Origin of the sequence: Vibrio sp. Vb339 (assembly GCF_902751245.1) — a bacterium.
Taxonomy (GTDB): domain Bacteria; phylum Pseudomonadota; class Gammaproteobacteria; order Enterobacterales; family Vibrionaceae; genus Vibrio; species Vibrio coralliirubri.
This window is the reverse complement of the sequence record NZ_CADDIS010000001.1, coordinates 1,668,397-1,899,082: the sequence shown is the minus strand read 5'-3', so window position 1 is coordinate 1,899,082 and position 230,686 is coordinate 1,668,397. Positions and strand designations below refer to the sequence as shown.

196 protein-coding genes, 2 pseudogenes and 1 riboswitch (2 of these 199 running past the window's edge) are annotated in these 230,686 nt (G+C 44.3%); of the genes and pseudogenes, 100 read left to right on the top strand and 98 right to left on the bottom strand.

The window, feature by feature from the left end:
• Both HRQ85_RS08260 and HRQ85_RS08255 read right to left on the bottom strand, forming a co-directional pair.
• Nucleotides 1–90, bottom strand: the beginning of a protein-coding gene (locus HRQ85_RS08260; RefSeq protein WP_004729929.1) for a hypothetical protein. 291 nt of this gene lie to the left of the window's left edge; 90 of the gene's 381 nt are visible here — the first part of the coding sequence; the start codon lies at nt 88–90; the stop codon falls past the left edge of the window.
• 155 nt (nt 91–245) lie between these two features.
• Nucleotides 246–1,958 carry an RluA family pseudouridine synthase gene (locus HRQ85_RS08255; protein ID WP_172379276.1) on the bottom strand — a complete coding sequence of 571 codons (1,713 nt, stop codon included), beginning with the start codon at nt 1,956–1,958 and terminating at the stop codon, nt 246–248.
• A gap of 291 nt (nt 1,959–2,249) precedes the next feature.
• On the opposite strand from HRQ85_RS08255, the gene HRQ85_RS08250 reads away from it, so the two are divergent.
• Nucleotides 2,250–2,702 (top strand): NUDIX hydrolase, encoded by a 453-nt coding sequence (locus HRQ85_RS08250; protein ID WP_017069219.1) that lies wholly within the window; start codon nt 2,250–2,252, stop codon nt 2,700–2,702.
• A 17-nt stretch (nt 2,703–2,719) separates the two neighbouring features.
• On the opposite strand, the gene HRQ85_RS08245 is transcribed toward HRQ85_RS08250, so the two are convergent.
• From HRQ85_RS08245 to HRQ85_RS08200, 10 genes are all read right to left on the bottom strand, one after another.
• Nucleotides 2,720–3,157 carry a bifunctional diaminohydroxyphosphoribosylaminopyrimidine deaminase/5-amino-6-(5-phosphoribosylamino)uracil reductase RibD gene (locus HRQ85_RS08245; RefSeq protein ID WP_172379275.1) on the bottom strand — a complete coding sequence of 146 codons (438 nt, stop codon included), beginning with the start codon at nt 3,155–3,157 and terminating at the stop codon, nt 2,720–2,722.
• A gap of 155 nt (nt 3,158–3,312) precedes the next feature.
• Nucleotides 3,313–3,891, bottom strand: coding sequence for a nucleotidyltransferase family protein (locus HRQ85_RS08240; RefSeq protein WP_172379274.1), 579 nt, complete (start codon nt 3,889–3,891; stop codon nt 3,313–3,315).
• Entirely contained in the window at nt 3,891–4,178 is a 288-nt protein-coding gene (locus HRQ85_RS08235; protein ID WP_102452831.1) for a putative quinol monooxygenase, read from the bottom strand. The genes HRQ85_RS08240 and HRQ85_RS08235 overlap by 1 nt, the downstream gene beginning before the upstream one ends.
• 955 nt (nt 4,179–5,133) lie before the next feature.
• The gene (locus HRQ85_RS08230) at nt 5,134–5,991 is read right to left on the bottom strand and encodes a hypothetical protein (protein WP_017083226.1); all 858 of its coding nucleotides are present in this window, start codon (nt 5,989–5,991) and stop codon (nt 5,134–5,136) included.
• Nucleotides 5,991–6,845: an ABC transporter ATP-binding protein gene (locus HRQ85_RS08225; protein WP_172379273.1), complete on the bottom strand. Its 855-nt coding sequence runs from the start codon at nt 6,843–6,845 to the stop codon at nt 5,991–5,993. The genes HRQ85_RS08230 and HRQ85_RS08225 overlap by 1 nt, the downstream gene beginning before the upstream one ends.
• On the bottom strand, nt 6,842–7,213 hold the full coding sequence (locus HRQ85_RS08220; RefSeq protein WP_004729948.1) for a GntR family transcriptional regulator: 372 nt from the start codon (nt 7,211–7,213) through the stop codon (nt 6,842–6,844). Before HRQ85_RS08220 ends, HRQ85_RS08225 begins: the two co-directional genes overlap by 4 nt.
• A gap of 223 nt (nt 7,214–7,436) precedes the next feature.
• Complete coding sequence (locus HRQ85_RS08215) at nt 7,437–9,182, bottom strand: EAL domain-containing protein (RefSeq protein ID WP_172379272.1); 1,746 nt, start codon at nt 9,180–9,182, stop codon at nt 7,437–7,439.
• An 860-nt stretch (nt 9,183–10,042) separates the two neighbouring features.
• Nucleotides 10,043–10,522, bottom strand: coding sequence for a type II secretion system protein (locus tag HRQ85_RS08210; RefSeq protein WP_017085395.1), 480 nt, complete (start codon nt 10,520–10,522; stop codon nt 10,043–10,045).
• A gap of 250 nt (nt 10,523–10,772) precedes the next feature.
• Nucleotides 10,773–12,779 (bottom strand): putative bifunctional diguanylate cyclase/phosphodiesterase, encoded by a 2,007-nt coding sequence (locus tag HRQ85_RS08205; RefSeq protein ID WP_172379271.1) that lies wholly within the window; start codon nt 12,777–12,779, stop codon nt 10,773–10,775.
• A gap of 133 nt (nt 12,780–12,912) precedes the next feature.
• Entirely contained in the window at nt 12,913–13,470 is a 558-nt protein-coding gene (locus tag HRQ85_RS08200; protein ID WP_172379270.1) for a hypothetical protein, read from the bottom strand.
• A gap of 532 nt (nt 13,471–14,002) precedes the next feature.
• On the opposite strand from HRQ85_RS08200, the gene HRQ85_RS08195 reads away from it, so the two are divergent.
• Complete coding sequence (locus HRQ85_RS08195) at nt 14,003–14,692, top strand: response regulator transcription factor (protein WP_048617038.1); 690 nt, start codon at nt 14,003–14,005, stop codon at nt 14,690–14,692.
• A complete protein-coding gene (locus HRQ85_RS08190; protein ID WP_172379269.1) occupies nt 14,685–16,034 on the top strand; it encodes a sensor histidine kinase in 1,350 nt (449 codons plus the stop codon). The genes HRQ85_RS08195 and HRQ85_RS08190 overlap by 8 nt, the downstream gene beginning before the upstream one ends.
• 124 nt (nt 16,035–16,158) lie before the next feature.
• Here HRQ85_RS08190 and HRQ85_RS08185 read toward each other — a convergent pair whose 3' ends face one another.
• Complete coding sequence (locus tag HRQ85_RS08185) at nt 16,159–16,695, bottom strand: GNAT family N-acetyltransferase (RefSeq protein ID WP_059019039.1); 537 nt, start codon at nt 16,693–16,695, stop codon at nt 16,159–16,161.
• Between the two features lie 227 nt (nt 16,696–16,922).
• Between HRQ85_RS08185 and HRQ85_RS08180 the strand changes: the two genes are divergently transcribed.
• Complete coding sequence (locus HRQ85_RS08180; RefSeq protein WP_050644072.1) at nt 16,923–18,188, top strand: HD-GYP domain-containing protein; 1,266 nt, start codon at nt 16,923–16,925, stop codon at nt 18,186–18,188.
• Nucleotides 18,189–18,322: 134 nt separating this feature from the next.
• On the opposite strand, the gene HRQ85_RS08175 is transcribed toward HRQ85_RS08180, so the two are convergent.
• The 4 genes from HRQ85_RS08175 to HRQ85_RS08160 all read right to left on the bottom strand — a co-directional run bounded on the left by HRQ85_RS08175 (nt 18,323) and on the right by HRQ85_RS08160 (nt 21,066).
• Complete coding sequence (locus HRQ85_RS08175) at nt 18,323–18,772, bottom strand: PTS sugar transporter subunit IIA (protein WP_017070990.1); 450 nt, start codon at nt 18,770–18,772, stop codon at nt 18,323–18,325.
• Nucleotides 18,769–20,025 carry a PTS ascorbate transporter subunit IIC gene (locus HRQ85_RS08170; protein ID WP_048608964.1) on the bottom strand — a complete coding sequence of 419 codons (1,257 nt, stop codon included), beginning with the start codon at nt 20,023–20,025 and terminating at the stop codon, nt 18,769–18,771. Before HRQ85_RS08170 ends, HRQ85_RS08175 begins: the two co-directional genes overlap by 4 nt.
• A gap of 10 nt (nt 20,026–20,035) precedes the next feature.
• Nucleotides 20,036–20,305: a PTS sugar transporter subunit IIB gene (locus HRQ85_RS08165; RefSeq protein ID WP_017064872.1), complete on the bottom strand. Its 270-nt coding sequence runs from the start codon at nt 20,303–20,305 to the stop codon at nt 20,036–20,038.
• A gap of 284 nt (nt 20,306–20,589) precedes the next feature.
• Nucleotides 20,590–21,066: a hypothetical protein gene (locus HRQ85_RS08160; RefSeq protein ID WP_172379359.1), complete on the bottom strand. Its 477-nt coding sequence runs from the start codon at nt 21,064–21,066 to the stop codon at nt 20,590–20,592.
• Between the two features lie 613 nt (nt 21,067–21,679).
• Between HRQ85_RS08160 and HRQ85_RS08155 the strand changes: the two genes are divergently transcribed.
• The 3 genes from HRQ85_RS08155 (at nt 21,680) to HRQ85_RS08145 (ending at nt 24,135) form a co-directional block, all read left to right on the top strand.
• On the top strand, nt 21,680–22,888 hold the full coding sequence (locus tag HRQ85_RS08155) for a NupC/NupG family nucleoside CNT transporter (protein ID WP_017060598.1): 1,209 nt from the start codon (nt 21,680–21,682) through the stop codon (nt 22,886–22,888).
• Nucleotides 22,889–23,208: 320 nt separating this feature from the next.
• Nucleotides 23,209–23,478, top strand: a complete 270-nt coding sequence (locus HRQ85_RS08150) for a hypothetical protein (protein WP_017066500.1) — start codon at nt 23,209–23,211, stop codon at nt 23,476–23,478.
• Nucleotides 23,479–23,523: 45 nt separating this feature from the next.
• Nucleotides 23,524–24,135, top strand: coding sequence for a class I SAM-dependent methyltransferase (locus tag HRQ85_RS08145; RefSeq protein WP_050621741.1), 612 nt, complete (start codon nt 23,524–23,526; stop codon nt 24,133–24,135).
• A gap of 133 nt (nt 24,136–24,268) precedes the next feature.
• Here the strand turns inward: HRQ85_RS08145 and HRQ85_RS08140 are convergent, their stop codons facing one another.
• The gene (locus tag HRQ85_RS08140) at nt 24,269–25,417 is read right to left on the bottom strand and encodes a DUF3541 domain-containing protein (RefSeq protein ID WP_172379268.1); all 1,149 of its coding nucleotides are present in this window, start codon (nt 25,415–25,417) and stop codon (nt 24,269–24,271) included.
• A gap of 283 nt (nt 25,418–25,700) precedes the next feature.
• Between HRQ85_RS08140 and HRQ85_RS08135 the strand changes: the two genes are divergently transcribed.
• Together HRQ85_RS08135 and HRQ85_RS08130 are read left to right on the top strand one after the other, a co-directional pair.
• The gene (locus HRQ85_RS08135; RefSeq protein ID WP_052879981.1) at nt 25,701–27,056 is read left to right on the top strand and encodes a diguanylate cyclase; all 1,356 of its coding nucleotides are present in this window, start codon (nt 25,701–25,703) and stop codon (nt 27,054–27,056) included.
• A gap of 163 nt (nt 27,057–27,219) precedes the next feature.
• Nucleotides 27,220–28,860 (top strand): DEAD/DEAH box helicase, encoded by a 1,641-nt coding sequence (locus HRQ85_RS08130; protein ID WP_172379267.1) that lies wholly within the window; start codon nt 27,220–27,222, stop codon nt 28,858–28,860.
• Nucleotides 28,861–29,412: 552 nt separating this feature from the next.
• Here HRQ85_RS08130 and HRQ85_RS08125 read toward each other — a convergent pair.
• The gene (locus HRQ85_RS08125) at nt 29,413–30,942 is read right to left on the bottom strand and encodes a DUF3612 domain-containing protein (protein WP_082153947.1); all 1,530 of its coding nucleotides are present in this window, start codon (nt 30,940–30,942) and stop codon (nt 29,413–29,415) included.
• Between the two features lie 169 nt (nt 30,943–31,111).
• Here HRQ85_RS08125 and HRQ85_RS08120 point away from each other — a divergent pair, with 169 nt between their 5' ends.
• A complete protein-coding gene (locus HRQ85_RS08120) occupies nt 31,112–31,708 on the top strand; it encodes a malate synthase (protein ID WP_048608941.1) in 597 nt (198 codons plus the stop codon).
• A gap of 127 nt (nt 31,709–31,835) precedes the next feature.
• Here HRQ85_RS08120 and HRQ85_RS08115 read toward each other — a convergent pair whose 3' ends face one another.
• From HRQ85_RS08115 to HRQ85_RS08090, 6 genes are all read right to left on the bottom strand, one after another.
• Complete coding sequence (locus tag HRQ85_RS08115) at nt 31,836–32,852, bottom strand: GGDEF domain-containing protein (RefSeq protein WP_172379266.1); 1,017 nt, start codon at nt 32,850–32,852, stop codon at nt 31,836–31,838.
• A 459-nt stretch (nt 32,853–33,311) separates the two neighbouring features.
• Entirely contained in the window at nt 33,312–33,524 is a 213-nt protein-coding gene (gene cspE / locus HRQ85_RS08110; RefSeq protein ID WP_004740083.1) for a transcription antiterminator/RNA stability regulator CspE, read from the bottom strand.
• 358 nt (nt 33,525–33,882) lie between these two features.
• Complete coding sequence (locus HRQ85_RS08105) at nt 33,883–35,160, bottom strand: cytosine deaminase (protein ID WP_017064864.1); 1,278 nt, start codon at nt 35,158–35,160, stop codon at nt 33,883–33,885.
• 9 nt (nt 35,161–35,169) lie between these two features.
• Nucleotides 35,170–36,408 carry a cytosine permease gene (gene codB, locus HRQ85_RS08100; RefSeq protein WP_032546874.1) on the bottom strand — a complete coding sequence of 413 codons (1,239 nt, stop codon included), beginning with the start codon at nt 36,406–36,408 and terminating at the stop codon, nt 35,170–35,172.
• 680 nt (nt 36,409–37,088) lie between these two features.
• Complete coding sequence (locus HRQ85_RS08095) at nt 37,089–38,312, bottom strand: HlyD family secretion protein (RefSeq protein ID WP_017066494.1); 1,224 nt, start codon at nt 38,310–38,312, stop codon at nt 37,089–37,091.
• Complete coding sequence (locus HRQ85_RS08090; RefSeq protein WP_017066493.1) at nt 38,306–38,656, bottom strand: MFS transporter; 351 nt, start codon at nt 38,654–38,656, stop codon at nt 38,306–38,308. Before HRQ85_RS08090 ends, HRQ85_RS08095 begins: the two co-directional genes overlap by 7 nt.
• 133 nt (nt 38,657–38,789) lie before the next feature.
• Here HRQ85_RS08090 and HRQ85_RS08085 point away from each other — a divergent pair, with 133 nt between their 5' ends.
• Nucleotides 38,790–39,797, top strand: coding sequence for an AraC family transcriptional regulator (locus tag HRQ85_RS08085; RefSeq protein ID WP_172379265.1), 1,008 nt, complete (start codon nt 38,790–38,792; stop codon nt 39,795–39,797).
• Between the two features lie 10 nt (nt 39,798–39,807).
• Here the strand turns inward: HRQ85_RS08085 and HRQ85_RS08080 are convergent, their stop codons facing one another.
• Nucleotides 39,808–40,734, bottom strand: a complete 927-nt coding sequence (locus HRQ85_RS08080; RefSeq protein WP_172379264.1) for an urea transporter — start codon at nt 40,732–40,734, stop codon at nt 39,808–39,810.
• Between the two features lie 82 nt (nt 40,735–40,816).
• Nucleotides 40,817–41,476: pseudogene (locus tag HRQ85_RS08075) on the bottom strand (pyridoxamine 5'-phosphate oxidase family protein).
• Between the two features lie 90 nt (nt 41,477–41,566).
• Between HRQ85_RS08075 and pdxR the strand changes: the two are divergent.
• Nucleotides 41,567–43,024 (top strand): MocR-like pyridoxine biosynthesis transcription factor PdxR, encoded by a 1,458-nt coding sequence (gene pdxR, locus HRQ85_RS08070; RefSeq protein WP_172379263.1) that lies wholly within the window; start codon nt 41,567–41,569, stop codon nt 43,022–43,024.
• A 16-nt stretch (nt 43,025–43,040) separates the two neighbouring features.
• Here pdxR and yjeH read toward each other — a convergent pair whose 3' ends face one another.
• Nucleotides 43,041–44,306 carry an L-methionine/branched-chain amino acid transporter gene (gene yjeH / locus HRQ85_RS08065; RefSeq protein WP_172379262.1) on the bottom strand — a complete coding sequence of 422 codons (1,266 nt, stop codon included), beginning with the start codon at nt 44,304–44,306 and terminating at the stop codon, nt 43,041–43,043.
• A 254-nt stretch (nt 44,307–44,560) separates the two neighbouring features.
• Between yjeH and HRQ85_RS08060 the strand changes: the two genes are divergently transcribed.
• The 3 genes from HRQ85_RS08060 to HRQ85_RS08050 all read left to right on the top strand — a co-directional run bounded on the left by HRQ85_RS08060 (nt 44,561) and on the right by HRQ85_RS08050 (nt 46,678).
• Nucleotides 44,561–45,022 carry an Lrp/AsnC family transcriptional regulator gene (locus HRQ85_RS08060; protein WP_172379261.1) on the top strand — a complete coding sequence of 154 codons (462 nt, stop codon included), beginning with the start codon at nt 44,561–44,563 and terminating at the stop codon, nt 45,020–45,022.
• Nucleotides 45,016–45,936: a LysR family transcriptional regulator gene (locus tag HRQ85_RS08055; RefSeq protein ID WP_172379260.1), complete on the top strand. Its 921-nt coding sequence runs from the start codon at nt 45,016–45,018 to the stop codon at nt 45,934–45,936. The genes HRQ85_RS08060 and HRQ85_RS08055 overlap by 7 nt, the downstream gene beginning before the upstream one ends.
• Before the next feature lie 127 nt (nt 45,937–46,063).
• Entirely contained in the window at nt 46,064–46,678 is a 615-nt protein-coding gene (locus HRQ85_RS08050) for a LysE family translocator (protein WP_172379358.1), read from the top strand.
• A 391-nt stretch (nt 46,679–47,069) separates the two neighbouring features.
• Here the strand turns inward: HRQ85_RS08050 and HRQ85_RS08045 are convergent, their stop codons facing one another.
• Both HRQ85_RS08045 and HRQ85_RS08040 read right to left on the bottom strand, forming a co-directional pair.
• Nucleotides 47,070–48,233, bottom strand: a complete 1,164-nt coding sequence (locus HRQ85_RS08045; RefSeq protein WP_172379259.1) for an alpha/beta hydrolase — start codon at nt 48,231–48,233, stop codon at nt 47,070–47,072.
• Between the two features lie 53 nt (nt 48,234–48,286).
• Complete coding sequence (locus tag HRQ85_RS08040) at nt 48,287–48,517, bottom strand: hypothetical protein (protein ID WP_172379258.1); 231 nt, start codon at nt 48,515–48,517, stop codon at nt 48,287–48,289.
• 273 nt (nt 48,518–48,790) lie between these two features.
• On the opposite strand from HRQ85_RS08040, the gene hcp reads away from it, so the two are divergent.
• On the top strand, nt 48,791–50,452 hold the full coding sequence (gene hcp, locus HRQ85_RS08035) for a hydroxylamine reductase (protein WP_048612892.1): 1,662 nt from the start codon (nt 48,791–48,793) through the stop codon (nt 50,450–50,452).
• Between the two features lie 101 nt (nt 50,453–50,553).
• Nucleotides 50,554–51,609 carry a hybrid-cluster NAD(P)-dependent oxidoreductase gene (locus tag HRQ85_RS08030; protein WP_172379257.1) on the top strand — a complete coding sequence of 352 codons (1,056 nt, stop codon included), beginning with the start codon at nt 50,554–50,556 and terminating at the stop codon, nt 51,607–51,609.
• Between the two features lie 239 nt (nt 51,610–51,848).
• On the opposite strand, the gene HRQ85_RS08025 is transcribed toward HRQ85_RS08030, so the two are convergent.
• On the bottom strand, nt 51,849–53,285 hold the full coding sequence (locus HRQ85_RS08025) for a glyceraldehyde-3-phosphate dehydrogenase (RefSeq protein ID WP_172379256.1): 1,437 nt from the start codon (nt 53,283–53,285) through the stop codon (nt 51,849–51,851).
• Between the two features lie 892 nt (nt 53,286–54,177).
• Between HRQ85_RS08025 and HRQ85_RS08020 the strand changes: the two genes are divergently transcribed.
• Nucleotides 54,178–56,742: an ATP-binding protein gene (locus HRQ85_RS08020; protein ID WP_172379357.1), complete on the top strand. Its 2,565-nt coding sequence runs from the start codon at nt 54,178–54,180 to the stop codon at nt 56,740–56,742.
• A 32-nt stretch (nt 56,743–56,774) separates the two neighbouring features.
• On the opposite strand, the gene HRQ85_RS08015 is transcribed toward HRQ85_RS08020, so the two are convergent.
• The 3 genes from HRQ85_RS08015 to HRQ85_RS08005 form a co-directional block, all read right to left on the bottom strand.
• Nucleotides 56,775–57,011, bottom strand: a complete 237-nt coding sequence (locus HRQ85_RS08015; RefSeq protein ID WP_048608901.1) for a hypothetical protein — start codon at nt 57,009–57,011, stop codon at nt 56,775–56,777.
• Nucleotides 57,012–57,177: 166 nt separating this feature from the next.
• Entirely contained in the window at nt 57,178–57,804 is a 627-nt protein-coding gene (locus HRQ85_RS08010; protein ID WP_050633164.1) for a D-Ala-D-Ala carboxypeptidase family metallohydrolase, read from the bottom strand.
• A gap of 205 nt (nt 57,805–58,009) precedes the next feature.
• The gene (locus HRQ85_RS08005) at nt 58,010–58,324 is read right to left on the bottom strand and encodes a DUF496 family protein (RefSeq protein ID WP_004742367.1); all 315 of its coding nucleotides are present in this window, start codon (nt 58,322–58,324) and stop codon (nt 58,010–58,012) included.
• Nucleotides 58,325–58,519: 195 nt separating this feature from the next.
• On the opposite strand from HRQ85_RS08005, the gene HRQ85_RS08000 reads away from it, so the two are divergent.
• The 5 genes from HRQ85_RS08000 (at nt 58,520) to luxQ (ending at nt 63,725) form a co-directional block, all read left to right on the top strand.
• Nucleotides 58,520–58,720, top strand: coding sequence for a hypothetical protein (locus HRQ85_RS08000; RefSeq protein WP_017068647.1), 201 nt, complete (start codon nt 58,520–58,522; stop codon nt 58,718–58,720).
• A 56-nt stretch (nt 58,721–58,776) separates the two neighbouring features.
• Nucleotides 58,777–59,433, top strand: a complete 657-nt coding sequence (locus HRQ85_RS07995; protein WP_019823422.1) for a YceH family protein — start codon at nt 58,777–58,779, stop codon at nt 59,431–59,433.
• Complete coding sequence (locus HRQ85_RS07990; protein ID WP_172379255.1) at nt 59,434–59,748, top strand: GIY-YIG nuclease family protein; 315 nt, start codon at nt 59,434–59,436, stop codon at nt 59,746–59,748. It begins immediately after the preceding gene.
• A 309-nt stretch (nt 59,749–60,057) separates the two neighbouring features.
• A complete protein-coding gene (locus HRQ85_RS07985) occupies nt 60,058–61,152 on the top strand; it encodes an autoinducer 2-binding periplasmic protein LuxP (RefSeq protein ID WP_048608893.1) in 1,095 nt (364 codons plus the stop codon).
• Entirely contained in the window at nt 61,152–63,725 is a 2,574-nt protein-coding gene (gene luxQ / locus HRQ85_RS07980; RefSeq protein WP_172379254.1) for a quorum-sensing autoinducer 2 sensor kinase/phosphatase LuxQ, read from the top strand. The genes HRQ85_RS07985 and luxQ overlap by 1 nt, the downstream gene beginning before the upstream one ends.
• Before the next feature lie 101 nt (nt 63,726–63,826).
• Here luxQ and HRQ85_RS07975 read toward each other — a convergent pair whose 3' ends face one another.
• Nucleotides 63,827–64,486 (bottom strand): PilZ domain-containing protein, encoded by a 660-nt coding sequence (locus HRQ85_RS07975; RefSeq protein ID WP_172379253.1) that lies wholly within the window; start codon nt 64,484–64,486, stop codon nt 63,827–63,829.
• A 194-nt stretch (nt 64,487–64,680) separates the two neighbouring features.
• Between HRQ85_RS07975 and HRQ85_RS07970 the strand changes: the two genes are divergently transcribed.
• A complete protein-coding gene (locus tag HRQ85_RS07970) occupies nt 64,681–65,031 on the top strand; it encodes a HopJ type III effector protein (RefSeq protein WP_172379252.1) in 351 nt (116 codons plus the stop codon).
• 133 nt (nt 65,032–65,164) lie between these two features.
• Here the strand turns inward: HRQ85_RS07970 and HRQ85_RS07965 are convergent, their stop codons facing one another.
• Nucleotides 65,165–65,473, bottom strand: a complete 309-nt coding sequence (locus HRQ85_RS07965) for a DUF1289 domain-containing protein (protein WP_172379251.1) — start codon at nt 65,471–65,473, stop codon at nt 65,165–65,167.
• A gap of 159 nt (nt 65,474–65,632) precedes the next feature.
• On the opposite strand from HRQ85_RS07965, the gene yegD reads away from it, so the two are divergent.
• The 4 genes from yegD to HRQ85_RS07945 all read left to right on the top strand — a co-directional run bounded on the left by yegD (nt 65,633) and on the right by HRQ85_RS07945 (nt 70,360).
• Nucleotides 65,633–66,985, top strand: coding sequence for a molecular chaperone (yegD, locus tag HRQ85_RS07960; protein WP_172379250.1), 1,353 nt, complete (start codon nt 65,633–65,635; stop codon nt 66,983–66,985).
• Nucleotides 66,986–67,476: 491 nt separating this feature from the next.
• Nucleotides 67,477–68,598 (top strand): porin, encoded by a 1,122-nt coding sequence (locus tag HRQ85_RS07955; RefSeq protein ID WP_172379249.1) that lies wholly within the window; start codon nt 67,477–67,479, stop codon nt 68,596–68,598.
• A gap of 346 nt (nt 68,599–68,944) precedes the next feature.
• Complete coding sequence (locus HRQ85_RS07950; protein WP_172379248.1) at nt 68,945–69,577, top strand: fumarylacetoacetate hydrolase family protein; 633 nt, start codon at nt 68,945–68,947, stop codon at nt 69,575–69,577.
• 150 nt (nt 69,578–69,727) lie between these two features.
• Nucleotides 69,728–70,360, top strand: coding sequence for a LysE family translocator (locus tag HRQ85_RS07945; RefSeq protein ID WP_172379247.1), 633 nt, complete (start codon nt 69,728–69,730; stop codon nt 70,358–70,360).
• Between the two features lie 107 nt (nt 70,361–70,467).
• On the opposite strand, the gene HRQ85_RS07940 is transcribed toward HRQ85_RS07945, so the two are convergent.
• Entirely contained in the window at nt 70,468–72,174 is a 1,707-nt protein-coding gene (locus HRQ85_RS07940; RefSeq protein ID WP_172379246.1) for a phospho-sugar mutase, read from the bottom strand.
• A gap of 453 nt (nt 72,175–72,627) precedes the next feature.
• Between HRQ85_RS07940 and coxB the strand changes: the two genes are divergently transcribed.
• The 4 genes from coxB to HRQ85_RS07920 are packed head-to-tail and all read left to right on the top strand — an operon-like array spanning nt 72,628 to nt 77,091.
• Nucleotides 72,628–73,830 carry a cytochrome c oxidase subunit II gene (gene coxB, locus HRQ85_RS07935; protein WP_172379245.1) on the top strand — a complete coding sequence of 401 codons (1,203 nt, stop codon included), beginning with the start codon at nt 72,628–72,630 and terminating at the stop codon, nt 73,828–73,830.
• Nucleotides 73,827–75,488: a cytochrome c oxidase subunit I gene (gene ctaD / locus HRQ85_RS07930; RefSeq protein WP_172379244.1), complete on the top strand. Its 1,662-nt coding sequence runs from the start codon at nt 73,827–73,829 to the stop codon at nt 75,486–75,488. The genes coxB and ctaD overlap by 4 nt, the downstream gene beginning before the upstream one ends.
• A gap of 11 nt (nt 75,489–75,499) precedes the next feature.
• Nucleotides 75,500–76,168 carry a cytochrome c oxidase assembly protein gene (locus HRQ85_RS07925; protein WP_172379243.1) on the top strand — a complete coding sequence of 223 codons (669 nt, stop codon included), beginning with the start codon at nt 75,500–75,502 and terminating at the stop codon, nt 76,166–76,168.
• Nucleotides 76,169–76,206: 38 nt separating this feature from the next.
• Entirely contained in the window at nt 76,207–77,091 is an 885-nt protein-coding gene (locus tag HRQ85_RS07920; protein ID WP_009845661.1) for a cytochrome c oxidase subunit 3, read from the top strand.
• Nucleotides 77,092–77,110: 19 nt separating this feature from the next.
• Here the strand turns inward: HRQ85_RS07920 and HRQ85_RS07915 are convergent, their stop codons facing one another.
• Nucleotides 77,111–77,341, bottom strand: a complete 231-nt coding sequence (locus tag HRQ85_RS07915; protein WP_017064837.1) for a DUF2909 family protein — start codon at nt 77,339–77,341, stop codon at nt 77,111–77,113.
• Here HRQ85_RS07915 and HRQ85_RS07910 point away from each other — a divergent pair.
• From HRQ85_RS07910 to cyoE, 4 genes are read left to right on the top strand one after another with little or no spacing between them, the layout of a single operon-like run.
• The gene (locus tag HRQ85_RS07910) at nt 77,229–78,170 is read left to right on the top strand and encodes an SURF1 family protein (RefSeq protein ID WP_172379242.1); all 942 of its coding nucleotides are present in this window, start codon (nt 77,229–77,231) and stop codon (nt 78,168–78,170) included. The genes HRQ85_RS07915 and HRQ85_RS07910 overlap by 113 nt on opposite strands.
• Nucleotides 78,171–78,218: 48 nt before the next feature.
• The gene (locus tag HRQ85_RS07905) at nt 78,219–78,827 is read left to right on the top strand and encodes a hypothetical protein (protein WP_172379241.1); all 609 of its coding nucleotides are present in this window, start codon (nt 78,219–78,221) and stop codon (nt 78,825–78,827) included.
• 60 nt (nt 78,828–78,887) lie between these two features.
• Complete coding sequence (locus tag HRQ85_RS07900; RefSeq protein WP_172379240.1) at nt 78,888–79,943, top strand: COX15/CtaA family protein; 1,056 nt, start codon at nt 78,888–78,890, stop codon at nt 79,941–79,943.
• Nucleotides 79,933–80,907, top strand: coding sequence for a heme o synthase (gene cyoE / locus HRQ85_RS07895; RefSeq protein ID WP_172379239.1), 975 nt, complete (start codon nt 79,933–79,935; stop codon nt 80,905–80,907). The genes HRQ85_RS07900 and cyoE overlap by 11 nt, the downstream gene beginning before the upstream one ends.
• Before the next feature lie 110 nt (nt 80,908–81,017).
• Here cyoE and gbpA read toward each other — a convergent pair whose 3' ends face one another.
• Entirely contained in the window at nt 81,018–82,484 is a 1,467-nt protein-coding gene (gbpA, locus tag HRQ85_RS07890) for an N-acetylglucosamine-binding protein GbpA (RefSeq protein WP_172379238.1), read from the bottom strand.
• Between the two features lie 72 nt (nt 82,485–82,556).
• Nucleotides 82,557–82,646: riboswitch (cyclic di-GMP riboswitch) on the bottom strand.
• 323 nt (nt 82,647–82,969) lie between these two features.
• Here gbpA and HRQ85_RS07885 point away from each other — a divergent pair.
• From HRQ85_RS07885 to aroG, 4 genes are all read left to right on the top strand, one after another.
• Complete coding sequence (locus tag HRQ85_RS07885; protein WP_017061749.1) at nt 82,970–83,323, top strand: hypothetical protein; 354 nt, start codon at nt 82,970–82,972, stop codon at nt 83,321–83,323.
• A gap of 100 nt (nt 83,324–83,423) precedes the next feature.
• Complete coding sequence (locus HRQ85_RS07880) at nt 83,424–84,095, top strand: DUF3313 domain-containing protein (RefSeq protein WP_059018970.1); 672 nt, start codon at nt 83,424–83,426, stop codon at nt 84,093–84,095.
• A 12-nt stretch (nt 84,096–84,107) separates the two neighbouring features.
• Nucleotides 84,108–84,323 carry a DUF3820 family protein gene (locus tag HRQ85_RS07875; protein ID WP_004730103.1) on the top strand — a complete coding sequence of 72 codons (216 nt, stop codon included), beginning with the start codon at nt 84,108–84,110 and terminating at the stop codon, nt 84,321–84,323.
• A gap of 313 nt (nt 84,324–84,636) precedes the next feature.
• A complete protein-coding gene (gene aroG, locus HRQ85_RS07870) occupies nt 84,637–85,689 on the top strand; it encodes a 3-deoxy-7-phosphoheptulonate synthase AroG (protein ID WP_048612919.1) in 1,053 nt (350 codons plus the stop codon).
• Between the two features lie 112 nt (nt 85,690–85,801).
• Here the strand turns inward: aroG and HRQ85_RS07865 are convergent, their stop codons facing one another.
• The 3 genes from HRQ85_RS07865 to HRQ85_RS07855 form a co-directional block, all read right to left on the bottom strand.
• Nucleotides 85,802–87,226: a phosphomannomutase CpsG gene (locus HRQ85_RS07865; RefSeq protein ID WP_172379237.1), complete on the bottom strand. Its 1,425-nt coding sequence runs from the start codon at nt 87,224–87,226 to the stop codon at nt 85,802–85,804.
• Between the two features lie 15 nt (nt 87,227–87,241).
• Nucleotides 87,242–88,777, bottom strand: a complete 1,536-nt coding sequence (locus HRQ85_RS07860) for a mannose-1-phosphate guanylyltransferase/mannose-6-phosphate isomerase (RefSeq protein WP_172379356.1) — start codon at nt 88,775–88,777, stop codon at nt 87,242–87,244.
• A 124-nt stretch (nt 88,778–88,901) separates the two neighbouring features.
• Nucleotides 88,902–90,035, bottom strand: a complete 1,134-nt coding sequence (locus HRQ85_RS07855; protein WP_172379236.1) for a mechanosensitive ion channel family protein — start codon at nt 90,033–90,035, stop codon at nt 88,902–88,904.
• A 186-nt stretch (nt 90,036–90,221) separates the two neighbouring features.
• On the opposite strand from HRQ85_RS07855, the gene HRQ85_RS07850 reads away from it, so the two are divergent.
• Together HRQ85_RS07850 and HRQ85_RS07845 are read left to right on the top strand one after the other, a co-directional pair.
• A complete protein-coding gene (locus HRQ85_RS07850; protein ID WP_017065605.1) occupies nt 90,222–90,878 on the top strand; it encodes a potassium channel family protein in 657 nt (218 codons plus the stop codon).
• 19 nt (nt 90,879–90,897) lie between these two features.
• Entirely contained in the window at nt 90,898–92,265 is a 1,368-nt protein-coding gene (locus HRQ85_RS07845) for a TrkH family potassium uptake protein (protein ID WP_017061741.1), read from the top strand.
• 77 nt (nt 92,266–92,342) lie between these two features.
• Here HRQ85_RS07845 and msrB read toward each other — a convergent pair whose 3' ends face one another.
• Complete coding sequence (gene msrB, locus HRQ85_RS07840) at nt 92,343–93,485, bottom strand: peptide-methionine (R)-S-oxide reductase MsrB (RefSeq protein ID WP_172379235.1); 1,143 nt, start codon at nt 93,483–93,485, stop codon at nt 92,343–92,345.
• Nucleotides 93,486–93,686: 201 nt separating this feature from the next.
• On the opposite strand from msrB, the gene HRQ85_RS07835 reads away from it, so the two are divergent.
• Nucleotides 93,687–94,085, top strand: coding sequence for an OsmC family protein (locus HRQ85_RS07835; protein WP_017068628.1), 399 nt, complete (start codon nt 93,687–93,689; stop codon nt 94,083–94,085).
• A 132-nt stretch (nt 94,086–94,217) separates the two neighbouring features.
• Here HRQ85_RS07835 and HRQ85_RS07830 read toward each other — a convergent pair whose 3' ends face one another.
• The 4 genes from HRQ85_RS07830 to phnW form a co-directional block, all read right to left on the bottom strand.
• Nucleotides 94,218–95,282: an OmpA family protein gene (locus HRQ85_RS07830; RefSeq protein ID WP_172379234.1), complete on the bottom strand. Its 1,065-nt coding sequence runs from the start codon at nt 95,280–95,282 to the stop codon at nt 94,218–94,220.
• 340 nt (nt 95,283–95,622) lie between these two features.
• Nucleotides 95,623–96,441: a phosphonoacetaldehyde hydrolase gene (phnX, locus tag HRQ85_RS07825; protein ID WP_048608839.1), complete on the bottom strand. Its 819-nt coding sequence runs from the start codon at nt 96,439–96,441 to the stop codon at nt 95,623–95,625.
• Between the two features lie 84 nt (nt 96,442–96,525).
• The gene (locus HRQ85_RS07820; protein WP_172379233.1) at nt 96,526–97,947 is read right to left on the bottom strand and encodes an aspartate aminotransferase family protein; all 1,422 of its coding nucleotides are present in this window, start codon (nt 97,945–97,947) and stop codon (nt 96,526–96,528) included.
• On the bottom strand, nt 97,947–99,050 hold the full coding sequence (gene phnW / locus HRQ85_RS07815) for a 2-aminoethylphosphonate--pyruvate transaminase (protein ID WP_172379232.1): 1,104 nt from the start codon (nt 99,048–99,050) through the stop codon (nt 97,947–97,949). The genes HRQ85_RS07820 and phnW overlap by 1 nt, the downstream gene beginning before the upstream one ends.
• Before the next feature lie 400 nt (nt 99,051–99,450).
• On the opposite strand from phnW, the gene HRQ85_RS07810 reads away from it, so the two are divergent.
• The 12 genes from HRQ85_RS07810 (at nt 99,451) to gntR (ending at nt 113,319) form a co-directional block, all read left to right on the top strand.
• The gene (locus HRQ85_RS07810; RefSeq protein ID WP_017079669.1) at nt 99,451–100,461 is read left to right on the top strand and encodes a putative 2-aminoethylphosphonate ABC transporter substrate-binding protein; all 1,011 of its coding nucleotides are present in this window, start codon (nt 99,451–99,453) and stop codon (nt 100,459–100,461) included.
• A 128-nt stretch (nt 100,462–100,589) separates the two neighbouring features.
• Nucleotides 100,590–102,011 carry an FAD-dependent oxidoreductase gene (locus tag HRQ85_RS07805; protein WP_172379231.1) on the top strand — a complete coding sequence of 474 codons (1,422 nt, stop codon included), beginning with the start codon at nt 100,590–100,592 and terminating at the stop codon, nt 102,009–102,011.
• A gap of 227 nt (nt 102,012–102,238) precedes the next feature.
• Nucleotides 102,239–103,348 (top strand): putative 2-aminoethylphosphonate ABC transporter ATP-binding protein, encoded by a 1,110-nt coding sequence (locus HRQ85_RS07800; protein WP_048616948.1) that lies wholly within the window; start codon nt 102,239–102,241, stop codon nt 103,346–103,348.
• A gap of 21 nt (nt 103,349–103,369) precedes the next feature.
• Complete coding sequence (locus HRQ85_RS07795; protein WP_444823269.1) at nt 103,370–105,079, top strand: putative 2-aminoethylphosphonate ABC transporter permease subunit; 1,710 nt, start codon at nt 103,370–103,372, stop codon at nt 105,077–105,079.
• A gap of 67 nt (nt 105,080–105,146) precedes the next feature.
• Nucleotides 105,147–105,851, top strand: a complete 705-nt coding sequence (gene phnR, locus HRQ85_RS07790) for a phosphonate utilization transcriptional regulator PhnR (protein WP_048609092.1) — start codon at nt 105,147–105,149, stop codon at nt 105,849–105,851.
• Between the two features lie 141 nt (nt 105,852–105,992).
• Nucleotides 105,993–106,895: a multidrug transporter gene (locus HRQ85_RS07785; RefSeq protein ID WP_172379229.1), complete on the top strand. Its 903-nt coding sequence runs from the start codon at nt 105,993–105,995 to the stop codon at nt 106,893–106,895.
• Between the two features lie 199 nt (nt 106,896–107,094).
• A complete protein-coding gene (locus HRQ85_RS07780; RefSeq protein WP_048608825.1) occupies nt 107,095–108,111 on the top strand; it encodes a TRAP transporter substrate-binding protein in 1,017 nt (338 codons plus the stop codon).
• A gap of 65 nt (nt 108,112–108,176) precedes the next feature.
• The gene (locus HRQ85_RS07775) at nt 108,177–108,734 is read left to right on the top strand and encodes a TRAP transporter small permease subunit (protein ID WP_048616944.1); all 558 of its coding nucleotides are present in this window, start codon (nt 108,177–108,179) and stop codon (nt 108,732–108,734) included.
• Nucleotides 108,727–110,049 (top strand): TRAP transporter large permease, encoded by a 1,323-nt coding sequence (locus tag HRQ85_RS07770; RefSeq protein WP_172379228.1) that lies wholly within the window; start codon nt 108,727–108,729, stop codon nt 110,047–110,049. Before HRQ85_RS07775 ends, HRQ85_RS07770 begins: the two co-directional genes overlap by 8 nt.
• A gap of 118 nt (nt 110,050–110,167) precedes the next feature.
• Complete coding sequence (locus HRQ85_RS07765; RefSeq protein WP_048608819.1) at nt 110,168–110,665, top strand: gluconokinase; 498 nt, start codon at nt 110,168–110,170, stop codon at nt 110,663–110,665.
• 3 nt (nt 110,666–110,668) lie between these two features.
• On the top strand, nt 110,669–112,177 hold the full coding sequence (gene gndA, locus HRQ85_RS07760; protein WP_172379227.1) for an NADP-dependent phosphogluconate dehydrogenase: 1,509 nt from the start codon (nt 110,669–110,671) through the stop codon (nt 112,175–112,177).
• Between the two features lie 140 nt (nt 112,178–112,317).
• On the top strand, nt 112,318–113,319 hold the full coding sequence (gene gntR, locus HRQ85_RS07755; protein WP_172379226.1) for a gluconate operon transcriptional repressor GntR: 1,002 nt from the start codon (nt 112,318–112,320) through the stop codon (nt 113,317–113,319).
• Nucleotides 113,320–113,434: 115 nt separating this feature from the next.
• Here the strand turns inward: gntR and HRQ85_RS07750 are convergent, their stop codons facing one another.
• From HRQ85_RS07750 to HRQ85_RS07740, 3 genes are all read right to left on the bottom strand, one after another.
• Nucleotides 113,435–114,217: a siderophore-interacting protein gene (locus HRQ85_RS07750; protein WP_172379225.1), complete on the bottom strand. Its 783-nt coding sequence runs from the start codon at nt 114,215–114,217 to the stop codon at nt 113,435–113,437.
• Between the two features lie 200 nt (nt 114,218–114,417).
• A complete protein-coding gene (locus HRQ85_RS07745) occupies nt 114,418–115,896 on the bottom strand; it encodes a peptide MFS transporter (RefSeq protein WP_048616933.1) in 1,479 nt (492 codons plus the stop codon).
• A 414-nt stretch (nt 115,897–116,310) separates the two neighbouring features.
• A complete protein-coding gene (locus HRQ85_RS07740) occupies nt 116,311–117,681 on the bottom strand; it encodes an L-serine ammonia-lyase (protein ID WP_081231434.1) in 1,371 nt (456 codons plus the stop codon).
• Between the two features lie 356 nt (nt 117,682–118,037).
• On the opposite strand from HRQ85_RS07740, the gene HRQ85_RS07735 reads away from it, so the two are divergent.
• Nucleotides 118,038–118,916, top strand: a complete 879-nt coding sequence (locus HRQ85_RS07735) for a YdcF family protein (RefSeq protein WP_172379224.1) — start codon at nt 118,038–118,040, stop codon at nt 118,914–118,916.
• Nucleotides 118,917–118,920: 4 nt separating this feature from the next.
• Here the strand turns inward: HRQ85_RS07735 and HRQ85_RS07730 are convergent, their stop codons facing one another.
• Nucleotides 118,921–119,598: a hypothetical protein gene (locus tag HRQ85_RS07730; RefSeq protein WP_172379223.1), complete on the bottom strand. Its 678-nt coding sequence runs from the start codon at nt 119,596–119,598 to the stop codon at nt 118,921–118,923.
• A gap of 211 nt (nt 119,599–119,809) precedes the next feature.
• Nucleotides 119,810–120,064 (bottom strand): putative hemolysin, encoded by a 255-nt coding sequence (locus HRQ85_RS07725; protein ID WP_017079683.1) that lies wholly within the window; start codon nt 120,062–120,064, stop codon nt 119,810–119,812.
• A 302-nt stretch (nt 120,065–120,366) separates the two neighbouring features.
• Here HRQ85_RS07725 and HRQ85_RS07720 point away from each other — a divergent pair, with 302 nt between their 5' ends.
• The 5 genes from HRQ85_RS07720 (at nt 120,367) to HRQ85_RS07700 (ending at nt 125,990) form a co-directional block, all read left to right on the top strand.
• A complete protein-coding gene (locus HRQ85_RS07720) occupies nt 120,367–120,885 on the top strand; it encodes an NUDIX hydrolase (RefSeq protein WP_172379222.1) in 519 nt (172 codons plus the stop codon).
• 494 nt (nt 120,886–121,379) lie between these two features.
• Nucleotides 121,380–123,143 carry an ABC transporter ATP-binding protein gene (locus HRQ85_RS07715; protein ID WP_172379221.1) on the top strand — a complete coding sequence of 588 codons (1,764 nt, stop codon included), beginning with the start codon at nt 121,380–121,382 and terminating at the stop codon, nt 123,141–123,143.
• Entirely contained in the window at nt 123,137–124,921 is a 1,785-nt protein-coding gene (locus tag HRQ85_RS07710) for an ABC transporter ATP-binding protein (protein ID WP_172379220.1), read from the top strand. The genes HRQ85_RS07715 and HRQ85_RS07710 overlap by 7 nt, the downstream gene beginning before the upstream one ends.
• Nucleotides 124,922–125,154: 233 nt before the next feature.
• A complete protein-coding gene (locus HRQ85_RS07705) occupies nt 125,155–125,421 on the top strand; it encodes a hypothetical protein (protein WP_017059525.1) in 267 nt (88 codons plus the stop codon).
• Between the two features lie 134 nt (nt 125,422–125,555).
• Complete coding sequence (locus HRQ85_RS07700; RefSeq protein ID WP_059018919.1) at nt 125,556–125,990, top strand: hypothetical protein; 435 nt, start codon at nt 125,556–125,558, stop codon at nt 125,988–125,990.
• A gap of 77 nt (nt 125,991–126,067) precedes the next feature.
• Here the strand turns inward: HRQ85_RS07700 and HRQ85_RS07695 are convergent, their stop codons facing one another.
• Entirely contained in the window at nt 126,068–126,583 is a 516-nt protein-coding gene (locus HRQ85_RS07695; RefSeq protein WP_172379219.1) for a cytochrome b, read from the bottom strand.
• Nucleotides 126,584–126,859: 276 nt separating this feature from the next.
• On the opposite strand from HRQ85_RS07695, the gene HRQ85_RS07690 reads away from it, so the two are divergent.
• Complete coding sequence (locus HRQ85_RS07690; protein WP_048612948.1) at nt 126,860–127,699, top strand: tetratricopeptide repeat protein; 840 nt, start codon at nt 126,860–126,862, stop codon at nt 127,697–127,699.
• 161 nt (nt 127,700–127,860) lie between these two features.
• Nucleotides 127,861–129,117 (top strand): peptidoglycan DD-metalloendopeptidase family protein, encoded by a 1,257-nt coding sequence (locus HRQ85_RS07685; protein WP_172379218.1) that lies wholly within the window; start codon nt 127,861–127,863, stop codon nt 129,115–129,117.
• 107 nt (nt 129,118–129,224) lie between these two features.
• Here HRQ85_RS07685 and HRQ85_RS07680 read toward each other — a convergent pair whose 3' ends face one another.
• Together HRQ85_RS07680 and HRQ85_RS07675 are read right to left on the bottom strand one after the other, a co-directional pair.
• Nucleotides 129,225–129,545, bottom strand: coding sequence for a heavy metal-binding domain-containing protein (locus HRQ85_RS07680; protein ID WP_004730185.1), 321 nt, complete (start codon nt 129,543–129,545; stop codon nt 129,225–129,227).
• Nucleotides 129,546–129,581: 36 nt separating this feature from the next.
• Entirely contained in the window at nt 129,582–130,529 is a 948-nt protein-coding gene (locus tag HRQ85_RS07675; protein WP_061038439.1) for a LysR substrate-binding domain-containing protein, read from the bottom strand.
• 91 nt (nt 130,530–130,620) lie between these two features.
• Between HRQ85_RS07675 and HRQ85_RS07670 the strand changes: the two genes are divergently transcribed.
• Nucleotides 130,621–131,646 carry a DMT family transporter gene (locus tag HRQ85_RS07670; protein WP_172379217.1) on the top strand — a complete coding sequence of 342 codons (1,026 nt, stop codon included), beginning with the start codon at nt 130,621–130,623 and terminating at the stop codon, nt 131,644–131,646.
• A gap of 42 nt (nt 131,647–131,688) precedes the next feature.
• Here the strand turns inward: HRQ85_RS07670 and HRQ85_RS07665 are convergent, their stop codons facing one another.
• The gene (locus HRQ85_RS07665; RefSeq protein ID WP_172379216.1) at nt 131,689–134,712 is read right to left on the bottom strand and encodes an HD domain-containing phosphohydrolase; all 3,024 of its coding nucleotides are present in this window, start codon (nt 134,710–134,712) and stop codon (nt 131,689–131,691) included.
• Between the two features lie 319 nt (nt 134,713–135,031).
• Here HRQ85_RS07665 and HRQ85_RS07660 point away from each other — a divergent pair, with 319 nt between their 5' ends.
• From HRQ85_RS07660 to HRQ85_RS07645, 4 genes are all read left to right on the top strand, one after another.
• Complete coding sequence (locus HRQ85_RS07660) at nt 135,032–135,778, top strand: phosphatase (RefSeq protein ID WP_172379215.1); 747 nt, start codon at nt 135,032–135,034, stop codon at nt 135,776–135,778.
• A gap of 144 nt (nt 135,779–135,922) precedes the next feature.
• Entirely contained in the window at nt 135,923–136,318 is a 396-nt protein-coding gene (locus HRQ85_RS07655) for a cytochrome b562 (RefSeq protein WP_017059534.1), read from the top strand.
• Nucleotides 136,319–136,619: 301 nt separating this feature from the next.
• Nucleotides 136,620–136,970 (top strand): hypothetical protein, encoded by a 351-nt coding sequence (locus HRQ85_RS07650; RefSeq protein WP_048612954.1) that lies wholly within the window; start codon nt 136,620–136,622, stop codon nt 136,968–136,970.
• 111 nt (nt 136,971–137,081) lie between these two features.
• Nucleotides 137,082–138,617: a PepSY-associated TM helix domain-containing protein gene (locus HRQ85_RS07645; RefSeq protein WP_172379214.1), complete on the top strand. Its 1,536-nt coding sequence runs from the start codon at nt 137,082–137,084 to the stop codon at nt 138,615–138,617.
• A gap of 112 nt (nt 138,618–138,729) precedes the next feature.
• Here HRQ85_RS07645 and gloA2 read toward each other — a convergent pair whose 3' ends face one another.
• Nucleotides 138,730–139,113 carry an SMU1112c/YaeR family gloxylase I-like metalloprotein gene (gene gloA2, locus HRQ85_RS07640; RefSeq protein WP_172379213.1) on the bottom strand — a complete coding sequence of 128 codons (384 nt, stop codon included), beginning with the start codon at nt 139,111–139,113 and terminating at the stop codon, nt 138,730–138,732.
• Nucleotides 139,113–140,045, bottom strand: a complete 933-nt coding sequence (locus tag HRQ85_RS07635; RefSeq protein WP_009845598.1) for a LysR family transcriptional regulator — start codon at nt 140,043–140,045, stop codon at nt 139,113–139,115. Before HRQ85_RS07635 ends, gloA2 begins: the two co-directional genes overlap by 1 nt.
• A gap of 455 nt (nt 140,046–140,500) precedes the next feature.
• On the opposite strand from HRQ85_RS07635, the gene HRQ85_RS07630 reads away from it, so the two are divergent.
• The 3 genes from HRQ85_RS07630 to HRQ85_RS07620 all read left to right on the top strand — a co-directional run bounded on the left by HRQ85_RS07630 (nt 140,501) and on the right by HRQ85_RS07620 (nt 143,893).
• Nucleotides 140,501–141,694: a glycine C-acetyltransferase gene (locus HRQ85_RS07630; RefSeq protein WP_017064793.1), complete on the top strand. Its 1,194-nt coding sequence runs from the start codon at nt 140,501–140,503 to the stop codon at nt 141,692–141,694.
• A gap of 110 nt (nt 141,695–141,804) precedes the next feature.
• Complete coding sequence (gene tdh / locus HRQ85_RS07625) at nt 141,805–142,836, top strand: L-threonine 3-dehydrogenase (protein WP_017059546.1); 1,032 nt, start codon at nt 141,805–141,807, stop codon at nt 142,834–142,836.
• Nucleotides 142,837–143,032: 196 nt separating this feature from the next.
• Nucleotides 143,033–143,893 (top strand): hypothetical protein, encoded by an 861-nt coding sequence (locus HRQ85_RS07620; RefSeq protein WP_172379212.1) that lies wholly within the window; start codon nt 143,033–143,035, stop codon nt 143,891–143,893.
• 218 nt (nt 143,894–144,111) lie between these two features.
• Here HRQ85_RS07620 and HRQ85_RS07615 read toward each other — a convergent pair whose 3' ends face one another.
• From HRQ85_RS07615 to HRQ85_RS07600, 4 genes are all read right to left on the bottom strand, one after another.
• Nucleotides 144,112–144,459 (bottom strand): hypothetical protein, encoded by a 348-nt coding sequence (locus HRQ85_RS07615; protein ID WP_050644007.1) that lies wholly within the window; start codon nt 144,457–144,459, stop codon nt 144,112–144,114.
• A gap of 505 nt (nt 144,460–144,964) precedes the next feature.
• Entirely contained in the window at nt 144,965–146,188 is a 1,224-nt protein-coding gene (locus tag HRQ85_RS07610; RefSeq protein WP_046223963.1) for a DUF819 family protein, read from the bottom strand.
• 540 nt (nt 146,189–146,728) lie between these two features.
• Complete coding sequence (locus HRQ85_RS07605) at nt 146,729–148,654, bottom strand: monovalent cation:proton antiporter-2 (CPA2) family protein (protein ID WP_048608770.1); 1,926 nt, start codon at nt 148,652–148,654, stop codon at nt 146,729–146,731.
• Entirely contained in the window at nt 148,654–149,271 is a 618-nt protein-coding gene (locus HRQ85_RS07600) for an NAD(P)H-dependent oxidoreductase (protein WP_046223961.1), read from the bottom strand. The genes HRQ85_RS07605 and HRQ85_RS07600 overlap by 1 nt, the downstream gene beginning before the upstream one ends.
• A gap of 304 nt (nt 149,272–149,575) precedes the next feature.
• On the opposite strand from HRQ85_RS07600, the gene HRQ85_RS07595 reads away from it, so the two are divergent.
• On the top strand, nt 149,576–150,652 hold the full coding sequence (locus HRQ85_RS07595) for a threonine aldolase family protein (RefSeq protein WP_172379211.1): 1,077 nt from the start codon (nt 149,576–149,578) through the stop codon (nt 150,650–150,652).
• Nucleotides 150,653–150,754: 102 nt separating this feature from the next.
• Here the strand turns inward: HRQ85_RS07595 and HRQ85_RS26390 are convergent, their stop codons facing one another.
• Entirely contained in the window at nt 150,755–150,880 is a 126-nt protein-coding gene (locus HRQ85_RS26390; protein WP_017060906.1) for a hypothetical protein, read from the bottom strand.
• A 247-nt stretch (nt 150,881–151,127) separates the two neighbouring features.
• Between HRQ85_RS26390 and HRQ85_RS07590 the strand changes: the two genes are divergently transcribed.
• Nucleotides 151,128–151,562 (top strand): YccF domain-containing protein, encoded by a 435-nt coding sequence (locus HRQ85_RS07590; RefSeq protein WP_004730224.1) that lies wholly within the window; start codon nt 151,128–151,130, stop codon nt 151,560–151,562.
• Nucleotides 151,563–151,677: 115 nt separating this feature from the next.
• Here HRQ85_RS07590 and HRQ85_RS07585 read toward each other — a convergent pair whose 3' ends face one another.
• The 3 genes from HRQ85_RS07585 to HRQ85_RS07575 form a co-directional block, all read right to left on the bottom strand.
• Nucleotides 151,678–152,601, bottom strand: coding sequence for a hypothetical protein (locus tag HRQ85_RS07585; RefSeq protein WP_172379210.1), 924 nt, complete (start codon nt 152,599–152,601; stop codon nt 151,678–151,680).
• 202 nt (nt 152,602–152,803) lie between these two features.
• Nucleotides 152,804–153,952 carry an L-threonine dehydrogenase gene (gene yiaY / locus HRQ85_RS07580; protein WP_172379209.1) on the bottom strand — a complete coding sequence of 383 codons (1,149 nt, stop codon included), beginning with the start codon at nt 153,950–153,952 and terminating at the stop codon, nt 152,804–152,806.
• 260 nt (nt 153,953–154,212) lie between these two features.
• Complete coding sequence (locus HRQ85_RS07575) at nt 154,213–154,365, bottom strand: hypothetical protein (protein WP_172379208.1); 153 nt, start codon at nt 154,363–154,365, stop codon at nt 154,213–154,215.
• A gap of 225 nt (nt 154,366–154,590) precedes the next feature.
• Here HRQ85_RS07575 and yjjG point away from each other — a divergent pair, with 225 nt between their 5' ends.
• Entirely contained in the window at nt 154,591–155,265 is a 675-nt protein-coding gene (yjjG, locus tag HRQ85_RS07570) for a pyrimidine 5'-nucleotidase (RefSeq protein WP_172379207.1), read from the top strand.
• Between the two features lie 255 nt (nt 155,266–155,520).
• The gene (gene yddG, locus HRQ85_RS07565; protein WP_172379206.1) at nt 155,521–156,450 is read left to right on the top strand and encodes an aromatic amino acid DMT transporter YddG; all 930 of its coding nucleotides are present in this window, start codon (nt 155,521–155,523) and stop codon (nt 156,448–156,450) included.
• Nucleotides 156,451–156,489: 39 nt separating this feature from the next.
• Here yddG and HRQ85_RS07560 read toward each other — a convergent pair whose 3' ends face one another.
• A complete protein-coding gene (locus HRQ85_RS07560) occupies nt 156,490–157,386 on the bottom strand; it encodes a cation diffusion facilitator family transporter (protein WP_050633104.1) in 897 nt (298 codons plus the stop codon).
• A gap of 294 nt (nt 157,387–157,680) precedes the next feature.
• On the opposite strand from HRQ85_RS07560, the gene HRQ85_RS07555 reads away from it, so the two are divergent.
• Nucleotides 157,681–158,031 (top strand): hypothetical protein, encoded by a 351-nt coding sequence (locus HRQ85_RS07555; RefSeq protein WP_172379205.1) that lies wholly within the window; start codon nt 157,681–157,683, stop codon nt 158,029–158,031.
• A 57-nt stretch (nt 158,032–158,088) separates the two neighbouring features.
• Here the strand turns inward: HRQ85_RS07555 and HRQ85_RS07550 are convergent, their stop codons facing one another.
• Complete coding sequence (locus tag HRQ85_RS07550) at nt 158,089–158,967, bottom strand: LysR family transcriptional regulator (protein ID WP_019825766.1); 879 nt, start codon at nt 158,965–158,967, stop codon at nt 158,089–158,091.
• Nucleotides 158,968–159,131: 164 nt separating this feature from the next.
• Between HRQ85_RS07550 and HRQ85_RS07545 the strand changes: the two genes are divergently transcribed.
• From HRQ85_RS07545 to HRQ85_RS07535, 3 genes are all read left to right on the top strand, one after another.
• A complete protein-coding gene (locus tag HRQ85_RS07545; protein WP_172379204.1) occupies nt 159,132–159,731 on the top strand; it encodes a class I SAM-dependent DNA methyltransferase in 600 nt (199 codons plus the stop codon).
• A gap of 283 nt (nt 159,732–160,014) precedes the next feature.
• A complete protein-coding gene (locus HRQ85_RS07540; RefSeq protein WP_107898808.1) occupies nt 160,015–161,580 on the top strand; it encodes a YjjI family glycine radical enzyme in 1,566 nt (521 codons plus the stop codon).
• Nucleotides 161,581–161,621: 41 nt separating this feature from the next.
• Nucleotides 161,622–162,536, top strand: a complete 915-nt coding sequence (locus tag HRQ85_RS07535) for a YjjW family glycine radical enzyme activase (RefSeq protein WP_172379203.1) — start codon at nt 161,622–161,624, stop codon at nt 162,534–162,536.
• A gap of 58 nt (nt 162,537–162,594) precedes the next feature.
• Here HRQ85_RS07535 and HRQ85_RS07530 read toward each other — a convergent pair whose 3' ends face one another.
• The 5 genes from HRQ85_RS07530 to yccS all read right to left on the bottom strand — a co-directional run bounded on the left by HRQ85_RS07530 (nt 162,595) and on the right by yccS (nt 168,149).
• Complete coding sequence (locus tag HRQ85_RS07530) at nt 162,595–163,506, bottom strand: LysR family transcriptional regulator (protein WP_172379202.1); 912 nt, start codon at nt 163,504–163,506, stop codon at nt 162,595–162,597.
• 75 nt (nt 163,507–163,581) lie between these two features.
• Entirely contained in the window at nt 163,582–164,844 is a 1,263-nt protein-coding gene (locus HRQ85_RS07525; RefSeq protein ID WP_172379201.1) for a hydroxymethylglutaryl-CoA reductase, read from the bottom strand.
• A gap of 161 nt (nt 164,845–165,005) precedes the next feature.
• Nucleotides 165,006–165,326 (bottom strand): hypothetical protein, encoded by a 321-nt coding sequence (locus HRQ85_RS07520; RefSeq protein ID WP_048660381.1) that lies wholly within the window; start codon nt 165,324–165,326, stop codon nt 165,006–165,008.
• 121 nt (nt 165,327–165,447) lie between these two features.
• Entirely contained in the window at nt 165,448–165,609 is a 162-nt protein-coding gene (locus tag HRQ85_RS07515) for a hypothetical protein (protein WP_165690294.1), read from the bottom strand.
• A gap of 356 nt (nt 165,610–165,965) precedes the next feature.
• Nucleotides 165,966–168,149, bottom strand: a complete 2,184-nt coding sequence (gene yccS, locus HRQ85_RS07510; RefSeq protein WP_048660380.1) for a YccS family putative transporter — start codon at nt 168,147–168,149, stop codon at nt 165,966–165,968.
• Between the two features lie 177 nt (nt 168,150–168,326).
• On the opposite strand from yccS, the gene helD reads away from it, so the two are divergent.
• Together helD and HRQ85_RS07500 are read left to right on the top strand one after the other, a co-directional pair.
• The gene (gene helD, locus HRQ85_RS07505) at nt 168,327–170,402 is read left to right on the top strand and encodes a DNA helicase IV (RefSeq protein ID WP_172379200.1); all 2,076 of its coding nucleotides are present in this window, start codon (nt 168,327–168,329) and stop codon (nt 170,400–170,402) included.
• Between the two features lie 87 nt (nt 170,403–170,489).
• The gene (locus HRQ85_RS07500; RefSeq protein ID WP_061038423.1) at nt 170,490–170,840 is read left to right on the top strand and encodes a VOC family protein; all 351 of its coding nucleotides are present in this window, start codon (nt 170,490–170,492) and stop codon (nt 170,838–170,840) included.
• Nucleotides 170,841–170,926: 86 nt separating this feature from the next.
• Here HRQ85_RS07500 and HRQ85_RS07495 read toward each other — a convergent pair whose 3' ends face one another.
• On the bottom strand, nt 170,927–171,382 hold the full coding sequence (locus tag HRQ85_RS07495; protein ID WP_017064778.1) for a methylglyoxal synthase: 456 nt from the start codon (nt 171,380–171,382) through the stop codon (nt 170,927–170,929).
• Between the two features lie 60 nt (nt 171,383–171,442).
• The gene (torT, locus tag HRQ85_RS07490; RefSeq protein ID WP_123284916.1) at nt 171,443–172,471 is read right to left on the bottom strand and encodes a TMAO reductase system periplasmic protein TorT; all 1,029 of its coding nucleotides are present in this window, start codon (nt 172,469–172,471) and stop codon (nt 171,443–171,445) included.
• A gap of 92 nt (nt 172,472–172,563) precedes the next feature.
• On the opposite strand from torT, the gene torS reads away from it, so the two are divergent.
• Complete coding sequence (gene torS, locus HRQ85_RS07485) at nt 172,564–175,569, top strand: TMAO reductase system sensor histidine kinase/response regulator TorS (protein ID WP_172379199.1); 3,006 nt, start codon at nt 172,564–172,566, stop codon at nt 175,567–175,569.
• A gap of 130 nt (nt 175,570–175,699) precedes the next feature.
• On the opposite strand, the gene HRQ85_RS07480 is transcribed toward torS, so the two are convergent.
• The 3 genes from HRQ85_RS07480 to HRQ85_RS07470 are packed head-to-tail and all read right to left on the bottom strand — an operon-like array spanning nt 175,700 to nt 179,740.
• Nucleotides 175,700–177,280 (bottom strand): hydantoinase/oxoprolinase family protein, encoded by a 1,581-nt coding sequence (locus HRQ85_RS07480; RefSeq protein ID WP_172379198.1) that lies wholly within the window; start codon nt 177,278–177,280, stop codon nt 175,700–175,702.
• A gap of 4 nt (nt 177,281–177,284) precedes the next feature.
• Entirely contained in the window at nt 177,285–178,409 is a 1,125-nt protein-coding gene (locus HRQ85_RS07475) for a DUF917 domain-containing protein (protein WP_172379197.1), read from the bottom strand.
• 5 nt (nt 178,410–178,414) lie between these two features.
• Nucleotides 178,415–179,740 carry a cytosine permease gene (locus tag HRQ85_RS07470; RefSeq protein WP_172379196.1) on the bottom strand — a complete coding sequence of 442 codons (1,326 nt, stop codon included), beginning with the start codon at nt 179,738–179,740 and terminating at the stop codon, nt 178,415–178,417.
• 93 nt (nt 179,741–179,833) lie between these two features.
• Between HRQ85_RS07470 and HRQ85_RS07465 the strand changes: the two genes are divergently transcribed.
• A complete protein-coding gene (locus tag HRQ85_RS07465; protein ID WP_048608727.1) occupies nt 179,834–180,772 on the top strand; it encodes a LysR family transcriptional regulator in 939 nt (312 codons plus the stop codon).
• A gap of 123 nt (nt 180,773–180,895) precedes the next feature.
• On the opposite strand, the gene HRQ85_RS07460 is transcribed toward HRQ85_RS07465, so the two are convergent.
• The 3 genes and pseudogenes from HRQ85_RS07460 to HRQ85_RS07450 form a co-directional block, all read right to left on the bottom strand.
• Entirely contained in the window at nt 180,896–183,250 is a 2,355-nt protein-coding gene (locus tag HRQ85_RS07460) for a fatty acid cis/trans isomerase (RefSeq protein WP_172379195.1), read from the bottom strand.
• Between the two features lie 229 nt (nt 183,251–183,479).
• Nucleotides 183,480–185,144, bottom strand: a pseudogene (locus HRQ85_RS07455) (VRR-NUC domain-containing protein).
• A gap of 57 nt (nt 185,145–185,201) precedes the next feature.
• A complete protein-coding gene (locus HRQ85_RS07450; RefSeq protein ID WP_048608721.1) occupies nt 185,202–186,440 on the bottom strand; it encodes an L-lactate MFS transporter in 1,239 nt (412 codons plus the stop codon).
• Nucleotides 186,441–187,034: 594 nt separating this feature from the next.
• Between HRQ85_RS07450 and HRQ85_RS07445 the strand changes: the two genes are divergently transcribed.
• The gene (locus tag HRQ85_RS07445; protein WP_172379194.1) at nt 187,035–187,439 is read left to right on the top strand and encodes an NADH:ubiquinone oxidoreductase; all 405 of its coding nucleotides are present in this window, start codon (nt 187,035–187,037) and stop codon (nt 187,437–187,439) included.
• A 180-nt stretch (nt 187,440–187,619) separates the two neighbouring features.
• Here HRQ85_RS07445 and HRQ85_RS07440 read toward each other — a convergent pair whose 3' ends face one another.
• Entirely contained in the window at nt 187,620–187,964 is a 345-nt protein-coding gene (locus HRQ85_RS07440) for a YajD family HNH nuclease (RefSeq protein WP_017060876.1), read from the bottom strand.
• 283 nt (nt 187,965–188,247) lie between these two features.
• Here HRQ85_RS07440 and yghU point away from each other — a divergent pair, with 283 nt between their 5' ends.
• From yghU to HRQ85_RS07425, 3 genes are all read left to right on the top strand, one after another.
• A complete protein-coding gene (gene yghU, locus HRQ85_RS07435) occupies nt 188,248–189,105 on the top strand; it encodes a glutathione-dependent disulfide-bond oxidoreductase (RefSeq protein WP_017064768.1) in 858 nt (285 codons plus the stop codon).
• Between the two features lie 276 nt (nt 189,106–189,381).
• Nucleotides 189,382–193,869 (top strand): SslE/AcfD family lipoprotein zinc metalloprotease, encoded by a 4,488-nt coding sequence (locus HRQ85_RS07430; RefSeq protein ID WP_172379193.1) that lies wholly within the window; start codon nt 189,382–189,384, stop codon nt 193,867–193,869.
• A gap of 204 nt (nt 193,870–194,073) precedes the next feature.
• Nucleotides 194,074–194,397 (top strand): DOPA 4,5-dioxygenase family protein, encoded by a 324-nt coding sequence (locus HRQ85_RS07425; protein ID WP_048608711.1) that lies wholly within the window; start codon nt 194,074–194,076, stop codon nt 194,395–194,397.
• Nucleotides 194,398–194,507: 110 nt separating this feature from the next.
• Here the strand turns inward: HRQ85_RS07425 and HRQ85_RS07420 are convergent, their stop codons facing one another.
• The 5 genes from HRQ85_RS07420 to HRQ85_RS07400 form a co-directional block, all read right to left on the bottom strand.
• Nucleotides 194,508–194,660, bottom strand: coding sequence for a hypothetical protein (locus HRQ85_RS07420; protein ID WP_009844874.1), 153 nt, complete (start codon nt 194,658–194,660; stop codon nt 194,508–194,510).
• Between the two features lie 87 nt (nt 194,661–194,747).
• Nucleotides 194,748–196,040, bottom strand: coding sequence for a sensor histidine kinase (locus tag HRQ85_RS07415; protein WP_172379192.1), 1,293 nt, complete (start codon nt 196,038–196,040; stop codon nt 194,748–194,750).
• Entirely contained in the window at nt 196,037–196,711 is a 675-nt protein-coding gene (locus HRQ85_RS07410) for a response regulator transcription factor (RefSeq protein WP_172379191.1), read from the bottom strand. The genes HRQ85_RS07415 and HRQ85_RS07410 overlap by 4 nt, the downstream gene beginning before the upstream one ends.
• A gap of 8 nt (nt 196,712–196,719) precedes the next feature.
• Nucleotides 196,720–197,631, bottom strand: coding sequence for a sterol desaturase family protein (locus HRQ85_RS07405; protein ID WP_172379190.1), 912 nt, complete (start codon nt 197,629–197,631; stop codon nt 196,720–196,722).
• An 11-nt stretch (nt 197,632–197,642) separates the two neighbouring features.
• Complete coding sequence (locus HRQ85_RS07400; protein ID WP_172379189.1) at nt 197,643–198,248, bottom strand: hypothetical protein; 606 nt, start codon at nt 198,246–198,248, stop codon at nt 197,643–197,645.
• A gap of 180 nt (nt 198,249–198,428) precedes the next feature.
• Here HRQ85_RS07400 and HRQ85_RS07395 point away from each other — a divergent pair, with 180 nt between their 5' ends.
• Genes HRQ85_RS07395 through HRQ85_RS07380 form a run of 4 tightly spaced genes read left to right on the top strand, consistent with a single transcriptional unit; the run spans nt 198,429 to nt 204,622 of the window.
• Nucleotides 198,429–199,316, top strand: a complete 888-nt coding sequence (locus HRQ85_RS07395) for an ABC transporter six-transmembrane domain-containing protein (RefSeq protein WP_253918837.1) — start codon at nt 198,429–198,431, stop codon at nt 199,314–199,316.
• Nucleotides 199,306–200,481, top strand: coding sequence for an efflux RND transporter periplasmic adaptor subunit (locus tag HRQ85_RS07390; RefSeq protein WP_172379187.1), 1,176 nt, complete (start codon nt 199,306–199,308; stop codon nt 200,479–200,481). Before HRQ85_RS07395 ends, HRQ85_RS07390 begins: the two co-directional genes overlap by 11 nt.
• Nucleotides 200,478–203,621, top strand: coding sequence for an efflux RND transporter permease subunit (locus tag HRQ85_RS07385; RefSeq protein ID WP_172379186.1), 3,144 nt, complete (start codon nt 200,478–200,480; stop codon nt 203,619–203,621). The genes HRQ85_RS07390 and HRQ85_RS07385 overlap by 4 nt, the downstream gene beginning before the upstream one ends.
• Nucleotides 203,618–204,622 carry a helix-turn-helix transcriptional regulator gene (locus HRQ85_RS07380; protein WP_444823266.1) on the top strand — a complete coding sequence of 335 codons (1,005 nt, stop codon included), beginning with the start codon at nt 203,618–203,620 and terminating at the stop codon, nt 204,620–204,622. The genes HRQ85_RS07385 and HRQ85_RS07380 overlap by 4 nt, the downstream gene beginning before the upstream one ends.
• 112 nt (nt 204,623–204,734) lie before the next feature.
• Here the strand turns inward: HRQ85_RS07380 and fruA are convergent, their stop codons facing one another.
• The 3 genes from fruA to fruB are packed head-to-tail and all read right to left on the bottom strand — an operon-like array spanning nt 204,735 to nt 208,613.
• Nucleotides 204,735–206,477: a PTS fructose transporter subunit IIBC gene (fruA, locus tag HRQ85_RS07375; protein WP_172379185.1), complete on the bottom strand. Its 1,743-nt coding sequence runs from the start codon at nt 206,475–206,477 to the stop codon at nt 204,735–204,737.
• Between the two features lie 15 nt (nt 206,478–206,492).
• Nucleotides 206,493–207,470, bottom strand: coding sequence for a 1-phosphofructokinase (gene pfkB, locus HRQ85_RS07370; RefSeq protein ID WP_017090852.1), 978 nt, complete (start codon nt 207,468–207,470; stop codon nt 206,493–206,495).
• A 9-nt stretch (nt 207,471–207,479) separates the two neighbouring features.
• On the bottom strand, nt 207,480–208,613 hold the full coding sequence (fruB, locus tag HRQ85_RS07365; protein WP_172379184.1) for a fused PTS fructose transporter subunit IIA/HPr protein: 1,134 nt from the start codon (nt 208,611–208,613) through the stop codon (nt 207,480–207,482).
• 374 nt (nt 208,614–208,987) lie between these two features.
• Between fruB and cra the strand changes: the two genes are divergently transcribed.
• Complete coding sequence (cra, locus tag HRQ85_RS07360; RefSeq protein WP_172379183.1) at nt 208,988–209,992, top strand: catabolite repressor/activator; 1,005 nt, start codon at nt 208,988–208,990, stop codon at nt 209,990–209,992.
• 103 nt (nt 209,993–210,095) lie between these two features.
• Here cra and HRQ85_RS07355 read toward each other — a convergent pair whose 3' ends face one another.
• The 4 genes from HRQ85_RS07355 to nirB all read right to left on the bottom strand — a co-directional run bounded on the left by HRQ85_RS07355 (nt 210,096) and on the right by nirB (nt 216,733).
• Entirely contained in the window at nt 210,096–211,886 is a 1,791-nt protein-coding gene (locus tag HRQ85_RS07355; protein WP_172379182.1) for a bifunctional protein-serine/threonine kinase/phosphatase, read from the bottom strand.
• A gap of 167 nt (nt 211,887–212,053) precedes the next feature.
• On the bottom strand, nt 212,054–213,523 hold the full coding sequence (locus HRQ85_RS07350) for a NarK family nitrate/nitrite MFS transporter (RefSeq protein WP_172379181.1): 1,470 nt from the start codon (nt 213,521–213,523) through the stop codon (nt 212,054–212,056).
• Nucleotides 213,524–213,666: 143 nt separating this feature from the next.
• A complete protein-coding gene (nirD, locus tag HRQ85_RS07345) occupies nt 213,667–214,011 on the bottom strand; it encodes a nitrite reductase small subunit NirD (RefSeq protein WP_048610959.1) in 345 nt (114 codons plus the stop codon).
• Nucleotides 214,012–214,150: 139 nt separating this feature from the next.
• Nucleotides 214,151–216,733, bottom strand: coding sequence for a nitrite reductase large subunit NirB (gene nirB, locus HRQ85_RS07340; protein ID WP_172379180.1), 2,583 nt, complete (start codon nt 216,731–216,733; stop codon nt 214,151–214,153).
• 472 nt (nt 216,734–217,205) lie between these two features.
• Here nirB and HRQ85_RS07335 point away from each other — a divergent pair, with 472 nt between their 5' ends.
• From HRQ85_RS07335 to HRQ85_RS07310, 6 genes are all read left to right on the top strand, one after another.
• Nucleotides 217,206–219,788 carry a molybdopterin oxidoreductase family protein gene (locus HRQ85_RS07335; protein WP_172379179.1) on the top strand — a complete coding sequence of 861 codons (2,583 nt, stop codon included), beginning with the start codon at nt 217,206–217,208 and terminating at the stop codon, nt 219,786–219,788.
• A gap of 332 nt (nt 219,789–220,120) precedes the next feature.
• The gene (locus HRQ85_RS07330; protein WP_172379178.1) at nt 220,121–220,768 is read left to right on the top strand and encodes a hypothetical protein; all 648 of its coding nucleotides are present in this window, start codon (nt 220,121–220,123) and stop codon (nt 220,766–220,768) included.
• Between the two features lie 149 nt (nt 220,769–220,917).
• A complete protein-coding gene (locus HRQ85_RS07325) occupies nt 220,918–221,670 on the top strand; it encodes a potassium channel family protein (protein ID WP_050633078.1) in 753 nt (250 codons plus the stop codon).
• Between the two features lie 110 nt (nt 221,671–221,780).
• Complete coding sequence (locus HRQ85_RS07320; RefSeq protein ID WP_172379177.1) at nt 221,781–222,194, top strand: hypothetical protein; 414 nt, start codon at nt 221,781–221,783, stop codon at nt 222,192–222,194.
• Between the two features lie 162 nt (nt 222,195–222,356).
• The gene (yqfB, locus tag HRQ85_RS07315; protein ID WP_050633077.1) at nt 222,357–222,671 is read left to right on the top strand and encodes a N(4)-acetylcytidine aminohydrolase; all 315 of its coding nucleotides are present in this window, start codon (nt 222,357–222,359) and stop codon (nt 222,669–222,671) included.
• Between the two features lie 176 nt (nt 222,672–222,847).
• Entirely contained in the window at nt 222,848–223,543 is a 696-nt protein-coding gene (locus HRQ85_RS07310) for a 2'-5' RNA ligase family protein (RefSeq protein ID WP_172379176.1), read from the top strand.
• 184 nt (nt 223,544–223,727) lie between these two features.
• Here HRQ85_RS07310 and HRQ85_RS07305 read toward each other — a convergent pair whose 3' ends face one another.
• Both HRQ85_RS07305 and HRQ85_RS07300 read right to left on the bottom strand, forming a co-directional pair.
• A complete protein-coding gene (locus HRQ85_RS07305) occupies nt 223,728–224,126 on the bottom strand; it encodes a hypothetical protein (RefSeq protein ID WP_122080799.1) in 399 nt (132 codons plus the stop codon).
• Between the two features lie 96 nt (nt 224,127–224,222).
• Nucleotides 224,223–225,794: an EAL domain-containing protein gene (locus HRQ85_RS07300; protein WP_172379175.1), complete on the bottom strand. Its 1,572-nt coding sequence runs from the start codon at nt 225,792–225,794 to the stop codon at nt 224,223–224,225.
• A gap of 345 nt (nt 225,795–226,139) precedes the next feature.
• Between HRQ85_RS07300 and HRQ85_RS07295 the strand changes: the two genes are divergently transcribed.
• Together HRQ85_RS07295 and HRQ85_RS07290 are read left to right on the top strand one after the other, a co-directional pair.
• Complete coding sequence (locus HRQ85_RS07295; protein ID WP_172379174.1) at nt 226,140–226,562, top strand: lysozyme inhibitor LprI family protein; 423 nt, start codon at nt 226,140–226,142, stop codon at nt 226,560–226,562.
• A gap of 162 nt (nt 226,563–226,724) precedes the next feature.
• The gene (locus tag HRQ85_RS07290; protein WP_172379173.1) at nt 226,725–227,516 is read left to right on the top strand and encodes a carbon-nitrogen hydrolase family protein; all 792 of its coding nucleotides are present in this window, start codon (nt 226,725–226,727) and stop codon (nt 227,514–227,516) included.
• Between the two features lie 85 nt (nt 227,517–227,601).
• On the opposite strand, the gene HRQ85_RS07285 is transcribed toward HRQ85_RS07290, so the two are convergent.
• Nucleotides 227,602–230,061, bottom strand: coding sequence for a CHASE3 domain-containing protein (locus HRQ85_RS07285; protein ID WP_172379172.1), 2,460 nt, complete (start codon nt 230,059–230,061; stop codon nt 227,602–227,604).
• 221 nt (nt 230,062–230,282) lie between these two features.
• Nucleotides 230,283–230,686 carry the final stretch of a substrate-binding domain-containing protein gene (locus tag HRQ85_RS07280; protein ID WP_048613455.1) on the bottom strand. It continues 598 nt past the right edge of the window, so 404 of the gene's 1,002 nt are visible here — the last part of the coding sequence; the start codon falls outside the window, past its right edge; the stop codon is at nt 230,283–230,285.

Below are 230,686 nucleotides of genomic sequence, written 5' to 3'. Positions count from 1 at the left end.
GGTTGCTAGTGGTTTCAAGCTTGGTGCTTGCGCAGTTATCAAAGAAGAAGTTTGTGTGTTGTGGTGCAAATTCAAAGCAGCTGATGACATATCAAAGGCCTCAAGGAGAGAAGAAGGTGGGCATGCTACTCTTCACAACAAAGTGAATCTTGATGTAGTGCAATAAGCGTGGAGATATACCCAAAAGAGGTAGGAGCCACAAGTGGTTGTGACTCCTTATCAAAGCTCGGTACTAATGAGAGGTTTTAGAATTCAGCGTCGAACTGAAACTCCATCCACTCTTTGGTCACAGGGTGGTGCAGCGCAAGTCTTTCTGCGTGTAGGTGCAGTCGGTCGGCTTTATTGCCATATAGGCCATCACCGACGATAGGCATGTTAAGACCTTCTTCGTGTGAACAGTGAACACGCAACTGGTGTGTACGCCCTGTTTTAGGGTGCAGGTAAACCTTAGTGGTTTGCTCGTTTCGCTCAATCACTTCCCATTTGGTTTCTGCAGGCTTGCCGTGTTCGAAGCAGACAATCTGACGAGGGCGGTCATACAAATCACCACGCAATGGCAGTCGAACATAGCCTTCATCTTCTGCTAGAACGCCTTCAATCATTGCCACGTATCGCTTCTCGACTTCACGAGTAATGAACTGCTTCTGTAAGCTCTTGTTCGCACGTCGAGTGAGGGCAAATATCAGAATGCCAGAGGTTGCCATGTCCAAACGGTGAATAACGAATGGTCCTTCAACATCGGGATGCATTTCTTGAACACGTGTGTAGGCGGAATCTTTGATGGTTTTACCCGGCACGGATAGAAAACCTGCTGGCTTGTGTACTACCACGATGTGATCATCTTGGAACAGAATATCCAGCTCTTTGCCTTCAGCTGGGTTCTCTAGCAATGGGTTTGGATCGACTTCTAGGCCTTTCATCATATGGCCTAAAATCGGTACACACTTACTTTGGCAAGAGGCGTAGTATTTCTTGTGCTTACGGATTTCCGACTTTGGAGAGCGACCCCACCAAAACTCAGCCAATGCCAGTGGCGTGTAACCATTTAAGTACGCGTATTGCAGCAATTTAGGCGCAGCGCATTCGCCAGAGCCAGCTGGTGGTATCTTGTTTGGCGTGTTTTCAAAGATCTGGTTAAGGTCTTCAACGTTTCCTTCCGCATTTTGGAAAGCGTATTGTGAAAACAACTTGTGTTGAAGCTGATGAGAAAGGTGTGCTCTTTGCTCTTTTAGCTCAGCCAGTTGAGAGGTGAAAACATCAACTTTAGCCTGCAACACTTGCAGGGTCTGTTCCCAGTTGAGTTTTAGGTATTTCTGCTGGTTCTTGTCGGCAACACTGGCCTTGTTTAGCTCATTGTTCAGTTGTTCGAAGGCTTGCTCATCAAGGTTTTCTTTACCTTGTTCACGTTGTTCTTTACGCGTTTTTCGGCCTTCAATAATCAATAGGCGCTGAGCTTCAATCTCTTGCTCAGCTTGTGCTTTCTGCTGCGCCAGTTGCTCGCACAATTCAAGGTATTCAGTATTTGCTTGCAGCGCTTTAAACTCAGCGTTTACAGCCATCATATCGGCCGTATCTTGATGGAAAAAGCTGTCGCTGCTCAGCATGTCGAACACGGGCGGTACAAAGTGAGGCAGTAGGTTTTGGTCGGCGATTTTCCCTGAAAAAGCAGAGAAGTAACCCAACTCACCTTCTGGACTTTTCACCAATAACACACCAAACATTTTGCCGCGACCAGCGTCAGAATCCAGTCCGAAGTCATGCTGCCAGTCGGTTTGAGTTTCTAGATACTGTTGAAGCTGATGAGAGGCGATTTCACACAGTGGGTGCGGTTCGTAGTAGAACGGGAATGTGAAACGCTCAGGCAATGAATATGACTCGATCGGCTGTTGAAAACGAGTGAAGCAATGCTCAGGTGTGTGGCTGTTTTCTGAGTCGTGCGTTGGTTTTGATGAGTGCATAGTCGTATTAATACTTATATCGTGGTGATAAATGGTTGTGAGTCTACTGTGTATGTTTAGAGACGTTAAACACAGTACAAGGCGGCGATTCTACTCTTTATCGAAAAGCGCCTCAAATAAGAAATGGCTCTATTACTGGATAGCTAAGCGAGACGGTTAATACTGAACCCATGAGCTATAGCTTGAACGCCATTAATTGATGAGTAACTTCTCGTTTTTAATCATAGAAGACAATTTAACAAACCAAGGGTGGTAGCCTTGCCAACCTCTTATGAAAACTAAGGTAACGTTATGATTCCACTCAATACTTCGATTGTATCTGGTGTCGCTATTTCAGAGATCGACGGACAAATGAAAATGCTATTAATGAAGCGTGTGAAAGGCGAATTTTGGTGCCATGTCGCAGGCTCGATTGAAGCGGGCGAAACAGGTTGGCAGGCTATCGTGCGCGAATTTGAAGAAGAGACCCAAATTAAAGTGGAAGCTTTGTATAACGCGCAGTTTCTGGAGCAGTTTTACGAGGCGCACGTTAATGTAATTCAGTTAATCCCTGTGTTTGCGGTGCTATGCCCACCCAACCAAGCGATTGAACTGAATGACGAGCATACCGAGTATCGTTGGTGCAATTTAGAAGAGGCAAAAGCGTTGGCACCATTCCCTAACCAACATGCCGTCTACGATCATATTTGGTCATACTTTGTCGGTAAGCCAGTCAATCCGCTTTATCGAGTCAAATTGAGCTAGCGTTGGCTGTTTAAGAGCTAAGATTTACCAAGATATGGGGTTAGAAAAGCACTCACTTGCGCTTGGCATAACCCCACATCCACCTTCACGCCGTGCGATTCAAGGATCGCAACACCACGACCATTATTGCGAGGGTCTGGGTCTAGCATCGCTACTACCACGTGTTTTACACCTGCTTTAACCAATGTATTGGCGCAAGCGGGAGTTCTGCCGACAAATGAACATGGCTCTAAAGTTACGTAAGCGGTAACGCCTTCCATTGCTCCGTCCAATCCGTCGTCATAGCTATTGAGCGCTTCGACCTCGGCGTGGTTTCCGCCGACTTTTTGCGTGTACCCAACAGATACCACCTTATCGTTCTTTACCAAAACGCAGCCTACTGGCGGGTTTGGTTGGCAATCAGGTAAGGCTTGGCGCGAAGCTTCGAGTGCTTGCAGCATGTATTGTTGGTTCATGGTCGTTACTCAGTATGACGAGAGAGCGTAGCTGCTAGTCGCCACGCGCGGTTGATGAGTTGGTTAGTTACTAAGTTACTAAGTTACTAAGTTAATAAGTTAATAAGTTAATAAGTGGGGCATGTTCGATCTGATTGGGATTTTAGTCAATGGTTTTAGCGTTTGAATTCGAAAGCTAGTTCACTGTGACTAATCGTTAACTTGGGCCATTGGGTTAGCCAGTTCTTGGATTGTACTCTTTGATCAAAGATATCTCGGTTACGCTTTGGGTTGGGTGTGATTTGCAAATCAAACAAACTCTCTAAACCAAAAGACGAAATACATTCGATGTCTCCATTGAGGCTTTGCTTTACTGCGACTGCGGTTTCTTTCTCCGGCCAATAACTCAGTGCATCCAATGAGCTTTGGTAAGGTTCATCCCCATTTCTGGTGTGCATGCAGGCTTGATTGCGAACTTGCCAATTCAGTTCAGGTAACCGTTGCTTAAGCAGAGCCTCGTATCGAAGATCCGATTCGTAAGAGGTATCAATGGTATCAAAGTAGATCACATCAATATCATTGAGTGGAGTCGGGGAGGCATAACCATGTAGGTGATCCCAAGCGAGGTTTCTCACAAAGCCGGCAGCAACATAGCACTGCGGCAAATCCAGCTGAGCGACACAGTCTAAAACCTGCATTCGTAAGGGATCTTGTTTGATCAACGTGACGATATTGTTGGCTAGCGGATGTATCATTATGATGTCGGAACATCGGTGACTTGATAATGACGAGTCACGTTCTTGGAGATTTCACCCCATTCAGACGTTTTTACTCGCTGTTGGTGCGCTTCGAATGCTTCTCGGCTAGTGAATTCTTCATACACTTCAAAGCGATTAGGTTGAAGCGTGCTTTGACTGACTCGAAACACGATACAACCAGGTTCTTCCAGTGTCAGTTCTTTGTGTACAATTAAGGCTTGTGTGACGGCTTTTAGGTCGTTGTCTGGCACTAGAATATGCCCTTGCAGAATTACTTTACTCATAATTACGTCCATTTAATTACGTCTATTTAATTTTGTCCACTACGGCTTTTTTCTATAAAAAGCTTTACCCGTTACAAACATAATCCCATTTTGATGTTGTGACGTATAGGCTAATGTGGCGATTATTTGCTCACATCGAATGCATTCATGGTTACACTGTAACTTCAAGGGCGGTGTAATCAATAAATGATAAGACACTGGAACTAAATCAGCGTTGGTCCGGTCTATTAAATTAGTATCATTGAACTGTATTGATACTGAAATGAATTTGTCATCTGAGAGAACTAACCTTAATTTTGAAGAGCGGCTCATAGGATTGAATTGAGCCATAGTTGATATCTAGGTCATACTTTGATGTAAATGGTACTCAAAACTCTATAAATTTTGTGATTTGTATCATTGATCTGGACATCAAACACCGTTAGATTCGAATGGTTGGCAATAAAAATAGCTCATGAAGAGCAGTTAAAGAAAAGGAAATATCCCTTATGAAAAAAATGAGAAGAGCACAGCTTCATCGCGTTCGCATCCAATACTGGAAAGACACAGCGAAAGAAGCTTCAAAGAAATAAGCTTTAAATCGTAAAGCTTTAAGATAAAAAAAAGCTGAAAAGCTTAATCAAATGTAAAACGCAACAAATCGATTTCATTAGCACTCTCAAGGACCTTCATCTGGTCGGCGACTAAAGAAATCATCCTCCAAAGAGCTGACAGGCATTAACAACAATGCATTCAATGTCAGCTCATTAATACCTCCTCTTAGATTCTCTTGTTGCTTCACTCTATTACTCCTAACTAAAACCCTTTTGTCCCTTTGTTCTTGTTACCCATCTCTGTATTGGCAAAGTCGTGATCAAAAAAAGCTCCCGATTTCTCAGAAGCTTTGATTTAGATTTTGATATCTGATGTGGTTAACTGCTCGGGAGCGACAACACCAACGTCAGGAGCGAATGCGTTAACGTTGGAAGAGCGTCTTCAAACTGACATCATCGGTTCGGTTCAGCTTTAGGCTCAGAAGATAGCCACCAACACCGATCAGTGCGTAAATACCTAGAGATAAAATCGGCGCTTCTGCAATCGCACTTAATGGGTTGCTTGCTATGAGCACATTCATTGGCAATGACGCGATGAGAGATAGGAAGTCATTGATGCCATAGAACCCAAACACGGCGACAGAGAGGAACTTAATCGCATAGCTTGAGATGAAAATGACAAGCAATGGAGAGTTTACCAGCTGCGAAATCGCTAGAGTGACGGTTGCCAGTGGCAATAAAACCAGTGCAACTAACATCATTCGTCCAAAAAACACGACCCAGTTGCTCAGCACATAAAACAGAGATTGCTGCTCAACCAATAGCGCCAATTGTTGTTCACTTGAGACGTTCAATATCCAGAATAGAAAATCTGCGAACAGCACTAACAATGCACAGATAGCCGGAATAACCACTAAACCGAATCCTAGCTTCACGCCGTGAGTCATTGCGTTAGATACCGGCATACTTCTCCAAAACATCGAACTGCCTTCTTGGCGTTCTTTACGCAGCGTTTTAGGGATATATAGCGTCGACAGGATCAGTGAAATAAGGCCCGCGCCAAAGTAGATCACTGAGTTGAGATCTTGTGCGAACTCTCTGTGGATGTCGCTCACGTCACCGTTCACTTGCATTTCAAAGAAAAACTCATGTTGTGCTGCGCCATTAAAGAACAGACCAACGAACAGTAAGAAACCACATAACGCGACAAACAGAGGCAATCGAGTGTTAACTTTGTGCTCGATGAGTTCTTTTTCTAGCATGTAAAAACTTGGATGCATTATGCCTTCTCCATCTGTGTTGCAAGGAATAGATCTGCGAGACCAACGTTATAGATGTTACCCAGTGATTCAACCTGCGCTTTGTATTGACCTTCCAATAACCACTTAGTAGTGCCTAGCCCTGATTGTGAGGTCAGTGGGTTGAGTTTCTGAATCTCGCTTGAATGGTTGTTTGCGACTTCAATAATGAAATAGTCGCTCTCGATGTCTTCCATGCTTTTTTGCAGGACACAATGACCTTGCTTCAAAATCAGTACATCCGTTAATAGGTGTTCAATTTCTGAAACCTCATGGCTTGCAATGATCATGGCGCGTTCGCCGTCGTGGAACCACTCGAGTAGATGGCGATAAAAAGTATCGCGGTACAGCAAATCTAAGCCCAGTGTAGGCTCATCTAAGATCAACACTTGAGTGTCAGTCGCGATGATGATCGCAAGGTGAAGTTGTACTTTCATCCCTTTAGAAAGCTGCTTGATAGTAGAAGACAACTTAATGTTGGTGCTGCTTAACGTCTGTTCTGCTTTTTGCTTGTTGAAGCTAGGGTGCACACCTTGTGTGTATCGAAGCAGTTGTTTAACCGTCATCCACTCTGGTAACACGTTAACATCTGAGATGTACGACAAGTGCTGCATGAGCTCTGCGTGCTGGTGGATAGGGTGGTAGCCGTTTACTTCAATCTCACCTTGATAGTTGTGTCCACCAAGCAGTGATTTGATCAGAGTCGATTTACCCGCGCCATTGTGGCCAAGCAGACCAAGTATTTGTCCTGGCTTTAACTCAAAGCTGATGTTTTCGACACCCACTTGATTTGAATAGGTTTTGGTTACGTTTTTCACGGAAAGTAACGTACTCATGACTTGTCCTTTATATGTTGTGCTAGCTGTTTCACGAGTTCTTCGACACTCATATCAATGATGCCTAGCGTCTCAGCGATGGCTGGGATCTGTGTGTTGATGAATGATTGGTGTGCAGACTCTTTCAATTTTTGAAGTGCCCCTTCGGCCACATACATGCCTTGGCCGCGTTTTTTCTCTACCAAGTCTTCATCCACCAGTAACTGATAGCTTTTCATGACAGTAAGGTGGTTGATCTTGAGATCGGCAGCAACCGCACGCACAGAGGGTAATGCTTGTTGCTCTAACCAAACACCTTGAAGAATTTGGTCACTGATCTTTGCGGCAAGCTGCCTAAAGATCGGCTGGTCGTCTTTCCATTCGGTCATAATTAAAACTGCATGGTGATATATATGTGTATAACACTAACCTTTTTATTCGAATTGGCAAGGGTTTTATGAAAATGGATCGGATATTTTTATATTTGGAGAAAGCATGTTTGGCGGGGAGGGTACTTGAAGCCTACTTCCTTGTGGGCTTTCAAGCAGCGGTATGAGCGATGATTATTTGAATAGGAAATGGTTGCTCGTCAAGATTTCTATTAGGCTGGGCCTATTGCTCCTCTGAGTCATTAGGCCGGCTATATAGGTAGCCTTGATGTAAGTTGTAGCCTAGCTGACACAAGATATATTGCTGCCTGCGCGTCTCGACACCTTCATAAATCATCGTGATATTTGATAAGCGTCCAATCTCAGAGATATTAAGCAATACACCCTGATGGTGCTCTCCTGACTCGATATCCTTAACAAAGCAACGATCCAATTTTAGATAGGCCGGAGAGATAACATTGATGATTTCGATGTTGTTATTGCCCGTACCAAAGTCATCTAGAGCGATGGTGATACCAAGCTTTTTGATATCCTTAATGTTATCGATAACCTCACATCCATAGCCAATATTCGAATATTCAGTAATCTCGACGACAAATTCATTCGCTTCCATCGCGGCCAAATGCTCTCTGAGCCTTGCGAAGTTCGACCCCACCAAAGCGCTCGGACACACGTTGACACCATAGATCTCATGGCTGTTGTGTAATTTGGCTTTTCTGACCGTCTCGATGAGCAAGATAGTGTGAAAGGTGAGTAAATTGGTGCGTCTCATGGTGTTAATGAAGCTTAAAACGCCGACGTTACGAACTCGAGATAACAACTCGTAATACAGGACGCTGTTGTCTTCGGTGTTGATGATGGGCTCTTCTTCAAAGGAGATGTGTTTCCAACGAAACAGGTAGATCATAAAGCCCAGAATATAGGAGCGATAAAGCAGTGTGGCGAGAATCAGAGAAAGCGCAGTCCACAGTACGACAATATCGTCACTGTAAAAGGTAATGGTTGCGCCGGTTGGCAGTGGTGTTTGATAGATAGCTTTACTTTCTTCACCAAGGTTCAGAATGTAATAACCATTCTTCTGGATCGAGACCGAGTCGACTAACAGAGGCAATAGTGAGTTTTTGTATCGAGCTTCAATAGAGCGTGTAGAAATACGCACCGTAAGGTCAATGTCATGCTTAGTGTCTGCGAAACGTGAATAAGCGAAATCGGCACTATCGTAAAAGTCATCAACTTGATCAAGGTCTACCATTTTCGATCGTGTTTTGGAGATATAACATGAACCATAAGACGTAGTCATGATGACAGAATCTAGGTTGAGCGAATGCCTTAATGAGTGCACAGCCCCGTGGCTATCGCAACCGTAGTCCATGACTTCTGCTGCAATATGTTTGGTGTTCTCACTGTATTCATTCGCAATCTTCGTCGTATAAAGGATTTGGAAAAAGTAGACAACGAATAGGAAAAAGGAAGAGATGGTGAACACGGCTATCAGAGCTTTGATCAGCTCTCGATGATAGGTGTTGAACATCAGTTTCAGCATCTCGAACTGGCTGGGCTTGAACTGGTTGATGTCGTACTTAGGTGCGATACGATTGGTTGAGCTTTTATCGAGATCGATGAAGTAACCCACCTTATAAAGGTTAGAGATAAGCTCGCTATTATTATCTACCTTTGCTTTTTTACATAAGTTTCGATACTTCTTTCTTATTGAGGCGATGATGTTTTTTAATGCATACAAACTAAACTCTTCATCAAAATGTAATTTAAAAGACTCTTCAACATCTCGTGCAGATTGAGGGTTAGATATTGATGAGTGCTCAATAAGGTATTTGAATACAAAACTCTCTTTACTATTAAGACTTTCCTCTGATATCTTATTGCTATTGTTCTTGATGTATATTTTTTCTTCATTGTAGATCAGTTGCAAGCTCTCATTATTGTTGTTTATATTGAAAGAACAGTGCATGGCTCAACTCCTAAGCGACAGTTATTATATTTATGTGATTGATGTGTATTGGCTGGGATTTTCATTCAACCTAAGAGTCCTTTCCAAATAATATAACCAAAATGTCACCATTTTCTCTTAAGATGTTGATACTAATCGCAGAATTTGGGCTTGAATGAAAGGTTATGGAGATGTTCATCCAAAAGTTGAATTTATAAATGAAAGCCAATGATTTACAAGGGGTAAAGGGGATTTATCCATTTGTTTTGGTATTTATCCATTTCACCGCTTCTATGTGGAAGGTTTAGCTACTGGATTTAGAGGTTTCTAATGTAGCTTTTGATGGTATTCATTCGGTTTATTGATGTGTGAGATTTATCAGAATTTTTCAGGATAAACTTAGATTATGTCAATTTATGTAATGTTAATATAATTTAATTGAGACATGATTTTAGTAATTGAATTATATGGCTAGATGATGGCATTGATAATATTGTATTTTGAGTTTGCTTTATTTGTATTATTACGTCTTATTAAATAATGAAATTTTCAGGTGGGAAGTTTTAGATAGCACGAGGATGCTATTTTTACTTATATTTTTACTTATATATTTATACCTATCTATTTATGAAAGATGTTTAATCAAAACACTGTTGATATATATCAGACATGCACCTATGTAGATCTTTATAGGCTAATTATAAAAAATAAGATATGAATAAGGTTCATGTTATAACGTAAACAGCACTTAAAGATGTAAGTAGCAACAACTTAACCCTATTCGTATTATTTTTGAACAAATTTATCGTAACCACATGATATTCAAAGACCTGTCTCGATGGCTTAGCTCTAACTTCTGAATGAGTACAATCATTGAGTATTTAACATGCGCCATCAAGTACGACGATTTGAGGTTCTTTTTCTGGTTGATAGAGTACCTGACAAAAGTCACCTTCAGGTGAATAGGTGTAGCTATCTGCGTCAAAAGAGATAGCAGCTACTCTTTCGGCATTGCTGCCAGGATCGACTTCTTTGTTGATCACGTGAAGCTCTGTTCTGTCGATATTGAGCAGCCTTCTTAGTGAATCCACATAAGCTATTGGGTAACCATGACAGACGTAGTAGGTTTCAATTTCCGTTTTTTCTACATAGTTGCACTCTCCCTCAACGCCAGCAATCGCAGACTTGGCGTAGATCATATCGATACCGGTACGTAGGTTACCCGCTACGTCGTGTATTTTACTCGCACGGGCGCTTCCTTGAACGTTTAAGAACTTGACCATAGCCGTGGCAGACAGGATAGCCAAAATTAAGACAGCGATGATAAGTTCTAAGAGAGTGAAGCCGTTTTGTCTTCTCATATTTACCGATTATTTGATCTGATTGAGGGGCTGCATGAGGGTAATCTAAATACCAAAGCCATTACAGAAGGTAGGTATATCTTTTATATGGCTTACAGGTCGATTTTTCTCAATAATTGCATAATAAACAATGCTTTAACTTCGGCTTGTCGTTGTTGGCCGCAATGTAAGCATACGTAAGCGTTGATGCGGGTATCACTCTCTGGACTACGAAGTGTTCAAAAACTCTAACTTATTGATAAATAAGTTTTTAAATGTCTATTAATCGACCCGTTAAAAATTGTCTTTCGACTTCATTTGACGGGATGGGCTTACTAAACAAGAACCCTTGAAGATACTGGTATCCACAATCGATCAAGAACGATTTTTGCGTTTCGGTCTCGACGCCTTCAGCAACTACTTTTAGCCCCAGTTTGTCGCAGATGGCATGGGTGGCTTGGACTATTGCTTTGCTCCCTTTGTGCGAGCCATGGACAAAACTTTTATCGAGTTTAACGGTGCTAATTGGCAAGTCATGCAACATTGAGAGTGAGGAGTACCCTGTACCAAAGTCGTCAAGGTGAAGTTCTACGCCCAATTTTGATATATCACTTAATGCTTGTCTGACTTCACCATGCTTGAAGATCATCGAAGACTCGGTGATTTCAAGGGCAACGCTTTGAGGCTGGATATTGTAGAAGTTCAGCATTGCCGATAGCTGTTCGGCAAAGGTAGCGTGCATCTGAATGCTCGAGATATTGATGCTCATCATCAACTCATGATCAAACTCTCGTTGCCACATCGATAACTGTTTGAGTGCGGAATTGAGAACCCATTTTCCGAGAGGAACTATTTGCCCACTTTCCTCCGCTAAGGTAATAAATTCGTCAGGAGCGATGTCACCAAGTTCTTCGTCCGACCATCGAAGTAAGGCTTCAAATCCTTTCACCTTGTCGCTGTTAGTGTTCATTATCGGTTGGTAGTGAAGGTTGAGATCGTCGTTTTCGATGGCACGTGCCAGTCGATGGCGGATCTCTACTTTGCGATGCAGGGTTTGTGCTAAGTCTGGGGTAAACGTTTGGAAGCGGTTTCGACCATTCGCTTTTGCAAGATGCATCGCCATACCTGCTTGTTTTAGCAATGTTTCTTGGTCAACCGCGTTATCAGGGAAATGTGCGGTACCTATGCTGCAACCGACAGACAAACTGCCGATGCCTCTGATATGGAAACTTCGGTTTAATGCATCAATGATACGAGAACAGAGTAGTGGGATATTTTGATTTCGACAGGTGTGGGCAATAACAATGAATTCGTCGCCACCAAATCGCCCGATCATGCATTTCTCATCAACCAACTGTTTAAGGCGTTCACCAACCTGTTTGAGTAGTTGGTCTCCGACAGTGTGCCCATAAGTGTCATTAACTAATTTGAAGCCATCAAGGTCGACAAACATCAATTCAAACGGTGAGCGATAGGCAATGCTGGTTTCTAGAAGTTTGGTGATCCCACGGCGATTATAAAGCTCCGTTAAACAGTCGTGTTCAGCGTTGTACCTGGCTTTTATCAGTTTCTCTTTTTGCTTAGTTGTACAGGTTAGGTTTAACAGCAGTTCGCTTTTATCGAAGAGCCACTTTCCTTGCACATCAAAATGGTGTGTCTTGCCATCTATTTCGCAGCTGACTTCTTCTAATATCTCTCGGCCTTTACGCACGGTAAACAGCCATTGTGCTGCTGTCTCTTCACTTGAAACGAAGTCGGATAGGGTGCTAAACGGTGAGCCGTAGTTGTGAAAAAATTCGGAGTTAGCACTCACTACGCTTCCCGACTTATTAAACAGAAGGGAGAGGTTTGCACCATCAGAGCAAGCGAGGTCGTGCCTTAAGCTTCCTTCTTCAGCGACGACTTGTACCAACATACCCGTTCGACCATCGTGCAGTGGGATCCCAGAAAACAGACACAATGCACGCTTCGAAATGTAGTTGGGAGTGAAGTTCCACCATGTCTTGATGCTTTCGTTGCGTAGAAATTGCCTTTGGTACTCTTCCAATGTCGCTTCGATTGCTTTTGACATCTCGACACTAAAGTCGCGAGATGTCAGCTCAAATAGAGATTCAGACTCCCACAGAGGCAGGGCGCTGCTGTTTGCCCAAGTTATTCTTTTATTATCAATGTCGTATATCCAAATTGGACACTGGAGATGCTCGAAAGGTTGATAACTGGTCATCATATTGAACTCGGTGAACTGATATTTTTGTCGAACAGCGACCACCGAAATCATATGTTCGGTCGTCGCGTATCAAATTGAATTCTGGCCTTTAATCGCTGTTAAGAAGCTGTTTTAAAGAACAGGAAAGAGCTTAAGAACAATAAAGAACTTAAGCACAGCAAAGTGCCACAGAAGAAACAGCGTGTTAAAGGTTCAGTGAGCGGATGATTTTGTTCACTTTACCTTCAGGGGTAATTTCGACGACATAGCCTTTCTTATCATCAAAAATCTCTCCGTCGATGAAGTGCCAACCATTTGGTTGTTGGATGATCTCTTTAGGAAAGTTCTCATCAAACATAGAGTGGTTTGGATAGACCGTTTCGATAGCTTCAAATAATAGCTGTGCTTCATCTTGGTTGGTCACCACGAACTCTTCTTTCAGGCACATCGTCAATTCAGGCAGAGGTTGAGTGGTGAAGGGTTCTGTCATCGAGCCCAATACACCGTTATGTGCGTAAAAACGGTATGAGCCAGAACTGCTCTCGCTTCCGTCTGGCGACTTAATGTAAGGCGTTGCACTGTAGAACTCACAGTTGAAGACCATCTTTTGAATAATGCTGCTTTGTGGCGTGACCTGAATGTCTATCCAAGAGCTGACTTGCGCTTGAATCTGATTCACCATTTCTTGTTTATTGGTGTCTGCCATGAGTGGTGTTGAAACTAAAGCGGTGGTGGTCAGTAACAGTGAAAGCGTTTTATTCATCTTAAAATGGGCCCTGTGGAAGTGATTATTGCGTAATATTGAATCTATTAATTAATTGGGTGAATGTTACTTTAAGAAGGTATTGCTTAACAGGATTTACCTTGCGATGAAAAATGGAAAGCTCTGTTCGTATGGTCAGGTAATCGATTACTTTTGCTTGTAAGTTTATTTGTTTGAATTTTATAGCCAATAATTTTGGTTTTTTCAGCATTATTAACTGTTATATTATTGGTGTATGGATAGTTGATTTGATTGGGTTTTGTAAACGCCTCAAATGTAAGTGCGCGTAAGAAAATAAAGCAAATGTAAGCGGGCGGTAGACGATTAAAACACAGCAAATAATGTGCTCTCAAAGAGGAAACCTTGATAAACCAAGGCGCACCGGTTGTTGCTTCTCTATTTTGTAAACGTGTATGTACAAAAGTGATTACTATGTTTTGCGTACGGTAAATGTAGGGCTCTGATCGCAATATTGATGATCTATGACCAGTATATATACTGCCCTCGCTTTTAATAAATACTGGTGATAGGAATGTCGAAAACCAAAGTGCTCATTGTTGAAGATGACCAAGAGATAGCTCGTTTAACGACGCTTTACCTCGAAGCCGAAGGTTACAATGTTAGCGTTGTTCATGAAGGGAACTTGGCACTTGAAGCGATTCGCAGTATTGAACCTGATTTAGTCCTGTTGGACTTGATGCTCCCAGGGATGAGCGGCGCGCAGATTTGCCGTCAAGCTCGTGAGTTCTACAATGGAATGATCTTAGTGCTAACGGCCTCTGCCGATGAAATGAGTGAGGTCAGCTTATTTAAGTTTGGCGCGGACGATTACGTTGCCAAGCCGATTCGTGGCCATGCCTTGTTAGCGCGAATTGAAGCGTTATTGCGTAGAGCGGCTCCCGTAACAACTGCGCAAGAAACTACGGCTGAAAAACAGTGCGATATTGTAATCAACAGCTCTGCTCAAAGTGCCACGCTCTATGGCCAAAACCTCAAGCTTACTTCTGCTGAATTTGAAATCTTAAACCTTCTCGTTAATAACATCTGTCAGGTCGTGACTCGAGACCAGTGCTGTCAGCTATTTAGAGGGATAGATTACGCATTTAACGATCGCTCAATTGATATGCGCGTGTCTGGGTTACGCCGAAAGCTGCGCATTCACGCAAAAGACAAACAGTTGATTCGTACGGTTCGCAACAAGGGGTACATGCTGGTTGCGTAAGTTCATTGCTACGAAGCTTCGCTCGGTTTCGATGTTTGCTCGCTTATACCTTGGGATTGTGACTGGGATGTCGGCAACGATATTTTTGTTCTTGAACCTTGGTGACGGGCACATGCGACGCACCGAGATCGAAACCTTCCTCAATGATGGCATCTACTTTGCGGAGCAGTATGTTCGTCAACACAATCAAGAAAACTCACTCTATAAAGAGCTCGATAGAACAGGCTACCAACAATTTTATATCTTCAATTTACGCCTGTTGGAGAATTGGTCGGGCGAGGCGCCTTGCCTACAATGTGAGTTATACACAACCTTAAACGGTGTGCCGATATATCTAAGTGATGACAATCTCTATTCGGCCGTGTTTCAGCTACCAAACTCTAAATTTAGCTTTGGGTTCAGTGAGGTAGGGGACTTCTTCTCTCCTGACATTGAATGGTATGAAGACTCAGAACGACACTTTTTGTTAGGGCTGTTATTGGCTGTGATCGTGGCGATTGGAGCAAGTGTTTACTTACCTGTGAGGCGTTTTCAAGAAAGAATAGAGTTGCTCGTCGAGAAGCAGAAACAGTTTGGTAAGGGCAAGCTCAGTACTCGATCTGACATGGACGACATCCATCCTGTTTCTGATTTGGCCAGCAGTTTTAACTTCATGGCTGAAGAGATTGAAAGCAAAGTAAAACAAAGTCATATCTTCGCTCAAGCTATCCCACACGAAGTGAGAACTCCGCTAAGTCGTATTCAGCTGGCGACCGATATCCTAAGAAGGGGAGCACCCGATAATCATCAGGTTCTTTTCGATGATATTGATACCTACATTGAGGATATCAACGAACTCACGTCAGAAATCATCATGCTGTCGAAGTTGAATGTCATGGATAACTCTTTCTTTGAACTCGTTAAAGTGACCTCCGATCTTCGTGAGTATTGCCTAGACCGAATTCGTTACTCGAAACTAGAGAATGCCACCTTTGAATCTAAGGTACAGCTAGAGTGCAAGATTAAGTGTGATTGCTCAATGGCGCGTTTGGTGTTCGATAACGTGCTCAAGAATGCGGGTAATTACACACAAGACAAAGTGTGGATGACGTTAGATGAGAACTCAGAAAACTGGCTGGTGGTGATTGAAGATAATGGTTCTGGAATACCCGAAAATAAGCGTGATGAGGTATTCCTTCCGTTCTCTCGATTAGATTCAAGCAGAACGTCGACCACAGGTGGATTGGGGTTAGGCCTCGCGATTGCTCTATCGGCGGCTAAAAAGCTTTCTTGGGATATCAAAATCGACGACAGCAACCATGGTGGCGCCAAGTTCAGTATCGTGATTCCTAAAATCGCATAAGCAGTAGCTTTAAGAGCTCTTCAGGCTCGTCAAATAACAAAGCCACGGACTAATACCGTGGCTTTTTCATATTCCGATTTACAAGCGAGTGACTTCTTAGTTACTACTGCTTAGAGCTTAGAGCTTAGAGCTTAGAGCGATGAAGGCCATAAATAGCGTGGTCAATGATGCGACCATTCAAGTTTTCGTTACGCGTGATGATACCTTCTAACGTGAAATGTAAGCGCTCACATACCTTACGGCTGCTTTGGTTACCGGTTGCGGCTGATATCTCGACCTTTTCCATATCTAACTCATTGAAAGCAATATCAATCAGCTTCTGGACAACTCGAGTCACAATCCCCTTTCCTTGGTATGCCTCAGATAACCAATAACCTATCGTCACCTTTTGCTTATCATGGTCAATGGTATTGAAACTGCAGTTACCGACGACCTTGTCTTGATACACGATCGCACAGGTCATACTTTTCCCTTCCGCATAATCGTGTAGCGAGCGTTGGATGAAGATCCTAAAGTCTTGCTCGGTTTTACAATGTGGCGGCCACACGAGCCATTGGCTTAGGTACTCATTCTGGCTTTGTGAGATTTCCGCGTAGTGAGAAGCGAAGCTCTCTTCAACCAATGCGATGGAGAGTTCGTTGTCGATAACCGTTTTAAACATGTCTTTCCTTTTCTTATGGCTGCTTAATTTAAGCGAATCTTAGTCGGCAGGCTATAATGTCGCATGATTTTTAATATGCAACCACTTGTAGCACGGATTTTTCGTGATACGTTAGTTCTATCACGAAACTCATTAAACCTTACAATAGTTGTGTATATAATCATTAGCTATGCATTAGTATTAGCGGCCTAAATATATAAAAACTATAAAAATGCTAGGCTTAAATAATGAATCAACATTGCCAGGACGTGACCGTGGACCTAAGGAAGGCTCTATTCGGTATTGCTAAGGCGCTTGATAACGTCGGTTTCGAAAGCAAAAATCATGGACAGAGAGTGGGCTACATCGCATATCGATGTGCTCTGAGTGTGGGGTGGGAAGAAGAGCAAGCGCAGCTCGCGTTTTCGTTAGGCTTGATTCACGACTGTGGTGTCTCGCAAATTGATGAACAGCTCAGCTTAACGTCTGGGTTTGTACCCGACTCAAGCTATCACCATTGTCAAAAGGGCTACCAAATATTAAAAGAGTGCCCGGTTCTTTCTATATTCGCTAAGCCGGTTCTTTATCATCATACTCCGTGGTCTGAGCTAAAGGCTATTCATATCAGCGAGTTAGAAAAAGAATTAGCAGCTATCGTGATGCTTGCTGATAGAGTGGATTATCTATACGGCATAACTTCTTCTGATCGTTATGGAAACCTAACACCCGATGGCAAAGCGAGCATCATTGAACGTTTGACTGAACAAGCCGATGAGATGTTCGAAACCAACCTTGTTCAACACATGTGTGAGTTGGTCGACCTGGATGATTTCTGGTTTTCTATGGAGATCCCATACATCGAGAACATGAGGGATAATTTTGAGCCTGTGCCCTTTTTCTCTCAACAGATGTCGTTGGATGAAACAGTGGCCTTTGCCGAATTTATTGCCAACGTCGTTGATACCAAAAGTTCGTTTACCTTTAAGCACTCTTTGAAGGTTGGGCAGCTTTCAGAGTACCTCGCCAAACAGCTGGGTTATTCCTACACCACTCAGCGCAAACTCTATCTGGCTGGGTTAGTTCATGATATCGGTAAACTGCAAACCCCTAATGACATTCTGCATAAGCCGGATTTACTTACTGAAGAAGAGTATTGCTGTATTAAACGCCATGCAACGGACACTCGATTCGCATTGCAGGAGTTGTTCAGTTCACCTCAGGTTTGTCAGTGGGCATCTAATCATCATGAAAGGTTAGATGGCTCGGGTTACCCGATGGGTAAAACGGCGGAAGAGTTGGATCAACCCAGTCGAATTGTTGCTGTAGTGGATGTGTTTCAAGCGCTAACTCAGTCTCGCCCTTATCGTGCAGGTATGACGTTAGAAGAAACACTCGCTATTTTGACGGACTACGTTGATAACTTTAAGTTGGATCGAGAAGTGTTTGAGTGCCTTAATAAACACGCGCAATATTGCTTTGAATTATCAACAGACAAACGAATGTACGCGTTTTAACGCCATTGAATGCTTTCGAGGTGTGATGCCTTCACTCATATTCGATGAGAAATGACCAAGCACCAGAAACAGAAAAGCGATAGCCTCGGCTATCGCTTTTTTAATGGGGGCTTATCAGGATCTTTAGATCGAGATTAGTAGCGTTTTAAGATCTCGATGATCGCTTGCTCAGTTTCCGCTGCGATGATGGCATCAATGTCATCATCATTTTGGAACAACTCAGATAGCGCCATAATCGTATGGATGTGGCTATCTGAGTCCATCGCCGCCAGAGTAATCGAAAGGTAAACGTCACCGTTGTCTTCTGACTCTAAATCAACACCCTTTTTGAATACCGTTACTTGCAGTGATGCTTCGTTCACACCATCTTCAGGGCGAGCATGAGGCATCGCAATCTTTGGCGCTAGAACATAGTACGCGCCAATGTCCTTGTGTTTTTGCTTGATAGCTTCAACATAGCTTGCTTCAATTTTGTTGCTCGCTAACAGTGTTGAACAGGTCACGTCTATCGCAGCATCAACCGTTAAGTTTTCTTCAGAGTTGATGATAACGCCTTGGTTACCAATTAAATCGAATAAGCTCATGAAACAATCCACCCTAGGATAAGACCAACAACACCGAAGTCGAAGTCAGCAAACGTTGTCGCTTCAAGACCAAGGCCACCCAGTACTGGAAGCAGTAGCATTGGTAGGAAAGAGATACACAGACCTTGCGTGAACGAACCAAGAATTGCACCGCGTAGACCGCCTGTCGCATTACCGTAAACGCCTGCTGCACCACCTACGAAGAAGTGTGGAACGACGCCAGCTACAATGATTGTCCAGCCAAGCGCGCCTTGAACTGCCATTGCTAGTAGGCCAGCAGCGAAAGAACAAAGGAAACCGATAAGTACCGCGTTTGGTGCTACAGGGAATACCATAGGGCAGTCTAGAGCAGGTTTTGCACCCGGTACGAGTTTGTCAGAGATACCTTTGAATGCAGGAACGATTTCAGCAATCAGCATTTTCACACCTTGCAGTACGATGTAAACACCACCGGCAAACACAAGAGACTGCATGAAGGTGAATACTACCCAGTTCTGACCGTTTGATACTGTTTCAACAAAGTCACCGCCAGCAACAATTGAAGCAAACATAAAGAAGATGGCCATTGTTGTTGCTACAGCAACGGGTGTATCACGCAGGAACATTAGGCTCTTAGGTACGTTGATGTCTTCTGTTGATTTTGAAGTGTCACCAAACTTGCTACCAATGTAACCCGATACTAAGTATGAGAACGTTGAGAAGTGACCCATCGCCAACTGATCAGTACCCATCACTTTCTCTGTGTATTTTTGAGCAAGTGCAGGCATGATAACCATCAGTGAACCCACAATGATCGAGCCGATTGCAACTAGAGCAGTGCCTTCAATGTTAGCTGTAGACAGGATTACCGCTACCAGCATAGACATGAACATTGTGTGGTGACCCGTTAAGAAAATATATTTTAAAGGAGTAATACGAGCCAATAAAATATTCACAACGAATGCGAAGAACATAATTAGAGCCATTTCATAGCCGAATGCTTCTTGTGCTAGTGCAACAATTGCTTCGTTATTTGGAATAACACCACTTACGCCGAATGCTTCAGTAAATACAACTGAGAAGTTATTTAGTGCGCCAACAAGAGCGCCAGCACCAAAACCTAAAATTAGGAAACCCATTACGGTTTTAATTGTGCCTTTTAGAATGGTAGAAACATCTGCTTTTTGTGCAACTAGGCCAATAAAAGCAATTAAACCTACCATGATCGCCGGCTCTTTTAATAAGCCGAGCATGAACTCGAAAAAGTTTTGCATAATTTTGACCTTACATGAAAGTTTTTAGTTGTTCTTCAATAGATGCTTTGTCAAAAATATTTTTAAGGCTGATGATGTTCTCTTTACCAGCGTCTTTTAGTTGGTTTGCAACGTCTGTTGCTGCAACCCAAATATCCGCATTGCTTGATGCTGCAGATGATAGATCTTCGTGATCAACTTCTGCTTCAAAACCAATTTTTTTAGCGACTTCTTTTACTGCCATTTCCATCATTAGAGAAGTACCAAGGCCGTTACCGCAAACTACAAGAATCTTTTTCATAATATTTGTCTCAATTGGATTTTAGGGGTTGAGAAACTTCGTTCTCTTATTGTGTGAGAGCATAGTAATGGAAATATTCAGATTTCAATAAGATCTCCATCACAAAGCTAAAATGAGATTGTGACGGAGATCTCGTTAATTTGTAGTAAAGATCCAGAGTGAGACTTTGATCAAATTTAACTTTTCACTCGAATATGCAACGTATTTTATTGATAAAGGCAGGCTTAATTAGTTTTTATATCAGAATATAAATCTAAAGAGGCTTTATTGTAGAAAATAGAGAATTAATCGTATCGACCGTAGTCAGTAAGCATTTTCTTAAGCATGCTATTAACGTCTTTGGTCTTTTTATTTCTTTTAGTCAGCTGGCTAAGAGAGGTTGGTTTTGGCGAGGCAACATTTTCACTGTCGATTTCTTCAGTTTTATCTTTCATTTTCTGTACGGCAGGCAATAACATTCTAATTTCTTCGTTATTGGCATTGGTCAGTACCACAATATTTTCAGATTCAACTTGAGTAATGGTTAATATCCCGTGTTTAACCGATTCAACCTTTTCACCAATCATAATTGATTCAGGCGCAACAGAACGATCGGTGAGTTGACCAGTACGTAATTTCGCCGCACTAATAGCGCGGATGTTTCCGGTATTTTCAAACGCGACAATAACAGTATAGGTATTATAATATTCAACTACTGTCACATAGCCGTGTCTATTTGTTTTGAATCTAGCTCCATTGTTCATGTCGTGCGGAGCTTCCATTTTCTTCACGTGTTTCCTCTCTTAGTCTCGATGGCTGTTATATCTAATCAGCTCTATTGGTATTTTATAGATAATTATTTGGTGAGATCACACAAAGTATATACGCATCTAAACTTAAGATGAATCTTGAAGTCTCTGGAAATGAGGCAGAGCACAGAAAAGTAGTAAGAATCACACAGAATTAACCGAGAGGTTACGCTCACACACTTAAAGACTTAACATTACAAATTCAACTCCCTACAGATTGTTTACAGTTTTGAAGCACGAAAACGACGATAAACAATACGTTTTGGCTAATCCTTGACCGCGCGATCGTTTGCGTCAAAAAATGTGATGAAAGTCTCATTTAACTGTTTATACTTCTCTTCCGGTTTTAAGCCGGTGCTTAGCCAATACAAGCCGTCACATGGATATGTGAATGACCCCACGGACCGGACCAGCTACGTTCCACTGCTTGTATAAGGTGATTTTTTACATGAACAACTCGTTGTTACATTCGCTAACCCTGTTAGCTCCTTCATCGCGTAGCGTTTTGCTTGCGGTTCTTTGTCCTGTTCCTTTGATGTCATTTGCTTGGCTCATGTTCACTCTTTAAGGATTACTAGGACACATTATGAATATTCTATTTGGTTTTGTCGGTGTTCTTGCACTGATTGCTTGCGCGTACCTGTTATCTGAAAGTCGTTCTTCAATTAACTGGAAAACGGTCTCTCGTGCACTATTACTTCAAATCGGTTTTGCAGCCTTAGTATTGTATTTCCCATGGGGACAATTGGCGCTAACAAGCCTAAGTAATGGTGTTTCTAGCCTGCTTGGTTTTGCAGACGTTGGTATCGCATTCCTTTTCGGTGACCTTGCTACTGAAGGCTTCATTTTCGCGGTTCGCGTGCTTCCAATCATTATCTTCTTCAGTGCTTTGATTTCTGCGCTTTATTACTTAGGCGTCATGCAAAAAGTGATTCAAATCTTGGGCGGAGCGGTGCAAAAACTGCTGGGTACAAGTAAAGCTGAATCTCTGGTTGCTACAGGTAATATCTTCCTTTCTCAGGGTGAGTCTCCTCTTCTAATTCGTCCCTTTTTAAAGTCTATGACTCGTTCGGAACTGTTTGCTGTAATGGCAGGTGGTATGGCGTCGGTAGCGGGTAGTGTACTTGGTGGTTATGCTGGCCTTGGTGTTGAGCTTAAATATCTTATCGCTGCAAGCTTTATGGCGGCTCCGGGTAGCCTGTTGATGGCGAAGATCATCGTTCCTGAGCGCAGCACACCAAGTGATTACGACCACATTGAGCTCGATAAAGCTGACCAAAGCAACGTGATTGATGCACTGGCAAGCGGCGCGATGAACGGTATGAAGGTTGCGGTAGCGGTTGGTACTATGTTGGTTGCCTTCGTGAGTGTGATTGCGATGGTCAACACTGGCCTAGAAAGCTTAGGTGAAACGTTCGGTTTTGCGGGCATTACACTGCAAGCTATCTTCGGTTACCTGTTCTCGCCTCTTGCATGGCTAATCGGTATCCCGAGTGATGAAGTATTGATGGCAGGTTCTTACATCGGTCAGAAGATCGTTATGAACGAGTTTGTTGCTTTCATCGACTTCGTTGAGAACAAAGCTCTGTTATCTGAACACAGCCAAGTGATCGTGACTTTTGCTCTATGTGGCTTTGCTAACATTGGTTCTATCGCGATTCAGTTAGGTTCAATCGGTGTTATGGCACCAGAGCGCCGTGCTGAAGTTGCAAACTTAGGTTTGAAGGCTGTAGCTGCTGGTACGCTAGCAAACCTAATGAGTGCATGCTTAGCGGGTATTTTCATCCTGCTTTAAGCTAGATTCAGTTAAAGCGCCTAAATTGAGTAAAAGCGGATATCTTGCTTACGGAGTTAACGTAAGGAGGGTGTCCGCTTTTTTGTGCCTGTTAATCAGGCGAAATCAGGTTTTGGCCGTCGACTGTGATTTGTCTATAGTGAGTAAAAGCTCACTCGGAAGAGTAATAGAGCCGGTTCCTTTTATCCGATATACTTGAATATCATCAGGTTGCGATTAATAACATTCGGCTTCGATTGAGAATATTCGGTTTCGACTAAGCATATCCGCTTTCGACTAAGAACAATGGCAACCAAGCTAAATTAATCAAGGGTCTCTCCATGAACATTCGCGTTCTCATCGGTCTTATTGTTACCTTCATTGGCTTGTTTGCGATGGTTTACCTAATTGCCGGCGGCGCTCAGTTTCCTATCTACCAGTGGCCAAAAGAGGCTTATCTCGGTTTGGTGTTCAGTGTAGTGTGGGGGGCAGGTGTCGCAGCGTCTGTAGCGTATTTCTTCTCGGCATTGGTATTTGTCACTGTCGCCGTGGTTTGCTATGCGATCGGTTATAAAATCGGTGGGCTCTTTTCTTCAAGTTCTAAAGTTTAATCTTATCAAGGTGTGCTGATGTTCATTGAAGTAGGGCTGATTTAAATGCACTGGCTCGATCGTTGGAAGGTGTATCGCTATCATCGAAAACAGACTAACCGCTCGAATGGCGACAAGGCTAAAGCTTTAGGTTGGACTAGCGAAGAGAGCCAGTTGTGTCGCTTTGAAGTGATAGCTCGTTCGGCGGACTTCGAAAAGAAGAGTGTTTTAGATTTGGGTTGTGGCTATGGCGAGCTATTTGAACTGCTCGACAGCATCTACCGTATTCAATCTTACACTGGCGTTGACCAACACGCAGGCTTTCTAAAGAAGGCGAAGCAAAACTACACAGAAGATCGTTGTCGGTTTTTGTCGGGTGATATGAGCAAAATGAACCTTGAGGCGCACGACATTGTCATCGCGAGTGGTTCACTGAACTACATCTCTCGTGATTCTGATTATCTGACAAACATGATTACTCGTATGTATGAATTGGCGAATCAGACGGTGATTTTTAATCTTCTCAACTCAAGCCAGTATCCCTCACGTAATACCTTGATGAGTTATCACCCTCAGGGCGTGTATCGCTTTTGTAAGACGCTTTGTGAGGATGTTTCTTTAGTAGAAGGTTACGCAGAAGGGGATTTTACGATAGTGATGAACAAAGTCTGCCTCTGAACTCAAACTCAAACCTAAGCCAGAACGAAGTGATGGTGTCGTTAGAATTAAAAAAGCCGCAGGCCTTGAAAGGCATGCGGCTTTTTGGGTTCTTAGACTAACCTAAGTATCTAAGACCAGCCTAGGTATGTTGCTAGTTCTTCAGCGGCTGGTTTTTAATGAGTCCGTAAGGGATGTTAGTAAACACCTTAGGGTTGCCTTCATAAGTCGGCGCTTCATTCACTTGCTGCCAATCGAGTAGCATGATTGCTAATACGTTACGGTGTTCACCGTACTCAAGGTCAAAATCGCCAGTAATTGAAGGGATCATGCCTTGTTTCTCATCGATTGAAGCTTGAATCGCGAGTCGAGTTTTCTCTACAACTGGGTCATCTTCTAAACCTGCCAATAAGAAGGTTAATCCAACCTCAGCAATCACATCTTCTTTCGCACGCAGCAGAATCGTATCGATGTTTTCTCTAAAGTAATCGTAGATCCATTGATGATCTTGTTCGCTGACTTGATGTTGGTAATATTCTGAGTCGCCAAAGATGACGTGTGTCATACCATAGATCTTATTGCCGTATTGCTGGCTTGAAAGCTTTCTGTCTTTATCGTCTGGGTATGCTTTTTTGAAGGTATCGACGAACTCATCAACGACATCTTGCTCACCCAGTTGACGCAACCAGTAAACCTGATTCGCTAACTGAGCAGCCCACGCTTTCACCATGTCTTCATTGGTCACGTATCGAGAGAAGTCATAGCGACGAATGATTTCGCGCAGCTTGGCATCGTTCTTGTGTTCTAAACCGTATTCATTAGCACGAGCCATAGAGCCTAGAAGGTCAACACCAAGATAAAGGTACTCAGGCATGTGCTTGGTGATGTTATAGCGTCGAACACTGCGCTCATCGTTATCACCAATATAAGATGCAACTCGCTTCTCTGAGTAGAGTACGATTTGTTCCATGGTTTGAACGTCATTCGACAGGGTGCTGAGCTTGCTTGCTACTCGAGCCATGTCGCTCCACACCGCCGCTGAATACTTGTCGTCTAATGTTTGACGATACATGCGCAGCCCGTAGTGACCTTCTTTGAATGCAGGCAGAGTGTAAAGCTGGCTTTCATAGGTGGTGCGAATGAGGTCAGCAGATTGCTTGAAAGATTGTTCTTGAGAATTGAGCGAATCTGCTTGGGATTGAACGTTCACTGCGGTTGGCGCTTGAACGTTTTCTTGTGCATGAACGGCAACGGCAACCGAGGCTGATAGCAATGTACACAGTGTGATAGTTTTTAACTTCATGTCGTGAGGTACCAAGCTGATTATTAGTCTATGTAAAATAACATTGATGAATCCTTTAATGTAAGCGTTGAGTCAATACAATGTAAGCTTTATAAGGTTCACTAACCCTTTTTGATTAAACCATTCGTTTAGTAAAGAAGTTTGAAGTGATGGATCACTCAATATTTGATAGATAGTCGACGTTAGTATGGATTTTTAATGACTTAGCGGCATACTGGGGCAATAAGCCAGAAATGAGCCGTTATAAGGCAGTATATAGAACAATAGTGTTAGAGGTTCGTAAATGCCAAGTGGTTCTAGCAAGCAGTGGTCTGCCAGAGTAGTATCTTTTCTTTTTTTTCTTGCGATGGTAAGCGCAATTGAGTTCTTTCATGCCAAGCAATTAACTTTTCTTAAAAACGAATCGTATTCAGAGGCAAAAAAGCAACTATCCATTATTCGTTCTCGGATTGAAGCCGCGATCGTGTCAGATATGTATATCCTCAATAATTTCTCGACCTTAGTGACCATCAACCCCGATGGTGAGGTGAAAAATTGGGATAAGATTGCTGAGAATATCATTCAAGATGGCTTCCATATTCGACTTATCGGACTCGCCAAAGACGACATTCTAAATTTTGTTTACCCGCTGGAAGGTAATGAGCAGATTCTCGGTATTAATTATCGTGATCACCCAAATCAATGGGAGTCGGTTGAGATAGCTCGTAATCTTGGCAACACCTTTATTGCTGGTCCCTTTGAGTTGTTTCAAGGTGGGCAAGCCCTCATTACGCGCACTCCGATCTTCCGAGATCCGCCTTTCAATCAAGATTACTGGGGTGTCTCCAGTGCTGTTATCGGTTTAGATGAGCTGTTTGAAGATGTTGGTATCGGCAAGATCGAGAACAAGTATGAATTAGCAATTCGTGGTGCAAACAGTTCAGGTAAAGATGGCGCTGTCTTTTATGGCACTCAGGATGTGTTCGATAATGCGTTCGCCACTGAACAGGTGAGTTTCCCATACGGGGGTTGGTACCTTGCTCTCTCCGGTAACGAACATGTATTGATGGATGAGCCTTGGTATCGCATCCAAGCGGTACGGCTGGTGGGATACTCCATTATATTAGTGCTGGCGTTTGCCTTCTTTACTATTTATCGCCTGTACCGCATTGCAGATAGCCGCTCTATGCATGATGAGTTAACGATGTTACCGAATCGTCGATACTTCATGTATAGCCTCAAGCAGGCCTTCAAAACCACTCAAAAACAGAGAGCGAGAACCTTTGCTGTTGTAAATATCGACCTCGATGGGTTTAAAGCAATCAACGACACCTATGGTCACGCGGCAGGCGATCAGGTATTGATCGAGTGTGCTAACCGTATAAGAAGTGAGCTGCGTGTTTCAGATATCGTCGCAAGGATAGGCGGTGATGAGTTCTTAGTCTTGTTGCCACGCATCATCGATGATCAACACGTATCGTCGATCGTGACTAAACTACGAAAGGCGATATGCTCGGCGCCAGTTGTGTACGAGGCGCACTCTATTTATCTCAGAATCAGTGTGGGTTGGGTTATTCACAATAACAACTACAATGATGTCGATGCGCTCTTGAAAGCCGCTGATGAAAAAATGTACGAACAGAAGCGACAAGTTATCTAGGTTGAATTTGAGCTGCGATTAGAATTTAGTTGCTGAATGTGGGGAAAAGCCTCAGAATACCGCGCTTTGCTCCGTATCAATGTATTTGATGAGCGAAAGCTGAAGCGACGCACTTTTTAACGTGTTGCTCATACTAAATGTTATTCAACTGAGAAAATAATCTATGAGTTTTACCTCCCTTGGCCTTTCTGAACCGATCCTTAAAGCTATTGAAGCACAAGGTTACGATAAGCCATCACCAATACAAGAGAAAGCCGTACCAGCTGTCCTAACGGGCAAAGATGTTATGGCCGCTGCTCAAACAGGTACAGGTAAAACTGCAGGCTTCACGCTACCTATTCTTGAAATGTTATCGAAAGGTACTCGCGTACGTCAGAACCAAGTTCGTGCGCTCGTGTTAACGCCAACTCGTGAGCTTGCTGCGCAAGTGAATGGCAGCGTAGTGAAGTACGGTATTAACTTACCGCTGACTTCAACGGTAGTGTTTGGTGGTGTGAAGATTAACCCTCAGATGCAAAAACTGCGTAAAGGCAGTGACGTGTTGGTGGCAACACCTGGTCGTCTACTTGACCTATACAACCAAAATGCAGTGCGTTTTGACCAACTAGAAATCCTCGTGCTAGATGAAGCGGACCGCATGCTAGACATGGGTTTTATCCGCGATATCCGTAAGATCTTGGCTTTCTTGCCTAAGAAGCGTCAGAACCTACTGTTCTCAGCGACGTTCTCTGATGATATCCGCAGCTTAGCGAAAGGCTTGGTGAACAATCCTGTTGAGATTTCAGTAAGCCCTGCAAACTCAACGGCAAAAACGGTTGAGCAAAGCATCTACCCAGTAGACAAAAAGAAAAAGAGCGCAATGCTAGCGAAGCTAATCAAAGATAACGATTGGCGACAAGTGTTGGTGTTCAGTAAGACGAAACACGGTGCTAACAAGCTTGCTCGCTTCCTTGAAGAGCAAGACATCACTGCGGCACCTATTCATGGTAACAAGAGCCAAGGTGCACGTACTAAAGCCTTAGAGAACTTCAAAACAGGTAAGGTACGAGTACTTGTTGCAACTGATATCGCCGCTCGTGGTATCGATATCCCGCAACTGCCTCAAGTAGTTAACTTCGATCTTCCTCATGTATCAGAAGACTATGTACACCGTATTGGTCGTACTGGCCGTGCTGGTGAAGTAGGTAAAGCGATTTCATTGGTTTGTGCGGATGAAGTGGGTGAACTGTTCGGTATTGAACGCCTTATTCAACAAGTGCTAGAGCGTCGTGAACTGGAAGGTTTCTCTCCAGTAAACAAGTTGCCTGAGTCTCGCTTGGATTCACGTCCAATCAAGCCTAAGAAGCCAAAGAAAGCAAAACAGCCACGTGAACATGCTGATGGTCAACGCTCTGGTGATAACGCTCGCGGGCACAAGCCAGCAGGTAAGAACAAGCGTCATGTAGCTGGCAATGGTTCGGCGCCAAAGCGTAAACCAACATCAGGAAAGAAACCGGCTGAAAACAATTCAACTGCGACAGCTGAAGATAAGTCAGTAAGAAACAATGGCAGCAACTTTAAGCGCGGTAGTGCGGGCAATAAACCTGCTGCAAATAACGCGGGTTCTCAGAATACTCTGAGCAAACCAAGCGGTGCGGGTAAATCTAACGGTACTGGTAAGCCAAACAACGCGGGTAAACCTGCAGGTAAGCCGAAGAAGTCTGGTTACGGCGGTAGTTACGGCCCAAGCAAGTCGTCAAATAAGCCGACAGGCAATAAACCTTCACCGTCGAGAAGCCGCTCTAAGCCAGCTCCTCAGAAGTAATCTTTTCTGAGATATTGAAAGAGCAACGAACAGGAGTCGCTTTATAAAAAGGCGTCTCGTGGGTTAAGTTCTTTCTGTCATAGAAATCGAATAAGCGCGAATATTGAATCTCAATGTTCGCGTTTTTTTATGGGCGCTGTTTGGGGTGTTGTTGATGTTGAGTAACCCTAGGGAGAGGTTTATTGCTGTTTAAAGTGATTGAATCTAAGGGAAATATGGCATTTTTGGGAAGGGTAATGAATCTTTAATGATTCATTAATAACAACATAATCACTAGCGTTTTTGTTGAATTTTGCAATTTGCAATTCCAGTTTGCAAAACAAACAAGGATATACGACCAATACGTGTCCAGATGCGTAGTAAATACGTGTTTTTAAAGTTGGCACGTATGCTGCATTAGTAATGGTGACCCTTCTTAAGCCGAGGGTCACCTAGCCAACTGACGTTGTTAGTGAACCTTTTTTGTTCACACAAAATATATGACCAATCACCCTTATTGTGATTGGTTTTTTTTTGCCTGAATTTTAGGTTCTATTTTTTGTTATTACTTTTTTACTCACCACACTTAGAGTAACAGCTTGGTTGGCGTGGGCATTCTCCACCTCTGGAGCAGATAAGCCTCGCTTCTGTCTCAATCCCACGTTCAATCCAATTTATATTTAGAATCTTGGCTATTGTCGTGAGATCTTTCTTGATGTTACGCGGAATTGCCACAGAGCCACCATTGTTAACGCATGACGCTTTAAGTTGCTCTGCTATGTCTCTTGAATTACCGCCTTGAGCATCAATCGCAGGGTTGAGATCTATACCAGCACACAACACACGATTGTTACCTGCAGGATCCGTCATATTGATGGATTCACAGCAGTAGATCCTTGGCTCATCACCCACATTCAAAATGGAGATTTGAGCCGAGCTTCCCGCTCGAGGTTCTGATAATCGACGGAACACAGCCCAATGTTGACATGGGTCAGCGACCGTTCTCATATTTCCCCAAGGTAGTGGAATCCCGTTCCCGCGATATACCGCCTTGAGTTTCCCCGGTCCATAAGCATCAAAGTAGTGCCAGTGAGGGTAGGGCGATACTACAGTCATTCGACGCATCGCAACAGAGGGGGAAACCCCTGCTCTTTTGTGAACGTCGATTTCGTAACCAGTACGGTCGAGTAGCTGTCTAAACGGGACTTTCGGGCACAGCAGTGCGCCAGCAAAGAAGCTGGATTCAAAGTCTCGCCATGCTTGAAGAATGTCTTGGGAGTTGAGCTGTGAAGAGCCTGATATCTGGTTGTCATCCCATGTGTTGTTGTTACCGACCGACAACACACTCTTTAGGCCTTCTTTGCTGTGCAGAATGCAATGGCCGATATAAACCGAAAGGTCGTATTTCAGACGGGTTGGGTACTCTTTAAGAATCTCGTTTAAGAAGATAGTACCGGGAGGCTCAAAGAAGGAGGTCACCAACTGCTTAGCGTTAATTCCGAGCTCATCGACTACGTCTTGCGGCGTGCGCGTTACCCAACGGATGTTGATTCCTAGGCTTCTAGCGATGTCTATCAGGTCTTCTACGCTGAGGTTAAGTCGTTTTAAGCCTACCTCTTCCGCCGCGCGCTCTAGGTCAGGGAAGTGGTTCTGGTTGCTCTCTTGGTGTGCTCGAATCAAGAGGTGCGCAAACTGGCGGCCTGAAATGCCCGTTTGTGACAGCATCTCAGGAATCGCAATTTGCAGGATGTCGTTTGAGAATAGGAAGCTCGGCTCGAGCGCCATGCCACTTATCCCACCACGATTCCCCTTATCAGGAGCAATGGCTTGTTGTTCAGATTCGTCGTCGAGGAACCACGTCGGGTTCTTCTGAAAGACCTGCGCAATCACTTCCAGCATATCGATGCTAGGAACCCGCTTTCCACGTTCAATCATTGAAAGGTAAGAAACGGAAGGGGCACATTCTGGGTCGATTCTAATACAACGCGCAGACAGGTCTTCCATCGTTAAATGGTTACGTTTTCTTAGGTTACGTATCTTCGTACCTAGGAAATGTGACTGACGAACTAAACTTTTTGACAAGGCCATATTTGTAAAATTCACATTGTAAAATTTTTGTTGTGAAATTGTATGTAAAAAAGCGCTAATCTACAAACTAAGCAATTCACAAAATGACAAATAAATTAAACGTTAGTTTGGAATAATTGCTCTAGGACACATTTTTGCTGTAGAAATCGGTGGTTATCACCGGACTGGTCAAGAGGGAAAGACTATGAATATGCTTACATTCGATAAAACAGAAATCCAAAAACAATCAAAGCCATTTATCGCTGAAGCTGTCTTTGCCGTGGAGACAATCAGTGCCAATCAGCAAACTGAAAAGCAAGTGAAAGCAAAGCAGCTGCTTGATCGACTATTCCCACTAGAGAATGGCTCACATCAAGACGTAACCAGCTACGTAGTCGATTACCGTCATATTATGGCTTACTTCAAAGATGGTCAGCACAGCGGTTTGAAGCACCCTAAACAGTTTGTAGCGTACATGGGTGAGAAGAACGACCCAGACTCTATCTTGTTCCGAGATGGCAGTGGAAGCCACCTAGAAGTAATGTTTGGCTGCCATAAAGGGACAGGTTGTATTGAGCTAGTAGAAATTGATGATATTCAGTTGGAATCATGTACCACGTTTGGTCAATCACCAATGGAAGCAACAACCACAATGCGTGAAGAGACCATTGCAGCGATGCGACACTGGATCAGTTTGATTCAAGGTGACGCAAAGGGTAAACCAAAGGCATGCAGTGAAGATAAAGAGTTCAGAGCAAAGAGTGGTGAAGACTACTGTCTGAATTACTGTTTCCAGATCTAACGGTGAAACCTAGGTAGCTAAATCAATTTACACAGCTAAAGAAAAAGCCCCGAAGATAATGTCTTTGGGGCTTTCTAGTTGAAACTCCAGCCGACTAATATGTCGATAAGAGCATTGTTGGTGTGTCTTACAAAGGCATGACTCGGTTACGGCCAAGTGATTTCGCTTCGTAAAGTAGTTTATCAGCACGCTCGATCAGCGATTGAGCTGATTCTCCGGGTTCAAGTTCAGCGACACCAAACGATGCAGTGATACTGCCGACTTGTTGACCACTGCGGCGATCTTTGATCGACAGCTTTTCTAAAGAGCGACGATTGGTATCAGCGAGTTGACGAGCAATACGCAAAGATTTGTTAGGCACAATCAGTGCGAACTCTTCACCACCAAATCGATAAGCAGAAATACCTTCACGGCAACTTAACTTCAGCTTACGAGCGATCCCTTTAAGAACCATATCGCCAAACAAGTGGCCATAGGTGTCGTTGAAGTTTTTAAAGTGGTCGATATCGAGAAGAATCAGACACAAAGATTGTTGTGCTTCACACAAGGTTTCTATGTCGCGGTCGAAAGAGCGACGGTTATAGAGTGTGGTTGTACTATCGAAGAGCGCATCTTTCTGCACTTCTACCAATTGAGTTTTCAGCTTGGTGATCTCTGAGGTTGCAGAGTTTAGCTGAGAGTTTAAAAACTGAGTAGAGTGACGAATATGACGAGATTCAGACACTAGCTGTCGAACCAAGGACATGACTTCATCAATAGATAAACTTTCATTATCAACTCGAGCCAAGTCCTCGAAGCTTTTATCGATCATGTCAGAAAAGGCAGAGGTGTCGGTCAGGGTGTCATTCATTGAATTGGAAACTTCAGAAACTAACAGTTCCAAATTAGCGCGAAGGTCATTGATATTGGTTTCGGATTTGCTGGCAACATAATTGTTGTATAGCTGCTCACCCACGGTAGGAGGACAAATACCGTAGTGTTCTAAAACACCATCCATGTCTTGAGTCAGCTGGGGAATAGCGTTATCGACATAGGTGTACCAAAGTGCGTAATTTGCAGGTGTCGTTGACACCCTGTTCTTCATCATAAGAGGCACCGCTTTTTTTAGATTTGCGGTGGATTTCTGAAATTCGTCTTTGTTCATTATTTTTACTGCAGATACCAAAACAACTAAGCCACTTGCGAACAAGGTTAGCGGATTTCGAACGTCTTTGCTTTAAAAATTATATGATTAGTGGATGAGGATTGGATAAATAACTCATTTTTATTATGAATATCGATTGCGTATTCATAAGTGCAATCTAATGGGTTGTTCTTTAACCATTTTTGGGCTTATCAAACTTTCGACATAGAGTGAGTTCGTATCAAAACATTGCTGAGAAATGAGTGTTGATGTCTCTGAAAGTGCATACAAAAAGTGAAGTTATTTGGTCGTCGAGCTTTAACTGAGAATGGTTAGATTGAGGAGACTTGGCTGGTGGTTTTGAGTTGTTCAGAGTTAACGGGTGAAGCTTGTATCGAGAGGGGAAATGTTTATGAGCAGGCATAAAAAAGCGCCGATAAAAATCAGCGCTTTAAAATTCTTTTTAGCTATAAGAGCTAATTATTGAGCAACAACGTTTGCTGCTTGTAGGCCTTTTTGACCGTTTTCAACTTCGAAAGAAACCTTTTGGCCTTCTTTCAGAGTTTTGAAGCCTTCAGAAACGATTGCACGGAAGTGTACGAATACGTCAGCGCCGCCGTTGTCTTGAGAAATGAAACCGAAACCTTTCTCTTCGTTAAACCATTTTACAGTGCCAGTATTTGTGTTAGACATAATTTGTCCCTTATTCATAAATTTTCTAAGTTGTTGATTGCATTTAATGCAATGCGCTGATAATTGAATTATTTAATATTGCTAAGAAATAAGGAAAAACTACTTACAAAAACGGGTAACGATTTTACATGTCAATTTTTTACTATTCATCTAACTTAAATAACTCCGGCTAACAGAGCGAGGGCATGTTAACACAGTCTTTTGAGATGTACACGTATTGCTTAAGAAATTTGTGCTTTTTTTGTCATACCGTGCGAATGTACAAGATCTACACTGATTTAGTGATAGTTTTGTCGCTTCGTCCAACACAACAAAAGGAAGCATCTCAGCTTCCTTTTGATCATTAGTATAGACGATATTAACGCTTGAAGTTGATATCTTCAGTTTGATCTAAATTTATTTTTGTTTTCGCTGGTTGAGTCTCTGCAATCACCTTACCGTGACGTATTGAGTACTGCACTGGTACTTGGCGGCGCACTGCATCAAAGCCATTGTCAGCAGGAAGAATCAGCAAGCTACCTGGCTTACCTTCTTCGATGCCGAAGTTGTCTTGAATATTCAATGTGCGAGCAGAGTTCTTGCTGATTAAATCAAGTGAGTTGTTGATTTGGTCGTAGCCCATAACTTGTGTCACATGCAGTCCCATGTGCAGAACTTGAAGCATGTTCGCTGTGCCTAGTGGGTACCATGGGTCAAACACATCATCGTGGCCAAAACAAACGTTGATGTTTGCTGCTAGCATCTCTTTAACGCGCGTTACACCGCGGCGTTTCGGGTAATCGTCGAAACGGCCCTGTAAGTGAATGTTCACTAACGGGTTTGCCACGAAGTTGATACCAGACATCTTCAATAGACGGAACAAGCGAGATGCGTAAGCACCGTTGTAAGAGCCCATTGCAGTGGTGTGGCTAGCGGTTACTTTTTCGCCCATTTCAAACTTATGAGCAAGGGCTGCTAATGTTTCCACAAAGCGAGACTGTTCGTCGTCGATTTCATCACAGTGAACGTCGATCAGACAGTCGTACTTGCGTGCAAGCTCGAACACATAATGCAGAGATTCAACGCCGTATTCACGAGTGAATTCGAAGTGAGGGATTGCACCGATAACGTCAGCGCCGATCTTCACTGCTTCTTCAAGCAACTCTTTGCCGTTAGGGTATGAAAGAATGCCTTCTTGAGGGAACGCAACGATTTGGATATCGACCCATTCTTTCATCTCTTCACGAACTTCAACCATCGCTCTTAACGCAACGAGTGTTGGGTCAGACACATCAACGTGCGTACGAACGTGTTGAACACCGTTAGCTATCTGCCATTTCAGTGTTTGCTTGGCACGAGATTTTACGTCTTCGATTGATAGCAGTTCTTTACGCTCAGCCCAACGCTCAATACCTTCAAACAAAGTGCCAGAGATGTTCCAGTTAGGCTCACCAGCAGTTTGAGTAGTATCTAGGTGGATGTGCGGTTCACAGAAAGGAGTAACTGCAATGCCACCTTCAGCATCAAGAATGTCACCTTGATGATTGATTTGTGCGTCATTATCGAGAATGCGAGAAAATTGACCATTTTCAATCAGAATCTGTTTCAAGCCCTCTTGGTCTTGAAGTTTCGCGTTCTTGATTAATAAGGTTGTCATAGTGTGTCCTTAAGCGGCCTGAGATTTCAGAGCTTTTTTGTTCAATAGAGGATTAAGCACGAGGTAACTGATTGCACCACCTAACACTGCGTTTAAAGGAACAACGCCAGGTAGGAAGTGACCAGCGGCTACGCCTGTTGCTACCGCGATAATGCCAGCCCAGTTAACGGTTTGGAACTCTGCATTTGCAAAATCTTTGTAACGTTTACGGTTCGCGAAGAAGTCGGCGATGATTACGCCACCAATTGGTGGAATCGCCAGCGAAAGGAAGGTTAACCAACCAACGAAGTTGTTGTATAACCAAAGCGCGAAAATCGTACCGATAATGCCGTTAATGATAGACATTGTAGTACTTGAGCGACCAGTAATGTTAGATAAACCCAGACCAGATGCATAAAGTGCATTTTCATTGGTTGTCCAGATATTCAATCCAAGCACGATGATGGCTGGAAGCAGTAGACCTTGCGCGATCATCACATCTGAAATATCAGCCTGACCGGTTGCTGCTGCGCCTGCTGCGCCGAAGATAAACATCAGCGAGTTACCGATGAAGAACGCAACCATAGTAATCAATACTGCGCTTGCTGGCTTTTTACCAAAGCGAACGAAATCGGCAGTTAACGTACCCGCACTTACGAACGAACCTACAACCATTGCTAGCGCCATTGAGAAGTCCATTGGCGTCTCCGGTTTAATAAGTTGCAGTTGCTCTAGTCCACCAACACTGTCTACCGCAGTCAGTACTGAGTAACCACCCAGAATCGCAATCGCAGGTACTGCAATCGCTGAAAGCACCATTAGCGCTTTAATGCCGAAGTACACCGTACCCGTCATTAACAAGCCAGATACGATAATCAAGGTGTTGGTATCAATGCCCGTTGCTTTTTGTACTGGAATCGCAAACATCGCAACACCCACACCAAACCAACCGACTTGTGTACCACCAAGTAGAGCAGAAGGAAGCCATGAGCCTTTAGTACCGAAAGAGAAACGAGCAAGAAGGTGAGTAGAGAGGCCAGTAGATGAGCCGATGTAGCCAAGAAAAGAAGTGTAAATACCGAGGATTAGGTTACCGATGAGAACGGCGAGGAAGAAATCGTTGAATGAAAGACCTGTCCCGAGTGAACCACCTGTCCACATACTTGCAGAGAAGAAAGTGAGTCCAAGCATTACCATGGTGAGTGAAGCGACTCCTTTCCTAGCCGATGTAGGAACCGGCCCTAGACTGTAGTTATTATCAGCAGCCATTTTTTACCTCCGCAAATGATCAAAATTAAAATTAACGGTCGCCGTATTGCAGGCAAACGTGCGCATTATGGTGATATAAATCACATAGTCAATGCTAATTTTGTCAATAAGGGCGATTTAAAATCAGTTATTGCAGTAATTATCTTGTAAAACATAAGGTTATTTTCTGAGTTTATTTTAAAAAAATAAATAGAAAACGTTTTCTATAACGCGTTGGTTATCTGCTGTTCTTGGTTGGCTATGAATGTTGATTATTATACGTTTGAATGGGTGTCTGTATCGAAAAGGAGGGTGGTCGACCAAACTGCAGGCAAAAAAATAGCCAATCGCAATAATCGCAATTGGCTTATATATTTTGTGAACAAGAATAGGTTCACTAACAACGTCAGTTGGCTAGGTGACCCTCGGCTTAAGAAGGGTCAATATATACATTGCAGTTAGTGTGCCAACTTTCAAAACCACGTAAAACGGCAGTTTTATAGCAATCTGGTGCGTATTTGAGCGTTTAATTTGCGTTTTTGCAATACCTAATTGCAAAATGCAATTGCGATTTGCAACTTTAGAGTGTTGATTCGTTTTTCGAGTTTGTGTTCTTTCTGGCGACGAATAGTGAAATAAACAAAAAGCCCGTGCGATCTAAGAGCGCACGGGCTTGGGTATTGCTTCACCAATAGGAAGTATTAGATGGAGTAGAAGAAGTACAGTTGAGACTTCATTCTAATGATGATCCCGCGTATTACGTCTAGGAACGCCATAAAGCTGATAGGCTTCTCACCGCTTACCCACGCTAATCCGACAGAGCCAACAGGAATATCGTAACCCTCTGCCTCATCAATTTTTAAACGAACAAAGTGGTGCTTGTTCTGAAGGTTTTTGCCTGTGGTAACACGAACCTGCTCATCGATACCTAGCAAACTTGCTTGCGCTTCACCAGTCGCTTCTACAATACCTTCTACGGTTGCAGAGAATACTTTTCCTGGGTATACCGCTGTCGCAAATTCCGCAGGTTGACCGACCTTAATATTACGAATCGCTTGGTGGTTCACTCGCATCAGCACGTACTTCTCTTCGGTATACATCTGGATACGAGGCATCATTGAAACACGCTGACCTTCACGAAGAATAAAGTTCGTTACAAAGCCGTCAGTCGGTGCCGTGACTTTGGTGCTGTTCAAGTCCCATTGTGCTTGTGCCAGTGTTGCCTTTGCTGAATCGACTTCAGTCTGCTTCTTGCTTACATTGGTTTCAGCTTTGTGGATGTTTAACTTCGCATTCTCGGCATCGACTTCTTTCTTGCTAAGCTGAGATTCCAATGTCGTAACGTTATACGTCGCTAAGTCTACCTTTGCTGTTTGTTGGTCGATGTCAGTTTCAGTGATCGTATGTTCTACCACTTTGTTTTGCTTCTGGTAACGATCAAGCGTCTTTGACTGCAGCACCAAGTCTGTTTTAGCCGAATCTATTTGTGCGACTGAAGCTTTGATGTCTTCAAGCGCCGATTGGTAGCTGACTTTTGCAATGCTCACTTCTTGGCGAGCTGTGTCTAAAGCGACCTCTGCAGATTCAAGTTGAACGCTGGCTTTGTCTCTTGCGATGACATATTTGGTGTCATCAATTTCGTAAATTAGCTGTCCTTCAGTCACATCCTGGTTCGGGTCGATGTGGACTTTGGAAGTTTTTCCCGAAACATTAGTTGAATCTGGACGCAACTGTATATGTGGAGACTGAACCACTGAGCCTCCCGATAGATCCATCGGAGTAAAGTTGAGTAGACCAACCCATACAAACAGCAACCAAGATGTACCCCCTAGGTACGCAAACGCCTTGGTGCCTTTGTTCCAAGGCATACCAACAAGTCTGAGTAAGTAAATGAACAGTGCCCAAATTGCCAAGCCTTCTAACATGTTTGGCTCTCCTCATCTTGCTTGTCGGAAGTTGTTTGCTCCTTGGTTGTGGTTGGTGACTTCCATGTGTCTCTTAGATTGATGATGGCTTTTTCCATATCAACGAAGGCCAAAATTACTGCTAGTACCCATACCCAGTGCCATACAAAACCAATCCATGTTAATGCGGTGATCAAACCGAGTTGTTGATGCTCTTTACTGTGAGCCTTGTTGATTGGTAATTCATGTACACGCCAGAAGCCGTAACATGCAGCAGCGATGGTTGCGACCAACACTACGCCTGCAACTACGTGTAGTGCGGTATCTGCGCCGGTTCCGACAAATGGGACACTAACTAAACTCATTGATATACCCTAGGTTAAATTGAGCACCGAGTGTGATTGATATCAGATTTAGAGGTTGAAAATTTACCAATTACTTTAATAATGATGTCATTATGATTTGATCTGTAATAGTAACTTCTAAGTATGGTGGCTAATGAACAATTGTAACTTCTTAAGAGCATTGGGTATTTTGGGTATTTACCAATACGCAACGACTAATAAGGCTGTGAATACTGAGCAATTAGGTATTCCTAAATCAGTGTTTAATAACCCGATGAACCTTATCCCCGTAAGTGAAGTGGACAAATGGTATGGCTTGCTTGAACAACAAACCGATGATTCCGATATTATCTTGAAGCTGGCTGATAGAGTGAATATTGAAAGGCTAGGTCCTCTCTCTAACTGGTTTTTCTCGGGGCACGATCTGGCGTCGTCTATACGCCGAGTTAACATCGGGTTGCACTGTTTGCAGTCCGGGGCTTTTCTGTATGGCGCTCAAGTCGGTAATTTCATCAAATGGTGCTACGACAATCCTGCTTATACTGAGGTGGGTAAAGTTCATGACTCAATTCGAGTTGCCATCTTTATGATGAAGATATTAAGGCGTTACTTGGGAGACGACTTTACTCCCGCAGCCGTCTCTATCGCAGGTTATCGCGAGAACACTCAACTCTATCAAGAGTATTTTGGGTGCAATATTCAGTGGGGCCAGCCACGAACTGAAATCTGGATACCAAGCCAGTCGAGGTTATCGAGCAATCAAGCCCCTTCTAGCGGCAAAATGAGCTTGGCAATGAACTTTCATGACTTAGATAATTACCTCAACATGCCTGATGCCGCGGATGAGCATAAGGTGACCTATGAGATGATTAATTACAGTCGCCATTTCGGCTTGCCAACACTGCATAAAGTGTCGAGTTTGCTTGGGTTATCTGAACAGCAATTTCAACGTCGATTGCACAACTTAGGCATCAACTTTTCTACCATTATGGGCTATGCATTAAGTAACGTGGCCGTGGAGTTGTTGATGTATTCAGTGCCAATAGGTGAAGTCGCGACGAGGCTCGGCTATACCAATGTCGCGAGCTTTAACCGAATGTTTAAGAAACATCGAGGTTTGACACCCAAGCAATATGTTGAGCGCTTAAAAACAGGCCTATAACTATACAGAGTTAACTTATGGTTCGTTTATGGATCAGGCTGGACAAGTAAACCACAGCCCAAGTACTCAAAATGAAAGGGGCGGTGAGTGGTAACAGTGAAAGTTCATGAAAACCAAGTGTGATGAGACAGCTTAACAGCATGCCTAATAGGATTAACGGCCAAGAGATCCGCGGATAGAGCACAAGTGCTAAAGTGGCAAGAATGGCGTTGTAACCGTAAAGACCTTGCGCTACCAGTTCGTTAGAAGCGCCAATCAACCCGCTAAATACGGTGCTAATTATTACTGCGAGCATAACCCAAATGGCATGCTTGATATTGTTGAGTGCGATGGCGACTAAGATAACGAGCCCCGACAACGCATTTTCGATGAAACTGACTTGGCTTATCCCTTTTAACAACGAGATCACCACTGTCGGCAGGTTGAACCACGAGTTAGCCTCAATACTGATGAGTGGCATCAGTGCGGAATCAGGTGCAGAAAACGCTGACAGCTCAAAGGTTGATTGGATAATATAAATCAGCCAAGTGGTTAGGATAAAGGCGCTAGTGTAACCGCGATATTTCTCAAAACTGAATACGATGTGGGCAATCGGCACCGTGAGTAATGCACCTAACGCAGTCACTAAAGCCCATAATGGCGTCACACCAAAAAAGTTACCGATAAATAAGCCAATTAAAGCGCCATTTAGCGCGTACATTCCACTATCAATGTCGTCAACTGACTTGTTGGTGTTGGTGTTGGTGTACATATAGCCATAGAAGGCCAATGCAAAGCTGCAACTAGCGCCAAGTAAGGTAAGAAAAGCCAGTGCAAGTGACTCAATAGAAATGGCAAGCAACAGCAAAGTCGACGTCATGACAGACGGTGTGAAATAGACTTGCCCGATGCCATTGAGCAAGCCTTGAAATGGTAGAATATCCCTGTTCGTTTTCATCGTCTGATTACATTATTGAGTTATGTTAAATTTTTGTAATTCAGATTGTATACAATTTTATCAAGTTCACCATCTTCGAGTGTTAATTTTGATACCAGCGTTCACCATAAGCTGGTTGGTAATCTGGTGTTTCAATGATGCCTTCTTGCTCTGGAACGGTTTCTAATGGCCCAACAACCGTTCGATAAGGCAATACGCCAGCCCATACTGGAATGTCCATATCGGCTTTATCATCATTCACTCCATGTTTACCAATCTTCACGGAAGCTTCTGTTAAAGGTATCGCTAACAACTCGGTCGCGGTGAGTTCTTTTTCATTACTGAGCCTGACTTCATCTGTTCTGCCCGGTGCGATTTACTCAATAAAGATATTCAACAAGCGATCCTTTTCTTGATTGTCATCGATGACTGAAAATGACCCCAATACCACAGCAGAACGATAATGCGCACTATGATGAAATGCCGAACGAGCCAACACCCAACCATCGAATAAGGTGAACGTTAAACAGGTTGGTTCTCCCTTTTTTAGCCCTTTTAGTAGGCGACTGTTTTTAGCCCCATGAATGTAGACCATATCATCCACTCGCCACGCGAGCATCGGGATAACCATTGGGCCTTGTTCGCCCTGCAATGCAATATGTGCGATTAAGCTCTCATCAATAATTTGGTGCAGTTTCTCTTGTTCAAATACGGCTTTGTGAGCCCCTTTTTTAATCGTGGTTCTTTTCGTGTTAGATAACATAATCGCTCCTTAATCATTGCCTTTTAATTAATGTAGCGATTAACTGGTCTATTAAATAGAGCCACTTTTAAACACTATTTGGATCCAGTTATGCAGCCTATCGATGTCGGTGACCTACAGTTAGACGAACAACACGACACGCGTCAAACCTCCTTGTTCCACGCGATAAGAGAAAAGATTGTTCAAGATTTATGGAGTAAGGGCAGTAAGTTACCTTCAACACGTAAGTTGGCCGTAGAGTTATCAGTGAGTCGAAATACGGTGATTTACGCGTACGAACAACTGGTCACGGAAGGCTATATTGAGAGTAAGCAAGGCTCAGGGTTTTATGTCTCGGTTGAACAACCAGAACACTTTCTAAGTTTGTCTAAGCCAAACAGTATTCAGGATCCGAAGGTCAAACAAACAGTCTGTCAACCGAGTGCAAACATAGCGACACTGAACGACATTAACCGTAGCTTTGCCCCCGGAATCCCAGACTTAGATGCGTTCCCTTTTGCTAAATGGCAGAGGTTGCTGCAACGCCACTCTACGCGTCAGAACATTGCAGGCAATCAAGAGGTTCAGGGAAGTTTAGCCTTGAGAGAAGCATTGAGCGGGTACCTTGCAAGCAGTCGTTCGGTTCATTGCAGTGCGGATAGAATCATCATCACCGTAGGTGCGCAGCAAGCCATCTCAATCGGATTAATGGCGACGTTAGCGATGGGCGAAAAAATCCTCGTGGAAGAGCCCGGTTATCGACAAGTGCATAAAATTATCGATCTGTTGAGACTAGAGCTGGATGGTGTAAGTGTGCGTGAAAAGGTGGGGCTAGATATTGAAAAAGTGTTGGCCAGTAATGCTAAGGCTTTGTATGTCACGCCGAGTAACCAATACCCAATGGGCACGACTTTAAATACTGAGCAGCGCCTTAAACTTATCGATTGGGCCAATCAACATCAGTCATGGATCATTGAAGATGACTACGACAGTGAGTTCCAGTTTGCTCATCGCCCTTATACCAGCATGCAAGGTTTGGCGGGTAAGTTGGGATTCGATGATCGCATCATCTATGTCGGCTCTCTGAGTAAGGTGATGTTCAATGGCCTTCGATTAGGGTACTTAGTGGTGCCGGAAAGTCTGGTGGCGAAGTGTCTTGAGATCAAAGACGCGTTAACGGGAGACACGGCATCCCACACACAGGAAGCTTTGGCGGATTTTGTTCGAGAAGGTGACTTGCTGCGTCATATTAGAAAGATGCGTCGGTCATACAAACTCAAGTATGAAGCCATGATAGAAGCGATTGAAAGCGAGTTTAACGGTGATCTTGAAGTGATCAGTCAGGCGGCAGGGCTACATTTGACCGTGAAGTGGTATCAAGGTATATCTGAACATGAGTGGAGCCGACGAGCTGAGCTTGAAAGTATCATCATTCGTCCGTTTGATTTTTATGAATACGGTTCGAGTGATGCTCGTGATTGGAGTGGGGCGGTGCTGGGGTTTGGAAATATCCGTCTGGCTGAGATCAAGCCGAAGATCAAACAGATCGCTCGGCTTTTTTATCAGTGATATTGGTAGGTATCGTTTACAGCTTGTCGACAGAAACAGTGGGTTTACCCAACCACTTTCGCCAAGGGAGTGACAATGTCACAAAAATAGTCACGGCATAGAGCATCGACCAACTTAAACAGATAAACACCAAGGTACAGATGACCAATGAAAGCATGGCTGTGTATCTAGATGCGCCTGTTAGTAATCGGCAAGCGGCTAACATTGCGAGCAGATAAACCAGAACAAAAATACCGTTGGCGAGCTTGAGAAAGAATTCAAGGTCCAAGTTAGACAGTTCACCAATCACACACGAGATAAGCACGACAAAGCCAATTGCTATGGTTGGGTAAAACGGTACGCCGCGGCTGTTCAGTTGAGCCATTCGACTTGTAGGAGAGTGTTGACGAGCCTGAGCCCAGATCATCCGAGACAGGCTTTGTGTGTAAAGGTTTAGGCTAGCAAAGCAAGCAAAGAATCCCAGTACGCTGATGACAGTTTTGAAGCCATTGCCAAACAGTTGTTCTGTCACCCACGGGATGGATGCGGCATCGAATTCAGGTGAACCGTAAGCGCCCAGTTTAAGAATCACCACTGAACAAGCCCAGTACACTAGCCCCGCAACAAAACAGCCTGCAATGATGGCGATTGGGAAGTCACGTTGTGGATTTTTGAATTCCTCTCCCATGTGAGCAAAGGCTTCTATCCCTACAAAGCACCAAAACATCACCGCCAATGCCGCGCCGATAGACCACATCGAATCGGATGAGATGGTAGGAAGAACCACATCGGTTACCGTGATGTCGGCTTTCCAGACAAAAGCGCTAACCAAGGCAAAAATCGACAATGCGATAACGGTTTGCAGTCGGCCAGAAGACTTACTGCCCATCAAATTGACGGCAATAAGCAGAGCTACGGTAAAGGATTGAGCACCCAGAGGAGTGTCGAGAGGTGCGGGTAACAATTGTTGAGCAAAACCACCTGCAAGTGCAATGGCCGCTGGAATACCGACAGGAATAACACTCACAAACAACCACGCCACGCTTGTTTCTAATCGCTCACTGAACGCCTGACGCACAAAGTAGGCAGTACCACCTGCATTCGGGTAGCGTTTTCCTAGTGCTGCGAAGGTTAGTGCAATCGGGCAAATAGCGATAAACAGGATTAACCAAGCGAGAAGAGACAACTGTCCTGCAATGCCTGCTGCGATCGCAGGGATCATAAATAATCCCGTGCCTAACAAGGTCGTTGAGAGTTGTCCGATTCCTGAAATAAGCGTGATTTCTTGTTTGAGTTGTGTCATTCGCTCTCCTAGCTATTTGATTCTGGTCACGGTCTTCCAGTAACTTTCTTCTGGTGTGTGAGAAGTTATGATTGAGAGCATACATTGTTGACATCAATAATACAGCTAGCGAAACGTCGTAAGACACCGTCATTTTAACGGTATTAATCTGATTCAGCGTGAAAGTGTCGGCTGTCAGAATGGCTGTTATAAGTCGGAAAGTTGTGTCAAATTAGGCGTTATAAATAGAACAATAAATGGAAAGAATCAGAAGCATGGATAAATTTGATCGCCAGATTTTGGATATTCTCAAAACCAATGCACGATGCTCAGTGAGCGATATCGCCCGAGATGTCAGCCTCTCGCGCTCAGCGGTGAACGCCAGAATCAAGAAACTGGAAAGCGACAAAGTGATTACGGGCTACTGCGCTCAAGTGGCAGAACCCAACCAAACGAAGAATGTGTGCGCTTATATCTTGTTGAAGTTCGACATGTCGAGTAGTGACCATAGTTGTGAGTCTTACGCGAAACAAATCCAGAGTATTGATGAGGTGCAATGGTGCCACTCTATTAGCGGTGAGACAGATATGATGTTGTACGTGGAAGTGGAAAGCATGGAGAGCTTGAACCGAGTTCGCGATCAGCTGCAAAGTTACCCAGATCTTCGCCACTTAGTGACTCATACGGTTTTGACCGAGTTTTTCAACAAACAGAATGCGACGGTGCATTCATGTTAGGCAATATCAACTTAAACCTGCTGCGTTCACTGCATGTACTTCTTGAAGAGTGTCATGTGAGCCGTGCCGCCCAACGTTTGCATATCACACAATCCGCGGTGAGCCGCCAGCTCAGCCAGTTACGAGATTTGTGTGGTGACCCTTTACTGGTTCGTGATGGCAATAAACTGGTGCCGACCAACCGTGCATTACTGCTCAAAGGCAAACTCGACGACCTACTTGGCGAGTTTGACCACCTGTTAGATGATAAACCCTTCGAACCGCAAGACTGGCAGGGTGAATTGGTGTTGTCCTCGAGTGATTATGTGGCTCAGTATATTCTTCCTGTGATTGTGGCAGAGGTATCCGCTGAAGCGCCGAACATCAATTTGGCTTATCGCCTGTGGCAGCCAAACTACCTTGAAGCACTGAACGAGTCGGGTATTCACTTGGCTTCCAGTATGTTTCCCACAAAGCCTGAACATGTCTCAAGCATCAAACTTGGCGAAGATAAGTCGGTGTGTTTGATGCGTAAGTCGCATCCATTGGCTCAACAAGCAGTTTTGAGTGCAGAAGATATTGTTAATTACTCTCACATCAAAGTGACGGGTGGCGGAGATAAAGACAGTTACGCGGACATAGCATTGAAGAAGCAAGGGCTGAAGCGAAGAGTGGCTTTACAGGTTCCGTTCTTTTCATCCGCAGGTACTGTGTTAATGCAAGATGACTACTTGATGATCGTGCCAGAACATATCGCCTATAACCTAGGTCGACACCTCGATACTACCTACTTTTCGTTGCCATTTGATACGGAAATGCATACCTATTGGTTAATGTGGCACCCTAAATATGACAACGACTCTGCCCACAAATGGGCGCGAGAAAAAGCATTCCAAGCCATGCAAAAGTCGAGTTACAATATCAGTATGACTTGAAATCATAGGTGTGATGATAATCTTTGATTTCAAATAATACCTCCTGCGAATTATGGTAAGTGCCAAGTATTGAGTATTAAGCGTAGAGCGTTCAGCTGGAACGCTTTATTTTATTAGGAATGGAATGATGACAGTAACAATTTGGTTTTCTTTATTAGCGATTTGCTTGTTGGGTGCAATGTCTCCGGGCCCAAGCTTGGCGATGATCGCTAAACACAGTTTGGCTGGTGGACGTATGAACGGGCTTATCGCAGCTTGGTCACACGCTGCTGGTATCGGTATTTATGCGTTCGCAACCATTGTTGGTTTAGCCGTTGTGCTTGAGCAATCCCCAATGTTGTTCAAAGGTATTAGCTTAGCGGGTGCTGCATATCTGCTTTATCTTGGCGTTAATGCGTTGCGTTCAAAAGGTGGTGTTGCCGCGAAATTAGAAGCGGGTGAAAAGATGAGCTACATGCAGTCTGCTCGCGAGGCTTTCTTGATTTCTATCTTGAGCCCAAAGATCGCGCTGTTCTTCATCGCTCTGTTTAGCCAATTTGTAGCGTTAGGTAATGAACTGACCAATCAGGTTATCATTGTCTCAACGCCGCTGATTGTCGACGGCCTTTGGTACACCTTTATCACCTTAGTACTGTCTAGCCCGTTGATTGTTGAACGTATTCGCTCGAAAGCTCAGTTGATTGATCGACTATCTGGCGTGGTGCTGATCTTGCTTGCTGTTCGTGTGGTGGGGACGATATAGCAGTGCGCGATAAGAATGAGTAACTAGGGTCTGTTAACTTTTAGTGGTTAAATTTTGTTCGAGATAGAATCGTTTTAGGCACGGCAAGGAGTATGTAGCCTAGTCATTCTAAGTTAATACTTCTTAACAAAGCATAAACGATTCTAGCCGAACCCTTCGGGCAGCCTTTGTGGTTCATTTCTACTGCGTTATCGGCTTCTCATGTAGGCTAGCTACACTTCAAATCCTCTGCCTTGTAGAAATTTCCCACAAAGTGCTGCAAAAATCAGCTCTAAAGGTCAACAGACCCTAGACGTTCACCAGAAACGGCACTCATTAAAAAAGGCTCACTAGACGTTATCTAGTGAGCCTTTTTGAGTTCTATGGATTGGTTTCGAAAGGCTTGAGCGTATTAGCCTTCAGATTTCAGCACGGCATCTAACTTCGCCATCGAGTCTGAGAAGTAGGGATTGTAGGTCAAACGCGCATGGTTCCTCCCTTCTTCACGATAGCCCCAAGCTGAGTACCAAACCTCACTTGTCGCGTTGCACTGTTCTTCAAAACCTTCCTCTTGACCATTGGAGCAGATCTTCTCGCTACCATTGATTCCGTAATACGGATTGCTTGGCGAGAACAGTAAGCCCATGTGAGAGCCGTTCGAGATACGCTGCTCTGGAATTTTCATGCTGTACTGAACAGCACGAGGATCCTCGAGAGTCGTCTCTCCTTGCCAAACCAACACATTGTTTGGATTCGGCATGGATTCAGTAAACGCTTGCTGAACGTAGTTGGTGTCAATCACGCTGTCGCCTTCACTCATCATAATAAACACTGGTTTGTCGAAGTGCTTATCTTGTAAGTCATCTCGTACGACTTCTGATGTCTCGTAGTAAACCGAGGCACCATTCATTGGCAATGAGTTGTAACGCAAAACATTGTCTTCAGGATCTTGATCAGCCCAAGTGACAAAGTAGCTTGCTAGTCCTGCGTATTGAACAGCAGACGAGCTTGGTTGAAACGCAGGTGAGAACAGCATTAATCCAGAGATCTTAGGATCGTTGATCGCCTGTGAAGTCACGAGGTTCGCGCCGGTTGAATAGCCGCCTAGCCAAACAGAATCATACTCTTGCTCAAGTAGCTTCGTATGATGAGCCACCACACCTTGCCAATCTTCTAGGCTCGGTTGCATTAGGTCACCCACACGACTGCCGTGACCCGGAAGCAATACAGTTCTCACTAAGTAACCTTGCTCAGCCAAATGGGTAGCGATGTCTTTAAACGAATAGGGTGAATCACCTAATCCATGGACCAATAATACCGCCTTGCCGTTTGGTGAGGCTGGTTGATACTCGGTTGGTGAATTGAGTTGGATCTCGAGTTGCTTGTCTTCTGTCATGAACACGCGGTTTTTCAATAACCAATCTTGGGTGTCATTGACGTAGGCATCAAAGCTGTCTTGCTGATAGCCAGGCAAGTCTGGAGATGTTTCGTAAGCGGGTATAGTTGTCTCGTTGGAGCAACCAACGAGACTTAAAGTCGTTAAGGCCAGCAGTGCTAGGAGGGGCTTTCTTTGCATTATGTAATTTTGTCTCTGTTGTGCTTTCACTATGTCTGAAACTAAAGTTTAGGTTACTTTTTGCTTGAAAGGTCTTCGTATTCACCTTCAATAACACCGGCATCATTGGTTGATGACTGACGAGTGTTCATATGTGCTGCGAAACCTTGTTTCTTGATTTGATTCTGAATGCGCTTGCCAGTAATTAAAGCTGCAATAGCTAAAGGAATAGCAAGGATCAAGCTTGTGAATAACGCCAAAAGGCCAGTAAACAATGCAACAATCGTAACTAATATATTTTTCATATTCATTCCTCTTTTTCTATGTTGTTACTTTATCGCTTCTATTCTGAACGAAACATGAACGCCGTTAATAAATCTCTGAGAGTCACTATGACACGGATGTGTGCTGTTAGGGAGTTTATATGTAGTCATAATCACGCACTAAAAATATGGAATAAAACTAAGTTTAATAAAATCAATGAGTTAAAAGTTGGCACGCTTGATGCTCTATAGGGTTTGGAATAAGTCACTGTAAGCAAAGTACTTACAGTTAATAAAAATTACTGGAGCCCTTATATGTTCTGTATTCAATGTGAACAAACAATTCAAACCCCAACCGTAAAAGGCTGTTCTTTCGCACAAGGTATGTGTGGAAAAACGTCTGAAGTATCCGACCTTCAAGACGTGTTGGTGCATTCTCTTCAAGGTGTTTCTTTTTGGGCCAATTTAGGCCGTGCTTGTGATGTTATTGATACTGAAATCGACGAGTGGGCGCCAAAAGCGTTTTTCGCAACATTAACCAACGTTAACTTCGATCCTGCTCGTATTATTGAATTTGCACAGCAATCTCATGAATTTAAGCAGCGCTTAGAACAACAGGTTCGCGCGGCAGCGACATTGATTGGTTTTGAGATCCCTGCGCTTTCTGCTGCTGCTCAATTCGACCTGCCAACGGACTCTTCAGAGCTATTGGCGCTTGCCCCTCAAGCGGCGGTAAACCGTGGTCACGACTCTCAACACGAAGATGTGATTGGTCTTCGCCTTCTTTGTCTTTACGGGCTAAAAGGTGCTGCAGCTTACATGGAGCACGCACGTGTTCTTGGTCAAACTGACAATGCTATCTTTGCTGAATACCATGAAATCATGGCGTTTCTAGGTACGGATCCATCAGACCTAAAACAACTATTAGATACGTCTATGCAGATTGGCTTAATGAACTACAAAGTCATGGAAATGCTGGATAAAGGCGAGACAGATACCTTCGGTCACCCTCAACCAACAACCGTGAATGTGAAGACGAAGCAAGGTCACTGTATCCTTGTTTCTGGTCACGACCTGCATGATCTAGAAAAGATCCTTCAACAAACGGAAGGCAAGGGCATTAACGTTTACACCAACGGTGAGATGCTACCTGCACACGGCTACCCTGAACTAAACAAATATCCACACCTTGCGGGTAACTACGGTAGTGCTTGGCAGAACCAGCAAAAAGAATTTGCGAACTTCCCAGGTGCGATCGTAATGACATCTAACTGTCTGCTTAACCCTGATGTGGGCTCGTACGCTGACCGCCTGTTTACGCGTAGCATCGTAGGTTGGCCGGGTGTTGCTCACCTTGAAGGTGATGATTTCAGTGCAGTGATCGATTGTGCTCTTGCGCAAGAAGGCTTTAAGCATGACGAGATCGAGCAAATGATCACTGTCGGCTTTGGTCGTAACGCCTTGATGGAAGCTGCGCCTGCGGTTGTTGAACAAGTGAAAGAAGGCAACATCAAGCACTTCTTCCTAGTGGGTGGTTGTGACGGCGACAAATCTGAGCGTAGCTACTACACAGATTTCACAGCTCAAGCACCAGAAGATTCAGTAATCCTGACATTGGCGTGTGGTAAATTCCGTTTCAACAAAAACCAATTCGGCGACATTAACGGTATTCCACGTCTGCTCGATGTTGGTCAATGTAACGATGCTTACTCTGCGATTCAGCTTGCTATTGCGCTGTCGCAAGAGTTTGATTGTGGCATCAACGAACTACCGCTAACACTGGTTCTTTCTTGGTTCGAGCAAAAAGCGATCGTTATCCTGCTTACTCTGTTTGCTCTTGGTGTGAAAGGCATCTACACCGGCCCAACAGCACCGGCTTTTCTAACAGAGAACCTACTAAAGATTATTCAAGACGAGTTCGACATGCGTTCTATCTCAACGCCAGAGCAAGATCTTAAAACAATCTTAGCGGCTTAATATAAGCCCACTCCCAAGCCCCGTTGTTGCTGTTCTCTAGGAACGTGCAGCGGCGGGGCTTTCTAGATTTAATTCTTTAGTATCAGTAAGGTGTGTGAACTATGTATGCATGGTCGGATAGCGATTCAATCAATTTAGTGTGTTTAAAGAAATGGCACGAGACGCCAGATACGGTCAGCTTTGAGCTTGGCAGTATTCCACAAGACTTACATTTCAATTTTAAGCCAGGTCAGTTCATCACCTTGGGTTTAGATATGCCGACGAAAACGGATTACCGTGCTTATTCCGTGGCTTCTTGCCCAGAAGATAACCGCCTGAAGTTGACGGTCAAGCGTGTGGAAGGTGGCTTGGTTTCGAACTTTATTGTTGATGAGCTTGATGAAGGTGACGAGGTTTCTGTGTTGAAGCCGGCAGGCGCGTTTAACTGTATTGATTGCATGCCAACGGCGACAAAGAAAGTAACGCTAGTGAGTGCGGGCTGTGGCATTACACCTGTAATGGCGATGGTAAAATATTGGCTGTCTCAAGACAGTGACATTGAGATTGATTTCGTCCACATGGCACGCAACAAGCTTGAGACTATCTACTTTCAAGAACTTCATCAGCTCGATGAATCACATGCCAATTTCAACTTAAAACTTCTATTGAAAGACAACGAAGGAACAACCGCCCCTCAAGGTCGTTTAGATAAAAACTGGTTGGTGAAACTGAGCCCAGATATCTTAGACAGAACGGTTTACCTGTGTGGGCCTGTCGGCTTCATGCAAGATATTGAGAGTTATCTGAAAGAACTTGAGTTCAACATGGATAACTTCTATCAAGAAAGCTTTACTCCTGCTACTCAGAATGCTCAATCAGAAGCGTCAAAAGCCGAAGTTGCTGACGATATGAATAGTGCTGTTAAGGTATTTGTGCCTGCGTTCGGCGCTGAAGTTGAAGCAGAAGCGGGAACCCCATTGGCGGATTCATTAGAAAAAGCAGGCGTTCCAATTATTATCGCTTGTCGTAGTGGGATTTGTGGTTCGTGTAAATGCAAAGTGACCAAGGGCTCTGTGGAGTCAAGCAGCCAAGAGACATTGACGCCAGAACAGATTGAACAGGGCTACGTGCTTGCATGTTCAAGTTCGATTCAGTCAGATGTTGAGGTTGAGTTATAACAGACGTGAAGCTGTGCAAGAGTGATGAAGACAAGGTCTTGTCATCGAGATAAAAGTTAGGGTGCTAGTTGTAAAAAGGCCACCTAGATCAGTTAGAGAGAGCAGATCTAAGTGGCAACCCTCTTGTTTATACGGGGGAGTAAAACAAAAGGGGTTGCGAAGCCCATACAGACTTCGCAGATATAGTTATTATGTTGTGGAGCTTGTTGCGATGGACGTATCTACAAGAGCGAAGTTGATTAAACTTCTGGGTATGTCTTGTAGCGTACACCCATCATCTGTTCCATACAGTGAACAACTTGGCAGCTGTAGCCAAACTCGTTATCGTACCAAATGTACAGCACGGCACGGTTGTCTTGTGCGATAGTCGCCACACCGTCAACCACACCTGGGTGACGAGAGCCAACCAAGTCGGTAGATACAATCTCAGTCGAGTCTGTGTAATCAATTTGTGCAGACAAAGCAGAAGACAGCGCCATTTCACGCAGGTACTCGTTCAAGTCTTCTTTGTTTGTGCCTTTCTCAAGGTTTAGGTTCGCTACTGCCATTGAAACGTTTGGCGTAGGTACGCGAATCGCATTACCTGTTAGCTTGCCTTCCATTTCTGGCATCGCTTTAGATACCGCTTTAGCAGCGCCAGTCGATGTCAAAACCATGTTCAGTGACGCAGCACGACCACGACGATCACCTGAATGGAAGTTATCGATTAGGTTTTGATCATTGGTAAATGAGTGCACCGTTTCGATGTGACCAGACAGCACGCCAAACTTGTCGTGAACCGCTTTCAAAACTGGCGTGATTGCGTTAGTAGTACAGCTTGCTGCAGAGATGATAGTGTCTTCTGGCTGAATAACATTTTCATTCACACCAAATACCACGTTCTTGATGTCGCCTTTACCAGGCGCAGTCAGTAGCACTTTCTTCGCACCGTTACACGCAACGTGTTGGCTCAGGCCTTCCGCGTCACGCCATACGCCTGTGTTATCAACCACAAGTGCGTTTTCAATACCGTAAGCCGTGTAATCCACTTCTTCTGGTTTGTTTGCGTAGATAACTTGGATGAAGTTACCGTTAACGATGATCGCTTTGCGTTCTTGGTCTACAACAATGCTGCCGTTGAATTGGCCGTGTACAGAGTCACGACGAAGCAGGCTTGCACGTTTTTCTAGGTCGCCATCTTTGCCGCCACGTACAACGATTGCACGCAAACGCAGTGGGTAACCCGGGCCACTTTTCTCGATCAATAGGCGAGTTAGCAGTCGGCCAATACGACCAAAACCGTACAATACAACGTCACGAGGCTCTGTCATCGCATCGCCTTCAAGCGATTCGATAAGCGCAGTTTGTAGGAAATCATCCAACCCATGTGTGTCTTCGCGATCTTGCCAGAATGAATGCGCAAGGCGACCAACGTCAATACGACATGGAGACAAGTCCATAGAGAGAAGGTGTTGAATGATAGGTTGAGTCTGTTCTGCTGTAAGAGGAGAACCAGTGTAACGTTTTGCGATGCGGTGAGCTTTGATGATGTCGATAGTTGTCGCGTTAACTAGGGTCTTACCAAAGAGGATAACTTCTACGCCTTTTTGACGGTATAACTGACCTAAAGTTGGAGCGATGGATTCAGCAATGGTTTGACTAGTTTGCCAATCTAGGAGGTGCTTTTCGGGACTCATCTTTACTCGGGACCTTTCACGTTAAGTTTCTGCATTCATGGCGGTTGTAGGGAAGCCAATCAGCATAGGGGATTTGAGGCATCACTCAGTGGTCTTTATTGCCACTTAAATGTGCTGATATACCTTGTGTGTAACTTGTAATTTTTATGTGGCAGGATTGTAAGGTACGACGGGTTATTCTGCTAGGAAAAATAAATGCAGACAAAATATCTGTAAATTGGCTTTATATTAGCCATAAATCAAGATTTGAACGTCAATAAAGACTATTGACTTTAACAATCTGTAGCACTTATTTTTCGTCAAAAAATACTTAATTCAAAAGATAATATGTAATACAGGTCATATTGAACATTAAAGGTGTGATCGCTAACTCAAGTTACACGTAAACAGTAAACGACAAATAAAGGAATCAACCAGTATTGTTGTTCGACCTTTGAATAAGCTTAGCTTGAGCGTGAAAAGTGCATCACGCAAACGATTGGATATCACAATTTTAACCTAACTATCCGCTTTGTGAGCGCGCAGAGTCATTATTCACAGTCTAGTTGAGCCGCTAAATGTGGCCGTTCACTTGTTATGCGGGTGATAATAACTGGAGAAAACGTCTTTTGTTTACATTTTGCTCACTGAAACCTCGCTTGTTTAAACCAGTCTTAATAAAAGCACGCCTTTCCGCTTTAAAGCACTTTTCTGGATACCAGTGGCTCTAATTTTTCGTTCTGGGCTCAGAGTATCGTTTGTTCATATCCAATTTGATCAATAACCCCCTGTTAATGTCCTATTCTTAATTTGGGCTAGGTAAATTACTTTCGGGAAGGGAGTAGTTATAAAAATGATAAACATGTCAATTAGATGGCGTCTTATTTTTCTTTCCACGGTTTCTGTACTCATTATGTTTGGGTTTACAGTGAATGAAGTGCTTAAGAACGATGAGAAGATGAATCACCTTGAAACAACGCGTATTAAGGTCGAAGCGCTTCAATCTTTTAATACGGTTTCAAGTGATGCTTATCGATGGTTGGTGCTGTCTAATGATTCCCCTGAGAAAGGTCAGTTGCTTTTAACACTGCAGTCAGAGCTGGATAGACTGACTCAGTATGGAATGCGACTTCAACAGTTCGACAGCAATTGGAGCATTGAACCTCAGTTAGCTGAATTGAAAAAGCTGTTGATGAGCCTTGCTAGTACAACCGAAACAACAGACAGCAGACAATTGACAGAGCGCGCTTTCGACTTATTAAAAGACGTTCTAATAGAGCTGTCCGAATATCGCATGGCCTTAGTCGATGGCAATATCGGTCAAGCGGAAGCGATGTTTATCAATCTTACGCATTATGTGTTTTGGACTCAGAGAGAAGCGTGGTTAAGCTTCAGCTTGTATCGCTCGCCAGAGTTTAAAAACCAATACTTGCTTAGCTATGTTGGTGCTCTTGAGAGGCAGCAACAGCTATTAGATACCTTTTTCCGTTCGGATACGCGTTCTCCAAACATTAGACAGTTGCTAAACGCTGTCGCCAAAGATGAATTCCAAGACAAATTTACATCTCGAATCCTCAAAGGGGACTTTTCATCACCCGAAATATATCAACACTTGAAAAGCTTGGAGGTTAAAAAACGCGCTATTTCAAACGCGATTGGCGCTTACACCAATCAAATACAGTTTGAACTGACCAAGAATATCGCGTTGCAGAAAAGGCAAACCTTGGTCATGACGTTGCTTATTCTCATCGCTTCTGGGGTTCTGATGTGGCTTGGGGTTGCGACGTCTCTGCGTTTAAACAAAAACCTGTCGATTATCTTGAAAGGTGTGTCGGAATGCGCTGATAGCTATGGCCAGCCAAAGGTGATCCATATCCAAGGGAACGATGAGCTTGCCGAGTTCACTGAAACCCTAAATCGAGTGATGGAGCGCAGCTATCTACACAACAAAGAGTTGATAACAGCAAAAGAAGACGCGATTTCGGCTAATAAAGCCAAAAGCGCATTCTTAGCCAATATGTCACATGAAATACGCACGCCACTTAACGGGATCATTGGCATGGCTGAGATCTTATCTCAAAGCCAACTTAGCCCAAATCAACAAGAAGTACTGGGGGATATCGAATCGTCCTCTCACTCTTTGCTGGTTCTGCTGAATGACATCCTCGACCTGTCTAAAATCGAGTCGGGTAACTTGATGTTGTCGCCACACAATGCTGATTTGCGAGAAGCGGTTTATGATTCTGTAAGCGTGATTCAGTCGAAAGCGATAAGTAAGGATATCGAGCTCGACATCAATATTGACTATCAAACGCCGTCACAACTGTTTTTCGATGAGTACCGCGTGAGACAGGTGCTGACCAATCTGCTTTCTAATGCCATCAAGTTTACGTCCAAGGGCACAATTACCACGGACATTGCTTACACACCGATGTCTATGGGCAGGGGCAAGCTTGAATGCAGCGTGTCTGATACCGGGATTGGGATTGAGCCCGAGAAGTTAGAGTCCATATTTGAACCTTTCACTCAAGAAGATGGCAGCATTACCCGCCAATTTGGTGGTACGGGGCTAGGGCTTGCGATTTGTCGACAGCTTGTTGATTTGATGGGTGGTTACATTACCGCGCGCTCGGTGAAAGGAGAGGGCTCTACATTCACGTTTTGTTTGTATGTCGATGTTGTAGAAGCGCCTGTTCAAACTTTCGATAACCTGAGTAGAGCGACCATCATCTCGAACTCTTTCAATTACCTCGATCAGCTTGTTAAAGAGTGTGAGCGTTTGAATGTTCGAGCCAATGTGGTGTCATCCATTGCAGCCCTGAGTGAAAGTGTCAAAGAAAGCGACTTCATACTTTATTGTCATACCTTGCATCACTCTATGGAGAAAGATCTTGCGACGTTGAAGGCGATATATCCTCTTGCTCGCGTCATTGTTTGTCAGCATCACCTATTTAAAACCAACCTAATCACAGAGACGGTCCACTCGACCCATACCTTGCCATTCTTGGGCCGACGTTTCTTAACTAGCTTACAATCTCTCGATGTCGGCGAAGAGCAAACTCCTCAAGTGGAAGCAAAAGATGAAGAGGTTCGCTCTCTGAATCGACGCATTTTGATCGTTGAAGACAATCTGATGAATCAAAAAATAGCGAGCTTCTTCCTTGAGCAAGCGGGTTATGAATATTTGATTGCCAGTAATGGCCAAGAAGCGGTCGATGTCATCACTCAGGGTGCTCAGTTTGATGCGGTCTTAATGGACTGCATGATGCCTGTTATGGATGGTATAACGGCGACTCGTGCGATTCGTCAGTGGGAAGCCGATCAACAAGTCACACCATTACCCATCATAGCTTTAACCGCCAGTGTTCTAGAAGAAGACATCAAAGACTGTTTTGAAGCTGGTATGAATGCCTACTTACCGAAACCCTACAAATCTCACCAACTGTACGATCTTTTCAGTAGCCTTGATATTGTCTAAGGGCTCCCGTATCAAGGCTAGCGCGACGCGAGTTAACGAACTTCCAATCCAAGGTTGTATTGTGCAAGGCAACGACCGACATAGCTGATTTTCAGCAAGGCTGCGACTAAGATGGTGCTGATATGGGCGACGATTTGAATTGGCAGTGAGAAGTGATCGGCCATTGGATAAGCAACGATAATACTGAGAAGCATAAGCAAGGTTGTGATAGCTAGACTGAAGTTTGAAACAGAAAGCAGAGTTTGAAAGCGTTGAGTCATCGTCTTCATATTGAATTCCTAATTGCTATTAATAATTATGATACTTGTTATTAATAGCAATTAGCGTTCCAGTTTTAATTTTCATTTAAAATCATGGTTTTATGTAATTTCAATTATTTTCGGAGTCTAAATGACATGCACTAGCTGTAAGTCTTTATGACTCGATCGTGTTTATTTACCATTGTCTAAACCCACACGTATCGATGTGGAATCGAACACCAGAATATAAACCCAGCCCAACGTTATTTTTTTGCCCGAATTCCGAATGAATCTTTTTGAGTTTCACGTGTAGATCTTCACGAGTAATGTCATTTGCAGGCACGAGGTCTAAGGCACAGAACTCTAAGTGCTTGCTTCGCAGTGCACCGCCAGCTTGTTGGTTGTAGAGCTTAGAACGTTCACCAGACACGGGAATCACGACGCCAATTTCTGGTTCAATGTATTGTTGTATGTACTTCAACGTCTTGATCATGTTGGGTACGTTTTTCTTATCAGGCAGGGTAAACAAGGTGGTGTTGCTCATTGCCCAGTCTGTCCCTTGCAGCAGAACGAGATGCAAAGGCATACTCTGCGTAATGCCGGCGTCTTTGAGTTGCTGGCCGATTTCTCTCACTTGGTCTTCTGCGTGATTTAGAAGCATCCAACCTCTAAACGCTGAGCGAGTCGGGACTTTGTAGCCATGAACGTCGACAACGAGATCGTCATAAGTAATTTCCGTCTCTTCTGTATACAGTCGTTCAAATTCTTCAGGGTAGGGCTGTGAGGTTGATAAGGCTAAGGTAATCAGAATACTTGCGTACATAAGGTCTCTCCATCGCTGATGTTCACCTAGTTATTTTTCTTCCTACGGTTGCTCGTTTTCTATAGTGGTTCAGTGTTCTATGGTTGTTCAGTTTCATGCGGTTACTTAGGTACGCTTAAGTATAGACGCTAGAATTTAGGTACAAAAAAACCCACTACAAAGAGTGGGTTACTAACATTATTACAAGTTAATCAACGAGGTGAGATTATTTCTTACCTTGGATTTGCTTGTCTTCTTCTGTCAGTTCACGAATGCGACGGCTGATGTCACGGCGAGCTTTAGAAATCTCAGCGCTCTTGATGATGTGGTCATCAACACGGTCTTCGTAGTCAGCTTTCATATTTTTGATAATGCCTAGGATCTCGTCGTGCGTCATCTCTGGCTTGATGTAATCAAGTAGGTTATCAAGAAGGTCGACACGCTTACGGTTGTCACGAACTTTCTTTTCGTTGTCTAAAAGTTCACGCTTAAGTTTGTTCTTACGTCGTGCTTGGTTAACAATTTCAAATACGCTGCTCATAGATTCCTTTTCCTATTCGTCAAATACGTTGTCTGGTTCTGATTAAAGCACATCAATTGATGATGTAACAGTCTTTAGATCAAAGCAAAAGTAAGGTTGTTTAATTATTCGTCACTCTCGTCGATGTGTGATTGTTTTTATCTTACCGTTCAAGTTAGTATCCCATGTAGATACTGCATTGATACGAAATGTGAAATGAATCAACAACAATTGGAAAACGAAGAATTGGACGACAATGTCACTGAATCTTCAGCAGAACAAAACAAGCTTCGTGATGCGTATGTACAAGAGCGTACTTATTTGGAAGTCGTGGAAATAGAGCTAAACCGTTCTAAGATCATAATGATTGATGAACAGGGCAGAAAGAAACGGGTACCAATTTTGTCTGAACACTAGTTACTGCATTGTTAGGTGTTGAGATGGAATTATCAAAATAATAAAAAGGAAAAACGATGAACACAGTACTTTCCCCAATCGAAGCGAGAATTATCGGTTGTTTGATCGAGAAAGAAGTCACTACTCCCGATCATTACCCACTGACACTGAACAGTTTAACCACGGCATGTAATCAAAAGAGTAACCGTGAACCTGTTCTCTCTCTTTCTGAGTCAGATGTTTTAGATGCTGTTGATGGCTTAATCGGACGTCGCATGGTGAGCGATGAGAGCAGCTTCAATAGCCGCGTTAATAAGTATCAGCATCGTTTCTGCAACACTGAGTTCGGTGATCTGCAATTTACAGAGCAAGAGCGTGCAATCATCTGTTGTATGTTACTGCGCGGCGCGCAAACACCCGGTGAACTTCGTACTCGAACGGGTCGCCTTGCAAACTTTAGTGATGTGAAAGAGGTAGAAGCAACATTAGATAAGCTAGCTGCAAGAGAAGCAGGTGCCTTAGTGGTCAAGCTACCACGCGAAGCGGGTAAACGTGAATCACGCTACCAGCACTTGTTGAGCGGCGAAGTGGATGTTGAAGCGTTTGCGACGGCATCAGTAAGCGCGGCTGCACCCTCTGCAACGAGTGAAAAATTTGAAGAACTTGAGTCTGAAGTAGCAAGCCTACGAGCAGAAGTGGCAGAGCTTAAGGCTCTGGTTGAATCACTGCTTTAAATGTCAGACATTGAGAAAAATGCGGATTGGGTCGTGTATTTGATCCGCAATCGTCACAATGCCCTTTATTGTGGCGTGACGAACAATCTAGAACGTCGATTTGAACAACATCAAACCGGTAAAGGTGCCAAAGCTTTAAAAGGTAAAGGCCCGCTTAAGTTGGTTTGGAGTTTTGATGTTGGCTCAAAAAGTGAAGCATTGAAAACCGAATACGCGATCAAGCAATTGCCCAAATCCCGCAAAGAAAAATTGGTATCACTCAAATTGATTATTGAGTGGCAAAAAGACAAAATTCAATATATCGAAGTCTCATAATTCATAGCCAAAATGTTTGTTATTGATTAAATCTTAATAATGTAAGGGCCTATAATAAATTAAGCTAAGCTTATGAATTTAAATGGTAATTACTCTTACCGTGAATGGGCTGAAATCATGATTGAACTCGTTGTTGTTAATCTCCATTCCAAATTAACATATTGCTCATTTAGAATGTCGTTCTAATTAGTGTTAGACGCTATCATTTATCATCGTTGTCCTACATAATATCCATTAGCCATACAAAGAGATGGTGTCATGCTAGGTTAAAAAAATGAGCCAAAGTAGCTCATATAAAACGAGAAAAATATGAAACGTTTACTGATGTTGTTTGGACTTGCCGTATTTTCTGCGTCCGCTCTCTCCCATGGTACTCATGTCCTCAATGGGTACTGGGAATACCAAGATTATCTTTCCACTTTTCCAGAACAAAGAGCATTGACCGATAAAATGGTCGAGGCTGTACAAAATCACCCTGTGCCACTGAGAAGAATCCAAGACGAGCCGATTACGATTTCCGTGGTGTATCCGGGTCAACAGATCTCGGATTACTGGGTTCGTAATATTCAAGCTTTTGAGAAACGTCTCGATAGGCTGAAGATCCGCTACCAAATAAATCAAGTGTTTACCCGTATTAATGCCGATCTCGCGCAGCAGAGTATTTCGTTGCAAGAAGCGATTGAAAACAAGACGGATTATTTGATTTTCACGCTAGATACCACGCGCCACCGCAAGTTTATTGAACACGTGTTGACCTCTACGGACACCAAACTGATTCTTCAAAATATCACGACGCCAGTGCGAGCTTGGGCAGATAGACAGCCATTTATGTATGTGGGTTTTGACCATGCGACAGGCAGCTTAAAACTGGCGGACTATTTTAAACAAGTAAGTCCACCAGACAGTAAGTATTCTGTTTTGTATTACTCACAAGGCTATATTAGTGATGCGCGTGGAGATACTTTTATCCATGAAGTGAATACGGATACCAACTTTACCCTTAAGTCTTCGTTTTACACTAAATCAAACAAAGACAGTGGCTACCAAGCGGCTAAAATCAGCATAGAGAACGATAAGGATCTAGACTTTATCTATGCATGCTCAACGGATGTCGCTCTCGGTGCAATGGAAGCGATTCGTGAATCGGGCCAAGACATCTTAGTGAATGGTTGGGGAGGCGGTTCTGCTGAACTTGAAGCCATTGCAAGGGGCGACCTAGATGTCACTGTCATGCGTATGAACGACGATACGGGCATTGCGATGGCAGAGGCGATTAAGTGGGATCTAGCCGGTTTGGAAGTGCCTACCGTTTACTCTGGTGAATTTGAAATTGTGACCAAGGAAGATTCGCCAGAACGTATTTCAGAACTTAAACAGCGAGCATTTAGGTACTCAGGTCAATAATGAAGAAAAGCTACGCCAGTACACCTAGAAACACTTTAGCTAGACTCATTACGCGTATCGTTATTTTGGTGATAGGCGTGATGGCACTTGGCGTGCTTATTCATAATTATGAAACCAGCAGTAACATCGTACAGCAAGAGACGAATCGAACGGTTCAGCAAACCTCAAGCCTGATCCAAAACATGTTTGATTATCGTTTGTCGGTGCTGCAAATCCATCAAGACAGTAGCTCACACAGTGAAACTCTCAGAGAGTATTTTGATACCGGTAATGACGAGATTCTGAGCTACTTTTTCTTTGGTGTTGACCAACGTGAACCTGATCATGCACCAGATTTACGCTTTGTCTCTACCCATGATGGTTTAGCTTGGGAAGACGGCAACAGCCAATTCTATGGTTTAGATGAGTCCAACTTAAAACACATTTCTGATGAGGTTTCGTTCAGCAGTAATTGGCATTTTATTAAACTAAGGACAGATATAGGTAAGCGTCACTTGTTGGCTCGCCGTACCCCTATTGTTGATAACGCTACTGGGGAAGTGCTTGGTCAGCTCTATATCGCCATCGTGCTTGATAATAACTTCTCTTTGGCTGAGTCAATTCAACAAGGCAGTAACTGCGAAAATATCGTTATTGAAGCGCACGGTACACCGGTGACATCGACATTCAGTGGTGATGAAAGCTACACCATTACTGACATCCTCAATTACCAAATGTACGAACAGTTGCCGCGTCATTTCGTTACCATCGCAACCATTAAGATCAACGCGGTTGAAACCCCTTTAATCATTCGAGCCGTTCAAAAGAACAATAACTTCATTGCGTTAGAAGAAAATTATCAGCGTGCGATTATCGTGGTGATTGTGGTGATCATATTGATGTCTTTCTTTGCTCGAACTTGGATCCAAAGAAGGGTTGCTGCTGAGCTAGATAAGCTGATGGATTTCACTCGCTCAGCAAGTGATGGCGAGGAGTACAATAAGTTTGATGGCTCTAACATTTTCGAATTCCACCATATTGGTTGCACCCTTGAAGACACCTTTGAGCGCTTATCGGAACAGAATCAAAAGTTCCAAGATCTCTTTAACTTTGCTCATTCACCTATTTTGGTTTGGTCTGAGAAAGGCGACTTGATTCAGATGAACCCCGCCGCTCGTATGGCGTTGTTCGATGCTGATGACAATTATGGTCCAATTGCTCAAGAGTTTGAGCATCGTATGCTGCCTAATATTCAAATGGTGGTTCAAGGCTCTAAACTGACGGGTATTAACGTACCCATTGGTGAAAAGGTGTTTCGTTGGAACATGTCTGCTATTCGCGTGGAACACGGCATCACAGGTGTGGTGGTACAAGGGCAAGATATTACTAAGCTTATCGAGGCGGAAAGACAGGCTGATCGAGCAAGAGAAGAAGCTGAGCATCTTGCGAATGTGCGAGCAGACTTTCTAGCTAAGATGAGTCACGAGATTCGCACCCCGCTCAACGGTATTCTCGGTGTGTCTCAGCTGCTCAAGCGCTCTATGCACAATGAAGATAATCGCGAGCAGGTGGATGTACTGTGTAATAGTGCGGAACATTTACTGGCGGTACTTAACGATATCTTGGACTTCTCAAAAATTGAGCAAGGGCAGTTTAATATTCAAAAGAAAGACTTCCGTTTAGAGGAGTTAGTTAATACCTTAGACAGCATCTATCGCCCGCTGTGTGAAGATAAATCCGTCGAATTTACCATTGTGAACCACTTGGTTGATGACATCGAAATCAACACCGACCAAGTGCGCCTCAACCAGATCATGTTTAATCTGTTGAGCAACGCCCTTAAGTTCACTCATCAAGGCGGTATCTCCGTCAGCTTTGAGCTCGAGAGTATCCTTAACTCTGATCACGCCAGCTTAATCGTTCGAGTGCAAGATTCCGGAATTGGTATTGATGAAAGCAAAATTGATGCTGTTTTTGAACCTTTTGTGCAAGCAGAAGAGACCACGACTCGTGAATATGGTGGCACTGGTTTAGGACTTACGATTGTAAAAAATCTGGTCGATATGCTGGAAGGGGACATTCAAGTCCGCAGCGTGATAGATCAAGGCTCAGAGTTTACGATAGAAATTCCAGTGGTCGTACACGCCAAGCCGCTATTAGTCGATGTTAAGAAACAAGCTGAGGTTGAGCCAGAGGCGTTGTTTAGTCGATCTTTGAACGTGTTGCTGGTGGAAGATAATCACACCAACGCCTTTATTGCTCAGGCTTTCTGTAAGAAATATGGCATGGTCGTCACTTGGGCAAAAGATGGTTTAGAAGCGATTGAGATGGCTAAGACGATTACCTATGACTTGATCTTGATGGATAACCAGCTTCCTAATCTCGGTGGTGTAGAAACCACTCAGCAACTAAGAGGTGAGATTGGGGTGTCAGCCCCTATTTATGCGTGTACCGCTGATGCTCAAGAGTCGACAAGAGACAGCTTTATGGCAGCAGGGGCGAATTACGTGATTGTAAAACCGATTAAAGAAGAGTCGCTCCACCAAGCGTTTGTTCATTTCAAAAACTCATACTGGAATGACACAGAGCACTAGGCTTTAACTTAGTGCTCTTAAATGGACTCTATTAAATAGGCGTGGCTAACTTGTGTCGCCACACAAACCTTGATGAGTCTGTTTTTATATCGAGTCTGTCTTTATATAGATCCTGAGACAAAGGCTTGTTCCAACAGTAGCGTTTTCAACTCATCACTCATGTCTAGGTGTTCAGGGAATTGGATACCTAACAGCCAGCCTTGTCTTTGCCTTTTCTTGCTCACCACTTTGTAGACAAGATCGTCAGCTAAGTACTCATTTAAGTCAGAATTAACTTTTATCTTCCAGCCGACATCGATATCTGATTGCTGGGTAAGATAGATACCGCAGCCTGACGCTGAAAAATCGACCAGAGTGGCATCCAGCGACAAGGTATCGAAAGTGACTTCACAGCTGAGACGTACCTTATACCTTTCGTGTTCACGAATAGGCTTGGTTGCAAAGTTTGAGGGTGGGCGAAGGAAGATTAGATGTGCTGGTGAGGTGATATGAGCCAGTACATTGGTTTTGAACGCGACAATGTGCCCAAGTTCGGTGTCGGTAATCGCACGAACAATAATATCAACGTTTGTGAGCTTTCTCAGTGTCAGCGCTTCTGTCGCTTTTTGCGTAAGCTCTAGGATAAGGTACTGATCTTCTTTGTGTCCGATATAAAGCGTACTGATCTGGATTGAGTCGTCTGGGCCAAATTCCAATACACCTGCTGTTTTTGTACCTGGCTTTAGGTATCTGAACAGTTCTAAGTTTTTATCTTTATGCATATTCGTTACTGAACAATGTTAATCGTTTGATAAAATAATATAACGCCCTGATAAAACTATGTCATTAGTTTCATTGAAGTAATTAGCAGCGTACAACAAAAAAGTGAATCGCTATCTCAAGTAAACAACGGCTTACTCTTGTCGTAAAACAAGATACACTGCTGACAGATATATACTTGATGGAGAAATAGTAAATGGAACTGGAAACCTTATTGAATACTCTGGCTGAAACCCCAGAAGCCGTGCAATTTGAAGATACAATGCAAGTGATCGAAGCTCACTATGATTTTTCTGAGAGCGAATTTCGCAATGGTGAGGTAGTGAACGCTGCAGGGCAGAATAATGGTTCGTGTAAGATTTTTGCTTTTGGTTTAGAGCAAGGCCTATCAGCAAAGCAAACACTTGCTTGTTTTGGTCAATTTTATCGTAACGACGTGCTAGGTTTTCCTGAGAACAGCGACCATCAAAATATTCGTAACTTCATGGTTCATGGCTGGAATGGTATCCAGTTTTCTCAACCTGCGCTTATTGCAAAAGCGAAGTAGACACTAACCTGGTAACGATTAGGTTGAAACTTAATGTCAGTATTTTGAAGCGAGAACACAACTTCTCGCTTTTTTGTCTATGTTGAACCGGCTCGTAACTTGTTAACTAGTAACTTGCTGAATAGGTTCTAAACTACTGAATAGGCAGGGCAGACAAGCACTTACGACACATACAAACTCCAGCCTTTGGAATATCGCTAGTATCTCGTTTTTCTAGCTCAAAACACCAACACGTCTCTTTGCCCGCACTGATATCGCATTGAGCTGGCTCATTACACTGTGGACATTGGTGAGTCGAACTCGCACCTGTAAGATTATCCATAACCGACGTTTGCTCTTCTTCAGATAAGCCTTTCCAGCTAATAATCTCATCCATTGTTCGAAAGCAGCCACTACACATTCCGCCATTATTTTTACAAGCCGCTCGGCAAGGTGTTTTCATTTTTCTAACCTGTGATTCATTTGGGCTGAAATGTAGCATATTTGTTTCTTCTTGAAGAGCCGTTAGGCTAAGAAATTACTCAGTTAAATTTAGAAATGACCTCGTAATTTTTAGGCTTTTCATGTAGCATCTCGCCCCTTTTGTAGAGTGGGGGATATTATGTTTATTGGATTTGATTATGGAACAGCGAACTGTTCTGTCGCGGCGATGGTTAATGGAGAGCCAAGCCTGTTACCGCTCGAAGGTAACAACCACTATATCCCCTCAACCGTGTTTGCGCCTACTCGTGAGAGTGTTTCTGAACATCTATTCCGTCACTTGAATATCAAGCCGAGTGATGCGATCGGTGAGCAAGTATTACGACGTGCGATTGCTCTGAACAGAGAAGAGAGTATCGACTTAGTGCCAGAAGACATGGCATTTGGTCAGGCTGCGTTGGACTTATATTTAGAAGACCCTCGCGATGTTTATTACGTTAAGTCTCCTAAGTCTTTCCTTGGCGCGAGTGGACTGCATGATGTTCAGGTGAGTTTCTTCGAAGATTTAGTGTGTGCCATGATGGCAAATATCAAGCATCAAGCCGAACTCACGACTCAAGAACAGATCAAGCAAGCTGTTATCGGCCGACCAATCAACTTCCACGGTCGAGGTGGTGAAGAGGCGAACAGACAAGCTGAAGACATACTGTCTCGCGCAGCTAAGCGTGCCGGTTTCCTTGATATCGCTTTTCAATTTGAGCCCGTAGCCGCAGGTCTTGATTACGAAAGCACCTTAACTGAAAACCAAACGGTATTGGTTGTCGATATTGGCGGTGGTACCACCGACTGCTCATTATTAGAAATGGGACCAACTTGGTCTGGTAAGGCAGACCGTACCCAGAGCTTGTTGGCACACAGTGGGCAAAGGGTAGGGGGTAATGACCTCGATATCTATCTCGCGTTCAAACAACTGATGTCACCTTTTGGTATGGGAAGCAAAGGTATTTCGGGTATCGATATGCCACTGACTCAATTCTGGAATCCAATTGCGATTAATAATGTTGAAGCTCAAAAGAATTTCTATTCAAGAGAAAACTTAGCAGCATTGAAATTACTTCGTAAAGAAGCGTCAGAGCCTCAAAAGCTAGAACGTTTGATGAAGGTTTATCACGACACCTTGGGCTACGGTATTGTGCGCAGAGCGGAAGAAGCCAAGATTGCGCTGGCAGAATCCTCTCAATATCGTGCTGCGATTAATGTTGCCTCTGAACTGGTCGAGGTAGATATCTCAGTCGAACAGATGGTTGAAGCGATTGAAACACCAAAGTCTAAGATGGTTGAGTTGGTTAAAGAGGCGATTCAACAAGGCCAGAAAAAGCCAGACGTAATCTACATGACGGGTGGTTCAGCGCGTTCACCGATACTTCGTGAAGCCGTACAACAAGCTGTGCCGAAAGTACCGATTGTGAGTGGTAATTACTTCGGTTCAGTAACTGCAGGTTTAGCTCGTTGGGCTGAGGTTTGCTTCAAATAAGAGTTCAATGATGAGTTATGAAGGGCAACCAGTCGCTGATTGGTTGCCCTTTTTTTGTCTTTTCTCCAGTGAACTTTCTATTGAGCCACTCTTCCTAGCTCAAATCGAGAATTGTTTCACAAAGCTAAATATTTCAGTCGAGTTCTAAATGTTACAAAATGTTTTAATGGGAAAGGTGTGTACCTCAATGGTCTGATGAGTGAATCGTCGGTTCGATTTTTAATGCTTTATTAGTGATTAAAAAATCAAAAATAATCAAAGTACTTGTCTAAAAAGATGAAAGGATTTGTCAGTGGGTCCTCGTCTATCACTTTGTTTTAAAGGTGTTTTTATTTTTGACAGGTCGATTTTTTTTATTTTATATATTTTAATGCAACTTTCCTGCCATTCGTATATTACGGTTGAGCTGCTTGTTAAATGCAGGTAACAACTTCTCCGTAAGCACGAGGTTGTTAGTGAATAACTCACCCAGTTACATAATGGATATGACAATGAATAAGAAACTTTTAGCGCTAGCAATTTCTGGTGCAGTATTTGGTACACAGGCAGTTGCAGTAGAACTTTACAACGAAGACGGCACAACATTCTCTGTTGGCGGCCACGTTTCAGTAAACCTAAATGGTTCTGAGAACGGCGATACAGATGTAGGTGCTAACTCACCACGTATCAACTTTAACGCTACTCAAGAACTGAGTAACGGCTTTACTGCTGACGCTAAAGGCGAATGGGCACTTAACTACCTTGAAGGTGGTGAAGAGACGTTTACAACTCGTCTAGGTTACGTCGGTCTTACTCACGATGATTTTGGTCGCGCAGTAGTGGGTACTCAATGGGCTCCTTACTACGACGTAGCGGGTGTTGCGGATATGCCAATCGCATTCGCGAATGACTTTATCTACGACAACCACGGTGCTCTTGGTACTGGTCGTGCAGACAAAATGGTTTCTTACCGCAACGGTTTTGAACTAGGTGAAGCTGGTAAAGTTACTATCGGTCTAGGTTGGCAGGGTACTCAAACTGTTTCTGATATCTACTCAGTAACAGATTCAGATGCTACAGGCATTACTGATGAATCTTACACATACGGTTTAAACACTGAAGTTAAGGATCGTACTCAAGTAACTCTAGGTTACGAGATCATGGGTGCTAAACTTGGCTACGGTTACAACACTGGTGACATCAAGATGATGGGTGAGACGGAAACTGCATCATCTCACGTATTCTCTGCTGCATACGGCTCTTATGGTAAAGGTCTTTACCTAGCAGGTGTATACGCTTCTAACGAGTTCATGAACTCTACATCAGCATCTGAAACCGTAGGTACTGATAAAACTACAGTGACGGGCCTTCTAGCTGAAAGTGACGCATACGAGCTATTGGCTGCATACGCACTAGACAACAGCCTAAACTTCATCATCAACTACGAGATGGTTGAAGGTCGTGTAGCTACAGGCGAGTCAAAAGAAACAGCTCGTGAAGAGCTAGCTCTTCAAACTGAATACAACTTCACTCCTAAGTTTGTTGGTTACGCTGGTTACCAGTTCGACCTAAATGACGACAACGGTCGTAATACTGATGACAAGTGGACTATCGGTGGTCGTTACTACCTATAAGTCGCAGACTTATTTAGCATAGTGTTTACTCCTTAAATTTACCTTTTCGGATACTGTCCTAGACACCATGCTAAGCCCTCTCAAGTTTTTTGGTTTGAGAGGGCTTCTTTCGTTCTATACGCACCTGTTTTAGCTTTTCCTTCATGTTCCCTTGCTATTCATTTTGTCTACGAAGCTATGGCTCTTGTCATCAGTTCTTATATGTCGCGATCTTCGGATAAAAGTATTTAAATCATTTAATTGAGCTAAAGATCAGAATTTAGATATTGGTAACCATCTTGTCGAAGACTCTCATTTTATGATGCGTTAAACTCTCCACTCCAAAAAAATAGTTCAGGGATAAACTATGAGTAGTGTTGTCGATCAGGAACAGCTGGTGAATTCGAAACGAACAGCAACCCCAACTAAGGTGCTGTGTGTTGGGCGTAACTATGTCGATCACATCGAAGAGCTCAATAACGCAATCCCAGACTCAATGGTGGTTTTCAATAAACCGAGCACCAGTGTTACGTCATCTCTGTCTTCTTTTCATCAAGAAGCGCTGCACTACGAAGCAGAAATCTGTTTTATCGTTGAAAATAGCCAGTACTCCGCTGTAGGTTTAGGACTAGATCTCACCAAACGTGAATTACAAAGTAGCTTAAAAGCGAAAGGCCTACCTTGGGAGCGCGCCAAGGCGTTTGATGGTTCCGCTGTCTTGAGCCGTTTTGTACCCATTGATAACTTAGCTCTCTCTGACTTAAATCTAGAGCTGTTTATTAACTGTGTTCGCGTTCAAAAAGGGCATGTAGAGCAGATGCTTTACTCTCCACAAACTATCCTCGAAGAGTTATCTTCTTATACGACTTTGCTTGATGGTGATGTTGTAATGACAGGCACACCTAAAGGTGTTGGTGAGGTCCATCGAGGTGATATCTTCCTTGGCCGTCTAAAGTGTGGTGAAACGACATTGATTGAGATTGAGTGGGTAGCGAGTTAATTAATACTCTATTTTTAGTTAATAAATTGGTTTAAATGGTTAAAATTAGTTTTTAATTCGTACAGTTTGCCACCTTACAACTAATTGCATCTGGAAGGGTGTTAGTAATTGATATAAAATCCGCCTCCGTTTTTATCAATACTGAAACCCATGATCGACTTAGCCATCTTACCTGTTTACTTGACAGCCGTTGTTGCACTTCTTCTTTTACCTGGCCCAGATATGTTACTCATCGCAAGCTCAAGTATGAGTTATGGCCGCAAGGTTGGTGTGTTCGCAAGTTTAGGTAACGCAACTTCCGGAATCATCCTGACAGTATTGGCAGCGATGGGTGTTTCAGCATTGATCGCAATGAGCCCAATAGCGCTTAAAGCTCTACATTTATTAGGCGGCGCGTACTTGTTGAAGATGGGGTGGGATTGCCTTCGAACAGAGCAGGGTAATGCTCCTGAGTTAAGCGATAACTTTGCAGCAAAAGCCTATTACCAAAGAGCGCTTATTAGTAACCTGCTTAATCCAAAAGCCTTGGTTTTCTTTGTGATGTTTCTGCCTCAGTTCGTGTCGACGAATATTGAAGCGACTTCCGGTGAGCAGATGCTCGTTCTGGGTTTATTGCTGAATGTTCTCGGCTTAACGTTTAACTTTTTGTTGGTGGCGTTAGTGGGTACGATTGGTAAGTCTCTGGTAGAAAACGCGAAGTTTCGTACCTATCAACAGAAAGTCATGGGCGGAGTTTTCATCGTGTTAGCTATCTGGATGTTGTCTTCTTTCTTTACTTCGTAGACGAATCAAATCAAACATCTTCTCGTGGTTAGCCGCTGAGACAAAAATGGACGCTTCGAGCGTCCATTTTTATATATTTAACCGTTACATGTTGAACGCGCTAACTGCTATGAGTTCAACTCTTGTTGATGCTGTTCAATCAGTTTCTCCATGTACTGCTCACCGCGTAGGCGAGTGTCGTCATAGGTTTCTGTCCCTTCAAACTTTGTCACCGTTTCATAATAGACCTTCACTTTTGGCTCTGTGCCTGAAGGTCTTACGATAATGCGTGACCCATCCTCGAGGTGATAGATGAGTACGTCACTTGCAGGCAGGTTAATGGCTTCCGTATTGCCTCCAATGACGAAGCGTAAAGAAGACTGCAGATCTTCAATTACAGATATAGCGACACCGTTGATTGCTTTAGGCTGTGCCGAGCGGAGCTTAGAACCAATCGATGGTGAATCTGGGTCCAGGGCAATACTTCGTTGAGCGTTGGTATGAACACCATGTTCAAATGAAATCTGAGCGAGAAGATCCCAAACGGTTCGACCTTGCGATTTTAACTCCTCAACCAATTGAGCAAACACGACGATAGCAGACAGCCCATCTTTGTCTCGTACCTGAGTACCAATTGTGTAGCCTAATGCTTCTTCATAGGCGAACAAGAACTCGTTCTGATCATCTTCCAATTGCATGCCAATATTCGCTAACCATTTAAAACCTGTCAGCGTTTGGAAATAAGTCGCACTATGGGATTGAGCCACTTTTTCTAGCAAGGTGGATGAGACGATGCTGTTACCAACTAATTGGTTTTTGGTGTGAGGTTTTGACAATAAGTAATGAGCGAATAGCACGCCGACTTGGTCACCTGTTAGCATTTTGTATGAGCCACCATCTGTTCTCACTGCAACGGCAAATCGGTCTGCATCTGGATCATTGGCACAAGCAATGTCGGCATCGACACTTTTTGCTAAGTTAACCACCAGATCCATCGCGCCTTTTTCTTCTGGATTCGGGAAGTTGACGGTCGGGAAGTTACCATCGGGCTCTCTTTGTTCTGCAACGCTGAATACCTTATGGAAACCAGAATCATGAAGTAGATCTTCCGCCATTTGTGCGCCGACACCATGCATTGCGGTATAGGTGATGGTGGTTTTCGCCGATTCGATCTCTTTACTCACGTATGGGCTCTGATTGATCGCAGCGCGGTACGTTTGATAATAGCCTTCAGTTAACCACACCAACTTACCTTGCGTTTCAGCGTCACTTAAGCTCATTAAAGGGAGCGGCTTGGTTGATGCGATATCGATTTCAGCGGCAATACCCGCGTCGTGAGGAGGAATGATTTGAGCGCCATTCTCCCAGTACACTTTGAAACCATTGTATTCCGGCGGGTTGTGACTGGCAGTCACCACAACAGCAGCGGCGGCGTTGAAGTGTTCAATGCCAAAGGCAACGATAGGGGTCGCCGCGACGTTAGAGGTTAGGTAAACCTTAATGCCTAAAGCCGTGAGTACGGAAGCGGTATCAATCGCGAACTGCTTTGAATCTAAACGGCCGTCATAACCGACGACCACACCGCGAATGGTCGCATTAGCGACATGTTCGATTAAGTAGTGGCCGAGTCCAGTTGCTGTTTCCTGTATGACTAAACGGTTCATTCGATTTGGCCCGCATCCAACTTTGCCTCTAAGTCCTGCCGTTCCGAACTCTAATCGTTGGGTAAAGCGGTCTTCAAGTTCGTCGTGCATTCCCTCATCGATGAGGTGTTGAAGTTCTTCACGAGTTCTTGGGTCTGGGTCTCTCGCTAACCAATTCATTGCATCTTGCATAATCACTAAACCTATTAATGTCTGTATGACTTACTGTTGATTTAATTTAAGTGATATTGATTATCATTTCCATGAAAGCAATCGTAAAACTCGATATAAAATAAATTCCAACGGCAAGAGGGCACGTAGATTAAGCCACTTCAAATAATTGACTGTTTAGTAAGTAAACTTACCTTGAACAATTGGATATCACTAACTAGCCTTTTACATAAATATAACAAAATTTAACAAATTCGCCGTTTTTGAATCTTTCATGGAAACCTCCAACGCTTTTGAACCGTATTAGTTCGTAGGTTATATGAGGACAGTAGCCCGCTCACAGGCTAGTTCCATGTGAGTTGTAGATTGAGATTCAGCCTTTTCATGTGTAGCCGGAATAACAATGAATGTTGTCCAGCTCGCAACGACATTTAGGTCGCAAGTATCCAATTAGGAAGGATAAGGAGAGATCTTTTGAAAAGATTACTGGTTAGGCTAACGTGGCTTTTGAAGAGTTTTGTTGTGCTTTTAGTATCGCCTTTAGTGCATGCAAGCAGTGATTACAACATGACTCAAGGCGTCACTGAGATCAGTGGTAAGGTGTATGAACTTCATATGCTGATCTTCTACATCTGTTGTGCGATTGCCTTTGTGGTTTTTGGTGTGATGTTTTATTCGATTTTGAGGCACAGGAAATCGAAGGGCGCCGTTGCTGCCCATTTTCACGAAAGCACGAAAGTCGAAATTCTTTGGACCATCATCCCTATTATCATCCTCATCGCTATGGCGATACCCGCCACCAAAACTTTGATAGCGATGGAAGATACCTCCCAATCAGACCTGACCGTTAAAATCACTGGTTCACAATGGAAATGGCATTACAGCTATTTTGGTGAAGACGTCGAATTTTTCAGCCTTCTAGCGACCAGTGACAAAGAGATTGAAGGCCTCGAAGTGAAAGGCGCGCATTACCTGCTAGAAGTTGATAAGCCGCTTGTACTGCCTGTTGACCGTAAAGTCCGTTTCTTGATGACTTCTGACGATGTGATTCACTCATGGTGGGTGCCAGCATTCGCCGTTAAGAAAGATACCATTCCGGGTTTTATTAATGAGGCTTGGACAAAGATAGATGAGCCCGGTGTTTACCGCGGGCAGTGTGCAGAGTTGTGTGGCCGCGCTCATGGTTTCATGCCGATAGTGGTGCATGCCATGGAAGAAGACGAGTTTGACGCATGGCTAGCGGAACAGAAAGAGTTGGTGATAGCCGAGCAACAAGCCGCGAAAGATGCATTAGATGCGTCACTTTCCTTGGCGGAGTTGAATACCATCGGTGAAGAGGTTTACAAAACTCGATGTGCGGTTTGTCACCAAGCAAACGGTGAGGGCATTCCCGGAGCATTCCCTGCCATCAAAGGAAGTCCAATTGCCCTTGGTGATGTGGATGTTCATATCGACACCATTGTTTATGGTCGTGGCGGTACGGCGATGCAAGCGTTCGATAATCAGTTAACTGAAAAAGAGATCGCAGCGGTAGTGACTTATCAACGAAACGCTTGGGGTAATGACACTGGCGATATTGTTCAGGCTTCAGATGTGAACGCTTATAAGGCCAAGCAAGAAGGCAGTTCTGAAAGCTCAACGGATGATGCACAAAATGATGCTAAGGATCAGTTATGAGTTCACCAATCAATAAGCCGGTGAAATCGGCTCCAGCAGAAGATCAAGTACTGAGCCATTCTGCGGAAGGCATCTTGGGCAATAATGATTTGCCTGTTGATGATCACGACTCACATGCGGCACCTAAAGGTTGGGCTCGTTGGCTGTATTCAACCAATCATAAAGACATCGGTACATTATATCTTTGGTTCAGCTTTGCAATGTTCTTAACGGGTGGCGCCATGGCGATGGTGATCCGTGCGGAGCTGTTCCAACCGGGTTTACAACTTGTTGAGCCAGATTTCTTCAATCAGATGACTACTGTCCATGGTTTAATCATGGTATTCGGTGCCGTGATGCCTGCATTTACGGGTTTGGCTAACTGGATGATTCCGATGATGATCGGTGCGCCCGATATGGCGTTGCCTAGAATGAACAACCTCAGTTTCTGGATCTTGCCTTTTGCGTTTCTAATCTTAATCGGATCTTTGTTTACAGAGGGGGGCGGCCCTAGTTTTGGTTGGACCTTCTATGCGCCACTCTCGACAACTTATGGCCCAGACAGTACCGCGCTATTCGTATTCTCAGTTCATATTATGGGGATCAGTTCGATCATGGGGGCGATTAACGTGATCGTAACCATAGTGAACATGCGCGCACCGGGCATGACTTGGTTCAAGCTACCGATGTTCGTATGGACTTGGTTAATTACCGCTTTCTTGCTGATAGCTGTGATGCCCGTGCTCGCGGGGGCTGTGACCATGGTACTGACTGACAAATACTTTGGGACTAGCTTCTTTGATGCCGCTGGTGGTGGGGACCCGGTGATGTTCCAGCACATATTCTGGTTCTTTGGGCACCCCGAAGTGTACATCATGATCTTGCCGTCTTTTGGTATTGTCTCTGCAATCATACCTGCATTCAGTGGTAAGCGCCTGTTTGGTTATCACTCGATGGTTTATGCGACCTGTAGTATCGCACTGCTGTCATTCTTGGTTTGGGCGCACCACATGTTCACCACGGGTATGCCAGTATTTGCCGAACTGTTCTTCATGTATTGCACCATGTTGATAGCGGTGCCGACCGGTGTGAAAGTCTTCAATTGGGTGGCGACCATGTGGCGGGGTGCTTTGACCTTTGAAACCCCAATGCTGTTTGCGATTGCCTTTATTGTTTTGTTTACTATTGGTGGGTTATCTGGATTGATGCTCGCTATCGTGCCAGCTGATTTCCAATATCACGATACTTATTTTGTTGTGGCTCACTTCCATTATGTTCTGGTAACAGGTGCCGTGTTCTCGATTATGGCTGCCGCCTATTATTGGCTGCCTAAGTGGACCGGACATATGTACGACCACAAGCTCAGCCTGTGGCATTTCTGGACGTCGGTGATTTCAGTCAATGTACTGTTCTTTCCTATGCACTTTTTAGGGTTAGCGGGTATGCCGCGTCGTATTCCAGATTACGCCATTCAGTTTGCTGATGTTAACCAAGTCGTGTCGATTGGTGGCTTTGCCTTTGGGTTGTCTCAGCTGATTTTCTTATGGCTAGCGATTAAGTGCGTAAGAGGCGGAGAGCCTGCGCCAAGCAAGCCTTGGGATAGAGCTGAAGGTCTTGAATGGACAGTACCAAGCCCAGCGCCTCACCACACCTTTACTCATCCACCGAAAGTGGATTAGAGGACAGGACCATGAATGATAAGCAAAGCGATCAAGATAAAACCCAACCCAAGCGCCTGTCTAATAAGCGATCGACCAAAAAGCTGACAGGTTACTTGGTGTTGAGCGTGGTTGCGATGTTTGGCTTCGGTTTCGCTTTGGTGCCGCTCTACGATGTGATGTGTGAGGCTTTAGGGATAAATGGTAAAACCAATACCGTTTCCGCAGTTCAACCTCAGGGAATGCAGCCTGACTATTCTCGTACGGTTCGAGTCGAATTCATGTCCCACATCAAGCCAGATATGCCATGGCAGTTTTCGCCTGAGGTTCGAGTGTTAGAGGTTCATCCTGGTGAGGTGGTTCAGACTAACTACATTGCCAAAAACCTTTCTGGAGCTTCATTGGTTGGCCAAGCCGTACCATCGGTTTCTCCAGGTATGGGGGCAACTTACTTCAATAAGATGGAGTGCTTTTGCTTTAATCAGCAGCCATTGGACGGGCACAAGAGCGCAGAAATGGGTTTGATATTTTACATTGAGCCAGATATTCCAGAATCGATACACACGCTGACGCTCTCTTATACGCTGTTTAACATCACGAGTCAGGTGAGTGGAGAGGCAAGTAAGCCTGAAGTGACTACATCAACATTGAGCACACTACAATCTGGCTCACCAAAAGCGAGCACACTCGCAAGTAACTAGGGATTTACAGAACCAGAATCAACAAAAGGAGTTGAGCGATGAGTTCTAAAAAGGAAGTCTATTTCGTTCCACACCAAAGCCACTGGCCATTGGTGGGTGCTGTAGCACTGTTTTTGGTCGCAGTTGGCGCTGGCTTGACGGTGCAAAACATGGGAACCGACGCCGCAGGTGGAGTATTTGGCAAAGCGGTGTTGTTAGTCGGGTTTGCAGTGCTGCTTTACATGCTCGCAGGTTGGTTTAGCAATGTGATCACAGAATCATTGAGTGGTCTCTATTCTGAGCAGATTTCTCGTTCTTTTAGACAAGGAATGAGTTGGTTTATTTTCTCCGAAATCATGTTCTTCGGCGCTTTCTTTGGCGCGCTTTTCTATGCTCGCATGATTTCTGTGCCTTGGATTGGTGGTGCGGGCAATAATGAAATGACCCATGAAGTATTGTGGCCGATGTTCCAATCAATATGGCCACTAACGACTACCCCTGATGGCGTAACGACACAAGCCATGCCTTGGCAAGGTATCCCTCTTAAGAACACCATTATTCTGCTGCTTTCCTCTGTGACGCTGCACATGGCACATATCAGTCTTGAGCAAAATAAGCGTATGGCTTTGATCGTCTGGTTGGAGATAACCATTGTTCTGGCTGGCTTCTTCCTGTTCTTCCAAGTTGAAGAGTATCTTCACGCTTATCAAGAGATGGGGCTGACACTTCAGTCAGGCATCTACGGTAATACCTTCTTTTTACTGACTGGGTTTCATGGCTTACATGTCTGTTTAGGGACGATCTTTTTGATTGTGTTGCTGGCAAGGGTTGCGAAAGACCACTTCACTCCGAAAGACCACTTTGCGTTCCAAGCGGGCAGTTGGTATTGGCACTTTGTTGATGTGGTTTGGTTGGGCCTGTTTGTATTTGTCTATGTGCTTTAACTGCTGAGCCTATAGGGGATTAATAGGGGCGAGGGTTGGGAGTTATCACTCCTGATCCCAAAGCAAGTAATAAAAGTAGCACGACAACGGCTGACCACATGACACGACGCCCCAAGAAGTGACTGAGCCTTTTTCCATTGTGTTTACCAGAGGCGATTTGGATTAGGCCTTTCATCAAATTGAAAGCGATAAAAAACAGCAAAGCGACCAATACGACTTTAAATAACAGTACAAAGGTAGATGACGCCATAGTGATAACTCCAAACCGATTGATTGATGATAAACACAAGTTCCGCAGTAAAGGTTTTTGGATAGCGGTTGTTTTAACTGTGGTTTCTGTCGGCGTTTTAATCAAGTTAGGTTTGTGGCAACTCGATCGTGGTAACGAGAAATTACGTTATGAACAGCAATTAGCTGAGAGAGCACAGCTATCGTCACAACCTTTAGAAGTCGTTATTTCTGAGATGCGAGAGCTGAGTTTATCTAATCAAGAGTCATTAAATCCTCAAACCCTAAACGGGTTGAAGGCTGATGTTGAGTTAGTCAATACGAGTGGCTTGATACTCTTGTTAGACAACCAGATAAACGAAGGAACGGTAGGGTATGTGATTTACATGTTGGGTAAGGTTCGTCTTGAAGATGAAAACCAGTCCTTAGTGGCTGAAAAACAGTTGTTGATCGATCTTGGGTTTGTTCCGGCAAGTAATGACAGAAGAGAACTGCCGCAATTAGGAAGCATCACTGTACCAACCAAAATGTCAGGGCGCTTGTATACACGCTCAGTTAATCCTTTAAGTCATGAGTTGGGTTTAGAAAACACGGCACCGAATAGAATCCAAAACCTAAACATAGCAGCGTTATCAAAGTACACAGGGCAAGAAGTGCTGCCTTTTGTCTTCCAACCTCAGAGCTTAGATTCCTGGCCTTATGAGTTGTTATGGCGACCGACGGTGATGAAATCTGAGAAGCACTTTGGTTACTCGTTTCAATGGTTTGTAATGGCTGCTGTACTTCTGTTTTTGATGTTGTTGATTGGGTTCCAATATTTTAAGAAAAATAGCCACATCAATAAGAAGTAGGCACTTGAAATAGCGATTGAAAGGCAGCGCCTACAACAAGGAAGAAAGATGGATAAATCTCAAGCACAAATGAACAGGGAAAGTACCGATGCAAACATGGCCGAGCTTAAAAACCGAAGAACTAAGGGACGTCTGGTATTAATCGGATTAGTTTTGATTTTTGCTTTACCTGCGATTATTGCCAAAACCGTGTTGGACCAGAATTGGTACACCTCAGGTGTCACTAACTCCGGCGAATTGGTCGAACCAAGAACCACACTAGCGGATTTCGGCGTAACGGTACCCATGGCAGGAGAGGGTTGGGTTGTGGGTTATATCGCACCGATGGAGTGCGAAAGCTTGTGTGAACAACAGCTTCATTATTTGAATCAAAGCTACTTGGCGTTAGGGAAAAATAAAGAGCGAGTGACCGCCGTTGTTTTTGTATCGGAAGGTAATTCGTTAACGGGGTCGCTTGATAAGCCGGATTTGTCTTTGTTAGCTGGTGGTGATCAGTTAAGTACCGAGTTTGCGCCGGCTTCTATTGTCATTATTGACCCGCTAGGACAGTTGGTTATGGAGTACAAAAGCGTTTCTGACCCGTCGCAGCTAGTCAGCCAATCTAAAGGCATGATTCATGATTTAAGAAAGCTACTTAAGCTGTCACGAGTTGGGTAGTTGATGGCGCGAGTGCTTGAGCTTAAGCAGCGAAAGAGAATAAGTATAGGGAGATAAGTGATGCAGAATAAAGCCCCTGATTTACTGATGCTCGTGATGAGATTAACTATCTTGTTAACCCTTACCGTGATTGTTCTCGGCGGTTATACACGTTTGTCTGATGCTGGCCTTGGCTGTCCTGACTGGCCAGGGTGTTATGGGAAGATCACCGTTCCTTCTGATGCTCAAGCAGTGAATCAAGCCAATCTGCAATTTCCCGAGCGAGCTCTCGAAGCAGACAAAGCTTGGATAGAGATGATACATCGCTACTTTGCAGGAACATTAGGGCTGCTCATCTTTGTCGTTGTAGCTTGGTGTATTAAAAAGAACATCACACCAGTTGGTCTTCCATTACTTATCTCGGCTACTGTGATCTTTCAGGCTTTGCTTGGAATGTGGACGGTGACTCTCAAGTTGATGCCCGTTGTGGTTATGGCGCATTTGATGGGGGGCTTCACGTTGCTGTCACTGTTGTGTCTGCTTTATTGTCGTTTGTCTCAATTCCAAAGCCGTTTTGGCGAGGCTTCTTATTCTCCAACACTTAAATTTTGGGCGCTGTTTGGGTTACTCATTGTGGTTGGGCAGATACTGCTTGGTGGTTGGACATCGTCAAACTATGCCGCTTTGGTGTGTACCCAATTGCCTATTTGTGAAGGTAACTGGATGAGCTACCTCGATTTCAAAAATGCGTTCGATTTTGCTCAACATGGACACGATAACTATGAGTTTGGCGTGTTGGAGTATCCCGCGAGGCTCACCATCCATGTCATGCACAGGTTCGGGGCTATTGTGGCGACCTTAACGGTGCTGATGGTCGTGTACCAGTTATGGAAGTTTGGCCAAGCAGCTCACCAAAAGCTGAGCGTGATTGTGGCAATAGTGTTGTGTACTCAAATCAGCCTTGGGATCAGTAATGTATGGTTTCACTTGCCAATCTCAGTTGCGGTTTTGCATAACCTAGTCGCAGCAATGTTGCTCATCAGCATGGTTGTAACCAATTTTGTGGTGTGGCAACGCAAATCGAGTGAGAACTTGGTGAAGAACAGTGTATTACAAGGAGGTAATCATGGTCAGTAGAACGTCAACACAGTATGAGGTGGTGGCTCAAGACGCAGCCTTAAATCATAAGATAGCAGCCAACAATGACATAGCTTTAGGTAACGAAAAGGCTGAAAAAAACAAAGCTACTTGGAAGGTTTATTTAACGCTGACCAAGCCTAAAGTGGTGGCTTTGATGTTACTGACGGCATTGGTTGGGATGTGTTTGGCCGTGCCGAATGGATTGCCTTTGCAACAAACTCTGTTCGGAATGATTGGGATAGGGTTAATGGCAGGTTCAGCGGCTGCGTTTAACCATTTGATCGATAAAAAGATCGACGGACAGATGACTCGAACAAATCGACGTCCTTTACCATCCGGTGAGCTCAGCAGTGTGCGCGTATTCAGCTTTGCAGCAGGTATCGGCTTACTTGGGTTTGCTACGTTAGTTGTGTGGGTCAATCAACTCACGGCTTGGTTAACCTTTGCAAGCTTATTGGGCTACGCGGTCATCTATACCATGTACTTGAAGCGAGCGACGCCACAGAACATCGTGATAGCAGGGATCGCAGGCGCTATGCCTCCGCTATTGGGCTGGACGGCAGTCACCAACGAGCTGCATTCAAACGCTTGGTTGTTGGTGATGATCATCTTTATTTGGACACCTCCCCACTTCTGGGCGTTGGCAATTCATCGTCGTGACGAGTATGCCAAAGTTAACATCCCCATGTTGCCTGTGACCCACGGAATCGAATACACCAAGACGTCTATTTTTCTCTATACCTTGTTGCTTAGCATCGTGTGTATATTGCCTGTATTGGTTGGCATGAGTAGCTGGATATATCTGAGCGCGTCATTGGTGCTCAACGGCGGGTTTGTTTATCACGCTTGGATACTTAAATATCGTGATGAACCTAATATGGCGATGAAGACCTTTAAGTTCTCCATCTATCATCTCATGATCTTGTTTGTGGCTCTGTTGGCAGACCATTATCTACTTTGATAACCGCATTTCTGCTGTTTCTGAATAAGAAAACGGATGCTCTGGGCATCCGTTTTTGTTTGGCTAATTACACAAGCTCACATACTTGAAAGTAAGTAACTCGCTAACAATTAGTCCACTTTGTTCCAAGCATCTTGCCAGTGTGAACCGACACCTGGTTCATACTGAGTTGCTGTTGGAGCCCATTGAACACAGTAACCAGAGTATGGGAACTCTTTACACTGATAAACACCACCATCGCTGCTCAGAACCTTTGTTCCTGCAGTATAAGATTCAATGCTTTCTGGGAACACGAAGTCGTAGTCGCCCGCTGGTGGCGGCGTTTGCTCGTCCATTAGATGGAAATCAAGCGTGTTCTGATCCACTAAGTTACCTTGGTCATCTTTCGTCACAACCACAAGCATGTGGTGGCCAGCTTCAGACTTAGAAAGAGTCAGTTGAACACCTTCAACTTGTCCGTCTGTTAACTCAGACTTCTGAGATGCAAGTGCTTCACGGTGATGGTTGTACACGGTAAGCTCAGCTTGGATATCGCCTGTTGCCGCTAACGTAAGATCAAGCTGAGTAGGTTGGCTCTCATCGATAATGTAATCTGATTCTAAGCCCGTTACTTCTAACTCATGCTCGGGTTCTGGAGTATCAATCTTGTAGCCGATTTCTACACTGTTAAAGCCAGAGCCTGCTTTTAGATAAACAGGGTTAGTGCCGTAAACGGGTGCGAAATCGCCTTGGTCGTTCAATTGGCCTGCTTTGATTTGCGTCTGCTCTTGATTGATCTTAGAGGCAAGAGCGTAAGACCAGTTATTGGCTTTGCCTTGCTCAGAACTTTCAATCACAAGCTCTGTGCTGTATGAAGCGTTCTCACCAGATTGGTCAAATACACGCGTATAAACAGCGTCACCAACATTCAGGTCTTGTGTCGGGTTGATTTGACCACCTTGATCCCAATCAGGAATGATAGGGCCGTCGCCATCAAATTTCACGTCGATAACGTTGTAGAAAGCCGCAGCAGTGTCACCTACATCCCATACCGCAAGGATCACTTGATAGCCTTCGCGTTCTGGCACATTACACAAGTGGCTTACTTGCATCGGTGGCTGTTCCATATTGCCTTCAACAACACAGAATGGCGTTAAGTCAAAAGAGCTGCGTGCCAAAGGCTGGTTTGGATTCCAGTCTGGTTGAGTAATGTAATATTTCCAATCGCGAGTCTTGTGATTAGCTGTGAATGTCCACTCGAAGTATTGAGAACCAGACTTGATAGGGCGTTTAACCCAGCGGTCTGCCTTTTGCTCGTCTAGCGCTGCAGCTAAAGAAGATTGCGCACTGGCAATTTTTCCATCAGCAGGGCCAACTTCTGGGAAGCCTTCAGGGCCTTCTACACTTTGTGGTTCGTATTGGATACCACCACAGTTGGTGTTTTTCTCTTGCGTATCACTCGCAGGGAACTTACATAGGGCAACACGGCTCTCAGCAACGCCATTGTTGTATGCAGAGACATAACCGTGACCGAAGCTAGCACCGCTTACGCTAAGAAGCGATAGCGCGATGAGTGATTTTTTTGGGAGTTGTTTCATTATTTGTCCTTACTGTATTTGGCCGACAAAAAAGAGAACACTCCGGCATGCATTTACACTTAAATCCTATTAAGTGGCGGCCCCGCTATCATAGACAGAATATTTGTCGACAGACCGGTGGCTTTGCGTCCTATTCTTTCAAATAGTTTGCCAGAAGTGCGTTTGAGCAACCGAAATGTAGCCAACCAGTTTTATAAATGCGAATCAATCGATTGAAATGTGGAATGCCAATCTCGAACTTTTAATTCTTAATACAAATTAACTTGCTATATGTTTAGTTCGTTAACGTATAAATTATTGATATAAATAAAGAAAGCTTTTGCTCTAATCGTTTTAGTGAATGAATTTGGGTTGTTTCGCTTTGCTCTGTACGACAATTGTGCGCATATCAAAACCAAACCTTTGGTTTCCACTAACCGAACCCTGACACGCCATGTATGAAAAACCGGACAATTGATTGGTATGAATTATATAAAGGAGTCGGTATGGAATTCACAGAACTAGACAGAGACGCGTTGTATCAAACGTGGATGTCACAAAAATCGAGAATGCGAATTACGCAGATGGAGTTTTCAAAAAAGCTAGGCATGAACCAGCTTGATTTCTCAAGAGTGCTAAGAGGGGAGACGCCATTAACCATGTCTTTCATTAGTCACTTTTGTCGTTTACTTCATTTGGAACCAAGGAATGTATTCCCTTCGCTAAAAGAGGGCAATGAGTCTGGGCCTAAAGTGGTTTACCTGAAAAGTAGAATGAGTGTTGATGGTGAGATCCAAAATGCTTATATTGAAGGAAATCAGGTAATTGTAGAGTACGCACACACTGTTCAACATGATTAATTTTAGAGTTAGCTCTGATTTTTAACCCCCTTTTTCTACAACCTTTTTACATAGGGTATGGCATACTTAGTTAGATTCCTTAATTCTAGCTAAGTGCGTTATGAACTCTTTAAAAGTCCTTTTGCTTGTTGCAACCAGCATTTTCTTGTTTGGTTGTGCAGGCGGCCCAATTAGAACAGCTACTAAATTTACCAGCTACGAAGATTTTCAGGCTGGGCCTGTCGGAGGCGTCGACTTGGTTTGGGCAAGGGTTGGGCTGCGTGACACACAGCGTTTGAAGTCCAAGTTAGATGATTACGACTCTGTAGTGATCGACCAAATTTTTGTTTTAGCAGAAGAAGGTTCGTTGGATCAGGAAGAGATTCAGGAACTCACTGAGCATATGGTTGAACGCTTGGAAGAAAAAATATCGCCTCATAAAACGATTGTCGATGAACCTACAGGAAAAACGCTGCGCTTGAGTATCGCTCTGAGTAACGTTGAAACGCCAAATCCGATCTTAGCTGTAACGAGCAGCGTTCTGCCGTTTGGTCTTGCGATGTCAACCATATCTAAGGTCACGACTGGTGAGCACACCAATGTTGGGAGTGCGAGTGTAGAGTTATTGGTCAGTGATGCTCAAGAGGGTACACCATTGTTTGCAGCTATCGATCGTGAAGCGGGTAATAAAGACTTTTCAACCATAATTGATTCGCTGGATGATGCCAAAGACGCGATCAACTATTGGGTCGAGCGTTTAGGTGATACTCTACACAACATAGATGACGCATAGAAAGAGCGAATAATGCTAGAGAAAGAAAACCTGATTAAGTTGGCTCGAATGCAGATGCCATTTGGAAAGTACGCGGGTCGTACACTGATTGACCTACCTGAAGAATATTTGCTGTGGTTCGATAAAAAGGGATTCCCGTCTGGTGAACTAGGCGATTTATTAAAACTGTGCCTTGCTCTGAAAATTGAAGGGCTTGATAGTGTCGTCAAGCCATTGAAAAGAATGTAATTAAATAAAAGCTCACGCTGAATGCGTGAGCTTTTTTGTTTTTAAGTTCGACACAATTTTACATGCATGATGAAACTTGAATAATGGCTGTTCTTGCTTTCCTATAAAATACGCAATCGATAGCGTGTAAATAATGGCATACAGGGTGTTTTAAATATAAAACACAAAAAAAATTGCGTTTATTTTTAATTAGTGATTGAAACTAGAGTTTTTACTAGTTAAGTTACAGGGAACAAGAAGATTAGTGCTGATAGAAAGTGACGTGAGACAACGTACATTCAGCTCAAGGATAGAAAAAAGGAAGAAGTAAGCAATGTTCCAGACTGATGATGTAAGAATTAACAAAGTAAAAGAGTTATTACCCCCTGTTGCTGTTTTAGAAAAGTTTCCAGCGACAGAAGTTGCTTCTTCTACAACCTTTGAAAGCCGCAAAGCGATCCACAATATTTTAGAAGAGAGCGATGACCGTTTGCTTGTTATTGTAGGTCCATGTTCTATTCATGATACAGAAGCTGCTCTTGAGTACGGTAAGCGCTTGAAAGTGTTGCGCGACGAACTTGGTGATAACCTTGAAATCGTAATGCGTGTTTACTTTGAAAAGCCACGTACAACTGTTGGTTGGAAAGGTCTAATTAATGACCCGTACATGAACGATACGTTCAAGCTCAATGATGGCCTTCGTCTAGGACGTAAGCTACTGCTGGATCTAACTGACATGGGCATGCCAACGGCAAGCGAATTCCTAGATATGATCACGCCTCAATACGTTGCTGACCTAATCAGCTGGGGTGCAATCGGCGCACGTACTACAGAATCTCAAGTTCACCGCGAACTGGCTTCTGGCCTATCTTGCCCAGTTGGATTTAAGAATGGTACTGATGGCAACATCAAGATCGCAACAGATGCTATTCGCTCTGCTAGCGCTTCTCACCACTTCTTATCGGTAACTAAGTACGGTCACTCAGCTATCGTTGAAACAGCAGGTAACCCTGATTGTCATATCATCCTACGTGGTGGTAAAGAGCCAAACTACAGCGCAGAACACGTTGGTAAGATTAAAGAAGAGCTAGCAGCTTCAGGTCTCCCACAAAAAGTGATGATCGATTTCAGCCACGCAAACAGCTCTAAGCAGTTTAAGCGTCAAATGAATGTATCTGATGACGTTAGTGCTCAAATCTCTGGTGGCGACAAAGCTATCTTTGGTGTGATGATTGAATCTCACCTTGTTGAAGGTCGTCAAGACCTGGTTGATGGCAAAGCTGCAACTTACGGTCAATCAGTTACTGATGCATGTATTGGTTGGGAAGACACTGAGACAGTACTTCGCCAACTGGCAGGCGCTGTTGAAGCTCGCCGTAACAAGTAATCTAATTATTACAACCAGTCACTAAGCGGCTGAAAATTCAAAGCCCTTATTAGCAACAGCTAGTAAGGGCTTTTTTGTAATTCTTAGTTATAAACTGAAAGTATCATTATTCTTAAATGAGAAAAGACAGTAACTCGTCGACTTTAAGTGACAGTAAAGTTCTATCTTGCTTGGTTTCCACGTTGAGGCGTATTAATGGCTCGGTATTGGACTTTCTTAAGTTGAAGCGCCATGTGCCCATATTGATGCTGATCCCGTCTGTGTGATCGATCTCAACGGCATTATCTCGGTAGTGCGATAACACGCAAGCCATGACCTGCTCTGGGTCTGAAACTCTGCGATTGATCTCTCCTGACGAGGGGAATCTATGCATACTGGCACTCGTCAACTGGTGAAGCGATTGTTGAGTTTTCGACATCAGCTCGATAACCAATAGCCAAGGGATCATACCTGAATCGCAATATCCAAAATCACGAAAATAATGGTGCGCACTCATTTCGCCACCATAGACGGCATTTGTTTCACGCATCTTCTCTTTAATAAGTGCGTGCCCCGCTTTAATTCCAATCGCTTTTCCACCATGCGCTTTTGCGACTTCAATTGTGTTCCAGGTCATGCGCATATCGTGCAATACAGTCGCGTTAGGCTGTTTGACCAAGAATGCTTCAGCAAGTAACCCGACAATGTAATAACCCTCGATGTAATTGCCTTTCTCATCAAAGAAAAAGCATCGGTCGAAGTCTCCATCCCAAGCAATTCCAAGGTTGGCAGAATGCTCTAAAACGGCATCTCGAGTGGCTGTTTGGTTCTCTCTAATCAAAGGGTTTGGAATACCATTTGGGAAGTTTCCATCAGGGTTATGATGAACTTTGATGAAAGTGATAGGGACACAGAGTTCGTTAAATTTATTATCTAAAGCATCAATGACATGCCCTGCAACACCGTTCCCAGCATTAACCACAATCTTCATCGGTGACAGCTTTGATGGGGTTATGTACGAGAGTAGGTGGTCTACATAAGTGGCGAGAATACTGGTCGATCTACGAGAATTACTTGGTTGTGCATGAACGAACGGTAAATTGCAGTTCAGCTCTTGATTAAGTTCTTCAATGCGTCGTTTGATTTCATCTAAACCACTGTTTTTACTGATAGGGCTAGCGTCTACACCGACCAATTTCATGCCGTTGTAATTGATTGGGTTGTGGCTAGCTGTAATTTGTATTCCGCCAATCGCTTTTAGGTGACGAGTCGCAAAGTAGACCTCTTCAGTGCCAGTCATACCTAGATCAATTACGGTAATCCCTGACTCGATCAAGCCTTTGGTCATGGCTTCTTGTAATGACAGGGACGTTTCGCGGTTATCACGACCAATCACTACCTGCGCCAAGCCATCGAATGGGGTTTCAGGCGTAGCGGATAGAACGTATTCGCCAAATGCCTTACCGAGCAGGTAGGCGAGTGGCTCATTGATTTGTTTACCAATGACGCCGCGGATATCGTTGTTCTTAAAGCAGCTCAGGTCTAATGTTGGTTTCATCGATTTGTCGCTGTTTTATTTCGTTTGGTTGTGCTTTGATGAGTGGACTTGTTGCTTGCGCACGTCTCGCCCATAGCTGTCTTGATATCGAATGATGTCGTCTTCACTTAAATAACTGCCTGTTTGCACTTCAATCATCTCGAGTGGGAGAACCCCTGGGTTCTCTAGGCAGTGAATATGGCCTAAAGGGATGTAAGTGGATTGATCTTCTTTAACCAGATAGGTTTTTTCATCGTTGGTCACTTTCGCAGTACCCGCCACGACTACCCAATGTTCCGCTCTATGGTGGTGCATTTGTAACGACAACTTGTGACCGGGTTTTACGGTGATACGTTTAACTTTGTCGCGTTTGCCTAGATCGATTACATCGTATTTACCCCAAGGTCTAAACACTTCGCGGTGATGAACATGTTCTGTGCGATCTGCTTGATTCAGCTGGCTGACAATTGATTTCACGCCTTGAACTTTGTCTTTATTCGCGACCAATATAGCGTCTTTGGTTTCGACAATAATCAGGTTATCGACGCCTACCGTAGCAACCAGCTTATTTTCAGCATGGATGTAGTTGTGTTGAGAGTCGACGGTCAACACATCACCTTCAATGACGTTATTGTGCTCATCTTTTTCGCTTACATCCCAGATCGCGGACCATGAGCCAATGTCGTTCCAACCGACATCCATCGGGATCACTGCGGCGTGTGAGGTCTTCTCCATCACGGCATAATCGATAGAATCACTCGGACTGCTTTTGAATGCTTCAGCGTCTATACGGATAAAGTCGAGGTCGGTATTTTGCTTTGCAAGAGCGAGTTTACAAGCCGCTAATATCTCAGGGTGGTGTTCGGCGAGTTCTTCAACATAGCGTGATGCCTTAAACATGAACATGCCACTGTTCCATAAGTATTGTTCTGAGCGGATGTACTCTTCTGCTGTTGCTGTGTCTGGCTTTTCTACAAAGCATTCTATGGCGTAGGCGTGATTGATTGGCTGCTTTGTCCCATTAGTATCAGTTTTAACACTGGAGGAAAGAGGCTTTCCCTGCTTGATATAGCCATAACCAGTCTCTGGGGCGTCAGGTGTTATGCCGAATGTTACCAGTTTGCCTTGTTTTGCATAATCAACACCACGACTAATCGCTTGTTGGAATTCAGAGGTTTTCGCGATGTGATGATCAGCAGCCAGCACTAACAAGATAGGGTCGGGTGCGCTTTGTTCATCAAGCGTAGGTTTACTTAAAGCCTTTAGGGCGGCAAGCGCAATAGCTGGGGCTGTGTTTCTACCGACTGGCTCTAACAGTATTCCACTGTGTTGGATATTGGATGCCCGAGCTTGTTCAGCGGCAATAAAGCGATGTTCTTCATTACAGATAATGAATGGGGCATCGCATTTACTATCCATCAAGTGCTCTTCAAGACCTTGCAGGCGTTGAAGCGTTTGCTGAAGCATTGACTGCTCACCGGCAATATTGAGAAATTGCTTAGGGTAAAGCTCGCGAGACAGTGGCCAGAGACGACTTCCGGAGCCGCCGGCTAGAATGACAGGTAAAATCATAGCGTGGTAATTAGGTGCATTTGAATACTTGCGCCATGTTACCACGCTTCACTCTGTTTATTTATCGATAACCAGTTTACTTATTATTAACCAGCTTACTTCTCGACAATCAATAGGGGCTTGGCTATTGATGACCTTCCGGGGCGGAAGTGATCATACTTTGAGCCTCACCAAAAGCGTGAGTTTCACCAAAGCCCTGAGGATCGATTTTGAGTGTTTGTGTTGGGAAGGCGATATCTGCATTGTGCTTATGAATAATCGCTAACACTTGCAACAGGACATCTTGTTTAACTTCGTGGTATCTCACCCAGTTGACCGTTTTTGTAAAGGTGTAGATAAAGAAGTTGAGCGTTGATGGCCCAAACTTATCAAAGTTAACGATCAGCGTCTGTTTGGCATCAATGTCAGGGTGCGTTTCAAGCATGGCTTTTACGTCATTCACAATCAGAGCTAGTTTGTTTGCATCTTGGTAACGAAGCCCAAAAGTCTCATTGATTCTGCGGTTCAACATTCTTGATGGGTTCTCAACCACAATGTTACTGAACACAGAATTCGGCACGTACAAAGGACGCTTATCAAAGGTGCGAATGATGGTCATGCGCCAACCAATGCGTTCGACGGTGCCTTCGATTTGACGATCGGGAGAGCGTATCCAGTCGCCGACTTTAAAAGGGCGATCGAAGTAAATCATCATGCCACCGAAGAAGTTCGACAGTAAGTCTTTAGCCGCTAAACCGACGATCAAGCCACCAACACCACCAAAGGTAAGTAAACCGGAAAGGCTGAGTCCAAATGCCTGCATGATAGTTAGGCCGCCCATCACCATAAAGAACAAGCGAGCGACTTTCGCTATAGCTTGTACTGTGGTTTCGTCTCTGGTTTTTTGCTCTAAGACATAGGCTTCAGTGTTTGTGATCATTCGCAAGGTAAACCAAACGAAGGTACAGATAATCAATATGTGTTTAAGCGTTTTTAACCAGTTGATTTCATTGCCAAACTGGTCTTGAAGGATTAGCCCGACGGATACTGTAGCAGGCCAACACCAAAGTAACGTGCTGACAGGGGTTTTTAGTGCTTCTAGCAGTAGATCGTCCCAGTGAAATGGGGTTTTTTGAACCAGAATTTCTAAGCGATTATGGATAATTCGCCAAGCTACCCAAGCGAGAAAACTCGCAACAGTGATGAATAGGACGCTGTTTGCCCAATCACTATGGCTCTGGTTGATGTAGGTTTGTACTTGGGTTATGAATTCATTCATTGTGTGTGCTGCCGCAGAAATTATGAATTGGAAATTAGCAGAAACTCGAGTTGTTCTCTACCTTTATAAATCAAGCGATTATGACAATAGTATAACCTTATTCTTGCAGAACTAACTTTTTTTGAGATAGAAACTAATGTAGGTTTGGCTATCCCGTGTAATTAAAATTTCTAAACAGGATTTCAAATGAGCGACAAACAATATGCAGTTATCGGTTTAGGGCGATTTGGTTTATCTGTTTGCAAAGAGCTGCAAAGTTCAGGCGCACAGGTACTCGCCGTCGATATTGATGAAGAGCGAGTGAAAGAAGCGGCGGCTTTTGTTTCACAAGCGATTGTTGCGAACTGTACAAGCGAGGAGACCGTCAAAGAGTTAAGACTCGACGATTACGACATGGTGATGGTGTCGATTGGCTCTGATGTTAACTCCAGTATTCTCACTACGCTAGTGGTCAAAGAATCAGGCGCAAAAGCTGTTTGGGTAAAGGCGAACGATAAGTTTCACGGCAAGATTCTCTCTAAAATTGGTGCCGACCATATCATCATGCCTGAACGAGATATGGGCATTCGTGTTGCGCGTAAAATGTTGGATAGACGCGTTCTTGAGTTTATCGATCTTGGCAGCGGTTTAGCGATGACGGAGATTGTTATTGGTTCTAATTTGTTGGGTAAGAAACTTGGCGACCTTAAGCTGTGTAAAGAAAATGGTGTTGAGGTACTTGGCTTCAAACGAGGACCGAACCTAACTAAAGCACCAGAACTGGATGTGAGTTTAGAAATTGGGGATGTGGTGATCATCGCTGGGCCGAAAGAGACCTTATCTAGAAAGCTACGCAATTGGTAATTGGCAATAAGGTAACAGTATGAATTCGTTAAAACGAAAAGGTACTTTCTACACGCTTAAGAGTGATAAAAAGCCACGTAAAGGCTCTGAACCTAAGATTATCCTTACGAGCTTCTTAGGTGTACTTATCCCCTCTGCAATATTGTTGACGATGCCTGTATTCTCGGTGACAGGACTTAGCTTTACAGATGCGTTGTTTACCGCGACTTCCGCGATCAGTGTGACAGGTTTGGGTGTAGTCGATACCGGTGAGCACTTCACTTTGGCTGGAAAAATCTTGCTGATGTTCTTGATGCAAGTGGGCGGGTTAGGGCAGATGACCCTATCTGCGGTACTGCTCTACATGTTTGGTGTTCGCTTAAGCCTGAAGCAACAAGCATTAGCCAAGGAAGCATTGGGTCAAGATCGTAAGATCAATCTTCGAAAACTGGTCAAGAAGATCATTATCTTTGCGCTAGTGGCTGAATTTATTGGTTTTGTATTACTCTGTTTCCGATGGGTTCCTGAGATGGGATGGTCAACCGGAAGTTTTTACGCACTTTTTCATGCGATATCAGCCTTCAATAACGCAGGCTTTGCTCTGTTTTCAGACAGTATGATGAGCTTTGTTGACGACCCATTAGTGATCTTTACGCTCGCGGCTCTGTTCATTTTTGGTGGTTTAGGCTTCACAGTCGTCGGTGACCTATCAAGCAATTGGCGTAAAGGTTTCAGACATCTACATTTACACACCAAGATAATGCTGACCGCAACACCAACTCTATTATTAGTGGGTACGGTATTGTTCTGGCTGTTGGAGCGAAACAACTCCGCGACCATGGAAGGGCTATCGACACAAGGTCAGTGGCTAGCGGCATTTTTCCAATCGGCAAGTGCTCGTACTGCTGGCTTTAACAGTGTGGATTTATCTCAATACACACAGCCTGCTTTATTGGTGATGATCGTGTTGATGTTGATTGGTGCTGGCTCTACCTCAACAGGTGGCGGTATTAAGGTTTCGACCTTTGCCGTCGCATTTGTTGCGACCTGGACCTTCCTGCGTCAAAAAAAACATGTAGTGATGTTTAAGCGCACTGTGACTTGGCAAGCGGTAACAAAGTCATTGGCCATTATTGTGGTAAGTGGGGCGTTATTAACCACCGCGATGTTTTTGTTAATGCTTACTGAAAAGGCAGCGTTTGATCGAGTCATGTTTGAGGTGATTTCAGCATTTGCAACGGTTGGTTTAACAGCTGGCTTAACCGCAAACCTGACTGAGCCAGGTAAATACATCATGATTGTCGTTATGGTGATTGGACGTATCGGCCCCCTGACCTTGGCTTATATGTTAGCTCGCCCAGAACCTTCTTTGTTGAAATACCCTGAAGATACTGTGCTAACGGGTTAATAAGGTTAAGCCTTCTTGTTAGTGCGTTAGAAAAACAAAGCCAGCGATATGCTGGCTTTGTTGTAATTGCTGAATGCTTAGCCCTCAAACATCTCAACGTATTCCTCATAGCCTTCTTCTGCTAATTTATCCGCTGGGATAAAGCGCATTGCGGCTGAGTTCATGCAGTAACGTAACCCTGTTGGTTTTGGACCATCTTTAAATACATGTCCCAGGTGAGAATCGCCAAACTTACTGCGAACCTCTGTTCTTGGGTAAAGCAGTTTGTAGTCAGTAGTTGTGACTACATAAGCCTCGCTGATTGGCTGTGTAAAGCTCGGCCAACCTGTACCTGATTTGTATTTGTCTTTTGAAGAGAATAAAGGCTCACCCGTTACGATATCAACGTAAATGCCTTCCTGCTTGTTGTCCCAGTACTTATTGTCAAACGGGCGCTCTGTTGCGTCGTCTTGTGTGACATCGTATTGCAGTGAAGTTAGAGAAGCTTTGATCTCTGCATCAGATGGCTTGCTGTATGTCTTAGCATTGGCTGTCGCATTCTTACCATCGATGATCTGACGGATCGTTTGCGGGTTTTCTTTTCTATCATCGCCGAAGACTTTATCTAGGTACTGATCACGACCAGAAGCGTAGCGGTAGTAGTTATAACGAACTTTGCTCTTCTTGTAATAATCTTGGTGGTAATCTTCTGCTGGCCAGAATTTTTCAAACTTAATCAGTTCTGTTTTTAGTGGTTCACCAAAGATCTGAGCTTTGTCGATCTCCATAATGAAGTTTTGAGCGACGTCTTTCTGTTCTTGGTTATGATAGAAAATAGCAGGTCGATATTGTGGACCTCTATCTACGAAAGAGCCTTTGTCGTCGGTTGGGTCGATGTGTTGGAAGAATTGGTCAAGCACCTGTTCATAGCTGACCACATCAGGGTTATAGGTCACATTGATCACTTCGATGTGGCCAGATTTACCCGATGAAACTTGTTTATAGGTTGGGTTTTCTAATTCACCACCAGAATACCCAGAGATAACGTCTGTCACGCCTGTCAGTTTTTCTAGATCGGATTCTGTACACCAAAAACAACCACCAGCCAGTGTCGCGATTTCAGTTTTACCTGAATTAGCCGTTTTATCCATTGTATTGGCAGTGCCAGTCTGGCTTACAAACAGCGAAATCAGTGGTAGCGCAACCACGAGTGATACCAATATTTTAGATAATTTATTCATAGATACCTCATCTTGACGTTTTTCTCATTCGATTTTGAATGTACGAATAGAGACAGGTTTTAGATGGAAAAAATTACACTATTCATGAAAAAAATATCTCAAATAGAAAATCTTGCTCATAAATGCCGCCAGTAGTAGGGTGTCGGTACTAACAATAGATAATAGACAGTGATGGCGGTTATCGGTCATCTAAGGGACAGTATGCAAGCAGAAGTTAAATGGGTCGAAGGCTTTAAATTCTTAGGTCAATCTCAATCAGGTCACTCTGTCGTGATGGATGGAAGTGGTGGTGCAACTGCGCCAAGCCCGATGGAAATGGTGTTGATGGCTGCTGGTGGTTGTAGCTCTGTTGATGTGGTTGATGGTTTGAAATCTGCAGGCCAGAACATCACAGGCTGTAATGCAAAACTTGAAACAACACGTCGTGAAACCGCGCCAAAAATCTTTACCGTGATTAATATTCATTTTGAAGTATCGGGTGACAACCTTGATCCTGAGCTTGTTGCTAAAGTCTGTGCGGATTCATTAGAGAAATACTGTTCAGTATGTCTGATGCTAGGTGCTGGCGTAGAGATGACCCACAGCTGGGAAATCGTTTAGCCTTCTGATTGTTACTTTGGCGATAGGCTAATGTTTTACGGCTTACGACGTATGGGTAGAGCCAGATAAAGAAAAGGGCGGAGCACATTACAGTGTTCCGCCCTTAATTATTCTCGCTAGAGTAGAGTGCTATTATTCAGCCGTTTCTACGATAACTTCTTCCATTTGCGCTTCTTCTTGGTATTCGAAGCTTGGGATTGTTGCGTCGACACGACGGTTTTGCGCGCGACCTTCAGCTGTAGCGTTTGATGCTACTGGGTTTTCTTCACCTTCACCTGAAGCTGTAATACGGTCTGCTTCAATACCTTGCTCTTCGATGTATGCAGCTACAGCGGCAGCACGTTTCTTAGAGATCATCATGTTGTACTCAGCTGCACCTGTTGAATCGGTGTGACCAACTACATTGACTGACGATTGAGGGTAAGTTTGCAGCACTTCTACTAGTGGCATTAGAGCAGTTTCACCCTCAGTAGACAGTTCAGTGCTGTTTGTCTCAAACATGCCTTGAGAGAAGCTTTCAGTTTGCGCTTTAATTACAACAGTCTCTTCTTCAACTACAACGGCTTCAGGTTCTGCAATTGGTTCAGCAGGAGCCTGTGTTACCGCTGCCGCAGTAGCTACTGTTGCGGCTGAAGCTGTCGTGTTACCTGTACCGAAATTGTAGCTAAGACCAACAGTGACAAGGTTAGAATTTAGGTCTTGGATGATCTTATCGTCAAAATCATCGAAGTATTGGTATTCAACTCTAAGCGCCCAATCGTCTGAAAGCTGTTTCTCGGCACCGATACCTAAGGCCAAAACAACATCGTCTTCGTCATCGTGCATGATGTAAGCAGGACCTGCTTTGAAGAAGATATCAAATTGTTGTTTAATCGCTAGTCGATACATTGGACTCAAAGAAATGGCTACGATAGAATCGCTGTATCTTTGAGTCGCTCCGTTGTTGTTAAAGCTGGTGTCATAATCACCTAAGTAATCTGCATTCAATTCTAGAGCAATGTTATCGGTAAAGTTGTAACCACCGTAAATACCGCCAGCAACTGAATCATCTTCACAATCAACGTTGTCGACACAAGCGCTATCTAGCCAACCCATGCCAACTTTTGCGCCTACGTATGTCGTTGCGGCAATTGATGGAACAGCAGCGAAACCTGAAGCAGCTATTACTGCACACATGATTTTTGACAGTCTTTTCATAATCTTATCCTTGGATTAACTCTTATTGTTATCTGAATGAGCCTTTAAAGCGACGACTTACTGATTGGGACACTGCAGCAGTAAGTCGTTCAAGGCGTAGATTCAGGTCGAACCTATCTTGGAACTGTTGTTACATTGTTGGTGTAGTTGCTTATTGGGGTCAATGAAGTTGTTATAATTTATATATTTAAGGTGCTATTTACAGAGGTTTTTGTCAATTAATTATTGTTTCAAATATTGGAAACGAAGAAACCTCGTATCATTTTTAGGTGATACGAGGTTTCTTTTTATGTGTGCGGATTATTGGGCTATAGGCCCTGATTTGCGGAAGTTACAGGAGTTATGGGCGCTCACCGGCTAACAAACGTTTTTCAATGTCTGCAATGACACCAGGTAGGTCTGCAATGGTATCGATTAGGTAATGTGGGTTTGATTTGTTTAGCTTAACGCTTGCTTTTTCACGTGCAGCCGCAAGTGTTGTCTCGTCTGCATCTAAATATTCTTGATACGTTAAGCCTGCTTCGTTCCCTGATAATACAAGTCCAACTGTCCACATGCCTGCGTTGTGACCTTCATCGATCCCCGGTGCTGCGTCGTCTACTTTTACACACGCAGCAACGCTAGTTACACCTAGGTCGATTACGTTTTTCAGTGCCATAAATGGAGCAGGGCGACCACCTTGAGGTAAGTCATCGGTCGCTACCACGTTATCTGGTCGGTAACCGTAATCTGCAGCAGCAGGAATTAAAACATCCATCACTTCACGTGGGTAACCTGAACAAGAGCCGATCTTCACGTTCTTCTCTTTTAGGTTATTGACCACTTCTATCGCATTCAAAATAGGTGCTGCGTGATCGGCTACTTTCGCTTTTTGAAGAGGCATGAATGCCGCGTAGATCGCGTCAACGTCTTCACTTGTCATCGAGCGTCCGAACTGAGCCTTCCAACGAGCGTCAACAGCTGGAATTCGACCCACTGCTTGGATGTGGTCCCATTTGCCGATCCCCATAGGTTCACGCGCTTCTGCTAAGTCGATATCAAAGTCGAAACCTTGTCTGAATGCTTCAACGAAAATACTGGTTGGAGCAAATGATCCAAAATCAACGATAGTGCCAGCCCAGTCAAAGATAACCGCTTGGATAGGTGATGTTGTGTTCATAGTCGTGTCCTATTTCTGTTCTCTCCCAGCTCAAGTTGTTCTGGGAGATGAATGATTGTTTTAAGTTATTGGTTAGATGATGGTTTAAAGGTACTCAAAGTCTTTGCAGACTTTTGCTATCGCTTTTTCAAATACAGACAGAGCGACTTCTAGTTCGCTTCGACTGATGATCAATGGTGGGCTCAACTGAATCACATTACCTTGTGACACCTTGAAACTCAGGCCATCGTTTAGACATTGGTAAAGTACTGCTTCCGCTTCATCGAAAGCTCGGGTTTTGGTGATATGATCGGTGACCAATTCCACCCCCCAGAGCAGGCCGATGCCGCGAACGTCACCAATGACTGGGTACTTCTCTTTCATTTGAAGCAGTTGTTCACGCACGAATGCGCTGTCCGCTTGTACTTTTTCAAGTAGGTTTTCTTGCTCAATCACTTCCATGGTGGCGAGTGCTGCCGCGCAACCAATTGGGCTTTTTTCATGGGTGTAGTGCCCAAGAGAAACTTGCGCTGCCGTGTTGTATTTGTCTTTAGTGATCATGGCTGCGATTGGTACTAAGCCGCCGCCAAAACCTTTACCGATACAAAGAATATCAGGTTCTATATCAAAAGCTTGGTGAGTGAACCATTCGCCACTGCGACCCATACCGTTTGGAATGTCGTCGATGATCAACATGACGTTATGCTTATCGCAGATCTCACGGATGCGCTTCCAGTAAGCTTTGCTTGGTACTTGAACGTCTGTGTTACGCACTGCTTCCGCAATGAAGGCACCAATGCCACCTTCTTTTTCAATCACATATTCTAGGTAATCGGCGTAGTGCACATCACATGCAGCATCACTTTCACCGCCTGCGCTTTGCCCGCGAAGCGGGAAAGCACCACGATAGGAAACCGCTGGTGGAATACGTTCTACGCCAGCCATTAACGGCCCCATCCCTTCGCGGAAACACGCTTCGCCACCCACTGAAATCGCATCAAGTGACGCGCCATGGAATGAATCCCACAATGACACTACTTTGAAATTGTTGGTGACATGTCTAGCAAGTTTTAGCGCCATGCCGATCACTGATGTGCCGCCGGGAGCAAACAACACGCGATTCAAATCACCACCGCAGATCTGTGTGAGTTTCTCAGCACACTGAACCGCAGTTTCATTGGTGAAGCGACGTGGTGAAAATGGCAACGACGCCATTTGCTGAGTCACTTTATTAATGATATGTGGGTGGCCATAACCAAGCTGATGAACATTGTTACCGTGAAAGTCCATGTACTTTTTGCCCGTCGTATCTTGAATGTAGATGCCTTCGGCTGCTTCAAGTGTGTCTAAGCAAGGCGTTGACATGGCTTGATGAAGAAACACGTCAGCATCACGCTTTAACATCGCTTGAGTCGCATCATCGTTTAGCGATTCGTTCCATTTTTCGCGTGCTGGCGTGGTGTTCACATCGCCTTCGCTTCGAAAGTGTGTGGCCTTTAGAATCGGCTCTTGATTGGTCGTCGTCATTATTTGATGTCCCAGTACATAGCGTTTTTCACGGCGCCAATGAGAGCTTCAATGTCTGACGGATACACTTCACCAATGTTACCGATTCGGAAGCAGTCTGCGTTTGAAACTTTGCCCGGGTAAATAACAAAACCTTGTTCTTTCAAGCGGTCATAGAATTCCTTGAATTGGTAATCGCTATGAGTTGGAGAATAGAAAGAAGTAATGATAGGTGAATGAAGATCATCATTAAGCAGTGGCTCAAAGCCAAGACAGCGCATACCTGCAACCAAGGTAGTTTGGTTGGTTTGGTAGCGATTATGACGAGCTTCGATGCCACCTTCTTGCTCCAATTCAAGTAGAGCTTGGTAGAAAGCACGTACTGTATGAGTCGGTGAGGTGAAGCGCCATTTACCATGGTTGCTTTCCATGCAGTGCCATTGGTCAAACAGGTCAAGGCTTAATGAACGAGCTTGGCCTTTGCATTTTTCTAGTTCCGATTGCTTCGCAATAACAAAGCCGAATCCAGGTACACCTTGAATACACTTGTTTGCCGAGCTGATCATGTAATCGATACCTAAGTCAGCTATATCCATAGGGATGCCACCAAAACTCGACATCGCATCTAGAATGACGGTTTTGTTGTGCTGTTTTGCCAATTTGGCGATGTCTTCGATTGGATTCAACATACCCGTAGTGGTCTCACAGTGCACAATCGCAACGTGAGTAATGTCTGAATCCATAGCCAATGCCGTCTCCATTTCGTTCAAGTCAGGCTGTGATGTTTCACCTGGGGAAACGACATGGCATGGAATGTTTAAGTATTCTGAGATTTGAGCAATACGAGCACCATACGCACCGTTGTCAACAACAAGAAGTTTGCCGCTTTTTGAGATAACGCTACCGATTGTTGCTTCAACTGAAGCGGTGCCGCTACCTTGCATTAGTACGCTCGTATAACCCGTTTGCTTAGTCGCCAAAGTCACTAGCTTGCTACGAATCACTTCAACAACGTCTTTGTTGTATTCATCATCCCAAGTACACCAATCTTTTAGCATCGCTTGGCGAACGGTTTCAGAAGTAGATAGAGGACCCGGTGTCAGTAGTAGGTATTCGTTTCTCATGTTCAACTCTCGTGATTTGTATTTTGGACTATACCAGTATTTGCGGTTACTTTAACAACCAATTTAAACGGTCGTAAATAGCCCAAACGTTATTTTCACAAAAGCTTCATATTCAAAATTGTCACTTGTGTTGAGAAATTTTCCGATCTTTAAATTGCCATTTTTTGTTCATTTAACCGTCATAAAAGTCGATTAGGTTAATACTCGTCATCTGGTACATACCAATGCAAAGGCGTGTACTAACAATCTAAATGAATTTATGGATATAGGCGCCTCTTGGTGAGGCTTCTAATTTAAGAAACGTTAAACCTTGGTTGCTTCCAAACCTAGGCAGCTTTAAACCTCGATAACTTTTAATTTTGGCAACTTCTCACTTTAGAGTTGGGCCTGACTGGAGAAAATGATGAAAAACCGTTTTATGAAAGGATCACTTGCAGCTTTAGTAACTCTACTAGCTGGTAACGCTTATGCAGCACAGGAAGTGACGGTTTACACTGCTTTTGAAACTGACATTTTAGCTAAATACAAAAATGCTTTCGAAAGTGAAAACCCAGACATCAACATCAAGTGGGTGCGTGATTCAACAGGGATCATGACGGCAAAATTATTGGCTGAGAAAAACAACCCTCGCGCAGAGGTAGTTTGGGGTCTTGCGGGTTCTTCAATGGCATTGCTTAAAGAAGAGGGCATCCTGAAACCTTATACGCCTCAAGGTGTAGAAGCATTACGCGCTAACCTTAACGACCCACAGTCTACTCAAGCTTGGTATGGCAATGACGCATTCTTCAATGCTGTTTGCTTTAACGAAGTGGTGGCTAAGCAATTGAACCTACCGGCACCTAAGTCTTGGGATGACCTAACGAAGCCTATCTACAAGGGCCACATTGCTATGCCAAACCCAGCGTCTTCTGGTACAGGCTACATGCAGGTTTCGGCTTGGCTACAAAACATGGGTGAAGACCAAGGTTGGAACTACATGCAGAAGCTAGATCAAAACATTGCTCACTACACGCACTCAGGCTCTAAGCCATGTGTTCAAGCGGGCATGGGCGAAGTCGCTATCGGTATTTCTATGGCGAGCCGTGGTGCTAAGCTGAAAACTCAAGGCGCTCCACTTTCAGTGATTACGCCTGAAGGCATCGGCTGGGAATCTGAAGCGGTAGGCCTTGTTAAGCCTTCTGATGCAGCACAACGTGTTATCGATTGGTCTATTTCTAAAGCGGCGAATGAGCTTTACATCGAAATGTACCCAGTTGTTGGTCACAAAGATGTGACAGGCAAAGCAGAGAACTTCCCTAATGTAGAAAAGAACATGGCAAAAATGGACTTCGCTCGCATGGGCAGCGAACGTGCCGACGTTCTTAAAACATGGTCTGAGAAGTTTGACGCTAAATCAGAGCCAAAATCTTAATCTGACGACCTATTCAGCTACTAAACTATTCAGCTATTTAGTTCATTAGAAGTTAGAAATCAGTAAAGGAAGGCTTCGGTCTTCCTTTTTTAGTTTTACGCCTTTAGGTTTTAAGTAAGGTACAACAAATGACAAAGCACTACTCATATTGGTTCAAGCAAGCGTTGGAACAAGAGTTTGGCAACATCAATGCGGGGCTAGATTCGGCTAAGCCGCTCCAAAAAGACGTCAACTGTGATATCGCCATTGTTGGCGGTGGCTATACGGGTTTATGGACGGCGATTTTAATCAAACAACAGCAACCCGAAAAACATGTTGTCGTGATTGAAAAAGGCCTATGTGGTAGCGGTGCTTCTGGTGCGAACGGCGGTTGCATGCTGACGTGGTCAACTAAGTATCCGACGCTGAAAAAGCTTTACGGAAAAGAACAAGCGAAATGGTTGGTTAAGGAGTCGGAAAAGGTTATATACGAGATCGAAGCCTTCTGTAACGAACACAAGATTGACGCGCATCTATATCGTAGCGGAACTTACTACACGGCGACCAATGAAGCTCAAAAGGGTGGAATGGAGCCTGTTGTTAATGAGCTGGTTAAGCAAGGTATCAATAGCTGGAAGAAGTGCGACAATTCTTTGGCTGATAAAGCGGGATCTGATCGCCATATTGAGGGTTACTACTCAGAAGCTGCGGGTAGTGTGCAGCCAGCGTTATTGGCTAGAGGTTTGCGCCGAGTCGCGCTCGGACTGGGTGTCGAAATTCACGAAAACACAGAAATGACATCACTCGACTATGGCTCTCCCGCTCGAATTCAAACCCAAGGCGGGTCAGTATTTGCGGATAAAGTGATTTTGGCACTCAATGCGTGGATGCTCGATCACTTTAAAGAGTTCAAACGCAGCATTGTGGTTGTCTCTTCAGACATGGTGGTGACCAAGCCTATTCCTGAAAAGCTCAAGCAGTTTGGCCCAGAGAAAGGGGCGGCGGTGGTGGATTCGCGTATCTTTGTCCATTACTACCGAGATACCCAGGACGGACGACTCATGTTGGGTAAAGGCGGTAATAAGTTCTCGTTTGCCAATCAAGTTGAAAGCATGTTTAACCAAACGACTAACTACCTGCCGATTCTCAATCAATCGTTCCAAAAACTGTTCCCTAAATTGGAACAAAGTGAATTCGATTACAATTGGTCTGGCGGCTCAGATCGTTCGGTCACCGGATTGCCATTCTTCGGTAATCTAAAAGGCCAAAGCAACATCTATTATGGGCTTGGTTATTCAGGCAATGGCGTTGCTCAAACCCGTATGGGCGGGAAGATTTTGTCGGCAATGGTGCTCGATATCGACAACGCTTGGACACGAAGCGGTTTAACTAAAGGCCCATTAGGACACTTCCCGCCAGAGCCATTCCGTTGGGTAGGTGCGATGATGGTGCGTGATGCGGTACGAAGAAAAGAGAATGCGGAAGATTCGGGTAACACGCCATTGTGGCTAGATAAACAGTTATCCAAACTCGCAGGTGCGGCGGGCAAAGCCGACAAGGTTGAATCATAGATTAATCTAGCGTTTAAATCAGAAGTTTACATTTAGGCTCTTAGTGATTTATGGGCAAGTCACTGAGGGCTTACAACGTTGAACTAACTTTTAATGCTGAACAAATAGCAATCTTTAATGCTTATTATATCTGCAATATAACTGTCATTTAGCTACTATAAATTTGTCACTCAACTGCAATATTCTCAGTTTAAATTTGGTATATACCATATAGAGAGTGCTGTAGTATGAGCAACCAAACTTATTTGAATATTGAAAACGTTGTAAAGCAATTTGGCCAATTTACAGCGTTAAAAGACATCTCCCTATCGATAGATAAAGGCGAGTTCGTCTGCTTCCTTGGCCCATCTGGCTGTGGAAAAACTACCTTATTACGTGCGATTGCAGGCCTAGACTTACCAACGTCAGGTTCTATTGAGCAGAACGGTAAGGATACGACCTTCTTGCCACCAGAAAAGCGCGACTTTGGCATCGTGTTCCAGTCTTACGCTTTGTTTCCAAATCTCACTGTGGAAGAAAACATCGCAATTGGTCTGAAAAACCAAGGCATGTCGACCAAAGAAGCCCTTGAGACGGTTGAGTCTTGGTTAGAGACGATCGGCTTACCAACGTCTGGTCAGAAATTTCCAAATCAGCTATCTGGTGGACAGCAGCAGCGTGTTGCTCTTGCTCGCGCATTGGCTCTTTCTCCAGGCTTGTTGCTACTCGATGAACCGCTTTCAGCATTGGATGCGAAGGTAAGAACACACCTACGTGATGAGATCTGCCAACTGCAACGCAAATTGGGTATCACCACTATTATGGTGACGCACGACCAAGATGAAGCGTTAACGATGGCAGACCGTATTGTGGTGATGAATCACGGTGTTATCGAGCAGGTCGGTGCTCCACAAGAGATCTATCAAAAACCCGTCAGTCGTTTTGTGGCTGAGTTTGTTGGCAGCATGAACTTTATTCAAGCTTCTGTTGCAGCTCAAGGCAAGATGCGCATTGCTGAGTCAATGCTGCCGTTACCTGGCTTAGATAATCTCACGCCAAATCTGGGTGATGTTTTCGATATTGCCGTTCGTCCAGAGCAAATCCAGTTTGTTGATCGTTTTAGTGAATCCTTACCTGTGAGAATCGTATCAAGTGAATTCTTAGGGGCGTTTTATCGTGTTGAGTGTCAATTGCAACATGACTCTACGGCGAAAGAGATCATCGTTGATGTACCCGTCAAAGAGTTCAACCGATTAAAGCTGCGTCGCAGTGATATTCGTTACGTGGCGTTTGATCAAGAAGGCCTTAGAGCTTACCCATCGAAAAGCCTGCAAGTGATGAAAGACGAGGCGGCGTAATCAATCATGGAATCGACTCAAATGATGCAATCTAAGCTGCTAATTCAACGACGAGTACAACCTTTTCTGGCTCGGTTAAGCAAAGACAACGTAATTCTATTTGGGCTGCTGGCCTTTTTGTCTGTGGTCATGACGTTGTTTATCCTGATGCCACTGTGGGCAATGTTGAAAAAGAGTGTTCAGAACGCAGACGGCGAATTTGTAGGTTTAGAGAATTTCGCTACGTATTTTGCGTCTCAAAGCCTATGGCAGTCGGTAGGCAATACCTTCACGCTCGGGTTGTTAGTGACCGTTGTTGTGGGGGTATTAGCGTTTGGTTATGCCTATGCTCTGACTCGTTCATGCATGCCTTTTAAGGGGTTTTTTCAAGTGCTGGGTTCTGCGCCTATTCTTGCTCCGTCACTGCTTCCTGCAATCAGTCTTATCTTCTTATTTGGTAATCAAGGTATCGCTAAAGAAGTCTTGGGTGGCAACTCGGTTTATGGCTTGATTGGTATCTCACTGGGCTTGATATTCTGGACGTTTCCACACGCCTTGATGATTCTGACCACCTCATTAAGAACCTCTGATGCTCGTCTTTATGAGGCGGCACGTGCACTCAATACTTCATCGTTAAAAACCTTTTTCATGGTGACGTTACCTGCGGCAAAATACGGCTTGATCAGCACTCTGATCGTTGTGTTTACGCTGGTGGTTTGTGACTTTGGTGTGCCAAAGGTGATAGGTGGTAGCTACAACGTGTTATCGACTGACATCTTTAAGCAGGTGGTTGGTCAACAGAACTTTTCTATGGGTGCGGTAACCAGTATCTTGTTGCTATTGCCTGCGTTGCTTGCGTTTACCGTTGACCGTTGGGTTCAAAAGAAACAGAAGAGCTTGTTTGATACTCGTTCTGTCGCGTACCAACCTGAACCTAGCACGCTACGTGATGGCTTATGTTTCCTTTATTGCACCATTATCTCTGCTGCTGTGGTTATCGTGTTGGGCATGGCGATATATGGATCTATGGTCACCTTCTGGCCTTGGAACAAAGCGCTAACGCTAAACAACTACAACTTCGCAGAAATGAGTACTTATGGTTGGGCGCCATTCTTCAACTCTTTAACGCTTGGTGCTTGGACTGCGATAATTGGTACTGTTCTGATTTTCCTAGGTGCATACTGCATTGAGAAAGGTCGCGCCTTCGGTCCTGTTCGTCAAGCGATGCAAATGCTCAGTGTTGTTCCGATGGCCGTTCCGGGTATGGTGCTGGGCTTGGGGTATATCTTCTACTTCAATGATTTGAGTAATCCACTCAACTTCTTGTATGGAACCATGGCGTTCTTGGTGATTAATACCGTAGTTCACTACTACACAGTAGGGCACATGACGGCGTTAACGGCATTGAAACAGCTGCCTTCTGAAATTGAGGCAACAGCGGCTTCGGTAAACTTACCGCAATACAAGTTGTTCTTTAAGGTGACGGTACCCGTTTGTCTGCCAGCGATTTTAGATATTGCGACATACCTGTTTATTAATGCACTTACCACGACATCTGCGGTAGTATTCTTGTATTCTACCAATACGATTCCAGCGTCAGTATCAGTACTGAATATGGACGACGCAGGTCAAACCGGTGCAGCAGCAGCCATGGCAGTGATGATCATGATATCTGCGGCGAGTGCGAAGTTGATTCATATGCTAATCAACAAGTTATTCGAGAAGCGCACCCAAGCTTGGCGTAAACGCTAGCGAACCATTTATATTGCAGTTGGCCAAGGAGTGGCTGACGACAAGAACAAGAATGAAAGGAAATTAAGTGCAGTACGTAAAAATCAAAGATGTCATCGTAGAACAGATAGAGTCGGGGATGTTAACACCACGACAGAAGCTGCCTGCGGAACGTAAGCTGGCTGAATCGTTTGATACGACTCGAGTTACCTTACGTGAAGCCTTATCTTCACTTGAAGCGGAAGGGCGCATTTATCGAGAAGACCGACGTGGTTGGTTTATTTCTCCTGAGCCGCTTCGTTACGATCCAACACAAACGCTGAACTTCACTAATATGGCTCTGTCGCAGAACCGTAAGCCGAAAACAGAGTTAGTGGCGGCGAAAGGCATGTTAGCAACCAAGGAGGCGACTAGGCTTCTTGAGTTACAACCTTTCTCGGACGTTTATCGAGTAGACAGAGTTCGTTACCTTGAAGATAGGCCCGTTGTGTATGTGACCAACTACATTCGACCAGAGTTGTTCCCTAACTTGCTTGATTATGACTTGTCTAAATCGTTGACGGACATCTACCGCGAACACTTTGGTGTGGTGTATCAGAAGATCCGTTACCGAGTGAGCACAACGTCTTTACTTGGCGAGACAGCGCAAGCCCTGCGTGCGACTTCTGGCTCTCCTGCAATGGTCGTAGAGCGTGTGAACTACAACCAAAACGGCGACCTGATTGACTGTGATATTGAGTATTGGCGTCATGACGCGATCAGTATTGAGTCAATCGCGCAGCTAGAGCGCTAGTCATACGTTAGAACGCGTACATATCTGTAACTCTTTGGGCTTGCCCAATTGAATCGATCAAAGGTCTCTTACCAAGAGGCCTTTTTTATCACCCGTTTTCAGCGACGGCTTTTATAAGTCAGTTAATAAGTTAGGAATGAAATGGAATTTTCTGCCATCGTCATCGTGATAATTTCGGCTCTGCTTCATGCGGGTTGGAATGTTCTAGGTAAATCTAATCAAGGATCGGGGTCGTCTTTTTTCCTTGCTTCTGGCTTTGCCGCTGCCGCGATCTTGACTCCCTATTTGATTTGGTACGTCTACAGTGTCGGCTTTGCAAGCATCACGCTCCTATTCTGGCAGCTACTTCTTTTAAGTGGTATTTGCCAAATCATCTATTTAATTGGCTTAGGCATAGCCTACAAGCAGGCCGATATTGGGGTGATTTACCCAATGGCACGAGCACTGCCTGTGTTGATGGTTGGCATAGGTACGGTGTTGATTGGATATGAGTTGTCGCTTAATCAATGGCTTGGTTTTGCTCTGATCACATTAGGTTGTCTGTTTGTCCCGCTTAAGCAGTTTTCTGAATTAAGGCTCAAGGCCTACTTGAACCTTGGCGTACTGTGGGCGTTAATCGCTGCCATCGGTACCACGGGGTATTCGATTATTGATAAAGAGGCGCTTCTATTATTAGAGCCCTTAAGCACACCTAGCATTACCAATAAACACACGGCGATTTTCTACTTGGGTATTCAGTTTTGGGCAATTGTGCTTCCACTGAGCCTGTGGTTGCTCGTGTCGAATCAAAGAATAGAATTTCATAACGCTTGGTTACTACGTAAAAGAGCAACACTTGCTGGCATTATGATGGCTTCGACCTATGGCTTAGTGTTGTTTGCGATGACTATGACAGAGAACGTCAGCTTGGTTGTTGCACTCAGGCAAGTGAGTATCATTTTCGGCGTAGTGATGGGGATCTACTTTTTAAAGGAAAAGTGGCACGCGACTCGCGGTGTAGGCGTATCTCTAATTATTGCTGGCTTAGTTATCTCATTGACTTAAAAGATTTTAAATCTCTCTTACTGCTCATAATGTGACTTTTTAGTCACATTATCCTTATTGATAGCAAACGTTTTACTAATGTTAAAGATGTGATCCTTCTCATAGACAAGGTTGTAAAGTTACCGGTAACATCTCCCTCAACGTTACCGGTAACATATAATTACAAACCGGACTCTGTGAAACTCATAAGGATACCCAAATGAAAGCTCTGACTAAAACGCTGATTGCTGCTTCCCTCACTGGCCTATTTGCTACTTCAGCAATGGCTGCAGACTTTAAACTTAAGATTCAATCTTCAGATCCATCTGGCGATTTGAACTTCAAGGTTCAGCAAAAGTGGGCTGAGCGAGTAGAGACGATGTCTAACGGACGTATTGATATTGATCTATTGCCTGTTGGCGCTGTGGTTAAACACACAGAAACTCTTGGCGCGATCAAAATGGGCATCCTAGATGGTCACATCACAGCAACAGGTTACTTCTCTGGTAAGGATCCAGCATTCGGTCTTATCGGTAACATGGTGGGCGCGTGGTCTGATACAACACAACTGCTTCAGTACATGAACTACGGTGGCGGTAACGAGCTAATGACTGAACTGTACAAGCCTTACGGTGTTCAGTTCGTTGGTGCTTCTACAACGGGTGTTGAGTCTTTCATTTCTAAAAAGCCAATTGACGGTGTAGCAGATCTTAAAGGTCTTAAGCTTCGTGCGCCTGAAGGTCTAGTACAACAAGTGTTTGCAGCTGCGGGTGCGACTCCGGTAAACCTGCCAGGTTCTGAAGTATTTACCGGCTTAAGCAAGGGGGTAATTGATGCGGCGGACTACACGGTATTCTCTACCAACCAAAAAGCGGGCATGAACGATATTGCAACGCATCCAGTTCAACCGGGTTTCCACTCATTGCCGCTTATCGACATCTCTGTATCTCAGAAAAAATGGGACAAGATGCCAGCTGATCTACAAACGATTCTACAAACATCAGTGCGTGACTTCTCTTACGACATGACAACTCAACTGAAAATGGCTGACCAAGCTGCAGTTAAAGAAGCACAAGCGAACCCAGAAATTACTATCCACGACTGGTCTCAAGAAGAGCGTAAGAAATTCCGTGAAATCGCTAAAGGTCAGTGGAAAGTCTTCGCAGAGCGTTCTGATAACGCGCAGAAAGTTTATAACTCAGTGACTGTGTTCTTAGAAGAAAACGGCTTGCTGTAACTTAAACTTAGCTTACTGACGGGGGAGGGCATTGCTCTCCCGTATTCTCCCAGGAAATTTGGCCCATGACAGACAAAATCCCCCACGCCCCAGCTGAAAACGACGAACAGCCAAGAAACGTACTTGATCGTCTTATTATAAAGTTCAGTAATCTCGTTAGCTGGCTGTTTATCTTTACTGTATTGATTTCATTTTACGAAGTTGTGATGCGTTATGCATTTGATGCCCCGACCACATGGGTACATGAAACAGCTTCTTTCATCGGTGGTTCTTTATTCATTATTGGTGGCATCTACGCTTTTGCCGCGAATAAGCACGTACGTGTGGTTCTTATCTACGATTCAGTCTCTAACCAAACACGTAAATATCTTAATCTTGTTCACCACATTGTTGGTTTGGCTTTTGCTGGCATGCTTGCTTACGCGGCTTATTTCACTGCAGAAGAAGCGTGGTTTGCACCATGGGGCGAATTCCGCCTTGAAACATCAGGCTCAGTGTTAAACGCGCCTTATCCTGCGCTGTTGAAAGGCCTGATCTTTGTCGTTTTGTGTGTTCTTGTTATCCAGTTTGTATTGCACCTAATCCAAGAGTTGATGGGTCTAAGGAAGAATGACGATGTTTGATTTATCTTCTATTGGTATCGCATGGGGCAGTTTGCTCATGTTGGTTATGATGATTGGCTTGCTCCTGACGGGTATGCAGCTTGCGTTCGTAACTGGCTTTGTCGCGATTTTCTTCACTCTATGTTGGTTTGGCCCTGATGCTTTACCTTTGATTGCGAGCCGTACTTACAGTTTTGCTTCTGGTTATGTGTTTCTCGCAGTACCGATGTTTGTATTGATGGCCGCTTTACTAGACCGTTCGGGCATTGCTCGTGATTTGTTTGATGCAATGAAATCTGTCGGCCGTAAGGTTCGCGGTGGCGTTGCGGTACAAACGTTATTGGTAGCTGTGTTACTGGCTTCAATGTCAGGTGTTATCGGTGGCGAAACTGTACTACTAGGTATTCTTGCACTGCCTCAAATGCTTCGTTTAGGTTACGACCGTAAGCTTGCTATTGGTACAACCTGTGCGGGTGGCGCGCTTGGCACCATGCTTCCGCCAAGTATCGTATTGATCATCTATGGTATGACAGCGAGTGTGTCGATTGGCGACCTATTCAAGGCTTCTTTCTTACCAGCGTTTATCCTTGCGGGCTGTTACATCGGCTACGTATTGATTCGTTGTAAGCTGAACCCTTCTCTTGCTCCTCTTCCAAGTGATGATGAGACAGAAGAAGACTTAGCGAATCAACCTAGCTACTTCAAGGCTCTGTTCTTCCCTCTGCTTTCTGTAGTAACCGTTCTCGGTAGTATCTATACAGGTATTGCTTCAGTAACGGAAGCTTCGGCTTTGGGTGTCGTCGGCATCATGATCAGCGCGCTTATCCGCGGTGAATTGAACTTCAATATGCTGAAAGAGAGTGCCATCGCAACTATGCGCACCTGCGGCATGATCATGTGGATCGGCATTGGTGCAAGTGCTCTGGTTGGTATCTACAACCTAATGGGTGGCATCGACTTTGTTGAAGAAACGATCCTTGCACTCAGTGGCGGCAACGCAACAGTAACACTGCTAATCATGATGGCTATCTTGCTGGTTTTAGGTATGTTCCTTGACTGGGTAGGTGTGGCACTTCTAACAATGCCAATCTTCGTTCCAATCATCACTGGCCTTGGTTTCGACCCAGTTTGGTTTGGTGTTGTGTTCTGTCTAAATATGCAGGTGTCTTTCTTGTCACCACCATTTGGTCCCGCGGCGTTCTACTTGAAATCGGTAGCACCAAAAGACATCAGCTTAGGTGAGATTTTCTCTTCACTACTGCCATTCATTGCACTTCAAGTATTGGTTCTGGCACTGGTTATTATCTTCCCTCAGCTCGCGCTTTGGTGGCAATAACAACGAAGGTTCCAGAGTGAATTTAACGCTCAGGAACCGATCAGCAGCAACACAAGTTTAACTATTAGATTCGATTGTCAGCCCCAGTTTTGGTTGGGGCTTAGGGAAGGCTTGCCTTATGAAAAGCAAAAAAATACTCGTGATGGGCGTATCTGGATGCGGAAAAAGCCTGATTGGTAGCCGTATCGCACAGGCTTTAGATCTTCAATTCTTTGATGGCGATGACTTCCATCCGCAAAGCAATGTAGAAAAAATGCGCCAAGGTATTCCGCTGACTGACGAAGATCGTCAAGGATGGCTAGAAACACTTAACAAGCAATACATTGAACAACCAAGTGCTGTGATTGCTTGCTCTGCATTGAAACCACAATACCGCGACATTCTACGAAAGAACAATGAAGGCTTAGTTATCGTGTACCTACAAGGTAGCTTCGACACTATTTGGAACCGCCATAAAGCGCGTGAGAACCATTACTTCAATGGTCAAGAAATGTTGAAAAGCCAATTCGCAACCTTGGTTGAACCGAGTGAAGGCGAGGCGTTGTTTGTTGATATCTCACAAGATGTTGAACAGGTAGTAGAAAGTGCACTCAAACAAATTAAGCAGATAGGCTAAGCCATGACTCAGACAAAAAATGACATTGCGATGATTGGTTTAGGAGTGATGGGTAAAAGCCTGGCACTCAACCTACTTGATAATGGCTTCAATGTTGCAGGCTTTGACCTCAATACAGACAACATTGAGCGTGCTAGCTCTGAAGCGAAGCAGCTCAATGAGACATTTGAAGGAAAAGGCTTCTTTACTAGTGGTGTTAATCTTGAAGACATTCTTCAGGGGTTAGCGAAACCACGAGTGATTGCATTGTCGGTTCCGGCAGGAAAACCGGTTGATATCGTGGTAAGTAACTTGCTAGAAGCCGGTTTAGAGCGCGACGATATTGTTATCGATACAGGCAATAGCTTATGGACTGATACTGAAGCCCGAGAAGTGAATTACAAAGGCAAACTACGCTTCTTTAGTACAGCTGTTTCTGGTGGTGAAGAAGGGGCTCGTGTTGGCCCTGCGTTGATGGCTAGTGGTGACCCATCGGCTTGGCAATATGTGAAGCCAATGTGGGAAGCGATTGCTGCGAAAGTCGATGTGAATGGTTTGCCTGTCGCTCAGTTTGAAGCAGGTGAAGCGTGCGCTGCGTATGTTGGCCCTTCGGGCACTGGGCACTATGTGAAAATGGTGCACAATGGTATTGAGTACGCTGACATGCAGCTTATTTGCGAAGTGTATCAGTTCATGCGTGATGTACTTGAAATGCCTGCTCAAGAGATCGGCAAAGTCTTTGACCAATGGAATAATGGCGTCCTTAATAGTTATTTGATGGAAATTAGCGCCGATATTCTTCAACAAGAAGATGTGGTGACGGGTAAGCCATTCGTTGATGTTGTGCTTGATAAGGCTGGTCAAAAAGGCACTGGCTTGTGGACAGCAGTAAACAGTTTGCAAGAAGGTTGCCCAACACCAACCATTGCACAGGCGGTCTATGCGCGTGCGATGAGTGGTCAAAAAGCACAGCGTGTTCAAGGTAGCAAATTGCTAAGGGGCAATATTACCGATGCGAGTCAGCTAGATAAAACTGAAGTCATCTCAGAACTTCATGATGCTCTGTATTGCGCCAAACTGTCTGTTTATGCGCAAGGTTTTGATTTACTGAAAACAGCGTCAGACAAAGAGGGTTGGAATCTTGATTTCACTCAAATAGCTAAGATCTGGCGTGCGGGTTGTATTATTCGCGCGGCCTTCTTACAAAGCATCACGTCGGCTTACCAACAAAATAGAGAACTTGCGAACTTGTTGTTTGATGAGGCTTTCATTAAACAAGTAGAAGAGCGCGAACTTGCTTGGCGTATCGCGGTAGCGAATTCAGCTTTGTATGGTGTACCGATGCCAGGAATCAGTTCTGCATTAAGCTACTTTGACTCATTGCGTTGTGAGGTGTTGCCAGCTAATTTACTGCAAGCACAACGTGATTACTTTGGTTCTCATTCCTATTCACGAGTGGATAGAGAGGAAGCTGAAAAATTCCATGTCACTTGGAGTCAGTCCCCAAGAACAGAAGTAAAAGTTAACGCTTAAATAATCAATAACGCCCTCTACTGAGGGCGTTTTTATTTATGACGCTATATCAATATTTTACTAAATTAGACTTCAAATTCCACGTCAGTTGGATACACTATTACCAGTAACATAATTCATAACTATAACAATTAAATACTATGTCGAATAAGAAAAAACGTCCCACATTACAAGATGTTGCCAACCTAGTTGGTGTCACCAAAATGACCGTCAGTCGCTGTCTGCGAGACTCTTCTCAAGTGTCTGAAGCACTGCGAGACAAGATAAACGCTGCAGTCGACGAGCTCGGTTATATCCCTAATCGAGCACCAGACATCCTTTCCAACGCTAAAAGTAATGCTATCGGTGTGCTTGTTCCCTCGCTAACTAACCAAGTTTTCGCCGAAGTTATCCGTGGTATTGAACAAGTTACCGCACCTGCGGGCTACCAAACCATGATTGCCCACTATGGTTATAGCGCTGAACTGGAAGAACAAAGCATCGCTTCGCTGCTCTCGTACAATGTGGATGCGATTATTCTGTCTGAGAATGTTCACACCGATAGATCTCGAAAAATGCTGCAGACCGCTTCAATCCCAGTGATCGAGATTATGGACTCGGTATCGCCAAGAATTGAACAAGCTGTCGGCTTTGATAACTTCGAAGCGGCAAGAGCCATGACCAAAACCATGCTCGACAGAGGACGCACCAATATCGCTTACTTAGCGGCTCGTATGGATGAGCGAACTCGCTTAAAAATGGCGGGCTACGAACATGCGATGCAAGAAGCTGATAAAGCGCCCGTGACTCTGCAAACGGAAGACGCGTCCTCGTTTACTCTTGGTGCGAAACTTATTGGTGAGTTACTAAAGAAGCACCCTGAAGTGAATGGCATTTTCTGTACTAACGATGATTTGGCCATTGGTGCTTTTTACGAATGTGTACGTCGTGGTATTCAAGTACCAGAGCAGATGGCAATTGCAGGTTTTCACGGGCATGACATCACAGTGGCGATGACGCCTCGTTTAGCGACCGTGGTAACACCAAGGGAGCAGATTGGTAAAGTCGCAGCACAGCAAGTTGTAGCGCGTTTACAAGGCAATAAAGAATGGGTCGCGAAGCTGGATCTCGGTTACGAGATTGAAGTGGGTGAGAGTATTTAATTTTACATTTCAGCCTTGCTCTTCATTGGATTCAAACTAAAACGCCCTTAGCGATACGAATTTCGTTAAGGGCGTTTTCTCTTTATCTAGTAAGAATATGTATGGCGTAACAGGTTTAACCCGCTAAATTTTGAGCATCTTGCTGTTTCAACACTTTGTGACCATCTTCAGTGACGCCACGTTTCCAGTAGCTGCTGATATAGATGTTCTCTTTTTCAACTTCTTTTTCGTTGCGGAAGTATTGTCTTAGCTCGCGCATGCTTTCGAATTCACACGCAGTCCATACTGACACCTGACCTTCTAACCACTCTGTGTTACGCACGGTTTGTGAAAGTGACTCTGAGGTTTCATCTTCAATCAACCAGGTTACTTTGATGCTTTGAGGGGTTTCAAGTACTTGCTTATCTGCTGCTGAGTTTATCTGAATGACAGCGTGACCCGTTGCTGTTTCTGGAAGCGTTTTTACTTTTGCAGAAAGCGCGGGTAGAGACGTCATGTCTGCAACTAAGAAGAACCAGTCTGACTCTAGATTCAGCCCCTGAATTAAACCAGGGCCAGCCACTGAAACCGTGTCGCCTACTTTTGCGTTCATTGCCCATCGAGCCGCAAAACCACATTGCAAATCTGTAGTGATATGGCGAACAAAATCAACTTCAATCCACTGCTCTACAGGGTTGTACTGACGAATGGTGTAAGTGCGCATGGTTGGGCGCTCACCTTCGTTTAGTTGGCTTAAATCAGTCGTGCCGAGTGGCGAGAATAAAAGCTTGATGTAGCCGCCGGCACATTCTGTTGGGTATTTACTTAATCCCTCACCGCTAAGCGTTATGCGCTGCATGTTTGGAGTAATTGTTGAGGTTTGAGTAACGGTTAATGTGATAGGGCTAGGCTTGCTCATATAAGGCTCTCTTAGATTTTGATTTCCACATCATAATCCTGAACTAAAAAACACTCAATACTAATAGTTATCATTTACTTTGATTTACACATGTACTACCTACGTATACGACAGATCCTATGAAGAAACAGTACCGACAAAAAAAGAGCCCTTTAGAAAACTAAAGGGCTCTTAGGATTGGTTTGACTCAGCGAACAGAATTAGCTGTTTGCTTGCTCTAGTTCAATTGTTTCGTCAGCGGCTTTCGCAGCTTCTAGCATCTTACGAATAATGAACGATGCTGCCATTGCGATACCTACCATCACGACTGCAAGAACAGTCAGCATTTGGAAGTAATCACCGTAAACCGTTTGCACGATCTCTTGTGTGATCTCTTGACCTTTCTCTAGTGCAATAGACGTTGAGAATACCGCGCCAACAATGCCTGATAGTGCGATAGCAACAGAGAACAAGCTTACTGAGAAGTTTTCAATGTGCTTAGGTGCAACAGACAGGATGAAGGCTACAACCATTGAGCCTACAATCACTTCACCGAATGCTAGGAAGAAGTGAATCGCTAGGAAGACTTCTGGGCGGATCAGAACATCGTCACCTACTGTCGTTACTGCCATCGTAAGGATACCGAAAGCGATAGCCGTAAGGATGAAAGAGAAACCGACTTTGGTTGCAGTTGAGAAGTTAATGTTTTTCTTTTCTAGGTTAGAGAAGATACCCGCGATGATAGGGCCAGCAACCATACACCATAATGGGTTCATTGCCATCGACGCTTCAGGTGCAACAGGGATGAAACCGAATAGGTCGCCACGCATTGTGTTGATCGCTACCATTGTCATCGAAGTCATCATCTGACCGTAGTACACGAAAAAGCATGTCGTCAGGAATGTGATGATTAAGATAGTGCCCATTTTTAACATGTCTGATTTCTTCGATTTCATCATCAAAGAGACAAAGTAGATAATCGCTGCACCACCAATTGCGTATACGATGTTTTGGCCAATATCCATGTTAGAGAACATGAAGAACACCAAACCGATCATTGCTGCAGAAAGACCAAGGAACGCTGCCCAGTTTTTGGTGCTTACTGGTTTTTGGTCGATTTCTGCACTTGCTTCAACAAGGCCTTTGCGAACAAAGATCATCATCAGAAGCGCAGCACCGGCTAGAACCGCTGAAAGAAGAAAACCACCGTGGAAACCAACAACAAGCACTAGCATTGGGAACAGGTATTGGCCTAACAGAGCACCAATATTGTTTACTGAGTAGTTGATTGGGTAGCAGTTCTCAAAATCTTCTTGAGTTTTGAACGTGCGTTTGTAAAGACTTGGGTAAGAAGGGGACATCAAACCACGCGCATAACTTGCTAACGCAATACCACATAATGCCATCGGAACGTTGGTTGCTGCTGCACCAAGTACCAGTAAAACGTAACCACTTGCGAAGCCTAGGAAGGCAATGGTTAAAGATCGGTAAGCGCCTAAAAACTTGTCGGCGATAAAGCCACCTGCAATAGCAAATAGCGGTCCGATTGCAGAGAAAGCACCAACAACCATCATGGTGTCGGCTTCATTGTAGTTCAGATCTTCAAGGAAGAAACGAGTCAAGATCACCATGACGCCATAGAACGAAAGTCCGAACATCATTTGGCAGAACATCATTGATTTGTTTAATCTATTCCACATTATTTTATTCTCACATTTGTATTAATATGTAGTGTAATTACCCGATTATAATATCATTACTAGTAATACATAAACTGAAACATCTGTCCCAAACAGAACTTTACTCGATATATCTTTTCTTATGAGGTCATTCATATTTCTCATGAATGAAATTTGCAACGTTAGATTTTGCTAGCGGATGCATGGCGGTATGAAATTTAGCCATCATCATTTGTGGCTAAGTAATGAACTAATAAAGGGAAAGTTAGAGGTGAGCATTCTGTAAGTTATTTTGAGTGAGTATCACTTTCAATTAGCTGTTGGACTTTAGCCAATAAAAAAGCCAGCTGGTGGCTGGCTTTGTTGAGATATTGAAAACTAAGTTTACAAGAATGCCGTCTCTATAGAGGCTTTCTCCACTCGTGTTTTTGTCTGTTATTCACACGGTGGTGCCATGTGGATCACGGCTAGGCCACCTAGAGAAGTTTCACGGTACTTCTTGTTCATGTCTTTACCTGTTTGGTACATGGTTTCGATAACCTTGTCTAACGAGATAAGACACTTGCTGGTGCGTTTCAACGCCATGCGCGATGCGTTGATCGCTTTCATTGCGCCCATAGCATTACGTTCAATACATGGTACTTGTACAAGGCCACCGATCGGATCGCATGTCATGCCCAGTGAGTGTTCCATCGCGATCTCAGCCGCAATACAGATTTGCTCGTTGCTACCACCACGTAGGGCAGTTAGACCAGCAGCAGCCATTGATGAAGAAACGCCGACTTCACCCTGACAACCTACCTCTGCGCCAGAAATCGAAGCATTGGTTTTGTAAAGGATCCCGATTGCTCCAGAGACTGCCAAGAAGTCTTTAAGCTGCTTAGTATCTAGCTCTTTGATGAAACGATGGTAGTACATTAATACCGCAGGAATCACGCCAGCTGCACCATTCGTTGGAGATGTCACAACTTGTCCACCCGCAGCATTCTCTTCACTTACAGCAAAGGCAAATAGGTTAATCCAATCCATGATCTCCATTGGATCGTTTTCAATCGAGGCATTTGCTTCCAGCTTTTTAAGCAGAGCAGGTGCTCGACGAGTGACTTCTAGGCCGCCATCAAGGATGCCTTCCGTGTCAAAGCCACGCTGCATACATAGAGACATCACCTTCCAAATTTGGTCGGCTTTCTGGTCAATCACATCCATACCTTGGAATGAAACTTCGTTACGTAGAATTAAGCCACCAAGGCTCAGTCCTTGTTGTTCGGATAGTTCAAGCAACTGATCAGCAGAAGAGAAAGGGAACTCAACTTGTGTTTCTGCTTCCTGTTTGCCGTTTTGTAGCTCATCAGCGGTTGCGATAAAGCCACCACCAATCGAGTAGTAGGTTTCCATATCCAGAAGACTGCCGCTTGCGTCAAAGGCAGAGATAGTCATGCCATTTTCATGCAACGGAAGGTTAGTTTTGTGGAAGAGAAGGTCGCTTTCTACATCGAAATGAATTTCATGGTTACCGCTAACCAATAGAGATTTATCTTCAATCGCCTTGCGCATAGCTTGGTTAGCACTGGTGATTTTAATGGTGTCGGGGCGGTTACCTAGCAAACCTAACAAGGTCGCTCTGTCTGTGTGGTGACCAATACCCGTCAATGATAACGAGCCGTATAAGTCGATTTGAATACGCTTCACTTGCTTAAGCTGAGCATCAATTTTTTGGGTAAAGTTAAACCCAGCGATCATTGGTCCATTTGTGTGGGAGCTGGACGGCCCAACCCCAATTTTGTAGATATCAAAAATAGACAGCATAGTAACTTCCTGTGAAGACGGTTCGATTGACGAACTCTGTGTAAAATTTGTATTTAGTTAGTTGCACTTCTTTGAGTGAACCTGTTCTTTTGGTGAACCAGTTATTCGATTGAGCGTATTCATTGATAGAAAGCGCTCTTTTATCGACTAGTGCTAACAAGCATAGAGCGATGAAATACAAGAGCGTGCTATGTTTGCTGTAAAGCGACACGTCTATTCTTGTATTACCTAAGATGTCGCTATCAATAGTGAGCATTATTGCGAGCAACATATAAGAATTTCAAAATACTTTTGTTAACAAGTATTGTATACATAATTCACTCCATCTAATCCCCAAAACGAGACTTGAACATAAAATGAGCATTAATCACCTCCTTATTGTGCTGGGTAAGCGACTGAATGAGAATAAATTGACTGATGAAGGAATCAGTCGAGTTGATGCTTTGGTTGAGTATCTGGCGGAGCCTTTGGTAGAAGAGTCGAATCAGCAAACCGCGGTAGCATTTTGTGGTGGGGTAACAAAAGGGCAAACACTGTCTGAAGCCGATGCGATGCACCAATATTTTAGGAAGCTTGAAAATAAGCGTGAACATCCGCTTTCCTTGGGGGCGATTTTACTCGAGCAGCATTCGACCAATACTGTCGAGAACATACAGAACTTGGCCTCAGAGATGATTAAAAGCGGGCTGTTTACTCGCGGGCAGAGTGTGCAGGTGACATTCGTTTCTAATGACTATCACTTACAACGTATATTCGAGATTCAATCGCTCATGGACGAGCAAGGTTTGCTTAAGGTTCTCATCGAGAAATGCTCGGCGCTTGGGGTAGGGCTGCAAATAGATCGAAAGTTGGATGCTCATGTTGCGGTACCATACCCACATCAAAGTACTCAAGGGCAATTGTTTCTGTTGATGGACGTATTGACGACCTACCGAGTTTATCTTGAAGGTGTCTGTGCGGGCGCATTTAAGCGAGATTTAGAGTTGGTTAGACGAGAGCCAGAAAGACTGTCTTTGGAAGCATTGATAACTGCCAAGGAGCTCGTTGGACGTTCATCTGACTTTGACATTGTGGAGAGTTTACTCCCAGCATTGGAGCGCTGTATCCAGCAGACTTCAGTGGGTACCGATATAAAAAAAGTCAGGGAATACCTAGCTCTACTAGATACTAACCTGACTTTATTGAATCGTTATTTAGATCCGGAATCGGATCACACACATCGCTGGTGGCGATAGGTGATTATTTCTTTCTCGTGATGCCAATAACGGTCTTTAAGCTCGCAAAGGCAATCAGACAGTAAGCTAGAAGCTCAGTGCCTTCTTCAGCGATGTTTTTAACCGCTCGAACGAAATCATCGCCCATAACATTGTGCCAGAAGCTGCCCATGCCAAATAGGCGAGAGAACACTAACAGAAGCATTACGCCTGTTACCAGCAAGTTCATGTGTGGGGATGCAAGAATAAGCGCAAGCTGATCAATGGTTCGTTTACCATTTTTAATCGCATAGAAAATTGCGCTACCAGCAACCAATAGGGCTGGGACAACCCAAGCGCCATGTACAATCTTGTCGAACCAAAAGTCCATTTCACGAATAAACATCACACCGAAAAATGCACTGATGAGCATAGCTGCATGCTTAACTTCACGCTTCTCTCTTGCTAGATAAGCAAAAGACCCAGACGCGATAATAAGCAGTAATTGTTGCAGCATCTCAGTCACCGAGACCTCACCAACATTGCCATTCAACAATACAAAATCAATTCGAAGCGCAAGATTTGCGACAATACCAATCGCTAAAACAACGAGAGCGGTTTGGCAGCGTTTGTAGATCACTTGAGATGTCGACTGAGAAAGGGTGAACTCAGGCAGTTCAAATGACATTTGAGTTTGTTGTTTCGTTTTTGATTGGCTTTTCATAATAATTCTATGTGTAAAATTTTGTAACAGGCGGGCATTCTATCGGCCTAGGTTAGGCTAATGTCAGAGCTATGTCAGGAATAAAACAGTGTTCAATTGGTGTGTGTGTACGGTAAACCGCTGCCTTATGGCAGACAGTTTACGTAACATAATTGAATTTTTAGGGGGAGGGTTTTAAAGCTTTGAGATTGGAAACTTGTAATAGAAGTGATTACTTTTCAGTTTCTTGCTCATGGTTATTGCGGTAGTACTCCCACTGTTCAATGCGCTCGCCGTCATCGAATACACAGTAAGTTGTACGTTGATTGTTTTCAGTAACCGTGTCTAGTTCACCGTCCTGTTGAACACAATAAACCGCTGCTGGGTTAGCGACTGAAACACGTTGGCCTTCGCTATATTCTGCATAGTCGTTTGCACAACCGCCTAATACAACGGCACATACAGCCATCAAACCAATTTTCTTCATGTCTATCTCCTACGTGATAACTCTATAATCGAATGCGTTAAGTTCTACAGAACCAAATGAGAAGCTCTATGAAATTAGTATATTTTAGATTTCAGAAAAGGTTGTCCTAATTTAGTCAAGATATTGAAATAGGTTGATATTTCTTCATGTTTAACGACTTTTTGAGTGTTAGATCAAGCTAAGTGGATTCAAGTTACCGTTGGAATATCCCCGTCCGATCAGTTCTTGTTGGCGGTTGTGAACCTCGAATCTATTGATGATTATGATATGATGCCGCCAAATTCAGTAGAGCAGTCAGAATCATGAGACACCTAAAAACAACCATCCACCCTGATATCGACCATCTAGACAATAAAACGGTCTATAAGCGCAACGCTGCCCGTGCCATTGTATTAGATGGTGAATACATTCTGATGCTGTATACAGAGCGTTATCACGACTACACCATTCCTGGTGGTGGTTTGGACGAAGGGGAAGATGTGATCGCAGGTATGGTTCGTGAACTCGAAGAAGAGACTGGCGCGAAGAATACCCATAGCATCAAGCCGTTCGGTATTTTTGAAGAGTTTCGTCCTTGGTACAAAGACGATGCGGATATGATGCACATGATTTCTTACTGCTACTCATGCAAGATTGATCGTGAGCTTGGTGAAACGGCTTACGAAGATTATGAAGTGAAAAACGGGATGAAACCGGTTTGGATGAATATCCATGAAGCGATCGCTCACAACGAAAAGACGATGGCAGAGAGCCCTAAGAAGGGCATGAGTATTGAACGTGAAACCTTTTTGCTGCATTTGATTGCCAAAGAGATGCTTTAGCCGTTATCAATACTTGGGGCTGTTGACCTTTCGAGCTGGGTTTTGCAGCATCTTGTGGGAAATTTATACAAGGAAGAGGTTTTGACGTGTAGTTGGTCTACATGAAAAGCCGATAACGCAGTAGAAATGAACCACAAGAGCTGCCCGAAGGGTTCGGCTAAAATCGTTTGATGCTTTGTTGAAGAATATTTGCTTAGAATGACTAGGCTACATACTCTTCGCCGCGCCTAAAACGATTTTATATAGAACAAAACTTAACCACGAAAGGTCAACAGCCCCAGGACTGCTAAGCTATTTATTTGCCGCCACTTTTGGCGGCAAAGTTGTTTCTAGCAACGCTAAAATTTAATACCCGAAACTAATTATTGAATATGGTTGATATTGTCAACTAAGTGTTTTTGATGTATCTTTACCTCAGCGATGAACCTATCTTGCTTAACTGCTCGGTTATATCGCTAAATCTCGCTGTGAGCCTGCCCTAAACAAAGAATACTATGAATAAAAGACAGTTTATTGCCCATTATCTGCGCATGAATCGCACCTCGTACTTATTGGCGATTGTGTTCATCTTTCTCGTCAACTGGTTACAAGTAGAGATCCCTCGCTATATCCAATTGGCGATAGATTTGATTGATGATGCCTCTTCAACTGGCCATCAACAGCTTCAAACCTATGTTTGGATTGTGGTCGGCATGTCAGTTGCCATGGTGGTGGTGAGAATTTTGTCTCGTATTTATGCGCTTAACCCGGGGCGAATTACAGAGGCCGCACTCAAAAGTACACTTCTACAAAAGTTGAATCGCTTACCGAGCAGCTTTCACGAACGCTTTGCTTCGGGTCGACTGATCTCGATTATCAACAATGACCTTAGTGGCATTCGACTGCTGTTTGGTGTCGGCTTCTTGCAGTTCTTCAATGCGTTGCTCGCGTTGTCGCTGACGCCTCTTTACATGTGGCGCATATCGCCAGAACTCACACTGTATTCGGTCATTCCTATCTCAATCGCTTTTGTGATTTTCCGTGTGGGTTTCAAGCGTATGAAAACGCTGCATTTAGAGCACATGAAGCGTTTACAAAACTTGTCTGCTCAACTAATGAGTTACCTGTCTGGGATTGATTTGATTAAGAGCCAACAGATGTCACCTTGGGTGAAAGCCGAAACCGAAAAGCTTAACCAATTATTGCTTGAATGCCGCCTTAAAATCACACGCATTCAAGTCTTCTTTATGCCGGTACTCGACTACGCCAATGACCTGATGAAAATCATCATTCTTGGGCTAGGTGGCTACATGTTAATGAGACAAGAACTCACACTTGGTGAGATTACCGCTTTTCTGACTTACTCGGTTTTGCTCGCTATGCCATTGATGCAGCTTGGCAGAATCGCGACCATTTATCAGCGTGGCATGGTGGGCATTCAAAGTGCACAAACCATTCTTAATGCCAAAGTCCCAGAGCTAGATGAAGATAAGCTTACTGAATTAGATGTTGAATCGCTGAAGGGAAAAACGTTTTCCGTTCGTAACCTCAGCTTCAGCTATTCAGGTGAAGAACGCTTGATTCTCGATGACATCAGCTTTGATATTCCTGCTGGTAAGAAAGTGGGTGTGTTAGGCGGGATCGGAGCGGGTAAAACGACATTAGTGAACTGCTTAAATCATCACTTGGATGTACCAGAAGGTTCTGTTTTCCTTGGTGAAAGAGATGTCACTAGCTTCTCTCGCAGTGACTTGCGCCGTTACGTGAAAACTGTGACTCAAGACCCTTACCTGTTTTCAGCAACCGTCGAAGACAATATCCGCTTTGGTAGCCTAGATACGGATTTGGCAAAGAGTCAGGTTGATGAAGTGCTAGAGCTCAGCCAGTTGGCCAGTGATGTGACGCGTTTTGAACATGGCGATCAAACCTTAGTCGGTGAGAAAGGGATCATGTTGTCAGGTGGCCAGAAGCAGCGCTTAAGTATTGCGCGTGCTTTATTACAACCCACTGACCTGATCATCATGGACAACGTTCTATCGGCTGTCGACTATGAAACAGAACGTAAGATCTTAGAAGGCTTGTTTAAGCGCCTGAAAAATCAATCGGTTCTTGTGGTTTCACACCGCGTTAATGCCCTTGAATATATGGATGAAATCATCGTGTTGAACGAAGGCAAAGTGATCGCGAAAGGCGACCACGCCACATTATTGAAAACGTGTGATTACTATTACGATACATGGCAGCTACAGCAGAATGAAACGGAGGCAGCAGCATGTTAAAAGGTGTTGATCTCAAGTACCTCAAGCACTTTTTTAAGTTTGCTAAGAAATACAAAGGCTCTGCGATTCTGGGCATCGCTATGCTTCCTCTTTCTGTCATCACGAGCTTGTTGTTCCCTTGGCTGATCATTCAAGTGATCGATGTTCACCTGAGTCACGGGGATATGGATGGTCTACTCGAATACGTCTTTTATCTCGTTGCCGTGCTGGTGGCGAGTTATGTGGTGGATACCACCTATTCGTACAATCTGCGTAAAACTGGTCAATACACGATAACTGACATGCGCTCAGTATTGTTTGCTCGCGTGCTCAAACTACCGCGCAGCTATTTTGATAACACACCGATTGGCGTAACGCTTTCACGATTAACCAGTGACTTGGAAACCATCGGCGAGACGTTTGTTCAGTCGGTTGTAGGGCTAGTTAAAGACAGCATCAATACCATTGCTCTGTTGGTGATGATGTTCTTCATTGATTGGCAGTTAACGATGATTGTATTGATCATTATGCCGCCAGTGATGTATTTGACGGTGTATGTGAGAAACCGACTTCGTGCTTTGTACAAGGTGACTCGTTCTTCTTTGGCTCGCGGTATTGGCTTTTTACAAGAAGTCTTATTTGGCATGAAAACCGTTCAGATGTACCGAGCGGAAGAGCAAGTCGAACAACGCTACCAAGGCTATACCGATGAGTTTTTAAGAGCGCAGAAGAAGATCAATAAATACGATGCGATTTTGTTCTCGTTTATCTCCGGCATCACCTCTATCACCATCGCAATTATGATCTGGTATGGCTCGGAGCAATTGATAGAAGGGGCGCTCACCTTGGGTGTGCTGATTGCGTTCATCAACACCTTAGAGAAAGTGTTTGTGCCGATCCGTGACTTTACTTCGCAAATCGCTTCTATTCAGAGTTCATTTGCAGCGTTTGACCATATTGAAGAGTTGTTTGTTGAGCCGACTGAAGAGGAAGGGCGCAACCTGCTGCCATCTAACAAGGTTGAAAAACAGCTCGAACATTTTGTGAGCCTAGAGTTTAAGAACGTGAGCTTCCGTTACAAAGACGACTCTCCATATGTTTTAAAGAATGTCTCGTTTGTATTGGAGAAAGGGCATCAAATCGCCCTTGTGGGTTCGACGGGGTCAGGTAAGTCGACGATTCTGCGTCTAATCTCTAAAACCTACCAAGACTATGAAGGCAGCATTTTGTTGAATGGAATAGAGCTGTCTCAGATCTCGAGCGAAGACTCGGCTCATTTGTTTTCAATGATGATGCAAGATGTGCACTTGTTTGAAGAGACCATCCAATTCAATATCGCGCTGGGTAAAACGCATCTATCTAGAACTGAGGTTGAGCAGGCGGCGCGCTATGTTTATGCCGATAAGTTTATTGAACAATTGCCACAAGGTTATGACTTCCACTTGGAAAAGAACGGATCCAACTTGTCTGTAGGGCAAACGCAGCTTATCTCGTTCGCTCGAGCGGTTGCGCAGGGTGGTCAATTGATGATGCTTGATGAGGCGACCAGTTCGGTAGATTCAATCACCGAAGACCTGATTCAAAAAGCAATGCAGCGCCTTTTCAAGGAAAAAACCGTGATTGCGATTGCACACCGTTTGAGTACCGTTCGTCACTCAGATACGATTTTGGTGTTGGAAAAGGGTGAAATTGTTGAGCAAGGTAATCATCAACAGCTGGTGGCGCACAATGGAATTTATGCTGGCTTGTTACAAGAATCGATTGTAGAAACGGGTGGTTCTCAAGCTACGGTAGCCTGATTGCCTCAAATCAGGCGGTTGCTTTCGAAAAGACGAATTGGTCTTGTCTATGCTTCACCAGTTTCTATTGTTTTCTAATATTCCCAATAGGTTAGGGAAATTAAACATATTTTTCGATTATTAATATGTTATGATCTCCCTACTACTAAAGGGGTGTCTTCGGGCATCGGGATGTATGCGAGCAAAACGTAAGTGCTTGTGTCAGTCACTTTCTGGCGAATATGGAATCGAAAATGTTGTTGGAAGAAGTTGTAGAAATTATCGAATTAACCGACTCAGACCATTTATCTCAAGCAATGGAACTGTTTAACGAGCATGGTTTTGTTGATGCTGAGTCTTTACCTTTTATGAATGTTGTTTTTGAAACAGCACCAGATCAACTTGCGAAGAAGCTGTCGCAGATTGGTTTTAAAGGTTTAGTGCAAGTTGAAAAGAATGAAGATGCATCGGGCTTCACCATTATTGATGCTGACCGTGTTCTGCTAAAAGATTCTGCTTAACTGTAAGACTTTGCTTAGCTACAAGACTCAGCTTAACTGTAAGATTCTTCTTAATGACAAGAAGAAGATTCAGCTTAGTGAAAAGACTCTATCCAGTTCAGTAACACCCGTTATGATTATTTGAGGTTAACACAGTGACAACAGCAACCGTTTCATCAACAGAACAACACATTTCCAACGAACATGCGCTTTTAGGCGCATCGTTATTAGCGTCTCAAAAAGTTGAGTTGGCTCTGTTCAGTGTGATCTCTAAATTAGCTAAAGCTCTATCAAAAGAGCAGCAACAGTCATTAGGTTTGGATTTGGATACCTTTTTAAGGGAGAAGCCAAGTGAACAAGCCTCGACTCTGAGCCGCTACGAAAATACGTTTGGTGAAAAACTTCCTTTGAAGGCCAATGAACTCAATGATTTTATTTATCATCGAAACTTGGTCACTCGTGGTTTTTGGCGTGTGACTGGAGCTGATGTTAAAGGCGGTGAGAAGCTTGCTAACCCAGAGCTTTATTTAAAAGAATTCTTGGCCAAGTGTGAATACTGGCAAGTGATGATAGATACTCAAACCAAGTAATCAAATTGAAATAAGAAAGCCATAGCGAACATGCTATGGCTTTTTTGTTTGTGTAAACCGCCTTGAATTCTTTGAATCTAGAGCATCATCTTCAATACATAGTTCTTAGAGACAAAGTGATGTTTAAGTGCGGCACTGATATGCAGCACAATTAAACAGGCTAGGGCAATACAACTGGCACGATGTAAATAGAAAAAGAAGCCGTTGATTGCAGAGTCGGTAATTAGATTATTTACGCTCACTAACCAAAATAACGAGTACGGTTCTTTTAGCATTAAGTAACCAGTGCTGAAAACCATAAACATCACAAGGTACATCAAAGAGTGTGCAAGCTTGGCAACGCATTTTTGCCCTTCAGGCACAGAGGTTGGCATGCTTGGCGATGAGCGAAAGTGGCTCCAGATATAACGAACCACAAGCAATGGTGTCGCAACGGTCGCCAATGACATGTTGAGCACTGACAGAAAAGAAAACAGCTCTGGATGACTGGTGACATAGTGCATCACATACCCTGCGATTGTCGCATAGATGATTACAGAAGCCATTACCCAGTGCAGTACACGGCTCACTAAATCGTATCGTGGATTATTCAAATTAACCTCGTTCTGATCGTTATTAATATAAGATTCATCTCGATGCAATAAATCAATTCTCGGTATATTCGCATCGCGAATTAATTATATAGAACAGTATTACGCGGTATTTTTATAATTTAGAAATTAATGATGTTGCTTCAGGTGTTTTATAATTATCAATGATGTTTTAGAGTGTTAATTCCAATATGGACATAGCAAACTTGTCGACTTCCTAGCTTGTATGCCTATTACGAGATACAGTTAGTCTAAAGATAAATATATAAGGAATGTATAATGCTTCGAATCTTATTGATTGCAGTTATCTCGGTGTTCAGCACGATGAGTTTTGCAAGCGAAGAGGTTAAGTACTCGGAACAAGAGTATTTGGATAGACCGCTGATGGAACGCTATATCTTGGATGAGTTGAAGCAGCTTCGAATGGAACAGCAGGATCTTGAAAGACGCTTGACCATTCAGATGACTGACCGGGAACTGACTGTGGCAGACAAGTCTCTGAATTACGCCAATGTAACCGTAACCTACTTCTTCTACATTATTGCCGGTGTTGCCTCCCTAATTGCACTGGTGGGCTGGCAATCGCTCAAAGAGTTGAAACACACCACTAAAGAGATGGCAGATCGACGACTCAACGACATTGCCCAAGACTATGAGAAGAAGTTTAACCTTCTTGAAAGGGATCTTAAGCGCAAGACTCGAATCATCTCAGAGAACAACCGAGAAATCGAAATCATCAATGAGATTCACAACTTGTGGTTGAGGGCTCAGAATGTTCAAACTGCCGAGCAAAAAATTGAAATTTACGATGAGATCTTAAAAGTCCGCCCAGGTGATTTGGAAGCACTAACTTACAAAGCTGATGCCGCAATGGACATGCAGGAATACCACTGGGCGATGAGCTTATGTAATCGCGTGTTGGAAGTAGACGATCAAAACGCTCACGCCTTGTATCAACGTGCTTGTGCTTACGCAAGGTTAGGTGCTGAAGGCCAAGCGATCGATGACTTAGAGCGCTCTATCGAAGCCAGTGGTTCAATGCGAGAGCTATTGGCTGATGAACCTGACTTTGAGATGCTGCGAGGCTTAGAACGCTTCGAAGCACTTCGTGAAGAGTAACATGAGGTAAAGATCCGTGTTAACTAAGGTGGTGGGCTTTGCATGCTCACCATACTTTCACACCTATCGCGCTATGGTTTCTTACATTTCATTTATTTTTTTGATTTAATTGTTATGTTATAACACTTTCTAAGTTCCTCGTTATAACCGCTAAGTATTTTATGAAGTTCCTCCGTATTGGCCTGATCGTTATTGCTATCAGTGCATTTTCCCTTGCTGCTTTGCTCTCTTTTCACTCCGAACCAGCACCAGAAATCTCTATAAAAATAACACCTTATCAAGGTCCTCAACCGAATAATGAGGCAGCTATCGACTCGCAATCGACTCCCAACTCTTTGGTTAAGGTCCATTATTTTGTGAAAGTTGGCGATACGCTAAGCAACATCTTTTCGTCATGGCAACTGTCTTATGGAACAGTTCAAAAGGTGATGGAAGCGGATTTGGAGTCTTTGAAACTCGATACAATAAAGCCTGGTGACCATCTAGAGTTACTTTTGGATAGTGACTCTAAACAACTCGTCGAGCTGATTTATCACGAGAGTCTGGTTGAGCAAGCTGCTTTTACTCGAAACGATGATGGTAGCTTTACATATAAATTCCACGAGATCCCAGGCGAATGGAAAGAAAAACTCTATGCGGGTAGTGTCCACGGTAGCTTTTCAACGTCAGCCTACAAAGCGGGGTTAACTACTAACCAGATAGCCAATATCACCCGCACACTAAAAGACAAAGTCAACTTCGCTCGTGAGCTGAGAGCCGGTGACAGCTTTAATGTATTGGTCAAAGAGCAGTACACGGATGATCACTTAACGGGCAAAACAGAAATTCAAGGTATCTCAATTCAATTAAGAAACCGAGAAGTGGCAGCTTTTCTAGCACCAGATGGTCTTTTTTATGACAGGGAGGGAAATAGTCTAGAGCAAGCCTTTGATAGATACCCAGTCGACAGAAAGTTCCGAAGAATCACTTCTTCGTTTAATCCGACACGAAGACACCCAGTAACGGGGCGAATCTCACCGCACAATGGTACCGATTTTGCGACACCTGTTGGTTCACCTATCTACTCAACAGGTGATGGTCGTGTGGTGGCACTTCGTGACCACCCGTATGCTGGTAAATATTTGGTGATTGAACACAACAGCGTATATACGACGCGTTATCTTCACTTGAGCCGCTTCTTAGTTAAGAAAGGTCAGCAAATTAAGCGAGGTCAGAAAATTGCGCTATCGGGTGCTACTGGTCGTATTACTGGCCCGCACTTGCACTTTGAGGTATTGGTTCGTGGTCGCGCCGTCGATGCAATGAAGGCGAACTTACCAATGGCAAGCTCAATTATGCCTAAAGATAGAAAAGAGTTTTTGGCTCGAATTGCCTCTTTTGATGCCATGATCTCTGAGCCAGCAGATCGCGCGAGTTAGAGATATTCAAGCCTAAGTTGGCCAACGAATATGATCACGCCCCTTAGCTAGCGATTTAGCTAAGGGGCGTTTTTCTAGGTAATCACACGATTTAGCGAGTGATTCAGTTAAGCAACCACCACCGCTGTGCCGCTTGCTGAAACCATCAGCATACCATTGCCTGTGCCAAGTACTTCGTAATCAATATCTACGCCTACCACTGCGTTGGCACCTGCTTCAATTGCTTTCTGTTCTAACTCTTTGAACGCGTAGTTACGTGCTTTTTCCAGTTCTTTCTCGTAGGTGCCTGAGCGACCACCCACAAAGTCACGAATTCCTGAAAACATATCTTTGAAAACGTTCACCCCTAGAATGGCTTCCCCGGCAATAACTCCTTTGTAATCGACAATGCGCTTGCCTTCGACTGATTGTGTGGTGGTAATAATCATAATGGCCTCTTGTAAGCTTGCTGAGCTGTCACTCGCTTATTGATTGATAGTTTGGTCTTGTTCCTGAATGTCATCGTTCAGTGCTGTCTCTGAGCGTGTGAATTCATGTCTTAACCATGTTCTCAGTTTTAGCACACTTTCTTGTTTTAATTTGTTTTTCGGGCAAACAAAGTAAAAATCTTGGTGCGGGTTAGCAACCGGTTTACCCAATTCGACAAGCATCCCATGGCTGATATCATCTTTCACAAACAAGCGATGCGTTACTAGTACGCCTAACGAACGAATTGCAGCTTGCACCGCTTGAATGGAGACATCGAACGTCAGATTGCTATGGAATGTGGGCATTGGGATCTGGTAATTGTCGCACCACACTTGCCAGTCGTGTTGTCGCCTGAGGTTAAAAACGCCAATGGTTGGGTTTTGTTTGACGAGTTGCTCAACGCTCAATCCGGCCTGGTTTTTTAATAGAGTAGGGCTGCACACCAAGACCAAATCATCGTCGCCCAGTTTCTCGCTGTAATATTGCTCCCACTCGTTGGGCTTGCCATGTACAAGCGCAACATCGACCCCTTCCTGCTCAATATCGAAAGGGCCTGTTAGCGTCGAAATACGGATATCAAGTGAGGGAGCGAAGGCTTGGAAGTCGGGAACTCGTGGGATCCACCAGTGCATCGCGAGCGAATTGACCATGTTGAGGGTAATGCGGTGGTCGTTAGGCGTTCTGGCAAGCTCTTCGGTCGCCTCTATCACTTGCTCAAGCGCGGGCGCGACTTTTCGATAATATCGCTTACCGGCGGCATTAAGAACAACACGACGACCGACTCGTTGAAACAAAGGCTTGTTGACCAGTTGTTCTAACGACTTGATCGCTTGGCTTACCGCAGAGTGACTGACGTACAGCACCCGAGCGGCGTCGGTCATGCTGCCAGTCTCAGCGACAGCAATGAAAGCGTAAACGGATTTAAGCGGAACGAGTTTTTTCATTGGTAAGTTTTCCTTACAGTTATGGTTAATATTACTCGCTATTTTTCATTACGTCACGCCTCTAAAATAGATGTCATAGGAGGTGATAATTATGTCTGATATTACCAAGGCGACGATTTTCATGTTGTTGTCGACGTTCAGTTTGTCTTTAAGCGGCTTGATGGCCAAGTATCTATCTGAAGTGATGCCCACTTCGTTACTCAGTTTCGTGCGTTTTTTGTTACCCAGTCTGTTCTTATTTCTTTTTCTGACCTTTTACAAAATCAGCAAGCCGACACGAGAAATGTGGAAACCTTTGGTGATGCGGGCGATCTTTATGGTGGCGTGTCAGTGGTGTTTCCTTACTTCACTGCAAACCTTAACGCTTGTTGAAGGGGTCGTGTTGTTCAGTACTGGTCCTCTGTTTATTCCATTGTTAGAAAAGTTAATATTTAGAACCAAGATTCATACAACGACGATCGTGTGTTTAGCTGTCACCTTTGTTGGCGTAGTGATGATGGCAGGGGATTGGTCGCAGTTTGAGTTGGGTTCGGAGTTCTTTAGACCTGCGCTTCTGCTTGGGCTTCTCGCGGGGGTATTTAATTCTGGCTCGCAAGTGAGCTTGTACCGAGCGTCTAAAACCAGCCTGACACCAGCAGTGCTTAACGCATGGACCTTTTTAGTCGCGGCAATCATTGTGATACCAATGGTGGTGTTTACTTCAGTTTCTGCGGTGCCTGATGTGCTTGAAAGTGCAGAGAAAGGAACCTTGTCGGTGTTATTGTCTTTTGACGATTTACGCTGGATTGTTCTCGGAGCGCTTGGCCTTGCACTGTTTACCATCAATACCCAAATCTTCCGCTCCAAGGCGTATAAGCTCGCAGACAGTGGCTCCCAGTTGGCACCTCTGATTTTTACTAACATGCTGTTTAGCGCGCTTTGGCAGGGCTTGTTCTTTGATGATGTGTTTTCTACACAGCAGATGATTGGCATTAACCTAATTGTCGTGGCGAGCATCACCAATACATTGCTGGCAAAAAGACACAGCAAGGCGAAAGCCAAACAAAAACCGCACACCACAGTGGCTGTAGCGACTGTAGTGGACGTTGCGGTATTGGACTCGGCAGCTAAAAGCTAACCATTGAGTTATGGCTTATCCTCTGAATGGTTAACTTAAAACTTAGAACAATGAGCGTATGTATTCTTTTACTCGGTCGATGTGTTCGTGCGGGTCAATCTCGCAGCGTTGGTTCATTTCTAGGAATCGCTCAGCGTATTTGTCGTAGATTTTGTTTTCCAAAAACAACAAATACAACTTGGGATCGATATGACCGCTGGTCGCCATGTCGGTCATGATGTTGAGTGATTCGCTTAAGAGTTTACCTTTCTTATAAGGGCGATCACTAGAGGTGAGCGCTTCAAAGACATCAGCAATTGCCATTGCTCTGGACGGCAGAGGTAACTGGTCTTCGTTTAAGCCTCTTGGGTATCCCTTACCGTCGATACGTTCGTGGTGTCCGCTGGCGATATCCGGAATGTTTTGAAGGTAAGGCGGGTAAGGCAGCTTGTTGAGCATGGTGAAGGTTTGGATAATATGATCGTTGATCATGAAACGTTCTTCATCGTTTAACGTACCACGGCGTACTTTCAAATTGTGCAGTTCACCTTGGTTGTATTTAACTTCTCCGGGCTTAAGTACAAACGCTTCTTGCCATACATCGGCAGGGTTAAAGCCATTGTCCCAAGGTATTTTATGCTCAGGCTTATCTGCAAGTAGGGGTTCCATGACAGGCAAACCCTTTTCCTGACTTGTTGGTTCAATTCTCTCTTTCTCAACCGACTCTTTTGAGGTGTTGAACCTCTCTTTTTCAGACCAAGACAAACCCAATTGATCATCCAGTGTGCGTTTCCATTGGCGTTTGGCTATTTGATCTAAGCGTTCTAGCTGCTCTTCCGTCATAGATTCGCCACCAAGGTTACACTGAGCAACAAAGGCAAACTCCTCATCCAGTTCAGACAGGTTTTGTTCGAGTATTTTGAGTTGTCCTTCTTGTAGCGCACCGTTCGCTATGGCTTTCCAGTAATCGGTTTCCGCTTGCTGTTTCAACAACTCAAAACGCATTCGCACTTCGTGGATTCGGTCGTAAATGGTTTCCAGTTTTGTTGCCTTGTCTACCACATATTCAGGCGTGGTTACCTTGCCGCAGTCATGAAGCCAAGCGGCGAGCATCAATTCTTCCCACTGTTTACTATCCAATGAGAATTGCGGGTAATAGCGGTCATCATCAATGGTCGCTTGAGTCAGCCATTTGGTGAGTTCAGGCACTCGTTGGCAATGCCCGCCCGTGTATGGTGACTTGGTATCAATCGCCGAAGCAATCAGCTCGATAAAGGCATTAAGCATGTCTTTTTGTTGCTGCATTTGGTCGATGTTGTCTTTCGCTATTTCCGCAAAGCTGAGCAGCTCTCGTAAAAAGGCGTGCTTATCGGCTTGCATCTTGGTGATAGGTCTTTCATAGCCAATTGCCACAATCCCTACCAACAACTTTTCTCTGTTTAACAGTGGAAACAGGTACAGGTCTGAATTGAAGATCGAATCCTGATAATAGTTGAGAACATTGTCTTCTCGGTTTAAATGGATCGTCTCACCAGATTTAAGCTGACACAGCAACCAAGGGGTATGTTTGATGAAGTCATTGATATCGGCTTTAAAAGGCAAAATGGCAAGGTTGGCTGCCGTATCAAACACGTCTTTCTCTTTTGATTGAGTGAAGAGGACGATGGTTTCTGCTTTGGTAATTAAATAGCTTTGATGAGCAATGTTCTTGGCTAAGATCGAAAATTCCTGATTCCCGGCCGTGTCTCTAAGTAGTGTTATCAAGTCATGAAGCGTGTGTTCCATCAGCTCAATCGAGTGGGCGAGGTTAGCCACTTCTTGAATCATGCTTTTGGGATAGTGAGTACGCCTGAAGTCGAACCGAGCGATGTTGTCGGTGAGTTGCATCAGCGTATTGAGTGGCTGAGACAAGCGATTAGCAACAAACCATACGATAGCGAAGCAGATGAACAGCATCCCAATCGCGACCGCAACTTGCTTGTCTCGCATCGAGATAAGATCAGCGAGCAGCTCATTGTGTGGCGTCGCTTCTGCCAAGTATAAGGTGACGTTTTGAGTCAGTTGAACCGGCGTTAACGTTAGTGCCCAAGTGTTTAAGTTGTACTCAACGTTTTTTAGATTGAGGTTAAACTTCTCTTCATCAGAGATAAGCGGCGCTATGACGGACGCTTTCAATGCTTTCATCTGTTCACGTTTGGGCACATTAAAGAAGCTTTGGTCTTGTTCACTGCCAGAGAGTTTCTCCGTCGTTTGGTTGTTCGTTTGCTCAGTTTTACTTGTGTCATCAGACTGGGTGGCAAGCTTGGGGACTGATAGCTCAAGTTGATGCTGACCGAGAAGATTAAAATGTTGATCGAACAGGGCGAGTCGGGTTTGCGGAGAATAAGCTAATTCACTGATCTGAGAAGAGAGCGAACTCAATGTAAAGTCGGCACCAACAACATGCTTGCCATCGGCCGAACGCCTAGAGAGTGTAATGCCATTGGTTTGCAGGAAATAGAACAGATAGGGCTCAGAGAGTTGTATTGAGCCGTCAGGCTTTGCGTTACGAAACCAAGGACGAGTGGTGGGGTTGAACTTACTCTCTGCTTGTCGAGTACTGATCACTTGATGTGCGCCATCAAGGTAGGTAATAAAGTTTTCACCGTCTAGATTGGTGCTGCTGACCATCATGGTTGCTTTAGCGGGGGCGCTGTTTTCGGATCTCTGTTTATTGGTGCTTAATGGACGAAAGATTCTAAAGTCACCATCTTCAGAACCATAAAATAGAGCGACCAAATTGGTGTTTTGCTTAAAGATGATATCGACTGAAGCAAGCCAAGAGTCTTTTTCGACAGCGGAAGTTTGATGAGCAACAAACGGGCTCACCGCCATCACATTTAGGGTTGTGATGACCGGGGCAATCGCTTGTTTAAATACTGATTCCAGCTTGTCGCGATGCTCATTACTGATCTCGCGCACTGTGCCTAACAGCAGCTCTTGAGAGTGCCGATAACTTATCGAAATCAATACCGCACCGACAAGTGTTGTCAAAATTAGGAAAAGGCTAGTGATGTGGATACTCAGCGGATATCGTCTTCTTCTCATCTAACACTCCAGTTTGTAGACTGGTTTAAGTATTGACGAACTTGGGTAGGTTGCAAAAAATTGGCGCAATTACCGAGTGTGTGCGGTTCAACTTAGATAAGGTCAAGTGTTGGCTCGTTTGGTTAGCCACGTATTACCTGTCATGTAAATGAACCAGTAATAAACCTTTATGTTTGGGTGCTAATTGTCACTTTCAGCTGATAAACTGGTCGAATTGTTGCCATTAGGCACTCATTTTCTGAAGCATTCTTTTCCTGAAAGAGATTCAGAGTTACTTTCTGAAAAACGTATTTTGACCGAGCGAAGAGGGCATTGATTCATGGAACTCAAAGTAGATACTCACACCCACACATACGCAAGTGGTCATGCTTACAGCACATTGATTGAAAACGCCAAGTCGGCAAAGCAAAATGGTTTAGCCATGTTTTGTACTACCGACCATTCAGAATCAATGCCGGGCGCTCCACACTATTGGTTCTTCAGTAACCAACGTGTACTTCCTCGTTTTATCGAAGAGGTCGCCATCATCCGTGGTGTTGAGTCGAACATCATGAACACGCAAGGTGAAATCGATATTCATCCGAGCGTTGATAAGAATCTGGATTGGGTAATTGCCAGCTTCCACGAGCCCGTTTTTCGCCCATCGGATGTCGCTACCCATACAGAGGCTCTCGTGAATGTGATTAAGGGCGGTCGAATTGATGCGCTTGGTCACTTAGGCAATCCTAATTTTGATTTCGATTTCGAAGCCGTTATTCAATGTGCGGTTGAAAACAACGTGGCGATTGAGATCAACAACACCACACTCAAAGGCAATAGCCGAGTTGGCAGTGTTGACCGTTGTTATGAGATTGCAAGAATAGCGAAAGCGAAGGGTGCATTTATTACAACAGGCAGCGATGCGCATTTCTGTTTAGATGTAGGTGGCTTGGATTTAGTCGCAGTATTGTTAGATGAAGTGGGTGTAGATTCGAGTAAAGTGATCACTCATTCGCCAAAGCAGTTCCTAGCCTTTTTGGCCTTGCGCGGTCGTAGTGAAATCCCAGAATATTCAGATCTTGTTTAAGAGAATGTCGGCGGGTTTGCATTTCGACACAATCAATTTTTGTGCCTGACCGATTTTTGTATACACTAGCCGAAAATAATAAAGTCGAAGTGCCACAGTAATGATGGCTCTAACTTCAAAGACACCGCTTCACTTGGAGAAACAATGAAAACTCGCTCAATCCTTTTATCTGGCTTAATCGCTGCTTCAGTATTGTCTGGCAACGCATTTGCTAATGTAGACCTTAAGAAAAACATGCAAGAAATGAAGCTTGCGTTCAAACAAGCGGCAGAAGCTCAAAGCATTGAAGAGATGCAAAAGCCTATCGTTCGTTTAGATACGCTAGTGGCAGAGTTGAAAACGGGTGTTTACCCAGTCGAGAAAGAAGACAACTTCATGGAAGGCTTCAAAAAGATCAGTGCATCACTGGATAGCATTGAGCAGAAGCTAGACCAAGGTGACTTAGCGTCGGCACAGCAAGAACTTCGTACTATTGACGGCCTTCGTGAAGAGTACCATGAGAAGCGTAACCCAAGCATCTGGAGCAAGATCTTCGGTTAATTCGTTAATCATGAACGTTTGCTAGATAGTTAACAAAGAGCAAACCTCAAGATTCGATTTCTAAAACGCCGCCTTACATTACCCTCTTTCAAGGAAGGTGTAAGGCGGCGTTTTTATTATCTCTTTTATTGAAAGCCTGCTGCAAAGAGTTGAGTATTACTTTCTTAGCTTTAGTGTTGTAACCAGTATTTAACGAAAAAGAGTGTGCGTTAGCTTCAATTTTTTAACTTGCTGTTAATCTTTACGTTTACCTATATTCCAAGTCCCTCATAATAAGGGAAATTTATAAAGACTTGGAATAATGCGCCGAACCTCGTTCAACTTCTCCATGTTACTTGCAACAGCATTAAGCTGGGCGCTAGTGACATTAATGCCTGTTATCAATGCTCATGGTAATAGTGCGGGAGTATGGGCGTCGTTATGTACGGTCAATGGCTTTGAACTGGTTCAAATTGAAGAAGGTGAACCTAATACTCATAAAGGAAAGCCGTGTCCGTTTAGCCATTTTTCCACGTTTCACCAAGATGAACTTCCCACTACACTACTGACAACTCGACTGAGTTCTATTGTCTCAGACAGCTACGCTTTTTTGGCTCTAAGCGAACGCTACACGAGGCAAGCCCCACGCGGTCCTCCCTTTGTTATTGCTTAAACCTAACCCATTAAAATAATTAAAAAATAAAGTATTAAGTAAAGTTAAACATGCTCAAGTTACTTTCTGATTTTTCAGAAGGTGCGTTTGCGTGTGTCAAAGGAAATTATAATGTTGAGAAATGAATCTCAAACCCCTGCGAAAGTACAAGCAACTTCGCAGTCTAAAAGCAGTGCAACAACCGGTTCGAAAACCAGTATAAAAAGCAAAGACCGCAATAAAACTCTCTACTTCCTCACATGGCGCTGGCACTTCTATGCTGGGCTATTCGTCATCCCGTTTATGTTAATGCTGAGCATTACAGGCTTGGTGATGCTGTTTGATGATGAAATCGAGTTAGCTTTTCATCACGATGCGATCGAGATTGTTGCATCGGGCGAGCCGATTAAAGTGTCACAACAGTTAGTTGCAGTACAACTTCAATACCCACAAGGCTCGGTTACCCAGTTTGTTCCGAGCAAAGCGCCTGATCTGGCTAACCGCTTTTCGGTAGCACTTGTAGACGGCACATCGGTCTTCGCCACGGTAAATCAATATACGGGCGAAGTGGTCGGAGAGATTCCGCGTAGCGACAGCCTGTACCAACTCGCGAATGACATTCACGGCACTTTGTTGATTGGTGATTGGGGGGATTATCTAATTGAAGTCGCAATCAGCTTGTCTATTCTGTTGCTCATCAGTGGTATTTACTTATGGTTACCGAGAGATAACGCGAGTCGCGCTGGTTTTCTCAAGTTGAGAGTTTCATCCGGGCCACGCGTTCTCATGCGTGATCTGCACGCGAACATTGGAGGCACGTTATCGCTTATTCTGTTGTTGTTTATTCTATCTGGGTTGGCCTGGACAGGTTTTTGGGGCGGTAAGCTTGTTCAAGCATGGAGCACTTTCCCTGCTCAAATGTGGGACGATATTCCATTATCAGATAAGACGCATGCTTCCCTTAACCATGGTTCAGAAGAAGAGCTCCCTTGGAACTTGGAGCAAACACCATTGCCTTTGTCTCAAGATAAGCCAGCAGAACACGTTCATCATGTGGAAGAGGCTACGGAACCTCACGACCATTCTAAGATGGGTGAAGATCACTCTCAACATATGTTGTCAGCAAGCAACTTCGACATTGATGACGTTACTGAAAAAGCGTACTCACTTGGCTTTACGCAATACAAGGTGAATTTCCCGCGTTCAGAAACGGGTGTCTACACGGTCACAGCCAACACTATGGGCGGTGACATCATCGATCCAACGCAGGATCGTACCACACACCTCGACCAATACTCAGGTCGTATTCTGGGTGAGGTGACATGGCAAGATTATAACTTCATTGCCAAGACGTTAGCGGTTGGTATTTCATTGCACCAAGGTGACATCAGCATCATCAATAAGCTTCTAAATGCCTTGTTCTGCTTGGCGTTCATTGTTGTGTCTGTGACTGGCGCTATGATGTGGTGGATGCGTAGACCTTCAGGACAAAGAAAGCTTGGTACGCCACCGAAGTTTGGTGATGCAGGGCTTTGGAAAGCAGGCTTGGTGACTGTGGTGGTTATTTCAGTGCTGTTTCCACTGGCGGGTGCGACTATCGTGACAGCCATGCTATTGGATTGGTTACTGTTCTCGCGTGTCGAGAAATTCAAGACGGCATTGAGCTAATTGATACACAAACTGACCTTCTTTTTGAGGAGGTCAGTTTCATTAATCAGATGACATGCTCTGTTTGCTAAGAAGACGTTAGACTTGATAAAGCTCTATATTTGATAAAGCTTTAGATTTCATAAAGCTCTAACGGAAGCCCGTCAGGATCGGCAAAAAAAGTAAATGCTTTGCGTGTAAATTCATCAATTCGGATCGGTTCGACTTCGATTCCTTGTCCTTCCAAATAGCTTTTGACGTGTTGAACGTCATCCACACAAAAGGCTAAATGCCTCAGTCCTTGGGCTTCGGGAAAGCTAGGTCTTTCTGGTGCGTTAGGGAAGCTGAATAGCTCTATCTGAGCACCAGTAGGGAGCGCTAAATCAAGCTTGTACGACTGGCGAGCCTCACGATAGTTTTCGGCAATGATCTCAAGTTTTAAAATCTCAGTGTAAAAGTGTTTCGACAATTCGTAGTCTGAACAGATTATGGCCGCGTGGTGTATTCCTTTCAGCATCAGTTTATTTCTCCTGCCAACTTGTCACCTAAGTGCTCCATGGCGTAATCAATGAATACACGCAGTCGAGCGGGCATGTACTTGGTTTGAGCAAACTGCATCGCAATCGCGCCGTGGTAATTACTCTTGATGGTCCAATCTTCCAACACCTGTACCACGGAGCCTTCAGCCAACGCATCTTGAATCACGAAGTCATGGAAAATACCGACGCCGAGACCTTCTTTCACGCCTTTCAGTCGCATTTGTGAATGGTTAACTGCGTAACGCCCAGTGACGGGGACCGTGTGAAATTCATCATCTTTAAGAAAGTCCCAAATGTGGTCTTTGTCTGTCTCTGCAAGATACAAACAATCGTGTTCAGACAGTTCGGTAGGGTGGTGAGGAATCCCTTTGGCATCTAAATAGTCAGGGCTTGCACACAACACGAGGTTTGTTTTACCTAACTCTTTTAATACTAAGCTCTCGTCGGGCTTATCGGTAAGGCGAAATGCGATGTCGATGCCTTGTCGTAAAATATCGATGTCGCCATCAGCCGCTCTCAATTTAAGTTGGATCTCTGGATACTGATTTAAAAATGGGACAACGAAAGGCTGCAACACCGAGTTCAAGAAGGCTTCAGGCGCCGCTACCGTTATCGAGCCTGCAGGTTCGGTATGGTCAGAGGTAGACAGTTCAACGGCTTGTTGAGCCGCGTTGATCATCACCACGCTCTGGTCGTAAACCAATTGACCCGCTTGCGTGATGATAAGGGTACGAGTGGTACGCTCAAACAGTTTCACCGACAGCGCTTTTTCCAAACGAGTGATGAGCTTACTCAAGGCTGACGGTGTCACACCTAACTGTTTTGCTGCAGCCGTAAAGCTGCCTTCGTTAACCACCAAAATGAACGAGGCGAGGTCTGGAAGTAGGGCAATGAGTTTTGGGTTAATCATAAGTATCCAGTTGGGCTAGTTTCAACGATGAACTTAATGGCAATTGTGAGCGATTTACTTTGATTTGTGAATTAATTTCATTAATTGATTAGCGTGATTGCTCTGATAGGTTGTTGTGTTTGAAGCTCATCTGTATAGCGGCGTTGCTGCTGCGCATTCTGAGATGAAAAATTGATATTTGATATGAAAGCGAAATTAGACGGAAATTAAAGCTGATTTGGCGTTTAAAAGAGCAAGTGAAGGGCGTTAATGTGCCCTGTGTCACTGGGATGAACTATTATTCGTGCCTGTGATTCATTAATGTTTTTCCAACTAAAGGGATAATCGGAACGGGGATGTTCAACTAGAATATAGGCATAAGTTTTACAGTGTAAATGATCGTGTTGAGATCGTTTGCATCCCTACATAAAGCGGCGCGCGATGCTGCTAAATAATAACTAGGAAGGAATGAGACAATGTCTTCTGCATTTTACCAACAGATTCAAACTCAAATCGAAGAAGTTAAAGAAGAAGGTCTTTACAAGTCTGAGCGCATTATTACTTCTGCACAAAAAGCAGCGGTTTCTATCTCGACTGGTGAAGAAGTACTAAACTTCTGTGCAAACAACTACTTAGGTCTTGCTAACCACCCAGCTCTTATCGAAGCAGCTAAAGATGGTATGGATCAGCACGGTTTTGGTATGGCTTCAGTACGTTTCATCTGTGGTACTCAAGATTCTCACAAAGAACTAGAGCAAAAGCTTTCTACGTTCCTAGGTAAAGAAGACACTATCCTTTACACATCTTGTTTTGATGCAAACGCTGGTTTATTCGAAACAATTCTAGGTAAAGAAGACGCAATCATCTCTGACGCACTAAACCACGCATCTATCATCGATGGCGTTCGTCTGTGTAAAGCAATGCGTTTCCGTTACTCGAACAACAACATGGAAGAGCTAGAGCAGCAACTTATCGCTGCTAAAGAAGCGGGCGCTCGTCACACACTAATCGTAACTGACGGTGTGTTCTCAATGGACGGCGTAGTGGCTAACCTTCCTGCTATCTGTGACCTTGCAGACAAGTACGACGCACTAGTAATGGTTGATGACTCTCACGCAGTGGGCTTCATGGGCGAAAACGGCGCGGGTACTCACGAGTTCCACAACGTTGTAGACCGTATCGATATCATCACTGGTACGCTAGGTAAAGCAATGGGTGGCGCTTCAGGCGGTTACACTTCTGGTAAGAAAGAAGTGATCGACTGGCTACGTCAGCGTTCTCGTCCATACCTATTCTCTAACTCTGTTGCACCTGCAATCGTATCTGCGTCTATCCGCGTTCTAGATCTTCTTGCGGAATCTGGCGACCTACGTACTCAACTATGGGAAAACTCTGCTCACTTCCGTACTCGCATGGAAGAAGCTGGCTTCACTATGGGCGGTGCAGATCACGCAATCATCCCAATCATGCTTGGTGATGCAAAAGTAGCGGCTGAATTCGCAGAACGCGCACTAGAGAAAGGCATCTACGTTGTAGGTTTCTCTTTCCCTGTAGTACCAAAAGGTCAAGCTCGTATCCGTACGCAAATGTCTGCTGCACACTCTCGTGAGCAACTAGACCGCGCAATCGATGCGTTCATTCAAGTTGGTAAAGACATGGGTATCATCTAATTTTAAAGGGGTGCCACGGGCATCCTTTAATTAGATAGAGCAACACCCAGTAGAACATATAGATTTTTGATTCTCGCCTTATAGTTAGGCAAGATGAACTAGGTAACATTATGAAAATTAAAGCACTTTCTAAGCTTAAGCCTGAAGAAGGCATCTGGATGACCGAGGTTGAAAAACCTGAAATGGGTCATAATGATCTTCTTATCCGTATTAAGAAAACCGCAATTTGTGGTACTGACGTACATATCTACAACTGGGATGAGTGGTCACAAAATACAATCCCAGTACCTATGGTAGTAGGTCACGAATACGTAGGTGAAGTTGTTGGCATCGGCCAAGAAGTTCGTGGTTTTGAAATCGGCGACCGTGTATCTGGCGAAGGTCACATCACATGTGGTCACTGTCGTAACTGTCGTGGCGGCCGTACTCACCTTTGTCGTAACACAACAGGTGTTGGTGTTAACCGCACTGGTGCGTTCTCTGAGTTCCTTGTGATCCCTGCGTTCAACGCATTTAAGATCCCTGCAGAAATCTCTGACGATCTAGCTTCAATCTTTGACCCGTTTGGTAACGCAGTACACACAGCACTTTCTTTCGACCTAGTAGGCGAAGACGTGCTAATTACTGGTGCTGGCCCAATCGGTATCATGGCTGCAGCTGTTGCTAAGCACGTTGGTGCTCGTCACGTTGTTATCACTGATGTAAACGAATACCGCCTAGATCTTGCTAAGAAAATGGGTGTGACTCGCGCAGTAAACGTGATGGAAGAGAAGCTTGAAGACGTAATGTCTGATCTTGGCATGACTGAAGGCTTCGATGTAGGCCTAGAAATGTCTGGTAACCCATCTGCGTTCAACAGCATGCTGACTAACATGAACCACGGCGGTAAGATCTCTCTACTAGGTATTCCACCATCAGACATGGCAGTAGATTGGAACCAAGTAATCTTCAAAGGCTTGGTTATCAAGGGTATCTACGGTCGTGAGATGTTCGAAACTTGGTACAAGATGGCTTCACTAATCCAATCAGGCCTAGATCTAACACCAATCATTACTCACCACTACAAAGTGGACGACTTCCAGAAAGGTTTCGACATGATGCGCTCTGGTATGTCTGGTAAAGTAATTCTTGATTGGGAATAAGCAAAAGGAGTAAACACTCCCGAGCTTCCTGATTAATTGAAAATGCCTCAAAGCGATTTGGGGCATTTTTGTATCTAAATTCTACCTAGGGTTAACTTATCTCTCTGTCACTTAATGGCCATTTTACTGCCCAGTAATCTCTAAAATACTCAATAAGCAGTTACATCTTATTGTTTTACTATTGAAGAGAGGGCTCATGGCTTGTAAACCACTTGCACTGATAATAACTGGACTATTATTAACGCCGAATTTTGCTAGCGCTAAGGTCGACATTTCGAAATCTGAAAGCGATCAAGCGGCAGAACAGGCAGCAAAGGAACTTGCAAACCCAAACACAGCTTACGCTAGCCTAAACTTAAAGCTTCAGTATTCAGGTGGTTACGATGGTGGAGGGGACAGTTTCGCTACAGTATTACAACCAACTCTCCCTTTCCCCATGGATAATGGTGATAAAGTGATCTTCCGCCCGGCTATCTCTTACGTACAGAACGATTTCCATGTGGATACACCAGCAAGCTCGCAGCATATGGATCAGTCTGGCGTTTCAGACATCTCATTTGATTTAGCTTATGCGCCTAAAATGGAGGGCGGTACTATTGTCGCGTTCGGTCTCTTTGCTTCGTTGCCTACGGGCAGCAGTGACTTAACGGCGGATCAATTTGCTGTCGGGCCAGAGTTTATGGTCGGGAAGGCGAGTAGCGAGCGAGTTTTCGGTATGTTCCCCAATCACTTGTATGGTGTTTCTGGAGACGGAGCCGACCATTCTGATATTCGAATCAACAAGACATCGACACAAGTGTTTTGGGTTGAGATATTAGGAGGTGGTTGGACGGTTGGCTCTGCACCAACATTCTCGTACGACTGGAATAAGGATCAGGCGGAAATTCCGTTGAATATCAGTGTTAGCAAAACAACGGTTCTGAATGGACGCCCTTGGAAGTTTGGCATTGAAGCGAACTATTACCTTGAGAAAGACGAAAAAACGCGTCCAGATTTTATGTTGAGCTTTAATATCAGCCCTGTGGTGGAAAATAAATTGGCGTCTTTATTCGACTAGTTGTATTTCCCTTATGACATTAAATAGGTTAAAGCTTTGGTTTGATATTAATTGGGATGGCTTTAGCTAATTAACTGAATATTTCACTCCAACATATATTGAATGAAGCGTAGATAAAATAACCAAAGATGAGCGTTAAAAACAACCAAACACCAATGTCTTTTTTAAATTTATCAAGGATATTTCTCATTCTGTATATTCCTCGTAACTTAAACTCACTAAAAATTTGGTTTTCTACCAACCGGATTTGGTCTAGATTTTCGGTTTTTAATAAACAGCGCTAATGGCGAGTTAGTGACAATCTCTTGCCTTGCTTCTTCTATCTCTTTGAGTTGTTTACAGTGAGCAAATTGAAACGGGTTACAGTAGCTTTTCTTGGTGTAGCCAAATACATTGGTGTGGTAGCAGATAAACCATTCGTCACTGCTAAAGCTAGATACAACGATGCCCATGTCGTAAAACTCTAACAGTCCATTCGCGTCAATGTTTATGCTTTGCGCTCTGATTCGATAATCTAGGTACTGACCTTTAACTAGCTTTGTCGATTTTACTTTCCAATTCTTCATCTCTACTCCTAGAGGAAAATGTTCTTTGTGGGAGTGTTCGGTTCTTTGAGATAAGTCATTTGGGATAACTTCATTCTATAACCATTCATATATTTATTGTTATACGGTTTCGGAGTATGGCGACTTTCAATCTTGCAGGACTTGGCATGTCGCCATACCTTCCTTTTCGTGGGGGTTCTATCTCTAAATTTCGTTTTCTCTATGAGGGTAGATGCTAAACACATACGGCTTGCTGCGCAATATGGCAGATGTATGTATAAATTTAACCGATGTTAAATTTCTTTGAATGTTAACAATGCAAAGACAGTAGAAAAATAGTAATTAATCGAGTGTGGCTTAGGAAGGAGTTAGAAATAGGTGTTTAATAAGCTCTAATCATTAAATATAAGTATGAACTTAAGTTTTTATTCCTGTTTCATTACCTATTTATACCGCGCATAAAAAATCCGACATTGGCGAACCAATATCGGATTTAAAATTCAGCAGATTGTTGGCGCTAGTCGTATTAACCAGCAGCTACTTGCATGATGAGGCCACAGATGTAAGCGCCGTATGTACCGAGAGCGTAACCCAATACCGCCATTAGGATACCTACTGGTGCTAATGCTGGGTGGAATGCAGCCGCGACGATAGGTGCCGATGCAGCGCCGCCTACGTTAGCTTGGCTACCTACAGCCATAAAGAACAATGGGGCACGAATTAGCTTCGCCATCACAATCATCAGAAGGGCATGAATAGTTAACCATGTAATACCAATGAAGAAGTAACCTGGGTTGTCTAAGATAGCTGTCACATCCATTTGCATACCGATAGTTGCAACTAGGATGTAGATGAACGCTGAACCAACTTTAGATGCGCCGCTGTGCTCAAGGCTGCGTGTCGATTTGAAGCATGAAGCGATCAACGCGAACGTTGTTACCATTACGATCAACCAGAAGAAGCCAGATGTTAGGCTGTATTTCGCAAGTTCTGGTGCGTTGGTTGAGATCCACGGTGCAATCATGTCACTGAATAAGTGAGCTAGGCCGGTTAAACCGAAGGCAATTGCCGTGATCTTCATGAGATCGGTTGTGGTTGTTGGACGAGCGTTCTCTTCTTGGTATTTAGAAACCGTCTCTTTTAGCTCTTCGATAGATGATGTGTCAGCTTTTAGCCATGCATCAATCTTCTTCTGACGACCTGCCATGATAAGCAACACAGCCATCCAAATGTTTGCACAGATAACGTCTACCGTAATCATTGCTGAGAAGAGTTGGTCATCAACTTCAAATACTTCTTTCATTGCTGCTTGGTTTGCACCGCCGCCGATCCAAGAACCAGCAACAGTTGTAAGGCCACGCCATACATCGCCAGATACGAGGTCAGGGTTAACTTGGTCGATAATTAGAATCGCTAAAGGCCCGCCAATGATAATGCCGACAGTACCCGTTAGGAACATGATGACGGCTTTAGAACCAAGGCCAAATATTTTACGAAGGTCTGCTGAGATGATCAGTAGAACGAGTGCGCTTGGTAATAGGTAACGACTTGCAACAAAGTACAGCTTTGAGTTTGATGCGTCGATGATGCCTAGGCTGTTCAATAGAGAAGGAACAAAGTAACAGAGCAATAGACCCGGAACGAACGAGTAGAATTTTTTCAGTGCGCTATTTTGGCTACTTTCCGTGATAAAAACACCGCCAAGAATAACAGCTAACATGCCCATTATTACAGCATCATTAGTAATCATTATTATATCTCCTTTAAGGTGAGCGCAAAGGTCTCACTTTTTGAATTGCAGGACTATACCGACAACCGTCATTCGTTACAAATTGTAACGATAGACATACTTTGAAATGTTTATGTTAATTTTGATGGTTTGAATTTGTGAATGTCGTGCGTTATTTATTTGATTGATGAATGGGTTTGTTGGGGCTTTTGCGGCGCATTTCGATATATGCAATGTAATTCAAGCCTTAGAGAGTGGTCGCTATGAATTGGGTGGGTGCTTGAAAGGCAGGAATGAGTGCATATATAGCCATGTTTATGGTGTGGTTTATGCAGGGTTGGAATGTTTCAATAATGTAAAAATTGAATCCACTTTTGCTATGTGGTCAGAAATTAAAAATTTTAGCTAGATCACACAAATCTCTCGGATTACGAGTTTCAGCACCTGATACTTATGCTCATTTGAGGTTTTGTAGGGGGTAAATGAAAGAAAAAGCGGCTCAAATAGCCGCTTTTGATGGTTGAATTGCATGGTTATCTAGAGCTGAAGTCTAGATGCTGCTTAAGACTCTTCTTCCTCAAAGCCATCTGCATAGCCTTTCGGTGGAGGTGTCCAACCACGTTCAGAGCGAGAGTGTTTGTCTGAACGGTCTTTCTTCATATCTTCTTTCATTGCTTCTTCAAGGTGAATGAAGATTTGTCGGTAGTTATTGTCGTAGCGTGGATTCTCTTCCGCTTCAGACCAAGCTTGGTAGAGCTTTTCAGACTTACGGCTCTCAACGCGTTGATACGTCGACTTTTGCTGCTCGACGAAGAATGGGTGATGACCCAAAGAGCGCAAGGCTTCAGCACCCATTTCAAGAGCAGAATGGTAGGTCTCTGATTCCACAAAGTCTGCACCTGCTTCTCGTAAGCGATAACTATGACCTCGGTCGAATGCGCGGGCTAAGATTTTCACTTTAGGGTATGTGTGCTTAACGTACTTCACTAACTCAACACTTGAGTCTTGATTATCGATTGCTACTACTAGCATCGCGGCTTCTTCGATTCCGGCGGTATGCAATAAGTCATGACGAGTCGCATCACCAAAGTAAGATTTGATATTGATAGAGCGCAGTAAGTCTACTTGGTTCGCTTGGTGATCAAGAACCACCGTATTGACATCGTTCGACACCAACAAGCGGTTAACGATTTGACCGAATCGACCAATGCCTGCAATGATAACGGTGCCTTTCTCTTCGATGGTATCTTCTTCGCGGTCGTTAGATTTTTGTTCGTAACGAGGAAGAATCACTTTATCAAATAGAATGAACAGCCCTGGTGTTAGGAACATTGAAAGTGCCACAACCAGCGACAATGTTTGGACGATGTCCGCAGGTAATACGTGGTTTTGAGCTGAGAAGCTCAGTAGTACAAAACCAAACTCACCGGCTTGCGCCAAGCTCAATGTAAACAGCCAACGGTCACTGTTTTTGATTTTGAAGATCAATGCCAACGTAAATAGCACCAAGGCTTTAAGAAGCATAACGCCAAGAGTGAGTCCAATGATCAAACCAAAGTCGTTGAATAGAACATCAAAGTTGATGCCAGCACCAACGGTAATGAAGAACAAGCCAAGTAGCAGCCCTTTAAACGGGTCGATATTAGACTCAAGCTCGTGGCGGAATTCACTGTTTGCTAAAACCACACCCGCAAGGAAGGTACCTAAAGCGGGTGATAGGCCGACTAGGCTCATCAGTGCAGCAATACCAATCACCAACATCAGTGCGGTTGCAGTAAAGATTTCACGCAGGCCTGAGCTTGCCACGAAGCGGAACAGTGGACGACTCAAGAAGTGCCCGCCGACCACAACAATCGCAATAGACGCTGTGATCACAAGGCCATAAGCCCAACCGGGTAGGCCAGCGACGAGGCTTAACTCTTCATGATGATCAGAAGCGGAAGCGACCGCGCTTTGTGCAGCTTCAATTAATTCTGGCAAGGCTAATAGAGGGATAAATGCCAACATAGGGATGACGGCAATATCTTGGAACAGTAGGACTGAGAAAGCGTTCTTGCCGCCTTCTGTTTTGGATAGCCCTTTTTCGTTAAAGGTTTGGAGTACAATCGCGGTAGATGACAATGCGAAGATCAAACCGATAGTCAGCGCAATGGTCCAAGGTTGTCCGAAGAAAAGGGCGATACCCATTACAATCGCGGTCGTGCCACCAACTTGCAGGCCACCCAGCCCCATAAGTCGGTTTCTCATTGCCCAAAGCATCTTAGGTTCAAGTTCAAGACCGACCAAGAACAGCATCATAACCACACCGAACTCGGCAAAGTGTTGAATGGTTGTGGTCTCTTCACCCACTAGACCAATGATTGGGCCAATCACAACACCAGCAATGAGGTAACCCAACACAGAACCAAGGCCAAGTCTTTTGGCAATAGGCACGGCAATAACTGCTGCGACTAAGTAGATAAACGCTTGTAGAAAATATCCCGTCATTATTTAACCTCTGCCATTAGTTCTTCTACGTAGTGGTTGAGTTTTTCTGCTTTGCTGGCTTTCTTGATATTGATCTTGCCGGCAACTAACGCCTCTAACAGCACTTTATAGCTATCGACATGCTCCTGAATGCGGTTTTCTTCCAACGCGGTACGCGAGCCAAATAACGCAAAGGGTGCAAGATAGTTCATCCCACACAGAGAAGCGGTTTGTTCGATTGGATGAAGAAGTTCTCGAATCGTGAAATGGTTATAGCCATCACTTTGGTAGGCGTCTTTTTTGCCACCTGCAGTGATGCTACATAACAAGTTCTTACCCTGTAGTTCATTGCCATCGGCGCCGTAGGCGAAGCCGTATTCAAGAACAAGGTCTTGCCACTCTTTAAGAATTGCCGGTGTTGAGTACCAATACAAAGGGAACTGAAAAATGATGATGTCATGGTCTAACAGGCGTTTCTGTTCACGGTCGATGTTGATTTTAAATGTCGGATACTCGGCATAGAGATCGACACAGGTAACACCGTCAACGCGTTTGGCTTGTTCAAATAAGGGTTTGTTTGCTTCAGAACGATGTTGAGAAGGGTGGGCGAATAGCACCAAGACTCGATTTTTCGACATATAGCCCTCTTTGTCCATTAACGAATAATATTTATTGGAATTATAGTTATACAATAATAGAAGAATGGTTGAACAACAACGAATTAGCCCATACTTCTTTGTTTAGATACGTGTGCTTTTCTGCGTTTAATTATATAGGACACCCGTCATTTTGTGTCTTTTAGGCGCAAGTAGCCGATGACTGAGTAAAACTAATTATTCACGAATAGTAAAAGCGAATATGGGCATTTTATGTCACCGTTGGTGGGTAACGTAAATAATCCAATAACCCTACATAGAACGATAATGAATAAAGGAAAAAACTATGAGCATGGACTTGCGTCAACAATGTGATTTGTTGCTTTCTGGTCATCTAGAACCGACACCAGCACAAACATTCGCTCAGATGGCTGAATGGTGTGAAACACACAATGTGAGCCATGATAGCTACGGTGATGGCGAATTTATCGAGAGCTTTGAAAACAAGGTCGCAGAGCTGCTTGGTTATGAAGCTGCCGTGTTTGTTATTACAGGTACTATGAACCAACCCACAGCATTAGAAATTGCGTGCCAAGAGAAAAGAAACCCAGTAGTAGCGATGCATGAGTCGAGTCATATCATGCGCCATGAACGCCAAGGGTATCAGCTCCAAAATCGTTTCAACGTGCTTCCAGTCGGCAACGTATTTCGCACTTGGAATGTTGATGACTTAAAGGCGTGGCCTGATGAGATCGCAGCCGCTCTGTATGAGTTGCCGATGCGCGAAATTGGCGGCCAATTACCAGAATGGGAAGAGCTTGAAGCTATAAAGCAATACTGCAAAGAACAATCGATTCACCTTCATATGGATGGTGCACGCTTGTGGGAGTGTGGCGCCTATTACCAAAAGTCATACAGCGAGATTGCTCAGGGCTTCGATAGTGCTTATGTTTCGCTGTATAAAGGTCTCAATGGCCTTGGTGGTTCGTTATTGTTAGGCGATAAAGCCTTTGTAGCGAAAGCATCGGCGTGGATGAAGCGCCAAGGTGGTAATGTTTATCACCGAACGCCTTATGTGGTTTCAGCGGCAATGCAGTTTGATGAGCGATTAGAACTGATGCCATCACTGTTTGAGCGAACAAAACAGATCTACCAAATCTTATTAGACTATCCTCAGTTCACTGTTAATCCGCAGCAACCGCAGGTCAACATGCTTCACCTATATTTACCTGTGAGCTATGAAGACGGCATTATTGTGAGAGATAACATAGCGAAGAAACACAAGATTTGGATAGGAAACCCAGCGATCAGTGAGTTGCCAAACCAATGTAAGATTGAATGGTATGTAGGGGATAACCTACTAAATTTGCCTGATCATGAGCTGATAGACATTCTAGATTTTATTAGCGAAGAGCTGATTTGATCACGGAAGAGCTGGCTGAAGAAGAACTGATCTAATTGGAACTGAAATGGATACAGGAAAAGGTTCTTATATCCATTTATATAGCTAGGATGTCCGGCTCTGTTACATATACTGGTTGATGTACACATCAACTAAGAACATGAACACTGGAACCGTGCTGAGAAGTCCGAAGAAGACGATTGGCACCCAGTTTTTCATTTTCTTTTTAGGTTGCTCAGTGTTATTCATAAATTCGGCCTTAAATTCGTTGTTGAGTCTGTTTAGCTTTTTGGTACTAAAAATCTAAGTGTATGGTATCAAATAAATGGGTTTAGCCCTATGTAGATTTAGAGAACCGTGGTGTATATCAATCACATAAAATGTAAGTGATTCATAAACGGTTCATAAAGGTTCAACAATAATGAACCTATTAGAACAAGCATTGCCTTACTCGGCATATCAAATAAACAGCATTCAAAGATTTGGAGAATACAGAATGAAAACAATAGGAAACATCATTTGGTTTCTATTCGGTGGCGTATTTATGGGACTGGCTTGGTGGTTCTTCGGACTGCTCGCATTCCTAACCATCGTTGGTATTCCATGGGGCAGAGCATGTTTTGTGATGGGTAACTTCTCATTCTTCCCATTTGGTCAGGAAGCGATTTCGCGTGACGAGCTAACCAATGAAATGGACATCGGCACGAGCCCGCTAGGTGTGATTGGTAACGTTATTTGGTTCTTATTTGCGGGGATCTGGCTTGCGATTGGTCACATCATGTCAGCTGTGGCGTGTTTCATTACCATCATTGGTATCCCGTTCGCGATTCAACACCTTAAGCTAGCGGTTATCTCGCTGGCGCCAATCGGTAAGACGGTTGTCGATAAACGTGAAGCAGAAGCGGCGCGAGTAAGAAATTACAAAGGTTAAGATTACACTTTCAGCCTGATTGAATTGAAAAGCACATCGCATGATGTGCTTTTTTTGTGTCTCTGTTCTTATCTCTCGATGCTCATCTCATAAATACTAACTAGGCGTTGTTGAGCTAGACATTATTGAATAGGACTTCAAGCCGTAGGGTGATGTTGGCCTCTTCGGTGTGTTTCTCATGGGGCTCTCGTTCCCATTGATAACGAGGAATGAGTTCGTAGAACAACCACTCTTTCCATACGTTTTGTCGGTAGGTAACCGAAACCTGAGCGTATTCGTAATGATTATGCGGCTCATCTGTTGCATTAATCGTGGCGCTATATTGAAGTGCTTGGTCTTGGGCAAGGTAGTGATACAAGGTTAGTCCTGTACCATAGTTCCAACCTTTAAGGTCGTCGTTATACCCCGCAAAGCTTGACCATCGAGCCAAGAAACCATCACTCAAAGAAAGATCAAAATCGATGTCAGTGATTTCGCCAGTCTCTTGTTTTTCTTGATATACACGTTGAGTAAGCCTGAATACCACATCGGTTGTGAGAGGGTAGGTAAATCGGTAGCGAGCTTCAATACGCGGGCGCAGTGTCGCTTTGATATTGAAGCTACTGTAACCCTTGGCATAAGCATCGTAACGTAGGCCGAGTGCGCTCTCTAATTCCTCTGAATCTTGCGGAAAGAAATCCAAGAACTCTTCATCGCTGACAGATTCGTAGATCAACTTTAGGCGTTTACTGACAAAGGGGAGATGAAGGCGCGCTTTGAGCTTGGTCGAGTAGTCGACCAAGCCACCTTCAGAATAAATAAAATCGTTATACCAACGTACAGATGTGCCAGCTCTGGCATCTTCAGTTATTCGGTCATCTACAAAGAAGCTATCGAACCAGAGTGCAGGTTGGCAAAATTTACTGTTCAGAAAATGGTAAGCCTTTTCGACAGGGACGTCTTCTAACGGCTGACTGTGGCACTCATTTTGTTCCTCTGCCTGAACTGAGTATGAAATGATTGACGCCAATAATGAGGTGCTAGCTATCCTACGACTCAATGGAACCTGTTTGTTATTCTATATATCAATAGTTTGACTATAACCAAGCGATTGCAACAATGCGACTTTTTAGTGATTAGTGATTAGTGATTAGTGATTAGCGAGGAAGATAAAGGTTTGAAAGGGATTGGATAGAAAAAAGAAAACGGACTCACAAGGTGAGTCCGTTTGTGTTGGTATCGATTGGTTTCTAGAACCTAGATTACATTGCCGCTTCGAAGATTGCTGAGATCTCTTCGTGAGTTGCTTGTTTAGGGTTTGTGAAACCACAAGCATCTTTCAGTGCATTATCAGACAGCGTTGGGATATCTTCTAGTTTCGCACCAAGTTGCGCGATACCAGTTGGAATGTTCACGTCATTTGCAAGTTGAACAATCGCGTTGATCGCTGCTTCTGCGCCTTGTTCTGCCGTCATGCCTTCAACATTCACACCCATTGCTTTTGCCACATCACGTAGACGCTCAGGACAAACTTGTGCGTTGTAGCGTTGAACGTGTGGAAGCAAGATAGCGTTACATACGCCGTGTGGAAGGTCGTAAAAACCACCCAGTTGGTGCGCCATTGCGTGAACATAGCCAAGAGATGCGTTGTTGAATGCCATGCCAGCCATGAACTGTGCGTATGCCATTTGCTCACGAGCTTCAATGTCTTCACCGTGCGATACTGCTGTTCTTAGGTGTGCTTGTACAAGCTCGATTGCTTTAATTGCTACAGCGTCGGTAATTGGCGTTGCTGCGATTGAAACGTAAGCTTCGATTGCGTGCGTTAACGCGTCCATGCCTGTTGCAGCAGTTAGTGATGCAGGTTTAGCAAGCATCAACTCAGGATCGTTTACTGAGATAAGCGGTGTTGTGTGCTTATCAACGATAGCCATTTTAATGTGACGAGCTTCGTCTGTAATGATGCAGAAACGTGTCATCTCAGATGCTGTACCAGCTGTGGTGTTGATAGCGATCAATGGCATCATTGGTTTTTCAGATTGGTCTACGCCTTCGTAATCTGCAATCTTGCCGCCGTTAGAAGCAACTAACGCGATGCCTTTTGCACAGTCGTGTGGAGAACCGCCACCTAGAGAAACAACAAAATCACAATCGTTGTCAGTCAGCAATTCTAGACCATCGTTCACGTTAGTGATGGTTGGGTTTGGCTGAGTGCCGTCGAATACAACTGCGTCTACGCCACGCTGGCTAAGAAGGTCTTGTACCTGTTTAACTACGCCAATTTGGTTCAGGATCTTATCAGTAACGATCAGACCTTTTTTAAAGCCTTGAGACTGAATGCTATCAGCAGCATCTTTCAAACAACCTGTACCCATGAAGTTGATTGTAGGGATATAAAATGCAGTAGACATTGGAAAACTCCGTTAATTATGATTTTTAATTTCCTATATGTTGTCGGCAATCAACTGGTCGACCATTGATCTGGAACAACTTTGATTCCAAACTACCACTTTGTGGCTAGTCGTTGTGATAGGGCTCATATAGCAATCGTTTTCATGTTTTTTGGCTGTGCTCTTTGTCATTAATGGATCGTGATAAATTGGCTCCACCAAGAGCAGAATGGTGCTCTATAACAATGAAAATTAAGATTTTTCATTGAAAGTTGATCTGGTTAGGCAGGTGTCGACGTGTTATCGGAGTCATCACTGCATTCAATTTGAGGATCTTGCGACTCTTCAGAATCAAGGATGTCTTCTGGCTCCTCGTCATAGTATTTGACAAGAAAAGGGGTGAGCATGACAGATGACGGTAAAAAGTGCTTCATAATACCTCCCGGTACCTAAGTGTGTTTCTTGTATGGTATTGGTTTAATATGTGGCAAAATTTGCGATACATCATGAGTTGCGACTTGTTTTCTATAAATTATTAGATTTATATACAGGCTCACAAATTTGAGGGTAAAGTGATGCTTCGCCGTTTTAGGCCGCGATAAGAACAACGAAAAAAACAGTGTAGGCAGTGCTCAACAGCGCGATTAATAGGAAATAAAATGAAGTACGATTGGATATTCTTTGATGCAGACGAAACCTTGTTCCATTTTGATGCTTATCAAGGAATGAAGCTGATGTTTTCTCGCTTTGGTGTGGACTTTAACGAACAAGATTATACGGCTTATCAAAAGGTTAACTTGCCACTTTGGGTCGATTACCAAGATGGCCGTATTACAGCCGACCAGCTGAAACACACGCGCTTCGAAAGCTGGGCTGAGAAACTAGAGACAACAACTGCCGCTTTAAACAGTGCCTTTTTAACAGCGATGGCGGACATCTGTTCTTTATTACCAGGTGCACAAGAGTTGGTGGAGTCTTTAAAAGGCAAGGTGAACATGGGCATCATCACTAACGGTTTTACAGAGCTGCAGTCAATCCGTTTAGAGCGCACAGGAATGACGGATTACTTTGAGCACGTGATCATTTCTGAAGAAGTTGGGGTAGCCAAACCGGATGCCGAGATTTTTGAATATGCGCATAAGCTGGTTGGATTGCCATCGAAGCAAAGAATATTGATGGTCGGGGATAACCCACATTCCGATATTCTAGGTGGACTCGATTTTGGCATCGAAACTTGTTGGTTAAACAGTCAAGAAAAGGCAACTCCAGCGGGTATCAATCCTCACTACCAAGTGAAGTCTTTGGCTGACTTGCAAGCTCTACTGCTGGCTTAGTGAATAGTTAACAACTGACCGCCACTAGCGAATACACAATCATAATCGGTTGATTTCTTTAATCGACCAATGCTTTGTAAATTGATTGGCGTTTCGTTAATTGACCAATGATTTGTTAAATTGATTGATGCTTCGCAGATTGATAGATACTTTGTAAACAAAGTGTTGATGGCCGAGTACGAAAATGTACTCGGCCAATTATTTTGAACTTGGTTTAACCATAGAGTGACCATCAAAACAGATAAAGGAAAAGGCGTGCTGAAATCTCATCGTTATAGCTGCTACGGTATTATCGCCATTTTACTATGGAGCTGCTTGATTGCTCTATCTCGTAGTGTCTCAGAACAGCTAGGTCCAATTGGTGGCGCTGCCAGCCTTTATACGGTGAGTTCGCTGTTGTTGGTCTGTGTTATGGGGTTACCTAAGCTTTCACGCTTTTCTAAGTCTTACTTGCTGATTGGCGGCGCCTTGTTCGTTTGTTATGAGATCTTCTTGGCTCTGGCATTGGGAATGGCGAACAGCCGACATCAAGCGATAGAGATGGCGGTAATCAACTATCTATGGCCGGCACTGACGGTGTTATTTGCGGTGCTGCTGAGCGACAAGAAGATTAACTGGCTGGTTTATCCAAGTATCTTCTTGGCATTCTTTGGTGTGGCTTGGAGCATCAGCGGTGACCAAGGTCTCTCTGTCGACCAAATTGCTGCCAACATTGCGACCAACCCTAAAACCTATTCTATGGCGTTTTTTGGTGCGATTATTTGGGCTGTTTACTGCAACTACACCCAACGTGTCGCTAAAGGTCAGAATGCGATTGTGCTTTTCTTTATCGCTACGGCGATCACTTTGTGGATCAAATACGCATTGAGTGATGAAACCGGTATGGTGATGACAACCAGTGCGGCGGTTGATTTAGCGTTAGCAGGCGCTTGTATGGGCGCAGGCTATGCACTTTGGAACACGGCGATTCTTGGTGGCAACATGGTGTTTTTGGCAACTATGTCGTACTTTACGCCAATCTTCGCGACGCTACTTTCCTCGGTGATTTTGGGCTTGTCATTGACCATGACGTTTTGGCAGGGCGTATGTATGGTAACTGTTGGTTCACTGGCTTGCTGGTGGGTAACAAGAGAAAAGCCGACGGCAAAGGCGTCGGCTTCTAAAAAGGTTCAATCTCAGTCATAACTTGCGCTGATGTTACAGCGTCATTTTCTAGGTGAAAGCTTAGCTAGCGACATTGAGGTTCAATTGAAGCTCATAAGGCATCTTCGATAGGCGTCGCTTAAGTTGGCGGCGCGTACGTTCAATATCATCGACCGCGATCGCTTGTTGGTCGTTGGTATGAATATCAACATTGATTCGTAACTCTGGACCAACCTTAGTCACACCCATCAGCTCCAAATCTTGCTCCGCTTCTTTGTCTACCGCGACAACGTTTTTATCGACCGCATCACAAATATCTTTGTTTGCCGACATCATAAGCAGTTCGCGCATGGCTTCACGTAACATGTCGAAAGGCACTTTGATGAAGTAGAAAGACATTAGCAACATCATCATTGGGTCGGCATACACTGCGTATTCTGCAAGCGGAGAAAAAGTAATTAACCAAGCCGCTACGAAACCCGCTGTTACCGCTACACTCAGTAGCGTATCCATCTGCCACTGCTTAGACTCAGCCTGAATCAGACCTGAAGAAATACGTTTGCTCTTATTTGCGATGTACCACCAAGCGTAACCACAGCCCAACACGTTGAAAATACCAAACAGAGTTGCGATAGAAGCATCAACTTCACGACCACCCGTCATTAGGGCACCAATCGCAGAGTAAAGTGAATAACCAACCACAAGCAGAATCACAACGGCTTTGATGGCAATAACAATCGGTTCGATGATAGCTCGCCCGAACGGGAACTCTCTATCTGAAGGGCGGTTAATGTATTTTGAAGCAGCTAGTGACAATAAAGTTAACAGTAAGCTGATAAGAGAATAGACACCGTCAAATACTATGACTAGAGAGCCAACGAGAAGACCCAACACCAATCCGCCAATTGCGAAGCCTGATGCTAAAAGGGCTGAGAACAATAGTACTCGATTTTCGTTTTGGCTTTTCCTGTCACACATAATATTTTCCAGATGTTTTTGATAACTTCATTGTTCTAATATTGAGCCAACTTTACAAACTTTATCTGATGACGTTTATATGTCCTATTTAAGTAAAATGTATAAACACATTAAATTCAGTGGCTTAAGCTCAATTTAAGGTGTCAATAAAGTTGACGTTGAGTGTTTTTTGGGGATGTTATGCAACTGAAATAGGATCGTTTATGATTGATAAAACACATTAGTCGCTAAGGTTTTATTGGTCTTCTAGATTGAACTGCGACTGCGACTGCGATGGACAAGGAGTGAATCAATATGAAGTTTGACGATATCAGTGATAACGAGTTGTGGGCGATTGCTAACCCGATCATGGATAATCTGATGGATGGTTCAACCAAGGTTGATCATGAGCAGCACTGTCGAGACTTTACTCAAAGAATGAAAGACATTGTTACGCCGGAATATTTAGAAAAGGTGTGCCACCATTATCAGCACAGTAATGGCTTTTTTGCTGAGCGTGAGCCTGTGGTGCTATTTAGACGTTCAGACTCCATCGCTTTTGTGTGGAAACAAGCTTACACCATTGCCAAAGGTGAGTTTGTCGCTGAAATGGTATTGGTTGAAGAAGACGGACGCTACTTAGTGGATCACGTGATGGTTTTTTAGGAGCAGTGCTGTTCGTGATTTTGCCCTTTGCCATAGGCGATAAGCAATAAGCGCGAGCTAGAAATCAAACAAGTAGTCACTAAGCTGGTCGGCTAACCAATTCATTCCCGGGTGCTCCGCCATGCCAGCTGCGGTAAACATACAGTAGTCTTCTTGAGTCAGGCCGTAGGTGTGTTTGATCACCGCTAATTCTTGTTCACGTAGCAAGTGACGAATCAGTGGCTCTGGCATTACGCCCCACGCCTCTTCACGTAAAATCGTATCCAACATAAAGTCAAAGCTAGAGAAACCAATGTAGCGACGCGAAAAGGGCTCAAGCTCTGGATTATCCTTTTCATTAAGATAAACCATGGTCGCTTGCATCGAATTTCTCAGTACCTCATCAGACACTCGTCGCATCGCACTCAAATCATGGCCTTTCTTACATACAGACATCATTCGAATCTTACCAAGCGGGTTGTAGATAATTCTTGGGTCATCGACACGTTCGTAATCGACGCCAAATGCGAAGTCGACTTGCTGAGTTTCAACTAGGTTAGCTAAATCGCCGCTCGACGCGAGAACGAAGTTGAATGAGGTAGAAGGGTACTTGTTATTGAGAGCGTGCGATAAATCCTGCCACATCTCATCGGGTAGGGAGTCATCTCGTGCAATCCAAATCTCCGCGTTAAATTCCCCCGAAACATGCAAGCAGGTTTGTTTGATACGTGCAGCTGTCACTAACAGGCCTTCGCAATCCTTGTAAATCGCTTTGCCTGCCTCAGAAAGTTCAACGTGGTTTCCGCTACGTACAAACAACTCGACATCTAACTCTTTTTCCAAGGCTTTAATCGACATGCTAAGTTTGGTTCGGTTGCATTCTAACTGGCGTGCAGCTTCAGACACTGATCCTAAATCAGCAACGGAACAAAAGGCTTGGACTTGAGAAAGGTTCATTTCATTTCCATATTAAGCGGGGGGGCTGGTGCATATTATCTTGAATATTGTGCTGACTATCTTAGAAATAGTCCATCTTTGCATGATAACTCTATGACGAATTGACTAATTTGGTTTACTCTGGGGGGGTTCCGAACCTACAAGAAGTAAAGATGGAGGCCATGATGGCGAAACAATGGGACGAGTACGCCGTTGATTGGGATAAAGATCCCGCGACCGCAGTATTCGCACAGTCCGTATTTGACCAGTTAACACAGCTCGTTGACTTAAACGGAACCCGTGTCCTTGATTTTGGTTGTGGTACAGGACTACTCAGCCAGAAAATATCTCCTTTAGCAAAAGAGATCATCGCACTCGACATCTCCGAAGGGATGATTGAAGAGTTAGATAAGAAAGAGCTACCTAACGTTGAACCGGTTGTTGATATTTTATCGCGCGGACTAGCAGCGCAGCACCCAGCATTCAGAAACCAATTTGATCTAGTGGTAGCCTCTTCGGTGTGTGGTTTTATCCCGAACTTACAAGACACAGTCAGTCTGATTTACACGCTGCTTGAAAATGACGGCACGTTTGTACACTGGGATTGGTACTTAGAAAACGGCAGTGGAGACTATGGCGTAAGCCAACAGCGCTCAGAGAATGTCTTGAGTGCAGCGGGCTTTGCAGTGGTTGAAGTCTCTACACCATTCTCGGTTGATACACCACAAGGTGAGTTAAAAGTGCTGATGGGTGTTGGACGTAAACAAGTACTTCCTCACCTGTAATTACTGCATCATGTGTAATTAAGAGTATTGCCTTTAGCTAACTCTGACAGCGCTAACCTAAATAACGAAACCCACATTAACGGCCTTAAAGCCAGTTATGTGGGTTTTTCTATTTTTACGGCTTCGTGTTTTAAACGGACTATTCCTATTCCTAGTGTCTTAATGCCGGCTAACTTCAAGTATCTAATTTCCATTTTGGAAAAGCAGTCTTGCATACATTTCATTAGTGGAAATGTAACGGTGAGATATAAAATAAGTCCATAATAATTTTAAGGGTTTAATTATGAGCCACCAATCTGCGTCATCTACTTCTTCACCACTTTCAGAGCAACAACAACGCTTTAGCAATATCATTTCAGATGCCAATCTGTCTCCAAAACAGAAATCGAGTTATCTTGCCTTAGAAGCTGAAGCTAGCCTACCGTACATGCCGGTAAGCAATGAAGTAGAGCAAGCCTTACAACAAGGTGTGCTATGTGACATGTTTGAAGGTCACGCCCCATTTAAGCCGCGCTATGTGCTTCCCGATTATTCTAAATACTTACATCAAGGCTCAAAGTATTTAGAGCTTAGCGCGGCAACTAATTTCGACGAAGCATTGAACATGCTAACCATCCTTTATCATCACGTTCCGTCAGTGACTTCCATTCCGGTTTACTTAGGTCAACTGGACGATGTGTTGATGCCTTTCGTGGGCGACTTAACGGAAGAGCAGGTTTATCAAAAGCTTAAGCTGTTCTGGATTATGTTGGATCGCACACTACCAGATGCCTTCATGCATGTGAATATCGGACCGACAGACAACATTATCTGCCGTACGATTTTACGTGTCGATGCTGAGCTCAAGCAGATCGCACCTAACTTAACCTTTATGTACGACCCTGCAGTGACGCCTGATGATCTGTTGCGTCATGCAGCAAGCAACATTTGTGAATGCAGCAAGCCACATATCGCCAACTATCCAGCACATGCCGCAGCGTATGGTGATAAGCGTTTTGGAATCGTGAGTTGCTACAACTCTCTACCTTTGGCGGGTGGTTCAAATACGCTAGTACGTATGAACCTGAAACAAGTGGCGTTAAAGTCTGAGGACAGTGTAGATTTCCTACAACAAGTATTGCCGAACTACAGTAGCATCATGGTTGAGTTGATGAACGCTCGTAGCCGCTTCTTACATGAAGAGTCTAACTTCTTCGAAGGCTTCTTAACTCAAGAAGGTTTGATTGAAGAAGATCGCTTTGCGCCAATGTTTGGTATTTACGGCATGGCTGAAGCCGTCAACATCTTGATGGAAAAAGAGGGTAAAGCAGGGCGCTATGGTCATGATGAACAAGCTAACCAACTTGGGCATCGCATCTCTGAAAAACTGGCTGAGGTCGTTGAGAACTCAGAAGTGAAATATGGGCTAGAAGGCAAGGCTTTACTACATGCTCAAGGCGGTATTAGCCTAGATGAAGATGTGACTCCAGGTGTGCGTATTCCTTATGGAACAGAACCTGATCCTGTCTCTTACGTGCGTGCTACTGCGGGTCACCACAAGTTCTATACCTCAGGTATCAGCGACATTCTGACCATCGATGAAACAGTGAAATCTAACCCAGAAGCGATGTTTAACTTGTGCAAAGGCGCAATCCAAGCTGGTTACCGTGAGTTTACCGCTAACGTTGCATCGAACGACTTAGTTCGTGTGACGGGCTATATGATTAAATTGTCAGACATTGCTAAATACGACGAGCAAGGTTCGCGTACTAACACGACTTTCTTGGGAGCTGAAGCAGCGAAGAATACGGGCATTTTAGAACGTAAACCGCGCGTCGCGAGCTTAGAGATGTCGCCAACGTACGAATAGCGCTTTAATCTAACTATACCCATAACCAAACAATACAAATTATGAAAGTTTCTGATCTAACAACTCAAATGGCTAGGGTTAAAAATAATAAGACAGAAAAACAAGCGAAGGTCAGCCGTGTGCTGACCTTTTCTTGTGTTGATGGCCCGGGAAATCGTTTAGTACTGTTCTTACAGGGGTGTAATTTCGATTGTATAACCTGTCACAACCCACACACCATTAATCACTGCAACCACTGTGGAGACTGCATCAGCGGGTGTCCAAGCGATGCTCTAAGCATGGTTGATGGCCAAGTGAAGTGGGACCCAGCAGCCTGCACCAACTGCGATCAGTGCATTGATATCTGCGATCACAAGTCGAGCCCGAAAATTACCACAATGACGGTCTCGGAAGTACTTGAACTCGTTAGGCATAATCAGTTTTTCTTAAGTGGCATCACCGTTTCTGGCGGTGAAGCGACCATGCAACTGCCGTTTATCATCGAACTGTTTGAAGCAATTAAAAGTGATCCACAGTTAGCGCATCTCACGTGCTTTATTGATAGTAATGGTTCGCTGTCACTGCAAGGGTGGGAGCGAATATTGCCTTATCTTGATGGTGCGATGATTGACCTAAAATCATGGCAATCGGAAACACATCAATGGTTAGTAGGCAGAGGCAACCATAGGGTGTTTGAAACCATTAACTACTTAGCAGATAAAGGAAAACTGCACGAAGTTAGGTTGCTGCATATTCCGAATAAAAGCGACCTTGAAGATGAAATTGAACAGGTGGGGCGTTACTTGAAGATTCTACCAAGTGATGTTCGAATTCGACTGAATGCGTTTCAACATCATGGTGTGATTGGCGAAGCGTTAGATTGGCCGAAATGCACCGAACAGCAGATGCAGAGCTTTCACGATAAGCTCTACACGATAGTTCAAAGACCGATGCAAACGCCTGAGGTCTATACCTAGCTTTTAATCTGTTTAGACGCTCAGTCAGGCTTATAACAACGTTGAATCATTAAAAGGATTAAGCTTCTAAGAACAAGTCGCGCAACCATTTGATGGCCTGATCATTCATATTTGGCTTGTTCCACACTAGGCTGTACGCCACCTTACCGTAATCAAAAGGCAAGGGTTTGCTCACTAAGCCCTGAGCTTGCTTTGCATGCTTAACCCACAGCTTCGAACAAGTGAACAGGAAGGGAGTATGATGACAAAGTACAGCCGCAGCCCCAAAGTCCGAGACCGATATGGCCATTTCTCTAGGCTTGTGACGTTGTACCAAGCTTTGCTCAAAGTAAGGTTGAGACAGTTCGTTATCTAAAATCCCAATGTGCTTGTAATCTAGGTAGCCTTCCACCGTCAGTTCTTGCTGAGCAAGAGGGTGGTGTGCGCCCATCAAACAAACCATCTCATCGGGAAGAATTGTTTCCCAAACCAGCTCTTTGTTGTCGGTCGGCGGCTGGGATATATCATGGGGCAACAGGATCAAGTTCACCTTGCCGCTAAGCAAAGCATCGAAGCCGAGCTGTTGTTTCGAATAGATGTTGAGTTTGGCGTTTGGTGCGAGTTCAGTGGTGATTCGACTTATCTTTGAGGCAAAGACTTCGAAGGTACTTTCGCGCATCGAAAGAGAAAAACTGCCTTGGTACTCTTGAGGGCTAAAACTCTTCTGATGGAGCAATCCATTCATGCTAGAAAGAATCGCGTGAACCGTTGGCGCGACTTGAAGCGCAAAGGGAGTCGGGATGAGCTTGGTCCCATCTCGGTAGAACAGTTCGTCATTTAGGATGTCACGTAGCTGAGACAGAGTTTTACTCACACTCGAAGGGCTGACACAAAGCTGCTCAGACGTTTGAGTAACGCTGTGGGTGTTCAGCATAATATGCAGCGCAGTGAGGTGCTTAAGGCTCACTCTCGATAAGTGTAAGTAATCCATGTGTGACTCACGTATTCAGGTTGGCTTGTGATTTTGCATGAATGACAAAAACGAACAAGCCAAATCGGATTAAGGTTATTTGCGAGCCAGCTTATGGTGAGCTCGTGAAAAGTGGCCTGCACAGAATGCACCGACAATCGATAACTCGCCAGCCAAACACAGCGCAGCACACACTTCGGCTAAGGCTTGTGATTTACCATTACCGTGTAGTCCTAACAAATCGAGACATGCTTTTTGGCTTGGTAACCCAGTACCGCCGCCGACAGTCCCTAACATCAGGTTAGGTAGGGTCACGCTCGCGTATAAACCGCCTTCTTTGTTCAGTTCCATACGAGTCATACCAATCGCAGACTCAGCAACACACGCTGCGTCTTGGCCGCAAGCAATGTAGAGCGCTGCTAGTGCATTCGCGTAGTGGGCATTGATACCAATCGTACCGCTCAGAGCGCCGCCGACAGTGGTCATCTGGCCAAACTGAACCATCTTCTCTGGTGTGGTGTGAAGGTACTTAGCAACAAGCTCAGCAGAAATGTTTACTTCGGCTGTTACCTTTTTGCCACGAACGCTGCGTAAGGTTTGGGTATTGGCTTTTTTGTCGCCCGATAAGTTGCCATCAAGAAAAGCATGGTCAGGCTTAACTGGTGTATTTTCAATGATGTATTCAAACACAGCATTAGTTGCGATGGTTACCATGTTCTGACCAGAAGCGTCTCCAGTTAGAAATTCAAACACCAAGTAGACATGGTTGCCTTCGATGTTGATGTTGATGTCGGTAAGCTTGCCGTGTGAGGTTGTTGATTCTGCCAAGATCTTGAATTGGTCATATTGAGTCACAGCCCAAGCCACAAACTGCCCAGCTTCAACTAATCCTTGGAATGCGAAACCAGGAGTACGCGTTACACCTTCATTGAGCAACATAGCACTTGCGCCACCACAAGCCGTAATCAGTTTGGAACCACGATTGTAAGAGGCGACAAGCGCTGCCTCTGTGGTTGCGAGTGGTACGAGGTAATCGCCCTTAGCAAATAAGCCATTGACTCTTAATGGGCCAGAGACACCGACAGGCACTTTAACCGTGCCAATGAAGTGTTCGATGTTTTTTTCATAAGCTTGAATCTGACTTTCGGTATGGGAGTCGAGTAGCTCTTTTTGTGATGCTGAGTTATCGAGAGCAGTCCAACGGCGTGTGAGATTCTTTTCTGTCAGGTAGGGGCTAGGTGTCAGTTTATTTACTGGCTTTTCAAAATGAGGTTGAAGCTTTTTTTCTAATTCGTCTGCGGAGATGTCGCCTCCTAAAATAGAAACATAGTCACGGCGATGCAGATTTAGTTTTGGCATAAATAGTATGAAGTAAAGTTTGTGCAGAAAATTGGTTTGCGCTGATTTTACCGAGTAATAAACCAGAAACAAGCGCCTGATATAATGAGTTACAGTTTGTGTGGTTGTTGAAGCAAAAAGCAGCAAAGTTTCGCAAAATATAGGCTGTATTTGAGTGTGATTTAGATATGAATGTCGAGAAGGCTACCGATGGCTTCGTTTTGACGATCAACCACACTCGCACCAACGCGATTGTAACTTGCACTTTGTGTCAGTTTAATCAAGGAATCGGTTGAGGATGAAGCGGGTTCAGGTTCTTTATCTTTAAAGGAAATGGATTGTTCAGGCTCTATTTGATTAAAGCTGAGATCGCTAACTTGGAAAGTGTCGTCGGATTCTAAAGAGTGTTTGGAGGCTTGGTTGAGCTCGATTGCAGCTTCTTCAGCCATGTTAGTTGACTGCTGAATAATCGCGTAACCAGATTGAATACCAGATATCGACATAGCAGAACCTTTTATTGACGTATGAAATGAGTCTAGGCGGACGATATTTTGAGCGCAATGGTGAACAGATGAAATTTACGGTGAAAATGTGAACTTAAGCTAAAATAGTGAAGTCTGTCTATTAACTGAACAGGTCATTTAGCGCGTTTAACTCTTCTTCAGTAAGCAAACAAGGCTTCTCCGTTTCAAGGTTGCCGTCGATTTCACCTTGAAGTGCTTTTAATTGCTGTGGACTAAGAAGCTGTATTTGCTGCTTAAATGCTTCAAATTGCTGTGTGTTCATAATGTGACCTTAGTTCAAATCCATATGCTCTATAGAGCATAGCCTACTGATACAGGAAATCAAACAAGATTAATCGAATATTAAATGGTGTTTGAAATTTCCTGAAACTAAGACAACTATAAATTCCTGTGGTCGTTTTTTGTCCGAGAAATGTTAGGCAAAGTTAAGGCTTGGTCAATCAAAGTCAGAGAGTTCCTACAATGTAAAAACTCCTGTAACCCTTGTGGCGTAAGGGTAGGCAAGTAATTGCTCTACCCAGTTTGGGGTATGGGTAAAGCAATGTATAAATACGGTTGGTGATCAAAAGGTGAGCGATTGGCGTTATCTTTTTGTTTTTACAGTATTTTGTTTGTTACTCATGAAGCTTCTGTTTCAAACGGTTTATCGATCTTAACCTTGACTGCAAACTTGGTCGCTAAGGTATGCAGTTCTGGAAGCATTCGATAAATCAAATGGAGCTGCTGTAGAACCATTCTGACAGAACTCTCATCTTCTTCTCGCCACTCACTCAGACGTTTATCCAGTTCAGGGTCATAAGCGTTTTTCACTTCACACTGTTCTTGATGAGAATAGAGTTGATCATTTAGAGCGTCTAGATGCTCGTGGATTACTCTGTGCGCATCTAACACCAGTTTGTGTGTCGCCTCATCATCAATACGTGTTCTGTGAGCCCCCAGAGCCGAAATATAGCTGAGTAGAGCGTGGTTGAGTGTTAGGAATCGGAAGCTCTCATCTTCAGAAGTACGGTACTTACCGGGTTCAACCAGCATGCTACTGATAGCGGCAGTTAGGTTTGCATCATTATTATGGGCACTACGACGAGCGATACGATAATTGAGGCTGTCTTTCTTACCGACACGGTATTGACCAATGATCTGAGCGAGATAATTCTTATTGGAATCGAGCGCATCCGCCATCACTTTGTGCAGTCGCTTCGATTGCCAATCCGGTAATACGTAAATGACCGCAAGTACGGCGAGGGCACAACCAATAAAGGTATCCGCTAGTCTTGGTAACACCACCGCGTAGCCTTCTCCTAATTGGTTAAAGCAGAAGAGCACAAGCAGTGTGATAAAACCGGTCGCGAAGCCGTAGTTATTGATTCGGAAAGCAAAGAACATCACGCCACTGATCACAATGAACACCAATTGGCTTTCTTGGGAAGGAAAGAAAGTCAGTAGCGGTACGCCAACCAATAGGCCTGCCACAGTACCAATAACACGGGCGGTCAGCTTCTGGCGGGTTGCGCTGTAGTTTGGCTGGCAAACAAACAGTGTTGTTAGCAGGATCCAGTAACCACGCTCAATATTAAACCCTTGGATGATTCCGTAGCCGAGTGTCAGCGTGATCGCCATACGAATCGCATGACGAAACAGCATAGAGTCGGTATGCAGATTGGCTTTGATTTTGTGCCACATTGCCGTCAACGTGTGTGGGTTGGTATCGTCTAATACACCTTCTTCAATCTTCTCTGCGTCTGGGTTACTGATATTCGATAGCTGTTTTTCAACCGTTGCCAGGTTATTGAATAAGTAATCCAATTGGTTTAACAGCGATTTCCACTCGGGCTTGTTCTGTTGGTGTAGATGGTTAAGTGAAGACATCAGCTCATCAAGTGCCAGTACAGATTTGTCACCATGCTGGTATTCAGCGCCCACTTTCAATGAGCTCGCCACTTCTTTACAAGCTGTGGCTTGGGCTTCCAGTAGATACTTAAATCGGAACAACACGTCAGAACGTTCAAAGTGCTTTGCCAGTTCTTGATAACGATAATGGCTTGAACTTACGCGTTCATGAATATCTTGTGCGATGAAGTAGGTATTAAGAAATCGGTCACTTGGTCCATCAATGTGTCCGCGTTTAGAGCGATTAAGCAGTGTCGCTTTACACATGTTGAGTGCATTAACCGTACTCGCGTTGAGTTTGGCTTCAATGATTCGGTGTGGTTGGGGAATCAAGTCTGAAACGGGGTAGAAGAGTTCCGCTTTTGAATCGATGTAATTACCGATTTGATCGAATACCGTGGCTAAGTTTTGCTGCACAGGTTGCATTGGCCACACTATCTGCCAAATCATCGACATGAAGTAGTACCAAGCGGCACCAGTTAACAGTAGAAGCGGTTGAAACCAAAGGTTGGTGCTCTCATGGGCACCGAGCATGGTATAGATGGCAACTAAGAGAGAACCAAACGCGATACTCGCGTATTTAGGGCCAATTGCCCCGAGAATGATAAAAGAGAAAGTTGAAACAAAAAGCCCTATCGCAAACAGCCAAGGCGTATTGAAAAGAAGCTCAATAGAGAAAGCCGCAACCGCGAAACAGATAAAGGTCAGCGTAAGTGCTTTTAAGCGTCCGGTAAAGCTGTCATCGCTTTCCGCAAGAGCCGCTGCAATAACGCCTAAGATCAAAGGCGTTATCAGTGTGTTTTGTCCATAATACCAAGCAGGCACCACCACACCGAGCAGAGTGATGAGAATTAATACGCTGTAATTTATGGTTTTATTCGCCCAATAGAGGCGTAATTTGGCTGAAAAGTCCACAGTCGCTCACTTGACACACTAAAAACCATAATCCTAACAGAAATCAAGCACAAGAATTTGATACTTATCCATAATTGCCCGTAGGTGGTCATGAAAGCGTCGATAAGATATGAGATATTATTAATTCTCATTGCATCATGATATAAATTCAATATTCCCAATTAAGAGCACACTCCAATGCAGCTAAGCGCTAACAAGACTGCACAGTTTTTTATTCAAAATGAATATCATCAGGTTGAACTTGATGGTCCACGCTTGCTGTTATCTTCAGTAGGCAGTGAAGAGCGTATCCCGTTTACTATTTGGAGTGGCAAGATCGCGATCAAACGCGGATTGTTTTGGGGCTCGCTACAATTTTTTGCCAATCAACAAGACGGAACACAGCGCAGTTGGTTAGTACAAGGCCTTCCTTGGGATCAATGCCGTCAATTTGCACGCGCATCGGTTGCTGCTTATCAGAAGTGGCATGACACACAATGTGAACAACTAGCTGAGCACGTTCCTCAATGGGAAACCGAATTAACGCGTCTTGAGCAGCTACCAGCCTTTCTACCGCATTCTAAAGTTAAGACTTGGGTCGATATGGTCAACTCAGGTCTAGAAAACATGACCATGACCCTTGAGGAAGCGGCGCAGCGCATGCCAAATCGCATTGCTCGCATGCAGCCATGGTTGTCTGAAACGGAAATCAAGCAAGCTGAAAGAAATCAGCAATGGCTAGAGACCGAGCGAAAAAACTGGGAAGTATTGTTCGCTCAATGTGAATCGTCACCACTGAACTTATCGCAACAATATGCGGTGTTGATGAATGATGATCACAACCTTATTTTAGCGGGTGCAGGCTCGGGTAAAACCAGTGTTCTAACGGCTCGCGTCGCGTATTTACTGCAAAGCCATCAAGCTCAAGCAGAAGAGATGTTATTGCTCGCCTTTGGCCGAGAAGCGGCGGAAGAGATGAAACAGCGCCTCGACAGTAAAATTGGTTTATCAGCAGAGAAGGTGCAAGTCAGCACTTTCCACCAGTTGGGTTTAAAGATACTCAATCAAGTTGAACCCGAACGCGTGGTTATTTCTCCACTCGCGCTCGATGATAATCAACGCCAAGCATGGTGCATTGATTGGTTGAAAAAGCACTGGATGACACCGACCAACTTTAAACGTTGGCAAAAACATTTGTCTAAATGGCCAATCGCTTATTTAACCGGTGACGATGAGCTTGGTAGCCACGTTTCAAACCTCAAGTTGATTGGTTGGCTTGAAAAGCAGCTTGAACAGTTGAATGCGTCGGGCTTAACCAAAAAAGAAGTACAGCAACAGCTGATTGATCACCGAGACTATACACGTCTTAACAGTGAGCTTTCACTGTGTTGGCCATGTGTGACAGCGTGGCAAAAAGAATTGAAAGAACAGAATCATATCGACTTCTCAACCATGATCAGCCGAGCGACTCAGTATATTGAAAAGGGCAAGTTTATCTCGCCTTGGAAGTTCATCATGATCGATGAGTATCAAGATATCTCGCCAGATCGTCTTGCCTTGGTTGAGGCGCTTTGCAATCAGTCTAAAGCCGAGCACCAAGCCTCTATTTTTGCTGTAGGTGATGACTGGCAGTCAATCTACCAATTTGCAGGCGCCGATGTGGATCTCACGACCGGCTTTAAAGACCGCTTTGAGAGCTCGACGATTCATCACCTAGATACCACTTATCGCTTTAACAATCAGTTAGGTGCAGTTGCCAATCGCTTTGTACAAGAAAACCCAATTCAGATTCCGAAAGAACTGAACAGCTTCAAGCAACAGAAGCAGAAGGCGGTGTACAGTGCGCCAAGCAAAGAAGTTGAGAAGATCCTCGACCAATTGAACCGCCAATCTAAAGGCAAAACCAATAAGTCTATACTGCTACTTGGACGTAACCATTACCACAAACCAGAGTTGTTGGAAGACTGGAAGAAGATCTTCACCTCCATTGATATCAAGTTCATGACTTGCCACGCGAGTAAGGGTAAAGAAGCGGACTTTGTGATTATTCTTTGTGTTGACGAAGGACAGTTCCCGACCAAGAAGAAACAACTGCATATTGATGGCGCATTGACTGAATCATCAGACGCGTTCCCTTATGCGGAAGAGCGTCGTTTGTTCTATGTAGCAATGACGCGAGCAAAAGAGAAAGTATGGATCACGCACAGTGGCGACGGGTCTGGTTTTGTGCAAGAGCTGCATGGTTCTGATTACCCCGTTGTTCGTAAAAAGTAATGTTACTTGACGTAATTGTCTAATATTAGATCTTCAATCCCTGCCTTAATATAATAAGGCAGAGTCACAAAGCAGAAGGAGTTTGCTATGGAACACGGCTCTATTAACTACATTGAATTTGCTGCGAAAGACATCGCAGCAACTAAGGCGTTTTTCAGCCAAGTGTTTGGTTGGCGCTTCGAAGACTATGGCCCTGAGTATTCTGCTTTTGAAGGTAAAGGCTTAATGGGCGGCTTCTATTTGGCGAATCTGGCATCGAATACGGATAACGGCGCAGCGCTGATGGTTTTCTATAGCCAAGATCTTGAGCAAACTGAACGTGACGTGATGGATGCTGGTGGACAGGTAAACCGTGAGATATTCAGTTTCCCTGGTGGTAGGCGCTTCCATTTTAGAGAGCCAAGTGGCAACGAAATGGCAGTGTGGAGTGACAAGTAGTCCATATTCCTATATTCAGACGAACAAAAAGCCTGCGATTGTGCAGGCTTTTTAGTATGTAACGTATGATTCAGTCAAACTAAGCGTTAAGTACGTTCAGCAAGATACGCTTCGTAATCTGGGATTTCGATGATCACTTCTTCTTCAAGCAGTGAAGAGTTAAATAGGAAGTTAGCGGTAGCGCGGTTGGTTGCTACAGGAATGTTCCAAACACTTGCGATACGAAGCAGTGCTTTTACATCTGGGTCGTGTGGTACAGCATTAAGTGGATCCCAGAAGAAAATTAGCATATCGATTTTGCCTTCAGAGATAAGCGCGCCAAGTTGTTGGTCACCGCCCATAGGGCCGCTGATCATGCTCTTGATTGCTAAGCCTGTCTCTTTACTCAGCAGAGAACCAGTCGTGCCCGTTGCGTAAAGGAAGTGCTTTTGTAGTTTTTCTTTGTTCTCTTTGACCCATCTTAGTAGCTCAGGTTTGAAGTGGTCATGAGCGACCAAAGCGATATGCTTATGCGTTGGCATAGTGCGCGTCGTTTTTTGCATGAATGTTCCCTAAATTGTTGTTTCGTTTTTATTGTTTTGAGTTCTTCAGCCAATATAGCACTAAGGATTCACACTGAATACCGGACGAAACTCAGAAGGTGACAATGAGTCGGCGATAATTTGATCTTTGAGTGTTGCTGGTGTCAGCGCCTCGATAATCGGTGCGCTGTGTTGCTCGTAAGGTTGACCGCGTAAGTAACTCGTGGCTTGTTTTACCGACAAGCGACCTTGCTCAACCATTTTATCTGTTGGTGCAAAAAGTACCTTGTTACGAAGTAAACCACGGTAGGTTCCGTGACTTAAGTAACTCGAAATTAACCCAATCTCTTCTGTTTTATCGGCCGCTCGTAGCTCACTGATCGCAGCTTCAATTGCGACCGCACTTCCCACAATATATTGAATATCCGGCTGCTCAATGACTTGCTGTACTAGGTTTCTCTGTAGTTCTTTATCGTTATCTGCCCAATAGCTGATCGCAATTTTGATATCGCTCGACTTGATCGCATCATAAAAGCCAAGTGCAACAGGCTTTGTACCGCCACTTGCTTGAGGGCCAAGTAGCAGGGCGATAGGCGTTTCGCCGGATCCCTTTGGGTGTCTCTTTGACAAAAACTCGCCGACTTGAAACCCCATTTGATACCAGTCGACACCGACGGTGCCTTTCAATACCTTTTGTTGCTCTTCATTGACGGTTAACTCATTGACCGTCGCAAACACAGGCGTTGAGCCAACCCAATCAGTAAGGTTGTCATGGTAAGCATCAGGTGAAACTGTGCCAAGAATAATGGCATCGGCTCCCCATTGTGTGCAAAGCACCAGTTGCGAGGCTTGTTTGGCCACGTTGGGGTAACCGCCAGCTTCCAAAACTCTTAGTTCCACTTGCTGCTTTTCTGCTTCAGAGATCATTCCATAGTTTACCGACAACCAATAAGAGTCTTTGAGGTGCGGATAAATGGCACAAATTTTCTCTTTGTGTGATGTGGCTTCGGCGGGTTTTATTGGGCTCAAAGGCTCGCTAGCACTTGCGACAGTAGTCACTGAGGCCAATAGTGAGAAAAGAATTTTTGAAGCGAAAGATCTAGATAGCATGAATTGCCGTTTTATTGGTTTTAGATAAGAAACACTGCAAAATATAGCGTATTCTGCATGGGTAAAGAAGAACGTTTTAAGGTTTAGAGTTTATGTTGTTAGCTTCAGCGAGTATTGGACGCAAGCTGCTGGCCTCATTCTTAGTGATGGCTCTGTTGGTTCTACTGTCTGCATTGATTGGTGTTTCTGGTTTTAGCTTTGTAGCAAAAACCGAAAGAAACGTCGTTGATTCGGCGCTTCCTGCCATGATCGAAGCTCGTCAGGTTTCTGAGTTGAGTAACCGTATTATTTCGTCAGTACAAACGCTTTCTAATGCGAGAAATGAAGCAGAAAGAAAAAAGGCTGGCACAGTACTATTCGACCAACTTGAGTCGCTTCTTCAGCATATCAAAGATCTTGGTGTCGATAGTTTCGATTCTCAACTTCTTAACAAACTCGAAAATAATGTTCAAAGCGTTATTAATACTCTGGCTGAGTTGGGTGTGTCGGTTGAGCGTAAGCTTTGGTTAAACAAAGAGCTGTCGTCTCGTGTCGAAGAGATGCGCTTACTTGCCGAAGAGCTAGAGCAGTTGACGCGAACCCAAGTTTTGAACACGGCTACCATCGCGGTTGCTAACGTAACGCACATCTATGACCTGCTAGAAACCAAAGAAACGGATAAAGCCTACCAAGCCCTGGATGCGCTTGTTGAGGTTGATCTTGATTTGTCAGAGCGTCTGCATGAATTGCATTTGCTGGCGTTCAAAATGCTCAATCAAATAGAAGAGACACAGACTGTCACCAACGTTGAACGTATTCATCAAATCCAATCTGAGTTTGATTCCAATCTAAGAATCATGGCACGCCGCGTTAAAGCGGTCGAAGATCCTACTCGTTCAGCGCAGATGTCTCAGCTTCTTGAAGAGCTCAGAAAACGCCAAGTCGTGTTCGATATTTCGTTAGAACAATATGAGAACACCAAAAAGTCAGAGTTTCTGATGCAAAATACCTTAGAGTTGTTCTCTCAATTGAATACAACAGTTAACCAACTGGTTGATGATTCAAACCGAAGCACCAAAAAAGCGGTTGATGAGCTGACCAGCACGTTGAATCTTGCTCAATGGTCACTGTCTGTGATTTCGGTGATTGGTTTGGTTATCGTCGCATTTATCGTGTGGCGTGTGGTGTATATCTCGGTTGTGAAACGTCTTACTGAATACTCATCGGCTTTGATGTCTATCGCACAAGGTCGCCTGAATATTGATATCTCGGTTAAGGGTAATGATGAGTTGGCTCATATGGGCGAGGCGATCATCACTGCCAGAAATACCGCGCAGGCGCTGCAAGTAGTTGCGGTGGGTGAAGCAAAGGCGAAACGCGAACTTGAAGAGCACAAAGAACACTTAGAAGAGTTGGTCACAGACCGAACCTATCAGCTGCAGAAGACCAATGAGAAGCTGAATGTCGAGGTAGGCAATCACGCGAAAGCTCGCAACGCCGCAGAACAAGCAAGCCGAGCGAAATCCGCTTTTCTTGCGACGATGAGTCATGAAATACGAACACCGATGAACGGTGTGTTAGGTACCGCAAGATTGCTCAAAGATACCGGGCTAGATCCATTGCAATCCGGCTATGCAGACATCATTAACCGCAGCGGTAAGAACCTACTCGCGATTTTGAATGACGTGTTGGATTACTCAAAGATTGAAGCGGGGCATTTAGAAATACGCACGGCGTCGTTTGACCTTCATCAGATGGTTCAAGACACCTACCAATTGATGGAAGGACGCGCCGCTGAGAAGAAGCTGAACTTTGATTTCCATATTGAAAGTGATGTGCAACGCTATTGGCGTGGTGACGTAACGCGAATCAGCCAAATCTTGAATAACTTGGTCGGCAACGCGATTAAGTTTACGGAAAGTGGCTCGGTCGATATCTTTATCAGTTTAGATATCGAAGATGAAAATCGAGTGATGTTTGAAGTGTCAGATACCGGTGTCGGCATTGACGCTAGCGAACAAGCTTGCCTGTTTGATGCCTTTACCCAAACCGATAGCGGTCGCAACAAAACCGGCGGCACAGGGCTTGGATTAGCGATCAGTAAAAGTATCATGTTGGCAATGAACGGGGATATTGGCGTTCATTCTGAAGAAGGCGAGGGTAGCCAGTTCTGGTTCTCACTGCCACTTGAAGCCGGTGAGAAGATAGAAACGAAAGTACCGGTCATTGAAGCGTGTATTCGAGCTAAAGTACTTCTGATTGAAGATAACCCCGTAAACTGCATCGTTGCTGAAGGCTTCTTGCATAACTTGGGGCACGAGGTTGTGATTGCGACAACCGGACAAGAAGCGAGAGCCATATTCAGTGAGCAAGAGTTCGATATTGCGCTGGTGGACATTAACTTACCCGACTGCGATGGCGTCGAGTTAATTCAACAACTCAAAGACGATGCGCTTCAGCATAAAAGTGAAGAAGACGTAATTCGAAAAGTACCCCCAATGATCGCAGTATCGGCTCATGTGTTTAACGAAGAAGTGGAAAGCTACTTGTCGTCGGGTTTTGATGGCTTCTTACCTAAGCCGTTAGAGAAGGAAGCTTTGTCGGAATTGATTGTTGAGCAGTTGGACGGTCACACGCTGTTGCTGCCTCAGCCGGATCCGTCAGATGCTGTTTGCTGTCAGCTAAACTCTAAACCTCAGGAAACCGAGCTAGACTTATCAGCATTGGCATTTGCAAGCTCGACACAACGAGCAAACCAAGACGCGGAACATAATCAAGGAGAACCGATTGTGCAGATGATTAACCCTAAGATTATCAAAGACGACTTGGCCATTCTCGGTCGAGAAAAAATAGTGCAGATTGTCGGGTTGTTTGACCAAAGCAGCCAAGTCACTCTCGATGAACTGATTGTGGCAAGTGCCGCTGATAACGCTCGTGAAATTAAGTCTTTAGCTCATAAACTGAAAGGGTCTGCCGGCAGCCTAGGATTATCTGCACTGTTTGCTTTATGCCAGAGCATTGAAGCGAGCGAGGACCCATTGCTTCAATATCGCGATAATGCTGACTCGTTACCTGAACTGGTGAAAGACTCGCTAGCAGCGCTCCGAGAACAATTATAAAGTGGTTATTGGGCTGAAAGCCCCAAAATAAAAGCAAAAAAAGCAGGCTATTTCTCCGTATTAATATGAAGAAGTAACCTGCTTTTTTATTGTCGAATAAGAATCTAAGTAAGGCGTTCGAGGAACAGCTCTAAGCCATCTTGATATGTCCAGCTGCTTTGATCTTAACGTGAACCATGTTGCCTTGAAGGTAGCTTAATGGAATCTCGCTTCGTTCAATGATCGCGACATTATCGCTGCATGCGCCAGCTTCAATCGCCAGTTGCTTTGATTGCTCCTCCAAGCCCTTTAAGGTCTCTTCACGTGATGCTGGATCAATCGGTACGATCTTATCGAACTGGCCTGATATTTCTCCCAGCGCAACACCAATGGCATTCGCTACTTCAAAGTGCTCAGGGCGAACCACTTGGCTTACTCCTTCAAAATGATCTGGGAATAGTGCACTGCCGCCGCCAACCATGATTACGGGTACACTCGCTGCAGATGTCTTCATCTTATCGATGCCTTCTTCAACATCCGTGACCATTTGTTGGTAAACCTTGCTTGCTTGTTCGGCCGAAACACCAATCTCATCACTCAATTGATGCTCTGCCTGCCACTGCATTTGACCTGTTTTGAGTGCAATATCGGTGAGCGTAAGTTCATCACCACCAAAGCTACGCGCCGTTTGCGTTAGAGTGTGACCAACACTTTCAGGGCCTAGTTCTATACGCTGTTGTTCAAAGCGAACCTTGGTACCACCGCCAATGGCTAACGCCAAAATATCAGGCATACGGAAGTTGGTTCTCACTTCGCCGATTTCTACCGCGAGGCTCGATTCTCTTGGGTAACCGTGAGTCAGTACGCCGATATCAGACGTAGTGCCGCCCACATCGACCACAATCGCGTCTTTTAACTTAGTTAGGTGACTCGCTCCACGAATTGAGTTCGTTGGCCCACAAGCCACGGTAAGAATCGGGTACATCAATGCGAATTGCTGCGACATCAGTGTGCCGTCGTTCTGACCGAAATAAGGTGTGGTGTGGATTTCATGATTGATGAGTGCATTACAAAAGCCGTCTACGAATCGTTTTGCTGTACCTTGCAGAGCCGCATTGAGGATAGTGGCGTTCTCGCGTTCTAAAAGCCCTAAGCTGCCCACTTTATGGGATAACGAAAGGTTCACCCCCGGAAGTTCTTGTTGAATCCACTCTGCTGCTTGAAGCTCCTGGTCGCCATTGACGGGAGAGAAGACACCGCAGATAGCAATGGAATCCACTTGGCCTTTCATTTTCTGGCAAAGCTCGCGGATCTCAGACTCTTGAATATCGGCAATCAACTGGCCGTCGTATTCATAGCCGCCGTGTGCTTGGTAGAAGTGCTCGCCAAGCAGTGTTTGCCACGCTTCACTCCAACCACAAAGGGGCGGGACGCTATCACCACTTGGAAGCGCTAAGCGAATCATGCCGACTCTGTCTAAGCCTTTTCGTTCAACTATTGCGTTGGTGCATTGAGTCGTGCCAAGCATCGCGTGTTTCACTTGCTGACCATCAATGTTTGCTTGGTTTAATAGCGCAGAAATCGCGTTATCAATACCGGTTGAAATGTCATGTGTGGTTGCGGTTTTTACTTTGGCAATCACATTTAAGTCTGCGTCGAGCAGCACACCGTCGGTATTGGTGCCACCTACGTCAATGCCCAAACGGCAGTAATCAAGCGTAATGTTTGTCATGCGACTACCTCTTCAATGCAGACTTTAGTTGTTCAATGGTTTGATACTCTACTGTGTAGCCAAAGTAACCCGGGCCCGCGACTTCGATGCCTTTGTCAGTGCGCCATTTAGGGTCGCAAGGGTAGGCGATAAGGTCGATGCGCTGCCCGTAACGAAGTTGTTCGGTTGTGATTGGCTTACCCGTTTCATGATCCAAGATCGAAATAAGATCTGGTGTTGATGCCAGCAGGTTATCTTGGTTCATGTCGGCGCGGCTTGTGCCTTTGTGAGCGAGAAGTAATTCGTTTTGGAACTGTACAAATACGTTATCGACACCGGTATCTTCAAACTGAGCCAGCTTTTCAATCACGACACCGCCTGTTGCAAAGCCACCATCGGTTTCACGTTGTATATCAACAATCTTGCCACTGATGATGGTATGGCCGCCGACAATGTCTAACACGGCCTGTGTGCCACTTTGATTGTTGTCATTCGCCAGTCTAATCGCTTCACCAATCTTCATTGCTTGAGTCAGTGTTGCAGGCAGTGCGCTGCGTTTTAGGTTCTTACCATTCATTGGGTAATCGCACATTGCTGCAGATCCGCCCATCTGTTCGGTAATTGGTCTCGCAAACTTTTCAGACCAAATACCGTCAATTGGGTAAAGTGTGACGACATTGCCACGCTCATCGGCCAATGTGTTTGGTGCAGAAGGGAGACCATCAAGAAAGAACGTCACCATCTGAGCTTCTGGGAATGCACGTCCCATCGCATCACAATCGATCACAGGAATGTTCTTTTGCGCTGCAACGAGAATTGGAATCAGCGAATTAAAACCGCCCACTTCGATAGGAAACGTTGCCGCTACTTCAGTGCCGAGCGCTTTTTCCATCGCTTCGAATGCAATTAGCATTTGATCTTTCGAATTGAGTTTCTCTACTGCGACGGTTGGTGCGCCAATCATTGAAGAGGGGACTGTCATCCAATTGTCTTGCACGTCTTCTAAAGGAATCATGCGTACAGGGTGCTTTGCCGTTGCAATGGCTACTTTCGCCATCAAGGCACCGCTGTATGGGTCACCGCCGCCGCCAGTACCTAATACCGTCGCACCAAGCGCGATATCATCAATCATTTGTTCAGTAATAATCACAACTACTATTCCTTATCACTTGAAGGAGAAAGCTTCATTAGGGCGAGGTAAATCACACCAGCGGCAAGAATGCCGTCTAACGCCGAGATGCTGGTGAACGAAAACAGGTTGAAAAACTCTGGTGCGGTACAAGCGCTGAAGACAGTACCAAATGCCCAAGAAGCTAAACCTTTAAACATCCAAGCTGGAACTTGCTGGATGTTCTCAAAGCTCATTTTTGTTGAATCTAAAACATAATATTGAACGATGTAGACACCTGCCGCAGGCGCAATGGTTACGCTGAGGAGCATTAAGAAGTCAGTAAACTTGTTCACCATGCCGAGTTGAGCAATGCCAATACCGACGATGGTCATGATCACAACCAGAACAGGGCGCGGAATCTTCGGTAGAACCATCGACATGCATAAGCCGCCAGAGGTCAGGTTGCTACTGTTGGTGGTCCATTGAGCAAACACCAGTACGATGATGGCAGCCATGCCTAAACCTAGGGTGAAGAAGACTTCTACTAGATCGTCGGTACCGGTCATTTTGGTCAGGATCAACGCGATAAGAATGATGGCACTGTTGCCGACGAGGAAACCGATACCCGCTCCTAGAATCGCATCACGACGCGTTTTGGCGTAGCGAGCAATATCAGGTGCTGCAACCGCTGCCAAAATCCAGATAGACATAACAAAAGAGATGGCTTGGCCAAGCGTCAAAGGATCTTCAATCGATGGCGCTGTGCCACCTTGATAATCAGCGGCCATAAACAAACCGATGGTAATCAGCGTCACCATCAAAGGCACTGAATAGGTACTGAGTTTACCTAAAGCGCGAACGCCATAGATAGCCGTCATCATCATTAATACACTGCCGCCAATAAGAGCTGTAAGGTGTGAAATTATGATGTCGTATTTCGCCAGTGCATCGACCATGATGAAAGCGAAGAAGTCAGCCTGAAATGCGAACCAACCAACTAATGAGATACCGTTGATGAAGCCAAGAATTTTACCGCCGTTACGACCAAATACCGCGCTGCTCACCAGTGGGGTAGAAACACCAGCCTGAAAGCCAATGTTGGCACACAGCATCGCGATGATCGCCAATAAGCCTGAACCAATAAATGTGGCAAGCAGGGCATCTTCAAAACCAATACCGCTGCTTAGGATCGAGCCGAGAAACAATCCCGAAATATCGATGCCGATAGCCAACCAAATAAGGCTGATAACCCACCAAGATCGTTTGGCCTTCTCGGGAACGGGTTCCAATTCGAAGTCATCTATCTTTTTGTGGCTGTGTGTTGCTTCGGGTTTATTCACGTAAGCTTCTGCCGCCATAGTGCCATCCATGCATTGTTATTCCATAAGTGTGAATAAAGCATACTGATGTATTTATTGTTAATAAATGAATATAATCAGATGTAAACATAGCAAAAAACAAATGTGAGTGGCAAAGTGAATCCAAACAATAAGTTAGATAAAAGAGACCTGCGAAGATTAGAGCTTTTTTGTGAAATTGTTGAACAAGGAGGCATCAATCAGGCGGTCGCAAGCACTGGGATTAGCCAACCTGTGCTGAGTAATCAGCTTATTGCCTTGGAAAAAAGCTTGGAATTAACATTATGCCAACGTGGTCGACGTGGTTTTAAGCTGACTCATGAAGGTGAGCAAGTGTATAAATATGCGAACCAATTGAAATCGACCTTAACCGACTTCGCTTATAAGTTACGAGGTGTACAGACAGAACTCTCTGGGCACGTGCGAATTGGATGTTTGGATAACACCGTCACTTTGCCCTATAACCCACTTCCTAAAGCGATTGAGACGTTTTACCAACGCAGTAACAGTGTAGAGGTGAGTGTTGATGTCGGCGATTTCACCCAGTTGAATGAGAAGTTAGCAAAGAACCAGATTGATATGATGATAGTGGTTCTAGGGTCACATCAAAAATCAGCGTTTCAACATAAATACCCACTGTTTGAAGAGCACAGTTATCTGTATGCGCGTAAAGATCTGGCTGAGAAGATCATGGACAAGGATTTCTCATTGGATGGCTGTCGCATCAACATGGGCGGCTATGCCAAAGATGAGATGTTCCGATTACTGAATATTGAGCAGTACGATTCCGTAAAGCCGTTTGATGGCTGGCATGTCGAGTCGGGTGTGATTCTAACCTTGGCGGGTACACACCTGAGTTTCTTGCCTTCTCACTTAATCGACCGTGGCCATTATGACCAAGCCTTAATTCCGCTTCAGCCCGAGAAGTGGAGCCTGAAGAGTCAGTTCTATGTGGTGTTGAAGCAACCTGTAGATTCCCTTTCTCCGGCCGCGCGTGCGTTTTTTGATGAGCTACACCAACCGGAAACATCGGATTCAATCTAGAGAGCTTTTCGCTTCTCAAGAGCACTTCTCGCTTCTCAATAGCACCTAAGATACTTTTCCCCATATACAAAAAATCCTCTGCCAAGACAGAGGATTTTTGCTTTTATGCTTTATGAGTGAAAACTAACGGTTCTCGAAGCGGTTGTAATCCAACAAGCCAAACTCGATCGGTTGGTCTTGTTGATACCAACGATGAACGCGATCACTGAATGGCCAGAACTCGCTAGAACTGCGTCGTACCGCAAACTTGTCTAGCAGCGCCACGTAGTCCTCTTCTGTGTTTAAGCTTTGCAGCACTTTAACCAGAGCAGGAATCTCGCTCTCGGTTAATGACAGGTAAGCCGCAGGGTAGCTACCGACAACGCCTCGTACGAGGGTTAGGTCATCATTGGCGTAATCACGGTTACCTTCTTCATTAAACAAGCTAGAAATGTTGCTGTGCGCATTATTGTGAATCATGGTGAACAGTTGCTCTTCGCCGTTTTCGCCTTCAATCATGATCATCACTAACTGAGGCATATGACGTAGGCCTTCGCCCTTAATCAAGTTCACTTGGTTAAGCAGTGCTTCATTCTTTCTACCAAAACCTGTTTCAACAATCTCAAAACGATTATCGAGAACAGGTGCGAGCTTATCTTTGATCATATCAAGCAGTTCGCGTTTCGGATCGGCCGTTTTGTAAACCACGCTGGTCGGCTGATCAAAAGGTGCAATGTTTCGCTGCAAGTAGTCACTCAGTTGTGCGCTTTGGTTCTGGTACCAGCTAGAGTGTTCAATGTGGCGGACGTCTTTAGGAAGAAGGGTTAAGAAGTTACTCTCACCTTCAAGACGCAAGAAGTCCATGAACATGCGTGTAATCAGCTGGTGGCCAAAGTTGCCGTAAACATCGAAGCCTGCAACGAGAAGATAATGAATACGCTCTAGAAGAGCATAATCAAGAATCCACGCAGTCTTAGGTTGCGTGCCAACTAACCCTTGTACAACAGAGGCGCTATCGAAGTGCCTAAAGACGGTGAGAGCAGCATTCGGGTTGATGCCATCGCCATCCCAAATGATGCCAGTGTCTAGGTTTACGCCACTCTCGAACCATTGGTTGGTGAAGTCTGATTTCGCGTTTAGGTATCGCGCTTGTTGCTTCGCGTATCTTACCCAGTTGGTCACAGGTACGGTGTTGCTTTTTAGCTCGCTAGGCAGCTTTAAGTTTTTCTTTTGGCTCGCATAGAAGGCGTTAATTTCCGGAACATCGGCTTTCTCTGGGTCGATGAAGAAAACCCAAAATCGGTCGTTGATCACGTTCAAGGCAAGTTGACCACGACACACAGGTCCTTTGATGTAGGCCATGATGGTGTTTTGCGCGTTATCTAACATGAAGTTGAAGCGCGAGTTTACTGGCAGCGCTTCAAATGATGTCATTGGGTTTGCTGAAACATCGATGTCGTAACTAGGCAGTTGTTTTACTTCGTAATTTACGTCGACAAACCAGGTATTCCACTTTTGTAGACGTTCTTTATTAAGTGCGAAAGGCATGTGCGTTTTGTCGACGATGGTGCCTTGCTCTGGAATCAGACGATAGTAAACACGGTCTACTTTTGGATCGTCATAAGGGCGACGAGTCGTGATGCGCTGTACCGCTTCACCCGGAGGTGTTGCAGAGCGAACAACAGTGAAGAAGCGTGTTGGCTGAGCTAAATCAGAAAAATAGACATGAGATAAAAACAGGTGCTCATAGATGTAACGTGCTGAAAGTTGGCTCTTATTATCACTCTTATTTAAAAAGCTTTCGTAGACATTAACGAGCTCTTGCTCTGCATCATTTAGCGGAATATGGTCGTTCATTAACGCGCCATTTTCCAACCAACTCATTAAAGTCGCGTATTCGGTTTTATCTAAATTCGGCATCCCATAAGGCATCCCCCAAGTTGGGTAATCTCTCTCGTATTGAGCGTACTCTTCAATCGTTGGGCACTGTTGGTCGCGATCGATTGAAAAGTCGAAACCTTCAAGCTGGGTTTGATCGGGCAGAGGGTGATTCTCTTTCTGGATCAACATACGAGAAACAAGACCAGCATCGAGGTTAGCCGTTGAGTTCTGCATTCGCTCATTGAGGACTGGATGAAAATCCGCATCGCGCCACTCTTGCGTGGTTAACGCATCTTCAAACAAGCGAGTAGGGGCTGATGCCGTCAAGCGGGTGCCTTGATAAACGAGTGCTTTGCTCGCGCCTCGGTCTATGCCTTCCACTGAAGACATTTTGAGTTGGCAAGGGGCATCATAACAAGCGTGACAAACCACGCATCGGTTATCAATGATGGGCTTTACTTCGTCAATGAAGTGCTGTGCTTGAGCCGAAAGAATAGGCGCTTGGCGATCGCGTACTTGTTGTTCACCAAACAGTTCGTCGAAGTTTAAACCCGCGTAGACGGCACAACCTGAGAAGACGCTAACAAAAGCTAAAATGAAGAGTTTTTTCAAATTCATACGTATTTAAATATTAGGCATTTTCTATAATTATATCGAAAATGATTGAAAATGCTCATGTTCTAACGATTTTGTAAACAAGATCTTGATGGGACGAGTAACTTGTCGATGCGCGTTACTCGCTTGTGATCCGAAATTGGAGTTTAGACCTAGCTAGATTTAAGCCCTAAGAGTTAAAAGCTAAAAGCTAAAAGCTAAAAGCCAACAGTTAAGAGTTAAGAGCTAAGACTCACTGATTAACGTAACAAACAGAGAAGGGGACAGACAATCGCTCAAACTTTTTAATCCAGCGCCACTGGTTGTCTTGCAGTTTATCGCCAGGGCCTTTGACTTCAATCCAATGAAATTCATCGCCCTTGAATGCAATCAAATCCGGCATCCCAGTTCTAAATAGCTTTAAATCACTCAATATCACGATGAAGAGATCGATAACTAAAGCATTTGGAATCGAAGCCAAGCTGTGTTCGATGAGTGCTTTAGGGAAATGATTCCAATGAACAAAGGGGTTCGCGATACCTTGCTTTTCATCGTAAGTATCAAGCAAATGGTTCAGCCCATGTTTGGATATCGTCTGAAACACGGCTTCAATCTGTTCGGCTCGCTTGTCTGCGAAATCTGAATGGTACAGATCTAATGGTCGATGTTGGTATCGATTGATAAAGGCGCCTTCAACGTCTGCGAAAATGACATCCCAGAAAGCCAAACCAAACAAGCCACACAGAAAACTGTTTTCAGAAAAGTAGACGTCTCAACCTTGGTTCTCAAAATGCTGCTTTACCGCAAGCTCTACTCGAGTTTGGCTGAGGTCTAATTCCAGTTTTAACTCTTTGCAGCTCGGCTTTATGGTTCGTGAAACTTTGTGCCCCTGTTTCCGTAGTAGCCTATCTTCAAGCTTAATCGCGACTTCCAACTCTGACACATCCGATGGAGCAGCTTTCATTTGCGTGACAATGTCACACATCAAGTCTAGCTCGTCTTGCTTGTCGTAGATGCGCGCAAGTCGCTCTCTGCTAGGAGGAAGTGTTGATTGTCTGAACCAAAAGATAGCTTGGTCGTTTAGATTAAGCCTCTCAAGATCGCGAGCAATATCATTGATCAAACGCGATCGTTTTCTGCCAATGCTTCTGTGTTCTGATTCTTCAGGAATCGAATTTAAAAGCAGTTCCAGAAACTCGCCATCTTTGCGGTCACCTTCTGAATACAAGCGTTGAATATCGCGCATCTGGATTAATTGATTGAGCTGATCTCTAGAGGTGAAGAACCGACGCTGTTTGCTTAACGGATAGCTTTCAAAGGTGTTGAATCCAAGGTCGCTTAACACGAACTGGCTTAAGTCTTGATAGGTGTTGGCAAAGAACAGCAACAGTAATACATCAATCACTTGAGATTCGATGACGTAAATACAGTCAAAAGTTAGGCTTTGAAATTGATCAAAAGGTTGCTGATCAAGTCGTAACAACAGCTCATCTTTTTTGGCAGTTCTGTGGCTCTTAAGGGCGGGGAATACATTTAGCAGTTCTGGCTTGGTGAGCAAGTACAACCCGATCTCGACCTCACTAATGGCGAGGTGATGCTGTTCTATAGAGTGACTCAACACAATGAAGCCTTCGGTGCTTAGCTCTTCTAGTGAGCTATTTAAATCAGGAATCTCAACATAGTTGAGTTTATCGCTGCGAAACCAACGGCCTTTACGAGAAAGCAAACGAACCATTAAGCATTGGCTTGAAACGGAAAGACGTTTGTATGCGGACAACCAACGACATTCATCGTCACTCAGAAGATCGGGGTAGAGCGTTTGAGCGTGTTCAACCAACCGATTGAAGTTGTCGAGATAATAAGTAGGGGAGAGCTGAAGAGTGGTTTCGGTCGTCAATGGAGAAGTCGCTTGATACAAAAAGAGCCTAACCCTAAGGTTAAGCTCTTCAGTAACAAATTCAATCTTTTCTGTTGATTAAGCTTGTGATGCTTTTAGTTCAGCAACTTTAGCTTCAGAGATTGGCTTAGTGATGATTGCTAGAACAATACACACTGCCATCATAACTGCAGAGATTGTGTAAGCTAGGCCGTAACCTTCGCCGTTTGACATTGAGAAGCCAACAACTGCTGCACCGATAGCGCCGCCGATACCCCATGCCGTGTAAAGCACGCCGTAGTTAGTACCGTAGTTTTTCAGGCCGTAGAACTCAGCAGTTAGTGTTGGGAATACTGCTAGAAGCGTACCGTAACCAACCGCTGCGATAGCCGTACCAATGATTAGCGTGAATTCAGAGTTGAACGTAGCGAATAGAGCCATGTTCGCGCCTTGAAGGATGAACGCTAGAAGTAGAGTACGTACACCACCGATTTTATCTGCAAGCATACCCGCAGCAACACGGCCGCCTGAGTTGAATACTGCAAGGATAGACGCTAGGTAAACTGCGTTTGGCAGGTTAGCTTGAACGCTAGCAATCGTAGTGATGTTACCGATGATCATTAGACCAACAGATGCAGCGAATGCGTACATGATCCATAGAGAGTAGAACTGAGGAGTCTTCAGCATTACTTTCCAAGTTAGGTCTTCAGTTTTCTTAACCGCTTTAGGAGCTTGGCCCGCTTTTACTTTAGGCTCAGCTGGCGTGTAATCCGCTGGTGGGTTGTTGATTGTTGCTGCTAGAGGTACTGCGATTGCAAGTACACCAACACCAAGAATCATAAAGCTAGTTTGGATACCCATGCTGTCGATTAGCGCAGAAGTTACTGGTGCTAGGTAGATAGCCGCAAGACCGAAGCCTGCTGCGATAAGACCGTTAACCATACCTTTCTTAGAAGAGTGGAACCACTTCATTGCTGATGGAGAAAGACATGCGTAACCGAAGCCGATACCAGCACCTGTCATAACACCGAACGTGATGTTCAGCATCATAGGTGTTGTAGCGAAACCAGAAGCAATCATGCCTAGGCCTGTAAGCGCTGTACCTAGGATAAGGATCTTACGTGGACCCATACGGTCTTGTAGGATGCCCGCAACAAGAAGACAAACAGAGAATGTGATAGTTGCAATAGCGTAAGGAGAAGATGCTTCAGCAGCACTCCAACCAGCTTCAGTTACTAGCGCTTTGTTAAATACACTCCAAGCATACAGGATGCCAAGACAAAGGTTGATACAGAAGCCTGCTAGCAGGATACGTGTTGCTTTATCAATCTTGCTCATTTTTATTCTCAGTTTTGTCATCGGTTAGTGGAGAGCCACTTAACTAAAGACGGGTTATTGTGATTGTTTCTTCAAAATTAGTTTGCGTTTATCAACAGATAGCGCAAAAGAGCGCGGATTATAACCAATTAAAATGTGATTGGAATCTCTTTTTCCATTTTTGGTAAATTAAATTCAATTTGTTAATAAGTTGTTTTTCATTGGTTTTTGAAATGTTTTTAACACCTCTCTATTTTGTTCTTTTTTGCTCTGTCTTCTTATTATTTCAGGGATTTTGAGGTGGTGGTTTTTGAATAGACGCGTATTGCGTGCGGATATCACAGAGTTACAAATAATTTTAATTAATTTCCAAGGTTAAATTTGTGTAACAAAATAAATCGAAACAGCGCTTTGTTCATATGAGACAAGGAGTAACGGAGTTTTATTAAAAACATAATGTTAAGCAATTGTTGATGGTGATTTTTGTTAGCACCTTTGCTTACATTTTGTTCGATTGGAGGGGTTGTGTTGTCCGTAAAAAGTGGGAAAATAGTACGCAAACTGAGATTCCAAATTTGAAAGGATGCGTTTCCAACTTATGGTGAGGCGAGTATTATGAAACTGTTTTTAATTTTATTGATGTCAATTTCTGGTGGTGTAGCGGCAGCTGACCATATTCACTCTTTCCTATTCGGCTTCTATGTTGCGGCTCTAGCAGTTGGTAGTTGTTACTGGCTTGCATTCCGCAGTACGCGTTTCCCACAGTTGGCACTAGTGCTATTGATGTGTGGCTTTTTTGCGAAAATTGCAGTGACTGTTATCGGTGTTTCTTGGGGTATCTCGAACGATATCATTCAATCGCCGTTCATTTTCTCATTGTCATACCTGTTCTTCTTAGTGGTTGTGTCTTACGTTTGGTTTGCATACCGCGATAAATTAACGCTAAAACAACGCGATAAATTAACGCTAAAACAACGCGCTAAACAGGTAGAAGAGTCTCGCAAGCAAGCGGCAGCGTAATTCGATTTGATTCTTAAAAAGCCTTCTTCGGAAGGCTTTTTTGATCCTGCCTATCTGAACTCTATTATTTGGTTATGACGGCAGATAAAAGAAACCCCAGCATGGTGACATGCTGGGGCTTCTTGTTATTTATCTATTATCTAGCAGTTACCATCTACCAAAGGCAACTCTGAAGGTGTGTTACTTCTTCATCATCTTGGCGAGATCGGCGAACGGGTTGTGTGTCGCTGACTGATGATCATCTAAACTCGCTTTTGCATCCACACCATAACGCTCATGGTCAGTGTATTTTGAATGCTCATGATCGTGACAGTAAAGGCACAATAGCTCCCAGTTGCTGCCATCTTCAGGGTTGTTTGTATGGTCGTGATCCACGTGGTGAACGGTAAGCTCTCGGAGGTTTGAGTAAACAAATTCACGCGCACATTTACCACAAACCCAAGGGTACAGTTTTAGTGCTTTTTCGCGGTAGCCTTTCTCTTGGCGAGCATACGCTGCACTCGAACCTGTGAAATCAGAAGACATTGCCAAATCCTTATCAATTGTAATATCCCGATTTTATCACAGCTTTCTTGAAGCTGTCGGTATGTCGTTCGTAAAATCATTGCTAAATGATGCAGTGGACTTATCGAGATTAGATTGAAGTTTGATACAGACTTACCTTCTACACACTAACGCTTAAGCGGGTTATGTCTTTCTGGAATAAGCCATGCTTAATAGTTTGAAAATAAATCGTATTCAGGGGTTTTAACCACAGACATGTGACCTAATATCAGTTTGTGAGACCCTATATTAATAAGGAAATATCATGTCAGAACAATACACTCCGCCAAAAGTTTGGGTTAACGATACTGCTGGTGGTAACAAGTGGGCAAACATCAATAGTCCTGAATCTGGAGCTCGCTTTGATAAAGAGCTTCCTGTTGGTGACCATGCTTTTCAATTGTATTCTCTTGGCACACCTAACGGTCAAAAAGTCACTATCTTGCTGGAAGAGTTGTTAGCGGCGGGTGTTAAAGAAGCTGAATATGATGCGTACTTGATCAACATCGGTGAGGCTGATCAGTTCTCTTCTGGCTTTGTTGGCGTGAATCCAAATTCTAAAATACCAGCACTTGTCGACAAGTCTGGTGATGAAGACGTTAATGTTTTCGAATCGGCATCTATCTTGATGCATCTAGCAGAAAAATTTGGTCACTTCTTGCCAAAAGAAGGGGCAGCAAGAACACAAACCATTAATTGGTTGTTCTGGGCACAAGGTTCTGCGCCATTCCTAGGTGGTGGTTTTGGTCACTTCTACGCTTACGCGGATGAAAAGCAAGAGTACCCAATTAACCGCTTTGCGATGGAAGCTAAACGTCAGCTAGACGTGTTAGACAAACAGTTAGCAAATAACACATTTGTGGCGGGTGATGAGCTAAGCATCGCTGATATCGCGATTTGGCCTTGGTATGGCAACCTTGTACTAGGCAAAATTTACGATGCAGCCGAATTCCTGCAAGTTGAGTCCTACACCAACGTTGTGCGCTGGGCGAAGCAACTAGAAGCGCGCGAAGGCTTCCAACGCGGCCGAGTGGTTAACCGTTCATTTGGCGAAGAGTGGGAGCAAGTACCAGAGCGCCATTCTGCAGAGGACATTGACCGAGTTTTAAAGCTTAAGCCTTAGTTCTTTTTTGAACGTGTTTTTGGCAGATATACCCTATCGGTCTTAATGTTAATGGCTAATTGAAACGCCATATCTCAATCGAGATATGGCGTTTTTCCGTTTTAAGGTAGGGAGAGGTTTTGTAATTGGAATGAGAGTCTAAATTATCACTTTGTTCATCTTATTCAATCGCTTATGAGTAATATTCTTTGTGGTTAAGACAAAAAACAATAGTCATCGAGGTGGAGTAAATCTATAAGATAACGGGCCACTTTAAATTACGACTAACTTCGCTCAATGAAAAAAAACTTAATTGCGTTGGCTATCATATCCACGGCTCTTTTAGGGTGTAATCACGACTCACTAAGCTATAGTGGTGGCCCTGATACGGTTCCTCCAACAGATATTGTACCACCAACGGATATTCTTCCTCCGACAGATATTGTACCACCAACGGATATTCTTCCGCCGACTGACATTATTCCACCAACAGTTATTATTCCCCCAACAACTTACATCGGTTCACTGTTGTCGAGCGGAGCGTTTGTTTCTGGAGATGTGTACTGTGACGGCATTCATCTTGAAAACGGAACGTTCAGTGTAAAACAAGGCGTGAGTTTTAGTTGTACCTTGGGTCACCTTACTTTAGGTGATTTCACGGCTCCTTTCCCCGAAGTCACAGAAAGCACGATTTCAAATGATGCGCTTCATGCGGCATTTGAGTTGACAGAATTACATGGAGACAACGTTACCAAGGTACTCGAATCAGTTGATGTTTGTGAGACTGAAAGTGCTATCTGTTTAAAAGAGCTGGATGCTTTTGATATTGAGGATGTGTTCTCGCAGCTTGATGATCAAGATGCTGTCGATGCGTACTTTTCATCGAAAGAAGAGGAGTCTACAGATGAAGTAGGTAAGGCTCCTAGTTCACACGTAGACACAACTGTTGTTCCTGCGGTTGACCCTAATGCGGACAATAACCTTAACGCTGGTTTTGTTTCTGCAGACGCGGAGTCTACCTATGCTTATAAGCCAAGTGTTGAAGGCAAGGTGTTAACTCGCAGTAAGCTTACAGACGCTAATGGTACGCCGATTTCTGGGATCAGTTTCTTTTCGGCTAACGCGACGGGCGTGACGGATGAAGAGGGAGTCTTTGAGTACCTGTGGGGCGACAGAATCGTTTTTGGTATTGATACGTTTGAGTTTGGCTCCATTACGGGTAATCAGGTTGCTTATAAATTGTCTGATGTGACCAATAATGTGGTTGAGAAAGCGAATATCCAGTCATTACTTGAGCGCTATGCGGTTGATCATGTAAGTTATTATGAGATATCTGAAGAAGTCCAAGATACCTTTTCAAATTACCCTAACGTTATAAATGAGTTGATCAACCTAACTCTGCCAAATGGGGGGCTGATAGAGGGTACAGACTTCGAACTTCCTAATGAGTTTGTTGGTCAGTTTAGCCAAGGGTTAACGGCAGTCATTGATGAGCAGCTGCGCCAAACGCCTCAGTTTATGGATTATGTTCGTCAACCTGCCGTTTTATCTATGGATTCTGGTCAGTATGTTACAGAGTCTCTGCAGCAAATCTTCCACAACGTCACCAAATTCCATGTCTTCAATGACAATGGTAGCTTTTACGGTGCGACGGGGTATACCCGTGGTATGCGAGCTCTGAACATATCGAACAGAGCATTCCCTGTGGTGATGCCAAGAACTGATAAAAACCGTGAGCTTTACTTTGGTGAGCAACAGGCTTGGACTCGTGAAGGTAAGCCTTACATCGCACAACACCCAAGTATCTCGATGCCTCCGATTCCTTTAGTCTCTGAAGACAACGCGACTTATGGTTTCCCATTCGTTACTGCAGGCGAGATAGGCAAAGGTAAGGTCGTGTTCATGGGCAATGGCTTATATCCAAGTATTCTGTCATGCCCAGAGAACTATTGGGCTAATCGCACATTACATATCGACAGCAACAAACAACAGTGCACTGTTTCGACGTTTGAAAACCTACTACATGATGACCAAGGCAGCATGAGGTTGTTTTTCTCGAACTTGTTTGAGTGGTTCAATAAAGGTTTGCCTATTGCTGGGATGAATGCAGTGACCAATATTGACCAAGCCTATTCGGCTTATCACCACTCCACAATGGGTAAGCAGTACACGTTTTTTGTTAGTCCTCAGTATGGTTTTGCGTCAGTAGAAAAGCGTGGTTCAGGTGACTTTGATGATTTGGATGCGAGTAATACGCCGATTTTGATCCTTCAGGCATACCCACCTAAGTTGGTTCAAGATGGCATGACTAACCAGTTTGTTGCTGACTTGGATAACCCGAACTTAAACCAAGACGATATTACGGCTCTTATTAACTATGTTAATGACGGTGGCAATATCTTGTTTATGGATGCGATTCAAACGACTAATCCTGAACCTATTGGACGCTTGGCAGATGCCGTAGGTGTATCTCTTGGTGGTGAAAACGTTACCCCGACAAACCAAGCGTTCTGCGGTAGCTCTTATTACTGCCAAGCACCTTATCCTAATCTTCACGTGAAGAGTCAAAAGGAAATGGTGGTTCTTGAGCGTTTTCAAGATAACCAAGGGGAGCCTCCATTCACGGTAAATCAAGATGGTACGGTTGAGTGGATTGAAGATGAATCCAAAATCAAATTTGAAATCCCGACTTATGAGGTTGTTAAGTTAGACGCTGAAGGGAAGCCAATGCTTGATGCGTCTGGTGTAACCGTAATGGAGACAAAATCCGCACGTATCTTTGTTGAATCGGCAGAAGAGCGTGAAGCGGCGATCAAAGAACTGCAATCTGCATTTGATGGAACTGATCTTTGTACAAACGATTATGAATACGAATTTAACTGTATTGAGACTCGTTCTGGAGACGGAATTACTGTTCGTGGTGCTTATCATAGAGCCGATTTCGACCGCTATGAAGTAAGCAAAACCGTTGTCGACAGTATGGTGAAAGCAGCAAACTTGGGCACTAACTTTACAGCGCTTTACGAGCACGAGATTTACTATCGAACAAAAGGTACTCAAGGTAAACGCCTGTCTAACAGTGAATTGAATCAAGCGTTTGATAACCTGTCTGTTTGGATGTGGAACGACAACGCATACCGTTTTGAAACAGACATACAAGATGAGTTGGGGTTTAAGCAAGCTGTTCAGTTCCTAAACTGTTATACCGAAGGCTTACACCAAACAGACACAATGGATGCACAGTGTCCTGTTGGCCTAAAAGCGTCGTTAGTCGCTAATGGAATGATTCATGGCGAAGGTGAGTTATCTGGGCAGTTGAATCCGAGCTATCCATTAAATTACATGGAGAAACCTCTGACTCGTATCATGTTGGGGCGCTCATTCTGGGATCATGAAATCGTTGTCGATACCACAATGTATCCGGGTCGAACTTCGGGGGCATCCTCATCAAGTACGGTAATGATTCAAACCAACGGTAAAGCAGTGACATATTCCGCAGGGAATAATCAATCTACAGGTCTGTGGGCACCTCAATTACAAGAAGTAACCATTGAAGACGGAGTGGCAGCTACGATTACCGTGATGATGGCGGATGATCTTACAGGTAAGCCGAATCACGAAACGAGCTTGAAACGTCCTTCACGTATGCAAACCAGCTACGATTACAATGGTTCGAGCTTAAATTTCAAAGCCCCTTATGGCGGCCTGATTTATATTCAACCGAAAGTAAAAGAGCTTGGTGAAGTTTCGTTTAGCATTAATGGCGCGTTAAAAGCGGCTTGGTGGAAAGAGGGGGAGTGGATTAACTCTATTCAATCGGCAGAGGCTCCAATTGCAGAAATCGATACGGGTTCATTTATTTATACGACCCCAATCAGGAATCTAGAATCCGCTGATTTGAACCAATTCGCAACTGATATGAATCGATTCGCCGAAGCGGCAAGTGACTTCTATGGGCGTGATGAGAAACAAAACGATGGTTTACACCGTAAGTTCACTTATTCAGAACTGAAGGCGTTCCGCCATCGTTTTGTGAATGACGTCCAGATTTCGATTGGTGCTGCTCACTCTGGTTATCCAGTGATGAATTCAAGCTTTAACGCAAATCGGACATACATTCCAACCAACCCAGTGAACGACTGGTTGTTGTGGCATGAGGTGGGTCATAACTTAGCATCAGCTCCTTTCCTAGCTGCTGGTAGTACAGAAGTGACCAATAACCTTCTTGCGTTGTATATGCAGGAGTTAGAGGGGCGCAATGCAAACCCTGAAATGGATCGTATTAAATCGGATATTAAGAAAGCACCTAAATGGCTAGAGCTTAATAATGAACATGCGTGGTCACATGGTGATGCAGGTTTACGATTAGTTATGTTTGGTCAGCTAAAAATCTGGGCAAAATCGAACTTTGCAATTGATGATTGGTATACACGCGGCGCAAGCCAATCTGATGTGTATGGTGAAGATGAAGGCTGGAATATGTTCAAACTTATGCACCGTAAAGCTCGAGGTGATACAGAGGGTGATGCGGTTGAAAACTATTGTAGTGCCAAAGATACTGGGCTAACCGGTGGCGACTTAATGATGGTTTGTAGCTCCTACGTTTCAAACTATGACTTAAGTGATTTCTTTGTTGCTTGGAACGTGGGCGAAACTTCAATGACTAATGCTGATGGCACGAAGTCTTATAGTGGCGGAATTAGCTCTAAAGGTCTTAGTGCGGTTGAACAATTAAAACTAGAGAAACCAAAGAACAGTCCTTTGAATGTTGATTCAATTTACTAACGCTAATTATTGCTAAAGCATTTTATAGCTTAAAAACAAACGCCACACTGAAACTACATGTGGCGTTTTTGTTGCAATGCTCTAGAAATTTCAGCTAGATCAGTCTCCTACATGATGTTTAATACTTCGGCTGCCATTGGTTGGCTGTCCTTGCTAGAGAAAGCAGGTTAAACTGTTCGCATCATAATTCTAAAGGATGGTGCCATGTACCACGGTCATATCTATTTCCCTCTGCGATTTGCAGAGCAAGCAGAAACACTGCGTCAGAAAATTTTAGCGGAACGTAAAGATGTATTAGAGGTTTTCCCATTAATACAGCGTTTGGTTGGTCCACATAAGATGCCGATGTTTGAGATTCACTTTGCAAACAAAGAGTCGGGTATTGTTGAATGGCTAGAGCAAGAGCGCGGTGATATGTCGGTGTTGATTCACCCTGTGACTGGCGGTGAAGAAACTTTAGATCACACAGTACGTGCAACATGGCTTGGTCGTGAACTGGGTGTCTTTGAAGAAACACTAAGTAGCTAATTTAATTCGCGCCCGACAGTACGTACCTAATCAACGTACTTAGTCAATATCGCTGCTGTCGGGTGTGCCAATACTCACTAACGTTTTGAATTACGTTCTTCCTTAAATAATTAGCTTCTCCAGCTATTACCCAGTAACAGTGATACCGCTACCGACACACCTAATGCGATTAAGATATTAGGTAAGTAAAGTCCCCAAATCGCGACACAAACCGCCACGGTTACCACAGCCCACAACAATGTTTCTAAAATCCAAGTGCCCATAAAATAACTCCTAACTAGATTGTGCGACTAGCATAACCAAGCAAGGGTAAACTTTTGGTCACCATCCAATAACCATTTAGATAATCGCTATAGCATGACTTTGACGATGAACTCATTGTTGTAAATTTGATGAGTAAACTGCCAACCTTGGTTCTGACAAACGCGATCAATGAGCTCTAGGCCAATACCAAAAGAGGTTTGTTGTTCAGAGTCGTTTGCTAGGTTTTCATCATCCAAACGATTGGTCACCTCAAACTGGCTTGCTGTCAGTGTGATGTTGATATCTCCGCTACCACCATGTTGAAATGCATTTCGGACTAAGTTGGTGAGCACAACGTCTGTTAACTCGCGGGGAAGGGAGTGTTCACCTTGATCGACCTTGGTGTGAATATCCACTTCTTTGTTTTTTAAAAGATACCGTTGGCTTTCGATGATGTTATCAATCAAAGGTTCTAGCTTGATTTGTTCATAGTTGGTTTCTATCTCGTTATTGCGACTCATCCACAGCAGTGTCGTTACCAAGGCTTTCATGTTGGTGGCTGAACGTTGGATTCGTGCGACCGCTCGTTGGCCGCTGTTGGGAATGCTTTCAGACAACCGAACCAGCATATCGCCACTGGCTGAAATGGTGGCAATCGGTGTTCTGAGTTCGTGACTTGCGGCTCTTAAGAAAAAGCTCTCACGCTCATTGGCTTGTCGTTCACCTTGTACACTTTTGACGAGTTGGGAAGCTAACTGGTCGATCTCTTTGTAGCGAAACTGAGTGAGCCCTTCTGTGTTGTCCACATCTAGAGACTCAGACCATTTTGATAGGATAATAATCGGTTTGGTGACTCGATGTATCAGAAGGCGAATGATCAAAAACACCAAGAGTAAAAGGGCACCGATAGCGATGAAGGCATTGTTAATTTGAGCTACAGAATCAGGTGGGTTCAGCTCGAATAGATTCAAGTAGATGGCTTCATCATATTCCGAAATGATGTATAGCGCTTCTTCGCTACCTGATATCGGATGTTTGGCTGCGTAGAGGTACTGGCCTGACTCGCTGTTCGATGAAAGCTCGTAGTGTTCATAAATTGCATCGTTATCAAATGCTTTCCAATCAAAAGCTTGCTGGAATTTAGCGGGCAGTTCCGAATAACTTAGAAAGGCTTGGAACGTTGGGTTTTGGTAGTCTGGCAGTTGCCCTGTTTCGATGTATTGTTGATCTGCGACTTCCAACTCATATAAGAATCCATATTTTGCCGATTCATTAAGGCCAATATGATAGCTCTGTGAAACCATCAAGCTGTAGATGGCCGTCAGCAGTACTACGATACCAAACAAGTAGAGGTAGATGTCACGCTTGATACTGACTCGATTCATGTCCGCGTGTTTCATGATGGCTCCCCATGTAAGACAACACCAATCCCATGAACCGTGTGGATTAGCTTTGAATCAAAGGGCGCATCAACCACTTGTCGAAGCTTAAACAAATGCGCTTTCATACTATCAGAGCTTGGCATTTCATCTTCCCAGGCCTCTTCAAGCTTGGCTTTGCTCACCACATTAGGGCTGTTTCTTACTAACATTACGAGCATTCGCCAACATACAGGGGAGAGCTTCAATAGCTTGCCGTCTCTAACAGCTTGGTGCTTGTCCAAGTCCAGTTTGAGGCCTGCTACAGACAATGAAGTCACCGAGCCTTGAGCGCGACGTACTAATGCCATCAACCGTACTTTGAGCTCTTCCATTGCAAAAGGCTTCACTAGATAGTCATCTGAACCTACCTCGAATCCGGCGATTTTGTCTTGTAGCGTGTCTCTTGCCGTTAACATGAGAATAGGAGTGGTCACGCCTTGTTGGCGAAGAGATTGGCAGACATCGAGCCCGTCCATCTTGGGCATGTTGATGTCCGTTAAGATGATGTCATAACGCCCCTCTAAAGCGAGATTCAGACCCGCACTGCCATTGTAAGCAAAATCGAATTCGAAACCGTCGAGTTCCATATAATCTGCAATGGCCTCTGCCAAGTCACTGTCGTCTTCAATCAACAGGGCGTTAATGCTCATAAGTGTCCTTACTTTGTTTCTCGTTCTCTTTTCCAAGCCCAGATAGGCGGCTGAATAAGAAGTTGTAGTCGGTAGTTCCAATTTGGCGCATGCCATAACTGTTGGCACAGTTTAACGTAGCCGTGGAAATATACCTTAAATGGGTTCACAGAGTTGATTCTAGGGAACACTCCGTATCGGACTTCTTCCTCTTCTTTGGCGAAGGTACCGAACATACGGTCCCAAATGATCAATATCCCAGCGTAGTTTTTATCTAGGTATTGCTTATTGGTCGCATGGTGCACTCTGTGGTGAGAGGGCGTATTGAACACGGCTTCAACAGGGCGGGGCAGTCGTTTGACGGTTTCAGTGTGCAGCAGTGTCTGAAACAGTTGAACAAAGGTTTCACACATCAGCACCACAAACGGATTGAAACCCAGCAGAATCAACGGCAAGTGAAAGAAGAACGGGAAGAACCAATCTAAAGGCCCAAACCTGTAAGCAACCGAGATATTAAAGTAAGGCGAACTATGGTGAACAGAGTGCGTTCCCCATGCTAAACCGTTGCTGTGCAAGAACCTGTGCTCCCAGTAGTACGCGAGATCCGCCAAGATCAAGCAACCTAGAATTGTCCAACCGGATATTGGTAGCTGAGTTAGGCTGAAGTTCTCGTAGGCATAAACAAACGCGCCGACATAAGCTAACCCGACAAAGAAAACGGTCACCAACAAGAAGAACAAGGTGACTAAGTTGGTCGCGCTGTCCCCCAACATGTTCCAGCTGATCTTTTTCTTAAAGGCGTAGCGGATAAGCTCAAAGATAAACAGAGCCAAAGCAAGCAGTAGAAAATTATCATCTACCCAAGTTTCGGTAAGGATGATGCTTGTTTCTGAAAATGTTTGAGAGAGAAAGCTCCCAATGCTATCCAAAGTGAAATCCATAACTTAATCCTTTACTGACCATTCTTATAATAGACGTATAACTCGCTAGAATCTGGCAACCCATGCTGATTCAGCTGGTGGTGTTCTATAACCATGTCCACTTCTTTTAATATCGCGATTTCTTCCCAAGCTTGTGCGAGTTGCTGTTCAGTATGTTCACCTTTGCGTAACAGAAGCGAGCCTTGGGCTTTGTTTGGAATTTGGATTAAGCGATTGTTTTTATTTGATGTTGATTGCTGAGTTGGGAAGCCAATGGTGACAGTAGCCGTGCTGAAGTCGGAACTGATGTCCTGATAGATCACGACCACTTTCTGTTGCTGTGCGATCTCCTCATCTTTTGCTTCCAGGTTTTGGTAGAAATCGACCCACAGTTCAGGCACGTCCTCTAAAGGGATAGTCTTGCTCAAACCTTGCAGGTAAGTGGTATTTACAGTCGCCTGTTGTTTTACCTCTACGGACTTATCTATGGATGGCGTACTTGTTGACGACTTGCTTTGTGACAACTCGGCTATTGGTTGCTCAGTTGATGAATCCGCAATCGCGGGCTGAATATGTAATAGCCCCCAAACTGCGCCAGTAATACCGACAGTCGTGAGTATTGAAGCGAATAATTTCATGCTCTTTCCTTGTTGTTCATTTTTCTTATCAAGGACAGTAAAGGAGCCAAGGTAAACAAAAGGTAACCGAGTTAGTTGTTGGGCTAGTCTAGCGCCTAATTTTCTAATACAGCAATCTGGGACACTTTTTCCTATGTTGAATTGGTGATACTGACGCCATATTCATTTATGGGTTCAATAATGCTATTCAAACATCCCATCTCTCTGCTAACGATTATTCGGCTTAACCCATTAAAGGTCGCTGCGACTTGGTTAATGGCTCTGGCTGAAAACGTGATGCTTATTCTGTTGCCACTGTTTATTGGTTACGCCATAGACGGCGTGCTAAACCAGAGCTTTCAGCCTTTGATGATGCTGGCTGCGATTCTTTTTGTGCTAGTTATCATCAGTGTTGTTCGTCGTTTTTACGATACCCGTGTTTATGGTGCGATTCGGGTCAAACTGGCGAATATCGTTGAGCGAAACCTGCGTGGCTTGTCTGTATCAACCAAAGACGCTCGACTCACCATGTCACGTGAGTTGGTTGATTTCTTAGAGGATGATTTGCCCGCTTTGATGACGGCCGTGGTGCAGCTTATTGCTACCGTGGTGATTCTCTCTACCTTCCATTTCTCATTGGCGCTGTGCATGTTGTTTGCAGGGCTGTCGATGCTCGCGATTTATGGCGTATTCCATCGAACCTTTACTCGGCTTAACGGCCAATTTAACGACCAAGTTGAACAGCAGGTTCAATTGCTGAGCGGTGTTCGCTTATCAGCGCTTCGTTGGCACTTTGAACGCTTAAAACAGTGTGAAATCAAGCTTTCAGATACCGAGGCCATTGTCTACGGACTGATCTTCACCGTGTTGTTTGGCGCGGTAGTGGGCAATTTGTGGATGGTAAGTCAGCTTATCGATCCAACCGCAGGGCAAGTGTTCTCAATCGTTACTTATTCGCTGGAGTTTGTTGAAACCGCAGTGATGCTGCCAATTACGCTACAAACCCTTTCTCGACTTACTGAAATCAGTCAGCGACTCAATCATACCTCTGTCCAACAGGCTACTAAGGAGATGCATTATGAAGTTTAAAAAGTCACTTTCGGTGTTAGTCGGTTGCGCGGCTATCTTTGTTGCCTTGATTGTTGTCGATGAATTAGAACCAGAGACGGTAGAGCCTGTGAAGAAACAAGCTGTACTGGCACCGGTGTCTGTATTGGAGGTGACACCTTCGCAGCACGAATCGACGTTAACGGTACTTGGCTTAACCGCTGCTCGTTGGCCAATTCAACTTAAAGCATCGAGCAGTGCGCAACTAAAATGGCTGAATGAAAACATCGAACCGGGACAGCTAGTGAATAAGGGCGATGTGTTGGCGAGGCTAGATACCAGCGCCGTTGATGCGAACTTGGCGCAAGCGTTAAGTGCGTTAAAGCAAGCTGAGTTGGAATTGAAACAGGCTAAGCATGAACAAACTGTCGCTCTAAAAATGCTTAATCCAAAAACAAGTTCGTCTTTTGCACGCAGAGAGCCTCAAGTGCTTGCTGCAAAAGCTAACCTGCAACAAGCCAAACAAGCGTATGTGAGTGCGCAAAAGCTAGTGGAAGAGTCGGTGATTACCGCGCCTTTTGATACCGTTATCATGAAACGCCACATTAGCCCAAGAGAATGGGTAGAGGCTGGGCAAGTGACCTTTGAATTGGCCGCCAGTGATTCGATTGATATCGAGCTTCCCATCTCTGAAATGCACTGGCAACAAGTGCAAGCCGCCTTGGTGAAGCCAAGTATTCGTGTAGTCAGTCGTTCTGGGAGTCAATGGCCTGCGAAGGTGCGCTATGTGTCGCCAGAAGTAGATTCGGTGACTCGTCAAAGACAAGTGGTGCTATCGGTTGAAGAGCCTTACCAAAACAAACCAAGGCTTTTCCCTAATCAACAGGTTCAAGCTGTGGTTAACCTAGGTCTACAAGGTGACGTAGTTAGCGTACCTCTGAGCGCGATGACGCGAGACGGGTATGTGTGGACGTTAGATACAGAAGATCGTCTACGAAAAGAGTCGGTGACGCTTATAGGGCAAGGCAGTCAAGCGCTTGATATTCGGTTCAATAATCAAAGTAATAAGGTTCGCCGCGTCGTGCAATATCCGCTTTCTTCAATGCTAATCGGTAAACAAGTCGCGCCTAGATTCAATGAAGTTCATTCTGAAGCCATGCTTGCTGGCAAATCTGATTCAGCACAGATTAAGGATTCAAACCAATGAGTTGGATGACAAAATGGTTCATTAATAACCCAGTCGCTGCCAATTTGTTGATGATGGCGATTGTTATCAGTGGTTTGCTTGCGTTCGGGCAACTGCGAGTTGAGTCGTTTCCACAAATTGCACCATCATCAGTTAGCATTACCGTGGCTTACCCCGGCGGTACAGCACAACAGATCGACGAGAGCGTGACCCAACGAATCGAAGAGTCGATCAGCGGCATTGCAGGTATCAAACAGATCACCAGCCAATCGAGTGCGGGCGTGTCTAGAGTCGTGGTACGTAAAACCAGCAGTACAGATTTAGACAAGCTGTTGGATAACATTCGTAATCAAGTCAACGCGATTAATGGCTTTCCCGTGCAAGCGGAAAGACCGCAAGTCGTGCGTAATGAGTTTACCAATTTAGCCGCGTTTGTGGTGGTGTCTGGGCCAAGAACCGATGACGAGCTGCAACCTATCGCTAAGCAGCTCGAACAAGCGCTGAAGAAGAACCCTCAAATATCAAAGGTATCAAACTGGGGAACTCGAACACCGCAACTGGTTATTGAGCCAGATCCTGACCAACTTAAAGCTTTAGGGTTGAGCTTGGAAGATCTCGCAAGTTTAGTTGAGCAGCGTTCTCTTGAGACTCGTAGTGGTGAGCTTATCAGTGACAAAGGCCGAATGGTGATTCGCGGTGACGGTTATGCCGATGATTTACAGAAGCTTAATCAGCTTGTTGTTATCTCTGGGAGCAACGGAAAAATACACTTGGGAGACATTGCCAAGCTAAGCCGTGGTTACCAATACAGCGGTTCTATCGTGCGTAACAACGACTCCAATGCTATCGCTCTGTTAGTGAGTACTAGCCAAACCGATAACCTGCTTAAAGTCAGTGAAGCGATCAGTGAAACACTGGATGCCCAGCGCGCAATTCTGCCATCAGATATTGAGCTAAATACTATGGCTGATATGGCGCCTTATATTGAAGAACAGCTATTTCGTTTGAGCGAAAACGCATGGCAAGGTTTGTTGATAGTACTGATTTTGCTTGGGATATTTCTTGAGATTAGGCTCGCGTTTTGGGTCGCGATGGGGATTCCGATTGCACTTACAGGAACGCTCGCCGCAATGCAGTTTTTTAACTACAGCATCAACGACATTACCTTGTTTGGCTTTATCTTGGTACTCGGTGTGCTGGTGGACGATGCAGTTGTCGTAGGTGAAGCGATACATGAAAAACGGACGCGTAACGCCGGCTATTCTCCTAATATAAACGGAAAGACAGCCGCATGGCAGGGCGTGCATTCCGTGTCGGTCGCAACCGTTTTTGGTGTGTTGACAACCATCGCTGCGTTTTCTCCAATGCTATGGATTAATAACGAGTTAGCCAAAGTATTGGCCGGATTTTCGGCTGTGGTGATCTTTGCTTTGATCTTCTCGCTGATTGAAAGCAAATTTATTCTTCCGTCACACTTGGCTCAGCTCTCTGTGAAAAAGCCATCTACCAGTATTTTTGCCAAGGTTCAGAATGCGGCTCAAGGTGGCTTGCAGTGGTTCAATCTCAACATCTACAAGCCAGTATTGGAGTTTGCACTTGGCTACAAAGTCGCATCTTTACTTGGGTTTGTTGCGGTTATCTCATTGGCTTATGGCATGTGGTCGAATGGTGCGATTCGTAGCGCGTTGTTCCCTGAAATTCCGGGGCGTTACATCTCTGCCGTGATTGAGCTAGAGGATGGTGCGCCTTTGCCACTGCAGCACCAAGCCTTGTTGCAAGTTGAGCAAGCAATGGCACAAGTAGAAAAAGACTTGATGGACGATTACCCATTACAAGAGAAGCCTGTTGTGAATCTGCTTGCGTGGTCAGATGGTTATGGCGAAATTGAAGTCACAGCAGAGCTCACTTCTGAATCTTTAAGCTCAATGCCGGGCAATTTGCTGCTGAAGCGATGGCGTGAGAGCTCTGGGCAAATCGAAGGCGCTTACTCGGTTAAATTCAGCGCGGCAGAAGAGCCTGCAGGTGGCACATTTTTTACGATCGCGTCTAATGACCGTGAGCTTGCATCAAGAGTAAGCGAACAGTTAGCCGATACATTAGCGTCACTGAAAGGTGTATCGGACGTTTACGATGATGGGCAGGGCGGTTTACCGCAAGTTCGCTTGGTGTTGAATCAATATGGTCAGCAGCTCGGGTTAACTCAAGCTACGCTAGCGCAGCTTGCCGGAGAAGCGTTTGGCGAAAGGGAAGTACATCGCCTGTTAGAAAACGGGCAAGAGACCAAGGTGCTGCTGCAATATCCGAGAGACGAGCGCAGAACCTTAGCTCAGCTACAACAAGCGATTATCATGTTGCCGAACGGCGGCAGCGTGATGATAGGAGATATCGCTGAGTTCCGTCACGAGCAAGAACCACAAGTGGTTTACCGCCGTGATCGAGAGCAAGTGATTAACCTATATTGGAAACAGGACCGAGACTTACAATCGCCAGAGAAAACACGTGAGCAACTTGAAGAGACGATTGAATCTCTGTATCTACAATATCCAAGCGTGACGATAAAAGCGGGCGGTGAGTTTGAAGAGATAGGGGAAGTGTCGAACGGCTTTAAATCCGCAATGATTCTGACTCTACTAATGATCTATATCTTGTTGGCAGTGCCTCTGAAATCCTACTGGCAGCCAATGATCATTATGGTGGTCATACCGTTTGGATTCGCAGGCGCGATTTTTGGTCACTACTTGATGGACTTACCCATCAGTATTCTTTCGTTGTTTGGCATGATGGCAATGACAGGCATCGTGATTAATGACTCGTTGGTGTTGATCACTCGTTTTAACGCTGAATACCGCCAAGGGGTACCATTACAAAAAGCGTTAGTGATTGCGGGTACCAGCCGATTGAGGGCGATTTTCTTAACCACGATTACCACTGTGTGTGGGTTGTTGCCACTATTGAGTGAAACTGCGGAACAGGCACAATACTTAAAACCTGCGGCGGTATCTTTGGTTTTTGGCGAGCTGTTTGCCACTACCGTCACGCTGATTTTGATTCCCGTACTGCTTGGTTTGTTTTGCCGCAAACCGCCTCAAGTTGAAAATCTGATTGAAAACGAATCTGGTGAACAAGATTCATTAGAAGAACTCACTTTGGAGCGCTCGTGATTGATTTTATAAAGGACAGAGGCGATATTGAAGTTAAGCTGTTCGAGAACAAACACAAAGCACTTGAGACCAAAGATTGTATGACCCAAGAGAACAAGTCCGCATTGCACTTGGTGCAGGCTTTTAAACTGGTGCCAGAGATTGCATTGATTGAATCTTTGCCTGAGCATCTTCAAAAACGCTTTTCACATGCGCTTACTTTGATGCATGAAGAGTGGGGGGAGCGTCGTACGTGGGAAGAGATAGCAACCGAGAGCGCGATTTCTCCATACCATTTCCATCGCCAGTTTACAGAGCTGTTCAACGAAACACCGGGCCAATATTTAGGTCGAGTTCGGCTGCAAATTGCGGTCAGTTTGTTGCTCAATGATGAGCCGTGGAGTGTGATTGAAATAGCTCAGTATTGTGGATTCTCATCGTCACAGTCGCTAGGCAAGGCGCTCAAGCGTGAGTTGGGCGTCACGGCAAAGCACATCCGAGAAATGGGCTATAACGCGACCCCCAAAGAGACAGCAGATTTCATTCAGAAATTGGCACATCCGGGCGTGCAGTCTTCAATGGAAGAAGAACTGGTTAAGTCTATGCCAACAGAGCTGGTTTGGTATCCCGAGCGCGGCATGCAGAAGCTCAAGTTAGACGATCCTGACTGGGATACGGTGTTTGAGGTGTATGGTCAGAAGTCGACACAGTTGATGGGCACCACGCCAATTAAACAAATGAGAAATAAGTGGGATGACATCGATGTTGAAATCGGAAATTGGCAAGTCGCGAAAGACCGTTACGATAAGATGATTCCTGAAGGGTATTACCTGTGCAGCGATGTTTATCTGGTTTCGGATGTGGCTTACAGCACCGCGTTAGAAGCTCTGTTCAAGGCGGTTGAACAACAAGGTTTAAAGCTGGATGTACAAGGGTATTTGGTAGAAATGATTCGCCACATTGATGATGACGAAGTGGAAGGGGTGACCTTCTCTTTTCAGTTACCCGTTTTAATTCCGTAATACGGTGAACAATAAAAAGGCTCCTCAAATGAGGAGCCTTTGTTCTGCTTCAAGAAACAGTTTATCAAGAGCCTCTGGTTATCGGGCTGAACCGTTAACCAGAGTAGGGGGATTAAGCCTCTGCAGTTGCCTTAGAGTCGCTCATCTTTTTAAGCGCTGCGTAACCAAAGCCTGTTACTGCTGTACCTGCTGCAATCGCCACTAGGTACATAAGCACTGGAGAGATAGCACCAGGAATTAGTAGTACGAACAAGCCGCCGTGTGGAGCCATTAGCTGAGCACCAAACATCATTGAAAGAGCGCCAGTTAGTGCGCCACCTGCCATACAAGCTGGGATAACACGCATTGGGTCTTTCGCTGCGAATGGAATCGCGCCTTCTGATATGAAACATAGGCCAAGAACGAATGATGCTTTACCTGCTTCACGCTCGCCCGCTTCAAACTTGTCTTTCACTAGGAAAGTCGCAAGGCCCATACCTAGAGCTGGAACCATACCTGCTGCCATGATTGCTGCCATTGGTGCGTAAGTTTGCGAAGCCAGTAGACCAACACCAAATGTGTAAGCTGCTTTGTTTACCGGACCACCAAGGTCGAAACACATCATAGCGCCTAGAATCACACCCAGAAGAATCGCGTTAGACGTTCCCATGTTGTTTAGGAAAGTTGTCATCGCGCTCATCACGCCAGAAACAGGGCCACCCACGATGTAAACCATCACAAGACCAGTGAACAAACTCGCGATAAACGGAATGATCAGGATTGGCTTGAGGGCTTCCATGGATTGTGGAAGTTGGACCTTGTCGGCAATGAATTTCGCTGCGTAACCGGCAATGAAACCAGCTGCGATACCACCTAGGAAACCTGCGCCTGTTGAGCTAGCCAGCATACCGCCGATTAGACCTGGAGCCAGACCCGGACGGTCAGCAATTGAGAATGCAATGAAACCAGCAAGAACAGGAATCATCAGTGCGAATGCAGAACCACCACCGATAGTCATCAGTGCTGCTGCTAGTGTGCCTTCTTCTTTAAACGCTTCGATACCGAATACGAAAGAGAGTGCGATGATCAAACCACCCGCAACAACTACAGGAAGCATGTGCGATACACCTGTCATTAGGTGCTTGTACACGCCTTTCTTCTCGTCAGCAGGTGCTGAATTTGCAGAAGCTGTGTGTTGGTATGGTTTAGCTTCGGCGAATGCTTTTTCCATCTCTTGCTTTGTTTTCTTCAAAGCAGGGCTTGTTGTTGTTTTGTATAGCGCTTTGCCGTTAAAACGATCAAGAGGAACGTCGATATCTGCTGCGATGATAACTAGATCAGCGTCTGCGATTTCTTGGTCTGTCAGTTGGTTTTTCGCACCTACAGAGCCGCGAGTTTCTACTTTGATTTGGTGACCTAGGCGTTTGCCTTCGGCTTCAAGCGCTTCAGCGGCCATAAAGGTGTGTGCAACACCAGTTGGACAAGCGGTGATCGCTACGATCTTTTTGCTACCTGTAGCAGGTGACGTACCAGTCACTTCAACAGTGCTTTGAACTTGAGAAGCGTCTAATACCGTTGCTTCTGCTACCGCTTTCTCTAGAAACGCTTTTGCATCAGCTGTGCATTCAGAGATTGCCGCTTGGTATACTTTCTTGCCCACAAAGCGCGCTTTATCAACGTTTGTGTTGGCTGCGATAACTACAACGTCACTGCTGTCGATAGCGTCTTGCGATACGGTTGAGTCAGGTAACACGCTTGATTGACATTCAATAGCGGCGTTCCAACCCAGTGCTTTTGTCGCTTGCTCTAACAAGCCTGCTGCGATGATGCTGTTTGCTACGCCACTAGGGCAAGCTGTGATAATGGTAATATTCATAATAAACCTTTTGTCCTATTTGCTTGTGTCTAACTGGCTAGTTGGAGCACTAAGCGACTGTAATTGGATATTTTGTAGTACTGAATCCAGCTCTTGTTGGCTGGTGATGCCCACGCCTACCTGTGAAACTGCTAGAGCAGATAGGGCGGTTGCGAATTTAATAAGTTCTGGTTTTGGCATCTGTTGCATGTGACCCCAACATAGACCAGCAACCAATGTGTCACCTGCGCCTACCGTGCTTACTACTTGCATGCGCGGTGGTTGAGCATGTAACCATTCACCTTGGTTAAGCCACATCACGCCTTCAGCACCAAGTGATACCACGATATTCTCGATGCCTTTTTCACTTAGGGCTTGGCCCGCGTGTTGGCATTGGTCACGAGTTGTCAGCTCTGCATTGAACAGCTGAGACAGCTCTTCATCGTTTGGCTTAATCAACCAAGGCTGTGCATTGATACCGGCTTTAAGTGCATCACGGCTGCTATCAAATAACACCTTCTTACCTAAATCGTGTAAGCGTTGAACCCAAGACGCGCAAAGCTCAGGAGAGATACCTTGTGGCAAGCTGCCTGCAATTACGAAGTAATCGTGCGTTTCAGCAAGTTCTAATAGGGTTTCTTCGAACGCTTTAATCGCGTCGGCATCAACAGGAACACCTGGGAAGTTGATGTCGCTTACTTGGCCTGAATTCTCTACCAATTTCACGTTAATGCGAGTTGCGCCATCAACACGGATGAAGCGGTCAGTTGCGCCCATCTGTTCAAACAGTTGGCAGAACGCTTCTTCGTTATTGCGACCAAGGAAACCTGTTACGGTCACTTTCGCGCCAAGCTCTGAAAGAACTTTTGCGACGTTTACGCCTTTGCCCGCTGCATGCAGAGAGCCTTTGTTTACTAGGCTAACTGAACCCACGTTAAGTGCGTCGATAGCGCCTGTCAGGTCTAGAGCAGGGTTGAGCGTTACAGTAACGGCTTTGATTTGTTTATCAGACATATCGACTCCTTAACCTTCGCCAAGACCTGAAGCGATAGCTTTACCAATCGATTCAAGTGCTTGTGCAGCGTCATCACCTTCAGCAACAAACTGAAGCTGGTGGCCGTGTTTAACGCCAAGTGCGATGACTTTCATCAAGCTCTTCGCGTTCACTTCTTTTCCGTCGCCATCTAGGTTTGAAACGCGGATTGTTGATTCGAATTTCTTCGCTTCAGCAACCAGCATTGCCCCTGGGCGAGCGTGTAGGCCGTGTGCGTTTTTGATTTTGAATACTGCGCAGTTGTCATCGTCTTGAGACGCTGTAGAAACCGCTTCACCTTTTAGAAGGCCAATTACTTGTGCAATGTCAGCCGTTAACAGTTGTTGCTGTTTACCTTCGAAAACCATCTTACTTAGGTTTGCCAGAATAGATTGGTGCGCGCTGTTACAAACTGCGAAAGCGACCAATGCTTTCACTGGTGTGCCTTCGTACTCACAATGGTTTGCCGTTGAAACAAACGATACGCCAGTGCGAGTTACGCCTTTATCGCTGCCCAACAACCACAAACCTTGGCCTAGGTGAGTCGGTGTTTTTGTTACTAGGTCAGCAACGAATGCGTTGTCTGTGCAACCTGTGTTCTTAAGTAGGCCGCCCGCAACAGCAGACATTTGAATCATGTCGCTTGCAGGGAATAGTAGCTGAACTAAAGAAGCGTCTAGGTCGGCTTCTAGCTGAACTTCGCCATTAAGTAGGGCGATGATTTCGTCTTCTGATTTCGCTTGCTTTAGTTTCTCTTCAACACCGTCTGCCGCTAGAACTTTAGTTAGCTGTTTAAGGATGCCTAAGTGCTCGTCAGATTTCGCTGCAATACCAATTGCGACGTAAACACGGTTGCCGTCTGCCCAATCAATACCTTCAGGGAAGTGGTGTACTGCAACGCCTGTCTCTTTCACTAGGCCACGAGTATCCGTCGTCCCGTGAGGAATCGCGATGCCGTTACCTAGGAACGTAGAGTTCTGGTTTTCACGGTTCAGCATTCCTTCAACGTAACCAGAGTCAACTAAACCTTTAGCTGTCAGGTCGCCAGCAATGTTTTGGATTGCTTTGAATTTGTCTTCGGCAGTTTGGCCTAGAGTGATGTCAGATTTTGATAATTTAAGCATGGTGCCTCTTTAGCGTATCGCTTGAGAATTTGTGTATCGCTACGATTCAGTCTAGAGCACGATTTACGCGTTGCTTGCTCTTTGTTTTATCTTAGCTGAATCGGTTCAGCATTCAGTGTAAAAAAATTCAGCAAAGCCGATTTTGGTTTTCAAAATAGTTTTGCTGCGTGTCGTAATTCCAGTTTCGTTAACAACAAGAAGCTGAATCACGACAAATGACGCTCAATCCATTCAAAAGGATGATTGAAGTCACTTTTCAGATTTTGCTGAATCCTTTCAGCTTTTATACTGAATCGATTCAGCATATAATTCAACTAATCCAAGGATCAGAAGATTGGTTATATGATCCTACGCACAAAATACAGGTCACCCATATGACACTAGATGAGATTGCCAAACTAGCCGGTGTGTCGAAAACCACAGCCAGCTATGTGATTAATGGCAAGGCGCAGAAATACAGAATCAGTGAAAAGACACAGCAGAAAGTAATGGCAGTGGTGGAAGAGTATAACTACCGACCAGACCATGCTGCTTCGTCGCTGCGCGCTGGTAATAGCCGTTCATTTGGTTTGATTATTCCTGACTTGGAAAACAGCAGTTACGCGCGTTTAGCAAAATTGATAGAGCAGAACTCACGTAAAGTGGGCTATCAGATTTTGATTGGCTGTTCAGATGATGACGCTGAAACCGAACGTAAAGTTGCAGAAGCGCTTGTTAGCCGTCGTATCGATGCCTTGCTGGTGGCGAGCTCAATGCCAGACGCCAATGAGTTTTACTTAAAGCTGCAAAACTCAGGCACGCCAGTCATCGCGATTGACCGTCCTTTAGATGATGAGCACTTTGCCTGCGTGATCAGTGAAGATTTCGAAGCCGCATTTGAACTGACGCACTCGATTCTTGATGACAGCATTCACAGTGTTGGCCTTATTGGCGCACTACCTGATCTGAACATTTCGCGAGAACGTCAGTTGGGTTTTGAAGCGGCGAATAAAGCACATACTCAACAAACAGGGCTAACAGAAAACAAGCCGATGGTTATCGGTTATGGTGAGCACTTTGACCGAGAATCTGGACGCGAGGTTTTTGAAGAGTGGATTGCTAAAGGCACAGTGCCCGATGCGATTGTGACTATGTCTTACACCTTGTTAGAAGGTGTGCTGGATGTGATGGTCGAAAAGCCAGAACTGATCAGCCAAGTAAAGCTGGCAACCTTTGGTGATAATCGTTTATTGGATTTCTTACCTTTTAAAGTCCACTCATTGCCACAGCAATTCGAAGTGATTGCCGATAGTGCTTTTGCTTTGGCTTTGAACGCGTCTGCTAAACGTTACCAAGCGGGTATTGAACTCGTGCCGAGAAGCTTAGTAAAACGTGGCTAGCTCGAATTTTACGCTTAGCTAGAAGCCTCGCGTTTAGCTCGAATTTGGAATTAACTCGAGCTTAGATTTATAACCCGCACTTGGTTTTAACTCGAACCTGTAATTAACTCGAACTAAGCAATAAGCCCATTTCTACAATGGCAACAATGCCGAGCAACAAAGCCAACACTTTCCAAAACTGGATCGGGTTTCGGTTTATTAAAGGTTGCTTGGCTTTGCTTTTAACCAAGCTTTGGTTTGGTGTGTAAAGATCTGCTACAAAATCTCCCAACACTTGATGACGTTCGCTTGGTGATTCCGCGCAGGCTTTTTGTAACACCAAATCCACCCAACTGGGTAAGTCCGCTCGTTTCTGAGTGATGGGTTGGTATTCCCATTGATGGTGGCGCGATTGCTTAAGCGACTGTGCCGTCATTTCAGAGTAGGGCAATTCACCGGTTAACATCTCATAGCCGATCACAGCAATAGAGAACAGATCAGAGCTGGTGGTCGCGGTATTGTGCTTGATGGTCTCTGGTGCAATGTAATTGACCGCACCTAATGGAGTGTCGTCTTTATCTGCGAGCTCCCCTTCTTCAAGTCCTCTCACTAATACAGCGCCGAGGTCGATGATTTTTATCTCACCATCACGTTGAAGCATGATGTTCTCGGGCTTTAAATCTCGGTGCACCATGTCGGCACGTTGTAATACTCGAATGCCTTGTGTGATTTTTTCTAGTATGTCGCGTACTTCATTGAGTGACGGTTTTGGATTGTCGTACATCCATTGTCTTAGCGTGATGCCTTCAACCCATTCGCAGATTTGATATAAAAATTGCGAATGTTCTGGCGTCGGGTAAACCTTCATTACCTTCTTATTGTTCAGCAAGATGCCTGCCCATTGTTCATTAAAGAAAGCTCGGAGTTGCGACGGGCTATCGTGATATTGAACGGAAGGGACTTTTAGCACGAACTCGGTTTGTGTCTCTTTCTGCATCACACGATAGACATGGCTTCTTGAACCTGCATACAGCACCTCAAGGACCATAAAGTTATCGATGCTTTGGCCAAGTTTTAGCGCCGGTGGAATCGCGCGTTTAGCCAGTTTCTCATGGAATTCAATGAGCGAAGGTTTAGGTAGGTGACTGACTTGCACAATCAAGCAGCTCACGTTGTCTGAGCTATTGTGGCTTAAGGCGGTGTTACAGATGGTTTGAGCAGCGTATTCAAAATCAGACCCAGGCTTATCGATGTGTTCTTTGAAAGTATTGGGAGCAACAAATTCATGCACGCCGTCCGAAGTGAGGATGAAGCAGTCGCCTTTCTTGATAGGCAAGGTTTGGTAGTCAACGTTGAGTTGGTTATCCATGCCTAAGGCTCTGGTTAGGTAATGTTTCTGTCCCATGTTCTTACGAGTGTGGTCACGGGTCAGTTGGCGTAATTCTCCATCTCTTAATAAGTAAACTCGACTGTCACCGACATGGAATATATGCGCTGTGTTGGATTTCAATATCACACTGCTGAATGTAGAAACTAGGGCGTTGTGGTTCACTTGTTGAGCGGGGTGAATGTTAGAAACAGACGTGTTGAACAGCCAAGAATTGAGCGAGGTTAAGACCTTTTGCGCTGAACGCTGAATGCTCCAGCTATTTGGCGTGGCGTAGTAGTCATCAATAAACTGCATCACGCTGGTGTGACTGGCTTTCTGGCCGTGTTCACTGCAACTTGCGCCGTCGGCTATACAAGCAACACTTCCTTTTAGCTCTTGCTCTGCACGAGTCTTCGGGTGTTTTACAATGATGGCGTCTTGGTTTTCATCACGTATGCCTTTATTCGAATAACCACCAAACTTAAGTGTTAGCTGATTGTTTGATTCCGGCGTGACGACTTGCCCTTGGCTGAATGAAATTGTCATAACTGGTCTTCTTCTTAACTGGCTGTCTTCTCATTTGCTTGAGAGCACATCTGAGGAAGAACAAAAGCCCTAGTGAACCTAGAGCCTTTGAACGTAGTCCCAAAGTGGTGAAACACACCTTGGTACCACTCCCGATTCAATAATATCAATGCTTCATAGCACTGAGACTAATTTGAAACATTAATCAGCGTGACACTGCCGTCGTCATTCACTTCAGCAATTTGGCCGTTAGGCTCTTCCATGAACATCAGAGTAACGAAGCCTAGTACCGCTGTTCCTGCAATCACTAAGAAGAAGGTTTGGTAACTTACGAATGAAAGCACAGTTAGGTAAACCACCGCACCCACGTTACCGTAAGCACCCGTCATACCTGCAATTTGACCTGTCATACGACGCTTAATCAGAGGTACTGTTGCAAACACCGCACCTTCACCGGCTTGTACGAAGAAAGAACACGCCATTGCAGCAACAACCGCTAGCCATACTGGCCATGTACTGTCTACTTGACCCATTGCAAAGTAACCGACAGCGAGACCAATCGTCAGAATAAGCAGTGTTGGTTTACGACCGAATTTGTCTGAAATCCAACCGCCACCTGGGCGAGACATTAGGTTCATAAAGGCATAAGCTGATGCAACCATACCCGCAAGAACCGGCGTTAATTCAAAGGTTTCAGAGAAGAACAATGGCAACATAGAAACTACAGCCAGTTCAGAACCAAATGTCGCGAAATACAACACGTTCAACACAGCAACTTGCTTGAATTTGTATCTGTGAATCTCTGGCACTTCTTCTTTAAATACGTTCTTATTTACCTTCCAAACTTGCGACACTTCGTACACGTAAAGTGCGGCTAAACCTGCGTAAACCGAGTTAACCGCCATGTCAGACAACATGTTGATGTTGCTTGGTGATAGCTTCCATGTCAGTAGCGCTAAAGCGGCATACATCGGGATCTTCATAATGAGTAGGAAGAAAAAGTCACCCTTTGATGTCACTTCCATTGCCGTTACTTGAGCCGGTTTGAAGTAAGTCGAACCTTTTGGTGTATCCGTTACATTTTTGTAGAAGATAAACGAGAACGCTAAGCTCATAAGGCCAGTAATACCGACCGCATAACGCCAACCATCTTCACCACCAAATGCTAGAGCGAGAGTTGGAAGTGTGAACGCCGCTGCTGCTGAACCGAAGTTACCCCAGCCGCCGTAAATACCTTCTGCCGTACCCAGTTCGTTGTGTGGGAACCATTCAGATACAAGACGAATACCAACTACGAAACCTGCACCAATGAAGCCCAGCAGGAAACGAGCGATTGCTGCTTGAATGAAAGAGTCTGCCAAAGCAAACATGAAACAAGGGATCGAACAGACCGCGAGTAGCGAAGAGTAGACCAACCTCGGGCCGTATCTATCGGTTAGCATACCTATTGCGACACGTGCCGGAATGGTCAGTGCAACGTTGAGGATCAGGAGGGTTTTGATCTCTTCAGTAGAAAGACCAAGCGTAGTTTTTACCATTTGCAGTAGTGGGGCAAAGTTGAACCACACAACAAAGGTAATGAAAAAGGCCATCCAGCTTAGGTGTAAGACCTTCATCTTACCCGTAAATGAAAGCAGCGAAAATTTAGTGTTATCCATGGTTTAAATCCTTTAAATCTGGAAAATTACCTGGTTTGTGCATCTGCGTTACTTCCGAACTTCGAACGCTTTTAATGTGCATAAACCCTGTGCCGAAATTGCGTACGCAAATAAGCGTTTGCATCATGGTGTCGGCGTTTTAGTTAACTGGCGATAGCAAGTGGTGCGAGAACTTGAACTTGTTCTCCTTGCTTGCGAACTTCAAATTTCACGAGCTTGAGTTCAGGCTGTTCAAGACATTCGCCAGTTTCTAAGTGGTAATGCTGCTTGTATAAGGGGGAGGCCACATAAGGTTCTCCGCTTAATGAACCAATTATACCACGTGACATCACATTCGCCTTGCCGATAGGGTCGTAGTTAGAGAGCCCATAAAGCGTGTCGCTGCGCTTGCAGTAAAAAATAGCCACTTGGTTATCGTCTACTTTGGCGCAAATTCCACCATTTGGGGTTAAGTCCCGGGTGTTGCATACGGTTGTCCAATTTTCCATGACTTTCTCCTAGTCAAAACATAAAACTAATAATCAATTTAATTAGGGTGATAGCCGACAGCAGTTTTCTTGGGCTGCGCCACTGTCGACTATCGATATTGGGTTTAGTTGTTACTGATTCACAGACCGTCAATTCGTCTTACGAAACTTCCGTGACTTCGATTTGGTCAGCCTTGGTTAGCATTTCATCGCGTTGTGAATCTGAAGAAGAGCTCAAGCTCGGCTTAGGAAAACGCTGCTCTCGCTCTTTGATGAAAGAGAGGCTAGTGTCCATTTCTTCACTGTTGATGTAGTGCTGGAAGCGCTTCATCTTCTCAGGGTTTTCAATGGTGGTTTTCCATTCACACTGGTACTTCTCGATGTTGAGCGCGATGTCTGCTTCGAGCTCTTCAGCAACGTTGAGCTTGTCTTCAATCACGACTTGCTTGAGGTATTCAATGCCGCCTTCGAGGTTCTCCATCCATACCGATGTACGCTGTAGGCGGTCTGCGGTACGTGTGTAGAACATCAAAACGCGGTCGATGTATTTAAGGAGTGTGGTTTCGTCTAAATCAGTGGCGAATAGGTCCGCATGGCGAGGGCGCATACCGCCGTTACCACAGATGTATAAGTTCCAACCTTTGTCGGTGGCGATAACACCAATGTCTTTCGATTGCGCTTCTGCACATTCACGAGTACAGCCTGAAACCGCAAACTTGATCTTGTGTGGTGAACGTAGGCCTTTGTAGCGGTTCTCAAGACGAATCGCTAAGCCAACACTGTCGTCGACACCGTATCGACACCATGTGCTACCAACACACGATTTCACGGTACGAACCGATTTACCGTAGGCGTGACCCGTTTCAAAACCTGCATCAATCAGCTTTTTCCAGATGATAGGCAGTTCGTTAAGCTGTGCGCCAAACAAGTCGACACGCTGACCGCCCGTGATTTTGGTGTAGAGGTCGAACTCTTTAGCGACTTCGCCAAGTACGATCAATTTATCAGGGGTGATTTCACCGCCAGCAATACGCGGAACCACAGAGTAGGTGCCGTCTTTTTGCATGTTGCCGAGGTAAATGTCGTTGGTGTCTTGCAGTTCGATGTGTTGATCTTCGAGGATGTAATCGTTCCAGTACGAAGCCAAAATTGAACCGACTGCGGGTTTACACACGGTACAACCTAATCCATTTCCATGAGAATCTAACAGCTCATCGAAGGTCTTAATCTTGTTGACACGAATGATGTCAGTAAGCTCTTGGCGAGAATAAGCAAAGTGCTCACATATATCGTTAGATACCTCGACACCTAAGTTACTCAGTTCGCTATCAAGAACCTGTTTAGCAAGAGCAGAACAACCGCCACAACCTGTCGAAGCGTTGGTGGTTTCTTTCAGTGCCGCCATGGTGGTGCAGCCAGCAGATACCGCGTCTTTAATATCGCCTTTGGTTACATCAAAACATGAACAGATCACAGCGCTATCAGGCAGAGCTTCAACACCCATTGCAGAGCCAGAATCATCTGCGACATTAGGTAAGATCAGCACTGATGGGTTTTCAGGAAGGGGCATATCGTTTTGCTTGATTTGCAGCAGCGAACCGTAAGCTTCGGCGTCACCCACCAATACCGCACCGACAATTTTCTTGCCATCAGCCGATATGATCAGGCGTTTGTAAACCTGTTCGATTTCATCGTTATAGGTATACGATTGAGCGCCTTCGGTTTGGCCGTGTACTTCACCGATACTAGCAACATCAACCCCCAGCAATTTGAGCTTGGTACTCATGTCGGCACCAGTAAACGCAGCGTCGCTCGTTCCTTCCGATAAGATATGCGAAGCCGCGACTTTCGCCATGGAATAACCGGGTGCCACTAAGCCGAAGATCTTGTTGTCCCAAAGCGCACATTCACCAATCGCATATACATTGTCGATGTTGGTTTGGCAATGATCGTTAATCACGATGCCGCCACGTTCACCAATGGCGATATCAGAGCTGCGAGCAAGGGCATCTTGAGGACGAATACCCGCAGAGAACACGATCATATCGGTTTCAAGATGGGTGCCGTCGGCGAAGTTCATTCTGTAGCGAGCGTTCTCACCCGCGACTATTTCTGAGGTTGCCTTCTCGGTGTGAACTTGCACGCCAAGGTCTTCAATCTTTCTGCGTAAAAGCGCACCGCCACCGTCATCTAATTGTACGGCCATAAGGCGAGGTGCAAATTCCACTACATGGGTTTCTAAGCCAAGGTTTTTGACTGCGTTTGCGGCTTCTAAGCCAAGCAGACCACCACCAATAACGACGCCAGATTTACTGCCTTTGCTAGATAGTTCAATGGCGTCTAAATCTTCGATGGTGCGATAAACGTGGCAGTGTTCTTGGTCGTTACCGGGAATAGGGGGAACAAAAGGGAATGAACCGGTCGCCAGAATCAAGGTGTCGTAACTCTCGGTATGTCCCGATTCAGTCACAACGCACTTATTTTTAGTATCTAGTTGAGCGACTCTCGCGTTGAGAAGGTAATTGACACCATTGCTTTGGTAATACTCTTCGCTGGTTAATGCCAAATCATCAGCATTTCCGCGCTTGAAGTAAGCAGTCAGCTGAACTCTGTCGTAGGCCAACCTTGGCTCTTCACTAAAAGTAATCACATCAAACTCATCACTGTCTGATTGCAGGATGTTGTCGATAAATTTGTGTCCAACCATGCCGTTACCCACAACGACGATTTTCTTCTTGCTCATAATCCATTCCTTATTCTCGGCGTCACCATCACTAGCATCTAATTTTTAGTCGTTAGCAGATGAATACCGGGTTGAGATTCCACTCAATTCATAATCATCAAGAAAAACAAAAATGTTTTTTCTAAGTCTTGGTTTCTAGTGGAGCAAGGAGGGTGCCAGATTGCAGGTTGTTCATTTAAATAAAATTTAATCTATATTTTTCAGTGGCTTAAAATTTACGAGTGGCACGCATTTACCCCTAAAGTGGTATGTGAATTTTTTGTTAGATTTATATAAATGAGCATTTGTGGTGCAACTTTCCGCAAGATGGTGCAAAAACTAAGTTTCTATCTTGGTTAAGTTGAAGTTTATTCAGGATTGATATTTTGTTTTTTATTAAGTGATTGTTTTTAATGTTAAATATTTCAATTTCGTCGGCTGGTATTAAGTGGCGTGTTATTTGCTTGGTTTGAGTTATTACAATTATGGATAATTGAGCGAGAAACGGATGACCGATTCAAACAGCGGCTGGATAAAATCAACCTGTGCTTATTGTGGTGTAGGGTGTGGAATAGAAGCGAGACCGACATCGTTAGGAAAACTAGAAGTACGTGGTGATAAGGCTCATCCATCAAACTATGGGAAGCTATGTACTAAAGGGATTGCGCTTGGTGATACCGTCACGCCTTTAGGACGCCTAACACAGCCTGCTCATATTCAGAATGAGCAAAAACAAGAGCTGGATTGGAACAGTGCCACTCAGTTGGTCGCAGACAAATTCAATCAAACGATTGAAGAATTTGGGGCCGATTCGGTTGCGTTCTATGTTTCTGGTCAGCTGCTTACCGAAGACTATTACGTTGCCAATAAATTGATGAAAGGCTTCATCGGCAGTGGCAACATCGACAGTAATTCTAGGCTGTGTATGGCTTCAACCGTGGTCGGGCATAAACGTGCGTTCGGCACCGATACCGTTCCTGTCTGTTATGAAGATCTCGAGCAAGCTGATCTCGTTGTGATTACAGGCTCAAACCTCGCTTGGTGTCACCCTGTGCTATTCCAAAGGTTAAGAGCCGCCAAACAAGCCAACCCTGCATTAAAAGTGATTGTTATTGACCCGCGTTATACCGACACCTGTGAAATTGCAGATATCCACTTGGCGTTGGAATCCGGCTCAGATGTGGCACTGTTCAATGGTTTGTTAGCCTACTTAGATGACAACGACCAGCTAGATGCTGACTACATTGAACACCACACCCAAGGTTTTACGGAAGCCATTCGATCCGCAACTCATTACCGTTATACCGAGTCAGGCTGGGGCGATAAAAGTGTTCCCGAGCTAACAGGGCTTACTGAGCAACAACTTGAACAGTTCTACAAACTGTTTGCTTCGAACGAAAAGGTGCTCACCATCTATTCCCAAGGTGTAAACCAATCCACACAAGGGTGTGACAAGGTGAATGCCATTATTAACTGCCATTTAGCCACCGGAAAAATCGGTAAACCGGGCATGGGGCCATTCTCTGTAACGGGTCAGCCGAACGCGATGGGCGGCCGAGAGGTGGGCGGGCTAGCCAATACCTTAGCGGCGCACTTCGAATTTGGTGATTCGCAGTCACACCAAACCGTGAGTGAATTTTGGAAGACCGACAACCTAGCCACACATGCGGGATTAAAAGCGATCGACCTGTTTGATGCGATGAATGAGGGAAAAATCAAAGCGGTGTGGATCATGGCAACCAACCCAGTCGTAAGCCTGCCTGACAGTGAAAAGATCAAAGCCGCATTAGAGATGTGCCCATTTGTGGTGGTGTCGGATTGTATTGCTGATACTGAAACCACTCGCTTGGCTGATGTGGTGTTACCTGCGCAAGGTTGGAGCGAGAAGTCGGGCACAGTAACCAACTCTGAGCGTCGAATCTCACGCCAACGCCGTATATTACCAAGCCCAGGGAAAGCCAAACCGGATTGGTGGATACTAAAAGAAGTCGCACAAAAAATGGGGTTCAAAGAGCAGTTTGATTACCGTCACGAAGGTGAGATCTTTAAAGAATATTGCGAGATGACAGCGCTCGGCAATGAAACAGGCAAAGCGCGTGACTTATGCTTAATTGGACTCACGCAACTGGACGAGAAAGGCTATGGCGAACTGACTCCACAGCAATGGCCAGTGCTTGAATATCAACCAGAGATCATTGAGCAGCGCATGTTCACCGATGGCGAGTTCTTTACTGAATCTGGCAAAGCGCAGTTTATTGCAGTCGAACACGACAAACCCATTGCCGACACCAGCCTTGAATTCCCACTTATCATGAACACTGGTCGAATCCGAGACCAATGGCACACCATGAGCCGCACAGGCTTGGCCGCAGGTTTAGGTGAGCACACCCCAGAACCGTTTGTCGCCATGCACCCAGATATGGTTGCAGAGCTTGGCTTAGACGAGTTTGGGCTAGATGCCTTCAACCACGCCACTATTAATCCGGTGGTGAAAGTGCGCAGTGCACAAGGGGAGTGCCAAGCTCGCTTAGTGGTGACCAAAGAGATGCGCCGAGAGCAAGTTTTCATGCCAATTCACTGGAACGCCCCGACCGCCAAAGACAGCAAACCATGTGACTTGATCTTACCTCATACCGATGCGGCATCAGGCCAGCCAGAATTCAAACACACACCTGTTGTCGTAGAGCCGTGTGGTTATCGCAGTGAAGCCGCACTGGTCAGCGACAAAGTGATGGATTGCAGTGGCTTTGATTATTGGGTACGCCAAAGAGTGGAGGGCGGTTTTCTGTATCGCATCTCATCATCTAAGAACCCAATGGAGTTGGTGATTCAGCTCGCCAACACCCTCGATGCCTTACCTGATCCCAACGCAGAGGCGATCAAATCACTCCATTATCATGGCAACAAATCGTTTAAGAACTACGGCTCAGCCAAGGTGGGTCAGTCTGGCGTGAAGCAAGCCTTTGTGGTCAACAGTAAGCTCGACCATCAAAGCATCGACTGGCTGGTGGAGTGCCTAACCCGAGAAGCCGATGAGGAGTTTGAAGCCGAGTTCTTGAGTACCATGGCGAAGTAGCTGACTACCTCTTGCTCATCATACCTATAGCGTAAACGCCGACATGATTGTCGGCGTTTTTGTTTGAGAATACGACTCTTAAGTTATGACAACTCATAGATTGAATTACGGTTCACTCACATATTGGGGAGTTTTCTGCATTTTGCCGAAACTATATGGAAAATTTCTGCTTTTCGTCATGTTTGACGCAGGAATAAGTAGGTAAGATTATGTTATTAAATCAGTTATTGGATTAAGTGCAGCGTGTCTTGGAAACTAGACAGAATTGTTTCAGGGACAAAATGCAGAATTATTCTGTCTAATATAGCTGTTATATTAATCAGGACGTTAACATGTTTAGCAAGAAAGCTGTCAATCCTTATGATTTTATGAGTCATGCTCCAACACCGCAAACAATACGAAACCGTATAGGGGTAATTCGTAATCATTTCGAGTTTAATGAAAAGTTAAACCTAGATGATAGACGACAATTATTGGAGCAAATTGAAAATTCTGATCATGAGGTTGAGCGTGAACACTACGAAATAGAACTACATTTTCACGAACACTTTTTTGAAAGGGTTCACCGTATTTCAACACTCTTGTTATTGTACTCATTGCTAGAAAATCTAATGGCTCATATATGTAAATACAAAGCTCAATTAAACAAACAGGATTTTTTAATCCCCAATCATACTATTTTGGCGTACAAGTCTTTCTTGACAAAATCGCTCGGTGTTAAGTTTGGTGCTCCTGAAATAGAAAAGAACTGGGCGATTATTAAGAGATTCAATCGTGTTAGAAATGCGTTAGCTCACAGTGAGGGTGACATCAAACAGTATAGAGTTACATCTCCTGATAAAATTGAAACCTTAATTAATGATATAAATCATTACGATGGACTATCTATATACTCTAATACGATCATGATTAATAAAGATTACGTTAATCTAAATATTAATGCTGTAGAGAGTTTACTTTTGGCGATACAAAACAATTAATATAACAAAGCATTTAAGACGGATTCTCAACGCTTGGCAATTTCAGCTTAGGTCGGCTTTAGTGCTGAATGTGGCAAGGTTTAAGGTTGGGTGGTCGCGTTGTTCACCAGTTAATGCGGCGTTAGGTTTCTATTGGTAGAATACAAGACATGAAAAAAACAATTAAAAATTTCATCAACAAATCAGTAAATGCTTCTTTATTAAGAATGTATGAGCGTGGTGAAGAAAACTGGGCAAAGCCATTTTCAAAGTTATCTAAGTATCTTTGCTGTTTTTTTTCACCGACATGGATGATTGCAAGGATTTCCAATCGTACTTTGAGTAGAGTGGAGAGAACACAGGCAATTATTGCAAGAAATTATTTTTATTTAACCTGTTCTATCTTCCTCTTGGCTTTGGTAGGCGGGATTTTACCTGCTGGTTTTCTTGGTAAGTTAGAAGTAGGCGATTTCTATGTTGCGGCTATTACTATTTTGCTTTGGTGCGTTCCATTTTCTCGTTGTAACGAAATTTTCTGCGCGTTCATAAGTGATGCTTTGGATAAAACGTCAGGCAAAACCAAAAATAGTGACCTGACATACAGAAAAAGAATTGAATTATCTTTCTTAAGTTACTTAGAGCTGATAATTAATTATGCGATTTTATACTACTTGATGCCACTATCATGGTTTGGGGACGATAAGTCGGCACATTTTTCCAATGTTATTGATGCGTTATATTTTAGTGGTGTGACGATAACCACATTGGGCTATGGAGACTTTTCACCCGTTAATGCCATTCCACAGTTACTCGTAGTGCAACAAGTCTTAGTTGGTTTCACGCTTATAGTTGTAAGCTTTGCAATCTACGCTGGAAAGGGTCTTTCCATAGATAACGCAAAAAGTAGTGAGTCAGAAACCTAACAAAGCATTTAAGAGTGATTCGCAACGCTTGGCAGTTTCGCTTCGCTCAAGTATAGCCAAGCGCCGCTCACACCTTAATGCGGCGTTATGTGTAAAGGAGTGATTTAGCAATGTCTCTAGAGTTTTATGATGAGTTACTCAAAAGTGAGCGTTTTTGCGAAAGCTTGGGGCGACTGTTGTTGATGTCGGGGAAGTTGGAATCAGCATTAAAATCAATTGTTCTCGAGAGTAGTATTAAGGTGGGGTACAACCTTAGGAGAGCTATGTTAGGTCAGCTTGTTGGAAGCTGTAAAAAACATGAATTGGTTACTGATGAACTTAGTGAAGTTTTGGCGTTTATACTGGTTCGCCGAAACTACCTTACGCATAATCTTTATCCTTTGTTTAACGATGAAATTGAATACACGCTGTTGCCTAAAGACAACTTAGACTCTGATGATGCAGAGTATTATTTCCCTAAATGCGTTGAAGAGCTGATAGCACATATTGAATTTGCAATCGACTACATCAACGAGCGTAATTAACACATAACAAAGCGTTTAAGACGGACTCCCAACACTTGGTGTTTTCGGCTTACTTTGGGTTAAGTGTTTACGTTACAATGGTTTAGGTTTGTTGGTAGGCGTTGCTCACCACTTAACGCGGCGTTATATGCTTGGAAGAATCTGTAAGGAAGTAGGTGTTGAATGGTTGATAAAATTACATTTTTCACAAGGCTAGAGCGCCAGCTTCTTTCTGGTAAAAAGACAGCAACGATTAGGGATAAATCTGAAAGCCATTATTACCCAGGGCAGGTTGTTGAAGCTCTTACTCACGAAGATGGGCGGAAAATCTGTAGACTAGAAATTGTCGGTGTTGAACATGTGAACTTTGATAAACTCAACAGAAAGCATGCAAAAGCAGAAAATCTTCCATTTGTCTTCATGCTCAAATGGATTTTGCGAAAGATATACCCAACAGAAAAGAGCTTGTGTTTTATAAGTTTCAAAGTCGTTGATTAACAAGTCTGCAAGTTATGAAGCCCCTTGAGCTACGCATACAAAGCGTTTAAGACAGATTCCCAACGCTTACCATTTTTAGTGCTAATTGTTGGGTGCAGTGTTTACGGTGGTATGGTTTCGTTTAGGTGGTAGCGTCGTTCGCACCTAAATTGGTATTTATACGCTTTGGGGAACTAATGATTCAGAGTATTTATGACGAGATGTGGGAAAGGTTTGAGCTAGCATCTGCTCACAACGATTATGAGCTAGACTCGCATCTATTAGATATTGCTAGTGATACCCGAAGGGGGATTACAGCTTTGGCATATTTAAAGCAGGGTAATCGTTCTGTTCTTGATGAAATCATGAGCTTTCAGAAAGCAGTATGTGAAATAGAACCCAACCAATACTACCATCCGCTTGAAGAACTGCACCTAACCGTTCTGTCGGTAATTTCATGCGTACCAGAGTTTGAACTCAGCGAAATCAATATTCATTCTTATATCGAAATATTTCGTTCAGTCTTGAGTTCAAATCAACAGATAGAAATAAAATATCAAGGTATTAGTGCGTCTCCAAATTGCATTCTACTGCAAGGTTTTCCTGTCAGTGATTCTTTGGAACAGTTTAGAAATGAACTTAGAACTCAATTAAGCGAAGCGGGGTTAAGGGTAACTTTCGACAGCCGTTATAAGTTGGTTACAGCGCACAGTTCATTAATTCGGTTCAGAGTTCCAATTAGTGATAGTCGGCAGCTTTTTAGGTTGTGTCAGCAGTATCGAAATTATGATTTCGGTAGCATCGTACTGAAAGACTTTGAACTGGTGTTTAACAACTGGTATCAAAACTTGGCAGTAACGAAGTCTTTGGCTAGAGGTTCTTTGTTAGACTAAACGCGCCTATAACAAGTACCTAACAGTCAGCCTAAACCCCACATCATCAAATATCCAGTGCACGATTTCAAAAAAACAAACAACTAAATCAGAAACCCCAACACTTGGCATTTTATGCCAGTGTTGGGGTTGTTTTGTTGTTGAAAGCTAACCAAACAGAGCGCCAATAACGGCGCCCTTTGTGTTAGTTGGCAACACTGTAAGTGTCGTAATCGCGAAGTAAGAAAATCGCGACACAGGCTGCGAGCATTGGCCAAGAGGCGAAGAATAGTAGGTTGTTGAACGGGTCCATGTATTTTCCAAAAGAGGAAAAGGTTGAGCCTGCATGAAGAACTAAAATGGCTCCGTAGGTGTACTTTTTCCACATGCCTACGACGAATGCGCCTAAAAATCCGAGCTGTGCGACACCCAGAGCCATCATCGCATTGTTCGAGATGTCGATGCCGTAAAAGCCAGACAGTACTTTTGTTGCGTGCTCAGGGACAAGGATCTTATCCAAGCCCCAGAATAAGAAGACGATAAAAATGCCGATTCTCAGCAGTAGTAGGCTAGTTGCCAGTTTAGTTTGAAGTGTCTTTTCCATGATATCCCTTGTGATGCATTCAATGATGCGATGATTTAAATGTTCATCAAAGGAGACCCAGAGCCTTCGCGTTTTCTTTCGCAGTTTTTCAGTGCCTTATGTAACAGGAAATGTCTGGTTGGTTTGTTCCTCAACGCTATCGGACTCAAAATGCTGTTGCTTGAGTAAGCTGATAGTCAGGTTTATCGGCATCGGCTTATAAAAATAGAAGCCTTGGATATAGTCGACACCTAGCTTAGATAAGATTTTCACTTGTGACTCATACTCGACACCTTCGACGATGACTTGCATGCCTAAGGTGCGTGATAGTTGAAGCATGGACTCTAGCAGAGGGAGACCAAAGCTGGATTCGTCGGATATGTTTTTCACGAATACGCGATCGATCTTGAGAATGCTGAACGGGAACTGTCTTACGAAATCTAACCCTGCGTAGCCTGTACCAAAATCATCAATCGCGACTCTTACGCCCATGTTCGATAGCTTGGTTAGGTTGTCTCTAATTTTGACCATGTCGGCATCAGAACATTCACCATCTTCGGTTACTTCGAAAACCACCTGCTTGAGGATCTCAGGGTGTCTTTTAAATATGCTGATCACCTTGTTAGAGAAGTTACTGTTGGACACAACGTTGCGGCTGATGTTGACGCTGATGTACTTTGATTCGAACACGTCTTGATTGCTTTTCAACGTCATCAATACTTTGCGCAGCACGAAGTAGGTGAGCTCCTCAATCAAGCCTAAGCTTTCAGCAAGCGGAATGAAAATAGCAGGGGAGACGTTACCTTCAATTGGGTCGTTCCATCGTAATAGTGACTCACAGCCGACAATCTCGTTAGTGTTTTGGTTAACGATAGGCTGCATGTGAACATGAAGGTGTTGGTTTTTTAGCGCACTTGAAAGCGAATATTCTAAGCTCCGTTGGCTCTGCTTTTTATGCTTGATGGAAAGGAGAATTATGGTGGTAATTCCGGCCATCAAAAAGCCAAACCATAAATAGCTCAACATGAAGTGAAGATAAAACTGATACCCAATGTATGAGGTGATGGTCAACGGGTAGGTGTTTGATTGTATCCGCACCTTGGCGATTGATGAGTCAATATCGGTAGGGTGGATATCTCTTTTGATCACTTCAACTTTGGCCTGTATTCCATGGTTGCTAAGATTTGTTTCAACAAGGTCATAGATGAAGTGTGGCGGAATCATCAGGCTCACTCCGGCATCTTCTTTGTTCGAGAAAATGAGCATGATGGACTGAACTTGTGTGATGGCCGAGTTGGAATACGACAGGGTAGTTAAATTCGGGTCGTCATTGAGCCGCTGCCTGATGGCGCTGTATAGGCGAAATGAAACGTCACCATCGGTGGTTGAACAGTAAAACCGGTTCTGTTTATTGAATACCGCTGCTTCTTTTACCCAATCGGCTTCAAAAACGTTTTGTCGAAGCTGTCTAACGATCGCGTCGCAAGACTGTTCAGGTCTAACTTCAGATAAAAAACGGTCGAACCTTGATTGGATCCCTTCTAACCTGGTTTCGACTAACCTTGATGTGTCTTCGGTTAATGTTTGGTAGTGATACGGTGTAAAAGGAATGAGCATTGCCATGGAAAAAAAGAAAGAGATGGCAAAGTAAAATGAAGTCTTGGCAATGTTTTGGTACTTGATATCCATAGTTGGAGAAGCGTTACCGATTTATGTGAGCATTCGATTTAATTTATAAAGTTAACGATTATGTAGCAATATAAATAATTAATATTGTGAATGCAGGCACGAATTATTGATATAAATAATATGTTTTCCAGTTTTACCAGCAAAATCTTGATGTTATCTCGTTTATTTGAGTTATCGAGGCGTCATTTTTGATGATTCATGCGGATAACAAATGCTTATATCCTGATAAGTTTTGTTGTTATTTGGCCGAGCTGAATGAACTGAATGAGCTGAATATTGAGCCATGTTTAAATTAATAAAGTCACGACACGATTCGTTTTGGTGGTGACAGCATAAGGGATGTTTATGAAAAAACTGATATCAGCACTCATAGCGGTGTGCTTCTCATTCTCTGCGTTGGCCGATGACGGTGTTGTTGATTGCGAGAATGCGATGAATACCATCGAGATCAATCAGTGTGCGGCAATTGAGTTGGAATCCGCCCAAGCGGAACTGGATAAATACCTTGCAGCCAGCTTTGAGCACAATGCTTATGATGCAGAGCTGGTGGCATCAATTAAGAAGGCTCAGGATAGCTGGCAGGCGTACATGACAGCACATTGCGACTCTGTTTACACCCAATGGCGTGATGGTTCTATTCGAGGGGTTATGGCGCTTTCCTGCAAGACGACGTTAACCAAGCAGCGCACGCATGAGGTGTGGGTGAATTTCTTAACTTATATGGACAGCACGCCTCCGGTTTTACCAGAGCCTAAATTAGCGCCGTAGGCAGGTTTAAAATACGTACAGGACTGTGCACCTGCTTCAACCTTTGGCGGGCGAATAAGAAAGCGATCGGGGATTGCCTTACTCTTTCGTTCTTAGTTCTTAGTTTCTAGTCTCCAGCTTGAAGCATTACAGTTTGAAGTTTTACCTAGCAAGGATTCGATTTTGAATAATGTCAGTATCACCCTTATTCAGCTTGAAGTTGAATACAAAAACAAACAAAAGAACATTGATTCGGTCTCTGATCTTTTGAAAGCGGAGCCGTCAGTCGGGGATATTACTTTACTGCCTGAACTGTTCACTACTGGGTATATTTTTAACGAGGCTGAAGAAATTCATGAATTGGCTGAAGACTTCACCGACAGCATTACGATTGATTCATTAACGCAGCTTGCAGCGAAGCATCACACCTTGATTGTTGCAGGCATGGCCGAGAAAGATAGCGGCCATTATTACAACAGCGTGGTGGTTGTGGATGCTTCAGGTTTACGACACAAATACAGAAAAATCAGTCAAACCAAATTTGATAAGCAGTATTTCTCGAGAGGGGAGGAACGCCTCACGTTTGAGCACAAAGGCTTAAAGTTTGGTATCGCGATTTGCTTCGATATTTGGTTCCCAGAGATCATGAGAGAGTATCAGTCGGTCGACGTTATTCTTCACCCTGCCAACTTCGGTGGCCAGCACAGCTTTGCTATTGCTCAAGCAAGGGCTTTAGAAGAGGGGTGTCATGTCGTGACGTGTAATCGGGTTGGGCAGGATGTGGTTGATGCGTTTACCGCGACTTATTGTGGTGGAAGCAGAGTCTACTCACCCAAAGGGGAGTTAGTGACTCAACTTAACGAAAAGCAATCTATAGAAACCGTGAGTATTCAAGATCTATCGATTGCACCGCAATACAATGGTGTTGATGTTGAAGATGAGATGCAGCAAATCACCGCTCTCTTAAACCGTTAAATCGCTAGAACAGAGACTAGCGCGGTATTAGATCGAAAAACGCAAGGTGATTAGCCTTGCGTTTTAGTTTGGGAATGAAGCGTTCTTAAGCTTGATCGTTGATTTGATTCAGATGCTCGACGGAATGGGCGTTTTTCATCCGCTGAGCTTGATGGATATTGACCATAAGGCGATTGAGCAGTTTTTGCAGTCGTTCAATATCCGGCAATTGTTGATTTTTGGCTTCGACTTCTAGCTCCAATGCCTGCTTAGAAAGCATGTTAAGACCTAAGTTTAGCGACATGCCTTTAATGGAGTGCAGGGTACGACAAAGTGGCTCCAACTCCTTCGCTAAATAGTATTCGATGACACGGTCAACCGACTGTTCGAACTCAATAATGGTCGAGTCGATAAGTAAGCTGAACCCTTCCGTGTCGTCTTTCAGTATGTGTATCACTTCTGAATGGCTGATCTCTTCTTCCGTTAACCTTAACGTTTCAATAGGCTTACGATGAAGCTCGACAATATTTTCATTCTCACTCGAACCTTCGGCTGCGGTTTGTTTCGGTAATCGACTTGAGAACTGTTGTAGGGCGTCGAAGAAACTCTCTTGCTGCAGAGGCTTGGTCAGAATATGGTCGACACCTGCCTGAATAAAGTTGTCATGCGCCTCACGGAATACATCGGCCGTGTAAGCGAATATCAAGGTATCGAGTTTCAGTTTTTCGCGGATGTGATGCGTTGTTTCGACCCCGTTCATTTCAGGCATATGATTGTCCATCAAGATAAGGTCATATTGAGTGGTTTTGAGGCGTTCAATCGCCAATTTTCCGTTCTCTGCATGATCGACATGATGGCCGAGTTTTTCACAGAAGCCTTGTGCAACAATGGCATTAATACGGTTATCTTCCACCAACAGGATACTTAACGAGTCATAACTGAGGGTTTCTGCATCGACTACATGAGTTGCGATGTCTTTCGCTTTGCTTTCTTGCCATGTGATAGGCAGAGAGACTTGGAATTTTGTGCCAAGCCCAACAGCACTGGTTAATGTGATTTCTCCATTCATGAGGTTGACTAGGTTCTTGACGATTGCGAGGCCAAGCCCTGTTCCGCCAAACTTCCTTGTTGTGGAAGTGTCGGCTTGTTCGAACGAATTGAATACCTGCTCGTGTTTATCTTTCGGGATACCAACCCCGGTGTCTGTCACGGTCAGAATCAACTGGTTGTTGGGGCGATTGAGGTCAGCTTGAATGGACACATGACCTTCTTTGGTGAATTTGGTCGCATTGCCGCCCAAGTTGAACATGATTTGACGTAGCCTTGCACAGTCTCCGACGAGTTGGATGTTTTTCGGTATGTTATTTTCGATCAACAGGCGAATGCCTTTTTCATCGGCTAAGGGTTTTAGGGCGCTGCATACAGGCTGCATGACTTGAACAAAGTTAAAGGGAGCCACGTCTAGCTCAAGCTTGTTTTCTTCGACTTTTGAGAAGTCCAGAATGTCGTTGAGTATCGTCATCAAGTGGTGACCAGAATCGAGAATGATGTTGATGTTCTCTTTTGTTTCGGGTTCTTGGGTCTGGCTTGCAATGATTTGAGATATTCCAAGAACGCCGTTCATTGGCGTTCTGATCTCGTGGCTCATAGTAGACAGAAAATCGCCCTTAGCTTTTACTGCGGCCTCAGCTTTGGTTCGTTCAGCGATTAGCTCCTGAGTTTTCGCTCTCATTTCACTGTCATTACTGATCAAATTGGCTGTCATTTTTTGAAAACTTTGTTTGAGATGAGCGATTTCGTCTTGGGTGTTTATATTCGAACTCAATTCCAGAGTTGCAGCACCTTGATCCAAATGGCCAGCGGCAACTTGGTTAGTGGCCTCAAGTAGGGTGTGTAATCTTCGATTAATACGCTTTGACGCCCACGCAGCAACAAGGAGTGATATGAACACGGAAAACAGTGTTCCGAGGATTAATATGTAGCTGGTTTGATTGGCTGAGCTCTCCGATTTTTCGACCCTGAGAATAATAAGTTGTTGTTCAATTTCAATGAATTGAGCAATCTCTTGGCGGATCTCATCAATCAATTTTTTTCCGGTTTGCTGCTGAGTGAGGTCGATGACACTTTGTATTTCAGCTTCGCCTTTATTGACAAGGCTGCGTTGATTGATCTCTTTCTCTCCAGACTGTTTCAGCCATGTTTTATGAATATCATCGATTCTATATAGGCGTTCTACTTGAGGTGGGTTATCACTCACTTGATTCGCAAGGGTTTGGAGTTTTTGAGGCCATACATCAAGAGCTAAATGGTAGGGTTCTAAAAAAACAGGATCACCCGTGATCAAGTAACCACGTTCAGCCGTTTCTATGTCGACTGTTAAGCTGAGAAGCTCTTGAGCCCGAGCGATGGCTTTATGTGTGTGTACAACCCAACTATTGTCTTTTACAACCGTTCGGGTGTTTTCATGGACAGAAAAAGCCACCATAAGCATCAAAGCGATAGGAATCAAAAAGCTGACTAATAGCTTTTTCTGTAGGGATATATTGTCAAACCAACCCGCGATCATAAAACAGCGCTCTCCATGTCGTTGTTATTCACTGTTAGTGTAGATGATAATCAGTCGTTAAGTGCGCAAATAGTTGCTGAGTGCGTAAATACATACTTTAGCGTGTAAGTTTCGCATATTAACGGCATTTTAGGGGCGATTAAGCGGCGTTATTATGTTTCAAAGACAAAAAAGCTAGCTCAATAAGCTAGCTTTCAACGGTGTGATGAGTGTGGCGAGTATTAAAGCGCTTTTACGCTGCTTCGTTCAACAAGAGTAGGTTCAAGTTCAACGACTTGCGGATAAGCATCTGGAGTTTGTAATCTGCTCAAAAGCGTATCCACTGCGGCTTTACCTAAACGATGTTTTGGCTGGTGGACAGTGCTTAACGCGGGTGTCATGTACTTCGACAGGTGGATGTCATCGTAGCCGATGATAGACAGATCATTCGGAATCGATGTGCCATCTTGCGCCGCAGCGTGAATCACGCCCATCGCCATCATATCGTTACTGACGAACAAGGCAGACGGCATTTCGCCACGAGTTTTCAATGTCTGATAAGAGTCAAAACCACCGTCACATTCAAAGTTGGATTCAACAATCCACTTAGGGTTGATCTCTAAATTGGCTTCTTCCATTGCTTGCT

Bases quoted from the DNA above. Each gene is read 5' to 3' on its own strand.
- HRQ85_RS08255 (WP_172379276.1), bottom strand. From the start codon at position 1,958: ATGCACTCATCAAAACCAACGCACGACTCAGAAAACAGCCACACACCT.
- HRQ85_RS08250 (WP_017069219.1), top strand. From the start codon at position 2,250: ATGATTCCACTCAATACTTCGATTGTATCTGGTGTCGCTATTTCAGAG.
- HRQ85_RS08245 (WP_172379275.1), bottom strand. From the start codon at position 3,157: ATGAACCAACAATACATGCTGCAAGCACTCGAAGCTTCGCGCCAAGCC.
- HRQ85_RS08240 (WP_172379274.1), bottom strand. From the start codon at position 3,891: ATGATACATCCGCTAGCCAACAATATCGTCACGTTGATCAAACAAGAT.
- HRQ85_RS08235 (WP_102452831.1), bottom strand. From the start codon at position 4,178: ATGAGTAAAGTAATTCTGCAAGGGCATATTCTAGTGCCAGACAACGAC.
- HRQ85_RS08230 (WP_017083226.1), bottom strand. From the start codon at position 5,991: ATGCATCCAAGTTTTTACATGCTAGAAAAAGAACTCATCGAGCACAAA.
- HRQ85_RS08225 (WP_172379273.1), bottom strand. From the start codon at position 6,845: ATGAGTACGTTACTTTCCGTGAAAAACGTAACCAAAACCTATTCAAAT.
- HRQ85_RS08220 (WP_004729948.1), bottom strand. From the start codon at position 7,213: ATGACCGAATGGAAAGACGACCAGCCGATCTTTAGGCAGCTTGCCGCA.
- HRQ85_RS08215 (WP_172379272.1), bottom strand. From the start codon at position 9,182: ATGCACTGTTCTTTCAATATAAACAACAATAATGAGAGCTTGCAACTG.
- HRQ85_RS08210 (WP_017085395.1), bottom strand. From the start codon at position 10,522: ATGAGAAGACAAAACGGCTTCACTCTCTTAGAACTTATCATCGCTGTC.
- HRQ85_RS08205 (WP_172379271.1), bottom strand. From the start codon at position 12,779: ATGATTTCGGTGGTCGCTGTTCGACAAAAATATCAGTTCACCGAGTTC.
- HRQ85_RS08200 (WP_172379270.1), bottom strand. From the start codon at position 13,470: ATGAATAAAACGCTTTCACTGTTACTGACCACCACCGCTTTAGTTTCA.
- HRQ85_RS08195 (WP_048617038.1), top strand. From the start codon at position 14,003: ATGTCGAAAACCAAAGTGCTCATTGTTGAAGATGACCAAGAGATAGCT.
- HRQ85_RS08185 (WP_059019039.1), bottom strand. From the start codon at position 16,695: ATGTTTAAAACGGTTATCGACAACGAACTCTCCATCGCATTGGTTGAA.
- HRQ85_RS08180 (WP_050644072.1), top strand. From the start codon at position 16,923: ATGAATCAACATTGCCAGGACGTGACCGTGGACCTAAGGAAGGCTCTA.
- HRQ85_RS08175 (WP_017070990.1), bottom strand. From the start codon at position 18,772: ATGAGCTTATTCGATTTAATTGGTAACCAAGGCGTTATCATCAACTCT.
- HRQ85_RS08170 (WP_048608964.1), bottom strand. From the start codon at position 20,025: ATGCAAAACTTTTTCGAGTTCATGCTCGGCTTATTAAAAGAGCCGGCG.
- HRQ85_RS08165 (WP_017064872.1), bottom strand. From the start codon at position 20,305: ATGAAAAAGATTCTTGTAGTTTGCGGTAACGGCCTTGGTACTTCTCTA.
- HRQ85_RS08160 (WP_172379359.1), bottom strand. From the start codon at position 21,066: ATGGAAGCTCCGCACGACATGAACAATGGAGCTAGATTCAAAACAAAT.
- HRQ85_RS08155 (WP_017060598.1), top strand. From the start codon at position 21,680: ATGAATATTCTATTTGGTTTTGTCGGTGTTCTTGCACTGATTGCTTGC.
- HRQ85_RS08150 (WP_017066500.1), top strand. From the start codon at position 23,209: ATGAACATTCGCGTTCTCATCGGTCTTATTGTTACCTTCATTGGCTTG.
- HRQ85_RS08145 (WP_050621741.1), top strand. From the start codon at position 23,524: ATGCACTGGCTCGATCGTTGGAAGGTGTATCGCTATCATCGAAAACAG.
- HRQ85_RS08140 (WP_172379268.1), bottom strand. From the start codon at position 25,417: ATGAAGTTAAAAACTATCACACTGTGTACATTGCTATCAGCCTCGGTT.
- HRQ85_RS08135 (WP_052879981.1), top strand. From the start codon at position 25,701: ATGCCAAGTGGTTCTAGCAAGCAGTGGTCTGCCAGAGTAGTATCTTTT.
- HRQ85_RS08130 (WP_172379267.1), top strand. From the start codon at position 27,220: ATGAGTTTTACCTCCCTTGGCCTTTCTGAACCGATCCTTAAAGCTATT.
- HRQ85_RS08120 (WP_048608941.1), top strand. From the start codon at position 31,112: ATGAATATGCTTACATTCGATAAAACAGAAATCCAAAAACAATCAAAG.
- HRQ85_RS08115 (WP_172379266.1), bottom strand. From the start codon at position 32,852: ATGAACAAAGACGAATTTCAGAAATCCACCGCAAATCTAAAAAAAGCG.
- cspE (WP_004740083.1), bottom strand. From the start codon at position 33,524: ATGTCTAACACAAATACTGGCACTGTAAAATGGTTTAACGAAGAGAAA.
- HRQ85_RS08105 (WP_017064864.1), bottom strand. From the start codon at position 35,160: ATGACAACCTTATTAATCAAGAACGCGAAACTTCAAGACCAAGAGGGC.
- codB (WP_032546874.1), bottom strand. From the start codon at position 36,408: ATGGCTGCTGATAATAACTACAGTCTAGGGCCGGTTCCTACATCGGCT.
- HRQ85_RS08095 (WP_017066494.1), bottom strand. From the start codon at position 38,312: ATGTTAGAAGGCTTGGCAATTTGGGCACTGTTCATTTACTTACTCAGA.
- HRQ85_RS08090 (WP_017066493.1), bottom strand. From the start codon at position 38,656: ATGAGTTTAGTTAGTGTCCCATTTGTCGGAACCGGCGCAGATACCGCA.
- HRQ85_RS08085 (WP_172379265.1), top strand. From the start codon at position 38,790: ATGAACAATTGTAACTTCTTAAGAGCATTGGGTATTTTGGGTATTTAC.
- HRQ85_RS08080 (WP_172379264.1), bottom strand. From the start codon at position 40,734: ATGAAAACGAACAGGGATATTCTACCATTTCAAGGCTTGCTCAATGGC.
- pdxR (WP_172379263.1), top strand. From the start codon at position 41,567: ATGCAGCCTATCGATGTCGGTGACCTACAGTTAGACGAACAACACGAC.
- yjeH (WP_172379262.1), bottom strand. From the start codon at position 44,306: ATGACACAACTCAAACAAGAAATCACGCTTATTTCAGGAATCGGACAA.
- HRQ85_RS08060 (WP_172379261.1), top strand. From the start codon at position 44,561: ATGGATAAATTTGATCGCCAGATTTTGGATATTCTCAAAACCAATGCA.
- HRQ85_RS08055 (WP_172379260.1), top strand. From the start codon at position 45,016: ATGTTAGGCAATATCAACTTAAACCTGCTGCGTTCACTGCATGTACTT.
- HRQ85_RS08050 (WP_172379358.1), top strand. From the start codon at position 46,064: ATGACAGTAACAATTTGGTTTTCTTTATTAGCGATTTGCTTGTTGGGT.
- HRQ85_RS08045 (WP_172379259.1), bottom strand. From the start codon at position 48,233: ATGCAAAGAAAGCCCCTCCTAGCACTGCTGGCCTTAACGACTTTAAGT.
- HRQ85_RS08040 (WP_172379258.1), bottom strand. From the start codon at position 48,517: ATGAAAAATATATTAGTTACGATTGTTGCATTGTTTACTGGCCTTTTG.
- hcp (WP_048612892.1), top strand. From the start codon at position 48,791: ATGTTCTGTATTCAATGTGAACAAACAATTCAAACCCCAACCGTAAAA.
- HRQ85_RS08030 (WP_172379257.1), top strand. From the start codon at position 50,554: ATGTATGCATGGTCGGATAGCGATTCAATCAATTTAGTGTGTTTAAAG.
- HRQ85_RS08025 (WP_172379256.1), bottom strand. From the start codon at position 53,285: ATGAGTCCCGAAAAGCACCTCCTAGATTGGCAAACTAGTCAAACCATT.
- HRQ85_RS08020 (WP_172379357.1), top strand. From the start codon at position 54,178: ATGTTTGGGTTTACAGTGAATGAAGTGCTTAAGAACGATGAGAAGATG.
- HRQ85_RS08015 (WP_048608901.1), bottom strand. From the start codon at position 57,011: ATGAAGACGATGACTCAACGCTTTCAAACTCTGCTTTCTGTTTCAAAC.
- HRQ85_RS08010 (WP_050633164.1), bottom strand. From the start codon at position 57,804: ATGTACGCAAGTATTCTGATTACCTTAGCCTTATCAACCTCACAGCCC.
- HRQ85_RS08005 (WP_004742367.1), bottom strand. From the start codon at position 58,324: ATGAGCAGCGTATTTGAAATTGTTAACCAAGCACGACGTAAGAACAAA.
- HRQ85_RS08000 (WP_017068647.1), top strand. From the start codon at position 58,520: ATGAATCAACAACAATTGGAAAACGAAGAATTGGACGACAATGTCACT.
- HRQ85_RS07995 (WP_019823422.1), top strand. From the start codon at position 58,777: ATGAACACAGTACTTTCCCCAATCGAAGCGAGAATTATCGGTTGTTTG.
- HRQ85_RS07990 (WP_172379255.1), top strand. From the start codon at position 59,434: ATGTCAGACATTGAGAAAAATGCGGATTGGGTCGTGTATTTGATCCGC.
- HRQ85_RS07985 (WP_048608893.1), top strand. From the start codon at position 60,058: ATGAAACGTTTACTGATGTTGTTTGGACTTGCCGTATTTTCTGCGTCC.
- luxQ (WP_172379254.1), top strand. From the start codon at position 61,152: ATGAAGAAAAGCTACGCCAGTACACCTAGAAACACTTTAGCTAGACTC.
- HRQ85_RS07975 (WP_172379253.1), bottom strand. From the start codon at position 64,486: ATGCATAAAGATAAAAACTTAGAACTGTTCAGATACCTAAAGCCAGGT.
- HRQ85_RS07970 (WP_172379252.1), top strand. From the start codon at position 64,681: ATGGAACTGGAAACCTTATTGAATACTCTGGCTGAAACCCCAGAAGCC.
- HRQ85_RS07965 (WP_172379251.1), bottom strand. From the start codon at position 65,473: ATGAAAACACCTTGCCGAGCGGCTTGTAAAAATAATGGCGGAATGTGT.
- yegD (WP_172379250.1), top strand. From the start codon at position 65,633: ATGTTTATTGGATTTGATTATGGAACAGCGAACTGTTCTGTCGCGGCG.
- HRQ85_RS07955 (WP_172379249.1), top strand. From the start codon at position 67,477: ATGAATAAGAAACTTTTAGCGCTAGCAATTTCTGGTGCAGTATTTGGT.
- HRQ85_RS07950 (WP_172379248.1), top strand. From the start codon at position 68,945: ATGAGTAGTGTTGTCGATCAGGAACAGCTGGTGAATTCGAAACGAACA.
- HRQ85_RS07945 (WP_172379247.1), top strand. From the start codon at position 69,728: ATGATCGACTTAGCCATCTTACCTGTTTACTTGACAGCCGTTGTTGCA.
- HRQ85_RS07940 (WP_172379246.1), bottom strand. From the start codon at position 72,174: ATGCAAGATGCAATGAATTGGTTAGCGAGAGACCCAGACCCAAGAACT.
- ctaD (WP_172379244.1), top strand. From the start codon at position 73,827: ATGAGTTCACCAATCAATAAGCCGGTGAAATCGGCTCCAGCAGAAGAT.
- HRQ85_RS07925 (WP_172379243.1), top strand. From the start codon at position 75,500: ATGAATGATAAGCAAAGCGATCAAGATAAAACCCAACCCAAGCGCCTG.
- HRQ85_RS07920 (WP_009845661.1), top strand. From the start codon at position 76,207: ATGAGTTCTAAAAAGGAAGTCTATTTCGTTCCACACCAAAGCCACTGG.
- HRQ85_RS07915 (WP_017064837.1), bottom strand. From the start codon at position 77,341: ATGGCGTCATCTACCTTTGTACTGTTATTTAAAGTCGTATTGGTCGCT.
- HRQ85_RS07905 (WP_172379241.1), top strand. From the start codon at position 78,219: ATGGATAAATCTCAAGCACAAATGAACAGGGAAAGTACCGATGCAAAC.
- HRQ85_RS07900 (WP_172379240.1), top strand. From the start codon at position 78,888: ATGCAGAATAAAGCCCCTGATTTACTGATGCTCGTGATGAGATTAACT.
- cyoE (WP_172379239.1), top strand. From the start codon at position 79,933: ATGGTCAGTAGAACGTCAACACAGTATGAGGTGGTGGCTCAAGACGCA.
- gbpA (WP_172379238.1), bottom strand. From the start codon at position 82,484: ATGAAACAACTCCCAAAAAAATCACTCATCGCGCTATCGCTTCTTAGC.
- HRQ85_RS07885 (WP_017061749.1), top strand. From the start codon at position 82,970: ATGGAATTCACAGAACTAGACAGAGACGCGTTGTATCAAACGTGGATG.
- HRQ85_RS07880 (WP_059018970.1), top strand. From the start codon at position 83,424: ATGAACTCTTTAAAAGTCCTTTTGCTTGTTGCAACCAGCATTTTCTTG.
- HRQ85_RS07875 (WP_004730103.1), top strand. From the start codon at position 84,108: ATGCTAGAGAAAGAAAACCTGATTAAGTTGGCTCGAATGCAGATGCCA.
- aroG (WP_048612919.1), top strand. From the start codon at position 84,637: ATGTTCCAGACTGATGATGTAAGAATTAACAAAGTAAAAGAGTTATTA.
- HRQ85_RS07865 (WP_172379237.1), bottom strand. From the start codon at position 87,226: ATGAAACCAACATTAGACCTGAGCTGCTTTAAGAACAACGATATCCGC.
- HRQ85_RS07860 (WP_172379356.1), bottom strand. From the start codon at position 88,777: ATGATTTTACCTGTCATTCTAGCCGGCGGCTCCGGAAGTCGTCTCTGG.
- HRQ85_RS07855 (WP_172379236.1), bottom strand. From the start codon at position 90,035: ATGAATGAATTCATAACCCAAGTACAAACCTACATCAACCAGAGCCAT.
- HRQ85_RS07850 (WP_017065605.1), top strand. From the start codon at position 90,222: ATGAGCGACAAACAATATGCAGTTATCGGTTTAGGGCGATTTGGTTTA.
- HRQ85_RS07845 (WP_017061741.1), top strand. From the start codon at position 90,898: ATGAATTCGTTAAAACGAAAAGGTACTTTCTACACGCTTAAGAGTGAT.
- msrB (WP_172379235.1), bottom strand. From the start codon at position 93,485: ATGAATAAATTATCTAAAATATTGGTATCACTCGTGGTTGCGCTACCA.
- HRQ85_RS07835 (WP_017068628.1), top strand. From the start codon at position 93,687: ATGCAAGCAGAAGTTAAATGGGTCGAAGGCTTTAAATTCTTAGGTCAA.
- HRQ85_RS07830 (WP_172379234.1), bottom strand. From the start codon at position 95,282: ATGAAAAGACTGTCAAAAATCATGTGTGCAGTAATAGCTGCTTCAGGT.
- phnX (WP_048608839.1), bottom strand. From the start codon at position 96,441: ATGAACACAACATCACCTATCCAAGCGGTTATCTTTGACTGGGCTGGC.
- HRQ85_RS07820 (WP_172379233.1), bottom strand. From the start codon at position 97,947: ATGACGACGACCAATCAAGAGCCGATTCTAAAGGCCACACACTTTCGA.
- phnW (WP_172379232.1), bottom strand. From the start codon at position 99,050: ATGAGAAACGAATACCTACTACTGACACCGGGTCCTCTATCTACTTCT.
- HRQ85_RS07810 (WP_017079669.1), top strand. From the start codon at position 99,451: ATGATGAAAAACCGTTTTATGAAAGGATCACTTGCAGCTTTAGTAACT.
- HRQ85_RS07805 (WP_172379231.1), top strand. From the start codon at position 100,590: ATGACAAAGCACTACTCATATTGGTTCAAGCAAGCGTTGGAACAAGAG.
- HRQ85_RS07800 (WP_048616948.1), top strand. From the start codon at position 102,239: ATGAGCAACCAAACTTATTTGAATATTGAAAACGTTGTAAAGCAATTT.
- HRQ85_RS07795 (WP_444823269.1), top strand. From the start codon at position 103,370: ATGATGCAATCTAAGCTGCTAATTCAACGACGAGTACAACCTTTTCTG.
- HRQ85_RS07785 (WP_172379229.1), top strand. From the start codon at position 105,993: ATGGAATTTTCTGCCATCGTCATCGTGATAATTTCGGCTCTGCTTCAT.
- HRQ85_RS07780 (WP_048608825.1), top strand. From the start codon at position 107,095: ATGAAAGCTCTGACTAAAACGCTGATTGCTGCTTCCCTCACTGGCCTA.
- HRQ85_RS07775 (WP_048616944.1), top strand. From the start codon at position 108,177: ATGACAGACAAAATCCCCCACGCCCCAGCTGAAAACGACGAACAGCCA.
- HRQ85_RS07770 (WP_172379228.1), top strand. From the start codon at position 108,727: ATGTTTGATTTATCTTCTATTGGTATCGCATGGGGCAGTTTGCTCATG.
- HRQ85_RS07765 (WP_048608819.1), top strand. From the start codon at position 110,168: ATGAAAAGCAAAAAAATACTCGTGATGGGCGTATCTGGATGCGGAAAA.
- gndA (WP_172379227.1), top strand. From the start codon at position 110,669: ATGACTCAGACAAAAAATGACATTGCGATGATTGGTTTAGGAGTGATG.
- gntR (WP_172379226.1), top strand. From the start codon at position 112,318: ATGTCGAATAAGAAAAAACGTCCCACATTACAAGATGTTGCCAACCTA.
- HRQ85_RS07750 (WP_172379225.1), bottom strand. From the start codon at position 114,217: ATGAGCAAGCCTAGCCCTATCACATTAACCGTTACTCAAACCTCAACA.
- HRQ85_RS07745 (WP_048616933.1), bottom strand. From the start codon at position 115,896: ATGTGGAATAGATTAAACAAATCAATGATGTTCTGCCAAATGATGTTC.
- HRQ85_RS07740 (WP_081231434.1), bottom strand. From the start codon at position 117,681: ATGCTGTCTATTTTTGATATCTACAAAATTGGGGTTGGGCCGTCCAGC.
- HRQ85_RS07735 (WP_172379224.1), top strand. From the start codon at position 118,038: ATGAGCATTAATCACCTCCTTATTGTGCTGGGTAAGCGACTGAATGAG.
- HRQ85_RS07730 (WP_172379223.1), bottom strand. From the start codon at position 119,598: ATGAAAAGCCAATCAAAAACGAAACAACAAACTCAAATGTCATTTGAA.
- HRQ85_RS07725 (WP_017079683.1), bottom strand. From the start codon at position 120,064: ATGAAGAAAATTGGTTTGATGGCTGTATGTGCCGTTGTATTAGGCGGT.
- HRQ85_RS07720 (WP_172379222.1), top strand. From the start codon at position 120,367: ATGAGACACCTAAAAACAACCATCCACCCTGATATCGACCATCTAGAC.
- HRQ85_RS07715 (WP_172379221.1), top strand. From the start codon at position 121,380: ATGAATAAAAGACAGTTTATTGCCCATTATCTGCGCATGAATCGCACC.
- HRQ85_RS07710 (WP_172379220.1), top strand. From the start codon at position 123,137: ATGTTAAAAGGTGTTGATCTCAAGTACCTCAAGCACTTTTTTAAGTTT.
- HRQ85_RS07705 (WP_017059525.1), top strand. From the start codon at position 125,155: ATGTTGTTGGAAGAAGTTGTAGAAATTATCGAATTAACCGACTCAGAC.
- HRQ85_RS07690 (WP_048612948.1), top strand. From the start codon at position 126,860: ATGCTTCGAATCTTATTGATTGCAGTTATCTCGGTGTTCAGCACGATG.
- HRQ85_RS07685 (WP_172379218.1), top strand. From the start codon at position 127,861: ATGAAGTTCCTCCGTATTGGCCTGATCGTTATTGCTATCAGTGCATTT.
- HRQ85_RS07680 (WP_004730185.1), bottom strand. From the start codon at position 129,545: ATGATTATTACCACCACACAATCAGTCGAAGGCAAGCGCATTGTCGAT.
- HRQ85_RS07675 (WP_061038439.1), bottom strand. From the start codon at position 130,529: ATGAAAAAACTCGTTCCGCTTAAATCCGTTTACGCTTTCATTGCTGTC.
- HRQ85_RS07670 (WP_172379217.1), top strand. From the start codon at position 130,621: ATGTCTGATATTACCAAGGCGACGATTTTCATGTTGTTGTCGACGTTC.
- HRQ85_RS07665 (WP_172379216.1), bottom strand. From the start codon at position 134,712: ATGAGAAGAAGACGATATCCGCTGAGTATCCACATCACTAGCCTTTTC.
- HRQ85_RS07660 (WP_172379215.1), top strand. From the start codon at position 135,032: ATGGAACTCAAAGTAGATACTCACACCCACACATACGCAAGTGGTCAT.
- HRQ85_RS07655 (WP_017059534.1), top strand. From the start codon at position 135,923: ATGAAAACTCGCTCAATCCTTTTATCTGGCTTAATCGCTGCTTCAGTA.
- HRQ85_RS07650 (WP_048612954.1), top strand. From the start codon at position 136,620: ATGCGCCGAACCTCGTTCAACTTCTCCATGTTACTTGCAACAGCATTA.
- HRQ85_RS07645 (WP_172379214.1), top strand. From the start codon at position 137,082: ATGTTGAGAAATGAATCTCAAACCCCTGCGAAAGTACAAGCAACTTCG.
- gloA2 (WP_172379213.1), bottom strand. From the start codon at position 139,113: ATGCTGAAAGGAATACACCACGCGGCCATAATCTGTTCAGACTACGAA.
- HRQ85_RS07635 (WP_009845598.1), bottom strand. From the start codon at position 140,045: ATGATTAACCCAAAACTCATTGCCCTACTTCCAGACCTCGCCTCGTTC.
- HRQ85_RS07630 (WP_017064793.1), top strand. From the start codon at position 140,501: ATGTCTTCTGCATTTTACCAACAGATTCAAACTCAAATCGAAGAAGTT.
- tdh (WP_017059546.1), top strand. From the start codon at position 141,805: ATGAAAATTAAAGCACTTTCTAAGCTTAAGCCTGAAGAAGGCATCTGG.
- HRQ85_RS07620 (WP_172379212.1), top strand. From the start codon at position 143,033: ATGGCTTGTAAACCACTTGCACTGATAATAACTGGACTATTATTAACG.
- HRQ85_RS07615 (WP_050644007.1), bottom strand. From the start codon at position 144,459: ATGAAGAATTGGAAAGTAAAATCGACAAAGCTAGTTAAAGGTCAGTAC.
- HRQ85_RS07610 (WP_046223963.1), bottom strand. From the start codon at position 146,188: ATGATTACTAATGATGCTGTAATAATGGGCATGTTAGCTGTTATTCTT.
- HRQ85_RS07605 (WP_048608770.1), bottom strand. From the start codon at position 148,654: ATGACGGGATATTTTCTACAAGCGTTTATCTACTTAGTCGCAGCAGTT.
- HRQ85_RS07600 (WP_046223961.1), bottom strand. From the start codon at position 149,271: ATGTCGAAAAATCGAGTCTTGGTGCTATTCGCCCACCCTTCTCAACAT.
- HRQ85_RS07595 (WP_172379211.1), top strand. From the start codon at position 149,576: ATGAGCATGGACTTGCGTCAACAATGTGATTTGTTGCTTTCTGGTCAT.
- HRQ85_RS26390 (WP_017060906.1), bottom strand. From the start codon at position 150,880: ATGAATAACACTGAGCAACCTAAAAAGAAAATGAAAAACTGGGTGCCA.
- HRQ85_RS07590 (WP_004730224.1), top strand. From the start codon at position 151,128: ATGAAAACAATAGGAAACATCATTTGGTTTCTATTCGGTGGCGTATTT.
- yiaY (WP_172379209.1), bottom strand. From the start codon at position 153,952: ATGTCTACTGCATTTTATATCCCTACAATCAACTTCATGGGTACAGGT.
- HRQ85_RS07575 (WP_172379208.1), bottom strand. From the start codon at position 154,365: ATGAAGCACTTTTTACCGTCATCTGTCATGCTCACCCCTTTTCTTGTC.
- yjjG (WP_172379207.1), top strand. From the start codon at position 154,591: ATGAAGTACGATTGGATATTCTTTGATGCAGACGAAACCTTGTTCCAT.
- HRQ85_RS07560 (WP_050633104.1), bottom strand. From the start codon at position 157,386: ATGTGTGACAGGAAAAGCCAAAACGAAAATCGAGTACTATTGTTCTCA.
- HRQ85_RS07555 (WP_172379205.1), top strand. From the start codon at position 157,681: ATGAAGTTTGACGATATCAGTGATAACGAGTTGTGGGCGATTGCTAAC.
- HRQ85_RS07550 (WP_019825766.1), bottom strand. From the start codon at position 158,967: ATGAACCTTTCTCAAGTCCAAGCCTTTTGTTCCGTTGCTGATTTAGGA.
- HRQ85_RS07545 (WP_172379204.1), top strand. From the start codon at position 159,132: ATGGCGAAACAATGGGACGAGTACGCCGTTGATTGGGATAAAGATCCC.
- HRQ85_RS07540 (WP_107898808.1), top strand. From the start codon at position 160,015: ATGAGCCACCAATCTGCGTCATCTACTTCTTCACCACTTTCAGAGCAA.
- HRQ85_RS07535 (WP_172379203.1), top strand. From the start codon at position 161,622: ATGAAAGTTTCTGATCTAACAACTCAAATGGCTAGGGTTAAAAATAAT.
- HRQ85_RS07530 (WP_172379202.1), bottom strand. From the start codon at position 163,506: ATGGATTACTTACACTTATCGAGAGTGAGCCTTAAGCACCTCACTGCG.
- HRQ85_RS07525 (WP_172379201.1), bottom strand. From the start codon at position 164,844: ATGCCAAAACTAAATCTGCATCGCCGTGACTATGTTTCTATTTTAGGA.
- HRQ85_RS07520 (WP_048660381.1), bottom strand. From the start codon at position 165,326: ATGTCGATATCTGGTATTCAATCTGGTTACGCGATTATTCAGCAGTCA.
- HRQ85_RS07515 (WP_165690294.1), bottom strand. From the start codon at position 165,609: ATGAACACACAGCAATTTGAAGCATTTAAGCAGCAAATACAGCTTCTT.
- helD (WP_172379200.1), top strand. From the start codon at position 168,327: ATGCAGCTAAGCGCTAACAAGACTGCACAGTTTTTTATTCAAAATGAA.
- HRQ85_RS07500 (WP_061038423.1), top strand. From the start codon at position 170,490: ATGGAACACGGCTCTATTAACTACATTGAATTTGCTGCGAAAGACATC.
- HRQ85_RS07495 (WP_017064778.1), bottom strand. From the start codon at position 171,382: ATGCAAAAAACGACGCGCACTATGCCAACGCATAAGCATATCGCTTTG.
- torT (WP_123284916.1), bottom strand. From the start codon at position 172,471: ATGCTATCTAGATCTTTCGCTTCAAAAATTCTTTTCTCACTATTGGCC.
- torS (WP_172379199.1), top strand. From the start codon at position 172,564: ATGTTGTTAGCTTCAGCGAGTATTGGACGCAAGCTGCTGGCCTCATTC.
- HRQ85_RS07480 (WP_172379198.1), bottom strand. From the start codon at position 177,280: ATGACAAACATTACGCTTGATTACTGCCGTTTGGGCATTGACGTAGGT.
- HRQ85_RS07470 (WP_172379196.1), bottom strand. From the start codon at position 179,740: ATGGATGGCACTATGGCGGCAGAAGCTTACGTGAATAAACCCGAAGCA.
- HRQ85_RS07460 (WP_172379195.1), bottom strand. From the start codon at position 183,250: ATGAATTTGAAAAAACTCTTCATTTTAGCTTTTGTTAGCGTCTTCTCA.
- HRQ85_RS07450 (WP_048608721.1), bottom strand. From the start codon at position 186,440: ATGAGCAAGATTGATAAAGCAACACGTATCCTGCTAGCAGGCTTCTGT.
- HRQ85_RS07445 (WP_172379194.1), top strand. From the start codon at position 187,035: ATGAAACTGTTTTTAATTTTATTGATGTCAATTTCTGGTGGTGTAGCG.
- HRQ85_RS07440 (WP_017060876.1), bottom strand. From the start codon at position 187,964: ATGTCTTCTGATTTCACAGGTTCGAGTGCAGCGTATGCTCGCCAAGAG.
- yghU (WP_017064768.1), top strand. From the start codon at position 188,248: ATGTCAGAACAATACACTCCGCCAAAAGTTTGGGTTAACGATACTGCT.
- HRQ85_RS07430 (WP_172379193.1), top strand. From the start codon at position 189,382: ATGAAAAAAAACTTAATTGCGTTGGCTATCATATCCACGGCTCTTTTA.
- HRQ85_RS07425 (WP_048608711.1), top strand. From the start codon at position 194,074: ATGTACCACGGTCATATCTATTTCCCTCTGCGATTTGCAGAGCAAGCA.
- HRQ85_RS07420 (WP_009844874.1), bottom strand. From the start codon at position 194,660: ATGGGCACTTGGATTTTAGAAACATTGTTGTGGGCTGTGGTAACCGTG.
- HRQ85_RS07415 (WP_172379192.1), bottom strand. From the start codon at position 196,040: ATGAAACACGCGGACATGAATCGAGTCAGTATCAAGCGTGACATCTAC.
- HRQ85_RS07410 (WP_172379191.1), bottom strand. From the start codon at position 196,711: ATGAGCATTAACGCCCTGTTGATTGAAGACGACAGTGACTTGGCAGAG.
- HRQ85_RS07405 (WP_172379190.1), bottom strand. From the start codon at position 197,631: ATGGATTTCACTTTGGATAGCATTGGGAGCTTTCTCTCTCAAACATTT.
- HRQ85_RS07400 (WP_172379189.1), bottom strand. From the start codon at position 198,248: ATGAAATTATTCGCTTCAATACTCACGACTGTCGGTATTACTGGCGCA.
- HRQ85_RS07395 (WP_253918837.1), top strand. From the start codon at position 198,429: ATGCTATTCAAACATCCCATCTCTCTGCTAACGATTATTCGGCTTAAC.
- HRQ85_RS07390 (WP_172379187.1), top strand. From the start codon at position 199,306: ATGAAGTTTAAAAAGTCACTTTCGGTGTTAGTCGGTTGCGCGGCTATC.
- HRQ85_RS07385 (WP_172379186.1), top strand. From the start codon at position 200,478: ATGAGTTGGATGACAAAATGGTTCATTAATAACCCAGTCGCTGCCAAT.
- fruA (WP_172379185.1), bottom strand. From the start codon at position 206,477: ATGAATATTACCATTATCACAGCTTGCCCTAGTGGCGTAGCAAACAGC.
- pfkB (WP_017090852.1), bottom strand. From the start codon at position 207,470: ATGTCTGATAAACAAATCAAAGCCGTTACTGTAACGCTCAACCCTGCT.
- fruB (WP_172379184.1), bottom strand. From the start codon at position 208,613: ATGCTTAAATTATCAAAATCTGACATCACTCTAGGCCAAACTGCCGAA.
- cra (WP_172379183.1), top strand. From the start codon at position 208,988: ATGACACTAGATGAGATTGCCAAACTAGCCGGTGTGTCGAAAACCACA.
- HRQ85_RS07355 (WP_172379182.1), bottom strand. From the start codon at position 211,886: ATGACAATTTCATTCAGCCAAGGGCAAGTCGTCACGCCGGAATCAAAC.
- HRQ85_RS07350 (WP_172379181.1), bottom strand. From the start codon at position 213,523: ATGGATAACACTAAATTTTCGCTGCTTTCATTTACGGGTAAGATGAAG.
- nirD (WP_048610959.1), bottom strand. From the start codon at position 214,011: ATGGAAAATTGGACAACCGTATGCAACACCCGGGACTTAACCCCAAAT.
- nirB (WP_172379180.1), bottom strand. From the start codon at position 216,733: ATGAGCAAGAAGAAAATCGTCGTTGTGGGTAACGGCATGGTTGGACAC.
- HRQ85_RS07330 (WP_172379178.1), top strand. From the start codon at position 220,121: ATGTTTAGCAAGAAAGCTGTCAATCCTTATGATTTTATGAGTCATGCT.
- HRQ85_RS07325 (WP_050633078.1), top strand. From the start codon at position 220,918: ATGAAAAAAACAATTAAAAATTTCATCAACAAATCAGTAAATGCTTCT.
- HRQ85_RS07320 (WP_172379177.1), top strand. From the start codon at position 221,781: ATGTCTCTAGAGTTTTATGATGAGTTACTCAAAAGTGAGCGTTTTTGC.
- yqfB (WP_050633077.1), top strand. From the start codon at position 222,357: ATGGTTGATAAAATTACATTTTTCACAAGGCTAGAGCGCCAGCTTCTT.
- HRQ85_RS07310 (WP_172379176.1), top strand. From the start codon at position 222,848: ATGATTCAGAGTATTTATGACGAGATGTGGGAAAGGTTTGAGCTAGCA.
- HRQ85_RS07305 (WP_122080799.1), bottom strand. From the start codon at position 224,126: ATGGAAAAGACACTTCAAACTAAACTGGCAACTAGCCTACTACTGCTG.
- HRQ85_RS07300 (WP_172379175.1), bottom strand. From the start codon at position 225,794: ATGGATATCAAGTACCAAAACATTGCCAAGACTTCATTTTACTTTGCC.
- HRQ85_RS07295 (WP_172379174.1), top strand. From the start codon at position 226,140: ATGAAAAAACTGATATCAGCACTCATAGCGGTGTGCTTCTCATTCTCT.
- HRQ85_RS07285 (WP_172379172.1), bottom strand. From the start codon at position 230,061: ATGATCGCGGGTTGGTTTGACAATATATCCCTACAGAAAAAGCTATTA.